Origin of the sequence: Pseudomonas sp. TH49 (assembly GCF_016650625.1) — a bacterium.
In the GTDB taxonomy this organism is placed as follows: domain Bacteria; phylum Pseudomonadota; class Gammaproteobacteria; order Pseudomonadales; family Pseudomonadaceae; genus Aquipseudomonas; species Aquipseudomonas fluorescens_H.
The window spans coordinates 1020235-1250920 of sequence record NZ_JAEKFL010000002.1 but is presented as its reverse complement, the minus strand read 5'-3'; the positions used below and the strand labels follow the sequence as shown (position 1 = coordinate 1250920).

The 230686-nt window shown below is 60.0% G+C and carries 197 protein-coding genes and 3 pseudogenes (2 of these 200 running past the window's edge); 83 read left to right on the top strand and 117 right to left on the bottom strand.

All coding sequences use genetic code 11. The annotated features are described in order from the left end of the window. On the top strand, window positions 1–1264 hold the 3' portion of the coding sequence (gene glgB, locus JFU48_RS23080) for a 1,4-alpha-glucan branching protein GlgB (protein WP_201137784.1). The gene continues 968 nt to the left of window position 1, outside the view; the window shows 1264 of its 2232 coding nt (coding positions 969–2232); its start codon lies beyond the left edge, outside the window; its stop codon occupies window positions 1262–1264. Between the two features lie 147 nt (window positions 1265–1411). Here the strand turns inward: glgB and JFU48_RS23075 are convergent, their stop codons facing one another. Further along, a complete protein-coding gene (locus JFU48_RS23075; RefSeq protein WP_003224531.1) occupies window positions 1412–2194 on the bottom strand; it encodes an endonuclease/exonuclease/phosphatase family protein in 783 nt (260 codons plus the stop codon). A gap of 616 nt (window positions 2195–2810) precedes the next feature. Here JFU48_RS23075 and JFU48_RS23070 point away from each other — a divergent pair. Then, window positions 2811–3185 (top strand): DUF6124 family protein, encoded by a 375-nt coding sequence (locus JFU48_RS23070; RefSeq protein ID WP_201137783.1) that lies wholly within the window; start codon window positions 2811–2813, stop codon window positions 3183–3185. 139 nt (window positions 3186–3324) lie between these two features. Then, entirely contained in the window at window positions 3325–3684 is a 360-nt protein-coding gene (locus JFU48_RS23065; RefSeq protein ID WP_201137782.1) for a DUF6124 family protein, read from the top strand. A gap of 140 nt (window positions 3685–3824) precedes the next feature. On the opposite strand, the gene JFU48_RS23060 is transcribed toward JFU48_RS23065, so the two are convergent. From JFU48_RS23060 to JFU48_RS30640, 18 genes and pseudogenes are all read right to left on the bottom strand, one after another. Then, a complete protein-coding gene (locus tag JFU48_RS23060; protein ID WP_201137781.1) occupies window positions 3825–6599 on the bottom strand; it encodes an Ig-like domain-containing protein in 2775 nt (924 codons plus the stop codon). Window positions 6600–7280: 681 nt separating this feature from the next. After that, the gene (locus tag JFU48_RS23055; RefSeq protein ID WP_201137780.1) at window positions 7281–8039 is read right to left on the bottom strand and encodes a PIG-L deacetylase family protein; all 759 of its coding nucleotides are present in this window, start codon (window positions 8037–8039) and stop codon (window positions 7281–7283) included. A gap of 157 nt (window positions 8040–8196) precedes the next feature. Next, on the bottom strand, window positions 8197–8883 hold the full coding sequence (locus JFU48_RS23050; protein ID WP_201137779.1) for a glycosyltransferase: 687 nt from the start codon (window positions 8881–8883) through the stop codon (window positions 8197–8199). After that, on the bottom strand, window positions 8880–9479 hold the full coding sequence (locus tag JFU48_RS23045; protein WP_201137778.1) for an SAM-dependent methyltransferase: 600 nt from the start codon (window positions 9477–9479) through the stop codon (window positions 8880–8882). The genes JFU48_RS23050 and JFU48_RS23045 overlap by 4 nt, the downstream gene beginning before the upstream one ends. Then, window positions 9476–10249: a PIG-L deacetylase family protein gene (locus JFU48_RS23040; protein ID WP_201137777.1), complete on the bottom strand. Its 774-nt coding sequence runs from the start codon at window positions 10247–10249 to the stop codon at window positions 9476–9478. Before JFU48_RS23040 ends, JFU48_RS23045 begins: the two co-directional genes overlap by 4 nt. Next, the gene (locus JFU48_RS23035; protein WP_201137776.1) at window positions 10246–11244 is read right to left on the bottom strand and encodes an acyl-CoA dehydrogenase family protein; all 999 of its coding nucleotides are present in this window, start codon (window positions 11242–11244) and stop codon (window positions 10246–10248) included. The genes JFU48_RS23040 and JFU48_RS23035 overlap by 4 nt, the downstream gene beginning before the upstream one ends. A 1-nt stretch (window position 11245) precedes the next feature. Beyond that, on the bottom strand, window positions 11246–13408 hold the full coding sequence (gene glgX / locus JFU48_RS23030; RefSeq protein WP_003224541.1) for a glycogen debranching protein GlgX: 2163 nt from the start codon (window positions 13406–13408) through the stop codon (window positions 11246–11248). A 249-nt stretch (window positions 13409–13657) separates the two neighbouring features. Beyond that, entirely contained in the window at window positions 13658–13978 is a 321-nt protein-coding gene (locus JFU48_RS23025) for a DUF2934 domain-containing protein (protein WP_201137775.1), read from the bottom strand. Between the two features lie 27 nt (window positions 13979–14005). Continuing rightward, window positions 14006–16774, bottom strand: a complete 2769-nt coding sequence (locus tag JFU48_RS23020) for a malto-oligosyltrehalose synthase (protein ID WP_201137774.1) — start codon at window positions 16772–16774, stop codon at window positions 14006–14008. Further along, window positions 16771–18849, bottom strand: a complete 2079-nt coding sequence (gene malQ / locus JFU48_RS23015; protein ID WP_201137773.1) for a 4-alpha-glucanotransferase — start codon at window positions 18847–18849, stop codon at window positions 16771–16773. Before malQ ends, JFU48_RS23020 begins: the two co-directional genes overlap by 4 nt. Then, window positions 18846–20648 (bottom strand): malto-oligosyltrehalose trehalohydrolase, encoded by a 1803-nt coding sequence (treZ, locus tag JFU48_RS23010; RefSeq protein ID WP_201137772.1) that lies wholly within the window; start codon window positions 20646–20648, stop codon window positions 18846–18848. The genes malQ and treZ overlap by 4 nt, the downstream gene beginning before the upstream one ends. An 18-nt stretch (window positions 20649–20666) precedes the next feature. Continuing rightward, a complete protein-coding gene (gene glgA / locus JFU48_RS23005) occupies window positions 20667–22253 on the bottom strand; it encodes a glycogen synthase GlgA (RefSeq protein WP_103521785.1) in 1587 nt (528 codons plus the stop codon). 601 nt (window positions 22254–22854) lie between these two features. Beyond that, window positions 22855–23808 carry a D-2-hydroxyacid dehydrogenase family protein gene (locus tag JFU48_RS23000; protein ID WP_201137771.1) on the bottom strand — a complete coding sequence of 318 codons (954 nt, stop codon included), beginning with the start codon at window positions 23806–23808 and terminating at the stop codon, window positions 22855–22857. Between the two features lie 13 nt (window positions 23809–23821). After that, a complete protein-coding gene (locus tag JFU48_RS22995) occupies window positions 23822–24886 on the bottom strand; it encodes an alpha/beta fold hydrolase (protein ID WP_201137770.1) in 1065 nt (354 codons plus the stop codon). Between the two features lie 86 nt (window positions 24887–24972). Beyond that, window positions 24973–25407, bottom strand: a complete 435-nt coding sequence (locus JFU48_RS22990; RefSeq protein ID WP_103483316.1) for a YqaA family protein — start codon at window positions 25405–25407, stop codon at window positions 24973–24975. Continuing rightward, complete coding sequence (locus tag JFU48_RS22985) at window positions 25407–25853, bottom strand: DUF411 domain-containing protein (protein WP_201137769.1); 447 nt, start codon at window positions 25851–25853, stop codon at window positions 25407–25409. The genes JFU48_RS22990 and JFU48_RS22985 overlap by 1 nt, the downstream gene beginning before the upstream one ends. Window positions 25854–26306: 453 nt before the next feature. After that, window positions 26307–26834 (bottom strand): annotated as a pseudogene (locus JFU48_RS30645) (methyl-accepting chemotaxis protein); the annotation flags it as partial. 333 nt (window positions 26835–27167) lie between these two features. After that, window positions 27168–28298: pseudogene (locus JFU48_RS30640) on the bottom strand (HAMP domain-containing protein); the annotation flags it as partial. A 380-nt stretch (window positions 28299–28678) separates the two neighbouring features. Here JFU48_RS30640 and JFU48_RS22975 point away from each other — a divergent pair. Further along, complete coding sequence (locus tag JFU48_RS22975) at window positions 28679–29206, top strand: hypothetical protein (RefSeq protein ID WP_003224565.1); 528 nt, start codon at window positions 28679–28681, stop codon at window positions 29204–29206. A 48-nt stretch (window positions 29207–29254) separates the two neighbouring features. On the opposite strand, the gene JFU48_RS22970 is transcribed toward JFU48_RS22975, so the two are convergent. From JFU48_RS22970 to JFU48_RS22950, 5 genes are read right to left on the bottom strand one after another with little or no spacing between them, the layout of a single operon-like run. After that, entirely contained in the window at window positions 29255–30178 is a 924-nt protein-coding gene (locus JFU48_RS22970; protein ID WP_201137767.1) for a GNAT family N-acetyltransferase, read from the bottom strand. Next, window positions 30178–31467, bottom strand: coding sequence for a phenylacetate--CoA ligase family protein (locus tag JFU48_RS22965; RefSeq protein ID WP_201137766.1), 1290 nt, complete (start codon window positions 31465–31467; stop codon window positions 30178–30180). Before JFU48_RS22965 ends, JFU48_RS22970 begins: the two co-directional genes overlap by 1 nt. Window positions 31468–31515: 48 nt before the next feature. Further along, the gene (locus tag JFU48_RS22960; protein WP_201137765.1) at window positions 31516–33918 is read right to left on the bottom strand and encodes an acyl-CoA reductase; all 2403 of its coding nucleotides are present in this window, start codon (window positions 33916–33918) and stop codon (window positions 31516–31518) included. A gap of 1 nt (window position 33919) precedes the next feature. Further along, window positions 33920–35050 carry a LuxE/PaaK family acyltransferase gene (locus tag JFU48_RS22955; RefSeq protein WP_201137764.1) on the bottom strand — a complete coding sequence of 377 codons (1131 nt, stop codon included), beginning with the start codon at window positions 35048–35050 and terminating at the stop codon, window positions 33920–33922. A 9-nt stretch (window positions 35051–35059) separates the two neighbouring features. Then, window positions 35060–36316 carry an MFS transporter gene (locus JFU48_RS22950; protein WP_201138521.1) on the bottom strand — a complete coding sequence of 419 codons (1257 nt, stop codon included), beginning with the start codon at window positions 36314–36316 and terminating at the stop codon, window positions 35060–35062. A gap of 555 nt (window positions 36317–36871) precedes the next feature. Between JFU48_RS22950 and JFU48_RS22945 the strand changes: the two genes are divergently transcribed. Continuing rightward, window positions 36872–37060 (top strand): hypothetical protein, encoded by a 189-nt coding sequence (locus JFU48_RS22945; RefSeq protein ID WP_201137763.1) that lies wholly within the window; start codon window positions 36872–36874, stop codon window positions 37058–37060. Between the two features lie 18 nt (window positions 37061–37078). Here the strand turns inward: JFU48_RS22945 and JFU48_RS22940 are convergent, their stop codons facing one another. Next, window positions 37079–37456, bottom strand: coding sequence for a fe2+ zn2+ uptake regulation protein (locus tag JFU48_RS22940; RefSeq protein WP_045122427.1), 378 nt, complete (start codon window positions 37454–37456; stop codon window positions 37079–37081). Window positions 37457–37744: 288 nt separating this feature from the next. On the opposite strand from JFU48_RS22940, the gene pvdQ reads away from it, so the two are divergent. After that, window positions 37745–40090: a bifunctional acylase PvdQ gene (pvdQ, locus tag JFU48_RS22935; RefSeq protein ID WP_201137762.1), complete on the top strand. Its 2346-nt coding sequence runs from the start codon at window positions 37745–37747 to the stop codon at window positions 40088–40090. 79 nt (window positions 40091–40169) lie between these two features. On the opposite strand, the gene JFU48_RS22930 is transcribed toward pvdQ, so the two are convergent. Further along, complete coding sequence (locus tag JFU48_RS22930; RefSeq protein ID WP_003224584.1) at window positions 40170–41171, bottom strand: FecR family protein; 1002 nt, start codon at window positions 41169–41171, stop codon at window positions 40170–40172. Between the two features lie 152 nt (window positions 41172–41323). Here JFU48_RS22930 and JFU48_RS22925 point away from each other — a divergent pair, with 152 nt between their 5' ends. Then, a complete protein-coding gene (locus JFU48_RS22925) occupies window positions 41324–41593 on the top strand; it encodes a PepSY domain-containing protein (RefSeq protein WP_003224587.1) in 270 nt (89 codons plus the stop codon). A 55-nt stretch (window positions 41594–41648) separates the two neighbouring features. Here the strand turns inward: JFU48_RS22925 and JFU48_RS22920 are convergent, their stop codons facing one another. Continuing rightward, window positions 41649–46451: a hypothetical protein gene (locus JFU48_RS22920; protein WP_446739780.1), complete on the bottom strand. Its 4803-nt coding sequence runs from the start codon at window positions 46449–46451 to the stop codon at window positions 41649–41651. A 232-nt stretch (window positions 46452–46683) separates the two neighbouring features. Here JFU48_RS22920 and JFU48_RS22915 point away from each other — a divergent pair, with 232 nt between their 5' ends. Beyond that, entirely contained in the window at window positions 46684–47721 is a 1038-nt protein-coding gene (locus JFU48_RS22915; RefSeq protein ID WP_201137760.1) for an Ldh family oxidoreductase, read from the top strand. Window positions 47722–47887: 166 nt separating this feature from the next. Here the strand turns inward: JFU48_RS22915 and JFU48_RS22910 are convergent, their stop codons facing one another. Further along, the gene (locus JFU48_RS22910; RefSeq protein WP_003224594.1) at window positions 47888–48205 is read right to left on the bottom strand and encodes a DUF883 family protein; all 318 of its coding nucleotides are present in this window, start codon (window positions 48203–48205) and stop codon (window positions 47888–47890) included. Window positions 48206–48358: 153 nt separating this feature from the next. Here JFU48_RS22910 and JFU48_RS22905 point away from each other — a divergent pair, with 153 nt between their 5' ends. Continuing rightward, window positions 48359–48613: a hypothetical protein gene (locus JFU48_RS22905; RefSeq protein ID WP_003224595.1), complete on the top strand. Its 255-nt coding sequence runs from the start codon at window positions 48359–48361 to the stop codon at window positions 48611–48613. A gap of 7 nt (window positions 48614–48620) precedes the next feature. On the opposite strand, the gene JFU48_RS22900 is transcribed toward JFU48_RS22905, so the two are convergent. Further along, a complete protein-coding gene (locus JFU48_RS22900; RefSeq protein ID WP_201137759.1) occupies window positions 48621–49535 on the bottom strand; it encodes a LysR substrate-binding domain-containing protein in 915 nt (304 codons plus the stop codon). Window positions 49536–49618: 83 nt separating this feature from the next. Between JFU48_RS22900 and JFU48_RS22895 the strand changes: the two genes are divergently transcribed. Then, window positions 49619–50542 carry a carbon-nitrogen hydrolase family protein gene (locus JFU48_RS22895; protein WP_201137758.1) on the top strand — a complete coding sequence of 308 codons (924 nt, stop codon included), beginning with the start codon at window positions 49619–49621 and terminating at the stop codon, window positions 50540–50542. A 133-nt stretch (window positions 50543–50675) separates the two neighbouring features. On the opposite strand, the gene JFU48_RS22890 is transcribed toward JFU48_RS22895, so the two are convergent. The 3 genes from JFU48_RS22890 to JFU48_RS22880 all read right to left on the bottom strand — a co-directional run bounded on the left by JFU48_RS22890 (window position 50676) and on the right by JFU48_RS22880 (window position 53848). Then, window positions 50676–51149: an LEA type 2 family protein gene (locus tag JFU48_RS22890; protein ID WP_103521643.1), complete on the bottom strand. Its 474-nt coding sequence runs from the start codon at window positions 51147–51149 to the stop codon at window positions 50676–50678. Between the two features lie 65 nt (window positions 51150–51214). Next, complete coding sequence (locus JFU48_RS22885) at window positions 51215–52681, bottom strand: nucleobase:cation symporter-2 family protein (protein ID WP_045122429.1); 1467 nt, start codon at window positions 52679–52681, stop codon at window positions 51215–51217. A 273-nt stretch (window positions 52682–52954) separates the two neighbouring features. After that, entirely contained in the window at window positions 52955–53848 is an 894-nt protein-coding gene (locus JFU48_RS22880) for a LysR family transcriptional regulator (RefSeq protein ID WP_201137757.1), read from the bottom strand. Between the two features lie 99 nt (window positions 53849–53947). Here JFU48_RS22880 and JFU48_RS22875 point away from each other — a divergent pair, with 99 nt between their 5' ends. From JFU48_RS22875 to JFU48_RS22860, 4 genes are all read left to right on the top strand, one after another. Beyond that, the gene (locus JFU48_RS22875; protein ID WP_201137756.1) at window positions 53948–55039 is read left to right on the top strand and encodes a polyamine ABC transporter substrate-binding protein; all 1092 of its coding nucleotides are present in this window, start codon (window positions 53948–53950) and stop codon (window positions 55037–55039) included. A 16-nt stretch (window positions 55040–55055) separates the two neighbouring features. Continuing rightward, the gene (gene speB, locus JFU48_RS22870) at window positions 55056–56015 is read left to right on the top strand and encodes an agmatinase (RefSeq protein ID WP_201137755.1); all 960 of its coding nucleotides are present in this window, start codon (window positions 55056–55058) and stop codon (window positions 56013–56015) included. Between the two features lie 497 nt (window positions 56016–56512). Further along, complete coding sequence (gene zapE / locus JFU48_RS22865; protein WP_201137754.1) at window positions 56513–57631, top strand: cell division protein ZapE; 1119 nt, start codon at window positions 56513–56515, stop codon at window positions 57629–57631. A 174-nt stretch (window positions 57632–57805) separates the two neighbouring features. After that, window positions 57806–58303, top strand: a complete 498-nt coding sequence (locus JFU48_RS22860) for a GNAT family N-acetyltransferase (RefSeq protein ID WP_003224610.1) — start codon at window positions 57806–57808, stop codon at window positions 58301–58303. A gap of 83 nt (window positions 58304–58386) precedes the next feature. Here the strand turns inward: JFU48_RS22860 and JFU48_RS22855 are convergent, their stop codons facing one another. Continuing rightward, the gene (locus JFU48_RS22855; RefSeq protein ID WP_201137753.1) at window positions 58387–58596 is read right to left on the bottom strand and encodes a hypothetical protein; all 210 of its coding nucleotides are present in this window, start codon (window positions 58594–58596) and stop codon (window positions 58387–58389) included. A gap of 231 nt (window positions 58597–58827) precedes the next feature. On the opposite strand from JFU48_RS22855, the gene gorA reads away from it, so the two are divergent. Continuing rightward, window positions 58828–60186, top strand: a complete 1359-nt coding sequence (gorA, locus tag JFU48_RS22850; RefSeq protein WP_201137752.1) for a glutathione-disulfide reductase — start codon at window positions 58828–58830, stop codon at window positions 60184–60186. Here the strand turns inward: gorA and JFU48_RS22845 are convergent. Further along, complete coding sequence (locus JFU48_RS22845; protein ID WP_201137751.1) at window positions 60183–61199, bottom strand: DNA-binding protein; 1017 nt, start codon at window positions 61197–61199, stop codon at window positions 60183–60185. The genes gorA and JFU48_RS22845 overlap by 4 nt on opposite strands. A 177-nt stretch (window positions 61200–61376) precedes the next feature. On the opposite strand from JFU48_RS22845, the gene JFU48_RS22840 reads away from it, so the two are divergent. The 3 genes from JFU48_RS22840 (at window position 61377) to ahpF (ending at window position 64710) form a co-directional block, all read left to right on the top strand. Next, window positions 61377–62315 carry a site-specific integrase gene (locus JFU48_RS22840; RefSeq protein WP_003224619.1) on the top strand — a complete coding sequence of 313 codons (939 nt, stop codon included), beginning with the start codon at window positions 61377–61379 and terminating at the stop codon, window positions 62313–62315. 136 nt (window positions 62316–62451) lie between these two features. Beyond that, window positions 62452–63015, top strand: a complete 564-nt coding sequence (gene ahpC, locus JFU48_RS22835; RefSeq protein ID WP_003224621.1) for an alkyl hydroperoxide reductase subunit C — start codon at window positions 62452–62454, stop codon at window positions 63013–63015. A 132-nt stretch (window positions 63016–63147) separates the two neighbouring features. Continuing rightward, window positions 63148–64710, top strand: a complete 1563-nt coding sequence (gene ahpF, locus JFU48_RS22830) for an alkyl hydroperoxide reductase subunit F (RefSeq protein WP_201137750.1) — start codon at window positions 63148–63150, stop codon at window positions 64708–64710. A 97-nt stretch (window positions 64711–64807) separates the two neighbouring features. Here ahpF and gloA read toward each other — a convergent pair whose 3' ends face one another. After that, window positions 64808–65329, bottom strand: a complete 522-nt coding sequence (gloA, locus tag JFU48_RS22825) for a lactoylglutathione lyase (protein ID WP_003224626.1) — start codon at window positions 65327–65329, stop codon at window positions 64808–64810. A 139-nt stretch (window positions 65330–65468) separates the two neighbouring features. Here gloA and JFU48_RS22820 point away from each other — a divergent pair, with 139 nt between their 5' ends. After that, window positions 65469–65987: a DUF4946 domain-containing protein gene (locus tag JFU48_RS22820; protein WP_201138520.1), complete on the top strand. Its 519-nt coding sequence runs from the start codon at window positions 65469–65471 to the stop codon at window positions 65985–65987. A 218-nt stretch (window positions 65988–66205) separates the two neighbouring features. On the opposite strand, the gene JFU48_RS22815 is transcribed toward JFU48_RS22820, so the two are convergent. The 3 genes from JFU48_RS22815 to JFU48_RS22805 all read right to left on the bottom strand — a co-directional run bounded on the left by JFU48_RS22815 (window position 66206) and on the right by JFU48_RS22805 (window position 69331). Continuing rightward, window positions 66206–66571: a histone-like nucleoid-structuring protein, MvaT/MvaU family gene (locus tag JFU48_RS22815; RefSeq protein ID WP_003224630.1), complete on the bottom strand. Its 366-nt coding sequence runs from the start codon at window positions 66569–66571 to the stop codon at window positions 66206–66208. A gap of 234 nt (window positions 66572–66805) precedes the next feature. Then, the gene (locus JFU48_RS22810) at window positions 66806–68341 is read right to left on the bottom strand and encodes an EAL domain-containing protein (protein WP_201137749.1); all 1536 of its coding nucleotides are present in this window, start codon (window positions 68339–68341) and stop codon (window positions 66806–66808) included. Window positions 68342–68458: 117 nt separating this feature from the next. After that, window positions 68459–69331, bottom strand: a complete 873-nt coding sequence (locus JFU48_RS22805) for a LysR family transcriptional regulator (protein ID WP_201137748.1) — start codon at window positions 69329–69331, stop codon at window positions 68459–68461. Between the two features lie 78 nt (window positions 69332–69409). On the opposite strand from JFU48_RS22805, the gene JFU48_RS22800 reads away from it, so the two are divergent. Next, a complete protein-coding gene (locus tag JFU48_RS22800) occupies window positions 69410–70357 on the top strand; it encodes a DMT family transporter (RefSeq protein WP_201137747.1) in 948 nt (315 codons plus the stop codon). 245 nt (window positions 70358–70602) lie between these two features. Next, a complete protein-coding gene (gene hppD / locus JFU48_RS22795; protein ID WP_003224634.1) occupies window positions 70603–71679 on the top strand; it encodes a 4-hydroxyphenylpyruvate dioxygenase in 1077 nt (358 codons plus the stop codon). A gap of 177 nt (window positions 71680–71856) precedes the next feature. Here the strand turns inward: hppD and rarD are convergent, their stop codons facing one another. The 3 genes from rarD to JFU48_RS22780 all read right to left on the bottom strand — a co-directional run bounded on the left by rarD (window position 71857) and on the right by JFU48_RS22780 (window position 75460). After that, complete coding sequence (gene rarD, locus JFU48_RS22790; RefSeq protein WP_201137746.1) at window positions 71857–72738, bottom strand: EamA family transporter RarD; 882 nt, start codon at window positions 72736–72738, stop codon at window positions 71857–71859. Window positions 72739–73011: 273 nt separating this feature from the next. After that, window positions 73012–74025, bottom strand: a complete 1014-nt coding sequence (locus JFU48_RS22785) for an aldo/keto reductase (protein ID WP_201137745.1) — start codon at window positions 74023–74025, stop codon at window positions 73012–73014. A gap of 124 nt (window positions 74026–74149) precedes the next feature. Further along, window positions 74150–75460: an MFS transporter gene (locus tag JFU48_RS22780; RefSeq protein WP_201137744.1), complete on the bottom strand. Its 1311-nt coding sequence runs from the start codon at window positions 75458–75460 to the stop codon at window positions 74150–74152. Window positions 75461–75631: 171 nt separating this feature from the next. Between JFU48_RS22780 and JFU48_RS22775 the strand changes: the two genes are divergently transcribed. The 5 genes and pseudogenes from JFU48_RS22775 to JFU48_RS22760 all read left to right on the top strand — a co-directional run bounded on the left by JFU48_RS22775 (window position 75632) and on the right by JFU48_RS22760 (window position 81326). After that, a complete protein-coding gene (locus JFU48_RS22775; RefSeq protein WP_201137743.1) occupies window positions 75632–76750 on the top strand; it encodes a sugar diacid recognition domain-containing protein in 1119 nt (372 codons plus the stop codon). 225 nt (window positions 76751–76975) lie between these two features. Continuing rightward, the gene (locus tag JFU48_RS22770) at window positions 76976–78118 is read left to right on the top strand and encodes a glycerate kinase (protein WP_201137742.1); all 1143 of its coding nucleotides are present in this window, start codon (window positions 76976–76978) and stop codon (window positions 78116–78118) included. Window positions 78119–78471: 353 nt separating this feature from the next. After that, a pseudogene (locus tag JFU48_RS30635) lies at window positions 78472–79239 on the top strand (MCP four helix bundle domain-containing protein); the annotation flags it as partial. Continuing rightward, the gene (locus JFU48_RS30630) at window positions 79234–80097 is read left to right on the top strand and encodes a methyl-accepting chemotaxis protein (protein WP_400496809.1); all 864 of its coding nucleotides are present in this window, start codon (window positions 79234–79236) and stop codon (window positions 80095–80097) included. The pseudogene JFU48_RS30635 and the gene JFU48_RS30630, both read left to right, overlap by 6 nt. A gap of 41 nt (window positions 80098–80138) precedes the next feature. Next, window positions 80139–81326 carry a pyridoxal phosphate-dependent aminotransferase gene (locus JFU48_RS22760; RefSeq protein ID WP_201137740.1) on the top strand — a complete coding sequence of 396 codons (1188 nt, stop codon included), beginning with the start codon at window positions 80139–80141 and terminating at the stop codon, window positions 81324–81326. A gap of 148 nt (window positions 81327–81474) precedes the next feature. Here JFU48_RS22760 and JFU48_RS22755 read toward each other — a convergent pair whose 3' ends face one another. The 8 genes from JFU48_RS22755 to JFU48_RS22720 all read right to left on the bottom strand — a co-directional run bounded on the left by JFU48_RS22755 (window position 81475) and on the right by JFU48_RS22720 (window position 92053). Next, a complete protein-coding gene (locus JFU48_RS22755) occupies window positions 81475–82452 on the bottom strand; it encodes a 2-hydroxyacid dehydrogenase (protein WP_201137739.1) in 978 nt (325 codons plus the stop codon). Between the two features lie 14 nt (window positions 82453–82466). Then, entirely contained in the window at window positions 82467–83765 is a 1299-nt protein-coding gene (locus JFU48_RS22750; protein WP_003224653.1) for an MFS transporter, read from the bottom strand. A 56-nt stretch (window positions 83766–83821) separates the two neighbouring features. Further along, window positions 83822–84841, bottom strand: coding sequence for a sugar kinase (locus JFU48_RS22745; protein WP_201137738.1), 1020 nt, complete (start codon window positions 84839–84841; stop codon window positions 83822–83824). Next, window positions 84834–85616, bottom strand: coding sequence for a sugar phosphate isomerase/epimerase family protein (locus JFU48_RS22740; RefSeq protein WP_201137737.1), 783 nt, complete (start codon window positions 85614–85616; stop codon window positions 84834–84836). Before JFU48_RS22740 ends, JFU48_RS22745 begins: the two co-directional genes overlap by 8 nt. Before the next feature lie 154 nt (window positions 85617–85770). Then, window positions 85771–86796 carry a LacI family DNA-binding transcriptional regulator gene (locus JFU48_RS22735; protein WP_342216044.1) on the bottom strand — a complete coding sequence of 342 codons (1026 nt, stop codon included), beginning with the start codon at window positions 86794–86796 and terminating at the stop codon, window positions 85771–85773. A gap of 166 nt (window positions 86797–86962) precedes the next feature. Continuing rightward, a complete protein-coding gene (locus tag JFU48_RS22730; protein ID WP_003224657.1) occupies window positions 86963–87604 on the bottom strand; it encodes a DUF1345 domain-containing protein in 642 nt (213 codons plus the stop codon). A gap of 177 nt (window positions 87605–87781) precedes the next feature. Then, the gene (locus JFU48_RS22725; protein ID WP_201137736.1) at window positions 87782–90880 is read right to left on the bottom strand and encodes an efflux RND transporter permease subunit; all 3099 of its coding nucleotides are present in this window, start codon (window positions 90878–90880) and stop codon (window positions 87782–87784) included. Window positions 90881–90895: 15 nt separating this feature from the next. Further along, window positions 90896–92053: an efflux RND transporter periplasmic adaptor subunit gene (locus JFU48_RS22720; protein WP_003224660.1), complete on the bottom strand. Its 1158-nt coding sequence runs from the start codon at window positions 92051–92053 to the stop codon at window positions 90896–90898. Window positions 92054–92329: 276 nt separating this feature from the next. On the opposite strand from JFU48_RS22720, the gene JFU48_RS22715 reads away from it, so the two are divergent. Then, a complete protein-coding gene (locus JFU48_RS22715; RefSeq protein WP_003224662.1) occupies window positions 92330–93031 on the top strand; it encodes a response regulator transcription factor in 702 nt (233 codons plus the stop codon). A 4-nt stretch (window positions 93032–93035) separates the two neighbouring features. Next, entirely contained in the window at window positions 93036–94337 is a 1302-nt protein-coding gene (locus JFU48_RS22710; protein WP_201137735.1) for an ATP-binding protein, read from the top strand. Window positions 94338–94450: 113 nt separating this feature from the next. Here JFU48_RS22710 and pncA read toward each other — a convergent pair whose 3' ends face one another. The 4 genes from pncA to JFU48_RS22690 form a co-directional block, all read right to left on the bottom strand. After that, window positions 94451–95077, bottom strand: coding sequence for a bifunctional nicotinamidase/pyrazinamidase (gene pncA / locus JFU48_RS22705; RefSeq protein ID WP_201137734.1), 627 nt, complete (start codon window positions 95075–95077; stop codon window positions 94451–94453). A 50-nt stretch (window positions 95078–95127) separates the two neighbouring features. Continuing rightward, a complete protein-coding gene (locus JFU48_RS22700; RefSeq protein WP_201137733.1) occupies window positions 95128–95886 on the bottom strand; it encodes an anti-sigma factor family protein in 759 nt (252 codons plus the stop codon). After that, window positions 95883–96341 carry a sigma-70 family RNA polymerase sigma factor gene (locus JFU48_RS22695; RefSeq protein WP_242486740.1) on the bottom strand — a complete coding sequence of 153 codons (459 nt, stop codon included), beginning with the start codon at window positions 96339–96341 and terminating at the stop codon, window positions 95883–95885. The genes JFU48_RS22700 and JFU48_RS22695 overlap by 4 nt, the downstream gene beginning before the upstream one ends. A gap of 90 nt (window positions 96342–96431) precedes the next feature. Further along, the gene (locus JFU48_RS22690; RefSeq protein ID WP_103483362.1) at window positions 96432–96965 is read right to left on the bottom strand and encodes a tetratricopeptide repeat protein; all 534 of its coding nucleotides are present in this window, start codon (window positions 96963–96965) and stop codon (window positions 96432–96434) included. Between the two features lie 175 nt (window positions 96966–97140). On the opposite strand from JFU48_RS22690, the gene JFU48_RS22685 reads away from it, so the two are divergent. The 3 genes from JFU48_RS22685 (at window position 97141) to nudC (ending at window position 99785) form a co-directional block, all read left to right on the top strand. Beyond that, complete coding sequence (locus tag JFU48_RS22685) at window positions 97141–97914, top strand: class I SAM-dependent methyltransferase (RefSeq protein WP_003224674.1); 774 nt, start codon at window positions 97141–97143, stop codon at window positions 97912–97914. Window positions 97915–98135: 221 nt separating this feature from the next. Then, window positions 98136–98948 (top strand): crotonase/enoyl-CoA hydratase family protein, encoded by an 813-nt coding sequence (locus JFU48_RS22680; protein ID WP_003224676.1) that lies wholly within the window; start codon window positions 98136–98138, stop codon window positions 98946–98948. A 6-nt stretch (window positions 98949–98954) separates the two neighbouring features. Beyond that, window positions 98955–99785, top strand: coding sequence for an NAD(+) diphosphatase (gene nudC, locus JFU48_RS22675; protein WP_201137732.1), 831 nt, complete (start codon window positions 98955–98957; stop codon window positions 99783–99785). Here the strand turns inward: nudC and JFU48_RS22670 are convergent. Further along, window positions 99753–100532, bottom strand: coding sequence for a TSUP family transporter (locus JFU48_RS22670; protein WP_003224680.1), 780 nt, complete (start codon window positions 100530–100532; stop codon window positions 99753–99755). The two genes, nudC and JFU48_RS22670, sit on opposite strands and share 33 nt — an antisense overlap. Before the next feature lie 333 nt (window positions 100533–100865). On the opposite strand from JFU48_RS22670, the gene sfnG reads away from it, so the two are divergent. After that, window positions 100866–101948 carry a dimethylsulfone monooxygenase SfnG gene (gene sfnG, locus JFU48_RS22665; RefSeq protein ID WP_201137731.1) on the top strand — a complete coding sequence of 361 codons (1083 nt, stop codon included), beginning with the start codon at window positions 100866–100868 and terminating at the stop codon, window positions 101946–101948. Between the two features lie 121 nt (window positions 101949–102069). Here sfnG and JFU48_RS22660 read toward each other — a convergent pair whose 3' ends face one another. After that, window positions 102070–102549 (bottom strand): nuclear transport factor 2 family protein, encoded by a 480-nt coding sequence (locus JFU48_RS22660; RefSeq protein ID WP_103483367.1) that lies wholly within the window; start codon window positions 102547–102549, stop codon window positions 102070–102072. Between the two features lie 55 nt (window positions 102550–102604). Further along, complete coding sequence (locus JFU48_RS22655; protein ID WP_096796073.1) at window positions 102605–103168, bottom strand: TetR/AcrR family transcriptional regulator; 564 nt, start codon at window positions 103166–103168, stop codon at window positions 102605–102607. A gap of 215 nt (window positions 103169–103383) precedes the next feature. On the opposite strand from JFU48_RS22655, the gene pssA reads away from it, so the two are divergent. Next, window positions 103384–104727, top strand: a complete 1344-nt coding sequence (gene pssA, locus JFU48_RS22650; protein WP_003224687.1) for a CDP-diacylglycerol--serine O-phosphatidyltransferase — start codon at window positions 103384–103386, stop codon at window positions 104725–104727. 123 nt (window positions 104728–104850) lie between these two features. Here pssA and efeO (JFU48_RS22645) read toward each other — a convergent pair whose 3' ends face one another. Genes efeO (JFU48_RS22645) through efeU form a run of 4 tightly spaced genes read right to left on the bottom strand, consistent with a single transcriptional unit; the run spans window position 104851 to window position 109076 of the window. After that, complete coding sequence (gene efeO / locus JFU48_RS22645) at window positions 104851–105675, bottom strand: iron uptake system protein EfeO (protein WP_201137730.1); 825 nt, start codon at window positions 105673–105675, stop codon at window positions 104851–104853. Between the two features lie 25 nt (window positions 105676–105700). Next, a complete protein-coding gene (gene efeB, locus JFU48_RS22640; RefSeq protein WP_201137729.1) occupies window positions 105701–106999 on the bottom strand; it encodes an iron uptake transporter deferrochelatase/peroxidase subunit in 1299 nt (432 codons plus the stop codon). A gap of 17 nt (window positions 107000–107016) precedes the next feature. Beyond that, on the bottom strand, window positions 107017–108216 hold the full coding sequence (gene efeO / locus JFU48_RS22635) for an iron uptake system protein EfeO (RefSeq protein ID WP_201137728.1): 1200 nt from the start codon (window positions 108214–108216) through the stop codon (window positions 107017–107019). A gap of 8 nt (window positions 108217–108224) precedes the next feature. Beyond that, entirely contained in the window at window positions 108225–109076 is an 852-nt protein-coding gene (efeU, locus tag JFU48_RS22630; RefSeq protein ID WP_103483370.1) for an iron uptake transporter permease EfeU, read from the bottom strand. A gap of 293 nt (window positions 109077–109369) precedes the next feature. Between efeU and JFU48_RS22625 the strand changes: the two genes are divergently transcribed. The 6 genes from JFU48_RS22625 to JFU48_RS22600 all read left to right on the top strand — a co-directional run bounded on the left by JFU48_RS22625 (window position 109370) and on the right by JFU48_RS22600 (window position 116450). After that, a complete protein-coding gene (locus JFU48_RS22625; protein ID WP_003224697.1) occupies window positions 109370–110386 on the top strand; it encodes an AraC family transcriptional regulator in 1017 nt (338 codons plus the stop codon). A gap of 354 nt (window positions 110387–110740) precedes the next feature. Beyond that, complete coding sequence (locus JFU48_RS22620) at window positions 110741–112405, top strand: AMP-binding protein (protein WP_201137727.1); 1665 nt, start codon at window positions 110741–110743, stop codon at window positions 112403–112405. Between the two features lie 15 nt (window positions 112406–112420). Further along, complete coding sequence (locus tag JFU48_RS22615) at window positions 112421–113182, top strand: SDR family NAD(P)-dependent oxidoreductase (RefSeq protein ID WP_096796067.1); 762 nt, start codon at window positions 112421–112423, stop codon at window positions 113180–113182. 12 nt (window positions 113183–113194) lie between these two features. Next, window positions 113195–114388 (top strand): acetyl-CoA C-acyltransferase, encoded by a 1194-nt coding sequence (locus tag JFU48_RS22610; RefSeq protein ID WP_201137726.1) that lies wholly within the window; start codon window positions 113195–113197, stop codon window positions 114386–114388. Window positions 114389–114533: 145 nt separating this feature from the next. Next, entirely contained in the window at window positions 114534–115661 is a 1128-nt protein-coding gene (locus JFU48_RS22605; protein WP_103483375.1) for an acyl-CoA dehydrogenase, read from the top strand. A gap of 15 nt (window positions 115662–115676) precedes the next feature. Continuing rightward, on the top strand, window positions 115677–116450 hold the full coding sequence (locus JFU48_RS22600; RefSeq protein WP_103483376.1) for an enoyl-CoA hydratase: 774 nt from the start codon (window positions 115677–115679) through the stop codon (window positions 116448–116450). A gap of 106 nt (window positions 116451–116556) precedes the next feature. Here the strand turns inward: JFU48_RS22600 and JFU48_RS22595 are convergent, their stop codons facing one another. The 14 genes from JFU48_RS22595 to arnB all read right to left on the bottom strand — a co-directional run bounded on the left by JFU48_RS22595 (window position 116557) and on the right by arnB (window position 132245). Beyond that, on the bottom strand, window positions 116557–117708 hold the full coding sequence (locus tag JFU48_RS22595) for an acyl-CoA dehydrogenase family protein (RefSeq protein ID WP_103483377.1): 1152 nt from the start codon (window positions 117706–117708) through the stop codon (window positions 116557–116559). A 3-nt stretch (window positions 117709–117711) separates the two neighbouring features. After that, the gene (locus tag JFU48_RS22590; protein WP_201137725.1) at window positions 117712–118818 is read right to left on the bottom strand and encodes an enoyl-CoA hydratase/isomerase family protein; all 1107 of its coding nucleotides are present in this window, start codon (window positions 118816–118818) and stop codon (window positions 117712–117714) included. Between the two features lie 254 nt (window positions 118819–119072). Beyond that, complete coding sequence (locus tag JFU48_RS22585; protein WP_201137724.1) at window positions 119073–119762, bottom strand: HPP family protein; 690 nt, start codon at window positions 119760–119762, stop codon at window positions 119073–119075. A gap of 154 nt (window positions 119763–119916) precedes the next feature. Then, window positions 119917–121095 (bottom strand): MFS transporter, encoded by a 1179-nt coding sequence (locus tag JFU48_RS22580; protein WP_201137723.1) that lies wholly within the window; start codon window positions 121093–121095, stop codon window positions 119917–119919. Between the two features lie 142 nt (window positions 121096–121237). Continuing rightward, window positions 121238–121756: a GNAT family N-acetyltransferase gene (locus JFU48_RS22575; RefSeq protein WP_201137722.1), complete on the bottom strand. Its 519-nt coding sequence runs from the start codon at window positions 121754–121756 to the stop codon at window positions 121238–121240. 72 nt (window positions 121757–121828) lie between these two features. After that, window positions 121829–123427: an ArnT family glycosyltransferase gene (locus JFU48_RS22570; RefSeq protein ID WP_201137721.1), complete on the bottom strand. Its 1599-nt coding sequence runs from the start codon at window positions 123425–123427 to the stop codon at window positions 121829–121831. Next, window positions 123424–124803 (bottom strand): UDP-glucose dehydrogenase family protein, encoded by a 1380-nt coding sequence (locus JFU48_RS22565; RefSeq protein WP_003224722.1) that lies wholly within the window; start codon window positions 124801–124803, stop codon window positions 123424–123426. Before JFU48_RS22565 ends, JFU48_RS22570 begins: the two co-directional genes overlap by 4 nt. Next, window positions 124800–125213, bottom strand: coding sequence for a 4-amino-4-deoxy-L-arabinose-phosphoundecaprenol flippase subunit ArnF (gene arnF, locus JFU48_RS22560; protein ID WP_003224724.1), 414 nt, complete (start codon window positions 125211–125213; stop codon window positions 124800–124802). Before arnF ends, JFU48_RS22565 begins: the two co-directional genes overlap by 4 nt. Beyond that, entirely contained in the window at window positions 125210–125554 is a 345-nt protein-coding gene (arnE, locus tag JFU48_RS22555) for a 4-amino-4-deoxy-L-arabinose-phosphoundecaprenol flippase subunit ArnE (RefSeq protein WP_201137720.1), read from the bottom strand. The genes arnF and arnE overlap by 4 nt, the downstream gene beginning before the upstream one ends. Further along, window positions 125551–127200 carry a lipid IV(A) 4-amino-4-deoxy-L-arabinosyltransferase gene (arnT, locus tag JFU48_RS22550; protein WP_103519789.1) on the bottom strand — a complete coding sequence of 550 codons (1650 nt, stop codon included), beginning with the start codon at window positions 127198–127200 and terminating at the stop codon, window positions 125551–125553. The genes arnE and arnT (JFU48_RS22550) overlap by 4 nt, the downstream gene beginning before the upstream one ends. Next, window positions 127197–128081 (bottom strand): 4-deoxy-4-formamido-L-arabinose-phosphoundecaprenol deformylase, encoded by an 885-nt coding sequence (arnD, locus tag JFU48_RS22545; RefSeq protein WP_201137719.1) that lies wholly within the window; start codon window positions 128079–128081, stop codon window positions 127197–127199. The genes arnT (JFU48_RS22550) and arnD overlap by 4 nt, the downstream gene beginning before the upstream one ends. After that, window positions 128081–130072 carry a bifunctional UDP-4-amino-4-deoxy-L-arabinose formyltransferase/UDP-glucuronic acid oxidase ArnA gene (arnA, locus tag JFU48_RS22540; RefSeq protein WP_003224731.1) on the bottom strand — a complete coding sequence of 664 codons (1992 nt, stop codon included), beginning with the start codon at window positions 130070–130072 and terminating at the stop codon, window positions 128081–128083. The genes arnD and arnA overlap by 1 nt, the downstream gene beginning before the upstream one ends. Further along, window positions 130069–131100 carry an undecaprenyl-phosphate 4-deoxy-4-formamido-L-arabinose transferase gene (gene arnC, locus JFU48_RS22535; RefSeq protein ID WP_201137718.1) on the bottom strand — a complete coding sequence of 344 codons (1032 nt, stop codon included), beginning with the start codon at window positions 131098–131100 and terminating at the stop codon, window positions 130069–130071. The genes arnA and arnC overlap by 4 nt, the downstream gene beginning before the upstream one ends. After that, a complete protein-coding gene (gene arnB / locus JFU48_RS22530; protein WP_103483385.1) occupies window positions 131097–132245 on the bottom strand; it encodes a UDP-4-amino-4-deoxy-L-arabinose aminotransferase in 1149 nt (382 codons plus the stop codon). Before arnB ends, arnC begins: the two co-directional genes overlap by 4 nt. A gap of 437 nt (window positions 132246–132682) precedes the next feature. Here arnB and JFU48_RS22525 point away from each other — a divergent pair, with 437 nt between their 5' ends. Next, window positions 132683–133573 carry a site-specific integrase gene (locus JFU48_RS22525; protein WP_201138517.1) on the top strand — a complete coding sequence of 297 codons (891 nt, stop codon included), beginning with the start codon at window positions 132683–132685 and terminating at the stop codon, window positions 133571–133573. On the opposite strand, the gene JFU48_RS22520 is transcribed toward JFU48_RS22525, so the two are convergent. From JFU48_RS22520 to pmrG, 6 genes are all read right to left on the bottom strand, one after another. Continuing rightward, window positions 133574–134632, bottom strand: a complete 1059-nt coding sequence (locus tag JFU48_RS22520; RefSeq protein WP_201137717.1) for an ABC transporter ATP-binding protein — start codon at window positions 134630–134632, stop codon at window positions 133574–133576. After that, window positions 134629–136224 (bottom strand): ABC transporter permease, encoded by a 1596-nt coding sequence (locus JFU48_RS22515; RefSeq protein ID WP_103519813.1) that lies wholly within the window; start codon window positions 136222–136224, stop codon window positions 134629–134631. The genes JFU48_RS22520 and JFU48_RS22515 overlap by 4 nt, the downstream gene beginning before the upstream one ends. 3 nt (window positions 136225–136227) lie before the next feature. After that, window positions 136228–137241: an iron ABC transporter substrate-binding protein gene (locus JFU48_RS22510; RefSeq protein ID WP_201137716.1), complete on the bottom strand. Its 1014-nt coding sequence runs from the start codon at window positions 137239–137241 to the stop codon at window positions 136228–136230. Between the two features lie 186 nt (window positions 137242–137427). After that, the gene (locus tag JFU48_RS22505) at window positions 137428–138945 is read right to left on the bottom strand and encodes an ArnT family glycosyltransferase (protein ID WP_201137715.1); all 1518 of its coding nucleotides are present in this window, start codon (window positions 138943–138945) and stop codon (window positions 137428–137430) included. Continuing rightward, window positions 138942–140663 (bottom strand): lipid IV(A) 4-amino-4-deoxy-L-arabinosyltransferase, encoded by a 1722-nt coding sequence (gene arnT / locus JFU48_RS22500; RefSeq protein ID WP_201137714.1) that lies wholly within the window; start codon window positions 140661–140663, stop codon window positions 138942–138944. The genes JFU48_RS22505 and arnT (JFU48_RS22500) overlap by 4 nt, the downstream gene beginning before the upstream one ends. A 295-nt stretch (window positions 140664–140958) precedes the next feature. Next, the gene (gene pmrG, locus JFU48_RS22495) at window positions 140959–141639 is read right to left on the bottom strand and encodes a lipopolysaccharide core heptose(II)-phosphate phosphatase PmrG (RefSeq protein WP_201137713.1); all 681 of its coding nucleotides are present in this window, start codon (window positions 141637–141639) and stop codon (window positions 140959–140961) included. Between the two features lie 316 nt (window positions 141640–141955). On the opposite strand from pmrG, the gene JFU48_RS22490 reads away from it, so the two are divergent. Further along, a complete protein-coding gene (locus tag JFU48_RS22490; RefSeq protein ID WP_201137712.1) occupies window positions 141956–143269 on the top strand; it encodes a sensor histidine kinase in 1314 nt (437 codons plus the stop codon). Here the strand turns inward: JFU48_RS22490 and JFU48_RS22485 are convergent. The 5 genes from JFU48_RS22485 to JFU48_RS22465 form a co-directional block, all read right to left on the bottom strand. Continuing rightward, window positions 143227–143778, bottom strand: a complete 552-nt coding sequence (locus JFU48_RS22485) for a PqiC family protein (RefSeq protein ID WP_103483393.1) — start codon at window positions 143776–143778, stop codon at window positions 143227–143229. The genes JFU48_RS22490 and JFU48_RS22485 overlap by 43 nt on opposite strands. Window positions 143779–143794: 16 nt before the next feature. Then, on the bottom strand, window positions 143795–145450 hold the full coding sequence (locus JFU48_RS22480) for a PqiB family protein (RefSeq protein ID WP_103519795.1): 1656 nt from the start codon (window positions 145448–145450) through the stop codon (window positions 143795–143797). 118 nt (window positions 145451–145568) lie between these two features. Beyond that, window positions 145569–146870: an NAD(P)/FAD-dependent oxidoreductase gene (locus JFU48_RS22475; RefSeq protein ID WP_201137711.1), complete on the bottom strand. Its 1302-nt coding sequence runs from the start codon at window positions 146868–146870 to the stop codon at window positions 145569–145571. Beyond that, on the bottom strand, window positions 146867–147955 hold the full coding sequence (locus tag JFU48_RS22470) for a polyamine ABC transporter substrate-binding protein (protein WP_003224753.1): 1089 nt from the start codon (window positions 147953–147955) through the stop codon (window positions 146867–146869). The genes JFU48_RS22475 and JFU48_RS22470 overlap by 4 nt, the downstream gene beginning before the upstream one ends. 203 nt (window positions 147956–148158) lie before the next feature. Further along, complete coding sequence (locus JFU48_RS22465; protein WP_201137710.1) at window positions 148159–149517, bottom strand: glutamine synthetase family protein; 1359 nt, start codon at window positions 149515–149517, stop codon at window positions 148159–148161. A 161-nt stretch (window positions 149518–149678) separates the two neighbouring features. Between JFU48_RS22465 and JFU48_RS22460 the strand changes: the two genes are divergently transcribed. The 3 genes from JFU48_RS22460 (at window position 149679) to JFU48_RS22450 (ending at window position 153739) form a co-directional block, all read left to right on the top strand. After that, window positions 149679–150587, top strand: a complete 909-nt coding sequence (locus JFU48_RS22460) for a helix-turn-helix domain-containing protein (RefSeq protein WP_201137709.1) — start codon at window positions 149679–149681, stop codon at window positions 150585–150587. A gap of 177 nt (window positions 150588–150764) precedes the next feature. After that, window positions 150765–151280, top strand: a complete 516-nt coding sequence (locus JFU48_RS22455; protein WP_201137708.1) for a cupin domain-containing protein — start codon at window positions 150765–150767, stop codon at window positions 151278–151280. 1526 nt (window positions 151281–152806) lie between these two features. Further along, window positions 152807–153739: an LLM class oxidoreductase gene (locus JFU48_RS22450; RefSeq protein WP_201137707.1), complete on the top strand. Its 933-nt coding sequence runs from the start codon at window positions 152807–152809 to the stop codon at window positions 153737–153739. 240 nt (window positions 153740–153979) lie between these two features. Here the strand turns inward: JFU48_RS22450 and JFU48_RS22445 are convergent, their stop codons facing one another. Continuing rightward, window positions 153980–154546, bottom strand: coding sequence for a hypothetical protein (locus JFU48_RS22445; protein ID WP_201137706.1), 567 nt, complete (start codon window positions 154544–154546; stop codon window positions 153980–153982). A gap of 308 nt (window positions 154547–154854) precedes the next feature. Here JFU48_RS22445 and JFU48_RS22440 point away from each other — a divergent pair, with 308 nt between their 5' ends. Continuing rightward, window positions 154855–155310, top strand: a complete 456-nt coding sequence (locus JFU48_RS22440) for a hypothetical protein (protein WP_201137705.1) — start codon at window positions 154855–154857, stop codon at window positions 155308–155310. Window positions 155311–155363: 53 nt separating this feature from the next. Here the strand turns inward: JFU48_RS22440 and JFU48_RS22435 are convergent, their stop codons facing one another. Further along, the gene (locus JFU48_RS22435) at window positions 155364–155648 is read right to left on the bottom strand and encodes a hypothetical protein (protein WP_201137704.1); all 285 of its coding nucleotides are present in this window, start codon (window positions 155646–155648) and stop codon (window positions 155364–155366) included. A 249-nt stretch (window positions 155649–155897) separates the two neighbouring features. Here JFU48_RS22435 and JFU48_RS22430 point away from each other — a divergent pair, with 249 nt between their 5' ends. The 4 genes from JFU48_RS22430 to JFU48_RS22415 all read left to right on the top strand — a co-directional run bounded on the left by JFU48_RS22430 (window position 155898) and on the right by JFU48_RS22415 (window position 159568). After that, window positions 155898–157442 carry a multicopper oxidase family protein gene (locus JFU48_RS22430; RefSeq protein ID WP_201137703.1) on the top strand — a complete coding sequence of 515 codons (1545 nt, stop codon included), beginning with the start codon at window positions 155898–155900 and terminating at the stop codon, window positions 157440–157442. A 10-nt stretch (window positions 157443–157452) separates the two neighbouring features. Continuing rightward, window positions 157453–158583 carry a hypothetical protein gene (locus JFU48_RS22425; RefSeq protein WP_201137702.1) on the top strand — a complete coding sequence of 377 codons (1131 nt, stop codon included), beginning with the start codon at window positions 157453–157455 and terminating at the stop codon, window positions 158581–158583. Between the two features lie 3 nt (window positions 158584–158586). Beyond that, window positions 158587–159156, top strand: a complete 570-nt coding sequence (locus JFU48_RS22420) for an SCO family protein (RefSeq protein WP_201137701.1) — start codon at window positions 158587–158589, stop codon at window positions 159154–159156. Between the two features lie 73 nt (window positions 159157–159229). Next, window positions 159230–159568 carry a hypothetical protein gene (locus JFU48_RS22415; protein WP_201137700.1) on the top strand — a complete coding sequence of 113 codons (339 nt, stop codon included), beginning with the start codon at window positions 159230–159232 and terminating at the stop codon, window positions 159566–159568. Window positions 159569–159687: 119 nt separating this feature from the next. Here the strand turns inward: JFU48_RS22415 and JFU48_RS22410 are convergent, their stop codons facing one another. From JFU48_RS22410 to JFU48_RS22400, 3 genes are all read right to left on the bottom strand, one after another. Next, window positions 159688–160281: a GNAT family N-acetyltransferase gene (locus tag JFU48_RS22410; protein ID WP_201137699.1), complete on the bottom strand. Its 594-nt coding sequence runs from the start codon at window positions 160279–160281 to the stop codon at window positions 159688–159690. A 126-nt stretch (window positions 160282–160407) separates the two neighbouring features. Next, window positions 160408–161088, bottom strand: coding sequence for an NAD(P)H-dependent oxidoreductase (locus JFU48_RS22405; RefSeq protein ID WP_201137698.1), 681 nt, complete (start codon window positions 161086–161088; stop codon window positions 160408–160410). Window positions 161089–161162: 74 nt separating this feature from the next. Next, window positions 161163–161414, bottom strand: coding sequence for a hypothetical protein (locus JFU48_RS22400; protein WP_201137697.1), 252 nt, complete (start codon window positions 161412–161414; stop codon window positions 161163–161165). Window positions 161415–161560: 146 nt separating this feature from the next. Between JFU48_RS22400 and JFU48_RS22395 the strand changes: the two genes are divergently transcribed. Together JFU48_RS22395 and JFU48_RS22390 are read left to right on the top strand one after the other, a co-directional pair. Next, the gene (locus tag JFU48_RS22395) at window positions 161561–162478 is read left to right on the top strand and encodes a LysR substrate-binding domain-containing protein (protein WP_201137696.1); all 918 of its coding nucleotides are present in this window, start codon (window positions 161561–161563) and stop codon (window positions 162476–162478) included. A gap of 299 nt (window positions 162479–162777) precedes the next feature. Further along, window positions 162778–163437, top strand: a complete 660-nt coding sequence (locus JFU48_RS22390; protein ID WP_003224876.1) for a carbonic anhydrase — start codon at window positions 162778–162780, stop codon at window positions 163435–163437. Between the two features lie 32 nt (window positions 163438–163469). On the opposite strand, the gene JFU48_RS22385 is transcribed toward JFU48_RS22390, so the two are convergent. Continuing rightward, window positions 163470–164597 (bottom strand): GGDEF domain-containing protein, encoded by a 1128-nt coding sequence (locus JFU48_RS22385; protein WP_201138516.1) that lies wholly within the window; start codon window positions 164595–164597, stop codon window positions 163470–163472. A 431-nt stretch (window positions 164598–165028) separates the two neighbouring features. On the opposite strand from JFU48_RS22385, the gene kdpF reads away from it, so the two are divergent. From kdpF to JFU48_RS22355, 6 genes are read left to right on the top strand one after another with little or no spacing between them, the layout of a single operon-like run. Then, the gene (gene kdpF / locus JFU48_RS22380; RefSeq protein WP_003224886.1) at window positions 165029–165121 is read left to right on the top strand and encodes a K(+)-transporting ATPase subunit F; all 93 of its coding nucleotides are present in this window, start codon (window positions 165029–165031) and stop codon (window positions 165119–165121) included. Then, window positions 165118–166890, top strand: a complete 1773-nt coding sequence (kdpA, locus tag JFU48_RS22375; protein WP_201137695.1) for a potassium-transporting ATPase subunit KdpA — start codon at window positions 165118–165120, stop codon at window positions 166888–166890. Before kdpF ends, kdpA begins: the two co-directional genes overlap by 4 nt. 10 nt (window positions 166891–166900) lie before the next feature. Next, window positions 166901–168979 (top strand): potassium-transporting ATPase subunit KdpB, encoded by a 2079-nt coding sequence (gene kdpB / locus JFU48_RS22370; protein WP_103519819.1) that lies wholly within the window; start codon window positions 166901–166903, stop codon window positions 168977–168979. A gap of 15 nt (window positions 168980–168994) precedes the next feature. Further along, the gene (gene kdpC / locus JFU48_RS22365; protein ID WP_201137694.1) at window positions 168995–169567 is read left to right on the top strand and encodes a potassium-transporting ATPase subunit KdpC; all 573 of its coding nucleotides are present in this window, start codon (window positions 168995–168997) and stop codon (window positions 169565–169567) included. Window positions 169568–169589: 22 nt separating this feature from the next. Beyond that, entirely contained in the window at window positions 169590–172289 is a 2700-nt protein-coding gene (gene kdpD, locus JFU48_RS22360) for a two-component system sensor histidine kinase KdpD (protein ID WP_201137693.1), read from the top strand. Continuing rightward, window positions 172286–172975: a response regulator gene (locus JFU48_RS22355; protein ID WP_103519821.1), complete on the top strand. Its 690-nt coding sequence runs from the start codon at window positions 172286–172288 to the stop codon at window positions 172973–172975. The genes kdpD and JFU48_RS22355 overlap by 4 nt, the downstream gene beginning before the upstream one ends. A gap of 50 nt (window positions 172976–173025) precedes the next feature. Here JFU48_RS22355 and JFU48_RS22350 read toward each other — a convergent pair whose 3' ends face one another. Then, the gene (locus JFU48_RS22350) at window positions 173026–174171 is read right to left on the bottom strand and encodes a serine hydrolase domain-containing protein (RefSeq protein ID WP_103483408.1); all 1146 of its coding nucleotides are present in this window, start codon (window positions 174169–174171) and stop codon (window positions 173026–173028) included. Between the two features lie 53 nt (window positions 174172–174224). Next, the gene (locus JFU48_RS22345) at window positions 174225–175292 is read right to left on the bottom strand and encodes a fatty acid desaturase (RefSeq protein ID WP_201137692.1); all 1068 of its coding nucleotides are present in this window, start codon (window positions 175290–175292) and stop codon (window positions 174225–174227) included. A gap of 318 nt (window positions 175293–175610) precedes the next feature. On the opposite strand from JFU48_RS22345, the gene JFU48_RS22340 reads away from it, so the two are divergent. Then, window positions 175611–176252, top strand: a complete 642-nt coding sequence (locus tag JFU48_RS22340; RefSeq protein WP_242486699.1) for a recombinase family protein — start codon at window positions 175611–175613, stop codon at window positions 176250–176252. A gap of 29 nt (window positions 176253–176281) precedes the next feature. Here JFU48_RS22340 and JFU48_RS22335 read toward each other — a convergent pair whose 3' ends face one another. Continuing rightward, entirely contained in the window at window positions 176282–176875 is a 594-nt protein-coding gene (locus tag JFU48_RS22335; protein WP_201137691.1) for a TetR/AcrR family transcriptional regulator, read from the bottom strand. Between the two features lie 196 nt (window positions 176876–177071). Here JFU48_RS22335 and JFU48_RS22330 point away from each other — a divergent pair, with 196 nt between their 5' ends. The 12 genes from JFU48_RS22330 to JFU48_RS22275 all read left to right on the top strand — a co-directional run bounded on the left by JFU48_RS22330 (window position 177072) and on the right by JFU48_RS22275 (window position 190937). Next, the gene (locus JFU48_RS22330; protein ID WP_201137690.1) at window positions 177072–177749 is read left to right on the top strand and encodes a type 1 glutamine amidotransferase domain-containing protein; all 678 of its coding nucleotides are present in this window, start codon (window positions 177072–177074) and stop codon (window positions 177747–177749) included. Window positions 177750–177844: 95 nt separating this feature from the next. Beyond that, window positions 177845–178969 carry an alkene reductase gene (locus JFU48_RS22325; RefSeq protein WP_201137689.1) on the top strand — a complete coding sequence of 375 codons (1125 nt, stop codon included), beginning with the start codon at window positions 177845–177847 and terminating at the stop codon, window positions 178967–178969. Window positions 178970–179210: 241 nt separating this feature from the next. Further along, entirely contained in the window at window positions 179211–179771 is a 561-nt protein-coding gene (gene folE, locus JFU48_RS22320; protein WP_103483412.1) for a GTP cyclohydrolase I FolE, read from the top strand. Window positions 179772–179878: 107 nt separating this feature from the next. Further along, entirely contained in the window at window positions 179879–180421 is a 543-nt protein-coding gene (locus JFU48_RS22315; protein ID WP_003224895.1) for a DUF3833 domain-containing protein, read from the top strand. Continuing rightward, window positions 180418–181128: an SDR family NAD(P)-dependent oxidoreductase gene (locus tag JFU48_RS22310; RefSeq protein WP_201137688.1), complete on the top strand. Its 711-nt coding sequence runs from the start codon at window positions 180418–180420 to the stop codon at window positions 181126–181128. The genes JFU48_RS22315 and JFU48_RS22310 overlap by 4 nt, the downstream gene beginning before the upstream one ends. 14 nt (window positions 181129–181142) lie before the next feature. Continuing rightward, entirely contained in the window at window positions 181143–181448 is a 306-nt protein-coding gene (locus JFU48_RS22305) for a DUF6482 family protein (RefSeq protein WP_201137687.1), read from the top strand. Window positions 181449–181473: 25 nt separating this feature from the next. Beyond that, window positions 181474–183012: a cryptochrome/photolyase family protein gene (locus JFU48_RS22300; protein ID WP_201137686.1), complete on the top strand. Its 1539-nt coding sequence runs from the start codon at window positions 181474–181476 to the stop codon at window positions 183010–183012. A 159-nt stretch (window positions 183013–183171) separates the two neighbouring features. Beyond that, entirely contained in the window at window positions 183172–185361 is a 2190-nt protein-coding gene (locus tag JFU48_RS22295; protein ID WP_201137685.1) for a hybrid sensor histidine kinase/response regulator, read from the top strand. A 59-nt stretch (window positions 185362–185420) separates the two neighbouring features. Next, window positions 185421–185864 carry a tryptophan-rich sensory protein TspO gene (gene tspO, locus JFU48_RS22290; protein ID WP_201138515.1) on the top strand — a complete coding sequence of 148 codons (444 nt, stop codon included), beginning with the start codon at window positions 185421–185423 and terminating at the stop codon, window positions 185862–185864. 206 nt (window positions 185865–186070) lie between these two features. Then, complete coding sequence (locus JFU48_RS22285; protein WP_201137684.1) at window positions 186071–188476, top strand: membrane-bound PQQ-dependent dehydrogenase, glucose/quinate/shikimate family; 2406 nt, start codon at window positions 186071–186073, stop codon at window positions 188474–188476. Between the two features lie 105 nt (window positions 188477–188581). After that, on the top strand, window positions 188582–189868 hold the full coding sequence (locus tag JFU48_RS22280; protein WP_201137683.1) for a carbohydrate porin: 1287 nt from the start codon (window positions 188582–188584) through the stop codon (window positions 189866–189868). A gap of 166 nt (window positions 189869–190034) precedes the next feature. Beyond that, window positions 190035–190937: a bestrophin family protein gene (locus JFU48_RS22275; protein ID WP_201137682.1), complete on the top strand. Its 903-nt coding sequence runs from the start codon at window positions 190035–190037 to the stop codon at window positions 190935–190937. A gap of 51 nt (window positions 190938–190988) precedes the next feature. On the opposite strand, the gene JFU48_RS22270 is transcribed toward JFU48_RS22275, so the two are convergent. From JFU48_RS22270 to JFU48_RS22260, 3 genes are all read right to left on the bottom strand, one after another. Then, window positions 190989–191228, bottom strand: coding sequence for a hypothetical protein (locus JFU48_RS22270; RefSeq protein WP_103483556.1), 240 nt, complete (start codon window positions 191226–191228; stop codon window positions 190989–190991). Between the two features lie 979 nt (window positions 191229–192207). Next, window positions 192208–192429, bottom strand: coding sequence for a hypothetical protein (locus JFU48_RS22265; protein ID WP_201137681.1), 222 nt, complete (start codon window positions 192427–192429; stop codon window positions 192208–192210). A 26-nt stretch (window positions 192430–192455) separates the two neighbouring features. Further along, window positions 192456–192920 carry a DUF3429 domain-containing protein gene (locus JFU48_RS22260; RefSeq protein ID WP_201137680.1) on the bottom strand — a complete coding sequence of 155 codons (465 nt, stop codon included), beginning with the start codon at window positions 192918–192920 and terminating at the stop codon, window positions 192456–192458. Window positions 192921–193125: 205 nt separating this feature from the next. Here JFU48_RS22260 and JFU48_RS22255 point away from each other — a divergent pair, with 205 nt between their 5' ends. The 4 genes from JFU48_RS22255 (at window position 193126) to JFU48_RS22240 (ending at window position 195927) form a co-directional block, all read left to right on the top strand. Beyond that, on the top strand, window positions 193126–194157 hold the full coding sequence (locus JFU48_RS22255; protein WP_201137679.1) for a GNAT family N-acetyltransferase: 1032 nt from the start codon (window positions 193126–193128) through the stop codon (window positions 194155–194157). Window positions 194158–194403: 246 nt separating this feature from the next. Next, window positions 194404–194733, top strand: coding sequence for a DHCW motif cupin fold protein (locus JFU48_RS22250; RefSeq protein ID WP_201137678.1), 330 nt, complete (start codon window positions 194404–194406; stop codon window positions 194731–194733). Between the two features lie 214 nt (window positions 194734–194947). Next, window positions 194948–195430 carry a hypothetical protein gene (locus JFU48_RS22245; RefSeq protein ID WP_201137677.1) on the top strand — a complete coding sequence of 161 codons (483 nt, stop codon included), beginning with the start codon at window positions 194948–194950 and terminating at the stop codon, window positions 195428–195430. A 179-nt stretch (window positions 195431–195609) separates the two neighbouring features. Next, window positions 195610–195927 carry a DUF7677 family protein gene (locus JFU48_RS22240; RefSeq protein WP_201137676.1) on the top strand — a complete coding sequence of 106 codons (318 nt, stop codon included), beginning with the start codon at window positions 195610–195612 and terminating at the stop codon, window positions 195925–195927. Between the two features lie 269 nt (window positions 195928–196196). On the opposite strand, the gene JFU48_RS22235 is transcribed toward JFU48_RS22240, so the two are convergent. Continuing rightward, a complete protein-coding gene (locus JFU48_RS22235; RefSeq protein ID WP_103483420.1) occupies window positions 196197–196652 on the bottom strand; it encodes a VOC family protein in 456 nt (151 codons plus the stop codon). Between the two features lie 146 nt (window positions 196653–196798). On the opposite strand from JFU48_RS22235, the gene JFU48_RS22230 reads away from it, so the two are divergent. Together JFU48_RS22230 and gabP are read left to right on the top strand one after the other, a co-directional pair. Next, window positions 196799–197086 carry a GGDEF domain-containing protein gene (locus JFU48_RS22230; protein WP_342216075.1) on the top strand — a complete coding sequence of 96 codons (288 nt, stop codon included), beginning with the start codon at window positions 196799–196801 and terminating at the stop codon, window positions 197084–197086. A 372-nt stretch (window positions 197087–197458) separates the two neighbouring features. Further along, on the top strand, window positions 197459–198865 hold the full coding sequence (gene gabP, locus JFU48_RS22225; RefSeq protein WP_201137675.1) for a GABA permease: 1407 nt from the start codon (window positions 197459–197461) through the stop codon (window positions 198863–198865). Here the strand turns inward: gabP and JFU48_RS22220 are convergent. Beyond that, a complete protein-coding gene (locus JFU48_RS22220) occupies window positions 198856–200715 on the bottom strand; it encodes an ABC transporter ATP-binding protein (RefSeq protein WP_201137674.1) in 1860 nt (619 codons plus the stop codon). The two genes, gabP and JFU48_RS22220, sit on opposite strands and share 10 nt — an antisense overlap. Before the next feature lie 215 nt (window positions 200716–200930). On the opposite strand from JFU48_RS22220, the gene JFU48_RS22215 reads away from it, so the two are divergent. Continuing rightward, window positions 200931–204170: an AAA domain-containing protein gene (locus JFU48_RS22215; RefSeq protein ID WP_201137673.1), complete on the top strand. Its 3240-nt coding sequence runs from the start codon at window positions 200931–200933 to the stop codon at window positions 204168–204170. 85 nt (window positions 204171–204255) lie between these two features. Here JFU48_RS22215 and JFU48_RS22210 read toward each other — a convergent pair whose 3' ends face one another. The 7 genes from JFU48_RS22210 to JFU48_RS22180 form a co-directional block, all read right to left on the bottom strand. After that, window positions 204256–205866 (bottom strand): gamma-glutamyltransferase family protein, encoded by a 1611-nt coding sequence (locus tag JFU48_RS22210; RefSeq protein WP_201137672.1) that lies wholly within the window; start codon window positions 205864–205866, stop codon window positions 204256–204258. A 170-nt stretch (window positions 205867–206036) separates the two neighbouring features. Next, window positions 206037–206816 (bottom strand): amino acid ABC transporter ATP-binding protein, encoded by a 780-nt coding sequence (locus JFU48_RS22205; RefSeq protein ID WP_201137671.1) that lies wholly within the window; start codon window positions 206814–206816, stop codon window positions 206037–206039. A gap of 2 nt (window positions 206817–206818) precedes the next feature. Then, window positions 206819–207595, bottom strand: a complete 777-nt coding sequence (locus JFU48_RS22200; RefSeq protein ID WP_003224911.1) for an amino acid ABC transporter permease — start codon at window positions 207593–207595, stop codon at window positions 206819–206821. 11 nt (window positions 207596–207606) lie between these two features. Further along, window positions 207607–208413 carry an ABC transporter substrate-binding protein gene (locus JFU48_RS22195; protein WP_201137670.1) on the bottom strand — a complete coding sequence of 269 codons (807 nt, stop codon included), beginning with the start codon at window positions 208411–208413 and terminating at the stop codon, window positions 207607–207609. Window positions 208414–208492: 79 nt separating this feature from the next. Then, window positions 208493–209161, bottom strand: a complete 669-nt coding sequence (locus JFU48_RS22190; protein WP_103483426.1) for a GntR family transcriptional regulator — start codon at window positions 209159–209161, stop codon at window positions 208493–208495. A gap of 266 nt (window positions 209162–209427) precedes the next feature. After that, complete coding sequence (locus JFU48_RS22185; protein ID WP_201137669.1) at window positions 209428–209736, bottom strand: plastocyanin/azurin family copper-binding protein; 309 nt, start codon at window positions 209734–209736, stop codon at window positions 209428–209430. A 14-nt stretch (window positions 209737–209750) separates the two neighbouring features. Next, a complete protein-coding gene (locus JFU48_RS22180; protein ID WP_201137668.1) occupies window positions 209751–210719 on the bottom strand; it encodes a metallophosphoesterase family protein in 969 nt (322 codons plus the stop codon). 153 nt (window positions 210720–210872) lie between these two features. On the opposite strand from JFU48_RS22180, the gene JFU48_RS22175 reads away from it, so the two are divergent. Both JFU48_RS22175 and JFU48_RS22170 read left to right on the top strand, forming a co-directional pair. Continuing rightward, a complete protein-coding gene (locus JFU48_RS22175) occupies window positions 210873–211385 on the top strand; it encodes a sigma-70 family RNA polymerase sigma factor (protein ID WP_003224916.1) in 513 nt (170 codons plus the stop codon). After that, window positions 211378–212121 carry an anti-sigma factor family protein gene (locus tag JFU48_RS22170; protein ID WP_201137667.1) on the top strand — a complete coding sequence of 248 codons (744 nt, stop codon included), beginning with the start codon at window positions 211378–211380 and terminating at the stop codon, window positions 212119–212121. Before JFU48_RS22175 ends, JFU48_RS22170 begins: the two co-directional genes overlap by 8 nt. Window positions 212122–212188: 67 nt before the next feature. Here the strand turns inward: JFU48_RS22170 and JFU48_RS22165 are convergent, their stop codons facing one another. Further along, entirely contained in the window at window positions 212189–212950 is a 762-nt protein-coding gene (locus JFU48_RS22165) for a hypothetical protein (protein WP_201137666.1), read from the bottom strand. Between the two features lie 308 nt (window positions 212951–213258). Here JFU48_RS22165 and JFU48_RS22160 point away from each other — a divergent pair, with 308 nt between their 5' ends. Beyond that, window positions 213259–215880: a bifunctional diguanylate cyclase/phosphodiesterase gene (locus JFU48_RS22160; RefSeq protein ID WP_201137665.1), complete on the top strand. Its 2622-nt coding sequence runs from the start codon at window positions 213259–213261 to the stop codon at window positions 215878–215880. Between the two features lie 349 nt (window positions 215881–216229). Further along, entirely contained in the window at window positions 216230–217540 is a 1311-nt protein-coding gene (locus JFU48_RS22155; RefSeq protein WP_201138514.1) for a glycosyltransferase family 39 protein, read from the top strand. Window positions 217541–217915: 375 nt separating this feature from the next. Here the strand turns inward: JFU48_RS22155 and JFU48_RS22150 are convergent, their stop codons facing one another. Beyond that, entirely contained in the window at window positions 217916–218452 is a 537-nt protein-coding gene (locus tag JFU48_RS22150) for an AAA family ATPase (RefSeq protein WP_201138513.1), read from the bottom strand. Window positions 218453–218708: 256 nt separating this feature from the next. On the opposite strand from JFU48_RS22150, the gene JFU48_RS22145 reads away from it, so the two are divergent. Together JFU48_RS22145 and JFU48_RS22140 are read left to right on the top strand one after the other, a co-directional pair. After that, window positions 218709–218978, top strand: a complete 270-nt coding sequence (locus JFU48_RS22145; protein ID WP_342216043.1) for a hypothetical protein — start codon at window positions 218709–218711, stop codon at window positions 218976–218978. A gap of 838 nt (window positions 218979–219816) precedes the next feature. Next, window positions 219817–220239, top strand: coding sequence for a DUF6896 domain-containing protein (locus JFU48_RS22140; protein ID WP_201137664.1), 423 nt, complete (start codon window positions 219817–219819; stop codon window positions 220237–220239). 832 nt (window positions 220240–221071) lie between these two features. Here JFU48_RS22140 and JFU48_RS22135 read toward each other — a convergent pair. The 9 genes from JFU48_RS22135 to JFU48_RS22095 form a co-directional block, all read right to left on the bottom strand. Next, the gene (locus JFU48_RS22135; RefSeq protein ID WP_201137663.1) at window positions 221072–222418 is read right to left on the bottom strand and encodes a glutamine synthetase family protein; all 1347 of its coding nucleotides are present in this window, start codon (window positions 222416–222418) and stop codon (window positions 221072–221074) included. A 21-nt stretch (window positions 222419–222439) separates the two neighbouring features. Then, window positions 222440–222997 carry a helix-turn-helix domain-containing protein gene (locus JFU48_RS22130; protein WP_201137662.1) on the bottom strand — a complete coding sequence of 186 codons (558 nt, stop codon included), beginning with the start codon at window positions 222995–222997 and terminating at the stop codon, window positions 222440–222442. A 25-nt stretch (window positions 222998–223022) separates the two neighbouring features. Next, window positions 223023–224312 (bottom strand): NAD(P)/FAD-dependent oxidoreductase, encoded by a 1290-nt coding sequence (locus tag JFU48_RS22125; RefSeq protein ID WP_201137661.1) that lies wholly within the window; start codon window positions 224310–224312, stop codon window positions 223023–223025. 100 nt (window positions 224313–224412) lie between these two features. After that, window positions 224413–225477 (bottom strand): fimbrial protein, encoded by a 1065-nt coding sequence (locus tag JFU48_RS22120; RefSeq protein ID WP_201137660.1) that lies wholly within the window; start codon window positions 225475–225477, stop codon window positions 224413–224415. Then, on the bottom strand, window positions 225474–227990 hold the full coding sequence (locus tag JFU48_RS22115) for a fimbria/pilus outer membrane usher protein (protein WP_201137659.1): 2517 nt from the start codon (window positions 227988–227990) through the stop codon (window positions 225474–225476). The genes JFU48_RS22120 and JFU48_RS22115 overlap by 4 nt, the downstream gene beginning before the upstream one ends. Window positions 227991–228066: 76 nt before the next feature. Next, the gene (locus tag JFU48_RS22110) at window positions 228067–228807 is read right to left on the bottom strand and encodes a fimbrial biogenesis chaperone (RefSeq protein ID WP_201137658.1); all 741 of its coding nucleotides are present in this window, start codon (window positions 228805–228807) and stop codon (window positions 228067–228069) included. A gap of 87 nt (window positions 228808–228894) precedes the next feature. Then, window positions 228895–229443 (bottom strand): fimbrial protein, encoded by a 549-nt coding sequence (locus tag JFU48_RS22105; protein WP_201137657.1) that lies wholly within the window; start codon window positions 229441–229443, stop codon window positions 228895–228897. A gap of 242 nt (window positions 229444–229685) precedes the next feature. Then, window positions 229686–230459 carry an OmpA family protein gene (locus tag JFU48_RS22100; protein WP_201137656.1) on the bottom strand — a complete coding sequence of 258 codons (774 nt, stop codon included), beginning with the start codon at window positions 230457–230459 and terminating at the stop codon, window positions 229686–229688. 10 nt (window positions 230460–230469) lie between these two features. Continuing rightward, window positions 230470–230686, bottom strand: partial view of a DUF4398 domain-containing protein gene (locus JFU48_RS22095; RefSeq protein WP_103483449.1) — the 3' portion only. Its footprint extends 191 nt past the window's final position; only the last 217 of its 408 coding nucleotides appear in the window; the start codon falls outside the window, past its right edge; the stop codon is at window positions 230470–230472.

Here is a 230686-nt window from a genome sequence, read left to right as displayed (position 1 = left end):
ATTCGCCCCGAGCGCCCGATACGGCACGCCGGAGCAGTTCGGTGAGTTCGTCGACGCCTGCCACCGCGCCGATATCGGCGTGATTCTCGACTGGGTGCCAGCGCATTTTCCTACCGATACCCATGGCCTGGCGCAGTTCGACGGCACGGCGTTGTATGAATATGGCAACCCGCTGGAAGGCTTCCATCAGGACTGGGACACGCTGATCTACAACCTGGGGCGCACCGAGGTCCACGGCTACATGCTGGCGTCGGCGCTGCACTGGTTGAAGCATTTCCACATCGACGGCCTGCGTGTGGATGCGGTGGCCTCGATGCTCTATCGCGACTATTCGCGCAAGGCTGGCGAATGGGTGCCGAACCGCCATGGCGGGCGCGAGAATCTGGAGGCGATCGATTTTCTCCGCCACTTGAACGACGTGGTCGAGTTGGAAGCCCCGGGGGCGCTGGTGATCGCCGAGGAATCCACCGCATGGCCTGGCGTCAGCCAGAGCACCCAGCAGGGTGGCCTCGGTTTCGCCTATAAATGGAACATGGGCTGGATGCACGATTCGCTGCACTACATCCAGCAAGACCCGGTGTACCGCGCGCACCATCACAACGAATTGAGTTTTGGCCTGGTTTACGCCTGGTCCGAGCGTTTCATCCTGCCGATTTCCCACGACGAAGTGGTGCACGGCAAACATTCGCTGATCGACAAGATGCCCGGCGACCGTTGGCAGAAATTTGCCAACCTGCGCGCCTACCTGAGCTTCATGTGGACCCATCCGGGCAAGAAGCTGTTGTTCATGGGCTGCGAATTCGGCCAGTGGCGTGAGTGGAATCACGATCAGCAACTGGACTGGTACCTGCTGCAATACTCGGAACACAAAGGCGTGCAGAAACTGGTCGGCGATCTCAATCGCCTGTACCGCGAGGAACCGGCGCTGCACGATCAGGACGATGCGCCGCAGGGCTTCCAGTGGCTGATCGGCGATGATGCGATCAACAGCGTGTACGCTTGGCTGCGCTGGAGCAAGGACGGCAAACCGGTGCTGGTGGTGGCCAACTTCACCCCGGTGCCGCGTCAGTCGTACCGGGTCGGCGTACCGTTCGCCGGACGCTGGAACGAACTGCTCAACAGCGATGCTGACACCTACGCCGGGTCCAACTATGGCAATGGTGGCGGGGCGTTTACCGAAGAGGTGGCGAGCCATGGCCAGTCGCTGTCGCTGGAGTTGAATCTGCCACCGTTGGCGGTGTTGATTCTGAAGCCGGAGGGCTAGTCCAGCCACCGCTAACCCTGTGGGAGTGAGCTTGCTCGCGAAGAGGTCGGAACATTCAACATCTCTGTTGCCTGATCCGCCGTCATCGCGGGCAAGCCTGCTCCCACAGGTGTTTTCGGTGATCCGGGGATCGCTGCCGCAGCAGGATTACAGGTGCACTTCCACCGCCAGCGGCAAATGGTCCGACAAGTGCGTCCACGGCTTGTTGCCGAGGATCTGCGGGTCGTGACTGCTGGCATTGCGCAGGTAGATGCGGTCCAGGCGCAGCAGTGGAAAACGCGCGGGGTAGGTCTTGGCCGGGCGGCCGTGGTGGCGTTCGAACGCTTCGTGCAGGTAATCGCGGCGGGCCAGAGCTACGTTGCCCTGCAACTGCCAGTCGTTGAAGTCGCCGGCGATGATCACCGGCGCATCGTCGGGCAATGATTCGAGCAACTGGCAAAGCAGCTGCAACTGCAATTGGCGATGACTTTCCAGCAGACTCAGGTGCACGCAGATCGCGTGGACTTCGGCGTGCCCCGGTACGTCCAGCACGCAGTGCAGCAGGCCTCTGCGCTCGGGGCCGGTGATCGACACGTCGAGGTTACGGTATTCGCGGATCGGGTATTTCGACAGCAGCGCATTGCCGTGATGGCCGTCGGGGTACACCGCGTTGCGCCCGTAGGCGAAATCGCTCCACATGCTGTCGGCGAGAAATTCGTATTGCGAAGTTTGCGGCCATTCGTTGTAGCGATTGGAATGCCGCTCGTGTTCGCCCACCACTTCCTGGAGAAACACCAGATCGGCCGAGGTGCTGCGCACCGCTTCACGCAGTTCCGGCAGGATGAAACGCCGGTTGAGGGCGGTAAAACCCTTGTGAGTATTGACCGTCAGCACACGCAAGCGATGGATGACGGGGGCGTCGACGGCGTGACGCTTGGGATCGCTGGACACGTTCACTCCTCTGAAAAAACGGCTTCCTTCTCATGCGACTGATGCAGTGGGGTGGCAGTTCCTTCCAGATGCCTCAGGCCTGAACACAAATTGGAGCCGCCAGGAAACCTGTGGGAGTGGGTGTTGCCATGAGCCATTGGCTCTGCGTTGGTCATGGGTTATATGCCCTGACAAAAATCCCCTGTGGGAGCGGGCTTGCTCGCGAAGGCGTTCGACCAGACAACAGCAAAACAACCGAGCAAAACCTCGGACATAAACGTAACCCCGCAAGGACGTTTAAAGTACACGAACCGTTACGCCATAACGGCTACAACGCCTTGCGCCGTTACCTACGCGTACGCCAGAATCCGCCGGCTTACACGGCTATGGGCCGGGCTATATCGTTTCCCAGTCACTGCAAATCAGTGATCGGGTTTGGTAGCCCGTTTCATTACAGTCGTGCGCCACATTACAGGTCCGTTATTGGGGCTCTGCTTTTATGGTGGCCATGCGTGGGGCTCCTTCGGGAGCGCCGGGTTTACTGTTTTGACCGGTCTACCAACCCACAAATGGCCGCCACCCTTCGTTTGGTAGCGAGAGTGATGGCTCCTCATTTATTTAAAACAGTGAGTCACTTATGTTCAAAGCCACACCCAACCCCCCAGACGTCGACCCGATCCCATACGACCCAGCCCTCGACCCGCAGAAGATAAAAGCGGCAACCGACCGCGCCATCAACTTCTACCTCAACCCCGGCGCACTGAAGATCTCCATCCCTTCAGTACCGTCAGGCAAATCAAGCCGAATCTTCCTCATCGACCCCACCGTGGACGAAGAAACATTGCTGGTCGAGGCCTGCGAGTCGTTAGCGGCCGCCAGCGACATGGCGCGCGATATCGGCTGCGCACTCGACGACTCCAACCGCCGGGCCGTGCTGATGCTGCATCAGGTGATCATGCTCAGTGAACTGATGGTCAACCGAGTGCTGGACGGCCGCCGCGTGCCGAACTAATCACGCGGCCCCCTGTAGGAGCTGCCGAAGGCTGCGATCTTTTGATCTTGCTTTTAAAACCAACATCAAAAGATCGCAGCCTTCGGCAGCTCCTGCAGTGAGTAATCCTTTCAAAGTACCTCGATCGGAGTTCCCGCTGATGCCCGAAACCCCACCCAATCCGCCGGCCACAGACCCGGTGTCACCCTACGAATCACTCAACTCCAGAAAACTCCACGAAGCCGCCGAACGCGCCCTCGATCACTACCTCGCGCCCGCGCACATCATGGCGACGCCATACACCCCCAGCAGCATGTTCCTGGTCAACCCGCAAACCGACACCGAATCCCTGCTGGCCAACGCCTGCGAATCCCTGGCCTCGGCCACCGTCATGCTCGGTGACTTCGCCGGGACGCTGGAGGGGCCGAGCCGCAATACCGCGCTGGGCATTGCCCAAGTAGTGATGCTGGGGGAGTTGGCGGTGAATCAGGCGCTGGACAACGTGGTGCCCAAGGAATAGGCGCCAGCAGTTGTGGCCCCATCGCGAGCAGGCGAAGGCCTGCAGGGGGCCACATTCCAATGTGAGTTCGAGCCTGCAAACTCATTGAGATTCACCCCGCCGGCGCCACGGATTCGCACGCATTGAACAGCAAGCACTCATCAAATGAATGTGACGGTGTAGGGCGCAGTCAGCTGCTGCCCGGTGGGACCGTAAAAGTTCGCCGTGTAGACCCCCGGTCCGTTGATTGTGAAAATCCATACCCCATATTCGCGGATACCCGGGTTTACGATTCTTACGGTGTACCTCAGGGTTTCGCTCATGGGGCTGCTTAAGGTGACGACGTGCTCTCCTTTAGCGAAGGATATGATCTGAAAACCCAGCCGCATGCTTCGGTAATCCTCAAATTGCAAAATGCTGCCGTTTGCTGGAACAACCCCGCCTGTTCCTCCGGTGCTCGGTTGCAGCCAGATTTCGCAGACATCCCGCGTTTCTATAATGACGATGAGGTAGGGGGCAGAAGGCTGTTCGCTGCCATACAAAGCCTTGGCGACGAAGTTGTGGGTTGACGCGTCAAGCCCCATCAAGGTGAATGACCAATCCCCCGTTTGCGAGTCCGCATAGACCTCTCCTACGGGTATGAGGTTATCCAGTATTTCGATTTTCTGGCCGTTACTTGCGTTGCCGTACAGGACAATCGTTCTGTCTGGTGTGTCACCGCCACGCAAAATCAACTGGCCTACGGAGTTTCTCGCTGAGGTAATGCTCGGTGCATCGGAAGCCGTCACGGTTACCACCCACGCCGCCGACTCTGACCCGCCTCCATACAAAGCTTTCACCGAATACTTGTGATCACCCAATGCCTGAGCCGTCAGCGTATGAGACCACTTGCCTGCGGCATCCACGGCAATCGGTGTGAAGATCACGACGCCCTCGTCCAGTAGCTCGATTTGCTGCCCGGCGTGGCCTTCGCCGGCAAATACCAGCGAAATATCAGGAGTGGAGCCGCCATCCGGGATTTCAACGTCGCTGGGTAATCCCTTCACCGAGTCGATAGTAGGCGGCACCCACTCCACCACTTCCCCGACGACAAAAACCAACGGATTCGAAAGGCTGGTCTCTTCTGTGGCATGGCGCCAGAGCTGGTAGCGGACGGTGATCTTGCTGCCGCGGTTCGGTTCGATGTGCTTGGCCACGAACTCGGCATCCAGCCTGATGAGCCAGTCCTGTCTGACAGTAAGGGCATTGAACTTGATCGAACCCGTCGCCCCGCCGGAGACGTCGCCCTCCCAGAACCATTGGGCCTCATCGTCTATCACCCATGGCCTCACGAGCGGCTTGTAGATGGTCATTTCAGTGGTCCCTCCGGGCAGGTTGCCCGGCTCCAGGAAATGGTTCTCCACACCCTTGACCATCGGTGCATTCAGCTCGAATTGCGGTTCACCTACATTGAGCACCCTGGCGTGCACGGATTCCTGTCTGGTGATCTCGGCGCCTTTGTCTTTCAGCAGGTGGTACCACACCTCCAGGTTTCCGCCATTGATAGGCTCGAGGGGGTCGTCAGCCACGTTGATGGTAAAACCGTCGGGATTCGCGAGGTCCTTTTCATCCGGAAAGTAATAGCCCAAATCAGGCAGGTGGGTGCTGCCGTCGGGGCTTTTACCCAACAGGAACAGCTCGATGGCGTTGTCGATCTCGATGAGCGGATCAAACGGAATACGGATGTTGATTTCCTTATTGCCAGGGTCGATGAAGTCTCCCACGGCCTCCTTGACCGTCGGTGCGGCGAGGCGGTGGGCTACGCCTTCGAAATCGACAAACTGCCCTTTGGAGAGTGGAAGACTGCTGCCGTTGCGTACCAGGTGATAAGAGAACATGACCTGGGTATTGACCAGTTTGCGCACGTCGGCAATGGGCAGCTTGAAATGGTAGTTATGCGGGAGATTGTCGACGATCTGGGTCGGGGCAGTGACGTCGACCTTTTCGCCATCCACGGTGGTGCCGAACATGGTCAAGTAGATGATGTCATTAAGCTCGAAGCGCGGTCCGGTGGCCGTGACTACGGCCGTAATGTCGTTGTTGCCCTGTTTATCGACGTCAAGCTTGTTGTTGAAAGCCTCCTGAACGATAGGCGCGTCCAGCCGGTCGATGCCGACAGTGACGACGATGCGGGTTTCCTTGCACCAGTCTTCCGATTCATTGTCGACCTTGTCGCGCACCTTGAAGGTGACCGCCAGACCAGAGTCGTCGGTGTCACCGACGCGCTCAATGATGGCTTTGGTGATCCAGATCAGAATCGGGTTGGCCACCGGATCGTCGATCTGCGCCTGGGTCACCGGTGTGGACTCCACAAGGGTGCCACCCCAGTAGAGACGGATGACGTCGTCCACTGCGATGTCAGGGTAAGGCAGGCCGCTGCCGGACTCGGACCTGATGACAATCGGCACTCCCTCTTCGGCAACGTCTTTGTCCACACCGCCGTTGACGATTTCCGGGGGAATGTACATGTACAGGTTGGAGTGACCGGGGCCCGGGTCGATGTCCTGGCCACCGGGGAGCTCCAGTTTGACGAAGAGGTCGAGGGGCTTGTCCGGACGCTCTTCTTTTTGATTGGGCTGTTTGATTTCGTAGGTGAGCTCGTAAGAACCGGTCTGCAGATGACGGGGTGCCACCGACAAGACTGTGGGCTGGTCGAGTTCGCTCTTATTGATGATGGGACGCCCGTCGACCTCACGGCCATCGAGCAGCAGCTTGACGGTGTCGCCGATATCCTTGCGGGCCCAGGGGGGGATCAAGACAAGCATGCCGAGGTCAGGAAAGGCGAATACCGCCGCGCGGTTGATCCCCCACTGGCCGGAAGGCAGGAGGCGCCCGGGGACCCACGGGTCCAGCAGTGAATGGGGGGCAGAGATTTTTTTCTTGGGCTGAACGAGCATGGTCGGAACTCCGTGCGAACTGTCGGGAGACAAAGGGCGTGGAGTTATTCAGCGCTGAAGATGATGGCTCTGGCTACTGTCAGAAATTACAGGTAGGCGCTGTTTTCTGACGAGTGGTAAGGCACAGCCCGACGGATAAAAAGACGCTTCCCGGCATCCCCTCGGCGCCTTCTGTGCGTGTCGCCGGCAGTGTCTGCAGGGCTTGAATGAGATGGTTGCCAGCCGTACCGGCCTCTTCGCGAGCAAGCCCGCTCCCACAGTTTTAACCGGGTGTTGCCGTAGCCATTGGCTCAGCGCATATCGATGTGGGAGCGGGCTTGCTCGCGAATGCGGTGTGTCAGCCGACACCTTAAGTGCCTGACACGGCCTCTTCGCGAGCAAGCCCTTTCCCACAGTTTTAACCGGGTGTTGCCATAACTATTGCCTCAGCGCATGCCAATGTGGGAGCGGGCTTGCTCGCGAATGCGGTGTGGCAGCCAACACCTTAAGTGCCTGACATGGCCTCTTCGCGAGCAAGCCCTTTCCCACAGTGTTAACCGGGTGTTGCCGTAGCCATTGGCTCAGCGCATATCGATGTGGGAGCGGGCTTGCTCGCGAATGCGGTGTGTCAGCCAACACATTAAGTGCCTGACACGACCTTTTCGCGAGCAAGCCCGCTCCCACAGGGGGGAATGTATTTCTTCAGATGAGGACAATTTCGTAGGGCAAGCGCATCCGCTCGAGGATTACGCGTGGCAGCAGCGGCGCGATGCCGATCGCCGGTTCGCCTTTGAGCTGGCTGGCGTAGGCGTGGGTGGCGTGGCTTTTGCGCGCCACAGTCCAGGTGTCGAGTCGCAGTTTGCGAGCGCGTTCCCAGGGGATCAGGTTCTGATCGCGTTCCGGCCAGTGCCAGGCCCAGACTGGCACGTCATGGAAGGTCGCGCCGACTTGCGCTGCCGCTTTGGCACTGGCGCGGCCAACCGCTTCGTGGTCGTCAGTGCGATCGTCGCGCCAGGTGCTGAACACCACATCGCCGGGACGCAGGTAGCGGGCGATGAAGTCGGTGAGGTCGGCCTCGCGGTCGAGCAGGGCGTTATCGGTAAACCCGCCGCGCACCCATTTCAGGCTGTGCATCGGCAAGCCGAGACGGCGCAGGGCCTCGACGCTTTCCTGGGGGCGGAATACGCTCAGGCGTTTTTCCGACCATTGCCGCGAGCCGGGATGACTGGCGCTGCCGTCGGTGATCGACAGCAGTTGCAGCGGATGGCCGAGGCTGGCGAGCAGTTGCAGGAGCCCGCCACAGGTCACCACTTCATCACCCGGATGCGGGGCGACGACGACGGCTCGGGCCCCGGGGGGTACCAGACTGTGGGTATTGATGACGGGAATGTTGTCGAGCTGCGGGGCACTGTTCCATATCTGCGCCGGCAGCGGGTTTTCGCTGAGGAATAACGGTTTCATGGGTGTTACGTCCTTGTCGTCTCTGGCCCTCAGTCGTATCTGCACCGTGGAAAAGCAGGCGCGCTCGACCCGTGAAGGCGGATGGATTGCCGTGCGACGCTCCGAACCCTGGATTGCCGCGCAGCAGAGTATTGCTCATGCCAGCCGATTCGTCGCGTCACAGATCAATCTGATCCGCTTTTTTTTGGCCAAGCTGTGCCAGATTTCGCAGATAGTCACCAAATCCACCCCGTGCGCGACTGTCCAGACGGGCGCTGGTGCGCACTTGCGGGCGATGGCTCCAGGCGATGTCGGCACCGCACCGCTCCAGTCGCCGCACCAGTTGCACGTCCTCGTCGCAGGCCAGCGGCGGGAAGCCGCCCGCCCAGCGATAGGCGTCGGCACTGACCCCGAGGTTGGCGCCGTGGATGTGCCGGTGCCCGTCACGGGCCTGATAGTGACTGTGATAGCGGATTTGCGCGGCTTCGTCGAACGACTGATCCCAGTGTTCGACGGTCACCGTACCGCACACCGCGTCGGCACCCAGCCCGAGCTGCGCCACCAGCCAGTCATCGGCCACCCGGCTGTCGGCGTCGGAGCAGGAGATCCAGCGCGCGCCGCGTTCCAGCAGGATCTGCGCGCCGGCGGCCCGGGCCTGGCCGACATTGCGTGCGTCGATGTGCAGGCTCAGCACCGGAAAGCGGTTGACGATCTGCGCCGAGCGATCGGTGCAGCTGTCGAGCACCACCAGTACTTCGACCGGTTCGCCGGCCAGCAGCCCGTGTTTGCTGGCGCGCAGCGCTGCGCTCAGGCATTGCTCGAGCAGGTCTTCCTCGTTATGCGCCGGAATCAGAATACCGATCATCGCAGGCCCTCCAGTGCGGCCACCGAGCGCGGCTCGCGACTCCAGACTTCAAGGATGAAGTCCGCTTCCTGATGCAGCGCCAGACGCGGCAGCGGCAGTTGCTCGTGAATCAGGTCATGCACCTGACGGGCATTCAGCGGGCAGCCGTCGATGGGCGGGCGCCAGTGGCAGGCCAGCAATTGCCCGTCAGCCGTCAGGGATTCATTGATGCGCCGGATCACTTCTGTCAGATCCTGGGCATCGAGGTAGTAGCCGATTTCGCTAAATACAATCAGGTCGAATTTTTCTTCCGGCCAGTCGCCGGGCAGGCGACTTTGGCGCACCTCGGCGTGGTCAAAAAGGCTCAATCGGGTACGCGCCAGATTCACCGCCGCACTGGCGGTGTCGCAACACAGCAGACGGTCACAGCGCCCAGCGAGTTCGGCGCTGAGTTCGCCATTGGCGCAACCGGGTTCGAAGATCGCCCGATAATGTGCGCGGGGCAGGGCCGCGAGGGTGATCGCGCGTTTGCGCTGTTCGTACCAGCGCTCGCGGAACGCCCAGGGATCATCGTTGGCGCTGAACAGACCTTCGAAGTAACGATCATCGACGCTCATAGGAACACCACTTCAAACGGTTGCAGCAGACGATCCAGCACGTACGGCGCCAACACCGGTTGCAGCCCGGCTTGCGGGTCGCCTTCCAACTGACTGGCGAACGCATGCACCGCGTGGCGTTTGCGCGCCACTTGCTCGGCGGACAACAGAATCTTGCGCGCGCGCTGCCACGGCACCGAGGCGTCTTCGGGGGAAGCCCAGTGCCAGGTCCATACCGGCAATTCGTGGCAGGTGGCGCCGACCCGTCGTGCGGCTTCGATACTGGCACGACCGGCGGCTTCGTGATCGCAGTGGCCGTCCTCGCACCAGGTGCTGAACACCACGTCGCCGGGGCGCAAGTGGCGTTCGATGAACGCGACCAGCGACGACTCATCAGCGGCGACCTGGCTATCGGTGAAACCGCCGCGCAGCCATTTCATGCGGTGCAGTGGCACGCCGAGGCGGCGCAGGGCTTCGGCCGATTCCTGCGGCCGCACCACGCTCAGGCGTTCCACCGGCCAGCGCTCGGAACCGGGATGACTGGCGCTGCCATCCGTGACCGAGATCAGTTGCAACTGACGCCCGGCGGCGGCCAGCAACTGCAGCATCCCGCCGCAGCCGAGCACTTCGTCGTCCGGGTGCGGGGCGACGACCACCGCCCGCGCGCCCGGTGGCACCAGACTGAGGACATCGACGCTGTCCAGCGCCGCCAGGTGCCGGGAGTGTTGCCATTGCAGCAGGGAAGTACCTTGGTGGCCGATGATCGGATCGGGTTTGTTCGCGGCATTCATAGCGTCCAGGCCTCCTCGGGGTGTTCGGCCAGCGACTGGCCGAGCGCGGCGAGGTCACGCTCGGCATGGCTCTGGCGCAGGAACACCGGCAGATCAGCGATCAGCCGGGCGAAGTGCCGATCCTTGCAGAACGGCCCGGCACCCAGCGCACGCCCGACGTCGCGCATCGCTTGCTCAGCGGATTGCTCGACTACGGCGCGGGCACGCCGCGCCAACAGTGCGGCATCGGCCTCGGGATGCGCATCAATGTGCAGGGCACTGAAACGCAGTACATTCGCCGCCGCGTACAGCGCCGCATCGACCGCCCCGAGATGGGCGAGGGCGTGCGGCTCCTGGCGTTGCGCGCAGTGTTGCCGCAGTGCTTCGGCGATCTGCCGCGCCGCGCCATACCAGCACGCAGCGATGCCGATCCCGCCTTGCCAGAAGCCCGGACGATTCAGGTAGTCACCGGGATTGCCGATGGCTTGGGCTTCGGCAGCGTCGAACAGCACTTCGACGCTGCCGGTGGCGCCCATGCCGACCGCTTGCCAGCCCTGATCGGTGATGGTCACGCCCGGTTGATCAAGCGCCACGGCGACCAATTGCTGACGATCCTCGGCGTCCCACGCGGTGAGCAATGCATGGCTGAGCACCGCCGCGCCAGAACACCAGGCCTTGCGTCCGTCGAGGCGCACCATGTGCCCGGCCGGTCGCACCTGCACCCGCGCCTGCGGCGGTTCAGCCGCCCACATGCCCCAGGTGCTGCCCGGAGTTGGCGAACCACCGAGCTGTTCGATGATCGCCAATGCGTCGGTGTGGCCTTCGTAGAGCTTGCACAGGCCCAGATCGTGCCCACCAACTTCGGCCAAATGCTGAAAGCGCTCCAGCGTGCGGCCGCTGCCCGGTAACGGCAACCGATCCAGACCAGCCTCGACCAACGCCCGCAGGCAGTGGCCGAGGGCGGCGGTGTCAGGATAATCAGGCGGGCGGCGCGCCAGATAATGTTGCAGGTCCATATCAGTCTTCTTCTTCGCGTTGCAGTTCGAACAGCAGCAACGAACGGCCGGTGACCGAATATTCATGGCCGAACTCGAAGCGTTCCTGACCGCGAACCGCCGGTTGATTGGTGTCGACCATGCAGGTCCAGAAACTGCCTTCCGGCACTTCCGGCAGACTGAAATTGACGATGTCGTGATGGGCGTTGACCACCAGCAGCAACGTTGCGTCGGCACCTTTGCGGCGAATCCCGGTTTCCTGTGCGCGACCGTCGAGGAGCATGCCCAGGCAGCGGTTGTGCGCGTCGTGCCAGTGTTCGGTGGTCATCTCGGTGCCATCCGGCGCGAGCCAGGTGACGTCCTTGACGCCGATGTCCTCGTTGTACTCGCCGACCAGGAAACGCCCACGGCGCAGGATCGGATAGGCCATACGCAGCTTGATCAGGCGTTTGACGAATTTGAGCAGCGCCTTGCCGTCCTCGCTGAGATCCCAGTTGACCCAGCCGATCTCGCTGTCCTGGCAATAGGCGTTGTTGTTGCCGTCCTGGGTGCGGGCGAATTCGTCGCCGGCGACGATCATCGGCGTGCCCTGTGACAGCAGCAGCGTGGCGAAGAAGTTGCGCATCTGCCGGTGGCGCAGTGCGTTGATCTCCGGATCGTCGGTCGGGCCTTCGACGCCGTGGTTCCACGACAGGTTGTTGTTGCTGCCGTCCTGGTTGTTTTCGTCGTTGGCCTCGTTGTGCTTGTCGTTGTACGACACCAGATCGTTGAGGGTGAAACCGTCATGCGCGGTGATGAAATTCACCGACGAGTAAGGCCGCCGTCCACGCTGATTGAACATCTCGCCGGACGCGGTCATGCGGCTGGCGAAGTCAGCTACCTGGCCGTCATCGCCTTTCCAGAACGCGCGCACGGTGTCGCGGAATTTGTCGTTCCACTCGACCCAGCCCGGCGGGAAGTTGCCGACCTGATAACCACCGGGGCCGCAGTCCCAAGGCTCGGCGATCATTTTCACCTGACGCAGCACCGGGTCCTGCCGGCAGGCGACGAGGAAGCTGTGACGCTCGTCGAAACCGTCGTGATAGCGCCCGAGAATGGTCGCCAGGTCGAAGCGGAAACCGTCGACGTGCATCTCGCTGGCCCAGTAGCGCAGCGAGTCGGTGACCATTTGCAGCACACACGGGTGACTGAGGTCGAGGGTGTTTCCGGTGCCGGAATCATTGATGTAGAAGCGCTTGTCGTCCGGCATCAGGCGGTAGTAAGAGGCGTTGTCGATGCCGCGCATCGACAGGGTCGGGCCTTGTTCGTTGCCCTCGGCGGTGTGGTTGTAGACCACGTCGAGGATCACTTCCAGATTGGCCTCGTGCAGGTGCGCGACCATCTCCTTGAATTCGGCGATCTTGCCGCTGGCCAGGTAACGCGGATCCGGGGCGAAGAAGGCGATGCTGTTGTAGCCCCAGTAGTTGGTCATGCCCTTGTGCAGCAGGTGCTGGTCGTTGACGAAGGCATGGATCGGCAGCAATTCCACACTCGATACGCCGAGTTTGCGGATGTGCTCAAGCACGTCATCGACCATCAGACCGGCAAATGTACCGCGCACGTTCTCTGGCACCGAGGGGTGACGCATGCTGATGCCGCGTACGTGGGTTTCATAAATGATGGTTTTGTCCCACGGCACGCTGACGCGGTGGTCGTTGCCCCAAGTGTGCGCGGGGTCGATGACCTTGCACTTGGGCACGAACGGCGCGCTGTCACGTTCATCGAAGCTGAGGTCGGCGTCGGGGTGGCCGATGGTGTAACCGAACAACGCCTCGGACCATTTCAACTGGCCGACCAATTGTTTGGCGTAAGGGTCGATCAGCAGTTTGTTGTGGTTGAAGCGATGACCATTGGCCGGGTCATACGGGCCATAGACGCGGTAGCCGTAGATCAGCCCCGGATGGGCGTCGGGCAGATAGCCGTGGAAAATCTCGTCGGTGTATTCCGGCAGTTCGATACGTTCGAGTTCGACTTCACCGGCATCGTCGAAGATGCACAGTTCGACCTTGGTGGCGTTGGCGGAAAACAGCGCAAAGTTCACCCCCAGACCATCCCAGGTTGCGCCGAGCGGGAAGGGCAGGCCTTCACGGATTCTCGATGGCTCAGCGTGCGCTGCGGGCTCGGCCTTTTTTTTTGGACTGGACATGATTGCTCCTGCAAAACGGGTTGGTTCGGATAACGGATCAACTGTGGGAACAGAATCTGTGGTGAGGGGATTTATCCCCGATGGGTCGCGCAGCGGCCCTGCGACTGCTTCGCAGCCGATCGGGGATGAATCCCCTCACCACAGACATCTCTCCCTGACAGGGGTTGTTTGGGGTTTCTTGAGGACGAGTTGGCCCTCGGTGGCGAGCGAACTCGCCACACAGTGATTCAGTTCAATATTCCGGGTGGGTCAGTTGGCCGGGGGCTTGCGTGGGGCGCGCGGCTTTTTCTCGGCGGGCTTTTCACCCGGCGGTACGACTTTGGCGGCGCTTGCCGGTTTGGCTTTGGCCGCCGCCGGAGGCTTGGGCTTGGCCGCCGGGGCCTTGCTGTCGGGGCCTTTGCCGGCGGCTTTGCTGCCAGCGGCTTTGGGCGACTTCTTCGGCGCCAGAGCCTCGGCTTCGGCCAGTTTGCGCGCCATTTCCCAATGACGCGCTTCATGACCTTCAGGTTTGCCCTCGGATTCCCAGATCTGATAGGCAAACTCGCGGATGCGTTTATCGTCGGTACTCATCGCAATGCTCCTGAACTGAACTCGTCGTTACTTAAAGAGTTGGGTAAACAGATTGACCGGGAAATCCCCCAGCGCGGCGCTGACGTTCAGCTCCCTGTTTTTTGTGACTGCGCTGCTGTGAAAAAGTCCCTTCAGGTTTGTGTCAGAGGCGGCGAACGGTAAAACCACTCGCGTATCGCCCCAGCGCAGCGCATCCACCTGCGGCACGGCACTGTTTTCCAGCAACGTCGCGCAGCGGATCGGCACGATCACGATGGCGTAGTCGCCCTCGTGCTCACGGGCGAACGCGAGCACGTTGTGCGCCTGCTCGCCCAGCACCTCAAGGGCTTGATACGAGCCCCGGCGAAACAGCTCGGCGTGTGCGGCGCGCAGGTTCAACACCTGGGCGATCAACGCTTGCTTGATGCGCCCGTCACGCCAGTTCGCCAGCAGTTCCTCAAGCGGCGCGTGTCCGTCCAAAGCCTGCTCGCGTGCGGCGTAATCCACCGGTCGGCGGTTGTCCGGATCGACCAGGCTGAAGTCCCAGTACTCGTTGCCCTGATACAGATCCGGCACCCCCGGCACGGTCATGCGCAGCAAGGTTTGCGCCAGACTGTTGAGGGCGCCGGCCGCAGCGATGCTGTTGACCGTCTTGCTCAGCGCGGCGCGCAGCAGTTCGCCTTCTGCACCGGTGAGCAGTCGCTGGGTGAACGTCTGCGCTGCGTTTTCGTAGGCCTCGTTGGGCGCACTCCAGCTGCTTTGCAGCTTGGCTTCGCGCAGAGCTTTCTGTTGCCACTGCCAGATGCGCTCGGCGTATTCGCTGAAACCTGATTGATCGTCGTCACGCAATTGCAGCGGCCAACTGCCCAGCAGCGCCTGATAAAGGATCAGTTCATCGCCGGACGACGGCACTTGATCATCGTCGCGCAACGGCCGGGCGAGGGCACGCCACAACTCGACCTGCTCGGCGTACCAGTGGCTGCGTTCGCTGAGAATCGCCAGGCGGGCGCGGGTGTCCTCGCCGCGTTTGTGATCGTGGGTCGCAGTGGCCAGCAGGTTGTCGGGGAACGCCGCCAGCCGTTGCTGATTGACCGCATGGAAGTCGCTGACCGGCGCGCTGAACTGCTCAGTGTTGTAGCCGACGTCATTGCGCGACAGCAGCACCGCCGAGCGATACAGCGCGGTGTCTTCCACGGCTTTGGCCGCTGCCGGTGAGGTCAGTTGCTGGAAGCGTACACAGGCGTGCTTGAGGATCTTGCGCGAGCGCCCGCGCGGCTTGTGCCGCCAGGGCGTGCCACCGAGCCAGGCCGCCACGCAGTCAAGCACCGGCCAGTCGCCTTCGCCCAGCGTCTGCCGCGCGCCGTCCATGGCTTGCTGGAAGAACTGTTCATCCTGCGCCGAGCGACCGAGCGCGCTGATGTAAGTGCGGTATACCGGGAAATGCACGATCAGCGCCTGCAACACCCGGCGGATCGCGCCGAGGGTCAGGTCACGGGTCATCAAATCGTCGCGCGCCACTTGCAGCAGCGCCTGGGCAACGCTTTCGCAGTCGCTGGCCAGCGAGCCGTTGAGGATCTGCTGGCGCGCCAGTTGCGCTTCTTCGATAAACGCCGCCGGGCGCTCGGTGCGCCGTTGCCACAGATCGCCGAGCACGTATTCACCGTCGGGATCGTGTTGCAGCAACGACAGTTGATTCATGAACTCGTAACCGGTGCTGCCATCCACTGCCCAGTCGGTGCGCAGGGTTTCGCCGGCGCCGAGAATCTTCTCGACGTAGATCGGCAAGTGCCGGCCCGGCGCGAGAAAGTCGAGGCGCCGCCGCAGTTTTCGGCAGTAGCCACGCGGATCGGCGAGGCCGTCGATGTGGTCGATGCGCAAACCGTCGACCAGCCCCTCGCTAATCAGCTGGAAGATCTTGCCGTGGGTCGCTTCGAACACGGCCGGACGTTCGACGCGCAGGCCGCCGAGTTCGTTGATGTCGAAAAAGCGCCGCCAGTTGATGTCATCCGCTGCGGTGCGCCAACTGGCGAGACGGTAGCTTTGGCGCTCGAGCAACTGGTGCAGCTTGTCGAAGCCTTCTGCGGTGGTGGAGTCGTAATGCGCGAGACTTTCCTCGATCGCGGCGAGGATCTGCGGATCGCTCGCCAGCTCTTTCAGTTCTTCCTTGAGCGGCATCGCCAACGCATGCGCGTCGGTCTGGTAGCTGAGGGTACTGAAACGATCGGCCAGGGATTTCAGCGCCTCGACTGGTTTTAACAGCTCGCCGTAGTCATTCGGGCAGATCGGGAAGTGGTGGTCGTAATGCTCGACGTGGAAGCGTCCTTGCTGCGCATCGAAGCGCAATTTCAGCGTGCCTTCCTGCAGGGCGATGCCGTAATCGCTGCCAAGAAACGGCAGCAACAACTGGCCTTCCATCAACGGGTCCGGCGAGTGCCACTGGATGTCGAAGAACTCGCCGTAAGGACTGAGTCGGCCCCATTCCAGCAGATCGAGCCACCAGGGGTTATCGCTGCCGCCGACGGCCATGTGGTTGGAGACGATGTCGAGGATCAGCCCCATGTTATGTTCGCGCAGGGTGCTGACCAGACGTCGCAGCGCCGGCTCGCCGCCGAGCTCCGGGTTGACTTGGGTCGGGTCGACCACGTCGTAGCCGTGCATCGAACCGGCGCGGGCCGCGAGCAGCGGCGAGGCATAAATGTGGCTGATGCCGAGGCGGGCAAAGTACGGCACCAGCGGCACTGCCTGTTCCAGGGTGAAGCCCTTGTGAAATTGCAGGCGCAGGGTCGCGCGCAGTGGCTGGATGAGCGTCTGGTTCATTGGTCACGCTCGGCAGCTTGCAGGCGCGCGCAGGCCAGCAGTTCCAGACGCCGCGCAGCATCGACGCCATCGAGCAACGCTTCGCTGTTGCCAGGCAAACGCCGCGACCAGTTCGGATGGCTGTCGATGGTGCCGGGCAGGTTGGCCTGTTCGTCGATGCCCAGCGCGTCCTCCAGTGGCAGCAGCACCAGCGGCGCGCGGGTGTGACCGAGGAAGCGCACGCTGGCATCCACCACTTGATCGGCTTCGTGGGACTCTTCGCGAAAGTTCTGCGGGTCTTGACTCAGCGCACCGCGCAGGCCTTCGCGTTCACGCTGGCGATGACGGCGCCATTCAATTTCACCGTTGGCATCGACGAAGCCCAAACGCGAGTTCCAGTCGATGTCGCGGCCATGCCACCAGCCGTTGAGCGTCGGCAGGTCGTGGGTCGTGGTGGTCGCCAGGGCGTTATCCGGCCAGTCGAGAATCGGTTTGAAACGGGTGTTGTCCTGTTCGAACAGCAGCACGCGCATGCCGAGTATCGAGCGCGCACTGAGTTTTTCCCGCAGGCCGTCGGGCACGGTGCCGAGGTCTTCACCGAGGACAATGGCCTGGTGCCGATGGGATTCGAGGGTCAGCAGCCGCAACAGATCGTCAAACGGGTAATACAGATAAGCGCCATCGGCCGGTGCGGCGCCGTTGGGGATCACCCACAGGCGTTGCAGGCCCATCACATGGTCGATGCGCAGCCCGCCGGCATGGGCGAAGTTGGCGCGCAACATGTCGATGAAAGCGCGAAAGCCGTTGCGGATCAGGCCTTCGGGGGAAAACGCGGAAATCCCCCAACCCTGACCGGAGCGGTTGAGAATATCCGGCGGTGCACCGACGGTGAGCGAGGCCAGCAGTTCGTCCTGAAAGCTCCACGCCTGGCTACCAGCGCCGTCGGCACCGACTGCCAGATCAGCGATCAGGCCGATGCGCATGCCGGCGCCGCGCGCAGCGGTTTGCGCACGCTCCAGGCAACGATGGATCAGCCATTGGCAAAAGGCGAAGTAGCCGATGCGCTCGGCGTATTCTTCGGCAAACGCTTCGAGGGCGGCGCCACGCGGTTCGTGCCAGTGCTCCGGCCACTGCCGCCAGTCGAGGCTTTCGCCACGGTCGGCACGCATTTCCTGAATGGCTTCGAAGCGGCAGTGATTTTCCAGCGCTTCACCACCGGCATGGCGGAAACTGGCGAAGTCGGCATGCAACGGATGCTCGCCCGTGACGAAGCCGTCGTACAAGGCTTGGAGCAATTTGTACTTGGCATCGGCGGCGGCCGGCCAATCGATCAGTTTGAGGTCTTCCAGTTGCCTGAATTGCTCGGCCAGACCGCTGGCGTCGATCGCATCGCGCAACGCCCGTTCGCCAAGGATCGCGCCCGGTGCGGCATACAGGGAATTGAGGAACAGCCGGCTGGACGGCGAATAGGGGCTGTAGCGCCCGGTGTCGGCGCTGAACATCGCATGCAACGGACTGATCGCCAGCGCATCGGCGCCGCGTTCGCCGGCCACTCGGGCCAGCTCTTCCAATGCCTGAGTGTCGCCGAAACCGCCGTCGCCGGGGCGGCGCAGACCGTACAGTTGCGCGCTCAGGCCCCACACACGGGGGATCGGATTGTCCACCGCATCGCCAACGCTGAAGCAACGCTCCGGCGCCACGGCCAGGGTGAAATACTGATCGGCGATGTGCACCTGTTGATAGCCGACCGGGATCAGCCCCGGCAGCACGGCTTCGGCGTCGAGCTTGAGGTTCAGCCGCGAGCCGTCTTCCAGATGGATTTCGCACGGGGTTTCAGGTTCGAAGTAGCGGGCCAGATCAACGCCGACGCCAACGTCTGCAGTCAGCAGGGGGGGCAGGTGGCGATCCTGCTGCACCTGTTGCAGTTGCAACAGGCTGGCGTCGATTTCCTGGGCGGTATTGGCCGGATGGCCCAGGCCGGTGAGGACATTGCGCAGTACTGCCGGGGCGACTTTCTGCGGACGGCCGTTGGCGTCGATCCAGTCGACGGCAAGGCCGGCGCGGCTTGCGAGTATTTCCAGTTGCGCATCGCTCATAGGCGCTCTCCATCCAGAGGTTGCAAGGGGGTTGCGGCCGTGAGGCTGACAAGCGCGCAATACGGGGCGAGGATGCCCGGTTCCGACAAATCGTCTGCAGGCGGCTGCTGAAACAACCACACGGCGTCGGTCTGTGCAGGGTTGACCACTGGCGTATCGCTGAGGTTCAGGTCAATTCGCAGCTGACTGCCATCGCCCAGGCGCCAGCGCGCAGTGACCGCGCCGAAGCCGAGCATGTGCGCGCCCAGCGCCTGGGTGCCGGACAGATTGGGAATGATGTAGCGGTGGCGCAATTGCAGTAGTTGCCGGTACAACGCGAGGGTTTCCTGCTGTTTTGCGGTGCCGCTGCCAATCAGTCGGGGCTGCGAGGCGTGGAAGGTCTCCTCGGCATTCGGGTCGGGGATCTGCTCGCGTTTATGCGGATCGGTAAACGCGGCGAACCCGGAAAACTCGTTGCGACGTCCCTCGCGCACCAATTCGGCGAGTTCGCCGTGGTGGCTGGTGAAGAACAGAAACGGTTGCTCGGCGGCGTATTCATCGCCCATGAACATCAGCGGGATCATCGGCGATAGCAGCAACAGCACCGTGGCAGCCCGCAGTGCCCGTGGATCGGCGAGGTGATGCAGGCGCTCACCGAAGGCACGGTTGCCGATCTGGTCGTGGTTCTGCAGGAACAGCACGAAAGCGGTGGAGGGCAGGTGTTCGCTCGGTTCGCCCCGGGGCTCGCCGTGGCGGGTGATATGGCCCTGAAACACGAAACCCTGGCTCAGACAGCGCGTCAGTTGTTCCGTAGGTTGCAGCGCGTAGTCGGCGTAATAGGCGTCGGTTTCGCCGGTCAGCAGCACATGCAGGGCATTGTGGCCGTCGTCGTTCCACTGCGCGTCGTAGTCGTATTCGAGCAGGCTCGACTGGTTGAGCTCGTTCTCCACGGTCAGCCAGACGTGGCGAGCCGGATCAGTCTGCTGACGAATACGCTGGGCGAGTTCGGGCAGGAAATCCGGACTTTCTATCGCATGCACCGCGTCCAGACGCAGGCCATCGAAGCGATATTCAAACAGCCACATCAGCGCGTTTTCGATGAAGAACTCGCGAACTTCATCGCGGCGAAAATCGATTGCGGCGCCCCATGGGGTCTGTTTGTCTTCGCGGAAAAAGCCCTTGGCGTAGCGGCCAAGGAAATTGCCGTCGGGGCCGAAGTGGTTGTAGACCACGTCGAGAATCACCGCCAGACCATGGCCATGAGCGCTGTCGATCAGATGCTTGAGCTGTTCCGGGGTGCCATAGGAGGCTTGCGGAGCGAAGGGCAACACGCCGTCGTAGCCCCAGTTGCGGGTGCCGGGGAATTGCGCCAGCGGCATCAATTCGATAGCGGTGATGCCCAGTTCGGCGAGGCGCGCCAGATGCTGTTCGACTTCGGCAAAGCCGCCGAGTGCACCGACGTGCAACTCGTAAATCACCGCTTCGCTCCACGGCCGACCATGCCAGGTAGTGTGGCGCCATTGATAAGCCAGCGGATCGACCACCACGCTGTAGCGGTCAATGTCGCCGTCCTGAGCACGGGAGGCCGGGTCGGGCACCTCCAGTTCGCCATCGATGTTGAAGCGGTAACGGGTGCCCGCCGGGCACCGGGTCTTGATCACGAACCAGCCATCGGTCTGCGGTAACATCGGCAAGGACTGGCCATTTTCAAGTTCGACACTGACGTAAAACGCATCCGGTGCCCACAGCGCAAACTGAGTGTGTTCGGCGTCCTGCATGATCGCGCCGTGGGGCCAGTTTTCTTGGGTCCTTAACGGCATCGTGAAAAGCTCCGTGAGTTATTTGTGGCCGGCTTTACCCAGCGCCTTGGCGACCAGTTGTTCGTAGAGCTCGGCATAGGGTTCGACCGCTTTGCACCAGTTGAACGGCGCGGCCATCGCCCGGCAGCGCATGGCATTGAGCAGGTCGGGGAAGGCGAATACCTTGAACGCGCGGCTCAGGGCTTCGCGGTAGCTGTCGGCCGTGGATTCGTCGAAGAGGAAACCGGTGACGCCATTCTCGATGGTGTCGGCCAGGCCGCCAGTGTTGCGCGCCACCGGCAGCGAGCCGAAACGCTGGGCGTACATCTGGCTCAGGCCGCAGGGCTCATAACGCGACGGCATCAGCAGGAAATCACTGCCGGCGAACATGCGCCGGGCATCGGTCTCATTGAAGCCGATGCGCACGCCGATCTGCCCGGGGAAGCGCAGCGCCAGTTCACGCATGGCCTGTTCTTCTTCCGGCTCGCCACGGCCGATGATCGCGATCTGGCCGCCGTTCTGCACGATGTACTCGGAGACTGCTTCAGTCAGGTCCAGGCCTTTCTGATAGACCAGGCGCGAGACCACGGCAAACAGCGGGCCAGTGGAATCTTTCAAGCCAAACAGTTCACGCACATGGGCGGCGTTGACGGCTTTGCCTTCCCAGTCGCCGATGGCGAACGGCGCAAACAGGTGCGGATCAGTGGCCGCGTCCCAACTCTCGTCGATGCCGTTGGGAATGCCGCTGAGCAAGCCTTGCTGGGTCTTGGCGGCGAGAAAGCCATCCAGACCGCAGCCGAAATCCGGGGTGGTGATTTCCTGGGCGTAGGTGGCGCTGACCGTGGTGATGTGGCTTGAATAGGCCATGCCGGCCTTGAGGAACGACATTTTGCCGTAGAACTCCATGCCTTCCTGTTGCAGGGCATGGGTCGGGATGCCGAGTTCCGGGCACGAGCCGAGGCTGGTCACGCCTTGATAAGCCAGGTTGTGAATGGTGAACAGGGTCGGCGTGCGCTGCCCGCGCCAGTGCATATAAGCAGGGGCAAGGCCGGCAGGCCAGTCGTGGGCGTGCACCAGATCCGGGCACCAGTGAATTTGTGCGAGGTTGGCGGCGATGTCGGCAGCGGCCAGGCCCAGGCGGGCGAAACGAATATGGTTGTCCGGCCAGTCGCGACCGTTATTGGCACCGTACGGCGAACCTTCACGTTCATAGAGTTCAGGGCAGATCAGCACATAGATCACCAGCCCGTCCGGCATGTCCATGCGGCCGATCTTGCACGGGGGCAGCGCGGCATGGCCGCCGAGTTCGCCGATGATATGGATCGGGTTCTCGCTGTGCATCACCTGCGGATAACCGGGGATCAACACGCGCACATCGTGCAGGTGCGCCATGGCGCGGGGCAGGGCGGCGGAGACGTCACCCAGACCACCGGTCTTCACCAGATCGGCGATTTCCGAGGTCACGAACAACACTTTCTTCTTGTTGGGATTCTGGCTGGCGACCGGCGTCAGCGTTTTGGTGCCCGGGACGTTGATCGACCGGCTGCCGGGAAGACTCACCGTGCTCGATTCGCCAACCGACTGCTGAGCACGCTCTCCCTGAATATCCAATGCCGCACTGATCATATGAATCTCCCGTCTCGTTGATCTGTTTCTTGTCTGGAACAAGCCATATCCATGGCCAAATCCTGTGGCCGGGCGCAAACGCGCCACGCATCGGTGAGCAAACGCTACCCAACACGCGCAAGCAGAATGGGTGAAGGGGGCGTTGCAAGGATTGCACCAGTCACGTTGCCCCTGTGTTGCAGATGACCCGCCGCTTCACGCAAAAGTTTCGACTTTTTTTACGTGCAGTGACCGACTGGTCTAACCCCGCGAAAATCAGTCTAGGCCAGATCCTAGAGCGGGCGAGAGCAAATGGGTAAATTGTTCGACAATCGGTTTGCAGGCGGTGAAAGACGTGGTGTGCAGGGCTGAACGCACCGACGAAGTGCAGGTTTTTTTCTATGGAGGGGCCAAAACGGTGACTGGTCGGTCACGTTTCTGTGCTAGCGGGGAAGGAGGTTGCACTGTTGTGGTGCGGACAGTTTGTTGATGTGTTGTCTATTAAGGCCCCTTCGCGAGCAAGCCCGCTCCCACAGTTGATTTGTGTACGACGCATTTCCAATGTGGGAGCGGGCTTGCTCGCGAAGGCGTCAGTCGGGCCACCGCCGTCCAGCAATGACGATCAGTTCAACAGGCGCAGCGGGCTACCCGCCGCCCAAGCCTGAATATCCTCGATCATCTGCGCAAAGAACTGTTCATAGTTCTGCCGACTCACATACCCCACGTGCGGCGTGGCCAACACATTCTCCAGTGTGCGAAACGGGTGCAGTTCAGGCAGCGGCTCCTGATCGAACACATCCAGCGCCGCCCCGGCGATCTTGTGTTTCTGCAATGCCTTGATCAGCGCCGCTTCATCGACGATCGGCCCGCGCGCGGTGTTGATCAGCAGCGCGGTGTTTTTCATCCAGTCCAGCGCCTGCGCATCGACCAACCCGCGGCTGCGTTCGCTGAGTACCAGGTGCACCGAGAGCACGTCGGCCTGCTCGAACAATTCCTGCTTGCTGACGTAGGTCACGCCGGCCTGCTGCGCGCGCTCGGCGGTGAGGTTTTCGCTCCAGGCAATCACGCGCATGCCGAACACCTGACCGAATTGCGCGACCTTCTGGCCAATGCTGCCAAGACCGAGGATACCCAGGGTCTTGCCATGCAAGTCGCCGCCCAGCCCTTGCTGCCAGCCACCGGCGCGCAAGGAGTTGGCTTCATTCACCAGGTTGCGCGTGGCGGCCATGATCAGTGCCCAGGTCAGTTCCGGTGCCGCATGCTTGTAGCTGTCGGTGCCGCAGACTTTGATGCCGAGACCGGCGGCCGCCTGCATATCCAGTGCCGCATTGCGCATGCCGCCGGTGACCAGCAGCTTGAGGTTCGGCAGGCGCTGCAGCAGATCCTGGTCGAAACGCGTGCGCTCGCGCATCACGCAGATCACCTGGTACTTGCCCAGTCGTTCGGCCAGCACGGCGTTGTCCGCCGCGTAGTCATGCACGAAGCTGACTTCGCCGATGCTGTCGAGCACCGACCAGTCGACCACGCCCCGTGCCACGTCCTGCCAGTCATCGATTACTGCAATCTGCACCGCCATCAGCCTTACCTCATCAACGAACGGGATTGGAATTGTTCAGCCAGCCGAGCAAGGCCTGATGAAATTTTGCCGGTTCTTCCATCTGCGGCGCGTGGCCCAGGCCGTGGAATTCCACTAGCGTCGACTGTGGGATCAGCTTGGCGACCTGTTTGCCGAGCACGTCATAGTGACCGATTTTCGTCTTGACCTCGGGGGAAGCGAGATCCTTGCCAATGGCCGTGGTATCAGAGGTGCCGATCAGCAACAGGGTAGGCATCTTCAGGTCCTTGAACTCGTAGTACACCGGCTGGGTGAAAATCATGTCGTAGATCAGCGCCGAATTCCACGCCACCCGGGTTTTCCCCGGGCCATTGCTCAGGCCGGCGAGCATGTCGACCCAACGGTCGAATTCGGGTTTCCAGCGGCCGTCGTAATAGGTGGTGCGCTCATAGTCGCGAATGCCTTGGGCGGTGACTTTCAGTTCGCGCTGATACCACTGATCAACGGTGCGATAGGGCACACCGAGGGCTTTCCAGTCTTCCAGACCGATCGGATTGACCAGCGCCAGTTGTTCGACTTGATCCGGGAACAGCAGCGCGTAGCGTGTGGCGAGCATGCCGCCGGTGGAGTGGCCGAGCAGCGAGGCTTTCTGGATGCCGAGCGTCTTGAGCAGGCGATGAGTGTTGGTCGCCAGTTGCTGGAAACTGTATTGATAGTTGTCAGGTTTGCTGGAGGTGCAGAAGCCGATCTGATCCGGCGCGACGACCCGGTACCCGGCCTCGCTCAAGGCCTTGATCGAACTGTCCCAGGTGGCGGCGCAAAAGTTCTTGCCGTGCATCAGCACCACGGTGCGACCGTTGGCCTTGCCTTGGGCGGCAACGTCCATGTAGCCCATCTGCAGGGATTTGCCCTGTGACTCAAAGGCAAAGTGCTTGAGTGTGTAGGGGTATTGGAACCCTTGCAGCTCCGGGCCATAGGTCGGGGCGTCGTTCGGGGCGTTGTCGGGCGCTGCTTCGCCGGGCACGGCCGCCTGGGCCAATAGCGGCAGCGCTGCGCTGAGGAACAGGCCGGGCAGCCAGCGTGTGAGCGTGACGGACATAAGGGCAAACTCCATGGAAATCGACCGATGCTGGAACGCCCGGATTAGGGCGACGTTAACCACATGCAACGCCGTGGCGTGAATGTTCAACCGAGCCAGCCCAGGGTCAGCATCGCCACCACGGCGTAGCGCGCAGCTTTGGCCAGCGTGACGATCAGCAGAAAGCGCCCCAGCGGTTCGCGCATGACGCCGGCAATCAGGGTCAGCGGATCGCCGATCACCGGCAACCAACTCAGCAGCAGCGACCAATGTCCGTAGCGCTCATAATGTTTGCGCGCGGTGGCCATGTGTCTGGGGTTGACGGGAAACCAGCGTCGATTCTGAAAGCGTTCGAGGCCGCGTCCCAGCCACCAGTTGACCAGCGAACCGAGGACATTGCCCAGCGTCGCCACGCCCAGCAGGCCCCAGAGCCAGTAACGGTCACTGGCGATCAGACCGACCAGCAGCGCTTCGGATTGCAGCGGCAACAGCGTCGCAGCGCCGAACGCCGCCGCGAACAGCCCGACGTAACCGGCAGCCATCAGTGGGCCGGGTAGTCCGCCACCACCACATCCGTGCCGTCCTTTTTCAGGCCGATCACTTGATAGGCATCGCTCATACCGTCCATTTCCATGCCCGGCGAACCCATGGGCATACCCGGAGCGGCGATACCCAGCAGATCGTCGCGCTTGCTCAGGGCCAGCACTTGTTCAGCCGGCACATGGCCTTCGACGAACTTGCCGTTGATCAGCGCGGTATGGCAAGAGCCGAGGCGCGGTGGCACGCCGTGTTGCTGCTTGAAGCTGCTCATGTCGCTTTCGACGTGATCTTCGACTTTGAAGCCGTTGGCTTCGAGATGGCTGATCCATTTCTTGCAGCAGCCGCAATTGGCGTCGCGATGCACTTCGATCGGGATCAGCTCGGCGGCCTGGGCCAGGGAGGACAGGAGCAGGGCGCTGAGGGCGGCGATTCGCAAAGGGTTTCGCATGAGGGTTCTCGACTCGCAGACAATCCAGTGATGAGCAGTTGTAGTGAGGGGATTCAGCGAAACGTCGCACCGCCCCGATGGCCTGCGCAGCGGGCCTGAAAGGAGAGGCGCTTCGCGCCTGTCGGGGATAAATCCCCTCACTACAGGTCATTTTTCAAACGGCCATTTTGACCGGATTATCCTGCCGGGCATCAACGGAGTGTTTCAAGTTGATACAAGGCAGGCTGGCAGGATGATCATGGATCAAGCCTGACAGCCTGCTGAGCGGGAGATTACAAATCTGTCAGGCAGAATGGAGATGCGCTCTGTGGCGAGGGAGCTTGCTCCCGCTCGGCTGCGTAGCAGTCGCCAATCGGTCAATTTCGGCTTCCTGTTTATTCCGCTGCCAGAGTTGGGGCCGCTTCGCGACCCAGCGGGAGCAAGCTCCCTCGCCACAATAGACTGGTAGCGGAATCAACGGACTTTGAACCGCCCCATGATCGCGCTCACCCGGTTATTGGCTTCCAGCAGTTGGCGGGTGTTAAGTTCGCTGGCCTGGCCGCTGTGCACCAGTTCTTCGACCATGTGGCGGATCTGCACCATGCTGCGGTTGATCTCTTCGGTGACCGCGCTTTGCTGTTCGGCAGCGGTGGCGATCTGGGTGCTGAGGCTGTTGATGTGGCTGACCGAACCGGCCATTTCATCGAGGCCCGAGTTGACCCGCGCCGTGGCGTCAGCGGCGGACTGGCAACTGGCCTGCGTGTTTTCCATCGCGGCGACCGACGAACTCACGCCTTGGGTCAGTCGGGTCAACATCTCGTTGATTTCCGAGGTGCTGGCCTGGGTGCGGGCGGCGAGGGCGCGGACTTCATCGGCGACCACGGCAAAGCCGCGGCCCTGTTCACCGGCACGCGCGGCTTCAATAGCAGCGTTGAGCGCCAGCAGGTTGGTCTGCCCGGCAATCGCGCCGATCACCCCGAGAATTTCGGTGATGCGCTGCGCATCCTGCTGCATGTTTTCGACTTTCTGGGTGGCACTGGCCACCTCGTCGATCAAGGCCACCACACTGTTGGTCGCTTCCCCGACCACGACCCGCGAACGGTCGGCGTTTTCGTTGGCGCGCTGGGTGAACGCTGCGGTTTCAGCCGCGTTCTGCGCAACGCTTTCGGCGGTCGAGCTCATCTCGGTGATGGCGGTGACGGTCTGATCGGTTTCCGAAGCGTGGCGCAGCAGGATCTGGCTGGTGTTGGCCGACGTACGCTGCAGGTCATCGAGGCTCGAGGCCATGGCACCGGTGGCCTGCGTCACTTCGCCGATCATGTTTTGCAGGTAGGCAATGAAGGTGTTGACCGAGTGGCCGATGGCGCCCAGTTCGTCTTCGGCGCGGATGGTGATGCGGCGGGTCAGGTCGGCATCGCCGCTGGACAGCGAGTCGATGTTGGCCTTCAGGGCTTTCATCCGCGAAACCAGTTGGCGGATCGCATAGACCTGCAACAGCACCAGCAGGATCACCAGCGGAATCTGCAACAGGCTCAGGCTGCTGAGCACGTCGTCGCGCTGGGCGGTAAGCATCTTGGTCGGCAGGGCGGTAGCGAGGAACCACGGCGTGCCCTCGATCGGGCGCATGAAGAAGGTGCTGGCTTCGCCGTTGTTGTCAAACTCGACGCGTTGCGCCTGATCACGGTTTTGCAGGCCAGCCTTGACCTGACTGGCGAAGGTCGAGCCGGCGGCGAGTTCACTGATGTTCTTCAGCACGATCGGGCCGCTGATGCGCGAGCTGTTGCTGATGATCTTGCCGTCGGCCTCGACGATCAGCATTTCGGCGTTCAGGTCTTTTTCCTTGCGCGCCACCAGATCATTGAAGAAGCCCAGCGTCACGTCGATGGTCGATACGCCCCATGCCGCGCCGTTTTTCTGGATCGCCATGGCGCAGTTGGTGCGCGGTTCGGCGCTCGCATCATCCTTATAGGCCGCAGCCCAGGCGCACTGGCCGCGCGGGGTCTGCATGCCGCCCTTGTACCAGCTCTGGTCGTAGTAGTTGGGGGCGGCGTCGCTGTTCCAGAAAGTGTTGACCGCCAGTTTGCCCGAGGCGTCGCGGTGCCAGAAGGTGCTGAATTTGTTGCGCCCGGCTTCGCGCTGGCCCGGCAATGGCCAGATCCCGCCACCGAAAACTTTCTGCTCGCCGTATTGATCCACCAGCCCCGGCAGCACCGTATCGATGGCCGCGCTGTCGAGCAGCGGAATGGTCTGGGTAATGCTGCGCTGCTGTGACTGCACTTTGTTCAACTCGCCCTGAATCTGTTCGGCGACTTCGGCGATGCGGTTGAGTACCACCTGTTCTTCGGTCTGGCGCAGCTTGGGCGCGACCAGTTGGCTGATACCGACCACAGTCAGCACCGACAGCAGCAGGATGAACAGAACCAGAAACAGCGTGTAGCGAGCCTGAATGGTGCGGAATGCGGGCATGGATACCGGTCCTTGAGCTGCGATTTTTTATTGTGGGTCGAGGGAAAAACGGCGGGATTACACCAGCGTATCGTCGGCGAACGGCGAAGCTTTAGGTACTTTCGTGCAAGAAAGCGATGGGCTGACAGAAGGGCGTATCGACCTCGATACAAATGAATTCACCGGCACGTCAATCGGGGTGAAAAAGGAATCGGCAGCTATCGTCAAACTGCCATGAAGCCGCGTCACAGTGAACGTCTGGCGATTTGTATCTAGAATGTACAGAAATTGTAAGCGACCGCACTAAAAGGGTTGGTGCCATCACTGGGCCGGTAGATACTTCCCGGCATTCGAGTGGTCCAGCAAGGACATTTCATGGTTATTTCACAGGGAGTCTTCTCATGACGATCGGCATTGTCGGCGGCTGGGAGAGCAAGGCAGGGGTGCTGGTTCGCAATACAGGCGCGAAAAAGCAGGTGGCGCAGAGCGTCAAGGTGCAACAGATGCTGACCATGGTCGGCAACGATCCGAACGCGCTGAACACCGCTGAAATGGACAAGCAGGGCCTGCGCAAGAACATCAAGGGCTTTGATCCGGCGAACACCTCGGTCAAGCAACTGGGCAATCTGAGTGCCTTCCTGCGTGGCCGCGGGCTGATTTCGGAGATCACGTCCTTTACGTTGATGAACGCCGGCGACAAGTTCGACCGGTTCGGCGTGACCAAAGACGTCGATGCCAAATTCAATGCGCTGGAGTATTTCGCCACCCAGCTCGACGCGATCCAGACCAATGGCCTCAATGGCAATGCGTACGGCAAGAACCTGATCCCCGAATACAAAAAGGCGATCTACGTGCTGCAGAACCTGAAAACCTACGGTGAAGGCAACGCGCCGAAGCCTGTGGACCAAGGCGTCAAAGCCAAAGCATAAGCCGATCAAAAACGGCCCACCCATACGCTGGGTGGGCCGTTTTCGTTTCTAGCCCTGAAACCCTTCGCCGGTCTGCCGAATATGATCCTGCAAACGCTGCATGTGCGGGCAGTGCAACGTCAGCGTGGACGGCTGACAGCCGCGATGAAACAGCGCCAGCCAGCCTTCGCTGCGTTCATCGGGGACAATCCCGGTGAAGGCGAAACCTGCAGCCGCGAGTTTTTCCAGTGAGCTGGAAAACCCTTGGGCGAGTCTGAGCCGGATCGAAATCAGCCAGTGCGCCGGCAGTTGCACCACTTGCTTGAGCAAGCTGTCATCGAGCTCTTTGAGCACCATGTCATAGCGCCCCAATGCACGTTCGAAATGCACCCTCGGACCTTTCCACGGCACGGCTTTATCGCTGGTCCCGAAAGCTGATTCCAGATGCGACATCAATTCCCGGCAATCCTGTGGCCAGGCCAGTGCCGGCAGCGGGCGACGGTAGCCGTCTATGGTGCGGTGGCCGACAACGATCGTCTCACGCCCCGGCCCGCCGAACGGAGAGGGTGCGTAGTCCGGCAACAGTCCAATGCTGTGGAACCCGAGACCGGCGGCCATGCGCTGTGTGTAGGGATGGTGCGTGACCTGTTTGATTGTCACGCCCTGGCAATCAAGCGCCTGTGCATGAATCAATAACTGCTGGCCCAACTGTGTGGCGATGTTTTGCCCGCGAGTGTCCGGGTGCACCACCGTCAGTGCCAGTTCCGCAAGAAAGCTTCTGCCTGACTGGCGAAACAACGTCGCGTGCCCGCAGATTTTCTCGTTCACCACCGCTACCAGCGAGTGCCAGCGACCGTCGTTGTGGTTCTGGCTGATCATGCAGGGCAGATACACGTGCGGTTGAGGGTAATGATCGCCGTAGACTTCCTCGAACAGGCGACTGACGGCCGGTGCGTCAGCGATGCGGTAGCGTCGCAGGGTTACCGTGTCCATCATTCTCGCCTCGGGCGCGGGTTTTCATAATCGCGCCGGTCGACGACCCTCTGCCGCTTGCCAGAACGTGGATGACAAGTCAGTTCATCGCCTGCACAAGCGATGACGTGCAGATCGAGCAACTGATCGTTGTGCAGAGTCCCGATCAGCGGGTATTGGTCGATCAGCGCACGGCGCAGTCTTGAGGTTGTCAGGGAAATGTCATGCGTTAGCGTACCCGGCACCCACCGCAGGCTCAGCAGGTCTTTTTTCCCCTGCTGTTCGATGACCAGTTGCCAGTTGTCGCTGGTGCCGACGCTTTGCACCAGATCGCCAATATCACCCGTGTCCAGGCTCAGTACACCTACTCGAACACGCTGGCTGCTCATGCCGCGTCCCATCAGGGCGAATTTGCGCATCGGGGTTCCGCTCGGTTCGCGCCAGCACGCCAGGTCGCCGACGGGGTAGCGGATCACCGGCATCAGGCGACGGGTGAGGTTGGTCACCACCAGCCTGCCGTTGCGGTTGCATTCTTCGATGACCTCACCGCTCACCTCGTCGATGATCTCCAGCAGATTGTGCCGCTCCAGCATCCGGTGTTCGCCCAAGGCGCAATCGCGGGCACTGATGCCGATCAGCCCGGCATCGACGCTGGCGTAGCCGATGGAGGCGATACGCGCGTTCGGGAACACCCGATGGAGCAATTGCAGTTGCGCGGCGAACAGGCTTTCACCGCCATAGAGCAGGGTTTCGATACCCTCCAGCACAAGTGACTGACGCTCAAGCCAAGCGGCCAGTTTCAACAGTTGTGCCGGTATGCCAGCCAGCACATTGATCTGGTAGGCAACGATCGAGTCGACCAGTACCGCGCTGTCGACGGCTCCGGTGAAGGGAAACTCGCTGACGGCTGTCTCGACATGGGCCAGGGCGTCGTGGACGAATATGAAACTGGCATACAGATCCCCGACGAAAAACAGGTTGGCAACCCGGTCCCCGGGGTTCAGCTGCGCCGTGAGGTGGCTGCCGAAATCGTGTACCAGGGTTTGCCATTCTGCGCGGGTAAATAGCGACAGTTTGCCCGCGCCAGTGGTGCCTCCGGTCTTGAAGATCAGCGCATCGTTCAGCGGGCCTGTCAGCACCGGCCATTGCCGTGGATTCTGGCTACCTAGCCAGTATTGCTCAGGGTCAATCTCGGGCAGTTCGCTCAAGGCGCTGATGGGCATCGCGACTGCCTTGAGGTGTTCGCGGTAATACGCGGAATGTCGGCGGACGTAGCCGAGCAAGTCGTTCAATTCAACGGTCGTGTTCATGGTTTTATCTTATAAAAGTGGCGGGTGGCCGCGTGCAGGTCTCTGCTGTCAGCGGCGCGTATCAATCACTGTCGGCGTTTTGCCGCTGTGCCTGTTTCGAGCGAACTGCTCGATTGCACATTGCTCGATGTCGACCGTCAGCAATCCGCTTTGCATCAGCGTGGTCAGCGTCAGGTAATTCTGCAGTCGTTGCCGAGCCTGTTCCGGTGCCAGCGGGCAGCGCAGGCGCATGCGTTCCAGGCCGTCCGGGCCGTGATCGAGGACCAGTTGAAACGGCGCCTGCAGGTGCTGCGCCAGCGTCGCCAGCGAAATGAAGTCGGTGCCGATGCGCAGCAGCTTGCCGTGGCGTTGCAGCAGTTCGAAGCGCGGCGAAGTCAGGCCGCAGGCGCACGGGCCGGGGAGCCAGCGCCCGCTGTCACCGATGTCATAACGCTGCACGGACTGGCCCTGACGTGCCCGAGTGGTCACCAGCAAACGCCCGGGTTCGCCATTACTGACTGGCGTGTCCTGATCGAAATCGACGATTTCCAGATGCTGGATCTCGCTCATCAGGTGAAACGCGCCATCTGTTGTGGCCTGGCAGGCATGGCCGATGGGGCCGGCATCGACGCTGCCGTAAATCGCCGAGCGGATCAGGCTCACACCGCAGCTCTGCAGCAATTCGCGGGTTGGCTCACTGAGGTGTTCGCCGCCGAGAAAGACTTTTTCGATGCCACCATAGCGCCGCAATGTTTGCTGTTCGTTGAGGAACAGCCGGTGCAGGGTGGCGGGCATGCCGATCAGCACGGTGATCTGCTGTTGCTCGATCATCTGCGCGATCTCCCGGTAATCGTCATCCGCTGGCGCGCTCATTGGCCAGTGCCGGGCTTGCAGTTGCTCCAGCACCTTGGCAAAACTGGAGAAGCCGCCGTACAGCCCGCCGCTGAAGAACAGGTTCATCACGCGGTCCCGCGTCGGGGCCAGGCCGGCTGCCAGCAAACCATCGGCGGCGGCACGCATCTGACGCTGGAAATCGTCGTAACTGAAACCCGAAAGCACGGGGGTGCCACTGCTGCCCCCGGAGCGAAAATACAGCTGCGCCTGCGGGTGCGGCGGTCGATCGATGAACGTGTCCTTGTCCATGATCGGCACGCCGGCCAAGGGCGGTGGCGATGGCTGGCGATCCAGCGTGGCGTGGTGCGCCAGTGAGTTCGGCGTCAGGCTGACCGACACTCGGCGGCTCAGACGCTGCAAGGCGTAGACGCCGTCATGGGGTTCGCCGTCGTAGCCATCGTGGATGGCGGCGATCGGCACAATGCGGGTAACACCGGCGGCGATCAGTGTCCGCGAAAGCTCGGCGATCTGCGTCTCCGGGCACAGCAGGGCACAGCTTTGCAGCACGTTGCGCCACGGCAGCAACGTCGCGGTCAGCAGCTCGCGGGGCAGGGGCTTGAGCAACAGGCTGCGAAACAGCGCCGACGGTTCGAGCTGGCGGTCATGGCTCCAGATCACGCGCCACCCCGGCGCGCTCCAGACCCGGCCGGTGTGCCCGGCAAAACTCTGGGCCAGCCGCGCCATTGCCGTACAGGTAGTGATTTGCGAAGCCTCTTCAAGCGTCGGTGTGAGGGCCGGCCACTGCCCGGCGCGACGCTCGAACGCGACGGCCAGTTGGGCACCGATGTCGCTCAACACCGCTGCATCGTCACTGTCCACCAGCAACCATTGCGGGCTGGAGCAGGCTTGCTGATCGAGGCGGCACACCTCATCGACGATGGCATCGAGTACGGCGGGCGAGACCGCGTCCGGGGTCAGATAGGCGAAGCTGATGCGGTGCCCCCAGTCGATCCAGCGACAGCCTGGCGGCACCTGTTGGCGAATGGCTTGCAGCGCGGTTTCGCCACCCCAGGCCGCGACGCCGTTGGCGTGCTTGCACAGTTGGCCGATTTGTCCGGTAATCGTCGGCAGGACTGCCACGTGACCGTTGAGTTGCCCGCTCGGGTCGCAGTCGAGAAACGCCTGGAGCAAGCGTGCGGTAAAGCCGCCGTCGCTGCTGCTGGGGCGCAGCCAGTTGACGTTACCGCTCAGCAGACTTTCGATTACCGCACAAAATGCCAGCAGCGGCGCATTGGCGGGCGTGATGTGCACCACCAGGCCCAATGGGCTCCAGCGTTCGAAACGCGACTGGCGATAGTCGATGCGGCGCAGAGAGTCGGGTTGCAGGCCGAGCTCGCGATCAAGTTTGGTTTGCAGCGTGGCGGGCTGGCAGAAATCGATCAGGGCCTGGCGTTGTCCGGCATCAAGCGGCAGTTCCGGTTCTTCCCGTTGCAGGCGTTTGGCGAATGCCTCGGCAGTTGCGAGCAGCGTGCTGATTTCAAGGGGTGTCTGCAGCCGATTGGGCAGCTCCAGGTGAAGTTGCTGCAAGGCGCTTTCGAGGTTGCAGTCGGTGTGCAGCTTTCCGTTGATCAAGTACATGTCAGTGCCTCCCCAGCAGTTCGGAAGCAGCCATGGCGCAGCTTCTGGCGGCTGCGGTGCCGGCGCGGCCATGCAGGTGGAACCAGTCGCTCGCCAGACCGCAACCGCAGCTTGTTCCAGGATGCAGCGTCGCCAGGTCGCTCATGACCACCGCGTGGGCCGGGCTTGAGGAAATGTAGGGTGAGACCAGATTCAGCAGGCCGGATTGCCCATAGGGCAGAACTGAAAAGTCCACGGGGCTGCGCACGTAAACTTTCGCGTAGACCGGGACGTGAAAGCGATGATGGGCACATTCGATGTAAGGCACCGCGTGTTCGACGGCGCCATAGCCGTCGCGACAGTCCCGGGTATTGATGCCCAGCTGTTGCTGGATGCGCGCGTACAACGCTTGCTTGGGGACTTCTTCGGCGGCACGGGTTTTCCAGCCACCGCCGAAAAATGCCAGGGAACCTGCCGGCAATTGCACATCCGCCACATCCGTGGCACGCATGCGTTGCAGGGTCTCCCAGAGAAACGCCGGGAAGCCGAAAATACGCACCGGCAGGCCTTCTTCGGCAAATGCCTGCAGGGCCGCGATCACACCGAACAGATCAAACTGGTGACCGTCGCCGTTACGACGCAAGGCGTAAACCACCCGATTGGCGGGAGCAAAGCCGCACAGGAACTGATCGGTAAAGGACGTGCCCAGGGTGTTGGTCTGTTCTGGCTCGTAGCTGAGCAGCAAGTAGTTGCACGGTGCGTGCGGTGTTATCCAGCCGTACTGCGCGAATATCCGCTCGACCATGAACTGCGCTGCGCCGAGGCTGCGGGCGTCATAGCGCATGCGACTCTTCTGCCCGCTGGTGCCGGAAGAGGTCAGCTCCAGAGCGTCCGCGCCAGTCGGGCTGAGCAGCCTGTGTTGCTTGAAGAAATTGGCGAAAATCGGTGGCAGTTGCGACCAGTCGTCCAGCGTGTCGAGATCATCGACATCGATTGAGTGGGCGCTCAGCCAATGGCCGTAGCCAGGCGTATGGCGAGCGTGGAACCGGGTGATTTCGCTCATGGCCTGATTGAACAGGCCCGTGGGTACGGAGTCCGGGCAATAGGGCTTCGGCAATGCGCAGAGCGCGTCGCCATGGGGGAATCGAGTCATCGAATATCCTTATTGATGTGCGTTGGGCGCCGCGGGTGTCGCAGGGTTGTGGCGCAGAAGACGGTAGAGCAGGGGCAGGCACAGCAGGCCGCCGAGGGCTGCCCAGAGGCAGAAGGATTGCAGGTTGTCGCCGCCGCCAACGATGGCAATGAGCGAACCGCCGATGCCCATCACGGCAATCGACAGCATGCCGATCATGGCCGAGACCAGACCTTTGCCATCGGGGCTGGAGAACAGCGCCAGCCGGTACAGTGCGGCGTTACTCATGCCCAGCCCCAGCGCATACATGGCCAGACCGGCGACGGTCAGTGCCAGGGAAGTCGTACTCAGGGCCGCGCCGATCAGCGTCAGCAGTCCGAGACAGAATGGCCACAATGCCAGACCAATCACCCGAACCAGTGTGTGCCCGGCGAGCAATCGATCCAGCAGCAGATTGCCGACGATCACCGCCGAGAACACCGGGATCTGCCACAGGCCGTATTCCAGCGCAGACAGCTCCAGCCGCTGCATGAGCAACACCGGCGCCAGACCGATCCAGGCTATCAATGGCAGGCTCATCAGGCCCAACGCCAGACTGCTGCCGACGAATCGGCGATTGCGCAGCAGCGCGAAGTAACCCCGGCGGATTTGCCTGAGCGAGAACGGCGCAGGGGCCTGTTGCTGGACATCGCGGCGCGTGACGCCGATCGTTTCCGGCATCCAGGCCAAGAGACCGAGCCAGACAACGGCACTGGCCGCTCCCAGACCGAGAAACATCTGCCGCCAGCTCAGCCATTCCAGCAGCAGGCTGCCGAGCAACGGACCAAGCAGCGGCGACAGCAGCGCCACATTGCCCAGCAGTGCCATGAGCCGCACCGCATCGGCTTCGCAGAATACTTCCTGCAGCGCCGGGTAGCTGACGGCGACGACGAATCCCAGACCCATGCCTTGTATCAGACGCAGCACATTGAACGCTTCAATGCGCTGCGTCATGACCGCGGCGCTGCACGCTAGGCCAAACAGCGCACAGCCGAGCAATAGCGAGCGACGTCTGCCGTAACGATCAGAGAGCGGGCCGATCAGCCATTGCAGGCACACGCCGCCGATCAGATACAGATTGAACGCATTGGGTACGTGACGGGCATCGGCGTTGAACTCCTCAGTGACCGTCAACATGGCCGGCATGATCATGTCGCTGGCCATGTAGGTGAGCAGTTCAAAAGCGGTAATGGCCAGGCAGAATCCAACTGTCTGCACGGGCGCCATTACGATCAAGGTTCTCTGCATAAACATCCCTGTTCCAGTGAGCGAGAAAGTTTGCAGAGACTAGAGGCAGAGTCGTCGCAGCATCCAATGCTTTGCTGCGACATGAAATTTCAAATACTTACAGCGTATTTAAGTGAATCAATACGCGTGTCGAACAGCCGTGACTGGCCGGTCGGCGTGCCAATAAAAATGCCCGCTGGCGGGCGGGCATGGTTTGCTCTGAAAAGACTTTTACCGCTGCTCTTCCGGTGCTTTCAGACACACCGAGATGCGAACAATCCTGTTCTATCGATGGTAATAACCGGGACCTTCCTGGTAGCGATGGTGGTCGTCATGCCAGCCTCCGTGAGGGAAGAAGAAGCAGCCACTCAAGGTCAGGATGGCAAGGAGGGGAATCAGCCAGGTGATTCGACGGAACATTTCAAAATCCTCATGGTTACGCCGTCATGAAGCCAAAACTCTTCATCGGCTGTAACATGAGACCGCGTTCGCCCCGGCCCATCCCCGCAACACGGTATGTGCATGGCATGCAACCGGATACAAACCGGATACATTTGAAAGTTTCAGGAACCCGCAATGACTCAGAAGCAACGTTTCAAATACTCGATCCTGATCGCCCTGTCGGTGCTGGCGATCATGCTCGGCCTGTCCTGGCTGCAGAACGCCGGGATGATCAGTCAGAAGATGTTCCAGTACATCGCCATCGGTGTGGCGGTGGTCGTGGTGGTGATCAACGCGGTGATGCGCCGCAAGGTCAAACCCTGACGGCGATCGCGGGACGCTTCAATCGTGATTGAGCACGGCAGCAGCCTGTGGATGCAGGCTGTAACTCTTGTCCGGGTTGAAGGTGACCACACCTTCGGCACACAGACGCTTCAACACTTCGCGCACGCTGAGGAAGGACAACGGAATATCCAGGTCCAGCAACTGGCTGTGCACGCCGCGCACACCAAGGCGCCGTTCGCTTTGCGCGGCGACCAGCAAGGCGTCGATGACTTTCAGGCGAATCAGGCTGGTGCGCAGACCGAAGCTTTTGAGCAGCAGGCGAATGCGCTCATTGCCTTGTCGCTCGGGGCTGGGTGCGAAACTGCTCGCGCGGGGACTCATGGAAGCTCCTTGTGACGCCTGGCTACCGTCCGTTGGTAGTTGCGAGTTGTACATGGGATTACTCCTTTCAGAGCCTGGTCAGGAAACGTTTTGGCTGCTCTCAGTAAACAAGACGTTTCAGCACGACAAATCATGAAAGAAAATATGTAGAAATTTTGTCGCTTATTCGTTGTTTTCCCGTCATCGCCGGCCGGTCGCTTGGGCAAACAGGCTAAATATTTTTTTACCGTATTCGTTTCCTGAACAGCCATCTTGCGCCCGGGCGCAGGAATCAACTTCAGACCGGGTCTGACGCTCGCGCAACGCAGGCGTCGATTCGTGTCCCATCGATCAGGAGCGAGTGTGATTATTTCCAGGCAGTTAACCGGGCTGGCCCTCGCCGGCGCGTTTCTCGGACTCAGTCTGTCGGCCCATGCGTTAAGTCCCGCCACACAAACCCATGCTGATATTCGCCGCACCTCATTTGGCGTGCCGCACATTCGCGCGGAAAACGAGCGCGGACTCGGGTTCGGCATCGGTTACGCCTATGCGCAGGACAACCTGTGCCTGCTGGCCAACGAGATTGTCACGGTCAATGGCCAGCGCTCGCGCTATTTCGGGCCGGATCAGTTCACCGTCGAACAACGCGAAAATCGCGTCAGCGACCTGTTCTTCAGCTGGCTCAACACCCCCGCAGCGGTGAAGGCCTTCTGGGACGCGCAGCCTGCTCAGGTGCGCGATCTGGTGGAAGGTTATGCCGCAGGCTACAACCGCTATCTGGCCGAGCGCCGCCAGCAAGGCTTGCCGCAGCAGTGCCAGGGGGAGTGGGTGCGTGATATCGCCGCCGAGGATCTGGTGAAGCTCACCCGCCGCTTGCTGGTTGAAGGCGGGGTCGGGCAGTTCGCCGAAGCACTGGCCGGTGCGACGCCGCCGCAAGCCACGGCACAGGTCGGTAGCCATGCGCAGGCTTATCAGTTGGCGGACGCGCGCATGCAGCGCTTCGCCCTGGATCGCGGCAGCAACGCCGTGGCGGTCGGCAGCGAGCGTTCGTTCAACGGGCGTGGCATGCTCCTGGCCAACCCGCATTTTCCGTGGGTCGGCGGCATGCGCTTTTACCAGATGCACCTGACCATCCCCGGCAAACTCGACGTGATGGGCGCCGCCTTGCCGGGGCTGCCGGTGATCAACATCGGTTTCAACCAGCATCTGGCCTGGACCCACACGGTGGATTCGTCGAAGCACTTCACCCTGTATCGCCTGCAACTCGATCCCAAAGATCCGACGCGCTACCTGCTCGATGGCAAATCGCTGCCGCTGAGCAAGCAGACGGTGACCGTGCAGATCAAACAGGCGGACGGGCAGGTGGTGCCGGTTTCGCGCGATGTCTACAGCTCGCAGTTCGGCCCGATCGTGCAATGGCCGGGCAAGCTCGACTGGGACCATCAGTACGCTTACAGCCTGCGCGACGCCAACCTGGAAAATGATCGCGTGCTGACGCAGTGGTACGCGATGAATCAGGCGTCGAGCCTCAAGGATCTGCAGGATTCGGTGCACAAGATCCAGGGCATCCCGTGGGTCAACACCCTGGCCGTGGATGACAAGGGGCAGACGCTGTACATGAACCTGTCGGTGGTGCCGAACGTCAGCGCCGAGAAACTGGCCAAGTGCAGCGACCCGCGTATCGGATTGCAGATGATCGTGCTGGATGGCGCCAACAGCGCCTGCGCGTGGGATATCGATCCGCAAGCCGCGCAGAAGGGCATTTATGCCGCCAACCAGTTACCGCAACTGTTGCGCAAGGACTTCGTCCAGCACTCCAACGATTCCGCGTGGCTGGCGAACCCGGCACAACCACTGACCGGATTCTCCCCGCTGATCAGCCAGGACGGCCAGCCGCTGGGGCTGCGTTCACGGTTCGCACTGGAGCGCCTGAGCACGCTGGGTAAAAAAGGCCCGGTGGCGGTGAAGGATCTGCAACAGATGGTGATGAATGACAACGTCTATCTGGCGACTCAGGTGCTGCCCTATCTGCTGAAATTCTGCGCTGCGGATCTTGGTGCGGACGCGGCTTCGTTGAAGCCGGTTTGCGTCAGCCTCAAGGGCTGGGATGGCCGGGCGAATCTGGATTCGGGTATCGGCCTGGTCCATTTCCAGAACATCATGCAAACCCTGCAAAAGTCGCCGGATGTCTGGCGCGTGGCGTTCGATCCGAAAGACCCGCAACACACCCCGCGCGGGTTGGCGATCGAGCAACCGGCGGTGAGCAAGGCATTGCGTGAAGCAATGCAGGCATCGCTGCAAACCACCACGAAAATGGGCCTGAAAGCGGACACCCGCTGGGGCGACATTCAGGTGGTGAGCAGCGGCGGTCAGCAAACCGCGATTCACGGCGGGCCGGGTACGCTGGGGATCTACAACGCGATTCAGAGTGTGCCGCGTGAAGACGGCAAACTCGAAGTGGTCAGCGGCACCAGCTACCTGCAAGTGGTAACATTCGACAACAAAGGCCCGCACGCTCAGGGGCTGCTGGCGTTCTCGCTGTCCAGTGACCCAGAGTCGAAATACTCCCGTGACCAGACCGAGGCCTTCTCGAAGAAACAGTGGAGCGTGTTGCCGTTTACCGAGCAGCAGATCAAGGCTGATCCGCAATATCAGGTGCAGACCGTGCGTGATGCTGCCGGCAAGAGTGCCGAGGTGGTTGCGCAGTAAGTCATCCTGAACGAAAAAGCCGCTGCTCCTTGAACAGGGACAGCGGTTTTTTATTGCCCGAAACGCGTGATCCCAAGCTTCAGGTTTTCGGCGGCTGCCGTGGCATCGAGTTGATCACCGGATCACCCTCAGTGTTGCGCGTCAGGTACACCGGCAGCACTTTGGGCAGGGTGTTGACGAGGCCGCTCAGCTCTTTGATGTTGTAGACGCCGCCGACGCGGATCGCGCCGGTGTTGGCGTCAGCCAGTTTCAGCGGTTTGTTCAGGTAGCGATTGATCAGCGGCAAGGCGTCGTTCAGTGCCAGGTTGTCGAGGACCAGTTTGCCGCTGCGCCAGGCCAGTGAACTGTCGTTGTCGTAGGTCTGGCTGATCTGTGGCGTGTAGTCGCCATGCCGGTACTGCGCCTGCATCGACGGGCCGAGGCGCAGGCCGTCGCCGGGCAATGCCGTGTTACTGGTAACCAGTACCGAGCCTTCGATCAGGTTGACCCGCACCTGATCTTCATAGAGCCAGACATTGAAGCGGGTACCGGTCACGCGGATCTTGCCTTCGGCGGCTCGGACCACGAACGGGTGGCTGAGGTCGTGGCTGACTTCGAAAAACGCTTCGCCCTTTTTCAGCGTGACCCGGCGCTCGTCCTTGTAATTGCTGAAGGTCAGTTCGGTGTTGAGGTTGAGTTCGACCTGACTGCCGTCCTTCAGGGTCACCTGACGAACATTGTCGCTGGCTTCGAAGTGCTGATAGCTGTTGGGCAGCCAGCCGAGGTTCCAGCCGCTGTAGGCGGCCAGCGGTAATGCGAGGGCGCAGACGCTGGCGGCGATGGCATAGCGACGCCAGGCCGGGACGGGTTTGTTCAGCGGCACACTCGGGGGCGGCTGCGGACGCGGCAAGTGTTCGGCAACGTCCCAGATTTCCAGCATGGCTTCATATTCGAACGCATGCAGCGGATGAGCATCGCGCCATTGCTCGAAAGCCAGACGCTCCTCGGCGGAGCAGTCGGCAGCGTGCAGACGCATGCACCAGTGCGCGGCGGCATCGGTGATCGCATCGTATTCGGCTTCCGAGAGGGATTCTTGGGTCATTGACTCGTCCTGATTTGCTGCATTCTAACCTTGCGGGCAACGCGCCGAGAACATCCATCATGGCAATTGCCCATCAAAGTGGAACTTATTTTTCCGTCAGACGCCCAAAAACAGGACATCCGACGAACATCATCCACAAATGGAGTGAAAAAATGATCAAAAAAACCTTTGCCGCTGTTGTTGCCACTGCTGCCTTGTTCAGTGCCGGTGCCGCGATGGCCGATCGTCCCGGTGCGGGCTGGGTCACCATCGAAAAGGCGATCGAGATCGTGAAGACCAAGGCCGGTTACGTCGAAGTCTATGAGATCGAAGCGGACAACGATGGCTACTGGAAAGGTGAGGGCCGTAAGGCGGATGGCTCCGTTTATGAATTCCGTATCGATGGCACGTCCGGTAACGTACTGCGCGATCAGAAAGACTGATTTCCACGGTCAATAAACCATGCGCAGGCTGCTCAGGCCTGCGCATTTTTCATTTTCAGGGCACGCTGCCGGGGTTGGCGACCGGGTCGAGTTGCCGTCCTATCTCGCAAATCAGAAAGGCGATCGAATCGGCGTTGCGCAAGATCGTGTCGATGCGCGGGTGCGGGTTCGCCGGGTCGAGGAATGCCGTTCGTGCCTCCTCTATGGTGGGGCTGCGCGTGACCTTGAGAATTTCCTTGCCGACATGCGCAAGGCCCGGGATTTCATCCAGGCTGAGCCACTCCTGAAATTCGTCACTCCAGCGCGAGAACAGCTCTTCGCGCGGCGTGCCCAGTGACAAGGCTTCGCGCTGGAATCGGGTCTGGTTGTGCTTCATGGCCGCGCCGTAGCCGGTCACCGTGGAAATCAGGTCAACGAACGGGCGCCGGGCCTCAAGGCTGGCGATGTCCACGGCCTTGTTGGCCTGATGGGCCAGTTCATGGATCAACGTCGAAGCCCGTGCATGCCCTTCGACATTGAACGGCTCAGTCAGGCCGACCTTGTACCAGTCCAGATCCTGATGGAAAAACTTCTCGGTGAAATGCACTTGCTTGCGCGAGTCGTCATCCAGCACAAAAGCAATCAGGCCGGTATTGCGATAGCGGTTTGAGCCGACGACAAACCGATCACCGTCCAGCAGATCCTCGGTGGGGTCCACCAACGCCTTGCAGACCGGCACGATGGCCTGTTTGAGCTTGTCGAGAATGGCGGTATCGATCTGTTGCGCATCGAAGAACGACTTGAGGAACGTATCCAGGCGAGTGCCGCTGCCCTGGTGCCTTTGCTGCGCCAGATTGTGCAGGCAGTTGAACGCATAGAACCGTGCCAGATCGACGGCCTCGGTGAGCATGCGCGCCTTGTCCGGGTGGCGGGCGCGGATCTGTTCCATGCCCTGAGCCTCGATGTTCAGCCAGATCCGGCGTTCGCGATCGTTGGCGTAGCGGTTGTACATTTTCGACATGGCCTTGCCCAGATGCACCGTATGTCGATCCGGGTCCAGCACCAGTTTGCCTGACGTGGTGTGTTGCAGCACCGGGCCTGGCTGTTCCGCGCCCTTGATCTGCCAGACTGCGCCCGGCTTCTCCACGGGATAGACCTTGCCGGCCACAGGCGCATAGGTCTGCCGCGTCGCAAGATCGGTATAGGTGCCGTTCGCCGCCACCGGCGTCAGGTCTTTGAGCGCAACCTCCGTTGCCTCGAAGGGTTGCAGCGAAGTGCGTAGCGGGTCAGTGGTGTGGATGTGTTGCAGATCCGGCGCACTGAGCACGCTGGGCTGTGGAGCCGACGGCGTCAGCGCCCGGGCCTCGAGGGTCGACTCCAGTGACAGGCGTCCGAGGGAAACCATCTGCACTGTGCCAGCGATGAACGCCTCGAGTGCAAGCTTCCAGTGGTGATCCTGCAACGCCTCGGCCGAGGTCATGAAGTCCTTGAAGCTTTGCCAGAGAAACTGCACATAAGCCAGTTTGCCCGGGAGCAGGCCCCAGATCAGTTTGATCCCCTTGCTGAACAGGTTTTTCGCCGCCTCCCAGTCCTCCTGCGCCGAAGGCTGGGCGTGGCTGGCGAGCAATTTGGGCAGCAACGCGAGATTGTCGCTGAACAGCTGCCGCAGCAGGTTGCCCTGAATCGGATTCGACGCCAGAGTCATTTCACTGGTCTGGCCGACACTGCTGCTGAATAACGCCTTGAAGATCGACTGCTGAGCCTGCGGCAAACGCCGTAACAACAGGTCTTGGAGGGCGCCCGGAATGTTCAGTGCGGCGATCAGCGCGGCTTCGTTCTCGAACTCGCTGAAGGCCTGTTCACCGTGATACGGCGTATAGAGCACCAACGGTCCGACATGGCCGGCGCCCGGGCCGATCAGGTACATGCCCAGGGCTTTGACCGCCGCCGCGCCGCCGGTTTTGATCAGCTCCAGCGGGCGGATCAGCGCATGGGCACCTTGCACCGTGGCGCGGGCGATGGCGTCCGGCATGTCGAGCACTTGGGCGATCAGCCCGTAGGCGGCAGCAGACAGACGCTGCTGCAGTTTCAACTGATGGGCATGCTGCAGCAGTTGCCACGGTACTTGGCGCAGAAAACGCTGTTGGCGCTGTTCGGCCTCGGTGTCGGTGGTGGACAGGGCGGTCGTGATCTTGCTGGCGAATGTCGTGGGAATGTCCAGGGACAGCAATAGGCTCCTGACTGCCTGACGGTCGAGGCCAGTCGGCAGCGCAGCGGTGCTGTTCGACGCCACGGTAAACGCGATGTGCTGGGCGATGTGGCTATAGTTCAAGGCGAAATCGGTGAGGCTCATGTTTGGGCCGGCCAGGGTCAGGGCCGGGATGATCCGCACTTGCTCGGGATCGAGGTTATGCGCTTGGAACCGGGCGCCCAGCAGGGTGGTGAGGGTCTGCTGAATGTGCCCGCGCACGGTCGGCAAGGCATGCAGGTAATCCTTGTCATCGCTGACGCTGGCGCGCCATTGCTCCAGCAGCTCCAGGTGCAACTGCTGCTCCTCAAGCGAGGCCATGCCCAGCCAGCCGGGCAGGGAGTGCCGCTCGCCGAGCGCCCGGGCCAACGCACTGGCCCGCTCCAGATTGGTGTTGATCGGGATCTCGGCCAGGGATTTCAGCGCCTGCTCCTGCTTGAGCGCGGACAACTTCAGTTGACGGAGCCGATCACAGCGCTCCAGAAACTGCTTGATCGCCGTTTGCACGCGATCCTGCAGGACATTGCCGGTAATCAGGTGCAAAGGGCCGAGGCGATAGTCCTGATGCAAACCCTCATGCAGCGGCGAGAGGTTTTCCAGCAGTACCTGGCGCTTTTCCGGATTGCGCAAGCGCCGGTCCAGGGCCTTGCGGGCACTGTCGACGGAGCTGAAGGCTTCCAGGCCCATCGCCGGCGTCCACAGCACCGCAATTCCCGAGTGTTGTTCATCGAGGCCGCCGCGTTCCGTCAGCAGAACGCAACTGGCCAATGGCAGCGCCTCTGTCTGGCCACTGCCGAACAAAGTCAGCGACCAGGCATCGGGGCGGAAACCATTGAGTCCGCGGCGCTGTGCGCGATCCGCCAGAGCGGGGTCGAACACGATGTCGACGATGGCCTGGACCTGGCGACTCAGGCTGCCGTCGAGTACGCGCAAGCGTGCCTCACCACAAACACCGACGAACAGCGTGTGCGCAAACTGCTGCATGAGCTGTTGCAGATAGCTGCGTTGCAGGACTTGCGAGTCAATTGGCTGCGCGGCGAAACGGCTGCTGATTGACGGCAGGATACTGGCGAATTTCCTGACTTCGGCTGCAGCAGCGTCGGCCAGCAGCATTGATGGTAACTGGCTGCCGCCGAGCACTGGCCGGGTGCTCCAGCGCCCACGGGTATCGAGGGCCAGCAAGCGATCATGGATCATCGAGCGGATGTCCAGCGCCTTGTCGAACAGCGCGGGAATGTTCACCGCGTCGTCGCTGTGGCGGAACACCTGCAAGGCATATTCGATGTTCTGTCGCTGCTTGGTGATGATGCCCTCGAACAGCACGCTGAAGATGTCGCCGGCGATCATTTCGCCGGACACATGGGGCTTGTCGAAGCCGAGGAAACGCTGGCGCTCCTCCAGGTTCAGCAAGCCATAGAGCTCGTCTTCGTGCCCGGTACTGGCGAATTTGGCGAGCAAGGTGTCCTTGAGATCGCCGTAGTCCTTGAGGATCTGCAAGCCATGGGAAGGGGTGTAAAGGCAGGCATCGGTGTGGCTGATCATCAGCGAACCGGCCAGTTCGACGAAGTTGGCCTGGTATTCCCACAGACGCACCGTTTCCAGGGTGGCACGCCGCCCGGGGTGCTCGTTGGCCTCGATCCAGGTCAGCAGGCTGTCGAATTTGTCGGCCTCGATGATCCCGGCTTCGCGTTTGAGCAGAATGTCGGCCAGGGCCTGTTGCCGGATCGTTTGACTGAACAGGCTGCGGCGCGGCATGCCGTCTGCGCAAGCGTCATTCCAGTATTGCTCAAGGTGTTGATAGAGCAGCACCAGCAGTTTGCCGGAGATGGTTTTGACCGCCTGTTCCCAATGCGTCTGATCGCTGGCCAGCGCAGGTCGGCGCGGGTTGGAAAACCTGTGCGTCTGGCCCTGCGCCCAGCCGGGGTGACGATAGTGCCGGAGCACCGCGTTGGCCAGTGACAAGGTGTCGAGCCGGTGTCCCGGATCACCGGGAGCGGCGCCGGCGTAGAAGCTGACCTGCGTTTGTGCTTGATCCGCGCCGGGCATCCGGGGGCTCAGTTGCTGCTCGAGAAGCGTTTCAAGCAAGGTTCCCAAGCCAGGCAGATTCAGCAGTTCATGGAGCAAGGACTGGGCGTTGAGCTGCTGACAGTGCTCGATGGCGCTCCGTTGCTCGTCGAATATGTCGCCCTCGATGAGCTGGTAATTCACGCTGATACGACCTTTCTCCAGCAGGCGCTTGCGCTGTGACACGGCCAGAAATGCCAGCAATCGATCCGCTTCGTCGGCCTGATTGACTCGCTGTTCGAGGTGTTCGGTCACGGCGCGGAAGGTGTCGAATTTCTTCAGGCCGTCGAACGGCGTGTACAACATGAAGCCGCGATCCTCCGGCGTGGGGCTGAGAATGAAACTGCCGGCCAGGGTTACGCTGGGCGGGTCTTCGCTGTCGAGCAGGATGCGGTGAGCCAGCATCGGCGGGGTTTGCTGGTTGCGTAACAGATGGGTCGAGAGTTGCGCGTGCGTCAGCCACCGGAAATCCTGCGACGACAGCCCATGGGTAGTGCCCAGCGCAGGCCACAGTCCAGGTGAATCCAAAAAAGAGCAGAACAGCAGCGGGGGAGCAGGTACGGGCATCATCGCGTCTCGATCAGGGCACCCTTGGGGGCACCGGTGAATTGAGACGCCAGCCTAAAAGCCGAACGGGTGACGAAGGTGGTACATAGTTACCGCACAGGCGACATGCAAATGTGCTGGCTGCGTCGTGCTGCACCGCAATGGTTGACAGCACCCGTACCGGACGTGGTTAATCGGTGAGCAAGCTGTTCGTACGCTGTTGTTCCCTCCAATAATTAGTCTGGAGCTTCAGATGTCTGCGCCACACGAATCCGTGTCTTCTCCTGCGTCCACGCTCTCGCTCGAAGCGCTGACGCATCTGCTTGAAAAGATTTTTCTGCGCCATGGAACGTCGGCGTCCGCCGCCCGCACCCTGGCTGCCAACTGCGCCAGTGCCGAACGCGACGGTGCGCACAGTCATGGCGTGTTCCGCATTCCCGGCTATGTCTCGACGCTCAACAGCGGTTGGGTCAATGGTCAGGCGGTGCCGCAAGTCGAAGACGTTGCCCCCGGTTTTGTGCGGGTCGATGCCGGCAACGGTTTCGCCCAGCCAGCGCTGGCCGCCGCTCGGCCGCTGCTGGTGGAAAAGGCGCGCAATGCCGGGATCGCGGTGTTGGCGATTCGTAATTCCCACCACTTTGCGGCGCTGTGGCCGGATGTCGAGCCTTTCGCAGATGAGGGGCTGGTGGCGCTCAGCGTGGTCAACAGCATGACCTGTGTGGTGCCGCATGGCGCCGACCGGCCGCTGTTCGGCACCAATCCGATTGCCTTCGCTGCACCCCGGGCCGGTGGCGCGCCGATTGTTTTCGATCTGGCGACCAGCGCTATCGCTCATGGCGACGTGCAGATTGCGGCGCGCAAGGGTGAACGTTTGCCTGCCGGGATGGGCGTGGACAGCCTCGGTCAGGCGACCCAGGATCCGAAAGCGATTCTGGAGGGGGGCGCACTATTGCCGTTTGGCGGCCACAAAGGTTCGGCGCTGTCGATGATGGTCGAGTTGCTGGCGGCTGCGTTGACGGGCGGCAATTTTTCCTTCGAGTTCGACTGGTCGAACCATCCCGGCGCCAAGACCCCGTGGACCGGGCAACTGCTGATCGTCATCGATCCGAGCAAATCCGCCGGACAGAGTTTTGCCGAGCGCAGTCAGGAGCTGGTGCGGCAGATGCATGGGGTGGGGTTGAAGCGCTTGCCGGGTGATCGTCGGCATTTGCAGCGCGCGCGTTCGCTGGCCGAAGGGATTGTGCTGGATGAGCAGACGCTGGGGCAGTTGCGGAAGTTGGCCGGGGAATAATTGTCAGATAACCAATGTGGCGAGGGAGCTTGCTCCCGCCGGATTGCGAAGCTGCCCCCTTTGTCTACTTGAGAATAGGGGGACTGCTGCGCAGTCCAGCGGGAGCAAGCTCCCTCGCCACAGGTTTACTGCCTGATCCCACAGAATGGGATCAGGCAAATGTCACTTAACGACGACCGAGCAACAAGCCTACGACCAGGCCAAAACCGGCGGAAATCGCCACGGTTTGCCACGGATGGCCGCCAATGTAGCTTTCAGTGGCTTCGACCGCCGGTTTGGTGCGCTCACGCACGCTCGACACGGAATCCAGTGCCTGTTGCAGCTTCAGGGCGATTTGGCCGCGCAGGGTCTCGGCTTCCTCGCCGACCAGGGAGGCGCTGCTCTTGAGCAGTTTGTCGGACTCTTCGATCAGCGCCTGAAGTTCGCTGAATGCCTGATCCTTGATTTGGTCTTCGGCAGCTTGCACGCGGGATTTGCGGGCCATTGGGTGACTCCTTGCAGATGGATGAACAGTGATTAATGGAGTGTGGCGCTGACTGAAAAGTTGCACTGATTTTAGGTGTGAAAGAAAAACCTGCGCGGGAGATTTCCGCTGAGCGTGTAAGATGTCGCCATTTTACGCAGCAGGTATTTCCCCATGAGTTTCAATCTGGCCGACAAATCCCTCGCCGAGCGCGCTGCGCTGGAAGACGAGAAATCCCGTCTGTTCGAACTCTGGCAGAACAATCTGGGCAAAGCCAAAGGCGAAGCCGCGCGGTTGTTTGGCGAACGCTCCAAGCGCAAGGGCAAATGGGCCGAGTGGGTACGCGCCGAGCTGGATGGCATGTCCCCGCCGGAATTCGCCAACATGGTGCGCAGCGAGGTCAATCGACTGATGGCGGCCAACAAGTAACAGCGCGTCAGTCGCTGTTGAAACACCCGACAATCGCCTCGCGCACCTTGATCACCACCGGATCGATCTGCGTGCTGGTGCGCCAGCCCAGCTCGATCGGGTAGCGCGGCAACGCCAGCGGGCAGGGCAGCAGCGCCAGCCTGCTGAGCTCGGCAATGGCTCTGGCGGCGTGGCTCGGGATGGTTGCCACCGCGCCGCTGCCCTTGAGCAGGTGCGGCAACGCGGCAAAGTGCGTGGTCGACGCGCAGACCCGCCGGCTCAGGCCCAGCGCCGCCAGGCCTTCATCGGTGATGCCGATAAAACCGCCCGAAGACACCAGAATGTGCTCGCGGGCAACGAACTCCGGCAAATCGATGCTCTGTTGGCCGGGCGCCAAACTGCCCGGATCGACCAGGCACGCATAATCCCCTTCAGCCAATACCTGACGACTGAGCAGGCGCTCGGCGAACCCACCGGCGGTGATCGCCAGGTCGATGCTGCGCTCCATCAGCGCGCGGGCGACGATCTGGCTGTGGGTCTGGCGGAAGATCAGCCGCAGCTTGGGCGCGCTGCGAGCGATGGCTTCGATCAGGCGCCGACCATAGGCAATTTCAAAATCATCCGACAGGCCCACGGTGACCGACCGGCCGTCGTAGTGATGAGCCGCCGGATCGACCATCGCCAGGCTTTGCCGGCATTTGTTCAGTGCCTCGCTGACCACCGGTTTCAGTTGATTGGCCTTGAGCGTTGGCGCCAGTCCCCGGCCGGTGCGCACGAACAATTGATCGCCATACACCTCGCGCAAGCGGCGCAACGCTGCGCTGACCGCCGATTGCGTCACGCCCAGACGCAGCGCCGCACGGCTGGCGCTGGATTCTTCATGCAAGGCTTCAAAGACTTTCAGCAGGTTCAGGTCGACGGTTGCGATATTCATTTGGCTCATATCATTCAGCAGTGAATCGGTCTTTATTCATGATCCCGTGCCGCCGCAGAATCGGCAACACTTGAACCGATGGAGTGACTGCAATGCCCAAATCAATCGTCGCCGCCCTGCAGATCGGCGCCTTGCCCGGTGGCAAGGGTGAAACCCTGGAACAGATCCTCAGCTGGGAAAGCGCGATCATCGAATCCGGCGCGGCGCTGGTGGTCATGCCGGAGGCGTTGCTTGGCGGTTATCCGAAAGGCGAGGGCTTCGGCACGCAACTGGGTTATCGCTTGCCCGAGGGGCGCGAGGCCTACGCCCGTTATTTCGCCAACGCGATTGACGTGCCGGGGGCAGAAACCGAGGCGCTGGCCGGTTTGGCGGCGCGCACCGGGGCCAATCTGGTGATTGGCGTGATCGAGCGTGCCGGCAGCACGTTGTATTGCACGGCGCTGTATTTCGATCCGCAAGCGGGGCTGGTGGCCAAGCATCGCAAACTGATGCCGACCGGCACCGAACGGCTGATCTGGGGCAAGGGCGATGGCTCGACGCTGCCGGTGCTCGACACTCAGGTCGGACGCCTTGGCGCCGTGGTCTGCTGGGAAAACATGATGCCGCTGCTGCGCACGGCGATGTACGCCAAGGGCATTGAAGTCTGGTGTGCGCCGACCGTGGACGAGCGTGAGATGTGGCAGGTCAGCATGCGCCACATCGCCCACGAGGGCCGCTGCTTTGTGGTCAGCGCCTGTCAGGTGCAGGCCTCGCCGAACGAGCTCGGCGTGGAGATTGCCAACTGGCCGGCGGATCGTCCGCTGATTGCCGGGGGCAGCGTGATTGTCGGGCCGATGGGCGATGTGCTGGCCGGGCCATTGCGCGGCGAGGCGGGGTTGCTCACGGCGGAGATTGATACCGGTGAATTGGTTCGTGCGCGCTATGACTACGATGTGGTCGGCCACTATGCGCGGCCGGATGTGTTTGAGCTGAGTGTCGATGAGCGGGCCAGACCGGGGGTGCGCTTCACCGCATAACCTCAGAACTGACACACACCCTGTAGGAGTGAGCCTGCTCGCGATGGCGTCAGATCAGCCAACACCTTTATTGACTGACGTGACGCTATCGCGAGCAGGCTCACTCCTACAGGAGACTTGTGTGTTTAGTGGGTTACCACGTCGCAGCAGTGGCTTTCGGCAAGCTCAGCTTGCCACTGTCGACAAAACGCATCGTGCCGAACACCCCGCCGGCCAATTTGCCGCGCAGCACGTAGGGCAGGTTGTCGAGGGTTTGTGTCTGGCTCAGGCCGAGGGTCTGGCGCAATACCGAGAACGCGGAAACACTGACCGGCACGCTGACCACGGTTTCCGAGAAGCGCGGGATCGAGCCGACCTGATCGCTCACGCCCGAGGCCAAGGGACGGCCATTGACCTCAAGATCCAGGGCGATGCCGGTGTAGTCGATCGCGGTTTCGTTGGGGTTCTGCACCCGCAACTTGATCGCGAAACGCACTTCCAGATCCTGGCTCGGCAACGGTTCGAGGCCGACCACGTTGATGTTCACCGGATCTCGGTTGGGAAACAGCGCGCAGGCGCTCAGGGACAACAGCAGCAGGGACAGGATGACGGCGTGGACGCGGCGCATAAACAGTCTCTCAACAAAAAAGGGCTGAACCGTTGCCGGCTCAGCCCTTTTTTCATGGCGCAGCGTCAGCGGTTCAACTGTGCGACCGCCGCAGCTGTTGCAGGTTCAGCTTTGGCCGGCACATCGGGATTTTCCATGACCTGCAGAATCGACGCTTCCGGATCGAAATCGTCTTCTTCCAGCTCAATGAATTCTTCCGGCAGGAAGATATTCAGCACGATAGCGCACAACGCACCGACGGTGATCGGCGATTCGAAGATGTTGCGCAGCGCTTGCGGCAGTTCTCGCAGCACTTCCGGCACGGCGGCGATGCCCAGGCCCATGCCGACGGAGATCGCCACGATCAACATGTTGCGCCGATGCAGGCCGGCCTCGGCGAGGATCTTGATTCCGGCCACGGCCACGGTGCCGAACATCACCAGTTCGGCGCCGCCGAGCACCGGTTTGGGCATCAGTTGCAGCACCGCGCCGATCATCGGGAACAGCCCCAGCAACACCAGCAGGCCGGCGATGAAGAAGGCCACGTAGCGACTGGCTACGCCGGTCAGCTGGATCACGCCGTTGTTCTGCGCGAAAGTCACCATCGGCATGCTGTTGAACACCGCCGCCATGGCCGAGTTGAGGCCATCGGCGAGCAGGCCGGATTTGATCCGGCGGATGTACAGCGGGCCTTTGACCGGTTGCCGCGAAATCATCGAGTTGGCGGTCAGGTCACCGGCCGCTTCCAGCGGCGAAACGAGAAAGATCACCGCCACCGGCACGAATGCCACCCAGTCGAAATTGAAACCGTACTTGAACGGCACCGGCACGCTGACCAGCGGCACTTCGGGCATCGAGGCGAAATCCACCGTGCCCATCAGCCAAGCGACCACGTAGCCGAGGGTCAGGCCGATGACGATCGCGCCCAGGCGCAGAAACGGCACGTCGACACGGTTCAGCACAACGATAGTGCCGATCACCAACGCCGCCAGAAACACATGGCTGGCCGCGCCCAGATCCGCCGCACCGAAGCCGCCGGCGATGTCGGTCATCGCCACTTTGATCAGCGACAGGCCCATCAAGGTGATGATGGTGCCCGTGACCACCGGGGTGATCAGCATCCGCAGTTTGCCGATGAACTGGCTCAGCACCACTTCGATGAACGCGGCGAAAAAGCACACGCCAAAAATCGTCGAGAGAATTTCATCGGTGCCGCCGCCCCGGGCCTTGACCATGAAACCGGCGCTGAGTATCACGCTGATGAAGGAAAAACTGGTGCCTTGCAGGCACAGCAAACCGGAGCCGACCGGGCCGAAACGCTTGGCTTGAACGAACGTGCCGAGGCCCGAGACGAACAGTGCCATGCTGATCAGGTACGGAATTTCGCTCTGCAGCCCCAGGGCGCCGCCCATGATCAGGGTCGGGGTGATGATGCCGACGAAGCTGGCCAGCACGTGTTGCAGCGCGGCGAACACGGTGGCGGTGAGGTGCGGACGGTCGTCGAGGCCGTAGATCAGATCGTTGTTGCGCGGGACTTTTTCAGAGGCGGTCATGGTGATTTTGCGCGCCGTGAGGCGGGGCCGGGTCAGAAAATGGAGGCGCAGGATGCCGGAAGAGGGCGGCGAGGGCAACGAGCAAAAATTGCCTGAAAGGTCAGGTTTTATTGGTGTTGGCGGTACCCGCGCGCACTGACACACATTGTTGTGGCGAGGGAGCTTGCTCCCGTTCGGCTGCGTAGCAGTCGTAAAACACTGTTGACTGGATAATGCAGAGGGCTGCTTCGCAACCCAGCGGGAGCAAGCTCCCTCGCCACCAAAGCTTAGAAGTCATGTAAACGCGCTGAGTAAATCCTCCTCAAACGCCTTCTGCGCATCCCCCGGCACCTGCGCCCGATGCCGCGCCAGATGAAACGCCACTTCGAAACTCAATTCCCCAGGCCGCAGCGCGCGCAGCAAGCCCTTGTCCTCCCAGACTCGCGCGTAGTGATCGGGGAGATAATCGACATGCTTGCCGGAAAGAATAAAGGCCAGGGTGCCCTCGACCTGTTCCGAACGCGCCGAAAAGCGCTTGTCCGGGAACGGCTCGCCACTGCGCATGAACCGATACGGATGATCCACCCGGTCGCAGGCCTGCAACGCCGCGTCATCCGGCTCATCAACGCTGAACAGTGGATGCCCCTGCGCGCAATACAAATGTTGGGTTTCCCTGAACAGTTCGCGGTAATCGAAAGCGCTCTGCACTTGTGAGAAATAACCGATGGCCAGGTCCAGGCGCTGTTGCAGCAGCAGGCGCTCCATCTCCCCGGGCATCGCGCTGATCAACTCGATGCGCACCGACTCATCGCGTTCGCGAAAGCGCCGGATCGCATCCGCCACCCGCAGCAGCACCGACTGATCAACCGCCTCGGACAAGCCCAGCCGCACCTCACCGATCAAGCGTCCGGCAACGCCGTTGGATTGATGACGGAAGGTTTCGATGGATTCGAACAGCGTGCGAATGGCGATCAGCAACTGTTCGCCCTTGGGCGTCACGCTGAAACCGCCCTTGCCGCGACTGCACAGGCGATAGCCGAGGCGGGTTTCGAGTTTGGCCATTTGCTGGCTGATACTCGACTGACTCAATCCCAGTTCACCTTGCGCCGCACTGAAGCCGCCACATTCCACGACCCGCACAAACAGGCGCAGCCACTGCAAATCGACGTCGTGAAGTTGACCGAGCATTACATTACTCCGGGATAAAGTCAGGTTAACAAACTTGATATTTCTGCAATGTATCCGACGGCGCATCCTGCCACCACTTCCTCCGGTCAGGTGTTCGTCATGGCTCCCGTGGTCAAACTGTGTTTTCCCGCGCTGTTGTTGTCCGTGGTCATTCAGGCACAGGCCGAGGATAAAACCCTCAACCTCTACAGTTGGGCCGATTACGTGCCGGCGCAGACCCTGCAGCGTTTCGAGCAGGAAACCGGCATTCATGTGCGCTACGACACCTTCGATACTTCCGAGGTGTTGGAAACCAAACTGCTGACCGGCGGCAGCGGCTATGACGTGGTAGTGCCGTCGTCCAGCGTGCTGGCCCGTGGCTTGGCAGCGGGCGCACTGAAGGAAATTCCCCACGAAGGCCTCAAGGGATACGCCAACCTTGATCCCGATCTGCTGGAGAAACTCGCTGCCGTCGATCCCGGCAATCGCTACGCCGTGCCCTACACGTGGGGCACGCTCGGGCTGGGGTTGAACGTCGAGGCGGTGAAAAAACGCCTGCCGGACGTGCCGCTGAACAGCCTCGATCTGCTGTTCAAGCCCGAGTACGCGAGCAAACTCAAGGACTGCGGGATTGCCGTGCTCGATTCGCCGCAGGAAGTCATTGGTCTGGCGCTGCATTACCTGGGTAAAGATCCCTACAGCACTGACAAGAATGATCTGGCAGCCGCCGAAGCCTTGTTGCAGAAACTCCAGCCTTCGGTGCTGTATGTCGCCACCGGCCGGCAGATCAACGACCTGGCCAATGGCAGCGTGTGCCTGGCGTTGACCTACAACGGTGATGTGAGCATGGCGGCCGATCAGGCGCACAAGGCCAACAAACCGTACGAAGTCGCCTACCGGATACCGCGCGAAGGCACGTTGGTCTGGCAGGACAATCTGGCCATTCCCAAGGACGCGCCAAACCCGCAAGCGGCGCGGGCGTTCATCGAATTCATGCTGCGCCCCGAGTCGGTCGCCGAGCTGACCAATACGCTGTTTTTCGCCACCGCCAACCAGGCCGCGACGCCGCTGGTGGACGCGGCGGTGCGCAACGATCCGGACATCTATCCGCCCGCCGAAATGCGTGAACGCCTGTACGCCGACCGCAGCATGAGCCTCAAGGACATGCGTCAGCGCACGCGTCTGTGGACCACTTTCCGTAGCCATCAATAACAAAAGGAGCACACCGATGGACGTGCCGATGCTCAACGACCAAGCCCTGACCCGCGACAGCCTGTACGGCACTGCCGCCGAAAGCACCTACGCCGGGATCACCAGTTTCATGCGTCGCCGCTACAGCCGGGATTTGCGCGGCGTCGATGTGGCGGTTAGTGGCGTACCGTTCGATACGGCCACCAGCAACCGCCCGGGCGCACGCTTCGGGCCACGGGGAATTCGCGCCGCGTCCAGCGGGATTGCCTGGGAGCGGCATTGGCCGTGGACATTCGATCCGTTCGATCATCTGGCGGTGATCGACTACGGTGATTGCGACTTCGATTACGGCTCGCCGCATACCATCCCGGAAAGTATCGAGGCCCACGCCGAGCGCATTCTTGATGCCGGCAGCGCGATGCTGACGTTTGGCGGCGACCACTTCATCACCTATCCGCTGCTCAAGGCCCATGCACGCCAACATGGTGCGCTGTCGCTGATCCACTTCGATGCGCACAGCGACACCTGGCCGGACGAGGGCGGCAAGCGCGTCGATCACGGCACCATGTTCTGGCATGCGGCCAAGGAAGGGCTGGTGGATCCGTCGCGTTCGGTGCAGATCGGTTTGCGCACCACCAATGACGATCACCAGGGGTTTGCGGTGCTCGATGCCCGACAAGTGCATCGACGTGGCTGCGAGGCGATTGTCGAGGCGATTCGCGCACGGGTCGGCGACCACCCGGTGTACCTGACGTTTGATATTGACTGCCTGGATCCGGCCTTTGCACCGGGTACCGGCACTCCGGTGTGTGGCGGGTTGAGCACGGTGCAGGCACTGGAAATTCTGGGCGGTTTGCGCGGAATCAATCTGGTGGGCATGGACGTGGTGGAAGTGGCGCCGGCGTATGACCATGCGGACGTGACATCGCTCGCAGCGGCAACGCTGGCGATGGAAATGCTCTGCCTCTACGCCGCCCGACACAAAGTCGACCGCTGACACCCCACAAAGCCCATGTGGGAGTGGGCTTGCTCACGAAAGCGGTGTGTCATTCAACGGTGATGTTCGCTGCCCCGACGCCTTCGCGAGCAAGCCCGCTCCCACAGGGATCTTTATTCCAGGCAGTTGCTGCACGCTGTTTTGAGGTCGCAAGATATACAGTCGAGCTTTGCCCCCCCCACAAAGCCCATGTGGGAGTGGGCTTGCTCACGAAAGCGGTGCGTCATTCAACGAAGATGTTGGCTGCCCCGACGCCTTCGCGAGCAAGCCCGCTCCCACATGGGGTTGTATTCCAGGCAGTTGCTGCACGCTGTTTTGAGGTCGCGAGATATACAGTCGATCTTTGCCCCCCTACAAAACCCATGTGGGAGTGGGCTTGCTCACGAAAGCGGTGTGTCATTCAACGATGATGTTGGCTGCCCCGGCGCCTTCGCGAGCAAGCCCGCTTCCACAAAAGGGCACCTGTTTTTCAGGGACATCGTGGCATACTGCCGCGCATGACTTTCGACTCTCCCTTAAGCGCCTGGCAACACGCGATCGAGCACAAGGGTTTCATCCAGGATGAAGCCCAGGAGCACGCGGTCTGGGCCCTGCAAAAATGCCATGAAGCCTTGCACGCCGGCGCCCGTTCGGTCACGGGCGTGTACTTGTGGGGCCCGGTCGGGCGCGGCAAGACGTGGTTGATGGATCAGTTTTATCAGAGCCTGCGGGTGCCGGCCCGACGTCAGCACTTTCATCATTTCATGGGCTGGGTGCATCAGCGCTCGTTCCAGCTCACTGGCATCGCCGATCCGTTGCGGGCGTTGGCCAAAGAGTTGGCGGCGGAAGTACGGGTGTTGTGCTTCGACGAACTGTTCGTCAATGACATCGGCGACGCGATCATTCTCGGGCGGCTGTTTCAGGTGATGTTCGACGAAGGTGTGGTGGTGGTCTGTACCTCCAACCTGCCGCCGGACGAGCTCTACGCCGATGGCTTCAACCGTGATCGGTTTGTCCCGGCGATTGCCGCGATCAAGGCGCACATGCAAGTGGTGGCGGTGAACGGTGCCGAGGATCATCGCCTGCATCCGGGCGCGGGTCAGCAGCGCTATTTTGTCACTGCGCCGGGACAGGACAGTGCTCTGGAGCAGGTCTTCCAGTCACTCAATACCGGGCAGCCCGCCAGCGCCGAGCCGGTGCCCGTCGGCCATCGAGTGCTGAACGTGGTGCAGGCCAGTGCGACGGTGCTCTGGTGCCGCTATGCCGATCTCTGCGAGCAACCGTTTGCCGCGATGGACTTCATCGCGCTGTGCGACAGCTATCGATCTATTCTGTTGAGCGACGTGCCGAACCTCAGCGCGCAAAAACGTGAAGGGCGAATCGCCCGTGGTACCGAAGACGGCTCGGCGCAGGTGGTGGCCGGTGACCGCGAACTGCCACAGCTGTCGGTGCACGACGACGGTGTACGCCGCTTCATTGCCTTGGTCGACGAGTGCTACGACCGTAAGGTCCCGCTGTACATCGAGGCTCAGGTGCCGATGGAAGCGCTGTACACTGAGGGTTACCTGGAATTCCCGTTCCGGCGCACCCTCAGCCGTTTGCAGGAGATGCAACTGCAGCGTTTTGCCGAAGCCTGAGTGAGGAGGGCGCGCTCAGGACCTCGCTTGACCAGGCCGAACCAAGGCACTGATATGCGAGCAGTGACGCCCTTTTTGTTCGTCCCGGGTTGTCGTCCACAACAGGCTCGCGTTAAGGTCGAGCAGCCTTTCAGGTGCGCACCTTGCACGCCGGGGCCACGACCGGGGATGGAAATGGATTCCACAGAAATTCTTGTGCTACAAGCCAGCTACACCAATCCAGTGCACGCCGAAGCCATCGGCATCGTGCTTAATCATTACGCAGAAGATCCCATGGGCGGCGGCCATTCGATTGCCCCCGAGCTGCTGCGTCGCTTGCCTGAAGAGTTGGCGCGCAGGCCGCACGCGTTCAGCGTACTGGCGTTCGTCGGCGGTGAGCCGGCAGGGCTGGTGAATTGTTTTGAAGGTTTCTCGACGTTCGCCTGCAAACCGCTGGTCAATGTTCACGACGTGGCAGTGGTGAACAAATTTCGCGGCCTCGGGCTGAGTCAGAAGATGCTGCGCAAGGTCGAGGAAATTTCCCGTCAGCGCGGCTGCTGCAAGATCACGCTGGAGGTGCTGGAAGGCAATGCGGTGGCGCAGAATGCCTACAGCAAGTTCGGTTTCGCCCCGGGGATGTTCGACCCGGATCATGGCCGCATGCTGTTCTGGATCAAGAATCTGCCGACATAAAAAAAGGCGCCCGGTCAGGGCGCCCAACTGTCATCTCCGAGGCCAGAGCGGAGCCATCGGAGGTCCATCGGTTGCTCAATGAATCAGTTGCGATAAGACTCGGTGACTTGCGCGGTCTGGTCGTTCGGAACCTTCAGTTCCGCAGCTTTGCTATCGCTCTGCTGTTCGTTTTGCGCGTGGTGGACCGGGAAGTTGTCGTAGTAATGTCGCATGCGTTCGGCGCCGCCTTCGGCAAAGGCGCTGGCGGAGCCGAGGGCGAGTAGCCCGGTGAGAATAGCGGTGATGGTTTTCATGGTGCCTCCTACTGAAAAACGTGGGAGCCGTTCGTCCATGAAGCAGATCTCGAAGCACAGTGTCCCGGGTGGAAATTAACTCGGGGTTAAGCGACGCTCTTCGCGCCGATGGCGTGGGCATTCAACCGCAGGAAATGTTCCCCGATAGCACCGACCTCGGTGAAAAGCTGCGCGCAACGTTTGCCCAATGAACGGCGGCGGGTATGCTGATGGCCTGCCGAGGAGATAGAAATGGCCTACGATTTTGACCTTTATGTAATTGGTGCCGGTTCCGGCGGTGTGCGCGCTGCGCGGTTTGCCGCCGGTTTTGGCGCGAAAGTGGCGGTAGCCGAGAGCCGTTACCTGGGAGGCACCTGCGTCAACGTTGGCTGCGTGCCGAAAAAACTGCTGGTGTACGGCGCGCATTTCGCCGAAGACTTTGAGCAGTCGTCCGGTTTCGGCTGGAGTCTGGGTGAAGCGAATTTCGACTGGGCGACGCTGATCGCCAACAAGGACCGCGAGATCAATCGCCTCAACGGGATTTATCGCAACCTGCTGGTCAACAGCGGCGTGACCCTGCACGAAGCCCACGCGAAGATCGTCGGCCCGCACGAGGTCGAGGTCAACGGTGAGCGTTTCACCGCGAAAAACATTCTGATTGCTACCGGTGGCTGGCCGCAGATTCCGGAAATTCCGGGGCACGAACACGCGATCAGTTCTAATCAGGCGTTTTTCCTTAAAGAGCTGCCGAAGCGGGTGCTGGTGGTCGGTGGTGGTTACATCGCTGTCGAGTTCGCCGGGATTTTCCACGGTCTGGGTGCGAACACCACACTGCTGTATCGCGGTGATCTGTTCCTGCGTGGCTTCGATGGCTCCGTGCGTAAGCATCTGCAGGAAGAACTGACCAAGCGCGGCATGGATCTGCAATTCAACGCCGACATCGCGCGTATCGACAAACAGCCAGACGGCAGCCTGAAGGCGACTCTAAAGGATGGTCGCGTACTGGAAGCCGACTGCGTGTTCTACGCCACCGGGCGGCGTCCAATGCTGGACAACCTGGGCCTGGAAAACACCGATGTGCAGCTCACCGACAAGGGCTTCATCAAGGTCGACGAGCAGTACCAGACCAGCGATCCGTCGATTCTGGCGCTGGGTGACGTGATTGGTCGCGTGCAACTGACGCCAGTGGCACTGGCCGAAGGCATGGCGGTGGCGCGGCGCTTGTTCAAACCTGAGCAGTACCGTCCGGTGGATTACAAGATGATCCCGACTGCCGTGTTCAGTCTGCCGAACATCGGCACTGTCGGTCTGACTGAAGAGGAGGCGCGGGAGGCGGGCCATGAGGTGGTGATTTTCGAGAGTCGCTTCCGCCCGATGAAGTTGACCCTGACCGAGTGTCAGGAGAAAACCCTGATGAAACTGGTGGTCGACGGCAAGACCGACAAGGTGCTCGGTTGCCACATGGTCGGTCCAGACGCGGGAGAGATCGTCCAAGGCTTGGCGATCGCGCTGAAGGCTGGCGCGACCAAACGTGACTTCGACGACACGATCGGGGTTCACCCGACGGCCGCCGAAGAGTTCGTCACCATGCGAACGCCGGTCGGCGCTTAAGTTTCCTTCGCTTTGGCTGTGTCTGGCGCTGCCGCAACGGTAGCGGCCAGACGCAAGCTATCCTCGAGGCTGGTCTGAGTTTTGGTCAGTTCCTTTTCCAGTGACTGATTGAGCAACAGCTGTTCGTCAATGTTCTGTTTCAGCGTCTGACTTTCCAGCAGGGCCACGCGCAAGCGTTCCTGGAGGAGGGTACGTTCGTTGTCGACGCGAGTCGCTTGCTCCAGCAACTGATCCTGGCGCTGATTGCTGTGCTTGAGCTGATCCTGTACCAGGCTCAGCTCGCGCTGGGTGCCACGGTTTTCGGTGAGCAGGCGCTCGTTGTCACGGTGCAACTGGGTGATCTCGTCCTGACGTACCAGCGCACTTTGTTGCGCCTGGCGCAATTCCATCTGCAATTGCTGGAGCTGCCCCTCGTGACGGGCCTGTTCCTGCTCGCGCTGCTCTTTGCTGGCGTTGCGGTAATGCTCAAGGGCATCGCGGGCGTGCAGGTGTTTCTCTTCCAGTGAGCGGATCTGCTCGTCCTTGTCCTGCAGGCGCAACTCGAAATCGGCCAGTGCCTGATTGAGTCCGGCGTTGCGGGTTTGTTCGGTCTGCAACATCGAGCGGGTTTCTTTCAGTGCCTCGGATTCCCGTGCCATTGCTGCGCCTTGAATGTCGTGCTGTTGTTCCAGTTGCTCGAGTGCCTGGCGCACCTGCTTGAGTTCCGCTTCCAGGGTTTCGCGCTGCTCCTCGAACTGCTCGCGCGCTTGTTCGATCGGCTCTTGCGCCTGTTCTTTCAGGCGCTGGGCGAGACGCGAGACCAGTGCGGTCAGCTCGTCATTGATCGGTTCGGCAGACGCTTCGACCGGTTGGCTGCCGTCATCCAGCTCTTTCAGATAGCGATGGATCGTGGTTTTCGAACCGGTGTTGCCCAGTTCGATGCGTACTGCATCGATGCTGGGGTGTTCGCCCCGGGCCAGAATCGCTGCACGCGCGATCTGCACCACTGCTTTGTTTACGCCACCACGGGCCATGTGAACTCCTACCGTTTCGTACTGTGGTACATGCCACCAAAGTACGCAGTGTACCACGCTGAAAATAAAGTTAAATGCTTGATTAATCACAGGCGGGATATACTGGTATTACCCAATGTCAGATGCCTGAATTGGTTTTTTCATCCCGAAATCAGTACGCCAGCGAGAACACTGCCCATGAGCGAGATCGATCGCTATCTGCAAGCCGCCACCCGTGACAACACCCGCCGCAGCTATCGTTCGGCGATCGAGCATTTTGAAGTGAAGTGGGGCGGGTTCCTGCCGGCGACGGCCGACAGCGTGGCGCGTTATCTGGTCGAGCATGCCGGCGTGCTGTCGATCAATACTCTGAAGCTGCGCTTGTCGGCGCTGGCGCAGTGGCACAACAGTCAGGGTTTTGCCGATCCGACCAAGGCGCCGGTGGTGCGCAAGGTCTTCAAAGGCATTCGGGCGCTGCATCCGGCGCAGGAAAAACAGGCCGAACCGCTGCAACTGCACGATCTGCAGCAGGTGGTCGACTGGCTGGAGCAGGAAGCCAGCAATGCCAGACAAAATCAGGATCGCCCGCAGTTGCTCAAGGCCTATCGCGATCGGGCACTGATCCTTTTGGGGTTCTGGCGTGGCTTTCGCAGTGATGAGCTGTGTCGTCTGCAGATCGAGCATGTGCAGGCGCACGCCGGCAGCGGCATCACTCTGTATCTGCCGCGCAGCAAGGGCGACCGCGACAACCTCGGGCAGACGTATCAGGCGCCGGCGCTGCTCAAGCTGTGCCCGGTGCAGGCCTATATCGACTGGATCACCGAGGCGGCGCTGGTACGCGGTCCGGTGTTTCGCGGCGTCGACCGCTGGGGACATCTGAGCGATGAGGGCTTGCACGCCAACAGCATCATTCCACTGCTGCGTCAGGCGCTGGAACGCGCCGGCATTCCGGCCGAGCGCTACACCAGCCATTCCCTGCGCCGCGGCTTCGCCACCTGGGCGCATCAAAGCGGCTGGGATCTGAAATCGTTGATGAGTTACGTTGGCTGGAAGGATATGAAGTCAGCCATGCGCTATGTTGAAGCCAGCCCCTTTCACGGGATGGCTCGGATTACGGATAAGCCGGCTTCGTCGTAGATATCGTTTTCTTCTATTAATACAGTCAGCTAATAGCGAAAACAAATCAGCAGCATCAGGTTTGCCAATGAGCCATCCGTCGAGTGAGTGGGTAGGATTCACCCATCGAATTCACAACCCTGACGGAGAGTCATCAATGCCTATCATCAACAGCCAAGTAAAACCGTTCAAAGCTACCGCGTTCAAAAACGGCGACTTCGTACAAGTCTCGGACGCTGACCTGAAAGGCAAATGGTCCGTAGTGTTCTTCTATCCAGCCGACTTCACCTTTGTTTGCCCAACCGAGCTGGAAGACCTGGCCGACAACTACGCTGCGTTCCAGAAACTGGGCGTGGAAATCTACAGCGTTTCGACCGACACCCACTTTGCTCACGCTGCCTGGCACAACACTTCGCCAGCGATCGGCAAAATCGAATACACCATGATCGGCGACCCGACCCACGTCATCTCCCGCAACTTCGACGTGCTGATCGAAGAAGCTGGCCTGGCTGACCGTGGCACCTTCGTGATCAACCCTGAAGGCCAGATCAAAATCGTTGAACTGAACGATGGCGGCGTTGGCCGTGACGCTTCCGAGCTGCTGCGCAAGATCAAGGCTGCTCAGTACGTTGCTGCTCACCCAGGCGAAGTTTGCCCAGCCAAATGGAAAGAAGGCGAGGCCACTCTGGCTCCGTCCCTGGACCTGGTCGGCAAGATCTAAGTCTGTGACGCACGCAACACAGGGCGGGACTCCGCACCTACTTCAGTAAGCTGCACCGCCCATTAAAAAAGCCCGGGCGAGATTCGCTCGGGTTTTTTTTCGCCTCGAATAAACACACAGGAGATCGCCCGTATGTTGGACGCCAATCTTAAAGCCCAGTTGAAATCGTACCTGGAACGGGTCACCCAGCCGATCGAGATCGTTGCTTCCCTCGACGACGGTGCGAAATCCCGGGAAATGCTTGACCTGCTGAAAGACGTTGCCAGTCTTTCGAGCCAGATTACCCTGATCGACAGCGGCACCGATGCCCGCAAGCCGTCGTTCTCGATCAATCGTCCGGGTGCCGACATCAGCTTGCGTTTCGCCGGCATCCCGATGGGCCACGAATTCACCTCGTTGGTGCTGGCCCTGCTGCAAGTCGGCGGCCACCCATCGAAAGCCAGCGCCGAAGTGATCGAGCAGATCCGCTCGCTCAAGGGCGAGTTCAGCTTCGAAACCTACTTCTCGCTGTCGTGCCAGAACTGCCCGGACGTGGTTCAGGCGCTGAACCTGATGGCCGTGCTGAACCCGAACATCCGTCACGTCGCCATCGACGGCGCGCTGTTCCAGGACGAAGTCAACGATCGCAAGATCATGGCTGTGCCGAGCATCTACCTCAACGGTGAGAGCTTTGGCCAGGGCCGCATGGGTCTGGAAGAAATCCTCGCCAAGCTCGACACCGGTGCCATTGAGCGTCAGGCCGAGAAAATCAGCGCCAAAGAGGCCTTTGATGTGCTGGTGGTCGGCGGTGGCCCGGCCGGTGCTTCGGCCGCTATCTATGCCGCCCGTAAAGGCATTCGCACCGGTGTCGCGGCCGAGCGCTTCGGCGGTCAGGTGCTGGACACCATGGCCATCGAGAACTTCATTTCCGTGCAGGAAACCGAAGGCCCGAAACTGGCCACGGCGCTGGAAGAACACGTCAAGCAGTACGACGTCGACATCATGAACCTGCAACGCGCCGACAAGTTGATCCCGGGCAAGAACGGCGGGCTGCACGAAGTCCACTTCGCCAGTGGTGCGACCCTGAAAGCCAAGAGCGTGATTCTGGCGACCGGCGCACGCTGGCGTGAAATGAACGTGCCGGGCGAGCAGGAATACCGCAACAAAGGCGTGGCGTATTGCCCGCACTGCGACGGTCCGCTGTTTAAAGGCAAGCGTGTGGCGGTGATCGGCGGCGGTAACTCCGGCGTGGAAGCGGCCATCGATCTGGCCGGTATCGTCTCCCACGTGACCCTGCTGGAGTTCGACGTACAACTGCGTGCCGACGCGGTACTGCAACGCAAACTGCAAAGCCTGCCGAACGTCACCGTGATCACCAGTGCGCAAACCACTGAAGTCACCGGCAATGGCGAGAAGGTCAACGGCCTGCGCTACAAGGATCGCAAGACTGACGAACTGCGCAGCGTCGAGCTGGAGGGGATCTTCGTACAGATCGGTCTGCTGCCGAACACCGACTGGCTCAAAGGCACCATCGAGCTGTCGCCGCGTGGTGAAATCATCGTCGACAACCGTGGCGAAACGTCGATCCCGGGGATCTTCGCGGCGGGCGACGTGACCACTGTGCCGTACAAGCAGATCGTGATCGCTGTGGGCGAGGGCGCCAAGGCATCTCTCAGCGCGTTCGATCACTTGATCCGCACTTCGGCTCCGGCGTAAACGTCAGTCGCTGAAACGAAAAAACCCATGAGCGATCATGGGTTTTTTTATGCCTGACACAAATCCAATTGTAGGAGCGGGCTTTTTATGCAGTCAGTTACAGCGGCGCAGGCTGGATGATTTCAACCCAGTAGCCATCCGGGTCCTTGATGAACGCCAGGCTTTTCATGCGGCCATCGGTCAAACGCTTCTGGAAATCACAGCCCAGTTCTTCAAAACGTGCACACGCCGCAACGATATCCGGAACCGAGATGCAGATGTGGCCGAAACCGCGCGGGTCAGTGTTGCCGTTGTGATAGGCGAAGTCGGCATCGTTTTCAGTGCCGTGGTTGTGGGTCAGTTCGAGGATGCCGGGAATCGACTTCATCCACTCGGTGCGGGCAGCAGCGTCGGCCGGGATCTGCGCCTTGTCGACCAGTGCGAGGAAGTACAGGCTGAACTCAGCTTCCGGGAAATCACGTTTTTCCACCAGCGAGAAACCCAGTACGCGGGTGTAGAAGTCCAGCGACTGGGTGATGTCCTTCACGCGCAGCATGGTGTGGTTGAAGACGAAGTTGCGGGTTGCGCTGTCTGGAGTGGCGGTGACGCCGGGGAAAGTGTTCAGTTCGTGCAGGCTCATAGGCCCTCCGTAACAATGGGGCGAGTGAATGGGCGCAATGATACGCATGCGGGGCGGCATCGCCAAACCGAATGCGCGGCTTGCTCTGTGGACGGCCGGGCCTCAGACTTTGCAGCTCAATCTGCGAGTGCCTCTGGTAATGATCCGACCGTTCAAAGCGCTGTTCGTTTGCCTTTTCTCGTCTTTGCTTGCCGCTCCTGCGCTGGCGGACCAGCCGAGCATCACTTGGCCTGCTGGCTGGGAAGTAGAGGCGCTGCCCGATCAAGCCCCTCAGGTTTCGCGCCAGCGCGCGGTGAAAACCGACACCGACGGCAATCAGGTCATGGTGATGGAGTTGACCATGACTCAGGTGGAGGCAGGTCACCAGGTCAATGTGGCGGGCGTTCTGCTGGAAATGCGCAAATCGATACAGAAGGATTTCTTCCAGGGCGGCTATCAGAGTGTTTGCAACAAGGTACACCCGGCGAAGCTCGGCTCTTTGGACGCGCAGGAAACCACCTGCACGATCACTGAAAACGGTCGACATGTGTTGTCGCAAACTTTGGTTGCTGCGGCCGCAGCGGATAAGGCTTATGTACTTTCTTACGCTGGGCAGGCCGAGGTTTATAAGGCAAGCGCCGAGGAAATAGTCGCAGTGAGAAGCAGCTTGAAACTTTAAGCGTCTGTTTGCACCCCGTCCGGTTTAGATACCCGAAGGAATTAAGCACAAAGTTTAGCGGCGATTACGGTTGCAACATTCCGGCGCAAAATGTTTAGCCTCGCGGCTTGTGTGTGTTAAGGCGGATTGATAACTAGCGCGGGGGAAATCGTTGCTTTTGTTAGATATTGTCGAAAAAAAAGCCCCGCATAAAGCAGGGCTTGTTTGTTGACGCAAGATTAGCCGCGCAACCAGGAATCAACGGTAGCTGCACCGTACTGTTCCTTCCAGGCTTTCAGGCCACGGTGGTTGCCGCCCTTGGTTTCGATCAGTTCACCGGTGTGCGGGTTTTGATAAACCTTGACCACGCGAGCACGGCGGGTTTTTGGTGCGGCGGACACTTGCAAGCCGGACTTGGACGGGTTCGGATCGAGGATGGCGATGATGTCTTTCAGGCCTTTGCCGTAGGTTTTCATCAGCCCCTGGAGCTTTTCTTCGAATTCGATTTCTTTCTTGAGCCCGGCATCGTTCTTCAGCGATTCCAGCTGCTTGAGCTGTTCCTGAAGGGCCTTTTCAGCTGCACGAAATTCAGCGAGTCTGGACAATATCTTTACTCCAATAGTGTGTTTGGCTGATACCAACCGCAAACAAAGCTATAAGCCAAGAGCCTTGAAGCGACTCGGTGATAATGGCTCACCTGCCAATCTTGCACAGGCTGAAAAAATTGTAGTAGTTAATGCGCCAAGAGTAAATCCTGATCTTGTCGTCATGTAACAACAGTGGTGTTTTGTATCAATTTGGTGCGTCCGACCGCAGCGCCGGGGTTAATTTGTTTTTAGTTAATGGTGACTTAATGCATCGATGAAGTCGGCGCCGGGCATGGGTTTTCCGAACAGATAGCCCTGCAGGAAGTTGACGTGGTGTGCAGTCAGATAGTCAGCCTGTGCCTGAGTTTCTACACCTTCGGCAACAATACCCAGATCGAGCTTGGCCGAGAGCTCGATAATCGTGTCCAGAATATGTCGCGATAATGCGTCGATCCCGATCATCGCGACGAAGCTTTGATCAATCTTGAGAAAGTCCACATTGAATTTGCGCAGGTAACCCAGGCTTGAATGCCCGGTGCCAAAGTCGTCGATGGCGATCATCACACCCAGCGTATGCAACTGCTCGAACAGTTGGTGCGTGATGTCGCTCGGCTCGATCAGCTCACGCTCGGTCAACTCCAGCACCAGGCTGATGCTGTCGGGCGCGAACGCAGCGAGAAACTCGCGACAGTCTTCGACCAGTTGCAGATCGTGACAGTGACTGGCGGTGATGTTGATACCGATGTGAAACGGTTTGTTGAAACCTGCAGACAACGGGCCGAGCAGGGCGGCAGTCTGCTGCATCAGGGCGCGGGTCATGGGCACGATCAGGCCCGAATGTTCGGCAAACGGGATAAACATGTCCGGGCGCACCAGACCTTCTTTCGGATGTTTCCAGCGCATCAGCACTTCAGCGCCGGACCACTTTTTACTGTCGCCATGCACCACTGGCTGGAAATAAGGGATGAACTCGCCTGCCTCCAGAGCGCGCAGCATTTCATGGCTGGGTGAGGTGGAGCGCCGCTGCAGGACGTGGCCGATAGCACCCGAGATGATCCCGAAAAAAATCAGCAGGCTGAACAGCGGCGGGTATTCGTCGGCCATATAACGCCAGGTTTCGCCCTGCGGGAAGCCTGCGGCGACGCTGAAGGCATAGCGCGAAGAAACCAACATACTTTGTGCCACCGGCAACGGCGGCAGGTTGCCTTGATGCACCTTGCCATCGGCGGACAGCCAGTTGTCGCCAACCTGCAGCAACAGCAGCGTCTGTCGGCCAATCAGGCGCAGGACGTTGCTCAGGTGATAGCCATCGAGCGTGGTCAGCGCGCCGCCGCGACCTTCGCTGAGCCGATACACCAGCAGCGCGGTGTTGGGCGTAACGGGATTGCCATTCATCAACCACAGCTTGCCTTGGGTGTAGTCGCCCGGGTTCACGGCTTCCTTGTACTCGCCGAACAGCGAGCTGCAATAGAGATTGTTGTCCCACACCAGATTGGTCGAGCGCACGAAAGGCCGACGGGTCACCTGTTCACGCAACGCCAGTTTGACGCTGTCGCAGGGCTGGCCGGCCAATGGCAGCAGATCGCTGGCGGCCTGGGCGGTGTTGTCGAGCATCAGTTCGACCTGACGCAACGCCTCATCGGCGGTGCTTTGCGTGCTCTGCTGCAAGGTGCGCTCGGCTTGCATATACAGAATCCCTGTGCCCAGAAGCACCGGCAGCAGGACGCAAAGCAGGGTCACAATCATGCGCACGCTACGTTTGCGGCGGGGTCTGACAGTCAACGGCATGGGCACATCCTGTTGCGATGGAAGGGGAAACTCTCGAATGCAGCCCTGGCAACGGCGCGCCTGTGAAACACCGCGGAGTCAAGAGGCATGATAGATGGCCGTTGGCGCTTGCGCTGCTCAAGGCGAGTTGAGCTGCGTGGCGAGTTCGATAAAGGCCAACGTCGCCGGCGAAGCCTGACGTTGATCGAGCACGGCGAGGCCGATCTGGCGTTGCACGGCGGGTACCAGCGGCTTCTTCACGTAACGCGGCGTCGCATCGTCCGGCAACGAGCATTCGGCCACGACGGTAATTGCGTCACCCCGGCCCACGACGTCCAGGGTGCTGAGCAATTGCGAGCAGCGATAGCGGATCTTCGGTTGCAGGCGCGCGGCAGTGAACAGGCGCGAAACCAGCTCCGATGAACCGGCTTCGGTCAGGACAAACGGATCGGCACACAGATCCTTGAGGCTCAGCGCGGTGCGTTTTGCCAATGGATGATCGGCTGGCAGCAGGGCAACCATCTGGTCTTCTGCCAAGGCAAAAGTGTCGAAACGCTCCTGAGGCAACACCACAAACCCGATGTCGATCCGCCGCTCTTCCAACCACTGAATAACCTGCCTGTCCGGCCCCTCATCAATGTGCACTTCAATGCCCGGATGCGCCTGGCGATAGCGCTGCAAAATCGTCGGCAGCAACTTGATCGATGACGTCGGGCCGAACGAACCGATGCGCAACGTGCCGCTTTTCATGCCCCGCGCATCGGCCGCCTCCTGACGCAGGGTGTTGGCCAGACCAAGCATGGCCCGTGCGCGCTGGAGCAATTGCTCGCCGATGTCGGTGAGTTCGACTTGCGACTGATGGCGGTGTAGCAGTTCGACGCCCAATTCCTCCTCCAGCGACTTCATCGCGTGCGACACCGCTGACTGCGAAATTCCCAAACGATGGGCGGCGAGGGTGAAACCGCGCAGTTCAGCGACTAGCGAGAAGATCTCCAGTTGAGTGAGGGTCATGAGTATTTGCTCATTTTACGATGAGGTTAAATGAGGTGAATGATACGCCATCTTTCCAGCTGCATTACCTGGAGCATCATGCGCAACCTCGAGCAAATCCACGCAACGACCTCCGAGCGGCCGGTTTATCTGACTCTGGCAGCGGTGACCATGATTTGGGGCGGGACCTTTGTCGCCGGGCGTTTTCTGGCGGGCAGTCTCAGCCCGCTGTTCGCCGCCAGCCTGCGCTTCCTGCTCGCCAGTGCGGCGTTGCTGGGGTTCCTGTGGCTGGCGCGCATCCCGCTGGCACGACCGACGTCCCGGCAATGGCTGCAACTGTTGTTGCTGGGGTTCTTCGGGATTTTCTTCTATAACCTGTGCTTCTTTTATGGCCTGCAATACATCAACGCTTCACGGGCCTCGTTGATTGTTGCGTTGAATCCGGCCGTGATCGGTCTGGCCTCGTGGTTGTTGTTCAAGGAGCGCATGGGGCGGATGAAAGTCGCCGGTATTGCGATCTGTATCGCTGGCGCTGGCCTGGTGATCGTCAGCCGTAATCCGCAATTGCTTGCCGCGACGCCTGACGCGTGGATCGGCGATCTGTTCATTCTTGGTTGTGTATTGGGTTGGGGCGTTTACTCGCTGTTTTCACGGGGGCTGAACCAGTCACTCGGCCCGGTGCAGACCGTGACGCTTTCCGTGATGATCGGCACAGTGATGCTCTGGACGCTGGCGGCGTTGCGCGGCGAGGTAAGCTGGGTCGCATTGATCAGCCTCGGTGCGCCGCAGTGGTTTAGCCTGATCTACCTGGGTGTGCTCGGCTCGGCGCTGGCCTACATCGGCTACTACGACGGTATCCGCAAAATCGGCGCGACCCGTTCCGGCGTGTTCATCGCCCTGAATCCGCTGACAGCCGTGGTTCTCGGCGCGCTGCTACTCAGCGAACAACTGACGTTGAGCCTGTATCTGGGAGGCGGCCTGGTGCTGGTGGGGATTTACCTGTGCAACAAACCCCTTGCACCGATGCGGAAAAGGCGGATTTTATAGAGAGGGCAGACAACCCTATTTACGCTGTGTAGAATCGGGTTACGCATACAATAATAATCGTCTTCTGGCAGCAGAAGCCTCGCCCGCAAGAGCCTTGGGTCGACAATGAAGATATTCGGGTTTCAACTGATCTACGGTGACTTCCTCGCCCGCAGTGTGCGAGGCATCTCCTGCGCACCACCCAGCGATCTCAGCATTACTGACAAATAACCCTGGTTAATTGATAAGAATGATGAGGCGTCACCATGGCAGATTTATACGAAAACCCAATGGGCCTGATGGGCTTTGAGTTCATCGAGTTCGCATCGCCGACTCCTGGCACCCTGGAGCCGATCTTCGAGATCATGGGCTTCACCAAGGTCGCAACCCACCGCTCCAAGAACGTGCACCTGTACCGTCAGGGCGCGATCAATCTGATCCTCAACAACGAACCCAATAGCGTCGCTTCGTACTTCGCGGCCGAACACGGCCCGTCGGTGTGTGGCATGGCGTTCCGCGTCAAGGATTCGCAAAAGGCCTACAGCCGCGCGCTGGAACTCGGCGCCCAGCCGATCCACATCGAAACCGGCCCGATGGAACTCAACCTGCCAGCGATCAAAGGCATCGGCGGTGCGCCGCTGTACCTGATTGACCGTTTCGGCGAAGGCAGCTCGATCTATGACATCGACTTCGTGTTCATCGAAGGCGTTGATCGCAACCCCGTCGGTGCCGGCCTGAAGATCATCGATCACCTGACCCACAACGTGTATCGCGGGCGCATGGCTTACTGGGCCAACTTCTACGAGAAGCTGTTCAACTTCCGCGAGATCCGCTACTTCGACATCAAGGGCGAATACACCGGCCTGACCTCGAAAGCGATGACCGCACCGGACGGCATGATCCGCATCCCGCTGAACGAAGAGTCGTCCAAGGGCGCCGGGCAGATCGAAGAGTTCCTGATGCAGTTCAACGGCGAGGGCATCCAGCACGTGGCGTTCCTCACCGACGATCTGGTCAAGACCTGGGATCAGTTGAAGAAGATCGGCATGCGCTTCATGACCGCGCCGCCGGACACCTACTACGAAATGCTCGAAGGCCGCCTGCCGAATCACGGCGAGCCGGTGGATCAACTGCAATCGCGGGGCATCCTGCTCGACGGTTCGTCGAACCCGGACGACAAGCGCCTGCTGCTGCAGATCTTCTCGGAAACCCTGATGGGCCCGGTATTCTTCGAATTCATCCAGCGCAAGGGCGATGATGGTTTCGGCGAGGGCAACTTCAAGGCCCTGTTCGAATCGATCGAGCGTGATCAGGTGCGTCGTGGTGTGCTGACCACCGAGTAATCCGCCACTAGAATGAAAAAATCCCGGCTTGCAGTCATGCACAGCCGGGATTTTTTTGCGTCAGCAAAACTGTGGGAGCGGGCTTGCTCGCGAATTCGGTCTTTCGTTCAAGGTCTTTGTTGACTGACCTGACGCTTTCGCGAGCAAGCCCGCTCCCACAGTAGTTTTGTGTTGCTTTTAAGGGCGGCGTTGCCGCATCAGGTGTTTGAAGCCTTCGAAGATCAGCACCAAAACGGCCAGCCAGATCGGAATGTAAGTCAGCCACTCGCCGGCCTTGATGCTTTCACCGAGCAACAGCGCCACACCGAGTAGCAGCACCGGTTCCACATAACTGAGCAAACCAAACAGGCTGAACGGCAACAAGCGGCTGGCAATGATGTAGACCACCAGCGCCGATGCACTGATCAGGCCGAGCAGGGGAATCAGCCAGAGCAAGCCAGGATACTGATCGAACACGCCAAAGCCTTGCTCGCCACCGCGCACAAACCAGTAGGCCACCGGCAGCATCAGCGTCATGTCGACCCACAGACCGCCAAGGTTGTCAGTCTTCAGGCGTTTGCGCAGCACGAAATACAGTGGATACCCGACCACGACGACCAGCGTCGCCCAAGAGAATCCGCCGACCTGATACAACTCGTTCGCCACACCCAGGATTGCAAAGAACACCGCGATTTTCTGCAGGTACGACAGGCTGTCGCCGTACACAATGCGCCCGGTCAGCACCATCGCCAGCGGTAACAGGAAATAACCCAGCGACACGTCGAGGCTGTAGCCATTGAGCGGCGCCCACAAGAACAGCCACAACTGCACGCCGAGCAAACCGGCCGAAACGATCAGGCCGCCGATCAGCTTCGGATAGCCCGCAACCCGCCGCAGCAGCTCCAGTACCCGCCGCCATTCACCGGACACCAGCATGAACACGGTCATGCACGGCACCGTCAGCAGCATCCGCCAGCCGAAAATCTCTACGCCGCTCAACGGGGTGAGCAGCGAGGTGTAGTAATACATGACGGCAAACAGCACCGAGGCTGAAACCGATAGAGCGATACCTTTAGACAAACTGTCCTCGCGGGTGGGTGATCAAACAGGGCGCGCAGGATACGTGGTTTTTGTGCTGAATATTGGCCGAGTGATCAATATTTCCCACATCTTGAAGATAAGCACAAAACCTGTGGGTGTGACTCAGCTCGCGAAGAAGGGGCAGACTCCAAATCTTTAGTGACGGGGCCAACGCTTTCGCGAGCAAGCCCGCTCCCACAGTGAATGGGTGTCGAATACCAGGTTTGCATCCGGCGATAATCCCTTGTGGGAGCGGGCTTGCTCGCGAAGCGTTTAGGCCTGATGCGGTTTACGACCCGACACAAAATGGCTCACATCGTTGAACCCCGGCGTTGACGCATGCCCCGGTGTCACCAGCGAGTCGATGAACGCTTCATCTTCCGCGGTGATCTTCACCGCTTGCGCCTGGGTGTACGCGTCCCACTGTTGTTCCGTGCGCGGGCCGACGATCGCCGAAGTCACGGCGCTGTTGTTCAGCACCCAGGCAATCGCGAACTCGACGATGCCCACGCCACGGCCCTGGGTATATTGCTGAATCTGCTGGGCAATGCGTAGCGATTCCACCCGCCATTCGGTTTCCAGAATGCGTTTGTCCTGGCGCCCGGCGCGGCTGTTGGCGTCCGGGGTCACGTCGGGTGCGTATTTGCCGCTGAGCACGCCGCGGGCCAGCGGGCTGTAAGGCACCACACCGAGACCGTAGGTTTGCGCAGCGGTGATCTGCTCGGTCTCGGCCTGGCGGTTGACGATGTTGTACAGCGGCTGGCTGATCACCGGGCGATCGACACCCAACTGGTCAGCGATACGAATCACCTCGGCAATGCGCCAGCCGCGATAGTTCGACAGGCCCCAGTAGCGAATCTTGCCCTGGCGAATCAGATCGCCAATCGCCGACACGGTGACTTCCAGCGGCGTATTGTGGTCTTCGCGGTGCAGGTAATAGATGTCGAGGTAGTCGGTGCCGAGGCGCGTCAGGCTGGCCTCCAGACCATTGAAAATGTGCTTGCGGCTCAAGCCGCTGCGGTTCGGCACGCCGTCCGCCGGGCCGAATCCGACCTTGGTCGCCAGCACCCATTCGTGACGGTGTCGGGCGATCGCCTCGCCGACGATTTCCTCCGAACGGCCGTTGGTGTAGACGTCGGCGGTGTCGATAAAATTGATGCCCTGATCCCAGGCCTTGTGGATGATGCGCAGCGAATCCTCTGCGCTGGTCTGCTCGCCAAACATCATCGTGCCGAGAGTGAGGGTGGACACCTGCAACCCCGAGTGCCCCAGTGTGCGGTAGCTCATGCCGAAATCCTTTTGTCGGTGGGAAAACTCCAATCAAATACCAGAAGCATCCCACGGGGCAAAGTGAATTATCGGCTGAGCAATCCGCCTGCAATAAACAAGGGCAAAAAAGATCGCAGCGTGTTTACGCCCGCAACGTGCGCGTCATGCGCAGCGCCAGCAAGCTCCCGCCGACGATCACACCCGCCAGCAGATACAACGCCGCATCGGTCGAACCGGTGCTGTCCTTGACCCAACCCACCAGGTACGGGCTGAGGAAACCGGCCATCTGCCCCATCGAGTTGATCAATGCCAGACCTCCGGCCGCCGCGCCCGCGCTCAACATCGCGGTCGGCACCGGCCAGAACATCGGCAGACCGGTCAGCGCGCCCATGGTGGCAATGGTCAGACCGAGGATGGCGATGGCCGGGTTGGCGGCGAAATTCACCGCAATCACCAGGCCGATGGCGCCCATCAGCATCGGCACAACAAGGTGCCAGCGACGTTCTTTGCGCAAGTCCGCCGAACGCCCCACCAGCAGCATGAACACCGCCGCCAGCAGATACGGGATCGCGCTCAGCCAGCCGATCACCAGGTTGTCGCTGAAGCCGAGGTTCTTGATGATCGACGGCAGCCAGAAGTTGATCGCGTACACGCCGCTCTGGATGCAGAAGTAGATCAGGCCGAAGGCCCAGATCGCCGGGTTCTTGAACACCGCGATCAGCGAGTCAGAGGTGGTTTTCGGCTTGTTCGCCAGGTCTTCGGCCTGGTCCGCCTCAAGCACCGCGCGTTCATGCGGGCTTAGCCACTTGGCGTTGGCAAAGCTGTCGCTCAGCAGGAAATAGGCGAGGGCGCCGAGGATGACCGTCGGAATACCTTGCAGCAGAAACATCCACTGCCAGCCCGCCAGTCCACCTTGCCCGGCGGCGAAGTGGTTGAGGATCCAGCCGGAAAACGGACTGCCGAGCAGGCCGGAAACCGGGATCGCCGACATGAACAGCGCCATGATCCGCCCACGGCGGAACGTCGGGAACCACTGCGAGAGATAAAGCACCACGCCCGGGAAGAACCCGGCTTCGGCCGCACCGGTAAACAGGCGCAGGGTGTAGAACTGGGTCGGCGTGGTGACGAACAACAGGCAGGTCGACAGCGTGCCCCAAGTGATCATCATCACGGCAATCCAGCGTCTCGGACCGAATTTGGTCAGCGCCAGGTTGCTCGGTACACCGCACAGCACGTAGCCGATGAAGAAGATTCCGGCGCCGAGGCCGTACACGGTTTCGCTGAATTTCAGCGCGTCGAGCATCTGCAGTTTGGCGAAGCCAACGTTGACCCGGTCGAGGTAGTTGAACAGGTAGCAGATGAAGATGAAGGGAATCAAACGCAGGGTGATGCGTTTGTAGACGGCGTTTTTACCGGCGTCGATGGTCTGGGTAGCTGCGGCGCTCTGCGACATGGCGGCTCTCTCTTTATTATGATTTTTTGCGATGCACAGGTTAACGTTGATCGCCCTGAGAGTCTCGGCCACCTGTGGCCGGATTGTCTTTGTGCCTGAGCACAGGGTTTGCCGCCAGACCCTGTGCGGGTGAACAACCGTCCGCGCCTGTTTTGAAGGATTCTAGTCGTTATGTTCGAACTCGATCACGATCTTGCCCAGGATATCGTCGACCGGGCCATGGCCATTTTGCCCTACAACGTCAACGTCATGGACAGTCAGGGTCTGATCCTCGGCAGTGGTGAGCCGGAGCGCATCAACACCCGCCACGAAGGTGCGCAACTGGTGCTGGCCAACGGGCGAGTGGTGGAGATCGACGCGCAAACCGCTGTGCATCTGAAAGGTGTGCAGCCGGGGATCAACCTGCCGCTGTTGCTCGATCAGCGCTTGATCGGTGTGCTTGGCATTACCGGCGAACCGGAGCAACTGCGCACCTACGCCGAGTTGGTGCGCATGACCGCCGAAATGCTGGTCGGCCAGCGCAATCAGCAGGCCGAACAGCAATGGCGGCGGCAACGTTGCGATGACCTGCTGGCGTTGCTGTTGAGCGAAGCGGGGGACTCGCCACGCTTGGTCGATGAGGCGCAGCAGCTGGGCCTCAAGCCGCAACTGACCCGGGTGCCGTATCTGTTCGAACTGGGTCTGGAGCACGGGCCGGGGCAGACCGTCGAGGCGTTGAGCGCGTGGCTGACCTCGCGCTACCCGGACAGCTGGTGCGTGAGTTCCGCCAAGTCATCGCTGCTGTGGTGTCGGCCGGCGGGTCAGACGGTTGAGCATGATCGTTTGCTGGAAAAGCTCGATGGCCTGGGCTGGAACATTCTGCGCATCGCCGTTGGCGGGCAGGCGGACGGGTTGGCAGGGTTGCGCCGCTGTTATCGGCGGGTCGGCGATCTGCTTGCCTATGGCCGGGATGTGTTGCCGCACTCGCGCTTGCTGACCCTCAACCGCTTTCGCTTGCCGGTGATGCTCTGGCGCCATCGCAACGATGATGCGCTGGATGAATTGCTCAAACCGTTGCGCAAGGTCATCGCCAAGGACAGCAACGGCCAGTTGCTCGCGACCCTGCGCAGTTGGTGTGAGCATGATGGGCAGAGCCAGGCGTGCGCCGATGCGCTGGGCATTCATCGCAACAGCCTGCGTTACCGGATGGAGCGGATTGCCGAGTTGAGCGGGGTTGATCCGTTGCGGCTGGACGGGATGCTGGCGTTGTACCTTGGCGTGCAGTTGTTGCCGCAGACTGATCCGGGCTGAGCGGGTGTTTTCACCGACGCCTTCGCGAGCAAGCCCGCTCCCACAGGAGGAACGCATTCCAGGGTGGGAGCGGGCTTGCTCGCGAAGAGGCCGGTACATCCAGCGCATATCTCGCTGGGCTTTTGTATAAATGAACAACAATCGCCACCCCCGCTTGTGCAGCGGACAGGCGTCAATGCGCATGCCGACTGGCAGCATGATGAGCATTGGAACTGGAGAATTCGCATGAAAATCGTCATCGCCCCCGATTCGTTCAAGGACAGCCTGAGTGCCCAAGGCGTTGCCGAGGCCATTGCGCTGGGGCTGGCGCAAGTCTGGCCGCAGGCGACATTGGTCAAATGCCCAATGGCCGACGGCGGCGAGGGCACAGTGGAGTCGATTCTTGCCGCGTGTGAAGGTGAACTGCGCCGCACCCGGGTGCGCGGGCCGCTGGGCACGCCGGTCGACGCCGCATGGGGCTGGCTGCCGCACAATCACACCGCGATCATCGAAATGGCTGAGGCCAGTGGTTTGCAATTAGTGCCTACGGGGCAGCGCGATGCCTGTATCACCAGCACCTTCGGCACCGGTGAACTGATTCGCGCCGCGCTGGATGCCGGCGCGCAACGGGTAATTCTGGCGATCGGCGGCAGCGCCACCAACGAAGGCGGCGCCGGCGCCATGCAGGCGCTCGGGGTGAAATTGCTCGATGCGCAAGGCCAAGCGCTGGTGCCGGGCGGTCTGGCATTGGCGCAACTGGCGCGACTGGACTTGAGTGAACTTGATCCACGTCTGAAGCAGGTGCGCTTCGACATCGCCGCCGACGTCAACAATCCGCTGTGCGGGCCGCACGGTGCCTCGGCCATTTTCGGCCCGCAAAAGGGCGCGTCACCGGCACAGGTACAACAACTGGATCAGGCGCTGGGACACTTCGCCGAGCTCTGCGCGCAAGCGTTGGGCAAGGACGTTCGCGATGAACCGGGCAGCGGTGCGGCAGGTGGATTGGGCTTTGCGGCGAAGGCGTTTCTCGGAGCGCAGTTTCAGGCCGGCGTTGAAGTGGTGGCCGAGTTGGTAGGCTTGTCCGAAGCGGTTAGTGGCGCGGATCTGGTGATCACTGGCGAAGGCCGCTTCGACGCTCAGACCTTGCGCGGCAAGACCCCGTTCGGCGTGGCGCGAATCGCCAAGCAACACAATGTCCCGGTAATCGTCATCGCCGGCACCTTGGGTGAGGGTTATCAGGAACTCTACGAGCACGGCATCGACGGCGCATTCGCCGTCACCAGCGGCCCGATGACCCTTGAACAGGCCTGCGCCGAGGCTCCGCGTTTGTTGCGTGAACGTGCGACTGACATCGCCCGGGTCTGGCAGATGGCCAAACTCAATAGCTGACGCCCTGAAGATGTTGTGGCGAGGGAGCTTGCTCCCGCTCGGCTGCGCAGCAGTCGTCAACCCGCCTGATGCGGAGAAACTGATGATACGTGGTGGCAGGTTATAGGGCCGCTTCGCAGCCCAGCGGGAGCAAGCTCCCTCGCCACAGAAGTAGGGCAAGCTTCAACGGTGTTTCAGTGGTGAAACACCTTGAAAAATATTTTCGCTTTACACGAAATCTTCCTAAAGCCCAGCCGATACAGAGATCAGGCGCACACAGATTCCCTCGAATGGTGACGCCGGACTGAACCCGCCCCAGGGGTCAGTGATGACGGCAAGGACGCTCGCAGCTACCTCTATCCGAGAGTCCAACCATGTCCTTGCGTAACCTGAATATCGCGCCCCGTGCCTTCCTCGGTTTTGCCTTTATCGCCTTGCTGGTGATTGTCCTTGGTGTGTTCGCCGTCAATCGCATGTCGACCATCCGCCAGGCTTCCATCGACATGGAGACCAATCAACTGCCCAGCGTTGCCTACCTTGGCAAAGTGACTGAAAACGTTCTGCGTCTGCGGATTCTCTCGTTCCGTGTGCTGATCAATCGTGAGCCGGCAGCGTTGCAGGATGCTCAGGGCCGTATCAACGAACTGGTGGACAAAGTGCGCAGCGCCCAGGCCAGCTACGCCGCACTGCCTGCCGGTGGTGAAGAATTGGCGCAGTACAAGGCCTTCGCCGTGACACTGGACAACTACCTGCAAGCGCAAAACCAGATGATGGAGCTGTCGCGTCAGGACAAGATCGAGGAAATGCGCACTCTGATCAACACGCGCATCAAGGACGGCACCGATCAGATGGGCGAGCAACTCAACAAACTGATCGCAATCAACTCCGCTGACGCGAAAACCGCCTCCGGTCAGGCCGGCGAGCACTACGACAGTGCCGTGACCGGCATCGTTATCGTTGCTGTCGTCGCTGCGCTCGCTACGGTATTGCTGGCCTTGCTGCTGACTCGCAGCATCGTCACACCGCTCAATCGCGCAGTGGCAGCCGCACAAACCATCGCCAGCGGCAACCTGAGCAAAACCATCGAAGTCGATGGCAAGGACGAAGCCACACAGTTGCTGCAGGCCCTGGCCACGATGCAGACCAACCTGCGTAAAACCATCGAACAGATCGCCGGTTCCGCCACCCAACTCGGCGCCGCGGCCGAAGAGCTGAGCGCGGTCACCGAAGAAGCCTCCCGTGGCCTGCAACAGCAGAACAACGAAATCGAACAGGCCGCCACCGCCGTCAACGAAATGACCGCCGCCGTGGAAGAGGTGGCACGCAACGCGGTGTCGACGTCCGAAGCCTCGAACCAGTCGACTCAGGCCGCCCGCGAAGGTCGTGACCAAGTGGTGAAAACCGTCGACGCGATCCAGACCATGACCCATGACGTGCAGAGCACCGCGCAAATGATCGAAGGCCTCGCCGCGCAGGGCCGTGACATCGGCAAAGTGCTGGACGTGATCCGCGCCATTGCCGAACAGACCAACCTGCTGGCCCTCAACGCCGCGATCGAAGCGGCGCGTGCCGGTGAGGCCGGACGCGGTTTCGCCGTGGTGGCGGACGAGGTGCGCGCCCTGGCCCATCGCACCGCACAATCGACCCAGGAAATCGAAAAAATGGTCGCCGGCATCCAGAACGGCACCGGCGAAGCGGTTTCGTCGATGCAGCAAAGCAACCAGCGCACCCAGACCACCCTGGAAATGGCCCGCGCTGCCGGTGTGGCGCTGGAACAGATCACCCAGTCGATCCACCAGATCAACGAACGCAACCTGGTCATCGCCAGTGCCTCTGAAGAACAGGCGCAGGTCTCGCGTGAGGTCGACCGCAACCTGGTCAACATCCGTGATCTGGCCACGCAATCGGCCGCCGGGGCCAACCAGACCAGCGCCGCCACTCATGAGCTGTCGCGTCTGGCGGTGGATTTGAATGCCATGGTGGCGCGTTTTGTGATTTGAGATAGGGTGAAGGCTGGAGACCGCGCAATCAGGAGACGTGCATGCGCTATTCAGCCTTGACCCAACGAATCGCCGGGGAGGGAGCAGCGGCCTGGCAGATTCATGACCGAGCGCTGGAGTTGCGCGCCGAGGGCGTCGATATCCTGCTGCTGAGCGTGGGCGATCCGGATTTCGATACGCCGCTGCCGATCATCCACGGCGCCATCGATAGCCTGCTGGCGGGCGATACGCATTATTCCGAAGTGCGTGGCCGCTTGGCGCTGCGCAAGCTGATTGCCGCGCGCCACCAGCGGCGCAGCGGTCAGGTGGTGGATGCCGAGCACGTGATCGTGCTGCCCGGCGCGCAATGCGCGGTGTATTCGGTGGCTCAGTGTCTGCTGGACCCGGGGGACGAGGTGATCGTCGCCGAGCCGATGTACGTGACTTATGAAGGTGTGTTCGGCGCCTGCGGTGCGACGGTGGTGCCGGTGCCTGTACGACCGGAAAACGGCTTTAGAGTCGATCCCGCCGATGTCGCGGCACGAATCACGCCGAAAACCCGTGCCCTGTTGCTCAACAGCCCCAACAATCCTTCCGGCGCAAGCCTTTCCTTGCTGATCTGGCAAGAGCTGGCGGCGCTGTGCGTGCGTCACGATCTGTGGCTGATCAGCGACGAGGTCTACAGCGATCTGCTCTACGAAGGCGAGCACATCAGCCCGGCGAGCCTGCCGGGCATGGCCGAGCGCACCGCAACCATCAACAGTCTGTCGAAATCCCATGCCATGACCGGTTGGCGCATTGGCTGGTCGATCGGCCCGAAGGTGCTGGCGGAGCATCTGGTGAACCTGTCATTGAGCATGCTCTTCGGTCTGCCGGATTTTGTGCAGAAAGCCGCGGAGGTCGCGTTGGCAAGCGATCTGCCGGAGGTGACGCAGATGCGCGACGAGTATCGATTGCGCCGCGATCTGGTATGCGAGCGCTTGCGTGGTTGCCCGGGGTTGCAACCGATCCGCCCGGATGGCGGGATGTTCGTGATGGTCGATGTGCGCCAGACCGGTTTTGGCGCGCAGGCATTTGCCGAGCGGTTGCTGGAAGGGTACGGGGTGTCGGTGTTGGCCGGCGAGGCGTTCGGGCCGAGTGCGGCGGGGCATATCCGCATCGGGCTGGTGCTGGACCGGGTAAAACTGGCCGATGCCTGCGCGCGGATTGCGTTGTGTGCGGTGCAGCTGTTGCAGGCGCGTAGTGCATGACAGTGTTGTGTTGTGTTGCCTGAACTGGCCTCTTCGCGAGCAAGCCCGCTCCCACAGTGGATGGGTGTGTACATGATGTTATCCGTACACACCGAACCCTGTGGGAGCGGGCTTGCTCGCGAATGCAATCTGCCATTCAGCACATTTTTCAGTCCTGCCAGGCCGCCGGATTCACCAGATTTACAGGCTTCTCCCCAGCCAAAGCAGCAAGCAGATTGTCCACCGCACACCGCGCCATCGCCTCGCGCGTCTCATGCGTCGCCGAACCCATGTGCGGCGTCGCCACCACATTGTTCAGCTGCAACAACGGCGAATCATGATTCAGCGGTTCACGCTCGAACACATCCAGCCCCGCCGCGCGAATCCGCTGATGGCGCAATGCATCGATCAGCGCTGCCTCATCCACCACTTTGCCGCGAGAGATATTGATGAAGATGCTTTCCGGGCGCATTAGCGCAAACTGCTCGGCGCCGATCAGGCCTTCGGTTTGCGCGGTCAGCGGCAGGGTCAGGCAGATGAAATCCGCCTCTTGCAGCAGCGCTTCCAGACTGCGGTACTGCGCCGCAAAACGCGACTCGACCGCCGGTTTGCGCGACTGACTGTGATAAAGCACCGGCATGCCAAAACCGAAATGCCCACGCTGCGCCAGCGCCTCGCCGATGCGCCCCATGCCGATGATGCCCAGGGTCTTGCCGTGCACATCAGTACCGAAATGCGCCGGGCCGATGTTGCGATGCCACTGGCCGCTGCGCACCATATTCGCCAGCTCGACTACGCGCCGGGCGGTGGCGAGGATCAGCGCGAAACCGGTGTCGGCGGTGGTTTCGGTGAGCACGTCCGGGGTGTTGCTGAGGAGGATCTTGCGCCGGGTCAGGTAATCGATGTCGTAGTTGTCGACGCCCACCGAAACGCTGGCAATCGCCTGCAGTTGCGGCGCCAGGTCGAGCAGCGCGGCGTCGAGTTTCAGGCTGGCGCCAAGCAAACCGTGGGCGCCGGGCAGGGCGTCCCGCAGTTTCATCAGGCCGTCGGCGTCGAGGCTTTCGATCAGCGTCACTTCACACTGTTGCTGCAGACGCGACATCAGCGCGGGCGACAGTTTTTTGTACAGCACGACATGTTTTTTCATGAACAAAAATCTCTTCAGGAATGCGCCGGCACGGGACGCGTGACAACGGCTTTGGCCACGACGCGGTCACTGGCGCCAGGCTTGAGAAAAATCGTCAGCACCACAGACAGCAGCAGCGCGCCGCTCATCAGCAGATACGAGGCACCGGGCGAACCGGTGGAGCTGTTCAGGTAACCGACCAGATACGAGCCGCCGAACGAGCCGAGCGCGCCCATGCTGTTGATCAGCGCCATGGCACCGCCGGCGACGTTGGCCGGCAGGATCTCCGGAACGATGGCGAAAAACGGCCCATACGGCGCGTACATGCAAGCACCGGCGATTACCAGCAGCGTGTACGACCACCAGAAATGCTCGGCGCCCAAAGCATAAGAGCCGTAGAACGCAATGGAGGCGATCAGCAGCGGCGGCCAGACGAAGCGTTTGCGTTTTTGCAGTTTGTCCGAACCCCACGACACCGCGAGCATGCCGATCACCGCCGCCAGATACGGCAGCGCCGACAACCAGCCGGCCTCGATCATGTCCATCTGCGCGCCAGCCTTGAGGATCGACGGCAGCCACAGCACGAAGCCGTAGACGCCGATGCTCCAGCAGAAAAACTGCAGCGCCAGAATGATCACCTTCGGCGAGCGGAACGCTTCGGCGTAGTTCTTCACCGCTTTGATCCCGACCTGTTCGGCGGCGAGGGCGCTTTCCAGATCGTGCTTTTCCTGGTCGCTCAGCCACTTGGCCTGAGCCGGACGATCATCGGCCAGTTTCCACCAGATAAACGCCCAGATCACCGCCGGCAAGCCTTCGATGATGAACATCCAGCGCCAACTGAAGTGTTGCACCAGATAGCCGGAAACCACCGACATCCACAACATGGTCACCGGATTGCCAAGGATCAGGAAGGTGTTGGCCCGCGAGCGTTCGGCACGAGTGAACCAGTGGCACAGGTAGACCAGCATCGCCGGCATCACTGCTGCTTCGACCACGCCGAGCATGAAACGGATCACGATCAGCCAATAGGCGTTTGACACCACACCCGTCAGGGTGGCGAGGCCGCCCCAGAAGATCAGGCTGAAGAAGATCAGCTTCTTCACACTGTGCTTCTGCGCGTAGATCGCCCCCGGCACCTGGAAGAAAAAGTAGCCGAGGAAGAACAACGCGCCGAGCAATGAAGACAGGCCCGGGGTGATCATCAGGTCGGCGGCCATGCCGGACGCGGCGGCAAAGCCGTAGTTGGCGCGATCCAGATACGCCAGGCTGTAGGTGATGAACACGATGGGCATGATGTACCACCAGCGGCGGGCGGCGAGGGTTGCAGTTTTCATGGTGTTGCTCCTGAGCTTGTTGTTTTTGTCGCAGCAGGTTCAAATTTTTGCGGTGATCAAGCGGGCCTCTTCGCGAGCAAGCTCGCTCCCACAGGGGAATGCATTTCAAATGTGGGAGCGAGCCTGCTCGCGAAAGCGGTTTCGAATTCAACGATGAGTTCAGACCGGGTCGGCAACCCCTCCATATCCCCGCGACTCTGCACCGCCCGACTGCCAATCCAGTTCGCGCGTTGCACGGCCTCGGCAAAACTCTGATGCTCAAGCAGGGCACTGATCATGCCCACCGCAAAACCATCACCCGCACCCACGGTATCGACGACGTTGGCCACCGGCACCCCGGCGACAAACCCCTGATCCAGTTGCGTGCGGTAATAGGCACCTTGCGGCCCGAGCTTGATCGCTACGGCTTCAGCGCCCTGATCGAGATAAAACGCCGCAATGTCCGCCGGGTCTTCGAACCCGGTCAGCAGCCGACCTTCACTCAACCCCGGCAACACCCAATGGGCAAGGGCGGCGAGGCGGTTGATCTCGCGGATCATCTCTTGCTCGGACGCCCAAAGGCTTGGGCGCAGATTGGGGTCGAACGACACGCTGCGCCCGGCATGGCGCATGCGTGTCATCAGCTCGAAAGACATCTCCCGAGCAGTGGCCGACAGCGCCGGTGGAATCCCGGTGGCGTGCAGATGACGCGCGCTGAGCAGGGTTTCGCTGATCGACTGCACAGACAGATGACTGGCCGCCGAACCGCGACGGTAATACTCGACCTGCGGGTCGCTGCCATCGTCGGTGCGCGACTTGAACTGGAAACCGGTCGGATGTGCGCTGTCGACCGCGACATGACTGCAATCCAGACCTTCGCTGGCCAACGTTTCCAGCACAAAGCGCCCGAGCGAATCGGCGCCAACGCGGCTCAGCCAGGCTACGTTGAAACCCAGACGCGACAGACCAATCGCCACGTTGCTGTCGGCGCCGGCAATGCGCCGGTGAAAGTGTTCGACTTCGGCCAGATCACCGGTTTGTTCGGCGACCAGCATCGCCATGGTTTCGCCAAACGACAGAATATCGATGTCAGACATGGGCAGGCTCCAGGCGCGATTGGCCAAGGCGGGCAAGGGCGGCGACATGTTCGGTGGTCAACGCCACCAGGTCATCGCCCTGCAACGGGTATTCGGCGGCACGCATAACGCCTTGGGCCATGTGCCTTAACAGTTGTTCCCACAAATGCAGATCGCTGACGGCCGGTGGCACCGCCACCAGTTTGCCGTCGGCGCGGCGGGCTACGGCTTTGCAGTGCACGTAGCCGACATGGCGCCCGAGCAGGCGTGCGGCGTTGGTGGCGGATTGATCCTGCCACTGCCAGTTGCCGATATCGAAAGTCATCTTGATCGGCAAGTTGTGCTGCTCGACCGCCGCGAAAAAACGCTGGAACGGTTCGATGCGGCCGCCCTGCAAAGTCTGGTCGTTTTCCACCAGCAGTTGCACCGGGCTGGCGCCGAGCAGCTGTTTCAGCACCTGCAAATCACAGTTGTCGGTGAAGTAACCGAGCGAGACTTTCAGCCATTTCGAGCCGAATGCCTCTGCATGTTGCAGGGCGTTGATCAGCTCGGGATTGGGCCGCGCCTGACCGGCGAGCCACAGCTCGGTCGGCGAGGAATAGATGCTTTGCAGGCCCTGCGCCTGGGTAGCGGCATTCAGTTGCGCGGGCACTTCGCGGGTCAGCAGCTCTTCGCGCCACTCGATGCGATCGGCGCCGGCCGCGGCCAGCACGTCGATGAAGAAGTCCTGCCCGCGTTGGCGCACAAGTTCGGCGCCGTAGCTGGACAGGCTGATGGAAACGGCGGGTTTATTCATTGTTATCTACCTCTGAAACCGGTTTCATTTTTGTTCAAAAAAATCTGATGGATCTTTGTCGGGCGTGCGGGCGCCATCGCGAGCAGGCTCACTCCTACAGGGGGAGCGCATTCCAAATGTAGGAGTGAGCCTGCTCGCGATGGCGCCATAACAGTCACCGCAAAGATCCCTGGGTAGAACCGCGCTCAACCAACACCGGCGCAAAATCCAATCTGCGGGTGGGCTCAACATCCCCCCGCAAACGCTTGAGCAAAAACTCAAACGCCCGCGCGCCAATCTCGGCCGTTGGCTGGGCGAGGGCAGTAATCCCGCTGCCTACCAGCGGATACCAATCCAGATCGTCCAGGGCAATCAGCCCGACATCTTCGAACAAGCGGCAACCGACTTCGCACAAGGCCAGGGTGCAGGCCAGCGCCGCCACGCCGTTGGCGCAGAACAGTGCTTTGGGGCCGGTAGCCGTGGTGTTCAAGAAGTCTTGCAGATGCGTAGCGAGTGCGTCGCCGGTTTCCAGCACCGCCCCGGTCAACCCGGAGCGCTGGGCGATCTGTGTCTGAAAACTGCTGACCCGCTCGATCCGCGAACTGGTGCCGTCATAAGGTTCGGTCACCAGCAACACATCGCGGTAGCCGCGCTGTTCGAGGTGCGTCAGCGCCATCTCGACAGCCTGCGGGTTGTTCAGTCCGAGCATGTCGCTGTCGAGTCCTTCGACCTTGCGGTCCACCAGCACCAGCGGCATTTCCCGGTGCAGTTCGTGCAGTTCGTCACGGTGATGGCCGAGGGTGTTCACGATCAGCCCTTCGATGTTGTACGAACGCAACAGCGCCAGGTGTTGGCGCTCCTGCTCGTCATCGCGGTCGGTGTTGCATACCACCAGGCTGTAGCCATGCGCACGGCAGGCGGTTTCCACCCCGTGCATGACGGCAATCGAATAGGGGTTGCGGATATCGGCCACCAGCATGCCGATCAGGCGCGTGCGCCCGCGTTTCAGGCCACGGGCCATCTGGTTCGGGCGGTAGCCCAGTTCGGCGATGGCTTGTTCGATGCGCAGGGCAGTGGCATCAGAGAGCAGCGCACGGTCATCGCCGATAAAGCGCGAGACACTGGCCTTGGAGACGCCGGCGTGTTCAGCGACATCGAGCATCGTCACGCGACTGCGCTGGGCGGCGGAAAAGTCATTCACGGTCTGAAACCTTGTTATTGGATTTATCCGTTTCAGGCGCCTTGATGGCGCTGAAACCGGTTTCAGGAAACACCAGAAGCCGACACTCCGTCAAGTGAATGCGCGTGGTACTTCGACTTGGCGCCGACGGGCGGCGCTCAGCGTTATTGAAATATCCGCGCCATCGTCAGCCAAACAGGCCCGCAGCAATATTGATCGAAAAGCCCAGAATAGCGGTGTTGAAGACAAATCCGATCAACGATTGCGCCAGCACGATTTTGCGCATGTCTCGGGTGCCGACGCCGACATCGGCGGTTTGCACGGCGACGCCGATGGTGAAGGAGAAATACAGGAAGTCCCAATAATTGGGCGTGGTCAGACCTTCAGCGAAACGCAGAGCCGGTTCCTTGCCATCCCAGGTGTAAAACAGACGGGCGTAGTGCACGCAGAAAATGACACCGATCAGCAGCCACGAACCTACCACGGTGACTGCGGTGAACGCGTAATGCAGAAGTTTGTGATGGGTATCCAGATCCTTGGTGCCGGCCAGCTCCAGGGTGATGGCGGCCAGGCTGGCCAACGCCGCGATACACACCACGAACAGCACCAGTCCGGCGTTTTCGTCCTCGACGACGGCGATGCGTTTGACGTCTGGCGCTTTGGCGCGAACGGTCAGCCAGAACATCAGGATCAGGTAGGTCCAGACGCCGGCGTTCCAGCCGATGAGGATTTTGCTGACGACGGAGTCGGCAGGCACCAGAAGACCGGTGGCAAGGCCAACCAGAGCGGCGGCTGACAGGCGAGGGTGGGTGCGGGCGAGGAAGCGCATGGAGACTCGATGGGCCAGGATGTCTTTACACCTTAGCCCAGCGACGTCCGGGATGACCACTGACTTGACTGTTCAAATGACCTTGTGGGAGCGGGCTTGCTCGCGAAAGCGGTGTGTCAGCCAGATGAATATTGACTGACACGACGCCTTTCGCGAGCAAGCCCGCTCCCACAGGGATCAGTGGTGTTTGGTAAAGCGTTGTACGAGCTTCATGACCACCACGAAGAACAACGGGACGAAGATCACGGCCAATGTCGCCGTAATCATCCCGCCGATAACCCCGGTGCCAATGGCCTGCTGGCTTGCCGAGCTGGCGCCGGTGGCGATGGCCAGCGGCACTACGCCAAGGATGAATGCCAGCGAGGTCATGATGATCGGCCGCAGACGCAGGCGCGCTGCCTGCAACGTCGCATCGATCAGGTCATGGCCTTCGTCATACAGACTCTTGGCGAACTCGATGATCAGGATCGCGTTCTTTGCCGAAAGACCGATGATGGTAATCAGCCCGACCTTGAAGAACACGTCGTTGGGCATCCCGCGCAAGGTCACCGCCAGCACTGCGCCGAGCACGCCCAGCGGCACCACCAGCAGGACCGAGGTCGGAATCGACCAACTCTCGTACAGCGCCGCCAGACACAGGAACACGATCAGCAGCGACAGACCGAGCAGGATCGGCGCCTGACTGCCGGACAAACGTTCCTGCAACGACAGCCCTGTCCATTCCTGACCCAGACCTTTCGGCCCTTGGGCGACCAGCCGTTCAATCTCCGCCATGGCCTCGCCGGTGCTGTGTCCGGGCGATGGCTCGCCGGAAATCGCAATCGCCGGGTAGCCGTTATAGCGGGTCAACTGCGCCGGGCCTTGGGTCCATTTCGCCTGGACGAACGCCGACAGCGGCACCATGTGCCCGGCGTTGTTGCGCACGTGCATTTTCAGCAGATCATCGACCTGACTGCGCTGATCGCCTTCGGCCTGCACCACCACCCGTTGCATCCGGCCCTGGTTGGGAAAGTCGTTGACGTACGAAGAGCCGATGGCAGTGGACAGCGCGTTGCCGATGTCGGCGAACGACACGCCCAGCGCGTTGGCCTGCTTGCGGTCCACCTCCAGTTGCACCTGCGGTGCTTCGGCCAGCGCGCTTTCGCGAACGTTCATCAGCACCGGGCTTTTTTCCGCGGCGGCGAGCAGTTCGCTGCGCGCCTGCATCAATGTCGCGTGGCCGAGACCGCCGCGATCCTGCAGACGGAATTCGAAGCCGCTCGACGTGCCGAGGCCATCCACCGGCGGCGGCAACACCGCAAAGGCAACGGCGTCCTTGATCTGGCTCAGGGCGATGTTGGCGCGATCGGCAATCGAGGTGGCGGAATCATCATGGCCGCGTTCAGACCAGTCCTTGAGGGTGGTGAACGCCAATGCCGCGTTCTGCCCGCTGCCGGAGAAGCTGAAACCGAGAATCACCGTGCTGTCGCCCACACCCGGTTCACTGGCGTTGTGCGCTTCGATCTGCTCCACCACCTGCACCGTACGGTTCTTGCTCGCGCCCGGCGGCAGTTGAATGTCAGTGATGGTGTAACCCTGATCCTCAACCGGCAGGAACGAGGAGGGCAGGCGCGCAAAGCACACGCCCATGCCGATCAGCAGCACGCCGTAGATCAGCAGATAACGCCCGCTGCGCTTCAGCGCGTAGCCGACCCAGCCTTGATAGCGATCGGTCAGTTGCTCGAAGCGGCGGTTGAACCAGCCGAAGAATCCCGACTTCTCATGATGCTCGCCCTTGGCAATCGGCTTGAGCAGCGTGGCGCACAGTGCCGGGGTCAAGGTCAGGGCCAGGAATGCCGAGAACAGGATCGAGGTCGCCATCGACAGCGAGAACTGCCGGTAAATCACGCCCACCGAACCCTGCATGAATGCCATCGGAATGAACACTGCCACCAGCACCAGAGTGATGCCGATGATGGCGCCGGTGATTTGCTTCATCGCCTTGCGCGTCGCCTCTTTCGGCGACAAGCCTTCACTGGCCATGATCCGCTCGACGTTCTCCACCACAACGATCGCGTCGTCCACCAGAATGCCGATCGCCAGCACCATGCCGAACATGGTCAGCACGTTGATCGAGAAACCCAGCGCCAGCATGGTGGCGAAAGTGCCCATCAGGGCCACCGGCACCACCAGCGTCGGGATCAGCGTGTAGCGGATGTTCTGCAGGAACAGAAACATCACCGCAAACACCAGCAGCATTGCTTCGCCGAGGGTGTAGACGACTTTGGTGATCGAGACTTTGACGAACGGCGAGGTGTCATACGGAATCTTGTATTCCACGCCCGCCGGGAAGTAGCGCGACAGCTCGTCCATCTTCGCCCGGATCAATGTCGCGGTAGCGAGGGCATTGGCTCCCGGCGCCAGCTGCACGCCGACAGCGGTGGACGGCTTGCCATTCAGACGAGTGCCGAACTGGTATTCCTGGCTGCCAATCTCGACCCGCGCCACATCACCGATCCGCACGGTGGAGCCGTCCGGATTGGCCTTGAGCACGATGTCGGCGAACTCTTCCGGCGTCGACAACTGCCCCTTGACCAGAATCGTCGCGGTGATTTCCTGCGAGGACGGATTGGGCAAGTCACCAATGCTGCCCGCCGAGACCTGGGCGTTTTGCGCGACGATGGCGGCGTTGACGTCGGCCGGGGTCAGATTGAAACCGATCAGCTTCTGCGGGTCGATCCAGATCCGCATCGCCCGTTCGGCGCCATACAACTGCGCTTTGCCGACGCCGTCGATGCGTTTGATCTCGTTCATCACGTTGCGCGCCAGATAATCACTGAGCGCCACATCATCGAGTTTGCCGTCACTGGACGTCAGGGTGATCAGCAACAGGAAGCCGGCAGAGACTTTCTCCACCTGCAAGCCTTGCTGGTTCACCGCTTGCGGCAGGCGCGACTCGACCACTTTGAGCCGGTTCTGTACATCGACCTGGGCCAGTTCCGGGTTGGTGCCGGGCTGGAAGGTGGCCTTGATCGTCGCGCTGCCGAGGCTGCTTTGCGATTCGAAGTACAGCAGGTGATCGGCGCTGTTGAGCTCTTCCTCGATCAGGCTGACCACGCTTTCATCGACGGTCTGCGCCGATGCGCCGGGGTACACGGCGTAGATTTCGATCTGCGGCGGCGCGACGTCGGGGTATTGCGCCACCGGCAATTGCGGGATGGACAGCGCACCGGCCAACAGGATGAACAGGGCGACGACCCAGGCGAACACCGGGCGATCGATAAAAAACTGCGGCATATGAAAACGTCCTGCTTACTGACCAGAGGTCTGGGCAAGTGGAAGAGGGGTGTCGTCGATCTGCACCTTTTCGCCGGGACGGGCGTGTTGCAGGCCTTCGATGACAATGCGGTCGCCGGGCTTGAGGCCGCCGGTGACGATCCAGCGGTCGTTCTGCACCGCGCCCAGTTGCACCGGCTGCTGGGCGACGCGCATCTGCTCGTCGACGGTCAGCACCTGGGCGATACCCGCGCTGTCACGCTGCACCGCACGCTGCGGCACGGTGATGCCGTTCTGCACCGTCGCTTGTTGCAGGCGAACGCGGATGAAGCTGCCCGGCAGCAGGTCGAGGTCAGGGTTGGGGAATTCGCTGCGCAGAATGATCTGGCCGGTGCCCGGATCGACGCTGATGTCGCTGAACAGCAGTTTGCCCGGTAACGGATAGAGGCTGCCGTCATCCTGGATCAGCGTGGCCTTGACCTGATCCTGACCGACTTCCTGCAACTGCCCGGAACGGAACGCGCGACGCAGTTCATTCAGTTCACGGGTCGACTGGGTAAGGTCGGCGTAGATCGGGTTGAGCTGTTGAATCAGCGCCAGTGGCGTGGTTTCGTTCTGCCCGACCAGCGCACCTTCGGTGACCAGCGCACGGCCGACACGTCCGGAAATCGGCGCGGTGACGGTGGCGTAGCCGAGGTTCAGCTTCGCGCGTTCCACGGCGGCTTTGTTGGCCGCCACGTCGGCGGCGGTTTGCCGGGCATTGGCGCGGGCGTTGTCGTAATCCTGCGCGCTGATGGCCTTGTCGTCGATCAACTGCGCGTAGCGCTGCTCCTGCAACTTCGCCTGGAACGCATTGGCTTCGGCCTTGCGCAGCGCGGCTTCAGCGCTGTCCAGGTCAGCCTTGAACGGTGCCGGGTCGATGCGGAACAGCACGTCGCCCTTTTTCACGTCGCTGCCTTCGCGAAAGGTGCGTTGCAGCACCACACCGGCCACCCGGGCGCGCACTTCGGCGATCCGTGGCGCAGCGATGCGCCCGCTCAGTTCGCTGCTGATCGACAGGGGGCGGGCCTCGATGGTCTCGATCCGCACGGTGGCCGGCGGCGCTTCCTCTTCAGCCTTCGAAGACGAATCACAGGCGCCCAGCAACAGCGCAACGGCGATGAGGCCGAGCCCGGCCAGCAGATTTTTCGACATGTACTACCCCCAATATTGAAGCCCGCATCCTAAGGCCAGACGCCGAGGGTAGCGGTGAAGCTTTGTAGGCGCTGTGTGAAATTGTGTAAGGGTTTTACTCAGGGACGGGTGAGGACGTATATCCTTTATGTCTTGAAATTTATTGCGACAGATAAACCGCCATCGCGAGCAGGCTCACTCCTACATTGGAACTGTGCCAGACACGAACCTTGTAGGAGCGAGCCTGCTCGCGATGAGGCCCGAACAGTCGCCACTGCACTTTCCTTGGAACACCCCATGCCCAACATCCTCCTGGTCGAAGACGACACCGCCCTCGCCGAACTGATTTCCAGCTACCTGGAGCGCAACGGTTATTCCGTCAGCGTGATCGGCCGTGGCGACCACGTGCGCGAACGGGCACGGATCAATCCGCCGGATCTGGTGATTCTCGACCTGATGCTGCCGGGTCTCGACGGCCTGCAGGTCTGCCGCTTGCTGCGCGCCGATTCGGCAACCCTGCCGATTCTGATGCTGACCGCCCGCGACGACAGTCACGATCAGGTGCTGGGCCTGGAAATGGGGGCTGACGACTACGTCACCAAGCCCTGCGAACCACGGGTTCTGCTGGCCCGGGTGCGTACTTTGCTGCGGCGCAGCAGCCTTGGTGAACCGATGACGGTCAATGACCGGATCGTCATGGGCAATCTGTGCATCGACCTGTCCGAGCGCACCGTGACCTGGCGCGAGCAGCCGGTTGAGCTGTCCAGCGGCGAATACAATTTGCTGGTGGTACTGGCCCGCCATGCCGGTGAGGTCTTGAGTCGCGACCAGATCCTGCAACGCCTGCGCGGCATTGAGTTCAACGGCACCGACCGTTCGGTGGACGTGGCGATTTCCAAGTTGCGGCGCAAGTTCGACGATCACGCCGGCGAGGCGCGCAAGATCAAGACCGTGTGGGGCAAGGGTTACCTGTTCAGCCGTTCCGAATGGGAATGCTGAGCTGATGTTCAGAATCCTGTTCCGCCTGTATCTGGTGACGATCGTCTCCTACAGCGCGGCCATTTATCTGGTGCCGGATCTGGTGATCATGGCGTTCCGCGAGCGCTTCATCACCTACAACCTCGACTATTCGCGCGGCCTGCAATCGCTGATCACTCGGCAGTTTCACGCAGTGCCGCAAGACCAGTGGCCAGCGCTGGCGCAGTCGATGGACAAGGACTTCCTGCCGTTGCACATCGCCCTGGCGCGCATCGACGACGCCGATTTCACCGCCCCCGAGCAGGCACGTCTGCGCGCTGGGGAAAACGTGGTGCGCCTTGGCGATTGGGGATGGCGCACCTTGGCGGTTACGCCGCTGAACGATGACGTCGCCGTGCAAATGGTGGTGCCGCCGGATCCGCTGGACGTCAATCTGTTGTACTGGAGCATCAACGTGCTGATCGGCGCGAGCATGCTCGCCTGCCTGCTGCTGTGGATTCGTCCGCACTGGCGCGATCTGGAACGGCTCAAGGGCGCCGCCGAACGCTTCGGCAAGGGCCACTTGAGCGAGCGCACGCAGATCCCGCCCAGCTCCAACATCGGCAGCCTGGCCAACGTGTTCGACACCATGGCCGGCGACATCGAGGACCTGCTCAATCAGCAGCGCGACCTGCTCAACGCGGTGTCCCACGAATTGCGCACGCCACTGACCCGGCTGGATTTCGGTCTGGCCCTGGCGCTGTCCGATGATTTGCCGGCGACCAGTCGCGAGCGCCTGCAAGGGCTGGTCGCGCACATACGCGAACTGGATGAGCTGGTGCTGGAATTGCTGTCTTACAGCCGCCTGCAGAATCCGGCGCAATTACCGGAACAGGTAGAGGTGTCGCTTGATGAGTTCATCGACAGCATTCTGGGCAGCGTCGATGAAGAGCTGGAATCGCCGGACATCGTCATCGACGTATTGCTGCATGGCCAGCTCGAACGCTTTTCGCTGGATCCGCGCCTGACCGCCCGGGCGATCCAGAACCTGCTGCGCAATGCCATGCGCTATTGCGAAAAACGCATTCAGATTGGCGTGCAGGTCAGCCCCGATGGCTGCGGGATCTGGGTCGACGACGATGGGATTGGTATCCCGGATGACGAGCGGGAACGGATTTTCGAACCGTTCTATCGCCTCGATCGCAGTCGTGATCGGGCCACCGGTGGCTTCGGCCTGGGCCTGGCGATCAGCCGCCGGGCGCTGGAGGCGCAGGGCGGGACGCTGACGGTGGAAAGTTCGCCGCTGGGCGGGGCGCGGTTCAGGTTGTGGTTGCCGAACCTGGCTTGACCCGAAATCTGTGGGAGCGGGCTTGCTCGCGAAGGCGGAGCATCAGTCGACATAGATTTATCTGACACACCGCTTTCGCGAGCAAGCCCGCTCCCACAGGGGTTTTAGGTTGGTCAGATGAGTTGGTTCGACTGAATCAACCCAACCCCGGCCGTTTGCATCCGCTCCATCGCCGTCGCCAGTGATCCATCCATGTCAATGGCGCGACAGGCATCCAGCACCACAAACGCATTGAACCCCGCCGCCCGCGCATCCAGCGCCGAGTACATCACGCAGAAATCCAGCGCCAGACCGACCATGTACACCGTGTCGATCCCGCGTTCTTTCAGGTAACCGGCCAGACCGGTGGTGGTGCGCCGGTCCGCCTCGAGAAACGCCGAATAGCTGTCGATGTCCGGGTTGCAGCCCTTGCGGATGATCAGTTGCGCGTGAGGCAGATCCAGCTTTGGGTGAAACTCGGCGCCGGCAGTGCCCTGCACGCAATGATCCGGCCAGAGCGTCTGTTCGCCGTAGGGCAACTGAATCACATCGTAGGGCTTGCGCCCGGGGTGACTCGAGGCAAACGACGCGTGCCCGGTCGGGTGCCAGTCCTGGGCAATGATCACCTGTTTGAACAGAGCGCCGAGACGATTGATCAACGGTACGATCAGATCGCCTTCAGGGACGGCCAGTTGGCCGCCCGGAGTGAAGTCGTTCTGAACGTCGATGACCAGCAGGGCAGTGCGGGGTGAAATCTGCATCGGTGCTTCCTCCTTGGATAATCACGCGCTCAGCATAGTAGCCGCGGCAATCATGCGCTCAACCGTTCGATCAAGCGCCTGGCGAAGTCTTCCAGCTCCGGCGCCGGGTTGTGCCCGATCAACATCCACGCATGCTCACCTTCGGTCCAGTACACCACGTTCATTTCATGGCGCCTTTCATGCGCCAGTGGCCGACTGCCGCTATTGGTGCGGGTCACGCACAAGGCCAGCGGCCCATGTTTCGCGTCCAGATAGGTCAGTTGTGCGATCGGTACGCCGTCGTACTCGAGCATTTGTGCACGTTTGAGTTCGGCGCCCGGCAACTTCAGCCGCGCCGGTGACAGGTTCAGGCCGAGCCGCGCGTCCACAGCGCGTAATTGCGCGCGTTGGCTGGCTTCGTCGCTCGGCAAATGATCGAGGGTTTGCGGCACATACAGCGCCATATAGTCGCCGACCAAGGCGCGCCAGTTATGCGCTTGCTGTGATTGCCAGGCGATGAACAGGCGATCGGCCAATACGCCGCCAGCCAGCAGGCTCGCGGCGGCCGCACCGATAAACCAGCGTCGGCTCAGGCCCGGCCGTTGGGGAGAGGGAATCGCATCGAGGCGCGCCTGCAAACGTTCCAGCGGGGCCTGTTGTGCCAGTTCGTCATAGGCTTCCTTGTACGGCAGGCTGCTGCGTTCGAACCATTGCACGCGCAGGCTGAGCAACGGGTCGTCGGCAATCGCGCTGTCGAGCTGGCTGCGATACGCGGGGTCCAACTCGTCATCGAGGTAGGCCACCAGTTGTTCGTCGGAGGGCTTGTTCATGGGCGGTCACCTCCGGTGGTTTTCGGCACGGCTTGCAGGGGCGGGTATTCAGCCAGTTTCAGGCGCGCGGTGGCCAGACGGCTCATCACCGTGCCGATCGGCACTTGCAGGATCTCGGCGACTTCGCGGTAGGACAGGCCTTCGACATAAGCCAGATACACGGTTTCGCGCTGGGTTTCCGGCAACGCATCGACCCGGCGAATTACTTGCGCCGCCATCACGTGCGTCTGCGCCGCGTATTCGCCATCGAAGGCCAGTTGTCCGTCGGCATCGACCTGACCGGCGCCCTGACGCACCCGGCGGGCGCGCACTTCGTTGAGCCAGATCGAATGCAGGATGCTCAGCAGCCAGCGATCCATGCGCGTGCCGACCACATATTGCCCGGCACGCTCCAGCGCCCGCACGCACGTGGCCTGCACCAGATCCTCGGCCACGTGCCGATTGCGCGACAGCAGCAGACCGTAGCGCCACAGTCGCGCCAGATGTTGTCCGAGTTCCGCTCTGAATGCCTGATCGCTGACGATGATGGCGTTCCTTTATCTATTTCAGGTTTTCGATGAATCGTTGATGGCTTCAGCCAGGTCCTGGTATTCCTCGCAGGAGGTGCCGCAAATCGATTTGATCTGCTGCAACTGTTCCTGCGCCAGATCGACGCGGCCTTTGATCACGTAGGCTTCGCCGAGGTATTCGCGCACTTGCGCGTATTGCGGATCGAGTTTCACCGATTGCAGGTAATAGCCGATGCCCTCGTCGGTACGCCCCAGTTTTCGCGTGGCGTAACCGCGATAGTTGAGGGCCTTGGCGGTGTTCGGTTGTTTCAAGGTGTCGAGCAGGGCCAGGGCTTCTTCGTATCGACCGTCCTTGGCCAATCTGTAGGCGTAATCGGTCCGATCGGCATCCGGCACGGCGCTGCTGGTCTGCATCACGCATTTCTGCGATTTGCTGTCCCAGACCTGGCCTTTGGGGCAATTGGGCTTCTGCACGGGAGCGTCTTCATCACCGTTGGCAAACGCCATCGATGCGGACAACGCGGCCACCAGCAGCAACGGGGCGGCGAACATAACGGAACGGATAGTCATGGGCAAGGCTCCACAGAGGGTTATGTATCACTTTGAACACCGCAGGACGGCAATTTATTCATTGCTTTGTCAGGCTCTGTTCAAGGTACGCGCAAATAGCGCGGTTATGCTCAGGAACGCCTGCCGTCCATCCAGCGCTTTGCCATGACCCAGCGCTGACACACGAGGAACTGCCATGAAAGATCAGGTCCATCATTCCGCTGCTGCCGGCTACAGGACTGCCGCCGACACCTACGTCAAAGGTCGCCCCGATTACCCGCCGCAGGTCAGCCAGTGGCTGACCCAGACGTTGGGTCTGGACAGTCACAAGACCGTCATCGATCTGGGTGCCGGTACCGGCAAGTTCACCGGACGGCTGGTGGCGACCGACGCGCAGGTAATCGCCGTGGAACCGGTGGCGCAGATGCTGGAAAAACTCTCCGCCGCCTGGCCGCAGGTGCTGGCGGTGAGCGGCACCGCCACGGATCTGCCATTGCCCGACGCGTCGGTGGATGCGGTGGTCTGCGCGCAGGCGTTTCACTGGTTCGCCACTCCCGAAGCCTTGAACGAAATCGCCCGCGTGTTAAAGCCCGGCGGCAGACTCGGGCTGATCTGGAACCTGCGCGACACGCAGGTGAGCTGGGTACCGAAACTCGATGCCCTGGTCAACGCGCTTGAGGGTGACACGCCGCGTTACTACACCGGCCAGTGGCGTCAGGCGTTCCCGCATCCGGCGTTCGGACCGCTGCTGTTGCAGAAGTTTCACCATAGTCACACCGGCTCGCCGGAGGATGTGATTTTCAATCGGGTACGCTCCACCAGCTTCATCGCGGCACTGCCGCAGGCGCAGCGGGACAAGGTCGATGAGCAGATCCGCGCGTTGATCGCCTCGGAGCCGGCGTTGCGTGGGCGGCATGTGCTGACGGTGCCTTATGAGACGGCGGCGTATGTGGCGGTGAAGGGCGGTTAGATCGGCGGTGCAGCCCTTCGCGAGCAGGCTCGCTCCCACAAGGATCGGTGGTGAATGCAGAAACTGAGTTCACTGAATATCAATGTGGGAGCGAGCCTGCTCGCGAAGAGGCCAGCCCTGACACTGCATCTCCCGAGTCAGTCCCGCATTTGGCCGAACCGCCATCGTGATGCCTTGTTATAGTTCGGGCTTCATTTTTTGCCCGGTAAAGGATCACTGCCATGACTCAATACACCGCCTTCAGCGTCGAACTGGCCGACAACATTGCTCATGTGCAGATCAATCGTCCGGAAAAGATCAACTCGATGAACGCTGCGTTCTGGAGCGAGATCGTCGAGATTTTTCAGTGGATCGATGACACCGACGAAGTGCGGGTGGTGGTACTGAGCGGCAACGGCAAACACTTTTCCTCGGGCATCGACCTGATGATGCTCGCCGGCGTCGCCAATGAACTGGGCAAGGACGTCGGCCGTAACGCACGCCTGCTGCGGCGCAAGATCCTCACCCTGCAAGCCTCGTTCAACGCTGTCGACAACTGCCGCAAACCGGTGCTCGCGGCAATTCAAGGTTATTGCCTCGGTGGCGCCATCGACCTGATCGCCGCCTGTGACATGCGTTACGCCGCCGAAGACGCGCAGTTCTCGATCAAGGAAATCGATATCGGCATGGCTGCCGATGTTGGCACTTTGCAACGGTTGCCACGGATCATCGGGGACGGCATGCTGCGTGAACTGGCTTACACCGGCCGCACCTTCGGCGCTGAAGAAGCGCGCAGCATCGGCCTGGTCAATCGCGTGTATGGCGACAAGGAGCTGCTGCTCGAAGGCGTGATGGACATTGCCCGTGACATCGCCAGCAAATCGCCGATCGCCGTGACCGGTACCAAGGAAATGATCAGCTACATGCGCGACCATCGCATCGATGACGGTCTCGAATACGTTGCCACCTGGAACGCCGCCATGCTGCAATCCACCGACTTGCGCGTGGCCATGGCCGCCCATATGAGTAAACAGAAACCCGAATTTCTGGATTGAGAAACCATGACAGCTCGCTGGACCACTGCAGTACTGGACACCGATCAACCCGGCCGCTGGGCCGTGGCGCGCAGCCCCGAAGGCTTTCTGTTCGATGACAACGGCGCGCTGTTCCCGCGGGAATGGCTCAAGCGCCAGGACTTGTCGATCCTCGCCGAACACGGCATCGGCCATCTCGATGGCGAGCCGGTGTATCTGCTGGAATTGCACCGTTCCAGCGAGGTGCCGGGCTGCAACTGGAAAGGCCTGCGGGCGTTCATGCTCGAAGGTGATCACACCGTCTATAAAGTGCTGGGCTATGCCGCGCAGATCGGTACCTGGGCCCGCGAGCATCGGTTTTGCGGCAACTGCGGACAGGCGATGACACAGGTGCCGGGCGAGCGGGCGATGTATTGCCAGCCGTGCGACCTGCGCAGTTATCCGCGCATTTCGCCGAGCATGATCGTGCTGGTCACCCGTGGCGACGAGATCCTGCTGGCGCGCTCACCGCGTTTCGTTAGCGGGGTCTACAGCACGCTGGCCGGGTTCGCCGAGCCGGGCGAGTCGGCGGAGGACTGCCTGATTCGCGAAGTGCGCGAGGAAGTCAGTATCGAGGTGAAGAACATCCAGTACATGGGCAGCCAGTGCTGGCCGTTCCCGCATTCGATGATGCTCGGCTTCCATGCCGAATATGCCGGTGGCGAAATCATCTGCCAGGAAGACGAGATCGAAGACGCCCAGTGGTTCAACGTGCACGATTTGCCGCCGTTGCCGGCGTCAAAATCGATTGCCCGGTACCTGATCGACGTCTACGTGGCGCGCCGCTTAGGCCACGCTGAACCAGTGTTGCCAGGCTAGCCGCACGGTCAAGCCCAGCACCACGGTGATGAACACCGGGCGAATGAACTTGGCGCCACCGCTGATCGCGGTGCGCGCCCCGAAGAACGCGCCGACCATCACCGACAGGCCCATGCTCAGGCCGATGATCCAGTCCACTTGCCCGGAAAACACGAACACCGACAGCGCCGCAATGTTGCTGACGAAGTTCATGCTGCGCGCCACCCCGCTGGCCTTGACCAGATCGATCGGGTAGAGCAGCAGGCTGCTGACCGTCCAGAACGCACCCGTGCCGGGGCCGGCCACGCCGTCGTAGAAACCGAGGCTGAAGCCTTGGGTCGATTGCCATTTCTTCTTGATCGGCGCGTCACTGTCCAGCGGCGCTTTGGGCGTGCCGCCGAACAACAGATACAGGCCACAGGCGAAGACGATCACCGGCAGCATCTTGTTCAGCCATTCCGCCGGCAGGTAGTGCGCGACGATAGCCCCGGTGAGTGCGCCGACCAGGGTGCCGACGATCGCGTGCATCCACTGCCGAGGGTGGAACAGTTTGCGTCGGTAGAAAGTGAAACTGGCGGTGGCCGAGCCGAACGTCGAACTCAGTTTGTTGGTGCCCAGCACCAGATGCGGCGGCAGGCCGGCGGTGAGCAGCGCCGGAGTGGTCAACAGACCGCCGCCGCCGGCAATGGCGTCGATGAAACCGGCAATGAAAGCGACGAGGGCGAGGATGGCCAGGGTGGTGAGGTCAACGCTGAGTTCGAAAGGCATGGAGTCGGCTTATTCGGCAGGGCGCAGAGGGGCTGCGGGGAAGGGCTGACATGTTACCTGTATCCGGCTTTTGCGGCGACCCGTCGGACGCCTTCGCGAGCAAGCCCGCTCCCACACTCTGGAATGCGTTCACCCTGTGGGAGCGGGCTTGCTCGCGAAGGGGCCAGCTCAGACATCGCCTATTCAACTGTTGCACACCCAACACCTCGACAACAAATTACCCTCCAAGAATGCAACTCCATCGGCTTCAAACCCAATAAAACCGGGCCTCTGAGCGATGGCACGCTTGCTGCTCTGTCCCACTGACCTTCCCAACGTCCCGAGGACACGCCAATGAGCAAGCAAGCCGTTAAATTCGCCTACTGGGTGCCAAACGTCAGTGGCGGTCTGGTGGTCAGCAAGATCGAGCAGCGCACCGACTGGGGCATCGACTACAACCGCAAACTGGCGCAACTCGCCGAGGCGGCGGGGTTCGAGTATGCCCTGACGCAGATCCGTTTCACCGCCGGGTACGGTGCCGAATTCCAGCATGAATCAGTGGCGTTCAGTCACGCACTGCTGGCTGCCACCAGCAAGCTCAAGGTGATCGCGGCGATTCTGCCGGGGCCCTGGCAACCGGCACTGGCGGCCAAGCAGTTGGCGACCATCGATCAACTCACCAACGGCCGGATCGCGGTGAACATCGTCAGCGGCTGGTTCAAGGGCGAGTTCCAGGCCATCGGCGAACACTGGCTGGAACACGACGAGCGCTATCGGCGCTCGGAGGAATTCATCCGTTCGTTGCGCGGGATCTGGAGTCAGGACGACTTCAGCTTTCGCGGTGACTTCTACCGCTTCGACCATTACACCCTCAAACCGAAACCGCTCGGGCATCCGGAAATCTTTCAGGGCGGCAGCTCCCGTGCCGCACGAGACATGGCGGCGCGAGTTTCGGATTGGTATTTCACCAACGGCAACAGCGTCGAGGGGATCAAGGCTCAGGTCGATGACATTCGGGCCAAAGCGGCGGCAAACAATCATTCGGTGAAGATCGGCGTCAACGCTTTCGTCATCGCCCGCGACACTGAAGAAGAGGCGCGCGCGGTACTGGCGCAGATCATCGATCAGGCCGACCCGGAAGCGGTCAACGCTTTCGGTGACGCCGCGAAACAGGCGGGCAGGGCGTCGCCAGAAGGTGAGGGCAACTGGGCGAAATCGACGTTCGAGGATCTGGTGCAGTACAACGATGGCTTCAAGACCAACCTGATCGGCACGCCACAGCAGATTGCCGAGCGGATCGTGGCGTTGAAAGCGGTGGGGGTGGATCTGGTGCTGGCGGGGTTTCTGCACTTTCAGGAAGAGGTGGAGTATTTCGGCAAGCGTGTGCTGCCGCTGGTGCGCGAGCTGGAAGCCGAAAGGACTGTCGCAGTAGCCTGAACACCACAAAAACCTGTAGGAGTGAGCCTGCTCGCGATTGCGTATGAACAGTCAATATTCAGGCTGACTGACACACCGCTATCGCGAGCAGGCTCACTCCTACAATTGGAACTATGTGAACTTAGAGACCGAGATCGGAGAGCCCCGGATGATCATCCGGACGCCGACCCAGCGGCCAGTGGAACTTGCGCTCGCTTTCCTTGATCGGCATGTCGTTGATGCAGGCATAGCGTTGAAACATCAGCCCGTGCTCATCGAACTCCCAGTTTTCATTGCCGTAGGAGCGAAACCAGTTGCCCGAATCGTCGTGCCATTCATAGGCGTAGCGCACGGCAATGCGGGTGTCGGAGTAGGCCCAGAGTTCCTTGATCAGACGGTAGTCCAGCTCCTTGGCCCATTTACGGGTCAGGAAGGCCTTGGCTTCTTCGCGGTTGTTGGCGAACTCGGCGCGGTTGCGCCATTTTGTGTCGACGGTATAGGCCAGCGACACCTTCTCGGGATCGCGGGAGTTCCAGCCATCTTCGGCCAGACGTACTTTTTCGATAGCCGATTCACGGTTGAACGGCGGTAAAGGCGGACGCACTTGGGCAGCAGTCGACATTTTCAGTCTCCCGATCTAATTAACGATTAAACAACGCTCAGGCTTATTTAAGGCGTTACAGGTCCAATAACTTACGCGCCATGCATTGCGCATTATCAGCGGCACTGTGATCACCCATCACCAGCGCTACGGTAATGGCGCCGTCAATCAGGATCAGCAATTGTCTGGCCAGACGTTGCGGATCTTCGACGCCATGTTCGGTACACAGCTCGCACAGGTAGTCGAGCAGTTTCTGTTTGTGGTCTTTGGCGACCTGGCGCACCGGGTCTTCGGGATCGCCGGTTTCGCCACTGGTATTGATGAAGGCGCAGCCGCGAAAGCCTTCCGAGGCGAACCAGCTTTTGAGCACTGTAAACAGGTTGAGCAGGCGGTCGGCCGGGGTCTCGGCCTGATCAACCGCGCTGCGGTACCAGTGCATCCAGCGCACATCGCGGCGTTGCAGGGCCGCGACGGTCAACTCCTCCTTGTTGGCGAAGTAGCGGTAGATGCTTTTTCTGGAGACGCCGGCGGTTTTCACCAGAAGATCCATGCCGGTGGCGGCGATGCCACTTTTGTAGATCAGCTTTTCGGTGACATCCAGAATGATGTCGCGGGTCGAGGTGTCAGTGATTTCGTTCATGTGGTGAACAGTAGAACGATCGTTCTCCTTGGTCAAGAGGTTATTTTTGTGTCTGCCATACCGCTTTCGCGAGCAAGCCCGCTCCCACATTTGAAATGCGATCCTTTGTGGGAGCGAGCCTGCTCGCGAAGGCGTCATTACAGACAGTAACAAGACCCGAACCGGTTGATGGTGTAAGCTCTCGGGTTCTTCGGATTCGACCCATTGCGAGCCCTATGCCGTTGCTTTTCAAACGCTCTTTGCTGCCCAAACTGCGCAGCTTTCCGCTGACTGCCGAGGCCGTGACCATTCTGTCCGGCGCCGCCGAGTTCCGTCGTTGCCTGCTGGAGAAAATCGCCGAGGCGACCCAACGCATCTACATCGTTGCGCTGTACCTGCAGCACGACGAGGCCGGTCAGGAAATTCTCGATGCCTTGCACGCCGCCAAGCTCAAGCGTCCGGAGCTGGAAATCGTCGTGGTCGTCGACTGGCTGCGCGCCCAGCGCGGCTTGATCGGTGCCGGCAAACAGCCGGGCAACTCGGCGTGGTACCAGGAAATGACCCGCACACACCAGAGCGAAGTGCCGGTCTACGGCGTTCCGGTGCAGACCCGCGAGTTGTTTGGCGTGCTGCATCTGAAAGGCTTCGTGATCGACGATTGCGTGGTTTACAGCGGTGCGAGCCTGAACAATGTCTATCTGCACAAGTTCGACAAGTACCGGTTCGACCGCTATCACGTCATCGAAAACCGCGAACTGGCCGACTCGATGCAGCATCTGGTCAAGCACGGTCTGATCGAATCCAAGGCCGTGCATCGCCTCGATCTGCCGAACCTGCCGACCACCCGCAGCCTGCGCAACGACATCGGCGATCTGCGCAGCCGTCTCAAATATGCGGCGTACGACACCAGTGCCGGCAGCACGGCGCATACCGGTCTGTCGGTGAGTCCGTTGCTGGGCGTGGGCAAGAACAACCCGTTGAACCGGGTGATTGTCGAACTGATCGCCAGCGCGCAACAGCAACTGACCATTTGCACCCCGTACTTCAATCTGCCGCTGCCAATCATCCGCGAGGTCAACCGCGCACTGGCCCGTGGGGTGAAGATCGACATCGTGGTTGGCGACAAGACGGCCAACGATTTCTACATTCCGCCCAGCGAGCCGTTCAAGGTGATCGCGGCGCTGCCGTATCTGTACGAGATCAGCCTGCGCCGCTTTGCCAAGCGGCATCAGCGCAACATCGACAGCGGCCAGTTGAACCTGCATCTGTGGCGTGACGGCGACAACAGCTATCACCTCAAGGGCATGTGGGTTGACCAGCGTTATACGCTGCTGACTGGCAACAACCTCAATCCACGGGCGTTCCGCCTGGACCTGGAAAACGCGCTGCTGATCGATGATCCGCAAGGCGAGTGGCTGGCGCCACGGGCGAAGGAGCAGGAAGAGATTTTCCGCAATACCACGCGGATTGCCAGCTTCCAGAGCCTGGAGACACTGCCGGAGTACCCGGCGGGGGTGGCGAAGTTTCTCAAGCGGGTGAGTCGGGTGCGGATTGAGCGGTTGCTCTACCGGATTTTGTAACCCTTCAGATTATTCGGTGCGGTTAAAACCGCTATCGCGAGCAGGCTCACTCCTACAGGGGAATGCATTCCAACTGTAGGAGTGAGCCTGCTCGCGATGGGGCACTTAAGGCCTCTACATCAATCAGTTCAGACCCAACTTGCCACGCAACGTGGAAAGATCTTCAGCCAAAGTATTGACCGGGCCAACCAGCGCCTTGCGGTCTGCATCTTTCACTTTGTCGTAAGTCTCGAAACCACCGTCCTTGGTCTTGTACTTGGCGAGGATCTTGTCCACGGTGGCGAAGTTCTTGTCGACTTTGGCGACGAATGCCTTGTCCTGTTTTTCGATCTGCGGACGGAACAGGTCGACGATTTTCTTCGCGCCGTCGATGTTGCCCTGGAAGTCATACAGGTCAGTGTGGCTGTAGCGGTCTTCTTCACCGGAGATCTTGGTCGCGGCCACTTCTTCCAGCAGCGCGGCAGCACCACCAACGACTTTCTCCGGCGGGAAGGTCAGGCCGGCGACGCGGGTCTGCAGGTCTTTCACATCGCTGTCGAGCTTGTCCGCTAGGGCCGTCAGGCCTTCGGTGCTTTTCTCCGAGAACAGCGAGTATTCGATGCGATGGAAACCGGTGAAGTCTTCCGCCTTCACACCTTTTTCATGGTCGTCGACGCGGGAGTCGATGGACGCATCAAGGTCACTGAACAGCTCGGCGATCGGCTCGATCGACTCGTAGTAGACGCGGGTCGGCGCGTAAAGCTTCTGCGCGGTGGCCAGATCACCTTTCTTCACCGCATCGGTGAATTGTTTGGTGTGAGTGCCCAGTTGATCCAATTGCTCGGTGACGTAGATCTTGTAGTCCGACACCGGGCCGACCAGATCCAGTGGCGCCGTCGCGGCGAACGCCGAAAGTGGGGTGTTGAGCAAACCGAGGGTCAGCAGTAACGCGAGTGGCGACTTTTTCATGGAGCGGCTCCGAAGGTTTTTATGGTTATGCAGCTGTTTTGGGTTGTGTGGCGTTGAGCAGCGAGCGACCGATGAAATCCTTGTCGCCGGTGACACCCGGAAGGGTGAAGAAGTAACCGCCGCCGACCGGTTTGAGGTATTCCTCAAGCGGCTCGCCGTTGAGGCGGGTCTGCACGGTGATGAAGCCTTTTTCCAGATCGGCCTGGTAACAGATGAACAGCAGGCCCATGTCGAGCTGACCGTTCTTGTTCACGCCGTTGGAGTAGTTGAACGGCCGGCGCAGGATCAGGTTGGCTTGGCTCGCGGCGGTACGCGGGTTGGCCAGGCGAATGTGCGCGTCGAGCTTGGTCAGTTTGCCTTCCGGGTCTTTGCTGTAATCCGGGACTTCGGTTTCGTGGTTGGCGCCCATCGGCGCGCCACTGGTCTTGACCCGACCGATGATGCTTTCCTGTTCCTGCAGCGGTGTACGGTCCCAGCGCTCGACGAAGTTGCGGATGATCCGTACGGCTTGATAGCTGCCGTGGGCCGCCCACGCCGGCTCATCGCTGCCCGGTTGCACCCAGACAATCTTGTCCATCGCTTTGGCGTCGTTGGAATCGGGGTTGGCCGAGCCATCACGGAAACCGAGGAAGTTGCGCGCCGATTGCGCCGGCACCCCCGGTTTGGCCGGGGCTTGCGGCGGCACGCTGCCTTCCTGTTTCCAGCGCACCAGCAGCAGGTCCGGCAGGTTTTTCACGATATCGCGCAGGGCGTGAATGTTGGTGTCGGTGGTGTTCGAGCAGAACTGCAGGCTCAAGTCGCCGTGGCAGCAATCGGCTTCCAGCGCATCGTTGGGGAAACCGACCATGCGTTGCAGGCGCTTCGGTTTGGCTGCGGCCAGACCGAAGCGCTCGTCGAATAACGATTCGCCTACTGAGACAGTGATGGTCAGGTTGTCCGGGGTCACCACCGGCCCGAGAATGCCGGAATCCGGCGGTGGCAGTTTCGGGTCGATCTGCGCCACCGGGCCGCCCTTCATCAGGAACGCGATGCGTTCGTTGAGGGTGCGGAACAGCCGCTCCAGGTCTTCGCGATCACTGGCCAGTACGTCGAACGAAACGAACATGCCGGCCGCCGGCCGTGGGGTGACGATGCCGGTCTGGTGCACGCCGTGGAAGTCGTGGCGATCTTCGGTCTTGTCGCTGCTCGGGGCTTCGGTCACTTGTGCCGGGGCCGCAGCCATCGCCGGACAGCTCAGGGCCGAACCGGCCAGTGCGACGCCAGCGACGCCCATGCCCATCAGGAGGCGGCGACGTTGCAGATCGAGGTTTTGCAAATCTTTCATCGGTATTCGTCTTCTGCTTACAGGCCGGAGAGGCCGAGGGCGGGATCGATGCCATCCAGAGCGTCAGCCAGAGCCTGAGCCTTGTCGGCGATCTGTTTGCGTTGTTCGCCACTGACCGTGTCGTAAGTGGCGTAGCCGTCCTTGACCTTGAAGCGGTTCAATACGTTGTCGAAATCGCTCAGCGCCGCGTCAATTTTCGGCAGCAGATCCGGCGCCGACTTGGTCAGCATCGGCCGCAGCAGCTCGACCACTTTGTGCGCGGTTTCCAGGTTGCCGGCAAAGCCGTTGAGGTCGCCGTGGCTGTAGCGTTCCTCTTCACCGCTGGCGGCGCGCACGTCGGCCAGGGTGTTGAGGTTGCGCACCACGATGCTCACCAGTTGCTCCGGCGGCAGCGACTGGGCCAGCAGTTGTTGTTTGAGGGTGGTGACGTCGGCCAGCAGACGCTCGGCCACCGGGCTCAAGCCGTCGAGGCTGCGTTGCTGAAACAGCGCGTATTCGATCCGGTGGAAACCGACGAACGCTGGATCCTGTTCGCGTTTTTCGAAGTAATCGGCGCGGGCATTGATGCTGTTGTCCAGTTCCGCCAGACGTTGCGCGGCAAGTGCCAGACGCTGGTAAGCGGCACGGGCCGGCAGGTACAGCGCCTGTGCCTGGGCCAAGTCGCCGCCGGTAATCGCCTGATTCAGCGCGGTCACGGCTTTGATCAGCGCGCTGCCCTGAGTGGCCAGATACACGCGGAACTCCGACAGCGGCCCGACGAACGCGACCATCGACGGTTTGGCCTTGGCGGCCTCATCGGAGGCGGCAGTCGGCGTTACGTGCAGCACGCCACGCGGATTGCTCAGCAGACCGCACGTAATCGCGTAGTCGCCGGGTTGCAGGTTGGCGTTGATCACCTGGCTCAGGCCGGGGGCGATGTTCTCGCGCTCTTCGATTACCAGCACGCCGTCGAGGATTTCCCATTCCACCGCCCGGTCGGAGCGGTTGACGATGCGGAAACTGGCGCGACCGGCGGGAACCGTCAGCTCGTTCGGATCGCAGCTGTGCGCGTTGATGTTCACCACCACTTCATCATGGTTGTGCTGCCGCTTGGCCGCGGCCATTTTCGAGGCGTAGTAGAACAAGCCACCGGCGGCGATCATCACGACCACCGAACCGGCCACCGCCCAGCGCAAGGCGCGGGGAGGGGAGGCCTGAGGAGTATTAGGCTTTGACATGGATGCCCTTATTGGCTGGAAGCGGAAGTCGTTTTGGCAGCGGCTTTAGTGCTGACCGGCGCGGCGGGGTAGAAGAACATCACCAGCGCCACCACCAGATAGATCAGATAGGCACCGAGGGTGCTGACGGTCGGTGCATCCTGATAGCCGAACATACCGGCCAGCACCGAACCCAGCGGGCCATCCATCGGTAGCGTCGCACTGAAGTCGAAGAGCACGGTTTGCAGGTGATTCCACACCCCGGCTTCATGCAGCGCCTGCACCGAGTTGGCAAGAATCCCGGCGGCGACCACCAGAATGAACAACCCGGTCCACTTGAAGAACGCCGACAGGTTCAGGCGCATGCTGCCGCTGTAGATCAGGAAGCCGACAATGATCGCCAGCACCAGGCCGAGCAGGGCACCGATCGGCGCGCCCGGGCCTTCGCTCTGCTGAAATACGGCGAGCAGGAAGAACACGGTTTCCAGCCCTTCGCGAGCCACGGCGAAGAACACCATGGCGATCAGCGCGATCACCTGATGCTTTGACGAGGTCAGGGCGTGATCAAGCGAGGCCTGCAGCGAATGCTTGATCGAACGCGCGACTTTGCGCATCCAGAACACCATCGAGCTGAGAATGCCCACCGCGACCAGTCCGACAATGCCTTCGAACAACTCCTGCTGTTTCTGCGGGAATTCGGCGCTCACCAGTTCCAGGCCACCACCGACCAGCAACGCCAGGGCCGCAGCGAGAAACACGCCGATCCACACGGCAGGCATCCACTGGCCACGGCCGGTTTGTTGCAGGTAGCTGGCGATGATGCCAACGATCAGCGCGGCTTCGATGCCTTCGCGCAGCATGATCAGAAAGGGAACGAGCATTCAGGCAACCACGAGTTTTAGATAGGTGGCTAAGTTGTAACATAATGACACTCATTCCCAAATGGGGATGGTTGACATTTACCTGAACATTCGCTGAACGGTACCTATCTTGGCCTTGCTCAGATCCAATTGTGGGAGCGGGCTTGCTCGCGAAGGCGGCGCGTCAGTCGATAAGGATGTTGCTGACACATCGCCTTCGCGAGCAAGCCCGCTCCCACAGGGGGATTCGTGCTGAATTCGCATCCTGCGTTAAGATGCCCCTCACTCGAAAACAACAAGGTCTGCCTCGCTCCATGTCGGAAAAAGACACCATCGCCGTTCAACTGGTGCGTGAAGCGCTGCTGCAAAGTTGTGCCCCGGGCGTGGCCACGGATGAAGTCTTGAACAAGGTCGGGATTGCCCCGGCCCTGCTGCACCGCGAACAGGGCCGGGTGCCGGCCTCGCAATATGCGAAACTCTGGCGATTGCTGGCCCGGCGCGGTGATGACGAGTTCTTCGGCATGGATCCGCGCAAGCTCAAGTCCGGCAGTCTTGAGTTCCTTTGCCGCAGCGCCATGGCGCAACCGACGCTGGCCGCCGGGCTCAACAGCGGGCTTAACTTCCTCTCGCTGATGCTGGAAAAAATCCCGGCGCAACTGCTGCATCAGCAAAGTCTGGCGGAAATCGTCCTGCTCGAAGACGACCCCGAACCCCGCCGGGCCTTCACCTATTTCACTTACTGGATGATCGTCCACGGCGTGGCGTGCTGGCTGGCGGGGCGGCGGATTCCGATTCTGGCGATCGAGTTGCGCTGCGCCGAGCCGGATTTCTGCGACGACTACCGGGTAATGTTCTCGGAAAACCTGCGTTTCGACCGTCCGCGCACGCGGATGATCTTTGCTGCTGACTGTCTCGATCTGCCGATCAAGCGTACGGCCGAAGAACTGAAACGCTTTCTGGCCCATGCGCCGGCAAACATTCTGGTGAAGTACCGCGACCCGGAAAGCCTCGCCAGCCGAATCAAACAGGATCTGCGGCAGCTACCCGCCGAACAGTGGCCGGAGACCGAGGCGCTAGCGCAACAACTGTGCATGTCTGCCTCGACCCTGCGCCGGCGATTGTCCGAGGAGGGGCAGACCTATCAGGGTCTCAAGGACAGCGTGCGCAAGGAACTGGCAATCACCTGGCTGGCCGAGCCGTCGATCAGCTTCGTCGAAATCGCGACGCGGCTGGGGTTTGCCGATGCGAGTTCGTTCTACAAGGCGTTTCGCAAGTGGTCCGGGTCGAACCCGGGGCATTACCGCACTCTGATCCTCAACGAAGCCGTCTGATCCGGATTGTCAGTCGCCTGATCGGGCCTCTTCGGGAGCAAGCCCCCTCCCACATTTGAAATGCATTCTTCCTGTGATTGCAGCCTTCCTGGTTTTCACAGGTGGAGCATTCTTTTAAATGCAATCTTCTGTGATTGCAGCTTTCACAGTGATCCCCCCATTTGAAATGCAATTCCCTTGTGGGAGGGGGCTTGCTCCCGAAGGCGCCAGTCCAGGCGGCACATCTCTGGAATCTTGGCCAAACCAATCAGCCAGATTGACAGCTTTGACCATTGCCGCCTCCGCGCCGCAGCGCGACTATCCCTGTGTTGTTTACGGTTCCCAGCCTAATAAAAACACAGAGGGATTCTGGCAATGCGCGATTACTTGTCTGCCACCGAACAGTTCAACTATCAGCACACCGTGGACGCTGCGCTCAGCGGCACGCTGGGGGCGCTCAACGCCTGCGTCGAATGTTGCGACCGCCATGCCTTGCCTGGGCGCATTGCGTTGTTCTGGGAGGGCCGCGACGGCGCGAGTGCCACGTACACCTTCAGCGAGCTGCAGGACAAAGCCGCGCGTTTCGCCAATTTCCTTCTCGCCCAGGGCGTGCAGAAGGGCGACAAGGTCGCCGGCCTGCTGCCACGCAACATCGAATTGCTCATCACCGTGTTCGCCACCTGGCGCATCGGCGCGGTGTATCAGCCACTGTTCACCGCGTTCGGCCCCAAGGCCATCGAACATCGGCTGAACAGCTCCGGGGCCAAAGTGGTGGTCACCGATGCGGTCAACCGGCCGAAACTCGCTGAGGTCAACGATTGCCCGACCATCGTCACCGTCGGCGGCACCAAAGGTCAGGGCATCGTCCGTGGCGACTTCAGTTTCTGGGCCGAGCTGGCCAACTATTCCAATCTCTGCGAGCCGGTACTGCTGAGCGGCGAAGAGCCGTTTCTGCTGATGTTCACCTCGGGCACCACCGGTCCGTCGAAAGCGCTGTCGGTGCCGCTCAAGGCCATCGTCGCGTTCCAGAGCTACACCCGCGACGCGGTGGATCTGCGTCCTGAAGATTCGTTCTGGAACGTCGCCGATCCGGGCTGGGCCTACGGCATCTATTTCGGCGTCACCGGCCCTATGTCGATGGGGCACCCGATCACCTTTTACGATGGCCCGTTCACCCTCGAAAGCACCTGCCGGGTGATCAACAAATACGGCATCACCAATCTCACCGGCTCGCCGACCGCGTACCGCTTGCTGATTGCCGGTGGCAACGAGTTCGCCAAGTCGATCAAGGGCAAGCTGCGCATCGTCAGCAGCGCCGGCGAGCCGCTCAACCCGGAAGTGATTCGCTGGTTCGCCGACAACCTCGGTGTGGTGATTCACGACCATTACGGCCAGACCGAACTGGGCATGGTCCTGTGCAACCACCACGGTCTGGAGCACCCGATCCACCTTGGCGCCGCCGGTTTCGCCTCGCCAGGCCATCGCATCGTGGTGCTCGACGAAAATTACAACGAACTCGGCGTTGGCCAGCCGGGCATCCTCGCCATTGACCGTACACAGTCGCCGATGTGCTGGTTCGGCGGTTACCAAGGCGTGACAACCAAAGCCTTCGTCGGCGATTACTACCTGAGCGGCGACACCGTGGAATGGAACCCCGATGGCAGCATCAGCTTCGTCGGTCGCAGTGATGACGTGATCACCACCTCGGGCTACCGCGTCGGCCCGTTCGACGTCGAAAGCGCGCTGATCGAACACCCGGCGGTGGTCGAAGCGGCCGTGGTCGGCAAGCCCGATCCGGAGCGCACCGAGCTGGTCAAGGCCTTCGTCGTACTCAACCCGCAATACCGCGCCGAACCGGCGCTGGCCGAGGAGTTGCGGCAACACGTGCGCAAACGGCTGGCCGCGCATTCGTATCCGCGTGAAATCGAATTTGTCAGCGAATTGCCGAAAACCCCAAGCGGCAAATTGCAGCGCTTCATCTTGCGCAACCAGGAAATCGCCAAGGCTCAAGAGGCCGCGGCGCACAACGTTTCAGCTTGAATCAGGAAGTCAGTCATGCAGATCGAGAACAAGGTTTTTATCGTCACCGGCGGCGCCTCCGGCCTGGGTGCCGCCAGCGCTGAGTTGCTGGTCAACGCCGGCGCCAAAGTGATGCTGGTGGACATGAACGCCGAAGCGGTAGCCGCTCAGGCCCAGCGTCTCGGCGCGCAAAGCGTCGTCGCCGACATCAGCAATGAAGCCGCTGCCGAAGCCGCCGTGCAGGCCACGCTCAAAGCCTTTGGCAGCCTTAACGGTCTGGTCAACTGCGCCGGCATCGTGCGGGGCGAGAAGATTCTCGGCAAGAACGGCCCGCATGCGCTGTCGAGTTTTGCCCAAGTGATCAACGTCAACCTGATCGGTAGCTTCAACATGTTGCGTCTGGCCGCAGCGGCGATCGCCGAAAGCGAGGCGAATGCCGACGGCGAGCGCGGGGTGATCATCAACACCGCCTCAGTCGCAGCGTTCGACGGCCAGATCGGCCAGGCCGCGTACTCCGCCTCCAAAGGCGCGATCGCCAGCCTGACCCTGCCGGCCGCCCGCGAACTGGCGCGTTTCGGCATCCGCGTGATGACCATCGCTCCAGGCATTTTCGAAACCCCGATGATGGCCGGTATGACCCCGGAAGTGCGCGAGTCGCTGGCCGCCGGCGTACCGTTCCCGCCGCGCCTTGGGAAACCTGCCGAGTACGCCGCGCTGGTTCGGCATATCATCGAAAACAGCATGCTCAACGGTGAGGTGATCCGTCTCGACGGCGCCTTGCGCATGGCCGCCAAGTAAGGAGGATTTGTCATGAGCCTTTCCAACGATCCAATTGTCATCGTCAGCGCCGTCCGCACCCCGATGGGCGGTTTTCAAGGCGAACTGAAAAGCCTCACCGCGCCGCAACTCGGTGCTGCGGCGATCAAGGCCGCGGTTGAACGCGCAGGCGTCGCCAGCGATGCGGTCGACGAAGTGCTGTTCGGTTGCGTTTTGCCCGCCGGCCTCGGTCAGGCACCGGCCCGTCAAGCGGCACTGGGTGCCGGGCTGGATAAATCGACGCGCTGCACCACGGTCAACAAGATGTGCGGCTCGGGCATGGAAACCACCATTCTCGCCCACGACCTGCTCTTGGCCGGCAGCGCCGACGTGGTGATCGCCGGCGGCATGGAAAGCATGTCCAACTCGCCGTACCTGCTGGACCGTGCCCGTGCCGGTTACCGTATGGGCCATGGCCGGGTGCTCGACTCGATGTTCCTCGACGGTCTGGAGGATGCTTACGACAAGGGCCGCCTGATGGGCACCTTCGCCGAAGACTGCGCCGAAACCAACGACTTCAGCCGCGAAGCCCAGGACGCCTTTGCTATCGCTTCGACCACCCGCGCCCAGCAGGCAATCAAGGACGGCAGCTTCAAGGCCGAGATCGTTCCGCTGACCGTGACGGTTGGCAAGGAACAGCTGCTGATCAGCAACGACGAGCAGCCGCCGAAAGCCAAACTGGACAAGGTCGCCTCACTGAAACCGGCGTTCCGCGAAGGCGGCACCGTGACCGCGGCCAACTCCAGCTCGATCTCCGATGGCGCGGCGGCACTGGTGCTGATGCGCCAGTCGCAGGCACAGAAACTCGGTCTGAAACCACTGGCGGTGATTCACGGCCACGCGGCGTTTGCCGACACTCCGGGTTTGTTCCCGGTGGCACCAATTGGCGCGATCAAGAAGCTGGTGAAGAAGACCGGTTGGGCGCTGAACGAGGTCGATCTGTTCGAGATCAACGAAGCGTTCGCCGTGGTGGCAATGGCGGCGATGACCCATCTGGAAATCCCCCACGACAAGCTCAACGTGCATGGCGGCGCCTGCGCACTGGGCCATCCGATCGGTGCCTCGGGCGCGCGGATTCTGGTGACCTTGCTCTCGGCCCTGCGCCAGAAAGGCCTGAAACGCGGGATCGCAGCGATTTGCATCGGCGGCGGTGAAGCCACGGCGATGGCCGTGGAATGCGTCTACTGAAGCCAACATCTGACTGTCCTTGTGGGAGGGGGCTTGCTCCCGAAAGCGGTGTGTCATTCAGAAGTTATTTGACTGACCCGGCCTCTTCGGGAGCAAGCCCCCTCCCACAATGAACGGGTGGTGTTACCAGAATTAAGGATTCACCATGATTCCCAACGAAGACCAATCCCAGATTCGCGACATGGCCCGGCAGTTCGCCGAGGAACGACTGAAACCGTTCGCCGCCGAGTGGGATCGCGAGCACCGTTTCCCCAAGGAAGCCATCGGCGAGATGGCCGAGCTGGGCTTCTTCGGCATGCTGGTGCCGGAGCAGTGGGGCGGTTGTGATACCGGCTACCTGGCCTACGCCATGGCCCTGGAAGAAATCGCCGCCGGCGACGGCGCCTGCTCGACCATCATGAGCGTGCACAACTCGGTCGGCTGCGTGCCGATCCTCAAGTTCGGCAACGACGACCAGCGCGAGCGCTTCCTCAAACCGCTGGCCAGCGGCGCGATGCTCGGCGCATTCGCCCTGACTGAACCGCAGGCCGGCTCCGACGCCAGCAGCCTGAAAACCCGCGCGCGCCTCGAAGGCGATCACTACGTGCTCAACGGCTGCAAACAGTTCATCACTTCCGGGCAGAACGCGGGGATCGTGATCGTGTTTGCGGTGACTGACCCGAGTGCCGGCAAACGCGGCATCACGGCGTTCATCGTGCCGACCGATTCTGCGGGCTACAAAGTCGCCCGGGTCGAAGACAAGCTCGGCCAGCATGCTTCGGACACCTGCCAGATTCTGTTTGAAGACGTGAAAGTGCCGGTCGCCAACCGCTTGGGTGAGGAGGGTGAAGGCTACAAGATTGCCTTGGCCAACCTTGAAGGCGGACGCGTCGGCATCGCTTCGCAAGCGGTGGGCATGGCCCGTGCCGCGTTCGAAGCGGCCCGCGATTACGCCCGTGAGCGCGACACTTTCGGCAAACCGATCATCGAGCACCAGGCCGTGGCCTTCCGTCTCGCCGACATGGCCACGCAGATCGCCGTTGCCCGGCAAATGGTGCATTACGCCGCCGCCCTGCGTGACAGCGGCCAGCCGGCGCTGGTCGAGGCTTCGATGGCCAAACTGTTCGCCTCGGAAATGGCCGAGAAGGTCTGCTCGATGGCGTTGCAGACGCTGGGCGGTTACGGTTACCTCAACGACTTCCCGCTGGAACGCATCTACCGCGACGTGCGCGTCTGCCAGATCTACGAAGGCACCAGCGACATTCAGCGCATGGTTATTTCGCGCAATCTCTGACAAGGAATCTTGCCCATGACTTACGAAACGATTCTGCTGGAAAACCACGGCCGCGTCGGCCTGATCACCCTCAACCGCCCGCAGGCACTGAACGCCTTGAACGCGCAACTGGTCAGCGAAGTGAACCACGCCCTCGACGGTCTGGAAGCGGATGCGAACATCGGCTGCATCGTCATCACCGGTTCGAAGAAAGCTTTCGCCGCCGGCGCCGACATCAAGGAAATGGCCGAACTGACCTATCCGCAGATCTACATGGACGACCTGTTCAGCGACAGCGACCGCGTGGCCAACCGACGCAAGCCGATCATCGCAGCGGTCAACGGCTTCGCCCTCGGTGGCGGCTGCGAACTGGCGCTGATGTGCGACTTCATCCTCGCCGGCGACAACGCCAAATTCGGCCAACCGGAAATCAACCTCGGCGTGCTCCCGGGCATGGGCGGCACCCAGCGCCTGACCCGCGCCGTGGGCAAGGCCAAGGCCATGGAAATGTGCCTCAGCGGGCGGATGATCGATGCGGTGGAAGCCGAGCGCTGCGGCATCGTCGCGCGGATCGTGCCGAGCGATGAGTTGCTCGACGAGGCGCTGAAAGTCGCCGCGGTGATCGCCAGCAAATCGCTGCCGATTGCGATGATGGTCAAGGAAAGCGTCAACCGCGCCTTTGAGGTCAACCTGACTGAAGGCGTGCGCTTCGAGCGCCGGGTGTTCCATGCGGCGTTTGCCACCCAGGATCAGAAAGAAGGGATGGCGGCGTTTGTGGCCAAGCGGACGCCGGAGTTTCAGGGCAAATAATGCGCTGACCTGACTGACGCCTTCGCGAGCAAGCCCGCTCCCACATGGGATTTGTGTACGACGCAGATCCAATGTGGGAGCGGGCTTGCTCGCGAAGCTTTTGGCGTTACAACTGATAGTTCTTCAGTTCCCGGGCAATCACCATCCGCTGAATCTCGCTCGAGCCTTCATAGATCTGGGTAATCCGCGCATCGCGGTAGTACTTCTCGACCGGATAGTCCTCCAGATACCCATACCCGCCATGAATCTGAATCGCCGAGGAGCAGACCTTCTCGGCCATCTCCGAGGCGAACAGTTTGGCCTGTGACGCCTCCGACAGGCACGGCTTGCCCGCTGTGCGCAGGCGCGCCGCGTGCAGGATCATCAGTCGCGCCGCGTTGATTTGCATGTGCATGTCGGCCAGCAGGTTGGCGATGCTCTGGTGCTCATTGATCGGCTTGCCGAACTGGATTCGGTCGCGTGAGTAAACCAGCGCCGCTTCAAACGCCGCCCGGGCGATGCCCAAGGCCTGCGCAGCGATGCCGATGCGCCCGCCTTCGAGGTTGGACAAGGCAATCGCCAGGCCCTTGCCGCGTTCGCCGAGGAGATTGGCTTCGGGAATGCTGCAGTTGTTCAGGGTCACCGCGCAGGTGTCGGAGGCGCGGATGCCCATCTTGTGTTCGGTGCGATCGACGATGAAACCCGCAGTATCGGTGGGCACCAGGAACGCGGAAATGCCTTTCTTGCCCAGATCCGGGTCGGTCACCGCAAACACGATCGCCAGTTTCGCCCGTTTGCCATTACTGACGAATTGCTTGGCGCCGTTGATCACCCACTGGCCGTCACGCAGTTCGGCACGGGTGCGCAGATTGTGCGCCTCGGAACCGGCCTGCGGTTCGGTGAGGCAGAAGCAGCCAATCGTCTGGCCACTGGCGAGATCCGCCAGCCAGGTCTGTTTCTGCGCTTCGCTGCCGTAGTTCATGACCGGGCCGCAGCCCACCGAGTTGTGAATGCTCATGAAGGCACCGGTGGCACCGTCGCCGGCAGAAATCTCTTCCACCGCCAGCGCATAGGCCACGTAATCGACGTAGGTGCCGCCCCATTCCTCGGGCACCACCATGCCGAGCAAACCGAGTTCGCCCATTTTCGCCACCAGCGCGTCGTCGATCCAGCCGGCCTTTTCCCAGGCTTGCGCATGGGGCGCGATTTCGCCTCGGGCGAAGTCCCGGGCCATGTCGCGGATCATCACTTGTTCTTCAGTCAGTTCGAGATCGTGCATGGCTCAGCTCCCGCTCTCAGTAAAACCGTGGAAGAAACTCGCGACATGCCCGGCGTCCAGCGCAGCGAGGGTCGGCGGGTTCCAGCGTGGTGTCTTGTCCTTGTCGATCAGCAGGGCGCGCACGCCCTCGATCAGGTCGCCGCGTTCGAACCACTGGCGATCCAGATGCAGTTCGAGGGCGAAACAGTGTTCCAGGCTCAGGTGCCGGCCACGACGCAGCATTTCCAGGGTCACGGCCATCGCCAGTGGCGAGCGGCTGTCCAGCAGGTCAGCGGTGGTGGTCGCCCACTCATGGCTGTCGGCGACGGTGACCGCGCGCAGTTGCTCGACAATGCTCGGCACGTCCGGCAGGGCGAAGAAATGGTCGATGGCCGGGCGCAGTTTCTCCAGCGGTGCATCGGCCAGGGTTTGCACGCCATTTTTCGCGAGCAGGCTCTGCAGATCCTTGAGCGGCGTATCGCGCCATTCCAGATGATCGAGTTGTTCGTCGAGGCTCGCCAGTTTGCTGCTGTCGACAAACCAGTCGGCCAGCCCGCAGTACAACGCATCGGCCGCACGAATCTGCACGCCGCTGACGCCCAGATAGATCCCCAGTTCACCGGGAATCCGCGAGAGGAAATAACTGCCGCCGACATCGGGGAAATAACCGATCGCCACTTCGGGCATCGCCAGACGACTCTTTTCGGTGACCACCCGCAGATCCGCACCTTGCACCAGGCCCATGCCGCCGCCCAGGACGAAACCGTCCATCAAGGCCAGCACCGGTTTGCGGTAATGATGAATCGTCAGGTCGAGGGCGTATTCCTCGACGAAGAAATCTTCGTGCAGCGTGTCGCCGCTTTTGAAGCTGTCGTACAGCGAACGGATATCGCCACCGGCACAGAAAGCCTTGTCACCGGCACCGCGCAGCACAACCGCGCGCACGCTGGGGTCAGTGGCCCAGGCATCGAGTTGCTGCTGCAACTGACGAACCATGTCGAGGGTGATGGCGTTGAGACCGGCGGGGCGGTTGAGGGTCAGGTGACCGATGTGATTGCGAACCTCGGCCAGCACTTCGTTTTGCGTGGCATCCATGGACGGCGTCCGCGGGGATGAAGCCTGAGCAGTCATCACTAACTCCCTGCTTTTATTGTCTTTATTCGAGAAGCTCGCGCGCGAGCGTTGACCGATCGTAACAGTGCAAATTTGCCGTGTACAACCGGGATATGTGCAGGGGGAGTTTGCGTTTTTGCAGCAGGTTGAGGATTGCCTTTGTGGCGAGGGGGCTTGCTCCCGCCGGGCTGCGAAGCGGTCCGACACCGCGGGTTCACGACTGCTGCGCAGCCGAGCGGGAGCAAGCTCCCTCGCCACAATGATGCAGGTGGTTATCGGGTGAAGACTTCGCCGATGCTGCGGCGTTTGGCATGCAGCTCGCTGGCATGAATCAATTGTTCGAGGTCTTCGGGGGTGACGTCGATAAAGGCTTCCATGTCGGCCAGTGCCCGTTTCAAATCTTCGGCGGTTATTGACTGGCTGTCGACGGGAGCCAGCAGCGGCGCAGGTTCGGCCGGGCGCTTCGGGTAGCGGATGCGCGTCAGGTTGTTGTAGGCCAGCGCGCTGAGCAGCATGCATGCGGCGGCGAGCATCACCGGTTCCATGGCTTTCCAGTCCATGGCGATGGTGGCCGGATCGGCCAGTACCAGCGTCAACGCCAGGGCGCCGGCGGGTGGGTGCAGGCAACGTAGCCAGCACATCAGAATCAGCGCGATGCCCGCCGCCAGACAGGCGCTGCCCAGGGTGCGACCGAACACGTGGGCGACCAGCAACGCGACAACGCTGGCGCACAGGTAGCCGCCGATGATCGACCACGGTTGAGCGAGGGCGCCCGAAGAGACGGCAAACAGCAACACCGCTGAGGCGCCCAACGGCCCGATCAGGTGATACGCGACCTCGATGCCGAACACCTGACTGCACGCCCAGACGCTGAACAAGGTGCCCAGCGCCATGCCGATCGCGGCGCGGCTCCATTCGGTGGGGCGAGTGTTGATGGCGGCGGGCAACCAGCGAGCGAGCATGTACATCGGGTCCTTGCAGTAAATTCGAGGCAAAAAAAAGGACTTGTCCGTTTCGGAAAGTCCTCGAAGCGTTCCAACTATTGGGGGAGGAACGCGTACAGTGTGCCGTGCAAAGTCGATGCTGACAAATTCATATAAATGCTGCTTCAGTGCATTATTTTTGAATTGTCGCCACGCGGCGTCCACTGACAAAACACAAATACCCACCCAGTGCCGCCAAAGCGCTCAAGGCGTAGAACATACTCGGCGCCGGCGTGTGCATCAACAGGAACCCGCACATCACCGGACTCAGCGCGCCGCCTAACGCCGCGAGGTTCTGTGCGCCGTAATAACTGCCGCGCAATTCTTCCGGGGCCAGGGTGTCGACGAAGAGGAAATCCGCCGGGTAAATGATCATCTCGCCGAGGGTGAAGATGAACATCGCCACGCACCAGCCGACCAGACTGTCGGCCAGGCTGAAGCCGATCAGACCGACGATGAACAACGCGGTGCCGCCGGCAATCCAGTAGCGCAGGTGCTCACGTTTGAGGAATCGCCCGATCTGGTACTGCAGCAGGATCACCGTGATCGCGTTGCAGGCGAGCAGGGCGGCCATGGTGTCGAGTGTCTGGTCCTGCGTGTGGGTCACCAGCAGGTACTGCGACAGGTACAGGGTGAAGCGCCCGTGAACCAGCGTGCTGAGCAGGCAACCAAAGGTGAACAGGATCATCGTGCGGTCGTTTTTCAGGATGATCAGGGTGTTCAGGAAACTCTGCGGTTGGCTGACCTGCGACAGCGGACTGGCCTCGCGGGACACGCCCATAAGCAGGAAAACGCTGCCGGCGGCAATCAGCCCCGCGACAATAAACGGCGCTGAAGGCTGAACGCCGGCAATCACCACGCCGATCATCGGGCCCACGGCGTAGCCAATATTGGTCAGCGTGTAGTTCAGTGAAAACGCCTTGACCCGCTGGCCGACCGGCAGGTTTTCACTGAGCATCGCTTTGGAGCAGATCAGGAACAACGCCGACGCCGTTTCACTGATGATCAGCACCAGCGTGACCAAGTACAGATTCTGCGCGAAGGTCAGCAGCATCAGGCCGACACCGCTGGAAAGCATGGTCAGGATCAACAGCTGACGCTTGTCGAGGCGATCGATGATGTAGCCGCCGTACAGCGACAACAGCGTGGCACTGAACACGGCGATGCCCAACAGCAGACCGACATCCTGTGGGTTGAGGCCGAGTTTGTTGCTGAGAAACAAGGTCAGCAGCGGACTGATCAGGGCACGGCTGATGACGATGCTCAGCGAGGTGATCATCAGTCGGCGGATCAGGCGGGAGTAGGTGGCCACGGCAGTGCAAATGTCCTTATTTTTATGATGAGAAACCTTGTGGGAGCGAGCCTGCTCGCGAATACCGAGTGTCAGGCGCCAACCCAGTTGACTGACAGGACGCTATCGCGAGCAGGCTCGCTCCTACAAGGGATTTGTCCTGTCAGGGCAATATCAGGTGCATGGCGCAGCGTCGCTCGGCGGCAAAACCCTGTTCGATTTCTTTCTGCAGAGCATCGAGCAAATGCGCTTCGTGCTCACCGGGTGCGACTTCCACAAACCCCATCCGCTGATAAAAAGGCGCATTCCACGGCACGTCGCGAAACGTGGTCAGGGTCACCGCGCGCATTTGCTCGCAGCGGGCATGTTCAATCGCGGCCAGCAGCAGTTGACGACCCACGCCCTGTCCCTGAAACGCGAGGCTGACCGACAGTTCTTCAATGTGCAGCAAGTTGTCGAAATCCAGCGCGCGGATAAACCCTGCGAGTTGCGCCGAGGTGGTTTCGGCGACCCAGACGTGGGCATTGTCGATGGCTTGGCGGTGTTGCGCGGCGCTTGCCACGTCGGTGTCGGCAAGCCAGGCGAGGGTTGGATCGGTGCGAAACAGCTCGGCGGCCGAGCGTTCGATGGCGGGGAGGGCGGCGGCATCATTCTGCCGCGCCCGGCGTACAACAAAACTCATGGTCAAGAAATCCCTGTAGGCGCTGTCGCTGGCTGCGATCCAAAATCAGAAGATCGCAGCCTTCGACAAGGTCTACAAGGGCTTCAGGTACAGCAGCACGTAATCGTTCTTGTCGAAACTGCCCGTGACAACCGGTTGCAAGCCGGCCAGCGGGGTGCCCTGTAGCGATTGCAGGTCCTTGCTGTCCATCATCAGCCAGGCCGGGCCCTTGAGGGCTTCGAGTTGCTGGACTGTTTCGGTGAATTGCGGTTGCAGATCCTGCTCGACGTTGACCATGAACTTGATCGCCTTGGCGTCTTTGCCCATGCCGTGCAGCACCAGCGGTGCCGGGTTCTGCTGCACCTGCGCGAAGGCGGCGCGACTGAACGCCTGCGTGTCGTACAGACGTCGCTCTACCGGTTCGAACACCGCGGCATACACCGTCCACAACGCCAATACCGAACACAGCGCCAGCACTTCGGCACGCCAGCGCGGGATCATCAGACGCGACAACGCGAGCAATTGCAGAACGCCGAGCACGATCAGCACCAGGGTGATGCCGTCGAGTTGCTCGGGAAAGCGGCGCTTGGCAACCAGCAGGGCCACCATCAATAGCCCCGGCGTCACCAGCCAAATGCCTTGAATTACCCCACGCAATACGCGGAACACTCGACCGTGCAGCACCTGGAACGGGTACGCCGCGATGATCGCCGCCATTGGCAACATCGGCAGCAGGTAACGCGCCTTCTTCGCCTGTGGAATCGACAGACCGACCATGACGATCAGCCCGGCGGCCGCGCAGTATTGCACCAGACGCAAGGCCGGCCCGCGCTGATGCGGCTTGCTCAGCCAGGTCGCGGCCAACGCCAGTATCGCCAGCGGATACGCCAGTGCGTAATTGCCCATGGAGCTGGTGAAGTAATACAGCGAACCGCTGACGCCTTCGCTGCCGTCCATGCGCCCCATGAACTGCATACGAATCACGTCTTGCAGGAATGCCTCGCCACCGCTGAGTTTAGCCAGCCACAACAGCAGGCCGACGCATGCAGCGAGCAGGATCGACGCCAGCACACCGAACACGAAAAGCCGTTTCCACTCGCGGTTGAGCAAGTAGTAACTGCAGAGCATACCGGTCGGCACCACCAGGCCGATGGGCCCGCGAATACCGAAGCCCAGCAACAACAGGATAAAGATCAGCGGCCAGCGACGGCGCGAGCCGAAATGGTCGTGCGCGTAGCCCAGGTAAAACACCGACAGCGCCACGGCGGCGAGCATCAGGTCTTGCGACACGGCGCGCACTTCGGTGACGAAGGTGCTGGTGAGCATCAACAGCGCAATGCTGATCAACGCCCAACGCTGCGAATGCACCGCCAGCAAGCGATACATCAACGTCACGATCACGCCGCCGGCAATCGCGCTTGGCAGCCATGCCGTCAGGGTGTTGATCGCGCCGAAGGGCAACGACAACAACCAGATGAACAGCGTCGAGAGCGCTGAATAGTCGGCGTAAGGTTGACCGTAAGTGGTCGGGAATACGGTCGGCCCGTGTCGCAACATTTCCTGGGCAAACAGTACGAACCTTGAATCGAAGCCAATGGGAGCCTGTCCGTAAACCCCGGCTATGAACAGCAACAGCGCCAGCAGCCCTGCGATCAGGGACTGCCGGCGGATGACAGGCGACAACGTGATCAAGCGACGTCCGCTTTGTTAGGCCACTGTTGCAGCGGGATCGGCAGTTTGCGCGAATCACCACGGCCGATCGGGAAGTACTTGAAGCCATTGCGCGCCAGACGTTCGGCGTCGTACAGGTTGCGGCCGTCGAAGATCACCGGGGCTTTCAGGCGCTGCTCGATCAGGTCGAAATCCGGCGCCTTGAACTGCTGCCATTCGGTGCAGATGATCAGCGCATCGGAACCCGACAGCACCGATTCCGGGGTGCCCATCAGCATCAGTTTTTCTTCGTTCGGATACAGATGCTGGGTTTCCTGCATCGCTTCCGGGTCGAACGCGCGAACGCTGGCGCCAGCGGCGAACAGCGAATCGAGCAGCACGCGGCTCGGCGCATCGCGCATGTCGTCGGTGTTCGGCTTGAACGCCAGGCCCCACAGGGCGAAGGTCTTGCCGCGCAGATCACCTTTGTAGAACGCATTGATGCGGTCGAACAGCTTGTGCTTCTGCCGCTCGTTGATCGCCTCGACCGCTTGCAGCAGGTCGCTGGAGCAATGCGCCTGTTCGGCACTGTGGATCAGCGCGCGCATGTCTTTCGGGAAGCACGAACCGCCATAACCGCAGCCCGGGTAGATAAAGTGGTAACCGATGCGCGTGTCGGCACCGATGCCCTGACGGACAGACTCGATGTCGGCGCCCAGGTGTTCGGCCAGTTCGGCGATCTGGTTGATGAAGCTGATCTTGGTCGCCAGCATGCAGTTGGCGGCGTATTTGGTCAGCTCGGCGCTGCGCAGATCCATGAACATGATGCGGTCGTGGTTGCGGTTGAACGGCGAGTACAGGTCGCGCATCACGTCGCGCACTTCGTCACCTTCGCAGCCGATGACGATGCGGTCCGGACGACGGCAGTCGGACACCGCCGAACCTTCCTTGAGGAATTCCGGGTTGGACACGATATCGAACTGCAGCTCACGACCGGCCTTGTCCAGCGCGGCTTGAATGTGTGCACGCAGGGTGTCGCCGGTGCCGACCGGCACGGTGGATTTCTCCACCAGGATCAGCGGCTGCTCACGGTGGCGCGCCACGGCGTCACCCACCGACAGCACGTATTTCAGATCGGCCGAACCGTCTTCACTGGACGGTGTGCCCACGGCGATGAACGCGACGCGACCGTGTTGTACGGCAAGTTTTTCATCGGACGTGAAATGCAGGCGGCTGGAGTCCAGACCTTCGCGTACCAGGCTCGACAGGCCCGGTTCAAAGATACTGACGTGACCTTGGCGCAGCAGTTCGACTTTCTTCTGATCGATGTCCATGCACACGACGTCGTGACCGACTTCGGCCAACACGGCGGCCTGCACCAGGCCAACATAACCGCTACCAAATACTGTGATTTTCATGGAGCACTCCTGAATTCGGGCGCACGAGACGGACGAGTGTTAATAGTGATGACCCCGAGCATGACCAGTGCCACGCCCAGCGATTTAGTGAAACTGAACGATTCGTTGAACAGCGGCAGACTGGCCGCCAGCAGGTACACCAGCGCGTAGCTGATGCTCAATAGTGAATAAGCCCGGCCCAGCGGCAGATCGCGCAATGCCGCGAGCCAGCAGAGCATCGACAGGGCGTAGGCGAAAATTGCCACCAGCACCACCGCCAGTGCCGACAGATCGACACTGCCGGCGCTCAGCGCCGTCAGCCATTGTTCCGGTTGCGGCAGGCGCGTCATGCTCCAGCGCATGCCCAGTTGGGCACTGCTGACCAACCCCACGCTGGCGAGGGCGAAACCGATACCACGTGCCTTGTTCATGACTGTTGCCCCAGCAAAACCACGCCGCCGATCACCAGCACCACGCCCAGCCAATGCTGGCGGTCGATGGGCTCGCGAAAGACGAAGCGGGCAATCAGGGTGATCAGCACGAAGTTGAGGCTGAGCATCGGGTAAGCGATGCCCACTTCAAGACGTTGCAACACCAGCAGCCACACCAGCAGCCCGCTGCCGAGAGAAACCAGCGCCAGCCACAACCATGGCGAACGCAGTTTGTCGACCCAGGACGAATCAACGCCGCGCCAGCTCTCCACGGCGAATTTCTGCGCGACTTGCCCCAGGCACGTCAGCAGACACGCCGTCAGTAACAGCAACCAGCTCATGACGGATCCTTGGGCAGCACCATGATCACCAGATTGCCCGATTCGTAACGGGTACCGTCCTTGGGCAGCAAGTCCAGCTCTTCGAGCTCGTCCTGGCCCTTGACGCGCATCAGCACACCGACCGATCCGCTGCGGCGCGCTTCGCGTACCCATTGTTGAACGTTGTCCTTGGTGAGTCGGCGTTCAGCGCCTTCCGGGTAGGAAAGACCGTACTTGAGTTCGCCGACCGTGTTGTACAGTGCGACCTCCGGTTGTTTCATGCGCCAGGCCAGTGCCGCCGCCGCGCCCAGATCGTTGCTCAGCAGATGCGTAGCGCCGGACAGTTCAGTGACGTGATGACGGACGAACTGATCCGGGGTCTTGTTGGCCACCACCGACTTGGGCAATGCCGCCGGCAGGATCCCGGCCAGCAACAGACTGCCCAGCGCCGGCGCCGCCCAGCATTGCAGCGGCAGGAACGCTTGCGCGAGGTTGGCGATGATCCAGCCGATCAGGGCGATGAACACCAGCACCATGCTGTGCAGTTCGTGGTCGTACACCGGTTTGTTCAATTGCAGGTAAACCAGTGCGATCAGCGTGACCACACCCAGCAGCAGGTTCAGCAGACCGTTGATCCCCAGCGCCCGACCTTGTTCAAGACGCAGGCGATCAGCCAGCGCATTGCCCAGCAGCAGTGCCAACGGCAGCAGGCACGGCAGGATGTAGGTCGGCAGTTTGCCGTTGCTCAGGCTGAAAAAGCCCAACGGCAGCCACAGCCACAACAGCAGGAAGACCATTTTCGGCTGGGCACGGGTTTGCCAGGCTTGCTTGAACGCGGTCGGCAACAGACCGACCCACGGCAGGCTGAACGCCACCAGCAGCGGCAGGTAAAACCACCACGGTGCATCGTGCTGCGCATCGTCACCGGCAAAGCGGCGGATGTGTTCGTGCCAAAAGAAGAACCGCCAGTAATCCGGCTCCTGCGCGTGCACCGCCAGTGCCCACGGCAAGCTGACGATGATCGCGATGGCAATCGCCACCGGACCGAACACCAGCAGCTCGCGCCAGCGTTTCTGCCAGAGCATCCACGGCAATGCGATCAATACCGGCAACAACCAGGCGAGAAAGCCCTTGGTCATGAAACCCATGCCGCAGGCCAGCCCCAACACCGCCCAGGCGCCCAGACGTTGCCCGGTGCTGCGGCCGTCGAGCGCAAACCACAGCGCCACCAGGCTCAGGTTGACCCAGAAGGTGAATTGCGGATCAAGGTTGGCGTATCCGGCCTGGCCGGCGACGACCGTGAAGCTCATGTAGAGCAGGGCGCAGACGAAGCTCTTGCGCGGATCGTTCCATAGCCTGCGCGCGACCAGGTAGGCCAGCAGCACACTCAAAATGGTGCTGAGGGCCGACGCGAAGCGCACGCCGAACAGGTTCTGCCCGAACAATTCCTGGCCGATGGCAATCATCCAGTAGCCGGCAATCGGTTTCTCGAAATAACGCAGCCCCATGAAATGCGGCGATACCCAGTTGCCACTGAGCAGCATGTCCTGGCTGATCTGTGCGTAGCGGGTTTCGTCGGGGATCCACAGGCCATGGGTGTGCAACGGCAACAGATAGGCCAGCAGACAGAGGCCGATCAACAGCGGCAGTGCCCAGCGTCTGGTCATGCGCCTTGCACTCCCAGCCAGCCTTCACGGCCTTCGAGCACGCCGCGTTGCACACGGCCCACAGGCAGGGTGTTGAAGAACTCGGGCAACAAGTCGCCCAAGGGTTTGAAGTCAATGTTGCGCTGGCGTGCATCAGCCAGCAATTGACGAAAATCCTGAGCCATCAGAATCCCTTCTACTTCGGCATGAATGGTGTAGACGTTGAGTGCTTGCGCCTGGAACCGGTCGAGGATGAAGGCGTTGAAGTCCTTCGCCACCACGTGCGGGCCGACGACTTCGTCGAAGGTCGGCAGGTCCACCGGAATCTGCGGAGTCCCCGGCGTGCCGTCCGCCAGCAACGGACGGAACAGGCTCTGCCCGCGGCAATCGCTGTTGTAGCGAAAGCCGAAGGCCTGTTTGGCCTCGATCACGCGCTCGTCCGCACGCCAACCGGCGGCGGCCGAACACTGGATCTTTTCTCCGAGGATGTCGCTCAACGTGTCGACGCCCTGACGAATCTGTTCGATCAGTTGGGCATCGCTCCAACGCCCGGCGTTGGCCTGCCAGCCATGGTGATCCCAGGCGTGCAGGCCGACTTCGTGACCGGCGTCCCGGGCCTGACGCATCAGGTGCCCGAGATCACGGCCAATCGGTTTGCCGGGCCAGGCAGTGCCGGCCAGCAAAATGTCCCAGCCGTAGAGGCCGGCAGCGTTGGAGCGCAGCATTTTCCAGAGGAACTGCGGGCGGATCAGGCGCCACAGATGTCGACCCATGTTGTCCGGGCCGACACTGAAGAAAAACGTTGCCTTGACCTGCGCCTCGTCGAGCATCTCCAGCAGCCGCGGCACACCTTCACGGGTGCCACGGTAGGTGTCGACATCGATACGAAGACCTGCCTGCATTACTTCTTGTCCGCGATTTCGAGCATGGCTTCACGCAGGAAGAAGTCCAGGGTGTTGCCGATGGTCTCGCGCATTTCCACGGTCGGCTCCCAGTTCAACAGGCGCTTGGCGTTGGCGATGCTTGGCTTGCGGTGTTCCACGTCCTGGTAACCGGCACCGTAGAACGCCTTGCTTTCCACGTCGCGGAAACCGGCGAACGGAGGGAAGTTGTGACGCAGCGGGTGCGCTTCGAACTGACGCAGCAGCTCTTCGCCCAACTGACGGATGCTGGCTTCGTTGTCCGGGTTGCCGATGTTGATGATCTGGCCGTTGCAGACATCGTTGTCGTTGTCGATGATCCGCGCCAGCGCCTCGACGCCGTCAGCGATGTCGGTGAAGCAACGCTTCTGCTCGCCACCGTCGAACAGACGGATCGGCGTGCCTTCCACCAGGTTCAGAATCAGTTGGGTGATGGCGCGGGAGCTGCCGATACGCGCCGAATCCAGACGGTCCAGACGCGGGCCCATCCAGTTGAACGGACGGAACAGGGTGAAGTTCAGGCCTTTGGCGCCGTAAGCCCAGATCACGCGGTCCAGCAGTTGTTTGGAGACCGAGTAGATCCAGCGCTGCTTGTTGATCGGGCCGACGATCAGGTTCGAGCTGTCTTCGTCGAAGTTCTTGTCCTGGCACATGCCATAGACTTCCGAAGTCGACGGGAAGATCACGCGCTTGTTGTACTTGACGCAGTAGCGAACCAGTTTCAGGTTTTCTTCGAAGTCCAGCTCGAATACGCGCAGTGGGTTGCGGGTGTATTCGATCGGGGTGGCGATGGCCACCAGCGGCAGGACCACGTCGCACTTCTTGATGTGGTACTCGATCCACTCGGAGTGAATGCTGATGTCGCCTTCGACGAAGTGGAAGTTCGGGTGGCTGCGCAGACGCTCGATGGCGTCGGAGCCGATGTCCAGGCCGTAGACTTCGTAGCGGTCGTCACGCAGCAGGCGCTCGGACAGGTGGTTACCGATGAAACCGTTGACGCCCAGGATCAGTACGCGAGTACGACGTGGCGCACGACCGGATTCGGCGCCGCGCAGCAACGAGCCATCCACCAGACCCAGTTCGTTGGCCAGTTGCGGGCCGCTGAGGTACAGACCGTTGTCGTTGCGCTGACCGGCGTTGATTACCAGCGAGTCTTGACCGCAGGCAATGCGCAGCGGATCGACGCTGATCACGCGACCTGGCGCCTGGCCTTCGTTGCCCTTGACGACTTCGGCGCTCCAGACGATCAGTTTGTGCTCGCCCACGGCGCAGAAGGCGCCCGGGTAAGGACGGGTGACGGCGCGCACCAGGTTGAACAGTTCTTCGGCCGGTTTGGCCCAGACCAGTTTGCCGTCCGCTGGGGTGCGGCGACCGAACACGGTGGCTTTGGATTCGTCTTGCGGGGTTTCAGTGATCTTGCCTTGCAGCATGTTCGGCAGGGTGTCGCGCAGCAGGTCGCTGGCGGCTGTGCGCAATTTGGCGTGCAGGGTCAGACCGGTGTCGCTGCGCTCGATGGCCACGCGTTGCTGGGCAACGATCGCGCCAGCATCAGCGCGCTTGACCATACGGTGCAGGGTGACGCCGGTTTCGGTTTCGCCGTTGACCAGCACCCAGTTTGCCGGAGCGCGACCGCGATAACGTGGCAACAGCGAACCGTGCAGGTTGAACGCGCCTTTTTTCGCCAGGGCCAGCAGTGGCTCGCTCAGCAGGTTGCGGTAGTAGAAGGAGAAAATGTACTCCGGGTCCAGCTTGGCGATGCGCTCGATCCACAGTGGGTGGTTGGCGTCTTCCGGCGCGTGTACCGGAATGCCTTTGTTCGCGCACAGTTGTGCAACCGACGCATAGAACGCGTTTTCTTTCGGATCATCGGCGTGAGTGAACACTGCTGCAATGTCAAAGCCGCTGTTGAGCAGGGCTTCAATGCCGGCGCAGCCAATATCGTGGTAGGCGAAGACAACAGTTTTTGCACTCATGAGAGAACCTGATCGGAAGTGGAAGAATTAGCGGTAGAAGAAAGACCATCAACGGTGACGGCAGGGGCCGGATCGGCCGGCTGGCTGCGCAACACCTTTTCGATGAAGAAACGCGGACGGGCGCGCACATCGCTGTACATGCGGCCCAGGTATTCACCCAGCAGCCCCATGCCGATGAACTGGCCACCGGTGAACACGAACAGTACTGCGAACAGTACGAAGGTACCGCCACCCGCCCAGCCGGCACCGAACGCCAGACGCAGAATGATCAGTGCGACGGCGAACAGCACACCCAGACCGGCCATGGCGAAGCCGACGATGCTGAGCAAGCGCAGCGGGGTGGTGGTCATGCAGGTGACCAGATCGAACATCAGGTTGATCAGGCGCATCGGGCTGTATTTCGAGTCACCGTGTTCACGCTCGGCGTGGGCCACGACGATTTCGGTGGTATGACGGGCGAAGCTGTTGGCCAGGATCGGGATGAACGTGCTGCGCTCACGGCAGGCGAGCATCGCGTCGATGATGTTGCGGCGGTAGGCGCGCAGCATGCAGCCGTAGTCGCTCATGGCAACGCCGGTGGAGCGCTGCACGGCAAGGTTGATCAGCTTCGACGGATACCGGCGCAGCGCCGAGTCCTGACGATTGCCGCGCACGGTCCCGACCACGTCGTAACCTTTTTCGGCTTCGGCCACCAACCGTGGGATTTCTTCAGGCGGGTTCTGCAGGTCGGCGTCGATGGTGATGACCACGTCGCCCTTGCACTGTTCGAAACCGGCCATGATCGCGGCGTGCTGACCATAGTTGCGGTTGAGAATGACCGCCACGAACGGGCTGTTTTCACGCCCGGCGGCTTCTTCGAGCATGTTCGCCGATTCGTCGCGGCTGCCGTCGTCGACCAGCACGATTTCGAAGTCGTGATGCAACTGGCGGCAGGCCGCCTCGGTACGACGCAGCAGCTCGGGCAGGCTTTCCTGCTCGTTGTAGACCGGGATGACGATCGACACACTGCGGATTGGATAAGGTTTCACAGGCGTTTTTCCATGATTTGTGCGATGGCACCGACAACACGGTCAAGGTCTTGATCGGTCATGTCGGGGAACAGCGGAATCGAGCACAGCCGCGCCGAGTTCCATTCGGTGTTGGGCAGGTAGAGGTCGGGGTCACGCTGGCGATACCAGGTGTGCAGGTGGGTGGCAATGAAATGGATACCGGTACCGATGCCTTGATCCTGCAAAGCTTTCATGAAGGCTTCGCGATCCATGCCGCAGCGCTCGCTGTCGATGCGCAGGATGAACAGGTGCCAGGCGTGTTGCTGGGCGTAGTCGGGCAGGGCCAGCGGTTGCACTGGCAAGCCTTCGAACTTCTGCAGATAGCTCGTGGCCAGTTCGGTGCGACGGGCGTTGATTTCGTCCAGACGTTGCAGTTGCACCAGGGCAATCGCGGCGTTGACGTCGGCCAGGTTGTACTTGAAACCGGGCTCCATCACTTGCGCCTGCGGCTTGCGGCCACCGGTCAGACGGTCATAGGCGTCGACGCCCAGGCCGTGGAATTTGAGCATGCGCACACGGCTGGCGAGGGCTTCGTCGTCAGTGACGAACATCGCGCCTTCGGCACAGGTCATGTTCTTGATCGCATGGAACGAGAAGATCGCCGTGCCTTGCGAGCCGACGTGACGTCCCTTGTAGCGGGTGCCGGCAGCGTGGGCGGCGTCTTCGATGACCGGGATGCCGTGCTTGTCGGCCAAGGCATACAGCGGATCGAGATCGAACGCTGCGCCGGCATAGTGCACCGGAATGATTGCCTTGGTCCGCGGGGTGATGGCCGCTTCGATGCGCGCAGCGTCGGTCATCAGCGTGTCGCGGTCGACATCGACGAACACCGGTTTGGCGCCCAGCAGGGAGATCATGTTGGCGGTCGAGACCCAGGTCTGCGACGGGGTGATGACTTCGTCGCCCGGGCCGATGCCCAGGGCCAGCAGCGTGATGTGCATGCCGCCGGTGGCCGAAGACAAGGCTACCGCGTGCTTGCAACCGACATACTGCGCAAACTGCTCTTCGAGTGCCTGGTTTTTCGGCCCCGTCGTGATCCAGCCCGAGCGCAACACCTGCTCTACGGCGGCAATTTCCTCATCGCCGATACTCGGGCGAGAGAAGGGGAGAAACGCCTGACTCATGGGCACCTCATTGCAAAAAAAATAAAGGATGAATTCACGGAATCGTTGGATCCAACCTCAGCGTAGACGCAGAAAAGCACTCCTGCATCAATAACTTGGCAAAAAAAGCATGACGTCGGGATCGATTGACTTTTCACGATTTGCCCGGCAGGTTGGGCAAAGCCACTACCGAACCGATGGGAATTAAGGTTATGCCGGTTTTTGTGAAAGGAACATGAAAAACCGGTTGGCGAATCGTTTATCTGTCACTTATACAGCCGCTGTTCAGGCTTCTACCGTCCATCGCAGTTTTTTGTCGGACAGTGCGGCCCTAGTACCTTCTTTACTTCAAGTACATTGCATTTGTTAGTTGTTGTAGTGCTGTACGTTTTTTACTCAAGGTTTATCGTTTGATTGATTTAGTTGCTGCAACCCCGATCGTTCCAAAGCCCAACCCGATGAGCCTGTACCTCGCGCGTTTGGCGCCTTCCAGCCAGCTCACCATGCGCTACGTGCTGCAAGATGCAGCCGATCGCCTGGGATTTGAAGACATGAATGTCGAAGAGATTCCCTGGCATGCCTTGCAACCCGAAGATGTTGTCGCACTGGTGGCAGCACTGCGCGCCGACAACTACGCACCCAACACTTCTTCGTTGTATGTGAATGCCGTGCGCGGGGTCATGAATGAGGCCTGGCGCATGAGCCTGATCAGCCAGGAACATCTGTTGAAAATGCGCTCGGTCAAGGGCATCGCCGGCACGCGGCTGTCTCAGGGGCGCAATCTCAAGCGCACGCTGATTCACGAATTGATGGAAGTCTGCGCCGCCGATCCGCGCCCGCAGGGCCTGCGTGATGCGGCAATCATCGCGTTGCTGTACGGGACTGGCATGCGCAAGTCGGAATCGGTGGATCTGGACCTGGATCAGGTCGACTTCAGCGAGCGCAGCCTGTGCGTCACCGCCAAGGGCAACAAGCAGTTGATCAAATACGCACCGGCGTGGGCGTTCAGCAAGCTCAATGCCTGGCTCGAACTGCGCCGTTCACAGCTCAAGGAAGGCGAGAGCGACGATGCGTTCCTGTTCAACCGCATTCGCCGTGGCAGCCACATCACCCGCGAGCGCATCACCAAGCACGCGATCTATTACATCGCCCGTCAGCGCGGGACGCAGGTCGGGGTGAAGATCATGCCCCACGATTTCCGTCGCTCGTTCATCACCCGGGTGATCGAGGAGCACGACCTGTCGATCGCGCAGAAACTGGCGCATCACAGCAACATCCAGACCACCGCCAACTACGATGTGCGCGATGACAACGAGCGGCGGCGGGCGGTGGATCGCTTCGATCTCTGATCAGTTCAGGCCAAACACATGCGCCGCACCGAGCACTGACAGGTGCACCGCGCTGCCGGCGGGCGGCGCGTGCATGCCGGAGCTGCGCACCAGAATCGAACGGGCCGGATCCTGAGTCGCGGACGAGCTCAGTTCGACTGTCAAGGTGCAGGTATTGCCGGCGAAATCGCGGTCGGTGACCAGCGCATGGCAGCCTTGACTGTCAGACGCCACTTCGGCGATCTGCAATTGTTCGGGGCGCAGCATGATCTGCGCGGCGCCGTTGAAGCCGTTGCTGTTCACCGCCACCTGACCCAGATCGCAATGCGCCCAACCTGCCTCGATCCGCGCGGGCAGGACCACTGCTTCGCCGAGAAAGTGCGCAGTCTGCTCATCATTCGGAAAGCGGTAGAGATCCATCGGATGCCCGGACTGCACCAGCCGGCCGCTGCGCATCACCGCCAATTGATCGGCAAACGACAACGCTTCGCTCTGATCGTGGGTCACCAGAATGGTGGTGACGCCGGCGTCCTCTAGCAGGCGCGCGACCATTTTGCGCATGGCACTGCGCAAACCGGTGTCGAGGGCAGAGAACGGCTCGTCGAGCAGCATCAGCCGTGGTTGTTGCGCCAGTGCCCGGGCCAGGGATACGCGCTGTTGCTGACCACCGGACAATTCGTGCGGCCAACGGTTGGCCATGTTTGCGTCCAGCGCCACGCTGTCCATCAATTGCAGAATGCGTTGCTGGCGCGCGGCGCCGGTCAGGGCCAGGCCGAAACCGATATTCGCCGCCACCGTCATGTGCGGGAACAACGCGCCGTCCTGCGGGACGTAGCCGATCTGCCGTTGATAGGCCGGCACCGCGTGACTGCGGTCGACCAGCGTATGGCCGTTGAGCGTGAGGCTGCCGCTGTCGGGAAACTCGAACCCGGCGATCATCCGCAACAGCGAGGTCTTGCCGGAACCGGAGGGGCCGACGATCACCGTGCGGCTGCCGGTCGGCACGTTGAGGCTGACGTCATCAAGCGCCTTTTGTGCGCCGAAGGTTTTACTGAGGTTGAGCAGTTCGAGAGCGTTCATCGGCCAGCGGTACGCCTGGATTGGTGATAGAGAATGGCCGTCAGCGGCAGGGAAAGCAGGATCATCAAGAGCGCGTAGGGCGCTGCGGCGGCGTAATCGATTTCGCTGGTCATCGCCCAGAAGCCAGTGGCGAGGGTGCGCGTGCCGTTGGGCGCGAGCAGCAGGGTCGCGGTCAGTTCATTGGTGATTGCCAGAAATACCAGGGCTGCACCTGCCGCCGCGCCGGGAGCCGCCAGGCGCACGGTGATCAGCCACAATGCGCGCAACGGCGAGCGGCCAAGGCTTTGCGCGATGTTTTCCAGTTCGACCGGGGCTTGAGCGAAACCGGCGCGCAGACTGACCAGCGCCCGCGGCAGGAACATCAGCAGATAGGCCAAGAGCACGGTGATGGTGGTCTGGTAGATCGGCCGGGCGAAATGAATGGTCACGGTGACCAACGCCAACGCAACGACAATGCCGGGTAGCGAACTGGTGATGTAATTGCAGCCTTCCAGCAAGCGCTGCAGTTTGCCGGGAGAGCGGATCGACAGCCATGCAATGGGAATCGCCGCGACGCTGGTCAGTAACGCGCCGGCCACTCCGTAGGACAAGGTCTGCAGTAAGGCCGGCATTAACTCGTCGCCTTGCCAGACCTGCACACCACCGGCCACCAGCCAGCGGCCCAGCGTGAGCAACGGCACACCGAGCGCCAGCAGGCAGGTCAGCGTTTGCAGGAGTAACGCCAAAGATGTCGCGCCGCGCCCCAGTTGTACGCTGCGCTGATCCCGGGCGCTGCCGGACCCGACTCGCGCATAACGCGCCTGGCCACGGGCGGCGGATTCAGCCGTGAGCATCGCCAGACAGCACAGCGCCAGAACCCCGGCGAGCATGTTGGCGGCCGGGCCGTTAAAGGTCGATTTGAACTGATCGAAGATCGCCGTGGTGAAGGTGTCGAAACGGATCATCGCGTACAAGCCATACTCGGCCAGCAAATGCAGACCGACCAACAAGGCTCCTCCGCAGATTGCCAGGCGCAATTGCGGCAACACCACCCGAAAGAACACCGCCCAAGGCTTGAGCCCCAGAGATTGAGCGACGTCTTCAATTGCCGGATCGAGACGACGCAAGGTCGCGGCAATCGGCAAATACAGAAACGGGAAATACGCGATCACCGACACCAGCACACCGGCCGGCAGACCGTGGATCGATGGAATCAGGCTGACCCACGCGTAACTGTGGACGAACGCCGGCACGGCCAACGGTGCGACCGCCAGCACTGACCACAAGCGTCGGCCGGGCAGGTTGCTGCGTTCGGTCAGCCAGGCCAGGGTTGTCCCGAGCACGATGCACAGTGGCAGGGTGATCAGCACCAGCAGCACGGTGTTGATCAGCAATTCGCCGACCCGTGGGCGAAATATCATGGCTTCGATGGTTGCCCAACCGGTGTACCACGACACGCCGATCACGAACGCAATCGGCAGCAGTGACAGCAATGACACCAGCACCGCCGAGCTCACCACCCACGAGCTGCCACGCCCGGCCAGCGCGCGGGGCGGGTGAAGGAGGCTGGCGGGGGCCGTCGCAACGGCCGGTGCAGGCAAGGTTTCGGGCATCACTTAGAGCAATCCGGCCTGGGTCATCAGCTCGACGGCTTTTTTGCTGTCGAGGGTCGAAGCATCGACTTTCGGCGCATCGAGGGTTTTCAGCGGGGTCAGCTTCGGATTGGACGGCGCGTCTTTGCCCACGGCGTATTCGAAGGAGGTGCCGGTTTCGAGAACTTCCTGACCTTCCTTGCTGGTGATGTATTTGACGAACGCCTGCGCCTGCTCCTGATGTTTGCTCGATGCCAGGACGCCGGCGCCGGAGGTGCTGACGAACGCGCCCGGATCCTGATGCTTGAAGTAGTACAGGCGAGTGTTGTTGCTGTTTTCGCCGGTCTTCGACTGATCGACGAAGCTGTAATAGTGATAGATCACGCCGCTGTCGATCTGCCCGGCGTTCACCGCTTTGAGCACCGCGCTGTTGCCGCGATAGATGGTTGCATTGGTTTTCATGCCCTTGAGCCATTCCAGCGTGGCGGCTTCGCCTTTCTGTTGCAGGACGGCGGCGACAATCGCCTGGAAGTCGGCGCCAGCCGGGGAGGCGGCCCAACGGCCTTTCCATGCCGGGGTGGCGAGGTCGAGCAGGGATTTGGGCAGGTCTTTTTCAGTCAACTTGCTCGGGTTGTAGACGAACACGGTGGAACGGGCAGCGATGCCGACCCAATTGCCGTGGGCCGGGCGGTAAGCGGAATCAACTTGCTCTAGGGTCGCGGGCGCCAGTGGGGCGAACAGTTTGGCATTGTCCACCAGCACCATCGCCGGGGAGTTCTCAGTGAGGAATACATCTGCCGGCGAGGCGGCGCCTTCCTGCACGAGCTGGTTGCCCATCTCGGTGTCATCGCCGTTGCGAATGGTCACCGGGATCCCGGTTTCCTCGGTGAAACCGGCCACCCAGGCCTTGGTCAGCGTTTCATGCTGCGCGTTGTAAACCACCAGACCCACCGAGTCGGCGGCAAACGCGTGCCCGGTGCCGAGCAATGCGCTGGCCAGCAATGCGCGCTTGAAGAAGGATGGAAGGCGTGGATTCATTCGGGCAGCTCCTGTTTTTAGACGTTATGAGCAAACCCTCGCAGGAAACAATGCGAACGATTTGCAAGTGTCGAGTCGCGGCAATGTAGGGTGGCAAATGAGAAAAAAACGTCAAAGAAGCCGTTAATACTTGTCATTGCCATTCAAATTTACCGCGACTCTCCACTTTTGTCTTAACGTCATTGCTCAGGAGTGGGGGATGTAGGCGACGCTCTGGTCTTCACGCCCGTGGAATAGCTGCTCGCCACGGGTGGGCGTGGTGGTAATGACCTGGTGATCAGCCTTCAGCGCATCCAGTGGTACGGCGTCACCGGAACGGTATTGCGCCACGAAAATCGTGCGTTGCGGATCCCAATGTTCCCCGCTGGTTCTTTCCAGCCAGGCGATCAGCGTCGCGGTGTCGCCATAGTGCGGGAAGTCCTGGATCGTTTCCGGCACGTAGTAGAACGGTGCACCACCGGTTTGCAGGTACATCGGCACTTTGTTGTCGACCTCGATCATGACCATGCGCCATTGATTCAACGGTGCCTGCTGACTGGCCTGTTCGCGAACCTGCTCGCCGAAGCGGATGACACCGCCGCCGCTGTTGGTCCACGGGTAAAGCACCCCCAGGATCGCGGCGAGCAACACCGTGGTGACAGCGAAGCCGATCTTCAGCCCACGACCTGCGCTGTTGCGAGCGGCCATGCGCCGGGTCACCCACCAGGCACCCAGCAGTTGCGCGAAGGGCACCAACGGCAGGACGTAATAGCTGCGGCGACTGCCACACGCGGTGAAGAACAGCATCAGCAACGCGAGCCCTTGAATCAGCCAGCGGGTGTCCGGTTCGATGTGCTTCCAGTTGCGCGCGGCCACCCACAAGGCGATCAACCAGCACGGTGCCCACGGCAGGGTGTAGACCGGCAGGTAGATCAAGTAGGTGTAAATCGGCCCGAATTGATCGAACGGCTGGAAAAACCGCACGACGTTTTCGCGTAGCACCAGGCCGAGGCCGCTCTGTTCGTAGTTGGGCGCACCGTAGAGGTGGGACAACAGGAACGGCGTCATGTAGAACGCCCCGGCGATCAGCAGAGCCCCCAGCAGTCGCAGGTTCAGGTGACGTTTCCAGCGATGTTCGCTGAGCAGGTGCGGCAGCAGCACCAGGCCGGGCAGGATGAAACCGATCAGGCCTTTGAACAGCGATGTCAGCGACAACAGGCCGAAGAACACCACGTAGCGCCAGAACCGCGTGTCATCCGGGCCGCGCCAGTACCACCAGACGGCCGCCAGCACCCCGCAGACGGTGAGAATGTCGGCGGTGGCGACGCGCGCCCAGAACACGAAATAGAAGGTGGTCGCCAGCATCCAACCGGCGATCAACCCGGTGCCTTTGCGAAACAGTTGCTCGCCGATCAGGTACACCAGCCACACGCTGAACCACGCGGAAATCACCGATGACAGGCGCAACGACCAATGCCCCAGTCCGCCGGTGAACCACGAGGTGGCGGTGATCAGCCAGTACGACAGCAACGGTTTGTCGTAGTAGGGGCTGCCCTTGAGATAGGGGTCGAAATAGTCGCCGCTTTGCAGCATCTGCAACGCGATGTTGGCCCAACGGGTCTCCGGCCCCCACAGCTCACGACTGCCCAGGCCGAGCAGTAAAAGCAGGGCAGTCGCTGCCAGCAGAAGCAGCAACTGCCTCCGTTCCGTCCTGGTCAGGGTCATGGCTGGCTCTGACTGAAGATGAGGATTTCGATTTGGCCACGGCGGTAGTGCTTGCCGTCTATTGGCAGCAGCTCAAGTTGTTGCGCGTCCGATGTGCTGTTGACGCGCATCACCACGCCCACCGAGCCTTTTTTCCGCGCTTCGGTCATCCATTGGCCAACACCTTCCAGGCTGACCTTGCGTGAAGCCATGGCCGGGTCATCGAGGCCGTACTTGAGCTCGCCAACGGTGTTGAACAGGTCGACTTGCGGGCGGCGCAAGCGCCATGACAACGCAGAAGCCGCGCCCAGGTCGTTGCTCAGCAACGAGCTGGTCTGGCTGAGTTCCTGCTGATGTTCGGCGATGAACTGATCCGGCATCTTGCTGTTGACGATGGTCGCCGGCATTGCAGCTGGCAGCAGCGCGACAAGCAGGCCGATGCCCAGCGCCGGCATCGCCCACAGCGTCAGAGGTCGCAAGGCTTGCAGCGAACCGGCAATGATCCAGCCGAGCAATACGATGTAGGCCAGCGACAGGCTGAACATCTCGGTGTTTGCATAGATTTCACGGGTCGCTTGCAGATAAATCAGCGCCACCAGCGCGGCGCCGGCCAGCACCACGTTGACCACACCGTTGGTACGCAAGACGCGGCCGTTCTGGTCAGCGAGCCAGTTCATCACGGTGTAGCCCATCAACAGGGCCAATGGCAGCAGGCACGGCATGATGTAGGTCGGCAGTTTGCCGCTGCTCGCGCTGAAAAATGCCAGGGGCAGCAGGAACCACAGAGCCAGGAAGGCGATTTTCGGGTCACGCTTTTCGCGCCAGGTGCGCAACAGCGTCGAAGGCAGCAGCAATGCCCATGGCAAGGTGGCGGCAAACAGCAGCGGCAGATAGAACCACCATGGCCGTGCATGCTGTGCGTCTTCGCCGGCGGCAAAGCGGCGGATGTGTTCGTGCCAGAAGAAGAACCGCCAGAAATCCGGTTCTCGGTAATGCACGGCCAGTGCCCAAGGCACGCTGACCAGAGCGGCCACCACAACGGCGACCAGACCATAACGCACCAGCTCGCCAAAGCGTCGTTGCCAGATCATATAGGGCAGGGCGATCAGCACTGGCAGCATCAGGGCGAGGAAACCTTTGGTCATCAGGCCCATGCCACAAGCGAGGCCCAACAACGCCCAGCCGCCCAGGCGCGCGCGCGGGGTGGTGCTGTCGATGGCAAACCAGATCGCCACCAGGCTGAGGTTGACCCACAGGGTGAACTGCGGATCGAGGTTGGCATAGCCGGCCTGACCTGCAATCAGGCCGAAGCTCATATAAAGGAGGGCGCACGCTGCGCTGATTCGCGGGTTGTTCCACAGGCGACGGGCCAATACGTAGGCCAGCCACACGCTTACGCCGGTGCAGAGCGCCGAGGCGATGCGCACGCCGAACAGGTTTTCACCGAAAATGGCCTGGCCGATGGCGATCATCCAGTAGCCGGCAATCGGTTTTTCGAAGTAGCGGATGCCCATGAAGTGCGGCGCCACCCAGTTGCCGCTCAGCAGCATTTCCTGGCTGATCTGGCCATAACGGGTTTCATCGGGAATCCACAGACCGTGGGTCATCAGTGGCAGCAGATAAAAGACCACGAATGCCAGCACCAGACCGGGTATCGCAAAGCGCTCGACCAGGGTGCTCTGGTGGAGGTGTGGCAAATTCAACGCTGCATGGCGCAGCGGTTTGTTCTCAGACGTCATGACTGGACCTTGGTGCAGTACAAAGTGTGCGTTTCAGTGAAGCGCCTGGCGATTTCCGTTGCAGGCGCGGCACTGGGTTGAATGAATGCAGAAGCGAGCACGTCCGAAGGGCGTGTCCTGTATTCAGAGAACGGGTCTGCTTCCAGCTTTAAGTTCTCCTCGGGAAGACAAGCTCTAAAATGAAATATGTCCAGTTGCTCAAAATAAAAAACATTTCTTATTACAATTTCATAGGCGCCAATACCCTGTGCCAGAGCATTGGCCGAGCTGTTTGTTGCTTGATTAAGTTTGCTGGTTACTTGGTCAATCGCTGCCAGCCTTCGGGGTTCATGATGCCAATGACTTCAAGTTTTCCTTGTGCATCTACACGGGCTAAAACCGCGCCGCCATATTCAGTGGCGACCGCGCGCGGGTAACCGGTTTGTCTTTCGAAATCGGCGATGCAGCCGCTGTGGGTCACGAGGATCATGTTCTGCCCAGGGGTCTTGTGCGCCACCAACTCATCGCGCATCGTCGGGCCACAGGTTTCCAGCCATTCTGCCGCCACTGCGTCGCGACCGAACATGTCATGAGCCGTTTGCGCAGTGCGCGTCAGGGGGCTGGTGAACACTTGGGTCTGCTGCATTCCCAATTGCGTAAAGGCCCGGCCAACGGAGGCTGCGGAGACACTGCCTGCCTGGGTGATACCGTCTGCCGGCCCCAGGCAAATGTTGCTCGAGCGGTCACAGCGTTCGGCGTGGCGCACCAGTGCGACGACCTCGCCAGCCTGCCAGGCTTTCACCCATTGCTGGGTGGTAGCGGCGCTGACATAACGCAGGTTGGCAGGTGAACGCTGCAGCCAGACGAAGCCACAAATCAGGCTGATCACCAGCACGCCGGCAGCGATGGCGACCCAGGCCCGCGGACGAGAGAGGTACGATCTCTTGGGTGCTGATTGTATTTGTACTAATTCAACCACGACGTTGCCCCTTGTCATTCCCGAGTTCCATTCAGTCCACACGCAAAGTGCAACGTAAGCTCCAGGAGGTTAGTTACTTTACGGCGGGTTGCTTGAATGGCTGCTGAACACTACGTTCAGAGTCGTGGCGGCGCAGTGAAGAACATGTGAAAAATTTGCGAGAGAGGCGCAGGTATCAACAGAAACGGCTATTTGATAACTAAACTCAAATAGCCGTTTTGTTTGCTTGAAGCACTTAACAACTGCGCCGGGCAAGGCGAAGCTGCGCGCTTTGGACAACGTCGTCGCGCCGCCCCTTGCAGCTCTGACATCAGCACTGGAGTCATTGAACCGGATGGACCTCAAGCAAAGCCTCGCCAATCGGATCGTGATTGTGTTCGCCTTGATGAGCGCGGTGGTAGCCGGTGTCTTCGCGATGGGCATTGTGGCCACGGTGCATGTCGTGGAGCACAAGTTGACCATGACGGCCCTGAGCGGCGGACTGCGCCGGTTGCTGGCGATGGACGACATCAACCAGTGGCGCCATGAGCCGGAAAAGAGCGAACTGTTTTTTTTCGAGAACGGTCCGGGGCCCATGGCGCTGACGCCGCAACTGGCAAAACTGCCCCTGGGGTTTCAGGAGATCACCTTCAACGGTGATGATTTCTACGCCATGGTCGAGGCAGTAGGCGGCCGCAAATATGTGCTGCTGCGCAATCAGGAAAGCTTCGAACAACGCGAGCACCTGCTGTTCGTCGTGGTGATTGTCGGGTTCATCCTCAGCGTCATGTTGGCTGTCGCGCTCGGCAGGCTGCTGGCGCGGCAGGTCATGGCGCCGGTGATTCGCCTGGCGGGGCAGGTACGTCATCGCGATCAGTTGATCGCGTTGGCGCCGGCCCTGCATCCGGATTACGCCGATGATGAAGTAGGGGAGTTGGCGCTGTCTTTCGACCAGACACTCGGCCGGTTGCGCGAGACCCTGAACCGGGAAAAGCTCTTCACCAGTGACGTGAGCCACGAACTGCGCACACCGCTGATGATTCTCGCCAGCTCCTGCGAGCTGTTGCTGGTCAACCCCTCGCTGGATCGGCGTTCCACTGAGCAGGTCAAACGCATTGCCCGGGCCAGCACTGAAATGCGCCAACTGGTCGAAACCTTTTTGATGCTGGCGCGCAAGCCGGAAGAGCTTGGCACCGAATCCACCTGCACACTCAAATCTATCGCTGACGCCCAAGTGGACATCTGGGGGCGACTGATTCGCGAAAAAGGTCTGGAGTTTATCTACGAGCCGCAACTGGCGGGCACCACGCGTTATGACCTGACGTTCTTGCAATCGGTCATGGGCAATCTGTTGCGCAATGCCTGGCACTACACCGATCAGGGCTTTGTCCGGTTGACTCTGCTCAAGGACAGTTTCGTGGTCGAGGACAGCGGCATCGGTATTCCGGAAGAGAAACGCCAGGCGATGTTTCAGCCATTCGTGCGTGGTGACGAACAGCGCGGTGAAGGGCTTGGCCTGGGGTTGTCGCTGGTGCAGCGGATCTGCAGCCATCAGCACTGGCAGGTTCAGTTGGTGACTCGCGAACCCAACGGCTGCCGTTTCACCGTCACGCTACCGGCGGCGACTCAGGACGCCGATGGACAGGTGCGTGAATTGCCCGCCGCTTGATTGATCAATGCAGCCAGGCGTTTGACGTTGTTCTGTTGCGCGGCCACCAGGTCATCGATGCTCGGGCCGGACGGTGTTTGCAAGGTTGAATGACACGTCAGCAGAGCATTGTCCGCCGCACCGCTCGGGCGCAGGCGCCACTTGACGTCGATCAGCCCGTATTGTCCGGGAATCGAGTCAAAACGCTGCACATCAATGCGCACCGAAACATTGCCGCGACTGCCGGTATTGCTCAGTTGATCGCTCAACGCGCTGCGCAACTCATCTGCCAGACTCGCCCCCCACCATTGGGTTTCCAGAATCGCCAGGCCATTGTTGCCCTGACGGATGACGATTTGCGGGCGGTCGACCTGTGGCGGCACGCTGATCGCCTCGATGGGAATTTGCGCACCGGCCCGGGACGCCGGCAGTTGCACCGGGGTCAGGGTGTGAAAGTTGATCGGCTCGCTGCGGCAGGCACCCAGCAGCATGAACGCAGCGAGCACGGTGATCTTCAGCGGTAAAGCCATGGGGTAGCTCCTGTGCTCAATTGCGTGGCGGTCCTTTCAGGTCCAGCGGCGCGGCATTGTCGGGGCGACCGCGAATCAGCGATTCCGGATGGCGACCGAGATAATCCGACAGCTCACGCAGTGAACGCGACATGCGTCCGAGTTCATCAAGGGTCTCGGTGAGTTTCTCGCGCTGCGGTGAGTCTTCGGCGAGGGTCGAGCTGGCGGACTGCAAGGTCTTGCTGACGTCGGCCAGGGTGGTCTGCACGCTCGGCAGGGTTTTCGCGTTGAACTGTTGCAGGCCTTTGCGCAGCTCCACGAGGTTGCTGTCGAGGTTGCCGGCAATCCGTTCGACCGGCAGTTTGTTGAGCTTGTCGACCACGGCTTCGAGTTTTTCCTGCAACTGTTCGAGGCTGCCGGGCACGGTGGGCAAGACCACCGGCCGGGCCGTCGGGTCAAACGCGACTTTCTCGGCTTTCGGGAAGAAGTCCAGTGCAACGTACAGCTGCCCGGTCAGCAGGTTGCCACTGCGGGCCTGAGCGCGCAGACCGTTATCGACGAAGGTACCGAGCAGACGAATACCGGCGGCTTCGTCGTTGGGATCGTGCTTGAATTCGGTCAGCATCTTTTTGTAGGCCTGCCCCAGGCGCTGCGGGTAAATGACGATGCCGACGTTAAGCGGGAAGCTGCGTTTTTTCGCGTCGAAGTCCAGGTTGATCCCGACGACCCGGCCGATCTCCATGCCGAGAAACTCTACCGGTGCATCGACCTTGAGCCCGCGCAGCGACTGATCGAAACGCAGCACCATGTATTGCGCCTTGCCGTTGGGCGGGGCGAGGGCGGTCTGCTGATCGGCGAACAGCTCGAAGTCTTTGTCGTCCGTGGCAGCAACGTCGTTGGGGCTGTAATCCGGCGCACGGAAGGCAATGCCGCCGACCAGCATGGTGGACAGCGATTCGGTCTTTACTGCGAAGCCGTTGGCGCCGACATTGATGTCGATGCCGCTGGCGTTCCAGAACCGGGTATTTTCGGTGACGAACGCGTCGTTCGGCGAATGGATGAACACCTCGATGTCCACACCTTTGCCCTCGGGATTGAGGGTGTAGGTGACGACCTGGCCGACCGGAATCTTGCGGTAGTAAACCGGCGACCCGATGTCCAGCGAGCCGAGATCCGGGGCGTGCAGCATGAAGCGCTTGCCCGGTTCGCCGTAAGTGATCGGCGGTGGATTTTCCAGACCCTTGAAGTGTTTGGCGCGGCTGTCGGATTGGCCGATATCGGCGCCGATGTAGTCGCCGGAGAGCAGGGTGTCGATGCCCGAAACGCCGCCGGCGCCGATGCGTGGGCGCACGACCCAGAAGTGCGAGTCTTCGCGGGTAAAGGTTTCGGCCTGCTTGGACAGTTTGATCGTGGCGTCGACGCTCTTCTGGTCGGCGCTCAACTCGACGTCGGTCACCTGACCGATCACCACGTTGCGGTACTTGACCTCGGTCTTGTTGGCGGTCAGACCGCTGCCGGTCTTGAAGTTGACGACGATGCTCGGGCCTTCCTGCAGCAAGTTGTGTACCACCAGCGAAATACCGACCAGCACCGCCACGATCGGCACGATCCACACCAGTGAAATGCTGAAACGGCGCGTCTTGATCGGCGCTTGGCCCGGTGCTCGTGGCTCATCGGCGGCTGACGACTTCATCCATGTCCCCCTCGGTTTTGTGGATGCTGAGCGTCAGGAACGCAAAAGCACTCCATCAATATAGAAGTGCTTGGCGATAGAGCAAATAAGCGAGGAGATGGTTACGTGGTGGATGCGCTCAGCCGAGGATTTCACGCAGGCGATACCAGAACATGCCCAGTGCCAGCAGTGGCGAACGCAGGGCCGGGCCGCCGGGGAAGGTCATGTGCGGCACGGCGCTGAACACGTCCATGCCCTGACTATGGCCGGCGTGAATCGCTTCGCCCAGCAGCTTGGCGCACCAGTGCGTGACGTTAAGACCGTGACCGGAATAACCCTGAGCGTAGAACACGTTCGGCTGTTGCTTGAGCCGACCGACCTGCGGGAAGCGGTTGGCGGTGATGCCGATCTTGCCGCCCCATTGATAGTCGATGCGCACATCGGCCAGTTGCGGGAAGACCTTGAGCATCTTCGGGCGCATATAGGCGGCGATATCCGCCGGATCGCGGCCGGAATAGTGGCAAGCCCCGCCGAACAACAACCGTCGATCCGCCGAGAGCCGGTAGTAATCGAGTCCGACTTTCTGGTCGCACAACGCGAGGTTGTGCGGGATAAGCTGCGCCGCGCGTTGTTCGGATAGCGGCTCGGTGGCGATGATGTAACTGCCGGCGGGCAACACCTTGCCACTGAGTTGCTGTTCGAGTTCATCCAGATGCGCATTGCAACCGAGCACCAGACTGCCGGCGCGCACGCTGCCAGTGGCGCAGCGCACCTCAACGGTTTCGCCGTGGATGATCTGCAGCACCGGGCTTTGCTCGAAAATGCGTACGCCGAGGGACGCCGCCAGACGCGCTTCGCCCTGCACCAGATCCAGTGGATGCAGATGGCCGGAGCCCATGTCGATCAGCCCCCCCGCGTAGCCGTCGGCGTTGACCACTTGCTGACGGATCTGCTCGGGGCCAACCAGGCGGGTCTGGTGTTGATAGCCGAGTTCGTCGAGGCTGACCTGTTCGTCCTTGAACGCCGCGAACTGCGCCGGGGTGTTGGCCAGTTCGCAGAAGCCCCAGCGCAGGTCGCACTCGATATCGTTTTCAGTGATGCGCTGGCGCACCAGGTCCACCGAGTCGATCCCGGCACGTTGCAGATAGCGCACGCCGTCGTTGCCCACGTAACGTGCAAAGCCCTCGACCTCATGACCGATGCCGCGAATCAACTGACCGCCGTTGCGTCCGCTGGCCCCCCAGCCGATGCGCCGGGCTTCGATCAACACCACCGACAGCCCGCGTTGCGCCAGCTCAATTGCGGTGTTGACCCCGGTGAACCCGCCGCCGATCACGCAGACATCGGCGCTGAGATCACCGTCAAGCACCGGCCAGGGCGTGCTTGCCCGGGCCGAAGCAGCGTAATAGGAGCGGGCGTTTTCTTTGCTGTACTGATTCATTTGTTCGACTTCACTTTGCTCCAGGAACGGGTCATCAGACGCATGATCGACTGGGGCGGGGTGGTGGAAATATACAGTTTGTCGAGGACTTCCTGCGGTGGGTAAACCTCTGGATTGCTCACCAGTGCCACGTCCATGTACTGCTTGGCCGGCGGGTTCGGGTTGGCGTAACCGACCGAGGCGCTGACCTTGGCGATCACTTGCGGATCAAGCAGGTAATTGATGAAGGCGTGGGCTTCCTTGGGATTGGCGGCGTCGGCTGGAACCGCCAACAGATCGAACCACAGGTTGGCGCCTTCCTTCGGGATCGCGTAGGCGATGTTCACGCCGTTCTTGGCTTCCTTGGCGCGGTTGGCGGCCTGAAACACGTCACCGGAGTAACCGAACGCCACGCAGATATCGCCGTTGGCCAGATCGGACACATATTTCGAGGAATGGAAATAGGTGATGTACGGACGGATGCTCAGCAGTTTGGCTTCAGCCTTCTTGAAGTCTTCCGGGTTCTCGCTGCGTGGGTCCATGCCCATGTAGTTGAGGATCGCCGGGAACACTTCGTCGGCCGAGTCCATCATCGACACGCCGCACTGCGACAGCTTCTTGATGTTTTCCGGTTCGAACAGCACCGCCCAGGAATCGATGTGATCGATGCCGAGCACTTGCTTGACCTTGTCGACGTTGTAGCCGATGCCGTTGGTGCCCCACAGGTAGGGGACCGAGTGCGCGTTTTGCGGGTCGTTCTTCTCAAGCAGCGCGAGCAGTTTCGGGTCGAGGTTTTTCCAGTTCGGCAACTGCTCGCGATCCAGTTTGAGGAACGCGCCGGCCTTCACCTGACGGGCGAGAAAGTGGTTGGACGGCACGACCACGTCGTAGCCGGTGCGGCCGGCAAGCAGTTTGCCTTCCAGGGTTTCGTTGGAGTCGAAAACGTCGTAGATCACCTTGATCCCGGTCTTGGCCTGGAAGTCGGCGAGGGTGGTTTCACCGATGTAGTCGGTCCAGTTGTAGACGGAGACCTGGGGCTGGGCCAGGGCTGCGGTGCTGCACAACAGCGCCAGTGCGGCGGGAACCATGGATTTCAATAGACGCATATCGACACCTCTTGGAATTATTGGAGTTTTCGGGTGGTTCTGGATTTTCAGATGGATCATTGTTCCCCTGCTCTTTGTGGGAGGGGGCTTGCTCCCGAAGAGGCCGGTACCTCCAACATTACAGCTGGCTTATACACCGCTTTCGGGAGCAAGCCCCCTCCCACAAAAAGCCATGCCATGGAGGAAGGGGATTTGTGCTGGAGTCAGACGCTCAGCAGCAGAAACTCGCGCTCCCACGAACTGATCACGCGCTTGAAGTTTTCATGCTCGGCGCGTTTCACCGCGACGTAGCCGCGCACGAACTTGCTGCCGAGGTACCCGGCAACGGTTGTGCACTCTTCCATTTGTGTCAGCGCGTCTTCGATGGTGATCGGCAGGCGCAGATTGCGGCGTTCGTAGGCGCGGCCTTCGACGGCGGCGCTCGGTTCTATGCCTTCGACCATGCCGATGTAGCCACACAGCAGGCTCGCGGCGATCGCCAGATACGGGTTGGCGTCGGCGCCCGGCAGGCGGTTTTCCACGCGCATGGATTCTGGGCCGGAGGTCGGCACACGCAGGCCGACAGTGCGGTTCTCTTCGCCCCACTCGACGTTGACCGGTGCCGAAGTGTCCGGCAGGAAGCGGCGGAACGAGTTCACGTTGGGCGCAAACATCGGCAGCACTTTCGGGATGTACTTCTGCAACCCGCCGATGTGATGGCGGAACAGCTCGCTCATCTTGCCGTCGGCATCGGCGAAGATCGGCTTGCCGGTCTCGATGTCGACCACACTCTGATGCAGGTGCATGGCGCTGCCGGGTTCGTCGCCAATTGGCTTGGCCATGAACGTGGCAGTGACGTTGTGCTTGAGCGCCGCTTCGCGCAGGGTGCGCTTGAACACGGTGATCTGATCGGCCAGATCCAGTGCGTCGCCGTGACGGAAGTTGATTTCCATCTGCGCCGGACCGTCTTCGTGAATCAGTGTGTCGAGGTCCAGGCCTTGCAGTTCGCACCAGTCGTAGACGTCTTCGAACAGTGGATCGAATTCGTTGGCCGCGTCGATGGAGAAGGACTGACGGCCGCTTTCGGCACGGCCCGAACGACCCAGCGGCGCCTTGAGTGGCAGATCCGGGTCTTCGCAGCGCTGGGTCAGGTAGAACTCCATTTCCGGCGCCACGATCGGCTTCCAGCCCTTGTCGGTGTACAGCTGCAGGACTTTCTTCAGCACGTTGCGCGGCGACAGTTCGATCGGGTTGCCGAACTTGTCGAAGGTGTCGTGGATGACGATGGCGGTCGGCTCGATCGCCCATGGAATCACATACACGGCGTCGCTCACCGGTTTGCAGACCATGTCGATGTCGGCCGGGTCGAGCAGGTCGTAGTAGATGTCGTCGTCGACAAAATCCCCGGTTACCGTTTGCAGCAGCACACTTTCCGGCAGGCGCATGCCTCGCTCATGCAGGAACTTGTTGGTCGGTGCGATCTTGCCGCGGGCGATGCCGGTCAGGTCGCTGACCACACATTCAACTTCGGTAATCTTGTGATCTTTCAGCCACGTGAACAGCTGATCGAAAGGGGCATTCATAAAGACCTCGTTATTGGTTTTATAGACGCCGGGGAGGGCGGGTTTCATCTTCCGCCCCTTCCCCTGTGGCGCGTTGACGACTATCTTGGGCGTGCCTTGCAGTTCCATCTATCCACTTTAAGCAGCACCAAAGCGCACCAAAAGAGTGCGCAAGGTCTCCCATGACAACGTGTAATCCGCTACAGGTTCAGGCTTTCAATACCGCTGATGTCACCGAACAGATCCGCGCAACGCCGGGTTGGGTCCAGCATTACCAGCAGATGTCGCCAGGGCATTTCGCCGGGCAGATTCGCTATCTGGATCTGCAGGGCGTGCAGGTTTACGAAGAGCAGATGAACACCCGTGTCGAGCAGACGTTCAGCGCGCCATCGGGTGCCTTGGCGTTCTGTTTCGATCGCAGCGATAACGCGCTGTATCTGCTCAATGAAGACAGTCGCAACATCTGGATTACCCCGGAGAACTACCAGGAAATCGCTGTGGTGTTCGGCCCGGAATTCGTCCGTCAGCACGGTCTGGATGTGGCGAGGCTCGAGGGATTGTTCATGGCACCGCTTAACTGCGGACAGAACGCCTTGTTCAGTCGCTGGTTAAGCTCGACGCTCACGAAGTTATCGCAAACCCTTGATCAGCCAAGTAAAGAGGCTCTGACTCAGCAATTACTGGAAGACTGCCTGTTCATCCTCGACAACGCTCGCGTGCACCTGGATCGTGGCGGTTTGCAGCGCCGTAGCGAAGAGCGGACGATCATGAAGCGAGTAGGGGAGTGGGCCGCAGATTCACCGGAAGAAACGGTCAATCTGCTGGAACTGGCGCAGGTCGCGGGCGTTTCGCTGCGCCAATTGCAGCATGCGTTCAAAGACTTCACCGGCATGACGCCAAGCCATTGGTTGCGCCTGCGCCGGCTGAACAGCGCACATCGCGAATTACTCAAGCGTGCGCCCACAGACACCACGGTTGCCGAAGTGGCGATGCACTGGTCGTTCTGGCATCTGGGGCGGTTTTCCAGCAGTTATCGGGCGCTGTTCAAAGAGCTGCCGAGCGAGACGCTGAAGCGTAAGAACAGCGCGTGAAGATGTTAGTTAAATAGCGGATTTGGCAACGGTAGATTTCTGAAATTCCTTTTTGAATAAATAGGCGCTAAAAAGAAGGGTAATTCCTTCGAAATCCGCCGATCTACTGTTAACTCCACTAAATAGCCGTTTAGTAGAGCTATCGTCGCATCTGTCCTTAAATCAATGGAGTGGGCCATGAATCGAGGGAAAACAAGCGTCGAGAATGTGATTGCGGCGCTGGATCTGCAGCCTCATGTCGAAGGCGGCTATTTTCGCAGGACTTTTCAAGCAGATCAGCGCGCCATGCTGCAAACCGCCGGTGGTCCACGTTACCTGATGACCTCGATCTATTACTTGCTGACTGAAGATTCGCCAGTGGGCCAATTTCATTTCAACCAATCGGACATCCTGCATTTCTATCATCTGGGCGATCCTGTCGAGTACAGCATGATCCTCAGTGATGGTGAGTTACGAACGCTGGTGATGGGTAGCGACGTTCTGGCAGGCCAGCATTTGCAAATGCACGTGCCTGGTGGAATCTGGAAAGCTTCGCGATTGCTTGAGGGTGAGCACGGATTTGGATTAATCAGCGAAGCCGTGTCGCCGGGATTTGATTTTGCGGACATGGAGATGGCTGATCGACGGAAATTGATTGCGCGATTTCCACAGCATCGCACGCTGATTGAAAAGCTGACGCGGGATGCTGATTGAGGGCCGCCAGTTTCAGGCAAGGCCGCGGTTGTGAAAAGTGAGGTTTCATGGAAAAGACGCTGGATTGAAATCTGGCGTGCAACCGGGTTAATCCTGAAACATTTTGTTACGTGTAATGTATATTATGTTAAACGAAAGGTCATATCATAAATGTTCTCGGTCTGTCTGAAGCTGGTTCAGTGCCGTTTCTCTTCAGGTCAACGCGTACCGCTGCTCGTGCAGACCGGAGGCATGCGACTTCGAGACGATTTTGGCTTTACTGGATAGTTACACCATCTGGCTCCAAAGCGACCGTCACGACGACAACCTTGTCGCCCGAATCGGCACAGCTGCAACGGTACCCTTTCCGCAGATCGATCCGCATTCCCGCGACCAATACTTGCGGTTGCTGCAGTTGTATCTGTCCTGGTGTGTCACCGTTACACCCCAGCTGACAACGCGTTTTTTTGTGGGCTCCCAAGGCAGTGTTGACGCGTATTCAGCGGCCGAAACCCGCAGATAGCGAGCCATACGGGTATCCAGCCATTCTCGCGATTATGATCGTGACTGAGCTGGGCTTCGGTGCCCTGCCCTGTCCTCACCGTTTGGCAGGCGTTGGACAACTTGATGGTTAAGAGGCAGAGCGACTTGTTGGTGGTCGGTGACGGTGGCGCAGTTGGGCTGCTTTTGGTGCACCTGACGGTCCAACGCGGCTGTCGGGTATGGGCCACGGCCGGCAAAAAGCACCACACACTTGAAAGCGCTGTCGGAAAAAATTGGCGGGATGTTCAATATCTGAATGAGTGACCTGTGAAAGCGGGCTTGCTCGCGAAGGCACACAAGCCCGCGCCTACAATGGTCCTAGCTGGGTTAACCTCCCAACGCATTCACCAACGCCGCTTGATTCTGCCACTGAGCGGTCTTGACCTGGGACAGCGCATTCTGCGCCGCCAGTTGCACCCGCTGAGCCTGCAACACATCAAGGAATTGCGACGTTCCCGGTGGAGCCTCCGGGTAACCCCAGCCATCGGCGGATTGACACCCACACCTCTCGAAGTAATTTGTGTATAAATATTTCAGCCTTTCATTAATTATGTTGCTGACTCTAAAGGCAAGAATTTCGCAATGAGTTTGATTTTCACTTCGGAAAAGAGACATGGTTTATGACTGCGTAAACTGTCCGTTTAACGCGGACAGGAAGTAGCCTTGATACTAAGTTGCTCAAGCATGCCCATGCAGAAATGCTATTCACATGGATTATCTAATTGATGATCCCAGCAACAAAGATTAGTGACACACTTCACCATGCTTTTCTCATATCATCATCAGTAAACTGGTAACAGGAAAGACCCGCGCTCGGCGATAGACGCGAATTACGGTCTAATCGAGCAACTGAAGGTCCAGTCCCCGTCAGATTGCATTTCAGTGTTGCGTTTTTTTCAAGACTCTTGTGCGCGCTGATGCATTTTTCTCCCGAGTGATGACGTCGATACTGGTGCTATTCACACGTTGAATACATTCGTATCATTTAAGGCGAAGGAGCTCTGATGAACCCACATTTTCAACGATTGCTTGGCCCTGGAAAATTCTCCATCGGCTTGGAACTGCCACTGGACAACGACTGGTCCAGTGTCGGCAAACACCTTCGTATTGAGGAGAGTCGCTCATTCGGCGTGCCCGACCTTAAGCAACATGCGCGACTGGCCCAGTTAGCCGACACTAGCGGCTTTCGAGCACTTTGGGTCCGTGATGTACCAATGTACGACCCGAACTTCGGAGATGCGGCCCAGGTATTCGAGACCTTTTCCTACTTGGGGTATTTGGCAGGCATCACAAGTAACATCATGCTTGGCACTGCTGCCGTGGTGCTACCGCTTCGACAACCGTGGCTGACATTAAAGGCTGCCAATAGCATCGACGAATTGAGCGAAGGTCGTTTGCTGCTGGGAGTGGCCAGTGGTGATCGTCCCGTTGAATACCCGCTGTTCGGTGTCGACTACGACCAGCGTGGGGCGCACTTTCGCAGTGCCGTAGAGTTGCTTAAAAGCCAAGGCACCGGATTTCTGCCAGAGGGGATCGAATTGCTGCCGCACCGTGAACAGCGCGCGCCCCTGCTCGTCGCCGGGCTAGGCCAGCAATCACCCAAATGGATAGGAGAGCAAATGGACGGATGGCTCGCTTACCCTGGAACCGCACAGGAACATCGTCGACGTGTAGGGCTGTGGCGTGAGGTAGGTGGTGACAAACCTTACATCACCTTCCTGCATCTGGATCTTGTGGCCGATCCTAATTCGCCAATGAAACCGCTGCGCTTCGGTGGCCGCGGCGGACGTAATTCACTAATTGACGCGTTGGAGGAACTGCGTGAAGCTGGTGTGCAGCATGTCGGTTTGCACCTGCGTCACAGCACACGCCCGATCGCTGAGGTGATTGAGGAAATGGCCCAGTACGTGTTGCCCTGGTTTCACAGCGCTGTCTGATCCGGGATGTATTCCTTCATAGAATGAGTCGAAAAACTCCAGAGCAGATACTAGGATTCTCATACTGCGCCAAGGAGTTCGTCTTTAGAGAGGAAAACTTCTTCACTTGACCACATCGCCCCCCGCGTTACCTGCGATCATGCAGATAGAGAGGGAGCGCAAAGGGGGCATTTATAATGGCTGGTAAACTGCCAATGCGGCGAGTAACTATCAGCATCAATCGACTTTAGCAAGAAGCACTCAGTCTTTTGCGTACAGCGATGACTGGGTTCCATTCCTGGCACGGTTCCAGATTTGGTCGTCGGTTAGGCTTGTTTCGATGAGTTCAACTGGCACACCTGAGTTGTCGATCACTGCTACCTTATAGTCGTCGATGGGTTCGTAGGGGCCGAGAATCAATGTGTGACCAGCCACTGCCAAATCGAGATTACTGACTCGATAAGCGACATGAGGCACTGTCTTCAATAAATGGTGCAGAGGGGAATCATCTGTAAAGCGGTGCCACTGAACCGGTAGTGGACCTGTCAGATCGTCACTGGTCCACATACCCACCCTCGCCGCATAACGCTCCCCTTCTCTCATTTTGTCGGTTGGAATTCCAACGTGGTGTAGAGAATAGATCACCCCTTCACGTTTCACTTTCTTATACTCCTGATAAACAGTCTTGTTAAAGCATACATCGAAACCATTCACCGTTAATCGAACATCGTGTAGCGCGAATCTGCCATTCGCCGCTTCAGCTTGATGCTCGTGAAACTGCGGTGCAGTTGTTGATGGCTTTGAATTTACCCCGTCAATGGCAACCAATTCTCTCTGAATAATCCCAATTCCAGGCACAGCACCATGAACGGGCGGCAGACGCCTTGGAATGAATGCGGTTCAGATAGCCGTAACCTTAGATCTTCAGGAGGTTGCAGGATGGCGAGCCGGTCGGCCAAACTTAGCCAGCTTCGCCTGCGCACTACGCCGCCCGCCGCTCTTTTCTACGATGGGTATTGCTCTGGAAGGGTGGCCAGTAGCACCACGGGATTTGCTCATACTCCGCGCCAGCCTTTTTCGGCTAATGTGAAAGGGGCCTTTGCCTGATTCACTTCCCTGAATGCTGGAGTCTGACAATGAAAACCATCGTTTCCATGCTGTCGATTGCTCTGTTGGGTCTGGTGCTTGGCGCCTGTGTCGCTGTCGGTGCGTCAAGCGGCGGCGCCGGTGAAATGGAAATACGCTCGGGTAAAATCGAGCAGATCAACCAAACCCAGATGCAGACCAATCACGACAGCGGCGTCGGCGCAATCTTGGGCGGTATCGGCGGACTTGGGCTAGGCAGCCTGATCGGACGAGGCACCGGTCGCGATGTGGCAATGCTCGCTGGCGCACTCGCTGGTGCGGCAGGCGGTAATTACGAGGAAAAACGCCAATATGACCAGCCCGTCGATGCCCAGCAGATCATCGTCAGAACCAACAGCGGCGTATTGGTCTCGGTGACTCAACCGATCAATCCATCGTTGGCAAAAGGCATGAATGTGTATGTCGAAGGCGCCGGCAGCCAGGCACGGGTAGTTGCGCAGCACTAATTGCACGCGTACAAGCGGCCCGGATGCAGAGCGCCTCCGCATCCGGGCATCAATCAATAGCGCTCATGCTCGTTCGCAACATCCGCTGCCAGACGAAGTTCATCATTGGCCTGCGCCAGCAACTCCTTGGCCCGAGCCGCATGGCCGCCAAGTCGTGAGTTGTTGTCGAACTGTGCCGTGCCAATCAGTTGCCACGCTTGAACAATGTGTTCCTGAGCGGCCCGCAAGTTACCGTGCCGCCCGCCGATGTCGACAAATGGCTGCTCGGCCTGACTGACGCAACCATAAATGAACGATGAGCAAACAACGCTGCAGATGAGAAGCTGCTTCCTGGTCATTGACTTCGCCCTCTAAAAAAACGGGAGTTCGTTCAGCCGTTGAAGTTTAGTTCAGTCCGAAAACCTGACAGGTTGAGCGGGTGGGTTTCGCAACTTGCGCAGCTGAAGTCCTCATCTACACTGCGAAAATTGTGCAAAACGTTTCAAAGCCACGTAAACCGCGGCGTGTACGGTATCGGCCACCCGGTGCCGGCAACGAAGAGGCGAATTACGTTGTAGTTCTTCGACAGGCAACCGAAGGTCGCGATCATGCTTAAAGCTTTCGCCGTCCGCGCTTTTGCACGTTATGCCGGTGTCGCGGTTTTCGCGCTGACCGGTTGCGTCACTCAACCGCCCACAGAGCCTTCCTCACCGCCACTGCGCGACAATCCCGAGTTCACCTACGATGCCAGCGGCGTGACCCACGCGATGCTCACGGCTGCCGAACAGCAGGTCAATGTCGGCAACGAGCGCTACGTATCCTTGGTGTTCAACGGTGACTACGACTCGCCGCTGATTCGCACGCGACCCGGCGGCGTCATGTCGATTCGACTCGATAACCAAATGGATGAAATCACCAATATTCACTTCCATGGCATGACCGTGTCGCCTCTGGACGAAGGCGACAATATCTTCCGCATGACCCAGCCGCATACCGTTTCGCAGTACGACGTCAAACTTCCGAAAGACCACAGTCCCGGCGCCTACTGGTATCACAGCCATTTCCACGGCGGCGCGCAGCGTCAGGTCTCGGCAGGAATTGCCGGGCCGATTCTGGTCGACGGCATGCTCGATCCGTTTCCCGAACTCAAGGGCATCAAGGAGCGCGTGCTGGTCCTGCGCAACTTCCAGAAAACCCTGACCGGCAAGGTCGCCAGCGAAATCATCACCAGCGCGCCGTCGATTCGCACCATCAATGGTCAGGAGGTGCCGACCATCGACATCAAACCCGGCGAAACCCAGCTCTGGCATTTCATCAATATCGCCGCCAACCAATATTTCCGCATCCGCATCGATGGGCAGTCGATGCAGATTCTCTCGCGGGATGGGAACACCGTAACCCGCCGGGTTGACGATGATCAGGTACTGATCGGGCCGTCGGCGCGCTTCAGTGTGTTGGTGGTCGGCCCCGCCGCCGGCACCCACGATGTGGTGATGGAAGCGGCCAACACCGGACCTGCCGGCGACAGTTACCCCGCCACCCGACTGGCGATCCTGCGCTCCAGCGGCGACCCCGTGGCCACGCGGCAGATCACCAGCCCCTACCCGCCCGCCGAGGACTTCAGCACGGAATCGGTGAACAAGACCCGGCAATTTGTATTTCAGGATTCCGCCACCGACCCGACCGCGTTCCTGATCAATGGCACCCGCTTCGAACTGGACAAGGTCAATACCACCGTCAAGCTGGGTGATGTAGAAGAGTGGCGGCTGCTCAATCCGTCTCAGGAACTGCATCAGTTCCACATCCATCAGGTGGATTTTCAGGTCACTGAAATCAATGGCAAGCCCGTGCCGTTCAGTGGCTACCGCGACAATATATTCATCCCGGCGACCGGCTCGATCACCATCCGGATTCCGTTTCGCGACCCTGTGATCCTCGGCAAATTCGTCTACCACTGCCACATCCTCGAACACGAGGACGGCGGGATGATGCAGGCGATTCAGGTGGTCAGGCCCGAAGACTACGAGCAAGCCGTCAAGCTTGAGCCGTTAGGAGGCCTCTACGGTGAAAACAACCAGTTGTGCGCCTTCCTGCGCAACACCGGACAGAGCCCGAAAACGTCCAGCCCGCTGATCAAGCCACAGATCAAGTAGAGGGGCCGCCATGAGCAATTATCGCTTGGCAGTGTTGTTGCTGGGTTCGGTGTGCGCCGCCGAGTCGGTGCTGGCTGATGACGGGCAATACCCCAACGTTGGCATGGACTACGACGCAACCTTCCAGTTCGATCATGTGCATGCCGACACTCCGCAAGGTGGCAATCGCAACAGCTCTGATGCCTACCCGGACATCAACAGCACCTTCTACTTTCGTTTCAGCCGCGACCAGCAGATTCAGCTGTCCACCGAGATCAACCCGATCGACCCGCCGAAGCCCGGTCAGAAGCGCTTCTTCGACGATGTTGGACTGGTGGTCAACGACCTCAACTATTACCAGAACAACGCCAATTCAGCGTTTATGGTCGGCAAATACCATGTGCCCTTCGGACGTGCGGCGGATACCGCGCCGGGGCTGTACACCGAGGACTTCGTCGCCACTTATGATCTGGACGGAATGCTCGGCGGCACGGTGGCCTACCGTTACTTCGATCAGACACTGGGCATGATCGAACCGAATGTCAGTGTCTACACCGCTGATAATTCATTTCTCGGTCGCCCTTATTTTCGCCATGGCGAGAAACTCCAACGCTCCGACGGTGGACCGTCCAACACCGGCAAACTCGACTCCTATGCGCTGACCGTGAACTGGCTGGCGATTCCGGCGATTCCTTTCCTGGAAATGCAGGTCGGTTATATGGCTAACAAGCAAGGGGAGGACGTTCCGCAAAACGGTAATGCAGCCGACGAAACGATCAAGGTCGCCTCTGCGCGTTACATCTGGGCCTACGCGCCCAGCACCGATCTGGAGCCAACGCTGGCCGGGCATTACTTCGATATTGTGCCCTTCGTCGAATTCGCCGACGTGCATAACGAGGACGCTATTCAGGGTAACGACACACGCTACCTGACCACCTCGCTGACTTTCGATTTCGGCGACTGGGCGGTCGGCGCGACTCGCACCGATAAGCAACGCCAGTCTACCGGTGGTGCCGATCATCAGGATTACCTCAACGAGTTGAGCGTGACCTACAACATTACCGGGCAGATCAAGTTGGGCGTGTCTGCCGGCACGCAGAAAGAGGACGGCCAGGTGTCGGACTTGATCGGCCTGGCACTGACATACTCGGGAGGTTATTGACTGATGTGGTTGAAAACGATCGCCGCAACACTGGTGTTGATTGCCTGGACAGCGAGTGCCTCGGTCACGCCGCGTGACGATGTCGGTGGGCCTTTCCAGTTGACCAACCAGAACGGCCAGCGCGTGACCGAGCGCAGTTTCGGTCAGCCGACACTGCTGTATTTCGGCTTCATGACCTGCCCGGCCATTTGTCCTACCGATCTTGCGAAAATGGCCCGCATCAGCCGACAACTGCAACAGGAGCAAGGCATCAAGGTGCGGCCGGTCTTCGTCACCATCGACCCGGAACGCGACACGCCAAAGAAGCTCAAGGCATACCTGCAGTACTTCGCCAGCGACTTTGTCGGCCTGACCGGTTCGGCGCAAGACATCACCCGCATTACCGATCTCTATCACGTTTACTACAAAAAAGTGCCCTACGGCGACAAACCCGGGGAGTACATGATGGATCACTCGACCATTCTGTTCCTGCTCGACAGCCAGGGCCGCTACCTCAAGCATTTTGGTCGGGGGACGGACGAAAAGGAAATCAAACGGCAAGTCATTACTGCGCTGGCAGATGCATCGAATTGATTAATGAGCAATGGCCAGAGGGACCGGCCGCGTTGTTTTTTGTCGGCTTCCAACTCCTGCGAGGGAAAATGCCATGAACGAACCCAAAAAACCAGTCGGTTTAAACGAAGACATCTGCGTTCATATCTTTGCGGCGTCAGCCGCCATGGTCGGTGTATGCATTACGGTTATCGGGATTTTTCAAGTGGTCACGACGTTACGAAAAGAGGGCACGATCGGCGATGACTTGCTCGCGATCAACGCCATTTTTTACTTGATTACCACCCTTCTTTCGTACTGGGCCTTGCGCACTCAACAGTTGAGCCGCAATCATTTATTGGAACAGATTATCGACGGTCTTTTCCTCTTCGCCCTGACCTGCACGACGTTTATCGCCGGCTTTATCACGTGGGCTCTCACCTTTACGGCATGACAGTAAAACGTTTCAGACTGTCTCGGCCAAAAGCGAGATGACGATCCCATTCTGAGGTGATTATCAAATGACCAATACCCCCACCGTCATCCAGTATGTGCTCTCCAGGCTGGCCGAACTCAGTAATACTGATGTCTTTGAATAGATGGATTTAAATCAAGGCGGAATACTTTATGCGGCCGAAGGCTGGCATCAAGAGCTAGATCCGGGTAAAGAAAATCTGATTTCGGATCATGATGGAACCCAAGACGCGTAGCTGTTTGTGCTGAGCGAATATTGGGCTGAGAGATGATTGCCAGGATTTGACCCGCCGCTACATCTTGGCAGCATCCATCCAGCACCAGGCGCATGGCTTCAGATGCATATCCTGCACCCCACGCAGCTCTGCGAAAACGCCACACAGCTTCAACGGCAGGTGCAACTGGCAGCGTCGAACGGACTGGTTGTAATCCCGCCAGACCAAGAAACGCCCCAGCAACGTCCGCGACGTGGAACACACCCCACCTATTGGCAGCCATGCATTCCCGGTACCTCAATATGGACGCGGCACTGCCCTCCACTAATGCCGGTCCGCCCAACAACCCATTCACTTCAGGCTCAGAATTCATCGAGATCAGCGAGGACAGATCCTCATGTGACCAAGCTCTCAATACGAGACGAGGGCTACGCAGAATTAAGGTCGGTATTTTTAACCCAATATCGTTCAAGGACACGTTGAAGACCATTCAATACAAAAGGAATCGTCAGATATTCTACCAGCCCCATGCTGGCTAATACTCGATGGCATCACATTCGCAAAATCTTGCATCGGGCCGCTTGGGGGCGAAAGCCGCCCCTCGTCACGGAGAGCTTTCGGCCAGCAACGGCAGTTCGCCGGGCCCGCAAGGCTGGTTTAGTTCGGCTGTGACCGAGGACAGAAGCTGCTCTTTTTCCAATAGCGGGGATACACCTTCCACGAACTGCTCGATCCGCTCGTTCGTGGCGTTGTCCGCGTCATAGAAATAAGCAATCTGCGTATTTTTCATGCCGCTATATCCGAAGACCCCTTCCACGATTTGATTCTGAATCGCCTGTGCATAGCCATGGCGTTCATAGCCACTCTCATTGCCGGCCGCCGTTGCGACAAGCAGGACAGGAATGTCGCGCATGATGCCAATAACCCTCCCCTTCTCATCGACGCTATAAGCCCAACCAACGTTAAAGACACGTTCCAACCATCCCTTGAGCATCGAGGGGACAGACCACCAATAAACCGGAAATACGAACACGAGCATGTCAGCCTGATGAACCCGCGCTTGTTCACGCGTGATCTCAGGTGCAATATCACCGGCCCCGCGGTAGAGCATTACATCCCCCGCAGTCATTGCGGGCGAAAAACCTTCCGCATGAAGGTCCGCGATCTCTACTTCGATGTCCTGCCTGACAAGGACTTCGCCGATATGATCGGCAATAGCATGGCTGAGGGAGCCTGGAACGGGATGAGTGACAATGACAAGCGCTTTTCGAACCTGATTATTCATAAGTGCCCTATAAAAGAATAAATTGAATTCAACATTGGTAATTTCACCATAAGCCCCGACTATACAAGCAGATATCAGACTGCCTCTTTAGCAACGCGCGCATTAGCTTCTTCCGCCTCGCCTGAAGACTTACTCTCCCCCTGAGAAACATCAGGTTTGTCTGTTTCAGTAGCCTTTTGATTCTGCACCCGTACTTCAGGCTCATTAAACCGCAGCTTATTACGTTCATGGTGCCGTTGAAGCGCCTCCGCACCATCTGCAGCAAAACCAGCGACATGGATAACAGCCAGAGAGGCGATGACAGACACTTTCAGAACGATGTTCATAAACTTTTCCCAGACTATTTTTAACTTGACTAGTTGATATATAGGTCTGTCATATGAAGACCGCCGGCCAAGGCTGCGCAGTTTACTCGAGCGTAAGATCGATATAATCTAGCTAAAATCGGATTGATATTACGAGAACTCGGACAATGGCGCTGGATCGACTGGAAGCAATGCGGGCATTCTGCAGGATCGTCGAGATAGGGAGCTTCGGCGGCGCCGCCGAGTCGTTGGGGCTAGCGAAAACGACCGTTTCGGGACAAATCCAGACCCTGGAATTGCTGCTGGGAATCAAGCTGCTGCACCGTACCACCAGAAAGGTCTCCCCCACTACTGAAGGAGCTGCGTACTACCTGCGTGCCAGAGCCGTTCTAGAAGATGTTGATGATCTGGAGGCTTCCGTTTCGTTGAGCCGCAGCGCTGCGCGTGGCCGGGTGCACATTGAAATGCCAGCAGCGGTAGGCTTGCTTTTAGTTGTACCGGCACTGCGTGAATTTACCGTGCAATACCCCAATATCCATCTGGATATCGGCTGTAGCGATCGGGTAGTGGATCTAGTAGAGGAGGGAATTGATTGCGCGATCAGAGGCGGCGTCGTAACGGACCCAAACCTGGTCTGCAAGATCATCGGGCAAGTTCAACTGGCACTCTGTGCTTCTCCTGACTATTTGCGAGAAGCCCCCAGCCTTTCAGCGCCGGACGATTTATTCCAACATCGTAATTTGGGCTACAGATTTTCCGCTAACAACCGACGGTACCTTCCCACCATGTTTCGTGATGACGAAGCATTCAACCTGGATGTACCGGTGTCGATGTACTTTAACAACGGCAGCGCCTATACCGCGGCTACGGTTGCCGGACTGGGAATCGCTTTCGTACCGCGGGCGGAAGCACAACCGCTCATTGACCAGGGGCTATTGACCGAGGTTCTACCGGATTGGAGGTTAGAGGCGATTACCCTTTCACTGGTCTATCCGTATACTCGGCACTTGTCCGCTCGCGTCAGAGCGGTCACCGATTGGGTGAGTGATTTGATGCACCGGAATCAATTCTGGAAGAATGATTAAGCGGCTTACTTTAAACGCTGCCCGCCTATTGCGAAGCAGCGCATTGCGATAAGTTACATAACACTTGCTTAAAGCAGGTGCAGCGGACAGCTTCAGCGCGGGGTCATACACATGCAACGCGCCGATCTTCAGGGTACCTTTTTGCGAGCGAATGAGCGCTTTACCGGTGGCCAAGCAACATTGTTGGAAACATCCAGTACTGCCAACATGTGCGACGTCTGCGATAATGCCGACCACAGCGGCGCGAAGGCATATCGAGTGCTCGTGCCCACATCCGCTACTTGGGTTTGGAGGACTTCATGCGTGACATTATTGACGGCTTTCTGCGCTTTCAGCGCGAGGTTTATCCGCAACGCGTCGAGCTGTTCAAGCAGCTCGCGACGGCACAAAATCCGAAGGCGTTGTTCGTCACCTGTTCAGACAGTCGTGTGGTGCCGGAACTCCTTACGCAGCGTGAACCCGGTGAACTGTTCGTGATTCGCAACGCCGGCAACATTGTGCCGTCTTACGGCCCTGAACCGGGCGGTGTGTCGGCTACCGTCGAATATGCGGTCGCCGTGCTTGGCGTACAGGACATTGTGATCTGCGGCCATTCGGACTGCGGGGCGATGGGCGCGATTTCACGCTGCACGTGCCTGGATCACCTTCCGGCAGTTGCTAATTGGTTACGTCACGCGGACGCCGCGAAAGCGATTAACGCGGCGCACGAGTTCGACACGCCCCGCGCAAAGCTCGACGGCCTCGTGCGCGAAAACGTGATCGCGCAACTGGCGAACCTGCGCACACATCCATCCGTGGCCCTCGCGCTCGAGCAAGGGCGCATGAATCTGCACGGCTGGGTTTACGACATCGAGGCGGGATGCATCGATGCACTTGATGGCGCGACACGACAATTCGTTCCACTTGCTGATTCGCCGACCACCGTTGCGATTGCAGCGCGTAACGGCAGACAGATGTGATAGTGGGCGTCTCCCAAGGTCGCAACAGCCCATCAATCCGCGACAGCAACTTGATTTCGTCCATACGACTTGGCTTTGTACAGCGCTCTGTCTGCATTGTTCATCAAGCTAGAAAGGCTTTCTTCGTTAAAGTCCGATGACGCTACGCCAAGGCTGGCGGTTATGCGATCAGCTGGCTCAGCCTTGAGTCTGGAGATGGCCTGGATCAGTTCTTGGGCAATGCTCATGGCAACGTCCAGTGTGGTGTCAGGAAGCAAAATAGCGAACTCCTCGCCTCCCAGTCGGCCATGAACATCGGTTTCACGGATAGATGCAGTGATCACCGCCCCCACCTGACGCAGCACCTGATCCCCCACCTGGTGACCGTAAGAGTCATTGATGTGCTTGAAGTGATCCATATCGAGCATGACTGCGCACAGCACGGAACCCTTGCTTTTGCATTCACGGTAAAGCTGATCAGCATCATCGAAAAACGCACGGCGATTCTTCAGGCCGGTCAGCTCATCGGTTCTGGCGGCTCTGACAGAAAGCCGGTTTTCCCGCTCCAACTCTCGGGTCAAGCGAAATGCAGTTTCCAGCGCATCGGACATCTTGCGCGTGGCGCTGGCTACAAACGATGCGAACACAAAAACCGCGAGCGCCATGCCGACCTGCAACGTTGACGGTTGAAACAGCAGCCATATTGAGCACGGCAACAAAACCAGTCCGATGGAGACCATCGTCATGTTCTTGTAAGCCGAGTAACACGACACCGCACTGACAGACATGCCGACAGTGAAGAGCATGACCATCGCTTGAGCCAACAGGTCGTCGACCGGTATGACCGCGAGTGCGCCCGCGCCCCATATCCCTGCAGACAACATAAGCGTGCACCAGTATCTGCGTTCCCAACGCTGTGGCGTGCGTTCACTGACGTGGCTATGAAAATAGCCGATGAACATGGAGATACGCAGCAACGTCGACAGCGTTAATACCGCTATCCAACCGATAACCACACCGTGATCAAACCGATCCCAACACAGCCAGCAAAGAAGGATTGCCGCCATGTAACTGCCGAAAACGGCAGCGCCGGATTGCCGAAATAACTGCTGCAAGCGATCGGTTCGAACTTGTTCGGCTATTTCCGAGCCCTGATCACTTCTTAGCTCAAGATCATCCATTGAGTCCGCCTGAACATGATGAATCGACAGGGCAAATTGTGGCACCTCGCCACCAGCGCAAACAATCGAGAACCTGCAAATCCTGCGATCTTTACCTGAAACATCGGTAGCGGCCAAGGTCCGGCGTCAGAGATTCAGTATAGGGAGAGAACCAAGGGCCGCCCTCCTCGCCAGTTGACTGGCGTCACCACTGCCATGAACTCGATCGCGATGGCGGCAGGACTTTAACCGAGCAAGGCGAATAACGCTTTTTATAAGATCTTTATACCCCTGCCTCCAATCCTTTTAACAACTTTCCAGGTTCACGCTTAGGCTTTCCTCAACACGGGAGGAAACACCATGGACTTCGTCTATTTGATACTCGGTGCAGTGTTTTTCATCAGCTTGATCGGGCTGGCACGCGGTTGTGCGGCGCTCAACAGGAGGCGGTCATGACAGGGTTCTATGTGTTTGGCGGCATCATCGCCGCCGGTTTGCTGGTGTATCTGGTTGCCGCGCTTCTGCTCCCGGAGGACTTCCTATGACCACTCAAGCCTGGACTCTGCTCGGAGTCTTTCTGCTGGTACTGGCGGTTCTGGCCTGGCCACTCGGGCGCTGGTTGACCGCAGTGATGGAGGGCCGGTTTCGCCTCGGCTCACGCATCGAGTCGCCGCTGTATCGACTGGCCGGCGTCAGTGCTGAAGCACAAATGAGCTGGCTGCAATACGCCCTCGCGCTGATCGTCTTCAACGCGCTGGGCATGCTCGCGGTTTATGCGCTGCAACGACTGCAGGGTCTGCTGCCGTTCAATCCCCAGGGATTTGGCGCGGTGACGCCCGACTCTTCGTTCAACACCGCTGCCAGTTTCGTGACCAACACCGACTGGCAAGGCTATAGCGGCGAGGCGACGCTGAGTTACCTGACTCAGATGCTCGGCTTGACCGTGCAAAACTTCTTGTCGGCGGCCACCGGGATTGTGGTGGCGGTTGCGCTGATTCGCGGATTCGCCCGCCACAGCGCCGCCAGCATCGGCAATGCCTGGGTCGACTTGACCCGTGTCACCTTGTGGGTGTTGTTGCCGCTGTCGCTGATTTTCGCGCTGTTCTTCGTCAGCCAGGGCGCGATCCAGAATCTTCAACCTTACAAACAAGTCACGACGATGGAGGTCATGCAATACCAGGCGCCGGTGCTCAATGATGCCGGGCAGCCAAGCCTCGACGCCAAAGGCAATCCTCTGACCACAGCGGCCAGCACCGACAAGCAGACCATCGCGATGGGCCCTGTCGCTTCGCAAGAAGCCATCAAGATGCTCGGCACCAACGGCGGCGGGTTCTTCAATGCCAACTCGGCCCACCCTTTCGAGAACCCGACAGCCCTGAGCAACTTCTTTCAGATGCTCGCCATCTTCCTGATCCCGACGGCGCTGTGCTTTGTCTTCGGCCACATCGTCGGTGACATCCGGCAAGGCTGGGCGTTGCTTGCGACGATGACGATCATCTTCGTGATCGCGGTGGTGGCCGTCACGCATTACGAGCAACTGGGCAACCCACAATTCTCGGGCCTGGGAATCGATACAGCGGCGGGCAACATGGAAGGCAAGGAACTGCGCTTCGGCATCAGCGCCTCGAGCCTGTTCACCGCGATCACCACCGCAGCATCCTGTGGCGCCGTGGTCACCATGCACGACTCGTTGACGCCACTGGGCGGCGCAGTGCCGCTGATCCTGATGCAACTGGGTGAGGTGGTGTTTGGCGGCACTGGATCGGGCCTCTACGGCATGCTGGTGTTCGCCATTCTCGCGGTGTTCATCGCCGGGCTGATGATTGGCCGGACGCCCGAGTACCTGGGCAAAAAGATCGAAGCCTACGAAATGAAGATGGTCGCCATCGCGATCCTCGCAACGCCGTTGCTGGTGTTGTTCGGCACCGCGATCGCGGTCATGGCCGAGGCCGGGCAACTCGGCGTTGCCAACCCCGGCGCCCATGGCTTCTCGGAAATCCTCTACGCCTTCACTTCGGCGGCCAACAACAACGGCAGCGCCTTCGCCGGCCTGTCGGCCAACACCCCGTTCTACAACGTGATGCTGGCGATCGCCGTCTGGTTCGGGCGCTTTGGGGTGATCGTGCCGGTACTGGCGGTGGCCGGCAGCCTGGCGGCGAAGAAACGTCTGGCCGTGACCGGCGGCACCATGCCCACGCATGGACTGCTGTTCGTGGTGCTGCTGATCGGCACGGTGCTGCTGGTCGGTTTGTTGAACTACGTGCCGGCCCTGGCGTTGGGGCCAGTCGTCGAACACTTCATGATGATCAAGTGAGACCACGGCCATGACTCGCAAATCGTTCTCCTTGTTCGACCCGACACTGCTGGCCCCGGCCATGGTCGAGTCCCTGCGTAAACTCAGTCCGAAAATCCAGTGGCGCAACCCGGTGATGTTCGTCGTCTACATCGGCGCGATTATCACCACTGCCCTCTGGGTCCAGGCTCTGCGCGGCCACGGTGAGGCCGGCAGCGGTTTCATCCTCGCCATCGCCTTGTGGCTGTGGTTCACCGTATTGTTCGCCAACTTCGCTGAAGCCCTGGCCGAAGGCCGCAGCAAGGCGCAAGCGGCGTCCCTGCGCAACCTGAAAAAGGAAACCTGGGCGAAGAAACTGCGCGAACCGCGCTACGGTTCGGAATGGCAATTGGCGCAATCGAGTGATCTGCGCAAAGGCGATATGGTGCTGGTGGAAGCCGGCGATCTGGCCGACTCGATGATCCCCGCCGACGGTGAGGTGATCGAAGGCGCGGCCTCGGTGGATGAGTCAGCCATTACTGGTGAATCGGCCCCGGTGATCCGCGAATGTGGCGGCGACTTCTCCGCCGTCACCGGCGGCACCCGGGTGCTCTCGGACTGGATCGTCGTACGCGTGACCGCTGACCCCGGCGAAACCTTCGTTGATCGCATGATCGCCATGGTCGAAAACGCCAAGCGGCAAAAGACCCCCAATGAAATTGCCCTGTCGATCTTGTTGGTGGCGCTGACCATCGTGTTCCTCGGCGTGACGGTGACGCTGCTGCCCTTCTCGCTGTACAGCGTTGCGGTGGCGAAGTCCGGCGTGCCGGTGTCGATAACGGTGCTGATCTCGCTGCTGGTCTGCCTGATTCCCACCACCATTGCCGGACTGCTGTCGGCCGTGGGCGTGGCGGGCATGAGCCGCATGATGGAGGCCAACGTGATTGCCACCTCCGGGCGCGCCGTGGAAGCCGCCGGTGATGTCGATGTATTGATGCTCGATAAAACCGGCACCATCACCCTGGGCAACCGCCATGCCTCGGCGTTCCTGCCGGCGCCGGGCGTCAAGGAAGCGGATCTGGTCGACGTCGCCCAGTTGGCTTCGCTGGCCGATGAAACCCCCGAAGGACGCAGCATCGTGGTGCTGGCCAAACAGCGCTTCAACCTGCGTGAACGGGACATCGCCGCCCTCGACGCGCACTTCGTACACTTTTCTGCACAGACCCGTATGAGCGGCGTCGACCTCGGCGAGCGGCAACTGCGCAAAGGCGCCGGCGAAGCAGTCCTGCGCCATGTGCAGAGCCTGGGTGGACACTTTCCCGAAGCGGTGCAATCGATCGTTGAAGAAGTGTCCCGTCGCGGCAGCACACCCTTGGTGGTGGCCGACGGCGCGAAAGTGATGGGCGTGATCGAACTCAAGGACATCGTCAAGGGCGGCATCAAGGAGCGCTTTGTCGAACTGCGGCGCATGGGCATCAAGACCGTGATGGTCACCGGCGACAACCGCGTTACCGCAGCAGCCATTGCCGCCGAAGCCGGGGTCGATGATTTTCTTGCCGAAGCCACACCCGAGCAGAAACTCGAACTGATCCGCCGCTACCAGGCTGAAGGCCGGTTGGTGGCCATGACCGGCGACGGCACCAACGACGCGCCGGCACTGGCGCAGGCCGACGTTGCCGTGGCGATGAACTCCGGAACACAAGCGGCGAAGGAAGCCGGGAACATGGTCGATCTGGACAGTAACCCGACCAAGTTGATCGAGGTGGTGGAAACCGGCAAGCAGATGCTGATGACCCGGGGTTCGCTGACGACCTTCTCGATTGCCAACGACATCGCCAAGTATTTCGCCATCGTCCCCGCCGCGTTTGTCACCACCTACCCGCAGCTCGCCGCGCTGAACATCATGGGGCTGACCAGCCCGAATTCGGCGGTGCTGTCGGCGGTGATCTTCAACGCGCTGATCATCATTTTCCTGATTCCGCTGGCCCTCAAAGGCGTGAAGTACCGCCCGGTCGGTGCGGCCCTGCTGTTGCGCCGCAACCTGCTGATCTATGGGTTGGGTGGCGTGATCGTGCCCTTCATCGGCATCAAGATCATCGACATGGCACTGGCCGCCGTCGGCCTGGTTTAAGCGAGGATTACTGTCATGACATCTCTACTGCGTCCAGCGTTGACCTTGTTGATTGCGCTGTCACTGATCACCGGCCTGGCTTATCCACTGCTGACCACGGGCATCGCGCAACTGGTTTTTCCAGCGCAAGCCTCTGGCAGCCTGATCGTAAAAGACGGTAAACCCGTGGGTTCGCTGTTGATCGGTCAAGGCTTCAGTGACCCGAAATACTTCTGGAGCAGACCGTCCGCCACCAGCCCCATGCCGTATAACGCGCAGGCCTCGAGCGGCTCCAATCTGGGGCCACTGAATCCGGCATTGATGGACGCGGTGAAAGGCCGGATCGACGCCCTGCACGCCGCCGATCCGGGCAATACCGCGACGATTCCCGCCGACCTGGTCTACAGTTCCGCCAGTGGGCTGGATCCGCACATCAGCATTGCCGCCGCAAAGTATCAGGCGAACCGGATTGCACGGGTGCGCAATCTGCCCATTGCACGGGTTGATCAGTTGATCGCTGAACAGTCGGAAACCCCGCTCCTCGGATTTCTCGGCGAACCACGGGTCAATGTCCTCGCCCTGAACCTGGCACTCGACGCCGCTCATTGAACGCTGACACACGGTGAGCCTGATGGCCGACCAACGCCCTGACCCCGACCTGCTGCTGGCGCGGATTCGCGAAGAAGCCGCGCAAGCCGAACGTGGCCGCTTGAAGATCTTCTTCGGCGCCAGCGCCGGGGTGGGCAAGACTTACGCCATGCTCGCTGCTGCGCATGCGGTCAAACTGCAGGACAGCACGGTGCTGATTGGCGTGATCGAAACCCATGGTCGCGCCGACACTGAGGCACTGACTGAAGGGCTTGATCGGCTGCCGCTCAAACAGGTTGTCGACAAGCAGCGTACCGTCACCGAGTTCGACCTGGATGCTGCACTTGAACGTCATCCCCGGTTGATCCTGATTGACGAACTGGCTCACTCCAACGTGGTCGGTTCCCGCCATCCAAAACGCTGGCAGGACGTTGAGGAGTTGCTGAGCGCCGGGATCGATGTCTGGTCAACCATGAACGTCCAGCACCTGGAAAGCCTCAACGACATTGTTGGCGGCATCACTGGCATTCGTGTCTGGGAGACCGTGCCCGACCATGTCTTCGACAACGCCGACGAAGTGGTCATCGTCGACTTGCCGCCCGATGATCTGTTGCAGCGCTTGAAAGAAGGCAAGGTGTACCTGCCGCAACAGGCCGAGCGCGCGGTGCAGAACTTTTTTCGCAAAGGCAACCTGATTGCCCTGCGTGAACTGGCGCTGCGTCGCACGGCCGACCGCGTCGACAGCGACATGCTGCAGTACCGCCAAAGCAGTTCGGTGAAACCGGTCTGGGGCACGCGCGACTCATTGCTCGCCTGCGTGAGCCCGCATGAACAGGCCGAGAAAATCGTTCGTTCAACGGCCCGACTGGCGGCTCAGCTGAATGTGCCGTGGCACGCCGTGACCGTCGAAACGCCTGCCTTGCAGCGCCTGCCCGAGACCAAGCGGCGGCGGATGCTGGCAACCCTGAAGCTGGCGCAGGAGATGGGCGCGCAGATCGCCACGCTGGCCGGTCAGGACATCGCCGAAACACTGGTCAAATATGCCCGGCAGTACAACCTCTCGAAAGTCGTGGTGGGCCGCGACGAACATCCTCGGCGGCGACTCTGGCGCAAAGCGCTGGCCGAGCGCATCGGTGAACTGGGCGCTGACTTTGATGTGATTCAAATCTCGCTTCCGGCCAACCGACACGCGCCAACCGAGACTCGCACCCAGACCGGCAGCGGCCCTGTCGTCTGGCGCGACTATGCCTGGAGCGTGCTGATCTGCGCGGCGACGACTGTGATTGCGTTGCCCATGCTGCATGTGTTCGAGCAAGCCAATATCGTCATGGTCTTCCTGCTCGCGGTGGTCGCGGTGGCGGTTCGCCTGGGGCGCGGCCCGGCGATTCTGGCGGCGTTTGTCTCGGTGGCTTCGTTCGACTTTTTCTTTGTCGCGCCGCGCTTTTCGTTCGCCTTCGCTGACGCTCAATATCTGGTGACCTTCAGCGTCATGCTCGTCGTAGCCCTGGTCATCGGCCAGATGACTGCGGGCCTGACGTATCAGGCGCGGGTTGCGCAGCGACGCGAAGACCGGATGCGTGCGCTGTATGACATGTCGCGCTTGTTGTCTGCGGCACTGATGACCGAACAAGTTGCCGAGATCGGCGCGCGATTTCTCTCCGCCGAATTCGGCGCCCGCTCGGCACTGCTGGTCGCCGATGACCACGACAAGCTGGCGGCACCGCTGATCACCGGGGAGGCGCCACTGGTGGACGTTGCGATCGCCCAGTGGTCATTCGACAAATCCGAACCTGCCGGGTACGGCACCGACACCCTGCCCTCCAGCCCGACCCTGTACCTGCCACTCTCGGCGCCCATGCGCGTACGCGGGGTGCTGGCGGTGCAACCGCGCGATACCACGCGACTGGTGGTACCGGAGCAGCGACGACTGCTCGACACCTGCGCCTCCCTGCTGGCGATTTCGCTGGAGCGCATTCACTACATTCACGTCGCCCAGGACACCACGGTGCAAATGGAGTCCGAACGGCTGCGCAATTCGTTGCTGTCAGCTATCTCTCACGATCTGCGAACCCCGCTTTCGGTGATGGTCGGGTTGGCCGAAGCGCTCAAGCTGACGCATCCTCCGCTGCCCGCCGAAGCAGCCGAGATCGCCAGCGCCGTGGGCGAATCGGCGCTGCGCATGAACACGCTGGTCAACAACCTGCTGGACATGGCCCGCCTCGAGTCTGGCAAGGTCCAGTTGAATCGCCAGTGGCAGCTGATTGAAGACGTGGTCGGTAGCGCGCTGCGAGCCATTGCGCCGACGCTTGGCGAACGGTCGGTGCACGTCGCACTGGACGACGATCTGCCCCCCGTTTTCATCGATGCGGTGCTGATCGAGCGCATCCTGATCAACCTGATCGAGAACGCCATCAAATACACGCCAGCCGACACCCCCATTGATCTGGGGGCCAGGGCCACGTCAGACCACTTCGAACTTTGGGTTGCCGACAAGGGGCCGGGCTTGCCCTACGGCCACGAACAGGACATTTTCAATAAATTCATGCGCGGCAAAAAGGAAAGTGCGATCCCCGGTGTCGGTTTGGGCCTGGCCATCTGCAGGGCCGTTGCGCACGCCCATGGCGGGACGATCGAAGGCGTGACGCGGCCTGAAGGCGGAGCCTGTTTTACCTTGCGCCTGCCCCTTGAAACGCCGCCGGATATCGAAACCCTTGCGCAACGCAGTGACGAGGAGCAGCCATGAGCGAATCATTGCCCCGTGTTCTGATCATTGAAGACGAGAAGGAAATACGCCGATTCGTGCGTATGGCCCTGCAAGCCGAAGGTCTGGAAGTGCATGAGGCCGACACCTTTCACCGAGGTCTCGTCGACGCGGGAACGCGCCGCCCCGATCTGATCGTGCTCGACCTTGGCTTGCCCGACGGTGACGGTATCGATCTGATTCGCGATGTGCGCAACTGGTCACCGGTGCCCATCATCGTGCTGTCGGCGCGCGGAGCGGAGTCCGACAAGATCCTGGCCCTGGATACCGGTGCCGACGATTATCTGGTCAAGCCGTTCGGCACCGGAGAGCTTCTGGCCCGCGTCCGGGCCTTGCTGCGCAGACAAGCCAAGGATGCCGAAAACAACTCGGTGTTCAGCTTCGGCGAAGTGCGCATCGATGTTGAACGACGTGTCGTCGAACGCAACGGCGCGCCATTGCATCTGACCCCGCTGGAATACCGCTTGCTGGTGCATCTGTGCTCGCACCCTGATCGGGTCCTGACCCACCTGCAATTACTGAAAGCGGTATGGGGCCCCTCGCATACCACCGACACCCCTTACTTGCGTGTATTCATGGGCGGTTTGCGCAAAAAAGTCGAGGTGGATCCGTCCCAGCCACGGCATCTGGTGACGGAAACAGGGGTGGGTTATCGCTTTATTCCTTGAGAGGGGCCAGTTGCTGATCAGCGATCATTGTGGGGCGTCTGCGTTCTCGCTCAGAGCGCCGCATACACGAGGGATGACAACCGGCCAGGGCGCGGATCAATCATCGAATGACTGCCCGACGTCGTGGTGACAAAACCGAAGCTCACTTGCGTTTCGGGATCGGCGAAACTGATCGGGCCACCAAGGCCGATATGACCAAAGGTGCCCGGGCCCATTGCGTGGGAAGCCGCGGGATCGCGTTGCTGCTCCAGCATGCAGCCCAATCCGTAACGCATTGGGCGCATCCATACCCGATCCATGCCATGACTGTGCTCTCGAGTGAACTCACTGAGCAGTTCGCGACCGATAAAGTTTCCCGCCAGTAATGCACTATAAAAACCGGCCAGGCCGTGAGCCGTCCCATGTGCGCATACAGCCGGTTGCCGATAGGCCCACCAGCGCGGGTCACTGGTTCGTCTTGGTACCATTCCGGGGTTGGTGAAGGCGAATGTCGCGATGTGCGATGGCTCACTTTTCAGCACTGTTCGCAATGCTTGCGAGTAAGGGTCCCCGACTCGCCCCGTGGCACTGTCGAATCGCGCGATACGGTGAAAGTGTTTTTCCTCCACGCCAAGGTGAACGTCGAGGTCATGGGGATCCAGAATCTCCTCGTGGATAAAGACGCATGGATCTCGTCCGTCCACCCGACGAATCAACTCACCGAGAATCCAGCCGAAGGTGGTGGTGCCGTACCCCAGGTCTGTTCCCGGTTCCCACCAAAGCGGCTCGGCCGCCAGGACCTGCACCATGTGCTCCCAGTCATACATCCTGGCGTTATGGTCGGGTGCTCGCAACGCCGGCAGGCCTGCGGTGTGGTTCATTACCTGACGCAAGGTGACCTTTGCTTTCCCGCTTTGGGCGAACTCAGGCCAGTAACGGGCCACGGGCGCATCCAGCTCCAGCTTGCCCTCCTCGACCAACATCAGAACCGCCACGGCGACATAGGGTTTTATGACGCAAAAGGTATTGGCGAGCGTATCGCGGGCCCAAGGCTTCGTGCCCTCCAGATCCGCCATGCCGGCCCAGAGGTCGACAACCATTTCTCCGCCCACCTGCACGCAGAGTCCGGCCCCACGCTCCTGCGGATCATCAAACATGTCCTCGAAAGCCTGTTTGACCGCTTCGAACGGCTTCGCACACATCCCTTGCGCTCTCATATCAGGAATCCTCGTCTTGAAATGCTTCAAACAAATGATGTTTGTGAAGGAACTCAACCACGCGACCGGGTTTGAGAGTGCTCCATGGAAAAACGATTCGCCCGTTTGTAAGTGCCAAAGTCATTGAATCTGACCCCCGCCTCTGCCATGACCTTATGCGCATAAGGTGCCGTCATCTGACGCAGATAGAACGGGTCTCGCACAACGAAATGGTGAATGCTGTGAGTGCTGCCGAAGTTGAAGCAGAACATCTGAAACGGCCACAACCACCAAGGGTTCATTACCTGTGTTTGCTGTAACGCATTGCGCGGAGCAACGTCACCATAATAGTGCATATTTGAACTAATAAAGAACAGACAGAACTGCCGTATCATATTCGGCGCAATAAGGATGACCACTGCACTATTGACGATATTCATTAATTCCAGCGTCGCGGCAGAACTGTAAACTGCCGCCCCCATGATTGACCCAAGCCCGATATACAGATGGTAGCCGAGGAATACATACCAGCATCCCCAATACAACAGACCGAACGGTGTATTGAGTCGAATAATCTTGCCTAACAATCTTACCTTTTGCCGCCATCCCGGCGCTAAAACCGCATTTAGAAAACCAAACAAAAATCCATCGATCAGTTTCAATAACCGCAGTATTCCCCAAGGGTTGCCACTGGTCGTGATCCACGCCTCGACATCCGAAGCAGTTCCGGATTCCTTATGATGATGAAAATGCAGATCGCGTCTTAACCAGGGGCTGGGCATTCCCGGCCGGGCCAGCCAGCACAAAAACATCATGGCATTATGAGCCAGCGGGTGTTTTCTGAAATAAAGCCGATGGATCAAATCATGTTCGATTTCATGAATGAACGAAGTCAGCAGCGCATTGATTAAAATACACGTCCATCCTGGGATAAAACCCTTCAGGTAGAGACCTCCCGTAACGGCCATCCCCACCAGGGAAAACGCCATGACACTCGCCCCCAGAGCATTCTGATACTGCAGGAGCGGATAGCGCTTGCGCAGGTAATTTCCGTGTTCGGTAATTCGCCGGGTTACTTCATCAATTTTTTCCTGATCGGTATTCAGTCGATCAATTTCGATGGCTTTCTTCAAGACACTCATCTATTCATCCTCTGCTTGCGTCGGGGTATTGCCAGCCTCGTCAAGCCGGACAAATCAGTGGTTTTAACGCTAAAAACCAGGCATTCAAGTTAGGTGCGCGAGTTCACGCACTTCATTCAAGAGATGCGAAGCCGACTGTTTTCAAAAAAATTGCTAGAATCATTCCAGGCTTCAAAATAATAAGGTAAGTTCAGGTCTTTGCAACTGTGTATTTTGGGCGGGTTCAGCGTTACAGTTATTTGTGTAAGGAATTAATAATTTAGTTACAGCTTGTACAAGTTCAGAAGGGCTGCGTACAAGTATTGCCAAGGAGGCACCATGAGACTGCACCGCATCAGATATTTCCGGCTTTCTCTAGCAAATTCCAAGGACACGTTAGAGAAACTAACGAGCCAAGATGTATTTGACGCAGCGTTTTGCGATAACGCAGCAGACAATGGCGTGAATCGCGCAGGCCTTGAAAGGCTGATTCGCTACATACAATGCGGGGACACTGTGGTAGTGGACAGCATGGCATCGCTCACTACCAGTACCGAGCAACTGTGCACCATCATTCGCCGGTTGATTGAAAAGCAGGTAACGCTGGAGTTTCTTCAAGAAAACCTGATTTTCCGGCACGACTGCCTTGAAGTTGTGGAACCCATCATTACGGTAATGGAGCGGCTCGCAGAGTTTGAGCGCAATGCGACGAGGGAAAAGCAGGCAGCAGGAATTGCCACCGCAAAGATTCGCGGATCCTACAGAGGTCGCAAGAAAAAACTGTCTGACAATCAGGTTGTCAGCTTAATTCACCGAGCCCGCGCCGGAGAAAGTAAATCCAAATTGGCGCGTGACTTTGATATCAGCCGTCAGACGCTTTATCGGTACTTGAATTCCATTCACAACTGTTCAGACGGTCGTCAGCGTATTGCAACTGAGGACAGAGATCATGGCGAAGCCGAGCACACGGCCTGCTCGTAACGATGCAGGCGTGCGCGTGGCTAAAATCGCTACAAGCCTTTGTTGTCCAGAAGCCGTTTCGTCATCACCATCGACGTCTGCAACGATTGCCCCGTACGCTGCAGCTTGTTCAACAAACTGGCGCCCAACCAGAGTTGATAAAGGGTTTCTGCCAGTTGGCGAGCGTCGGTATCCGGCAGACTTTTATCCAGTTGCCCTTCTTCCAGGCACGTCGTGATACGCGCAACGATGCGCTCGGCACCATCTCGCAGCGTGAGGCGCATCGACTCGGACAGGTCGGCGACCTCTGCGCTGAGCTTCACCACCAGGCATTCATCGCCATGGCCTTCCAGGGTGCAACGATTCTGCCAGCCCTGCCAGTAATCCATCAGCCGCTCATAAGCGTTGAGCCCAGGCAGGGTCAGGCGTCGTTCCATGTCTGCAAGGTAGCCGACAAAGTAATCCTCGAGCAGCGCCTGCCCGTAGAGCTCTTTGGATTTGAAGTAGTGATAGAACGAGCCCTTGGGCACACCGGCGGTCTGCAGGATCTCGCTCAGGCCAACGCTGGTGAAGCCCTTTTCGGCCATCATGCGGTGGCCGGTGTCGAGCAAGTGTTGGCGGGTATCGTCGTAGGTCGGTTTCATGGGGCGCAAAATACCAAACATTAGACCAGTCGTATATTTCTGATGAGCAGCAGTTTGCCACAGTGACCGCTCGGGAACACGACCGCAAAAATTTACTAGACGACCGGTCTAATATAAATCTATTCTGTGCCCGTCACTCCTTCCGAGGTGTCGCAGACGAACCCGTCGAGGACACCAGACCAACACAGGGCGCTCTATGAAAATCTTGATGGTTCTGACTTCCCACGATCAACTTGGCAACACCGGCAAGAAAACCGGCTTCTGGCTCGAAGAGTTCGCAGCTCCCTACTACGCCTTCAAGGATGCCGGTGCGCAGATCACCCTGGTATCGCCGGCCGGCGGCCAGCCACCGCTCGATCCGAAAAGTGATGAGCCCGATGCACAGACCGCTGAAACCGACCGTTTCCGCAAGGACCCTGCTGCCCAACACGCGCTGGCCAATACCGGGCGCCTGGCGGATGTCAGCGCTGACGATTTCGATGCCGTGTTTTATCCCGGTGGCCATGGCCCGCTGTGGGATCTGGCCGAAGACCAACACTCGATCGCCTTGATCGAAGCCTTCGACCGCAGCAACAAACCTCACGGTTTTGTCTGCCATGCACCGGGCGTTCTGCGTCACGTCGTTGCTGCCGATGGCAAACCGTTGATTCAAGGCCGGGACGTCACCGGTTTCACCAACGCTGAAGAAGCCGCTGTAGGCCTGACCGATGTCGTGCCGTTCCTGATCGAAGACGAATTTCAGCGTCTCGGTGGGCGTTACTCCAAAGTGGCTGACTGGCAGGTTCACGTGGTGACCGATAGTCAACTGGTGACGGGGCAAAACCCTGCCAGCTCGGCAGCCGTCGCTGAACAACTGCTGAAACTGTTGGCCTGAGCCCTCCAGCGCCCCAGGCACCGTGCGCGTGACGCACGGTGTTTTTTTTACGCATTACTAGTCGACTGGTCTAATAAGACCAAAACAGGAATTACATGAAAAACAGCCCTTACTTCACCCCCGTCACCCTGGGCCTGCACACCTTGAAAAACCGCATCGTCCTGCCTCCCCTCACCCGCCAGCGCAGCACACAACCGGGCAATGTCGCCAACGCGTTGATGGCCGAGTATTACCAGCAACGTGCCGGCGCCGGTCTGCTGGTCACCGAAGGTACGCAGATCGAGCCTCGCGGTCAGGGCTACGCCTGGACGCCTGGCATTCACACCCCTGAACAAATTGCCGGATGGCGCAAAGTCACCGAAGCGGTGCATGCAAAGGACGGCGTGATATTCGCGCAGCTTTGGCACGTCGGACGTGTGTCCCACACCGCGTTGCAGCCCGATGGCGCGGCACCCGTTTCAGCGTCTGCCATCGCCACCGAGCGTGTCAGTGTGTTCATCGAAACCGCGCCGGGTGCTGGCGAGCTGGTTACACCCTCCGCGCCGCGAGCGCTGAGCACCGATGAAGTCCAGGAACTGGTTCAGCTTTATATTCAGGCGGCGCGCAATGCGATGGACGCCGGCTTCGACGGGATCGAACTGCACTGTGCCAACGGCTATCTGGTGAACCAGTTCATTTCTGCCCACAGCAATGTGCGCACCGATCAGTACGGTGGCTCGCTGCACAATCGCCTGCGTTTTCTGCGCGAAGTGGTATCGGGTGTCGCCGAGTGCATCGGCAAGGAGAAAGTCGGCGTGCGGTTCGCGCCATTGTTCACCACCACCGATGAAGCGCGCACCTATCTGGGCATGGTGGAAGAAGACCCGCACACCACTTACATCGAAGCGATCAAGGTGCTTGAGGATGTGGGCATTGCCTACCTGTCAATCGCTGAAGCTGACTGGGACGACGCGCCCGTGATGCCGCAGACTTTCCGCCGTGCAGTGCGCGACACCTTCAGTGGCGCGATCATCTATGCCGGGCGCTATAACGCTGAGTCCGGCGCACAATTGCTTGAGTCGGGACTGGCCGATCTGGTGGCTTTCGGTCGTCCGTTCATGGCCAACCCGGACCTGCCGGCGCGCATCGCCAATGACTGGCCGCTCAACCCGTTGAATCCCGCCACGGTCTACGGCGGCAACGCCGAAGGCTATGTGGATTACCCGACCTACAGCGAATAATTCAGCGAATTCGCACCGCGCTCCCATTTCCCCGGGAGCGCATCCTCTCCTCCCCGCTACACCCGCAACCTCACGCGCTGCGATGTGAGGTTCTCGCATCTGCACAAAAAAGATCTCCGATTCATTGTCAGGTGGATTTTTTCAGCCTATCTTGAATAAAACCTATACAAAGCACTTCATTGCGTACAACTCTTCCGCTATGGATTGGCCCTCACGCACCGCACCGCCGCGAGAACCCTGAATGAACCCACTACTTGCCAGCCATTACCGTGAAATCCTCATCGGCGTCGGCGAAGACCCCGAGCGTGAAGGCCTGCTGGATACGCCCAAACGTGCGGCCAAAGCGATGCAGTATCTGTGCAATGGCTACACGATGAGCCTTGAAGACGTCACCAACGGTGCCCTGTTCGAGTCGCAGAGCGATGAGATGGTCATCGTCAGTGACATCGAGCTCTATTCCTTGTGTGAGCACCACATGCTGCCCTTCATCGGCAAGGCGCACGTGGCGTACATCCCCACCGGCAGAGTGCTGGGGCTGTCGAAGGTAGCGCGTGTGGTGGACATGTTCGCCCGTCGCCTGCAGATCCAGGAAAACCTCACCCGGCAAATCGCCGAGGCGATCCAGCAGATCACCGATGCAGCCGGGGTGGCCGTGGTCATTGAAGCAAGACACATGTGCATGATGATGCGCGGCGTGGAAAAGCAGAACTCGATCATGACTTCATCGGTGATGCTCGGCGCCTTCCGTGACAGCTCCACGACGCGTCAGGAGTTTTTGCAATTGATCGGGCGGCGAAGTTGATTTCCGACCTTCGACAGGTGCGATAAACCTGTACACGGCAAACCCACTGTACAAGCACGATATTCCCAACTTCACCCTCCATACCTGTGCACTCAGGGAGAACGGCAATGGCCCGACTTGTGCTCTTACTGGCTCTGGTACTCGGCGTTGCGAGCTGCGGCAGCGTGGATGTCGCCCGCTATGCGGATCAGCAACCGGCGCTGGATCTGCAGCGCTTTTTCAGCAAACCCGTGAAAGCCTGGGGGATGTTTCAGAAGCGCTCCGGAGAAGTGGTCAAGCGGTTCGAGGTCAATATCGTCAGCCATCGTGAAGGCGACAACCTGATTCTCGATGAGCACTTCCTGTACAGCGACGGCACGCGCCAACGTCGCGTCTGGACCCTGACGCCGGAGGGCCAGGGACGCTGGAGCGGTCGTGCGGGTGACGTGGTGGGTGTCGCCACAGGCCAGGTCGCCGGCAATGCGTTGCACTGGCGTTATCACCTGAATCTGCCGGTCGATGGCTCGACCTATGAAATGAGCATGGACGACTGGATGTACCAGATGGACGAGGACACGCTGATCAACCGCACCAGCATGTCCAAGCTCGGTGTTGAAGTCGGCCAGGTGACCTTGTTCTTCCGCCGCCAGGGCGCGGGGGAAACACAGTGAACAGCGGGTTCACCATGGCCTCCCTGGGCGACGGTTATCGCGCGCTGGTGATCGGCGCGAGTGGAGCCATTGGTCGCGCATTTTGCGAACAGCTCAGTCAGGATCCGCGATGTGCCGGAGTTCGCGAGCTGGGGCGCAATACCGTTCCGGCACTGGATCTGGAGCAAGCGGAAACGATCGCCAGCGCCGCCGCCGAATTGTCTGCAGAGGCGCCTTATCAGTTGATCGTGCACGCCGCCGGGTTGCTGCATCGCGACCGGATCAAGCCGGAAAAAAGCTACAGCGCGATCGAAGCGGATGCGCTGCAAGCCGTGTTTCAAGTGAACACGTTGGGACCGGCATTGGTGTTGCGGCATTTTTTGCCGCTGCTCGATCCTCAAGGAGCAATGGCGATGCTCTCGGCAAAGGTCGGAAGCATCAGTGACAACCGTTTGGGTGGCTGGTACTCGTATCGCGCTTCAAAGGCAGCACTGAACATGCTGATCAAGACGGCCGCCATCGAACTCGCGCGCAGCCGCCCGCACAGCCGCTTGCTGAGTCTGCACCCGGGCACGGTCGTGTCGGGGTTGTCGCAACCTTTTCGCGGCGCTGCCAGCGCCCGCCCGGCAGACATTGCCGCAGACCAGTTACTGAACCTGATTGACCAGTTGACGCCGGCCGACAGCGGCCATTTCTTTGCCTACGATGGACAACGCCTGCCCTGGTAGGCAAGGAGTGAAGCATGAATCTGCAAACCCTGACCGAGCGTGCGGCCAACAGCGAAATACGTGAGCTGGAACTGCTGTCGCTTGAAGGTGGTTTTTACCTGGCCCGCATCCGCCTGGATCACGGCCAGTTCACCTTGCTCGACGACGCGGCGAAACCGATGCACTTGCGTTCAATCACCCATCTGCGTGACTTGCTGCAGACCGTGCCGGCATTCCCTTGCGTGTTGGTGCAGCAATGCGTGCACGACGAAATGTGCGGGCGTGATGCAGACCCGGTCGAAGAACTGCGCATTCCGTTTTCGCTGGCCACACCGTTATGAAACGAATGCTGCCGGATCGCACCGAATGAACCAGAACCGTCGGTTGTGCCTGGTGCTGGGCGATCAGTTGTCCTTCGACCTGGCTTCATTGCAGGCACTTGATAGCGAGCGCGACACCGTGCTGCTGGTCGAGGTCATGGAAGAAGCCAGCCATGTGCCGCACCACCCGCAAAAGATTGCCCTGATCTTCAGCGCCATGCGTCATTTCGCCCAGGCACTGCGAGACCAAGGCATTTGTGTCGAATATGTGACCCTGGATGATCCACACAACAGCGGTTCGGTGCCGGGGGAATTACACCGTTGGCAACAGCGGCTGCAGGCCGAGGAAGTGCACATCACCGAGTGCGGGGACTGGCGACTGGAGCAGTCGATCAAGGACTGTGGTCTGCCCGTTTATTGGCACGCCGACACGCGTTTTCTGTGCAGTCGTGCCGAGTTTGCGGCTTGGGCTGCCGGCAAAAAGCAGTTGCGCATGGAGTTCTTTTATCGCGAGATGCGCCGCAAGAGTCGCTTGCTGCTCAACGGCGACGGCACGCCGGTGGGCGGCGCGTGGAATTTCGATGCGGAAAATCGCAAGGCCCTGCCCAAAGGCGTGAAGGCGCCCTACCCGGTCCGCTTCAGCAACGACGCCATCACCCGTGAAGTGCTTGCGTTGGTGAAGGCGCGCTTCAGCCAGCACTACGGCACACTCGACGACTTCAACTACCCGGTCACCCATGCCGACGCGCAGGCGCTGTGGGCAGACTTTCTGGATTATGGTCTGGCAGGATTCGGCGACTATCAGGACGCCATGGCCAGTGATGAACCGTTCCTGTTTCATGCGCGGATCAGCGCCGCACTCAACATTGGCCTGCTGGATTTGCGACAGCTGTGCAGCGATGTCGAATCGGCCTATTGGTCAGGAAGGATTGCCCTGAATGCGGCCGAAGGCTTCATTCGGCAACTGATCGGCTGGCGAGAATATGTGCGCGGCGTGTATTGGCTGAAAATGCCGGACTACGCACTGGGCAATGCATTCGGCAACAGCCGGCCATTGCCCGAGTTTTACTGGACCGGTGCTACGCAGATGAACTGCATGCGCCAGGCCATCGGCCAGAGTCTGCAGCATGCCTATGCGCATCACATTCAGCGGCTGATGGTCACCGGCAATTTCGCCCTGCTCGCCGGGATCGCGCCGAGCCAGATCTGTGAGTGGTACCTGGCGATCTACATGGACGCCTTCGACTGGGTCGAGCTGCCCAACACGCTGGGCATGGTCATGCACGCCGATGGCGGTTATCTCGGTTCCAAACCTTATTGCGCCAGTGGCCAATACATCAATCGCATGTCCGACTACTGTCGAGGTTGCGCCTACAAGGTCAGCGAAAGCACGGCGGACAATGCCTGTCCGTTCAATGCGTTGTACTGGCATTTCCTGATGCGCCACGGTGATCTGCTGCGCGGCAATCAGCGCATGGCGATGATGTACAAGAACCTGGACCGCATGCCGCGAGCCAAGCAGGATGCGCTCTGGCAGCGCGGGCAGAACCTGTTGGCGCGCCTGGATAACGGCGAATCGATCTGAAATGAGCGCTCGCATGCGTGAGTGGTGAAACTTAAGCACAGCGCGCCCGGTCAACGAATGATCGGCGCTCAAGTCCCCTGCGAGCGCGACGTTCACTGCTCGCGTTGTGCCTACGCGCTCTATGAAGCCAGCCCCTGAACATTCAATAAAGCAGGTCACATGGATACCCTTGAACACCTTAGTCGCGAAGCGCTTGAGTCAGAGGTAAGGCGATTGCGCGCGGCGCTTCAGAGCGCTCAGGTCGACACCCAGGACGTTGACCTCGATCGCGACATGGCAGCGCAACTGCAAGCCAGTCGGGATGCGCTCGCCCGCAGCGAGGCACGCTTCATCACCATTCTGGAAACCATCGAATCGGCATTCGCCATCGTCAAAGTCAAATTCGACGCCGACGATAAACCCGTCGACTACTACTTCGTCGAAGCCAACCCGGCATTCGAACGTCAGTGCGGGGTCAACCTGCGCGGCAAATGGGTGACCGAGTTCGCGCCCAATCTGGAAAGTTTCTGGTTCGAAACCTACGGCCACGTGGCCAAAACTGGTGAGCCCGCGAACTTCGAAAATTACGCCAACACCTTTGAACGCTGGTTCGACGTGCGCGCGGTGCGTGTCGGCGATCCGGCCGACCGGCAGATCGCGATCCTGTTCAACGACGTCACCCAGCGGCGCGACGCCGAGGAGCGCTTGCGAGCCAGTGAAGCGCTGGCGCGGGAGAACGTCGAGCGTGTGCAACTGGCGCTCGCCGCCGGCGCAATTATCGGAACCTGGCACTGGGACTTGCCCACCGACCGTTTCGCGGTGGACGAAGCGTTCGCCCGGGTGTTCGACCTCGACCCGGCACTGGGCCGCGAAGGGCTCAGCCTCGAACAAGTGATCACCACCGTGCATCCCGACGACAAGGATGGACTGACCAGCGCGATCAACGAGGCCATCGGCCGTGGTGGCGCCTATTCCCACCAGTACCGTGTGCGCCGTGCGGACGGCAAGTACCAGTGGATCGAGGCCAACGGCCGTGTTGAATGTGCCGATGATGGAACCCCGCTGCGCTTTCCCGGCGTGCTGATCGACGTCGAGGAACGGCGTAATGTCGAAGCGGAGCGCGACCGCGCCATCGCCGCGTTGCGTGCGCTCAACGATACGTTGGAGCAGCGCGTGTCATCGCGCACTGCAGAACTGATGCAAGCCGAAGAGAAGCTGCGGCAGTCGCAGAAAATGGAGGCCGTCGGCCAACTGACCGGGGGCCTGGCGCATGACTTCAACAATCTGCTGGCCGGCATTTCCGGCGCGCTGGAGTTGATGGGCGCGCGGATCAGCCAAGGCCGATTGGGTGAAGTCGACAAGTACATGGTGACCGCACAGGGCGCGGTCAAACGTGCAGCAGCCCTGACCCACCGTCTGCTGGCGTTCTCCAGACGCCAGACCCTCGATCCGCGGCCAACCGACGTCAACACGCTGATGACCGGCATGACCGAACTGATCCAGCGTACGGTCGGCCCCAGCATCGTCCTGGAAACCCGCGCCGCGCCCGGGCTCTGGCCAACGCTAGTCGATGCCAGCCAGTTGGAGAATGCCCTGCTGAACCTGTGCATCAACGCACGCGACGCGATGCCGGATGGCGGCCGCATCACCATCGAAACGGCCAACCGTACGCTGGACTCCGAGACTGCCCGCGCGCTGGACATGCCCGAAGGCCAATACTTGTGCCTGTGCGTGACCGATACCGGCACCGGCATGACCGCGGATGTCATCGCCAAAGCCTTCGATCCGTTTTTCACCACCAAACCGCTGGGCCAGGGCACGGGGCTGGGGCTGTCAATGATTTACGGTTTCGCCAAGCAGTCCGGTGGCCAGGTGCGTGTGCATTCGCAGGTCGGCCATGGCACCGAGATGTGCATCTACCTGCCTCGTTACCATGGTGAACCGGTGCCGAACCACGATGACCGGAATACTGCTCCGTTGGCATTGCCCAAGGCCGGCGAAACGATTCTGGTGGTGGACGACGAGCCTACGGTGCGCGCGTTGTTGACGGATGTACTCGGTGATCTGGGCTACACCTTGATAGAGGCCGCTGACAGTGTGGTCGGGCTGAAGATGTTGCGCTCGGACATTCACATCGACTTACTGATCACCGACGTCGGCTTGCCGGGTGGCATGAACGGTCGACAACTCGCCGATGCCGGCCGGGAAATCCGCCAGAACCTCAAAACCCTGTTCATTACCGGGTACGCAGAAAACGCGGTGATTGGCGCCGGTCAGTTGGGCCCGGACATGCAGGTGCTGACCAAGCCGTTTGCCGTCGACACGCTGGTGGCGCGGGTCAGTGATCTGATGGCGATGAAATCCGAATGAGCGACCGTTGCGGCGCTATAACCCCAGACAGAGTGGCTGCGGCCAAGGAGTGATAAATGGTGACTTTTCTGATTTTTCTGATCGCGTGCGGCGCTGCAGCAACTACCGGGGTGATTTTCAAACCCGGTCAATGGTACGAAGGGCTTAACAAGCCCGGATTCACCCCACCCAACTGGGCGTTTCCGGTGGCCTGGACAATAATCTATCTATTGCTGGCCTGGGCCGGCTATCGCTTGAGCCTGATTCCTGGCAGTCAGACGGTCCTGGCGCTGTGGGCAGCGCAGATTGCCTTGAACACGTTGTGGACGCCGGTGTTTTTCGGCGCACATCAGGTGGCAGCTGCCATGGTGATCCTTGTGGTGTTGTGGCTGGTGGTCGCGGCGATGGTGTTCCTGGCGTTGCGCCTGGATTTGATCACCGGGTTGATCCTGTTTCCGTATCTGGCCTGGCTGTGTGTGGCGGCTGCGTTGAATTTTTCGATTTTGCGCAATAACCGCGGCTGATGGCGACAGCTGTCATAACTCCCATTTTTTCTGACAAAAAGGCTTATTTGCAGGCATTCAAAATATCTTTCCAGGCCCTTGAAAGCGCAGGTCCCCGCTCAGGACGGGGATTTCGCAATGAACAACAGTTCATTACTGAATTAGTGATTTAACTAGGTAGTTACCTATCTATATAATGCACGCCTCATTTCAACGGGACATTCAACGTGAAGCAGAGTCAACGCCTCTCGGGCATATCAAAATTCATTCTGGTCGGGCTGGGGGTGATCATCGCCCTGCTCGGCCTGGCACTTGCGGCTGGCGGAGTGAAGCTGGTCAGCCTGGGAGGGTCGTGGTACTTCCTCGTGGGTGGTCTGGTGATGGCCGTTTCCGGTCTGCTGATCGCTCGCTACAAGACTGCCGGCGCCTGGCTGTTCGCGGCATTTCTGGTGGGGACAGCGATCTGGGCGGTGAGCGATGCCGGGCTGGTGTTCTGGCCAGTATTCTCGCGTCTGTTCATGTTCAGCGCCGTGGGTCTGGCGGTGACGCTGGTCTACCCGCTGCTCAAACGTGCCAACGGTGGTGTTCCGGGTCGTGGCGCTTACGGCGTTGCCGCTGTCCTGGCCGTGGGACTGGCGGTGGCTGCCGGCAACATGTTCGTTGCGCACCCGACCGTCGCTGCCACCGGCACTGGCCCGGGCCTGACCACGGTTGAGCCAGACAAGGCGCAAAAAGACTGGGCGCACTACGGCAATACCGAAGGCGGCAGCCGTTTTGCTGCGCTGGACCAGATCAACCGCAACAACGTCGACAAGCTGAAAGTGGCGTGGACCTACCACACCGGTGACGTCGCCGAGAGCGATGGCAACGGTGCCGAAGACCAGCTCACCCCGTTGCAGATCGGCAACAAGGTGTTCATCTGCACCCCGCACAACAACCTGATCGCGCTCGATGCCGACACCGGCAAAGAGCTGTGGAAGAACGCGATCAACGCCAAATCCAAAGTCTGGCAGCGTTGCCGTGGCATGGCCTATTTCGATGCGACCAAGAGCATCGTTCAGCCAAGCAACTCGAGCATCATCGAAGCCAAGCCTGCGCCGGCTGCCAATTGCCAGCGCCGTCTGCTGACCAACACCATCGACGCCCGACTGATCGCGGTCGATGCCGACACCGGCGAGTTCTGCCAGGGTTTCGGCAACAACGGTCAGGTCGATCTGAAGGCCGGTCTCGGCGATGTGCCGGACAGCTACTACCAGCTCTCCTCCGCGCCGTTGATGGCTGGCACCACTGTGGTGGTCGGCGGTCGTGTCGCCGACAACGTACAGACCGACATGCCGGGCGGCGTGATCCGTGGTTTTGACGTGATCACTGGTGACATGCGCTGGGCCTTCGACCCGGGCAACCCGCAGGATAAAAAGGCTCCGGCCGAAGGCAGCACCTATGTGCGCAGCACCCCGAACAGCTGGGCGCCGATGTCCTACGATCCGGCGACCAACACCGTGTTCCTGCCGATGGGCAGCTCGTCCACCGACATCTATGGTGTCGAGCGCAGCAAACTCGATCACACCTACGGCGCCTCGATCCTCGCGCTGGACGCCACCACCGGTGATGAACGCTGGGTGTTCCAGACCGTGCACAACGATCTCTGGGACTTCGACCTGCCAATGCAGCCGAGTCTGATTGACTTCACCAAGGACGGCAAAAGCGTTCCGGCGCTGGTCATCGGCACCAAGGCCGGGCAGATCTACGTGCTCGATCGTGCCACCGGCAAACCGTTGACCGAGGTTAAAGAAGTACCGGTCAAAGCCGCGAACATCCCGAACGAACCGTACTCGCCAACCCAGCCAAAATCGGTGGGCATGCCGCAAATCGGTGCCCAGCACCTGACTGAATCGGACATGTGGGGCGCCACCCCGTACGACCAGTTGCTGTGCCGCATCGATTTCAAATCCATGCGTTACGACGGTCTGTACACCGCGCCGGGTACCGACAAATCGCTGAGCTTCCCGGGTTCGCTGGGTGGCATGAACTGGGGCAGCATCTCCACTGACCCGGTGCACGGTTTCATCTTCGTCAACGACATGCGCCTGGGTCTGTGGATTCAGATGATCCCGTCGCAGAACAAGGCGCAGGCCTCCTCTGGTGGCGAGGCGTTGAACACCGGCATGGGCGCGGTACCGCTCAAAGGCACGCCATACGCGGTGAACAAAAACCGCTTCCTGTCGGTGGCCGGCATTCCTTGCCAGGCTCCACCGTTCGGCACCCTGACCGCCATCGACATGAAGACTCAGAAAATCGCCTGGCAGGTTCCGGTCGGCACCGTTGAAGACACAGGTCCTTTGGGCATTCGCATGCACCTGCCGATCAAGATCGGTTTGCCGACCCTCGGCGGCACCCTGTCGACCCAAGGTGGCCTGATCTTTATCGCCGGCACCCAGGACTTCTACCTGCGCGCCTTCAACAGCGCCAATGGCGAAGAAATCTGGAAAGCGCGTCTGCCGGTTGGCAGTCAGGGCGGCCCGATGACCTACGTTTCGCCGAAAACCGGCAAGCAGTACATCGTCGTCACCGCCGGTGGTGCACGTCAGTCGACCGATCGCGGCGACTACGTAATGGCCTACGCCTTGCCGTAAGCCGCAGCGCCCGTGATGAACACGGGTGCTTTCTTTTTGCGCGCGGCACCTGAGGGTGCCGCGCCGCTTTCCGATAGCGCTACAGATTTGAGCAGGAAGATCTCCATGTTTGGTTTTACTCGTAACGGCTGGGTCAACGGCGTGCTGTTGGGCCTGACCTGCACCACCCTGCCCGCCTTCGCCGATACCGATTCGAACCTGTTGACCCGCAACACCCTGACCGGCGATTGGGGCGGTCTGCGGCATCAGATGGACGAAGACGGGATCAAATTCACCGGCGATTACACCGGGGAAATGGCTTACAACGCCGATGGCGGCTTGCACCGCTCCGGCCGTTACTCGCAGAACATCAAGCTCGGCGCGCAGTTCGACCTGAGCAAGTTGTATGGCGTTGAGAACGCCGGCAAGGTCCAGTTGACCATCAACGACCGCCGCGGCAACAGCGCCTCGGAAGACCTCGTCGGCAACCGTCTGCCGATCCAGGAAAACTACGGCGGCCTCTACACCCGCCTGACCGAACTCAGTTACGAGCGCAGCCTGTTCACCCCGGCGCTCAACGTGAAGCTCGGTTACATGGCCATGGGCAACGACCTCGGTGGCCTCGACAGCGGCATCCTGTGCAACTTCATGAACGCTGGTTTCTGCGGCCATCCGCTGAACATGTCCGGCGGCAGCGGCTGGACCAACTACCCGAACGCGCACTTGGGTGTGCGCGTGAAATACGACTTGTCGTCCTCGTGGCAGTTGCGCGTGGCGGCATTCAATGTCGATCCCGAGAGCAACGGCAACTCCAGCCGCGCCTGGCATCTGGGCCCGAAACACACCACCGGCACCGTGGTGCCGATCGAGTTGGTGTACAAGCACGCGGGTGAATTGCCCGGCGAATACAAGGTTGGTTACTACTACGACAGCTCCGACCTGAAACGCATCGGCAGCGACAAAGAAGTCTCCGGCCGTGGCGGGCATTACCTGCTGATCGATCAGGCCGTATGGAGTTCGCCAACGTCCGAGGGCCGCAGTCTGCATGCCTTCGGCCAATACTCGGCGGCCAGCGAAGCGGCTTCGCCATTCAGCAAGTGGTACGGCACTGGTCTGGTGTTGTACAAACCGTTCGAAGGTCGCCCGCGTGACACCGTCGCTCTTGGCTACGGCCGAGCTGTGCCTAATCCGCGCAGCCGCGACGTGCAACAGGACGCCGCCATGGCCAACGGCACGCAGTTTCCGAACCTGGACAGCGGCGAGCAGTTGATCGAACTCGGCTACGGCTATCAGGCCACGCCTTGGCTGACGCTGCGCCCGAACATGCAATACATCATCGAACCGGGCGCGTTTTCCGGGCAGAACATCGACAATGCGTTGGTGTTTGGCTTGCAGGTTAAAGCTTCACTCTGAGCCTTCTGACGAAACTTCAGGCAATAAAAAGCCCGGCGTGATTGCCGGGTTTTTTATTGCCCGCAAATTGTCGTAACCAAGTTGCTCGGTCAACACCGAACCTTTACCCCCGAAGCAGCGTCCGAGCTAAGGCGTTCACGCTTACCGCTCGCCACGAGGTTCCCGTTTGAAAGCTGCCATCGTCAAAAAATACCGTCTGATCATCAAGACCATGGGCTATGTGGGCTGGTCGCTGTTCTGGCTGTTGCTCTGGGACATCGCCGTCACCGTCGACTTCATGTTGTTCCTCAACGCCAAGATTAACCTGCCGCTAATGCCACTGACATTGCTCGGTTCGGCGCTGGTGGTGCTGATCAGTTTCCGCAACAGCAGCGCCTACAACCGTTGGTGGGAAGCGCGAACGCTGTGGGGCATGATGATCAACAACTCCCGCAGCTTCGCCCGCCAGGTGCTGACGCTGCTGGATGACCCCGATAGCGAAGTGAATCCGCTGAAAGCGACGCTGTTGCGCCGCCATGTGGCGTACGTCAATTGCCTAGCAGCGCACTTGCGCGGTCAGCCATGCCCGGAGGAAGTCCGCGCGTTCATCCCGGCAGATGAATTCGCCCGCAGCGGCACCACCAACAACTTTGCCAACGACATCCTCACCGGTTCCGCGTCCTTGCTGGCCCGAGAATACAAGGCCGGACGCCTGGACAGCATTCGTCTGGCACGGCTGGAATCGACGATGGTCGAGCTGTCCAACAGCCAGGGCGGAATGGAACGGATCGCCAATACTCCGCTGCCCTACCCTTACGTTTACTTCCCGCGCCTGTTTATCTCGCTGTTCTGCCTGATCGTGCCGGTGGGGTTGGTGGAATCGCTGGGCTGGTTCACCCCGCTCGCCTCGACCGTGGTGGGCTTCATGCTGCTGGCCATCGAACGCATCGGCACCGATCTGCAAAGCCCGTTTCGCCATAGCGAGCACCAGATCCAGATGGAAGCCCTGTGCGAAACCATCGAGAAAAACCTGCAGTCGATGCAGCGCGATTCGTTGGGGGATGCGCGCAGGGTTGAAGAAACGGCTTGAAAACAAGCTTTGAGGGAAGCTAGGGCGTAGAGCCCTAGCGAGTTGCAGCGATCACTTTTTCTTTTTCGCCGGCTTGTCAGCCTTTTTGGAATCCTTGGCCTTTTCCGGCTTGCTATCGGCTTTTTTTGCAGACTTCTTCGGTTCGGCGTCTTTCTTCTTGTCTTTCTTGTCGGAAGACTTGGAAAGCGCCGAGGCCGCCGCAGACTTCTTGTCCGGTGACGACTTTTTGTCTTTCAAATCCTTGCTGGCTTTCGAAGCGTCATCTTTGCTTTTCTTCTCGTCTTTAGCCACGTTTGACCACCTCTCGGAATATGCCGGTATTGGCACAGCGCCTGTGCAATTGATCACAGGTTGATCATTAGGCGTACGCGTTCGGACGGGGTTCAGATTATTTGGAGACGTTGATCGGTTGAATCCAGAGCGGCAAGCGTTTGTTCTTAACGGAGCTCACGGTCAGAAGCGGTCTTTCGGGGCTCAAGTCGAACCTACATCGAAAGCCCTTATGCGCCGTCGTCGACCTCACGCAAAATTCTCTTCAGCTCAGGCCGCATCGGGTCGGAAGTCGTCGTTCGGTAACCACATCGGGACCTCGCTACGCCCCGCAGGATCGGGTGGTAGCGTGGAGATATGAATTGACTGAGTCGTTGCGTGTTTGATAGATCATCGCCATTCTGGAAGCGGCGACTTTAGTGGAGATTGAAGTGGACATTGACTGTCTGTTAAAAAAAAGGCAACTGAACGTGCAAGAGCAAAATGCTCTTGTGGCCCACAGGCTCATGGTAACCGCCAAAGCTTGGCTGGCCAGAGGGGTCCCTCTCGCCTTAAAAAACTATGGCGAGTCGAAAGGCGTTAGATGGTCAGAAACCGTCGTACTCGACCTTGAAGTTGACTTTCCCGGAATGCCACGCCTTTATGGTCTTTTGCTCACTCACGCGGAGCGGTTCATAGCGTTTGAAATTGATACCGATAGCACTCATAGGTACGTGGAATCGGTGAGTCAATGGGAGGATGTTTCTGCAAATCAGGACTACGCGCCCCGAAAGCGCGGCACTGGAAAGGGCTTCGCAGCAATTGCTCTCCAGGTGAGGCGCGAACTTCTATGCGGCGTGTAGGTGTGAATCACTGAAGCTGAGATTCCATTACCTGTGGGTAGGCCGCCTGCAAGTGCAAGCTTGATGAGGAGATCGACACCCGACAAAAAGCGTTTGGCATCGCTGCACCGTCAGGCATTTTCTGATTTCCGAATGAAAGCGGGGCCGGACATTACTTTTCACTCCAACGACCATTTATGACCTACTTTCATGGCTGCACCACGCAACTGCGACAGTTGCTCGGCCACCCGTTGCGCATTAGCCGGGGTCAACAGCAGATTACTGAAGGCCGGTCGTTTACCTTGAGCCAACTGCCGCGCACCTTCGGCCAGCATGCCGCCCACCACGCCGGAGGCCAGGCTGCCGAAACGCATCAGCCGCGACAAGCGACTGCCGGGCACTGCAGACGATTCTGGCCGGCGCGGTTTCACGAATAAATGACTACAGCGATTGCGCTAATAAGCAGGCAAACGCTCGCCACAGCCGTCAGGCGCAATCGCATCGGCAGGTACCAGGCGTGCAGGCTCACAGCCTGAGCCAACCGCCGGTCCTGCCAAAAGTGCAGGACAAACCCGACGATCAACAGCAAGCAACCCACTGCCACCGGCAATAACGTGCTGAGCCAAGCGATAAGCGCCGGGATGACGCTCCATATCAGCCGGTCGCGGCGCAGTTCGTCGCTCATGTTTTGCACTGACATGCCAAAGCCCCAGTGCAAGGCGCCGACGAAGCTCAGGATGACCGCGCCATAGTTGACCAGCGCCATCGCCCAAAACGGTCGATGTTCCAGAGACGTGAGGATGAGCAGCGCGAGGCCAATGAACGGTAACAAACCGCCATAGCCCAGCAGGAAGATATACCTTGGCGGCGAGAGCGATGACGACAGGTTCATTTCAATTGCTTCCAGTGCCCGATATACAAGACTGTAGACCCAAAAGCTCCGACCTGATGCGCCCGCCGCCGCGCATAAACGCCGTTCCTCTCCAGCAGCTCGGCATGAGTGCCAGTCTGTTACGCCCAGCCCTTCCCTGACTGTACCTGTGCGCCAGGCCTCTTTGCTGCGAGTATTCCTGCACTAACCTGGCGCTGTGAATTTGATGGACCTTATTGCTGATTTCCCCGAGTTTTTCCTGCCACGCTGCACGCTGCGGCGGATTCATCGTCGTGATGTCGATGCGATTTTCGCCGGGCTGTCTCACCCGCAGGTGATTGCCCACTACGGCGTGTCTTACAGCAGCCTCGAAGCGACGGACGAACAGATGCGCTGGTACGACGCGTTGCTGGAAGAACGCCGGGGCATCTGGTGGGGCATCGCACTGCCGGGGCGCGACGAATTGGTGGGCGCCTGTGGCTTCAATGATTGGTCTCATGCCGATCGCAGCCTGGACATCGGCTACTGGCTGATGCCGGACTACTGGGGGCGAGGCCTGATGCAGGCTTGCCTGCCCACCATTCTTCGCTTCGCCTTGAGCACCCTCGGCGTGCACCGTATCCACGCCGATGTCGAGCCGGAGAATCCCGCCAGTGCCCGCCTGCTGGAGCGGCTCGTCTTCGTGTTTGAGGGAACCCTGCGGGAGTTGGAATACAAGGACGAGCGCTTCCTCAGCCTGCACCAGTACAGTCTGCTGGCCACTGACCCGGCGGCACTAGCGTTATTGGCGGACGATACGCCGATCCTGCGGCCATGCCGTGGCGCGGATGCACCGGCGCTGAGTGCCCTGGCTCAGCGCAGCAAGGCCCATTGGGGTTATCCCGAGGCCTGGATGGAGGCCTGGGAACCGGCGCTGACTTTAACCCCGGCACAACTGGCCGGCCATTACGCGGTGCTGGTCGCGGCGGATGGCCCGCTACTGGGATTCTGTGGGTTGGAGCGCGACGAGGATGGCTGGCAACTGGAGCATTGCTGGGTCGACCCGTCGGCCATGAAAGGAGGCCACGGACGACGCCTGGTGGAGCATGCACTGGCCGTGGCACGCGGCCTGGGCGTGTCCACCTTGTCGGTGGAGTCCGATCCGTCAGCCCAAGCCTTCTACGAGCGGCTCGGGGCCCGTCATGTGCGCAATCTATCGCGCCCGGTGTGTGGCGAGCCGCGGCAACTGCCAGTACTTGAATGGTGGCTTGGTGAGTAACGCTTGATAGCGAGCGAGGACAGCAGATTTATTGGCTGCTGGCGGGCTGCTTTTGGCCGAAGACAGTTGTTTGTGAGTGGCAACTATCGGCCGAAGCGGCCAGTCAGGGGGGGCGCGGACACGGACGTCAATCGATGGGAGAGTAGCAACTTCCTTCGAGCATTGATGAAATCAACCGGATCTGTATCTATTGGCTTCCTTGTTACCTCGGTACGATTCAACCCCGCCCTCGTCCGAGATAATCCCATGCAGCTCACCGACATCCCATTTGGGACCACCAATTGGTCGAAAATAGAAGCGACTGCCCATCCTGGCGAAGCCGGCACGGCACACTGGCGCACTTGCCAATTCGGTAATGCAAGAGTTCGAATGGTTGAATACAGCCCTGGCTACCTTGCCGATCATTGGTGCCGCAAGGGGCATATTCTGCTCTGCCTGGATGGTCGACTGGAGACCGAACTTGATGATGGTCGTACCTTCACCTTGACAGCCGGGATGAGCTACCAAGTGGCTGACAACGCGGAGGCTCACCGGTCTTCAACCGCTATTGGCGCCAAGTTATTCGTCGTGGATTGAGACTTGAGTAGGAAGAGTTGCTTATGGCCGACTTCTGCCCTCAGTAACAGGCAAAAAGCGGCTATTCCCGGCCGCTCGCGGAGATAGAATAGCGGTTGCCGGTTATTTCTATGATTAGCTGATGCTCTGTCCGTTCGATATGAGGCATAACTCGTAGTCGGTGAGTTATGAAGGTCCACTCTTAAAAATTCAAACACTCAGCGTTGGAATGAGAATGTCCGATAAAACTATCTATGCCAAAGAATTCGCGATCTGTGTATCGATGTCAGATTTAGTAACCTGGGAAGGTGATCAGACGTCTCCCAGCGTCTACCTGCAGGCGGTGTTTTCGACCCTTGACATTCCCGTCAATATTCTCGAACTCCACGAGTTGTATTTCGCCCACCTTTACAACGGCTACGGCGACGTGCATGTGTATCATGCTCGAAATAATGGAGGCAGTATTTTCGCAATCGACTTGTATCGAGAGCTTACGGACCAGCTAGATTTGACAGGTCTATTTCTACGTATCGAAAGCCCCAAATTTGATCAGGCACTCGCCCATCTCCGGTCGTTCTATGACAGCGCGAGTTGCCAAATAGCATTTGAGCAGGCAGGCTACTCCAAGCGACTTCGTGAAACGCTTGATGAAAGCAGATACCCTCGACTGGTCGAAGAAGAGCATGCCTTCATACAGCAGCATTTCACTTATTGGTGACGCTAGCCGATAGCTGCAACTACTGACCGTCCGCTTCCGGCCGTAATCAGGCAGTACGCAACCTATTGCTAATGCTTATTGCTCGGCTCAGGTCTTTCTCGATTACAATAAAACGGCAAAAAAAGCGTTGGTTGATTATGAGCGCTAAAATCCAGAATATTTACTAAAAGAAAATGTACATGAAGAAGCTGAGTAATAATTTCAGTGGAGCACTCCGAACGTTTGCGTACTATATGGCAAGTGGAACCCACTACATGCTTGAAAACGTGGAGTACATCGATATTTATGGTTCTGAGCCGAGTGCAATTGAGATGGTCTTCGCGATATTCGCGAACGTCATAGAGATGGACGGTGAAGGTAACGTGCTCAATTTTACCTACGCCCAAAGGAGAGCGACTGACTACTTAAGGTCATACTGCGACCCATCTTTCAAAGTAACGCCGCCTCTTGAAGACTGGGAAACTGAGCTATATGGGCCGCCCTCACTCGGATGCTAAAAAATTGCTTTAGTTCGCAGACACGGGGACCGGAAAGGGTCGAAATATCGAGCCGAATGGCAGGTTGTGGCCGAGGCTGTGTAAAAACGTTTTTGAGCGCGACAGGTACTGAAAACCGGACTGAAAATCGCGCTTCTACGCGAAATCCACATCTGCTGACGTGCCGATAAATTTCAGATTTAACGTAGACGCGCACACTTCAATTTTGGCGAAGCGTTTTTACACACTCTGGGCCGAAAGTAGCCTGTGGTGAACGGCCTCTATATCTTTTAGATAAACGCAGTCTCGATAAACGCTTCCAGCGCCTTTTCTTCGAGTATTTCGATAGAGAAGTGCCCGAAGCGCTTTGGTAACCAGAGAATGCGTGCGCCGGCCGGGGATTGCAGATTCGCGCGAGCCAATGGCTCTCCATTTTCGTCTTGAGGCTGAACACCAGCGTCCATCAACTCGTCATAGGCTTTTTCGATATCCTTCGTTGAGTAGCAGTGGCGGTAAATCATACCTTCACCCGAAGAATCCAAAAGCTCCTTCAGATTGCCCGCCAACGGTTGCACCAGCATGAAACGCTCTTGACCGATCAGTGCAATCGCGTAGTGGACATGCAGACCACCCCGCTCCCAGACAAGCGTTTTGGAAATCCTGGCGTTTAGTATGTGTGCGTAGTAAGCACAGGCTTCCTCAAGATTCTTGACCAGTACATCTACGTGACTGAACTTCAGATCCATTGCATAGCTCCTGTCCAAAATCGCCCATCGATAGTCAGCCATCAGCCATCGGACGCTAAAACTAGCGCCCTAATGTCGAGATATTCGAACCGATCTTTTTCCCCATGCTGATGCGCGGTTCGGTCGAATAGCCGAGAGATTCGTAGATACGTTCGGCCACACGCAAAACCGATCTACTGTGCAGAACAGGTGGAGAAGAGTTTGCATTGATCTGCCCGGATACCGAACTGAACGATACAAGGCTGCTGGCAGAAAAGCTTCGAGCACTGACAAGCACTGTGCCCTTTGATGATGTTGGACAGGTGACTTGTAGCTTCGGCGTTGCGACATGGATTCCAGCAGAATCGTTTGACGCCTTCATTCAGCGTGCCGATACCGCGATGTACAGCGCTAAACAAAGCGGTAGAGATCATGTTCAACTTGCCGCTGTTTAGCAGCCGCATTCCGCCTTCAGATCATCTCCCCCCCACTGTCCAACTCGCCTCCCTGAGATTGCTGGAGGAATGCTCGCGAGCCGCGAAGATTGCCTGAGCCTTCTGTGACCGACAGGTCTCCAATACGACCTCATGGTATTCGCATGTCGATATCAGACACGATCATGGCGCAATCAGGCTACTGAATCGGCAGCAAGGCCGGCTAAGGTGCCGTGTCTTCGTATCAAAACAGCCCTGTTCGGATCATGGGGTTGATAAGAACTGCGGCGGTTGAACGGGCTTCTTTCGGGAGTTTCAGCAGGCAACGATGGTGATCGATCGTGTGCCGGGTCAACTTGCTTGAATGTCGATCAGCAGAGAATAAAAATACCGATGATCAGCCCGAACTCCATGGATTCGAGTAGCCAATTGGCGCAGGGCTTCAAGCCTCGTCACGTCACAATGCTGTCCATCGCCGGGATTATCGGCGCCGGTTTGTTCGTAGGTTCAGGGCACGCCATTGCCGCTGCAGGGCCGGCGGTGCTTCTCGCCTATCTGTTTTCGGGTTTGCTCGTCGTGCTGGTCATGCGCATGCTCGGTGAGATGGCGGTGGCCAACCCGGACACCGGTTCGTTCTCTACCTACGCCGACCAGGCCATCGGCCGCTGGGCCGGTTTTACCATCGGTTGGTTGTACTGGTGGTTCTGGGTTCTGGTGATTCCCATCGAAGCATTGGCGGCCGGGCATGTGCTGAACCAATGGTTTCCGCAGGTCGATGCCTGGCTGTTCGCGTTGGGATCGATCATTGCGCTGGTGGTGACCAACCTGTTCAGTGTGTCCAAGTATGGTGAATTCGAGTTCTGGTTCGCCATGGCCAAGGTCGTGGCGATCATCGGGTTCATCGGTGTCGGTTTTGCGGTGTTGATGGGCTGGGTGCCCGACCGCGAAGTCAGCGGCTTGAGCGGCTTGATGGCCGAGCACGGCGGATTTGCACCCAACGGCTTGTCCGCGGTGGTCGGTGCTTTCATCACGATCATGTTCAGCTTCATCGGTACGGAAGCGGTGACCATCGCAGCCGCCGAATCGAATAACCCCGCGCAGAACATCGCCAAGGCCACCCGCTCGGTGATCTGGCGCATCGGCGTGTTCTACCTGCTGTCGATCTTCGTGGTCATCTCCGTGGTGCCCTGGAATGATCCGTTGCTGGCCTCGGTGGGCTCGTATCAGCGCGCCCTGGAAATCATGAATATTCCAAACGCCAAGTTCATGGTCGACGTCGTCGTCCTGATCGCCGTGGCCAGTTGCATGAACTCCTCGATCTACATTGCCTCGCGCATGTTGTTCTCGCTGGGTCGCCGGGGCGATGCACCGAAAGCGCTGAAGGCGACTTCCGCGGCCGGTGTGCCACGGGCCGCCGTCATCGCCAGTACCGTGCTGGGAGCGTCGATCACCGTGTGGAGCTACTTCATGCCCGCCGGGCTGTTCGAGTTCCTGCTGGCCAGTTCCGGGGCGATTGCCTTGCTGGTGTACCTGGCGATTGCGGTGTCGCAGCTGCGCATGCGGCGGATATTGCAACAGCGCAAGGTCGAGCTGACCTTTCGCATGTGGCTGTTCCCATGGCTGACGTGGCTGGTGATCGGCTTCATCTGCGCGGCGCTGGCGGTCATGATGATCACCCCGCAGCACCGCACCGAAGTCACCACGACCATTGGCCTGGCGCTGGCAATCTCGTTTATCGGCCTGATGACGTCCCGTCACCCTGCCCCGGCGGCACGGGCAAGGTCTGTGGGTCAGGCCTGATCCAACGCCTCGATCACACCTTTGTCCTCACCCAGGAAGCCACCGCTCTGATGCGCCCACAGCCGCGCATAAACACCATTCTTCTCCAGCAATTCGGAATGGGTGCCCTGCTCGATGATGCGCCCGTCATCCATGACAATCAGCCGATCCATCGCCGCAATCGTCGACAGTCGATGGGCTATCGCAATCACGGTCTTGCCCTGCATCATTTCATCGAGGCTTTCCTGAATCGCCACTTCGACTTCCGAGTCCAGCGCACTGGTGGCTTCGTCGAGTAGCAGGATCGGCGCGTTCTTCAGCATCACTCGGGCAATCGCCACACGTTGGCGCTGGCCGCCAGACAGTTTGATCCCGCGCTCGCCCACCAAGGTGTCGTAACCGCTGTGTCCTTGCCGATCGCTCAACTGGCTGATGAACTCATCAGCCTGAGCGTTGGCAGCGGCGCGGCGGATCTGCGCGTCGGTGGCATCGGGGCGGCCGTAGGCGATGTTGTCGCGAATCGAACGGTGCAGCAGCGAAGTGTCCTGGGTGACCATGCCGATGGCGCTGCGCAGGCTGTCCTGAGTCACGTGCGCAATGTTCTGGCCATCGATACGGATCTCTCCGCTGTCGACATCATAGAACCGCAGCAGCAGGTTGATCAGCGTCGACTTGCCGGCGCCGGAGCGCCCTACCAAACCGATTTTTTCGCCGGGGCGAATACTCAGGCTCAGGCCATCGAGCACCTGACGCTCGCCACCGTAGTTGAACTTCACCTTGTCGAACGTCACCGCGCCGCCAGAAGTGACCAGCACGCCGGCATTCGGCGCATCCTGCACCTTGGTGCCTTGGGTCAGCGTGGCCATGCCGTCCTGGACGGTGCCGATGCTTTCGAATAGCGAGGTCATCTGCCACATGATCCAGTTCGACATGCCATTGATCCGCAACGCCATGGCGGTGATCGCCGCCACCGCACCGGCGCCGACATCGCCCTGGTGCCACAGCCACAGGGCATAACCACCGGCGGACATGATCAACCCGACCACCAGCGCCTGATTGACGATTTCGAACAGGCTGACCAGACGCATCTGGCGAAAACCGGTCTGCTTGAAATCCTCCATCGCCGCCCGCGCAAAGTGCGCTTCGCGGTTGGAATGGGAGAACAGCTTGACCGTGGTGATGTTGGTGTACGCGTCGGCGATACGCCCGGTCATCATCGACCGCGCGTTGGCCTGCTCCTGTCCGACCTTGCCCAGACGCGGCACGAAGTACCACATCGCCAGGCCAAACAGCACGACCCAAGCGAGAAACGGCAGCATCAGTTTCAGCGCAAAGCCGCCGGCCAGGGCAATGATCGCGATGAAGTACACGCCGATCCCGGGCAAGATCTCGATCATGGTGAACAGCACGTCGCGTACGGCGAGCGCCGTCTGCATCACCTTGGTCGTGACCCGACCGGAAAACTCATCGGAGAAAAACGAAAGGCTTTGCCGCAGCATCAACCGGTGGAAATCCCAGCGCAGGCGCAATGGCAGGTTAATCGCCAGGATCTGATGCTGAACCATGGTGCGCAACGCCACCAGCCCGACACTGAGCACCATGACGATGCCCATGCCCCACAACACGCGGCTCTCCTGCACCGCCGCTTCGCCACCGGCCTGCCAGGTCGAGAGCAGGTCAACGACCTGACCGAGGAAGGAAAACAGCCAGGCTTCATAGATCGAAACCGCCGCACTGAGCAGCGCCAATACCACGATGTAGCCGCGAGCACCCCGAGTGCAGGCCCACAGGAATTTAGCCAGACCGTTGGGCGGCGGTGGCACCTCGTCAGGCGGGAAAGGGTCGAGTCTTCGTTCAAACACACGAAGCATGGTGTTCTCCAAAACAGTCAAGTCAGGGAGATTCTGCCATCGAATGGAGGCTGGGAGGTCTTTGTGAAAAAGTGTGTGCTCATCGCGACTGGACAAGGACGTGCCGGGTTGATGACGATGCGTCCGCTGCCATTGACCGATGATCCCGCGAAGGGTGATGCCTGATATCCTTGGCTCAAAGGAATTCAGGCCCAGCGCTTTCAAGGACGCTTTAAATGAACTCGCAAAATATCGTGCGCTATTGGCACGCTGTCGAATTGTTGCAACCCCAGGCAGTCCCCAAGCTGAAAAAGCGTGATGGCGACTACCAACCTTTTTTTCAGGACATCCCCACCACGGCGCAAATCCTGCCGTGGATGCCGGCCAACCCACTGAGCCGGCAGCGCCTGCCGAGCAAACGCGTATGGAGCCACACGCTCTACGCACACCTCTACGACAACCTGACGGTCGCTCACCGATTAGCAGAGTTGTACGGGGCAGACCAAGGTTACAAAGAACCACAAAAACGTGTTTCCGCCCTGTACGCGCTGAAGTTCAACGATCAAGGCATGATGCTGGTCGACAGCCTGGTGTTGTCCAGCGAAGCATGGTTCGTAGGCTGCGCGATCAATAACAGGGACTGGACACACGGCTTCGAGGAAACCCAGGATTCCCTTCGTGAACAGTCCAGAAGCCTGCTAGGGGGTGTGGTTCAGGCTGCCGATCTGGCTTGCCTGACTGACTCCATCCGCAAAACCCTGGGACTCGAAGAGTTTTTCGGCGACGTGCAGCGTTCGCATCGCTTTCGCTCGGCGCCCATCAACCCGAACAAGTCAGAACAGGAAGACGACCCACTCAACAGCTTCCTGCTCAGCGATCTGGCCGACATGGCTGAAGCTCTTTCCCGTGGTGAAACGAGCGCGCCATTGGCCCGCTATCTGAGCCATCATGACTCGACTCAGCGCCTGCATCTGGACAAGCCCGGTGCCGATCTGGCGCTGATCGATCGTCTTGCGCCTTCGCGCTACGCCGCCGGTTGCTGGCCCGCCGAAAAACATCTGGGCTTGGTGCACTCGCAGCAACTGGCAGTCAACAGCCTGCTGCAAAACCTCAGCAATACCCCCGGCATCATGGGGGTCAACGGACCACCTGGAACCGGCAAGACCACCCTGCTGCGCGACCTTATCGCTGCAGTAGTGACACAACGGGCCGACGTGCTGGCCTCACTGGGCAGAGCCTCAGAGGCGTTTATCAAGGACGGTCGTGAAACCGCCAACGACGGCGGGCGCGATCGCTACGCCTATCAACTCGACCCGCGCCTGTTCGGTTTCGAGATGGTCGTCGCATCCTCCAACAATGGCGCCGTCGAGAACGTCACGCTTGAGCTACCTCAGCAAGACAAGGTCGACCCGTCGTGGTTGCCCGACGCAGAGTACTTCAGCGACCTGGGCGAGTTGACCAGTGGCAAGCCCGCATGGGCAATGATTTCTGCGGCATTGGGTAGCAAAGCCAAACGCACGCAATTCGTCGACCGTTTTTTCTACGGCAAACTTCCGCCTGAAGCGGACAAGGCCAAAGACGAAACCGAAACGCCTGACCCCGAAACAGTCGATCTCTGGGGCCTGGATGAAGACATCTACGATAACGAGCCACCGGCTGATAGCCCCGAAGCGGACGACACTGAAGCCAAAACGCCCCCCAAAGGCATGCGCGAATGGCTGTCCGAACAAGCAGCGTTGATGAAGGCGCTTACGTCCAGTGAAAAAGCCGGTCTTTGGCGCGAGGCAGTCAAACACTATCTGGACGCCAAAGATGCAGAACAGGCTTTGCGTGGTCAGGTAGAAGATATTCTGGAACGGGTTCAGGCCGTGATCAGCGCCAAGGCCCGGGTCAAGCAGATGCAGGAGCATTTTCAGATCCGTCGCACCCAGCGCAGCGATCTCGATAAGGAACAAACGACGCTGGAAACCCTGCAGCTCGCACCTGCGCGCGAGCAACTGCAGGGCGAACTCCGGGCGCTTCAATCGCACCTGATAAAAAAACCTGGTTTTCTCGCCAACCTCTTCAGCCTGTGGGGTGCTTATCGTATCTGGGCTGCCCGCCAGCGTTTGCTTGAAGGTACACACGCCTTGGCCAAGGACGCATTCGACAGTGTCCAACGCCAGTTGCAACGCATCATTGGCCGAATCAACGAGTTAGATCGACAACTGGCCGCTGATGAACTGGAGATCGACGAAGCTGTGCGACATGCCGGTGTACAGCTCGACAACGCACGCAGCGTTGCTCAGGCCGGGCAGGCAAAACATCTGTTGCTCTGGCTGGAACAGGGTCAAATCGGCAGAGGCAGCGAAATCGAATTGGCCGAGCCGTGGATCGTCGAAGGTTGGCGTCAGGCCCGGGCGAAGGTGTTCATCGAAGCACTCAAATTGCATCGCACGTTCTTTCAGATTGAAGCCTCGCGCATGAGCTACAACCTGACGTTCGTCACCAGCACGCTGACCGGCAGTCGTTATGGTGGTGTTTCTCAGTCCGTGGTGCGCTCTGCATGGGCTTCGCTGTTCATGGTCGTACCGGTGCTCAGCAGTACTTTCGCCTCATTTGCCCGTTCCTTCGGCAGCCTTGGGTGTAGCGAGATCGGATGGTTGTTGGTGGATGAGGCGGGTCAGGCCACACCACAGGCTGCCGTGGGCGCGCTCTGGCGCTCGCGCCGAGCGGTACTGGTTGGAGATCCACTGCAACTGGAACCGATCGTCACGGTTTCCGATGCGGTGCTTGAACACATGCGCACCCGTTATCAGGTCGACGCTCACTGGCTACCGAACCGCCAGTCCGCACAGACACTTGCCGACGAGGCCACGTCCTGGGGGCGCATGGCCGGCCCCAGGGACAAAAAATGCTGGGTCGGCCTGCCCTTGGTAGTTCATCGTCGCTGCGATAGACCGATGTTCGACCTGGCCAACCGCATCGCCTACGACGGCGCGATGGTCTACGGAACGATTGCGCCCTCACCCGCCAAGGAAACGCCAGCCTCTCTACTCACTGGATGGGTGCATGCCAGTGGAAGGTCCTCTGGCAACTGGGTCGATAGTGAAGGTCAGGCACTGGACCGTTTGCTGGCGCAGCTCAAGGCGGACGGCGTACCGCTGGACAGCATCGCCGTCATTACGCCGTTTCAGGATGTGCGCAACCATCTCAAGGATCGCCTGCACGCCAAGATGGTTCGAGGCACCATTCACACGATGCAGGGCAAAGAGGCGGCGGTGATCATTCTTGTACTGGGCGGAAGCAGTGAAACCGATGGGGCTCGTGAATGGGCAGTCTCTAAACCCAATCTGCTCAATGTCGCCGCCACTCGGGCCAGACGCCGGCTGTATGTGATCGGTGATCGCAATGACTGGAGGCAACGCAAACTCTTTTGTGATGTCATGGAGTTTTTACCCAACCATTGCGAGATGACCACCTGCAGCACGGTTTGACGAAAAACGTTATTGCCCCTTTGACCTTTCTTCGCACTAGCGGTCAGAGGGGCAATGCTCGTCAATACCCGGCCACCAACCTGCTTTACCAAACCGCGATATGCGAATCCGCCCTCGGCTCAGTCCCCCCGCACAGCACCCCCGTCACCGGATCACGCAGAATGATCTGCCCTCGTCCGTAATCCGTCAGATCACTGGCGATCTGCACCTCATGCCCGCGACGCGCCAACGCATTGGCCAGATCCCTTGAAGCGCCCTGTTCGATGCCGACCTTCATCCCGCCAAGCCACTGCCAGCGCGGCGCGTCCAGTGCCGATTGCGGGTTCAGGCCGAAATCCACCAGGTTCATGACCATCTGCACATGGCCCTGCGGCTGCATGTAGCCGCCCATCACGCCGAACGGCCCAAGCGCCTGGCCATCCTTGGTGAGGAAGCCGGGAATGATCGTGTGGAAGGTCTTTTTGCCCGGAGCCAACGCGTTGGCATGTTGCGGATCAAGGCTGAATTCCTGCCCGCGGTTCTGCAGGGCGATGCCACTGTCAGGCAGCACCACACCTGAGCCGAAGCCGTGATAATTGCTCTGGATGAACGACACCATATTGCCTTGCCCATCCGCCGTGGCCAGATACACGGTGCCGCTGGCGTGGGGATCGCCCGGCTTCGGCGGCTGGGCCTGTTCGCCGATCTGTGCACGGCGGCGGGCGCTGTACTCGTCGCTCAGCAGATCATCCACAGCCACGCGCATGTGCAGCGGATCCGTGATGTAGTGCAGGCCATCGCTGTAGGCCAGTTTCATTGCCTCCAGTTGCCGGTGCCAGGTCTGCTGGCTGTCACGGTGATCGAAGTCGAAACCCTCGAGAATCTTCAGCGCCATCAAGGCGACCAGACCCTGCCCGCTCGGCGGGATTTCCCAGACATCCACGCCACGGTAATTGATGTGAATCGGCTCCACCCATTGCGCGCGGTAATGCTCCAGATCCGTAGCGCGAAGATAGCCACCCGTTGCCCGTGAATGCGCATCCAGGCGTTGCGCCAACGCGCCGCGATACAAACTTTCGCAACGGGTAGCCGCCAATTCTTCAAGGGTTCGTGCCTGCGCCGGGTTACGGAAAATCTCGCCGGCCTTGGGCGCGCGACCGTCAATCAGGAACGTATCGAACCAGGCCTGTAGCACTTGATCGCGATGGGGACTGAACTCATCCAGCGCGATCTGCCATTGATGGGCAACCACCGGCGACAGCGGAAAACCGTCTCTGGCCAGACTGATCGCCGGTTGCAGCAGATCGGCGAACGGCAACACGCCAAAGCGTTGCGACAGCTCGGCCCAGGCCGATGGACATCCCGGTACCGTCACCGGCGTCCAGCCATACAACGGCATTTGCTCATGGCCGGCCGCTTTGACCGCTTCGATACTTAACGACGCCGGGGCATGGCCGTTGGCATTGAGGCCATGCAACTGATCCTTGAACCAGACCAGCGCAAACGCGTCACCGCCCAGGCCACAGCCCGTAGGCTCGACCACGGTCAGGGCCGCCGCCGTGGCGATGGCGGCGTCGATCGCATTGCCGCCCTTTTGCAGCATTTCGATGCCGGCCTGTGCGGCCAAAGGTTGAGACGCCGCGACCATGCCACGACGGGCAAACACGCTTTGGCGTTGCGACGGATAGGGATATTCGTGAGCAGAAAATTTCAACATGGCAGAGGCTCTTCAAATCAGCAATTCATTGGCCGGACTTGATCCGGTTCCATTCGCGGGTGATCAGGCGCTGGATGTTTTCCGGCAGTCTTCTCGAAGATCTGCAACGTGTCGGGGCTGCGGCGCCGCGAACAAGCTCGATAAACGCATCGTCGAAATCCTTGTGAAGTTCACAGCACGCGGCTGAGAAAGGCTTGGGTACGGGGATGGGTGGGGCGACTGAAAATCTGTTCCGGCGGGCCTTGTTCGATCAGTTCACCCTGATCGAGCACCACCACCCGGTCGGCCACCTCGCGGGCGAAACCCATTTCATGGGTGACCACGACCATGGTCATGCCCTCTTCGGCCAACTCCTTCATCACTTGCAGAACCTCGCCGACAGTTTCCGGGTCGAGGGCGCTGGTGGGTTCGTCGAACAGCATCGCCTGAGGCTTCATCGCCAGCGCTCGGGCAATGGCGACGCGTTGCTGCTGACCGCCGGAAAGCATCGACGGGTAATGACTGGCCTTGTCTGCCAGACCGACTCGCTTGAGCAGTGCGTGCGCCTGATCCAGCGCAGCCTGGCGCGGCACACCCAACACCTGAATCGGTGCTTCGATAATGTTTTCCAGGGCGGTCATGTGCGGGAACAGGTTGAAGCGCTGGAACACCATGCCGATGTCCCGGCGCTGGCGAGCGATGTTGCGTTCAGAGTCGCGCACCAGACTGCCGTCAGCCCGCGTGCGATAGCCCATGGGCCGGCCGCTGACGCGGATTTCCCCAGCCTGAATGTCTTCGAGCAGGTTGATGCAGCGAATAAACGTGGTCTTGCCCGAACCTGAGGCGCCAATCAGCACCACCACTTCGCCACGGCGCACTTGCAGCGAGATGCCCTTGAGAATCTGCAGATCACCGAAGGACTTGTGAATGTTCAGCGCCTCGATGATCAGCTCGTCACTTTGATGCGCCATGATTAGCGTCCCCTCAGCAGTTTCAGCGTGTTGCGCCCGAACATCCGGCTGGAGGCCGGCGGCGGCGAAGAAGGTCTGTCGGACTGGCCGAAACGGTTCTCCAGCCAGCGCTGAAAGAAGCCCCACAGCGTGGTGAGCAACAGGAAATAAATCGCCACCACCAGGTACAACTCGAACACCCGAAAAGTCGCCGAGGTGACCATCTGCGTGCTGAGCAACAGCTCCTGCACGCCGATCACGCTGACCAGCGTGGTGTTTTTCAGCATCACGTTGAATTCGTTGCCCAGCGGCGGCACGATCACCCGAAACGCCTGCGGCAGGACGATACGGCGCATCAATTTGGCGAAGGTCATGCCCAGCGAGCGCCCGGCCTCGTACTGGCCCTTGTCCACGGCGCCGATCCCGGCGCGGATGATCTCGGCCATGTACGCGCCTTCGTTGAGGCCCAGAGCAATGATCGCCGCCTGGATATTGCCGGGGATCACCAGCCCGAACAGCTCAATGTCTTCGAAGCGAAAAATCCCGCCCGCCGCCAGCGCCGTGTAGAGAAAGACGATTTGCACCAGCAACGGCGTGCCGCGCATCAGCCACACATAAAAGCGCACCGGCAGATGCAGCAGAGGGTTCTTCGATAAGCGCAACAATGCGGCGGCCAGCCCCAATACACAGCCCAGCAACATCGCCAACACACTGATCAGGCAGGTCAGCCAGAGCCCGGTGAGGTACACGCCGCTGGGCTGCAACAGGTACTGCCAGAACACATCCCAATTGAAGTTCATCAACGCTTACCTCAATCGAGTGTGTCGCTGGAGACGTGCCACTTGTTCAAGAGCTGGTTATAGCTGCCATCGCTGCGCATGTCGGTGATGATCTGCTGCACCGCAGCGCTCAGTTGCGGATCGTCCTTGCGAATGCCCAGACCGGTCAGGATCCGGCTGAAGGCTGGTACCCCTTCCTCGAACAGGTCCGGAGCCATCGCGGCGTAATAACCGGCAGTTTCCACCGTGGTGCCGTAAGCGTCGACCTGACTGATGCGTAGCGCCTGAAAGGCATCGGTGTCGGTGTTGTAGACCACCAGTTTCATCGGCGGCTTGCCGGCCTTGGTCAGGCTTTCATTTTCGGTGTCGAGCAAGGTCTTGATGGTCGAACCGTTGAGCACCGCGATCTTGTGTCCGCTCAGATCCGCGAGGGTTTTCAGCGCCTTCGGATTGCCCTTGGGCACCACCACCGCCTGACTGGAATACATGTAGTTGACGATGTCGATCACCTCACGGCGCTCGGGCTTGTCGAACAACTGATCGACGATCATGTCGCACTGTTTGGCGAGCAACGCCGGGAGCAATCCGGAAAACGGAATCACCCGCCAATCAACTTTCTTGTCGCCCAGACGTTTGGCGATTTCCAGTCCCAGGTCGACGGTCAGCCCTTTGGGCTTCTGCGCTTCATCGAAGGACACCAGTGGCGGCGAATCCATGCCCGAGCAATAGGTGAGTTTGTCGACCTTGAGCAGACGCTCCGGCACCGTCGGTGCGGCAAGCGCCCACTGCGAACAGAGCCCGAGGGAAATTGCAGCCAGTAACAGGCGAGACGTATGCATGACCAGACACTCCAGTTCGGTTAGTAACGGGGCAGTACTCAAAGTCAAAACATCGGCGGATTCGGGTTCCGCTCTGTGGTTATTTTTCCGATTGCAGAAACTTGATCAGCTCGGGCACCGTGCCTTCGATGTGTTCACGCACCACGGCCTCGGCCTTGTGGGCGTCGCCGGCGCGAATCGCATCAAGGATCATCTGGTGTTCCTGGCGCGCACTCAGGGGCTTTTCGATGTGCTGCAGCCACAAGCGCATGGGCGCTTCGATCAGCGCGTAGAGGGCGCTGATCTGCTTCAGCAGCCGTGGGCGATCGCTGAGGCTGCACAGGTACTCATGGAACTTGCGATGGCGACTGACCCACGCCGCACTCTCCTCGCGGTAGTCATCCATTTCATCGAGAAGCCGCTCCAGCGCCGTCAACTGACGCTCGCTGATCTTTGGCACGGCAATACGAATCGCCAGTCCTTCCAGGGCGCTGCGCATCTCGAAGACTTCATGCATTTGCTCGACATCCAGACCGCTGACCACCGCGCCGCGGTTGGGCCGCAGCGTCACCAGGCCCTGCGCATCGAGGCGGCGAAAGGCTTCGCGCACCGGCATGCGGCTCATGCCGATTTCACTGGCAATGTCCTCGGCAATCAACCGGTCACCCTTGCGATAACGACCGCCGCAGATGCCTTCCAACAGAAAGTTGTAGGCCTCCTCCTCGGCGGTCATCGGTTGACGCTGGTCATAGGCGGGAGCGAATTGCATGGCAGCACCTTTTGTCTTTTTGTATCCAATTATCCACGGATACAAAAAAGCACGATGCATGCCAGATTTCTCCGCACCGTGCCAAGCGCTTGATTTGAATGATTTAAGCGGAAAACGGCGATCAGCTCCTGCTGCGCGGAACTTGAGACGTGCTACCCAATAGCTCATTGCGAGCCCCGGAAAGGTGCAGATTGGTAGCTGAGTAACACTCAGGTCAGCAGAACCCTTCCGGTACGTTTTTCAGCGAATTTTTCAGCGAATCGCATTCACTGCGTCACCACCACCTTGCCGATCATCTGCGGATGCAACACACAAAAATACTCAAACTCCCCCGGTGTATCGAACACCCAGGAAAAGCTGTCATTGGTATCCAGCGCTCCTGAGCGAAACACCTTGTGGGTTTCCGCCACCGTATGCGGAATCTGATCGTCATTGACCCACGTCACCTTGGTGCCGACGGCCACGGTCAGGTCCTTGGGGCCGAACATGAATTCCTTGATGTCGATCTTCACTTCCGTCGCCCACACCGGCATCGTCAGCAGCAGGCCCATCAGCGCCAACAGTTGCCTTTTCATTTGCGTGTCCTCGGTTAAACCAGTGTTGAGTCAATCAGTGCCAGCGGGTGATCGCCCTGGGTCGCACGCACGTCGGTGATCCCCAGGTAATTGCGCAGTTGATCGGCCGCTACCGTCATCGGCCCCGGCGACGGTGCGGCACCCGGTGCCGGCTGCGGATAGGCGGTGCCACGGGCGGTGTGGAAGGTGATATTGCCTTCGACTTTCTGGATCACCTGATGGATGTGCCCGTTCAGCACCGTCACCGAACCGTACTTGCGCAGCATCGCAATCGCCTGATCGCCGTCCTCGGTGCCCCAGCCCCACGGCTGATAAATGGTCCACAGCGGGATGTGGGTGAACACGACAATGGGGGTGCTGCTGCTGACCGCGCGCAAATCATCGGCCAGCCAGGCCAGTTGATCGGCGCCGAGGGTGGCTTCGTGACCGGCCTGGAAGTTGAAGACGTTGATCAGCCCAATGAAGTGCACGCCGTGATCATCGAAGCTGTACCAGCCGTTGCCTTTGGTGCCTTTGCCGTAGCGCTCCAGGTAAAGCTTGCCGCCGCCCTCGTCGAGGGTGTCGTGTTCACCGGGCACGTAATGCACGGTGGATGGCAGGCCCTTGAGCAACTGCGCGGCGGTGTCGAATTCCTCAGGCTTGGACAGGTGGGTGATGTCGCCGGTGTGCAGAATCAGTGCGGGACGTTTGGGTAGCGCGATGACCTTGTCGATCGCCACTTGCAGGGTCTTCACCGGTTCCGGATTGGCTTCCTTGTTGAAGCCGATGTGCGAGTCGCTGATCTGCACGAAGTGAAAGGTGCTCGCCAGTGCTTTGGGATCGCTGACGTTACCCGCATCGTCCAGCGCGAAGGCTTTGGGAACCCCACCGCTCAAGGCCCAGATGACCCCGGCCCCGGCCCACGCCGAGCATTTGAGCAGGGTGCGCCGGTCCGGGTTGAGCAAGCCGTCGGTGCGCAATGGGTGTTTTGCTTGAATGTCCATCGGTATGTCCTCGCGGGCGGACTACAGTGAGGTAGCTGACACGAGGTAAACCTTGCGACGCGAGGGTTTATTCCACGTCGTAAAACAAATTGTTTTTCGGGAATAAAAACCGGTGCAGCACGGTTATAGGGGTGTGACAGTGCGGAACCCACCATGAAGCGATTTGAGGAACTGATTGCGCCGCATCTGGACGCGGCCTACAACCTTGCGCGCTGGCTGACCGGCAACGACAGCGCCGCGCGCGACGTCGTGCAGGAAAGCGCCCTGCGCGCCTTCCGGTTTTTGCAGCGTTTCGCCGATGGCAATGCCAAGGCGTGGTTTCTGACCATTGTGCGCAACGAAAGCTACACCTGGCTCAAGGCGTCGGCCGGGCGCCATTGGGTCGCCCTCGATGACGACATGGCCTTTGATGACGGCGCATTGAGCCACAGTCAGACCCCGGAGCTGCTGGCGATTCACACTGAAAACGCCGCGCTGTTGCAACAAGCGCTGTGCGCCCTGCCGCCGGTGTTTCGCGAGGTGATTGTGCTCAAGGAACTCGAAGACCTGCCCTACAAGGACATCGCCCTGGTGGTCGATATTCCCATCGGTACCGTCATGTCCAGGCTGGCCCGGGCGCGGGCGATGCTCAAGCTCGAATTACTGAAGTTGCACGACCATGAATGAACTCGACTGCACGGTTTGCCAGACACAGCTGCACGGCTATCTGGATCAGGAACTGGACCCGGCGACAGCTGCGCAGGTGGCAGCGCACTTGAGCGCCTGCGCCGAGTGCGCGCGGCTGCATGATCAAGCGAAGTTGCTCAAGCTCAGCGTGAAGCGCCATGCGCCCTACTACCCCGCCCCCGCCTCATTGGCGGCCAGCGTGTTCGCCGCAGACAATCCTGCGCCGGGATTCATCCAGCGCTGGCAAAAATGGCTGGCCCCGGCCTTTTCCGCCGCAGCGCTGGCCCTGGCGATGGTGCTGTATATCGCCACTCCCGGCAGCGAGCAACCACTGATCGACGAGGCCGTTTCCAGTCACGTTCGTTCGTTGATGGGCGAGCATCTGAACGATGTGGTGTCGTCCGATCGCCACACCGTCAAGCCCTGGTTCACCGGCAAACTCGACTTCTCGCCTCCGGTGTTCGACTACACGGCGCAAGGCTTCCCTCTGCTCGGCGGGCGTCTGGATTACCTGCAACACCAGACCACCGCCGCCCTGAGCTACGGGCATGCCAAGCACATCATCAACGTGTTCATCTTGCCTACGAGCGAGGCTGATAAAGCCGTGCAAAGCCAGAGCGTGCGCGGCTTCAACGTGGTGTCGTGGCAGGCCGGACACATGCACTTCGTATTGGTGTCGGATGTGGAGAAAGGTGAGCTGGAGGCGCTGGGGCAGTTGCTCAGGAAAGGTGCCTGAGAGCCTGGAAAGGAAAAAGCCACGTCATTACTACGTGGCTCTCCTTACCGTTCAATCAAACTCAACGTCAGTGATCGTTTTTATCATCGTGACCTCGATCATCCAGATGCTTCGCTTTTGCTCTGAACAGCGGCGGTTCCTTTGCGCGAAGCTCTTCGCAGAGCGTTGGGTGGTAAATCTGCGCAACGCCCTCCGAGGCCCACCAGGCCCAGTACAGCCCTGTGACCATGACTGTACTCACGAGGAACCAGCCGCTAAAACCAATGATGGCGTTCAGCGTGAGCATCAAGGTCTCGACATCGTTGCTTATACCCACCCAAGCATTGAAAACCGCGGACACGCCTAAGCCGAATATCAACTCTCCAGCCTGGTACCGTTTAGTTCGTGCCTCGTCTCTCATGGCATCGGCGGCCTCCCAACGCTTCCAGGCAAATTCATCTTCCTGCCTGATACTGTGTTCGCGCAACGCGCTATGTGTCACGTATCCATGATGAATGTCGTATTGCACATGTCCTTCGAACCATTGCCAGGGCAGATAAATGCCCGCGATACATACGAATCTGGCGATCGCCGGGATCACTAGCGAAACGATCAGGCAAAACGATGTAACGCCCACAAAAACGGTGCCAAGACGCTCCCACAACATCGCCATATTGCCGGAAAAACCCATCAGATTCTGATGCAGTGCAAAGGCGCAAAGCGAGTCTAGAAAAAGACATACATAGGTGAGCTTCAATGCCCACCGCAACTCCCAGGCTTTTTCGAAAACAGCTCCGGGCAATCCGGCGACAGGATTTGCCGATTTCAGGCCGTCTTTATTTTGATCCACGTTTATAACTCCATTGTCGTAATACTGCGAATGGGCGACTAAGACACCAGGCATGGCCTTGCTCTCAGCGTGAAAATTGAAGATGACAGACAGTACGCAAGACTCTCAACTCAACTATGTGCAGTTGCTCACACTGAACCCGGCGGAACGCTCCCGGCCATCGCACGCCCGCCGCAGTCTCAAGGCAAAATCCCCGCGCATTCACTACGCTTGAGAAATCCGCCTCGGTGCAAGCCCGGCAAACACATTGAACATTGCACGTGGGCCGCTGTTCCAGATGATTCAGCTACAGATTCAAGGACGAGCATATGGATGTTTTCGCTCCTGCAACGCCGGTTCCACCTCAGCAAAGTGCAATCACTCGCCGTCTGGCCTTCGCGGTCGGCGCGCTGTTTGTCGTTGGGGTGATTGCTACTATCGGCACCTTGCTCAGCATCGCTACTCGACTGGATCGCGAGGATGTCGAGGAGACGCGGTTCTATACCGCTCGTGCGTTGGAAAATCGCATCAGCGCGTCGAAAAGCTATATCACCAGCTACGCCGACTGGACCACGGCCTACGAACACCTGCACGCCCAAGTCGACACCGACTGGGCCTTTACCCAGCAGAACATCGGCAAGACGCTGTTCACCACTGACGGTTATGACGGCGTGTTCGTGCTGGATCGGCAACGCACCAAATACGCTGTGGTGCAAGGCGAGCAAGAAAACGGCGACCTCTCGCGTTGGCTCAAGGTCACCGCCGCCGCGCTGGTGGATCAGGTGCAGAGCCAGGCTGATCTGACCGTGCCCATCAGCACCTATTCGCTGTTCGACGGCTGGCCGGCACTGGTCACGGCGGCGGCTATCCTGCCTAACGATGAGCGTCCGGTGGGCGATCCCAAACAAACTTCGGTACTGGTGTTCGTCGACAAGCTCACGCCCAGCAAACTGCAGGCACTCGGCACGGCCTATGGCCTGAACAACCTGATGCTGACCCAGGATGATCAACTCGCCAAGACGCAACCGCGCGTGCCGCTGGACAGCACCGGTTACAGCTTGACGGCGGATCTGGAACGCCCCGGCCAGCAATTGTTGTGGTCATTGCTACCATCACTCGGCGCGGTGCTGGTGGTGCTGATGCTGTTGACTGCGTATTTCCTGCGCTACGCCTTGCGCTCGTCCACTTACGTCGACCATAGCTTCAGCACCTTGCAGGCCTCGAACCAGGCACTGGAAGCGGCCAACCATGCGCTGGAAGCCAGTGAAGAACGCTTTCGCGCGGTCGCCGAAGCGGCGTCGGACTGGATCTGGGAAGTCGACAATCAACTGCGCCTGACCTACCTCTCGGCGCGCTTCAGTGAAGTGACCGGTTACCCGCAAACCCAGTGGATCGGCCAAAGCATCGGGCAATTGGTGTCATGCGATACCACACCGCTGGAGCTGTGGCTGAAGAAACTTACCGAAGACAGCAATGCCAGCGACCTGCGTTGCACCTATCGCGATCACGCCGGGCAGCAACGTCATTGCCGGTTGTCGGCACGCCCGATCCTCGACAAGCACGCCGTGAGCGGCTATCGCGGCACCGCCAGTGACATCACCGACGAAGTCGCCGCCCATGCGCAGATCCAGCACCTGTCGATGCATGACGCCCTTACCGGCCTGCCCAATCGCAACCAGTTGGCGCGTTATCTGGATGATGCGCTGCAGCTCAAGGAACATGCGCCAGCGCTGTCGCTGCTGGTGATCGATCTGGACAACTTCAAGCCGATCAACGACTCCCTCGGCCACCCGGCGGGCGATGCCGTGTTGCAGGAAGTCGCCAGTCGCCTGCGCGAATGCACCCGTGAGCTCGACATCGTCGCCCGCCTGGGCGGTGACGAATTCGTCGTGGTGCTCAATGGTATGGACACTCGGCAAGAGGTCGACCGCTTTTGTACCCGGCTGGTCGAGAGCCTGCATCAGCCGATGGTCTTCGAACATCACCCGCTGCACGTCGGCGCCAGCATCGGCATCGCCCTGAGCCGCCGTCAGGGCTTCGTGCCAAGCGAGTTGATCCGTTGCGCGGACATCGCGCTGTATCAGGCCAAGTCCGAGGGCAAGAACACCTGGTGCTATTTCGAAGCGCACATGAGCGACCAGATCCAGACACGCCGGCAGATGGAAAGTGATTTGCGCGGTGCGCTGAATAATGACGAATTCGTCCTGCACTACCAGCCGCGCTATACGGTCGACGGCAAGCACATCGTTTCGGTCGAAGCCCTGGTGCGCTGGCAGCATCCGACCAAGGGCCTGCTCGGGCCGGACGTGTTCATCAGCCTTGCGGAGCAGACCGACCTGATCGTGCCGCTGGGACGCTGGGTACTGCGCGAAGCCTGTGAAACCGCCCTCACCTGGCCGGCGGACATCCTGTTGTCAGTCAATCTGTCGCCGGCGCAGTTCACCCTCAGCGATGTCGTCGAAGACGTGCGCGAAGTGCTGGTGCAGACGCGTTTCCCGGCCAGTCGCCTGGAGCTGGAAATCACCGAAAACGTCATGCTGGTCGACACCGACGGTGCGCTGGCGACGATGAATGCGCTCAAGCAACTGGGCGTGCGCCTGAACATGGACGACTTCGGTACCGGCTACTCGTCCCTCGGTTACCTGCGCGCCTACCCGTTCGACGGGATCAAGATCGACAAGCGTTTCATCGCCTCGATCAGCAACGGCGCCAATGATCGCGCGGTGGTGCAGGCGATCATTGGTCTGGGCAAAGCCATGGGCCTGACCGTGACCGCCGAAGGTGTCGAGACTGAGGAACAACTGGAGATTCTCGGCAAGGATCAATGCAACGAGGTGCAGGGCTACTTCATGAGTCGGCCGATCGACAAGACCGCGTTTGCACAGTTGTTGAAAAGCGTCAGGACCGAGCCGGCCGATCACTCGTCACCCAAGAAAGGGCGCGTCATTTAGCCGGCCTTACATCACTGTCAATATTCAATCATTGAAATGCACAAAGCCCGTTTCGACACGCTTCGTTAATGCGGCTTTCCTGTTGACTTTAATCGGTTCTGTTCAGGGTGTGTTTAGGGCCGTCATGCTTGAATAGTCCTCGTTGCGGGCTAGGCTCGAAGTTAATCTCGCGCCACACACAAGTTCAATGCAGGCGTCACCGGACTGTCAGGATGGCAGTCAAAAGAACAACTTCACTAAAGGGTTAACGATGGATCGATATGATGCCTCGCTGGTTGTAGAGCGCACTTCGCGGGCTGGAATGTTGACGGGACTGATTACGAGAAATCCCTGCCTGAGCATTTTTTTCATGACACTGGCCGTGTTCATGGCATTGCAGTACAAACCCGCTGTCCTCAACTACACAACACGCTTTGTCGATTTTGCCGAGTACATGTTGCTGCACGGTGTCACGCTGTTCCCGATTGCCGACGACCTCAAGCCTTATCCCGACTACACGGTCCTCAATACGTTGTTGGTCTATCTGGTTTCCTTGCCGTTCGGCCGGGTGTCCGTTCTTTCCATGGGTTTTCCGTCCTGCGTGGCCGCGTCGCTGATGTTGGTATTCATTTATCGGCTGGGGGCGCTGCACAGCAAGAAATGGGGTGCGTACGGCGTTCTTTTCAGCCTGCTGACCTGGGCCTTTCTTGACGGCGTCAACTCGCTGGCACTGGATATCTATCCGGCGTTGTTAACGGTGATGTGCTTCTATTTTGCCTATTCGGCGGAAATGAAAAAGGACCCGCGGCGCCTGGTGTTTCTGTACCTCGGTCTGGCTCTGGGATTCGCGTTTCGTGGGCCTATTGGCTTGATCGGACCTGCGAGTGTCATTGGCGCTTATTACTTGCTGAGCCGGCAGTGGCGCCTGTTGCTGCTGTTTTCATTGCTCTCGGGCGTGATTCTGGCGGTGGGGGTTGTGTTGCTGGCATGGGCGGCCTACTTGCAAGGGGGGCAAGCGTTTCTCGAGGAAGTGCTGAACATGCAAGGCATCGGACGCTTCGGTTCCGACCACGCGCCACGCTATTACTTCTACTTCTCCGCCGGCCTGTTGACCTACGGCATCACGGTGTTTTACGCCATCAACGTGATTCTCAGGAAGTACAAACTGTTCTTTCGCCCAACCCGCGATAAAGACATCGACCTGCTGCTCTATCTGAGCGGGTGGCTGTTGGTGCTGCTGGTGCTGTTCACTGTTCCCAGTTCCAAGAAAGCGCGCTACATCCTGGCAATCACCCCGGCCATTTCGCTGCTGGCCGCCTACCTCTTCGTCAGCAAGGAAGCCGTCTTCGTACGCGCCAGAAACGGCCTGCTGAATTTCTGCCTGAAGTTGCCCATGCTGGGGTTGGGGATGCTGGTGGCGGTGCTGGTCTACAACAACTTCGCCAATGTCCCGTTACAGCCCAACTACCTCGGCGCAGGCCTGGGGCTGTCCGCGTTGTTGAGCTTCTATCATGTTAAACAGGAGTACTTCGTCGCACATCCCTATCGCGAGTTCTTGACGCTTTCGTTTGGGGTAGCGGCATTTCTGATACTGGATATGTTTTTCTTCAACCCAATCACCTACCACTTGGAACTCATGATCGAACCCACGCCGAAGTTTCTGCCGTATTGGTTTTGGTGAAGCCTCTTCCTGATTCATGAGTCAGCGATACGACTGTCCAGTATCCATATGTTGGTATCTGACAGGGTCATGACGCAATCTGGCTACGGAATCGTCGGAAATGTTCGTCGATTAAGGGCACGCCATGGCCCCAGCAGGGCCGGCACAAAAGCAGTCGTTTGCAGCAGGAAAAAAATAAAGGTGGCGCCCGCTTTCGCGAGCGACACCTTCATCCACTGCCCGCTAATCAGGCCTTCTTGCTCGCCTCTTCCAGCGCTTTTTCAGCGTTGAACCCGTCGAAGTTCTCGAATACGCCCAGAAAGGCCGATTCGTGTGCTCACTGAACTGCTGATCGAGTTCTTCGGCGAAACACCACACCTGGCGGTGCAACCGCTGTCACATCAGGCAGACTTCAGGTGATGCGGGCAAGCTATCCAGAAATGCGCCAATCTGGCGCTTGCATCGCAAGTGCACCGTCGGGATCTGCGGGCCAATGGCCTGACGCACCGCCTCGATACCAGGGCGATAGCCACGATCGAAATTCCATACGAAGTTCAGGAATGTCAGGTACGCCCGATCAAGCTTCTCTGTACAACCTGCAGCAAGGTCTGCACGAGGTCGATTCAATACGCTGCGCAGGATCACCCGAGTGAAGCAGGTGAGCCGCGGCGTATCGAGCCAAATGATCAGATCGGCACGAGGCAGGCGCAGGTCGAATGTGCGACGGGCATAGTTGCCTTCACAGATCCAGGCATCCGCTGATATCGCTTCTCTGACGCGTGCGCGAAACTGCTCGGCGTCTGGCTCGATCCAGCCGGGTTCCCAAAACAGGGTATCCAGATGCACCACCGGCAGACCGAGACGCCTGCCCAAGGCACGGGCAAGGGTAGATTTGCCGCTACCGGCATTGCCAAGAATTACAATCCGTTGCATGGGAACTCCCTGTCGAGAAAAAGCCGGCAATTGTGCGGTTTTTGCAGGGTCAGTTAAAGACTGATGGACAACCGCGCCATCGACGTAAGTTTTTGCAGGCTGTTTTGCTATTTGCAGGCCGGGGCAACGTGTCGCCGTCGTTAAGCGGTTGCTTTCGGCCAAAAGCGGTCATCCTGCACCGTTAGGTGTCGACCCATTGCGACCATTCGTAGGAGCCACCACAATCGGAGGACTGTTGGTGGTGAGGTGACACATAGTGAGGATTGAAGTATCAGAGGAAGCCGACTGGAAGCTTTTCGAGGACTTGGCCCGGGTTATTGAGCAAGGGCTGGGCGGTTGCTGGAAAGAGAGGCTTGATGGCCCGGACCAACGCTATTGGGATCTGTTGGTGGATGAACACACGCTTACCCTGCACCTTGAACACTATTTAGGCATTTCAGTGGACATTCCCGATAGCGCAGATGACATTGCTCGAAGAGTATGTGCGTTGCTCAAGCAGCCTCCTTTACGGGTAAGCCCGCTCTAACAAAGATCCCAACTGATCTAGAAGGCAGGTGTGGGTCGATTTCTGTCTGTAGCCACCGTCAGCTTGTGGCCGACAGCGGTCGCTTGCCGATGTCCGCTTCTGGCCGATTTTTGTCTGTCGCCACCGTCAGCTTTGGGTCGAAAGTCGTCGTTCGGTAACCACATCGGAACCTCGCTACTCCCCGCAGGATCGGGTAACAGCGTGGAGATGTGAATCGACTGAGTCGTTGCGTGTTTAACAGATCGCCATCCTGGAAGCGGCTACTTTAGTGGAGATTGAAGTGGACATTGACTGTCTATTAAAAAAAAGGCAACTGAACGTGCAAGAGCAAAATGCTCTTGTGGCCCACACACTCATTGTAACCGCCAAAGCTTGGCTGGCCAGAGGGGGCCCTCTCGCCTTAAAAAACTATGGCGAGTCGAAAGGCGTTAGATGGTCAGAAACCGTCGTACTCGGCCTTGAAGTTGACTTTCCCGGAATGCCACGCCTTTATGGTCTTTTGCTCACTCACGCAGAGCGGTTCATAGAGTTTGAAATTGATACCGATAGCACTCATAGGTACGTGGAATCGGTGAGTCAATGGGAGGATGTTTCTGCTAATCAGGACTACGCGTCCCGAAAGCGCGGCACTGGAAAGGGCTTCGCAGCAATTGCTCTCCAGGTGAGGCGCGAACTTCTATACGGCGTTTAGGTGTGAATCACTGAAGCAGAGACTCCATTGTTGATCGTAAGCCGCATTTAATGAGTGGCAGCTTTCGGCCAAGAGCTGCCCATCAGTTGCGTCGACTGCTACTCTCTGCGGTCTCTGGACTCAGTGCTGCTTATAACGTGAGACTTTATGAATAAACAACTCGCCATTTTGATCAGCGACTACCAAGCAAGTGTTGGCACCGCTGTGGACATGATGCATCGGTCTGGTATTCCGCGGCCCTTGACCAATATGGATTGGGTGGGCACTGACATTCCTCAGCGCGGAGAGTTAGAAGGCGGAGTTCGTTACTTCAAGCACGGCTATGGCTGCGCGGTTAGTCTCCCCACAGGTACAGTAGACTTTGACTTTGGGGCTCATGGTGAGATCGGTGGCTTCGACGCGTGGCGACTTGCTAGTTTCGCAGGTGACAAGTTGTCGGAATACGGTTTTGCTGATGAGGATGCACTCACAGAGTGCTTCAAAGCGGAAGTTGCTGCCGGTTCTCTAGTGTATTCCGGGTACATTCTCTACTACGTAGCGGACGACACCTCACAATTTCTGTCGAAATAGTCCGTTCTATCCGTGCATTAAGTTCTCACTACAGGGCGCCTGCCTGGATTTGCCATTTTCGACCACCTACCACCGCCAGGTTTGGCCGATTAATCCCGTTCCGACAGGCAAAAATCGACCCAAAGCGGACAATACGGAGAACCTATGTACACAGTGACCGTCGTTAGCGAACGGCCCGACTTCAGATGTCTTCTGGATTTGCTCTATGGCCCTGGGCGAAACGTAGACACGGATGGTGATTCATACCCTGTGAACAGCCGCTCTTGGACATACCTGTATGTGAAGGACAGAGAGAGCGATGACCCTTACATCGAAATCCATGCGAGCGAGGTAGATGTCTCAAGGTTTACCGTGCAGTCCAACTCGTCGAGGCTGGAGGCCCTGGCTGCGTTGTACTTGTACCTGACCTGTGGTGGGTCAATCTCCTCTTCAGATCAGGCACTTGATAAAGCCGCCATCGAAATGTTGTGCGACAGATATTCCGTTGAGCTCTGCCGAGCCCATGGATCTATTTGGCATCAGTCGGCAGATAACGCACCTTACTCACAGTAGTGAACGACGGCTTGTTCCGGAGCGCGCAAACGTCCGCTCTTGGCCGATAGCTGCCAGCCAAAGTCAACTATTTCCAACTCAACGCAGACATTGCACGGGATGGCGTTGGTTATCTCCAGACGTCATTCGAAGCCGTTCTTTCGCCATCTTCACGCCCAGTGTTCAAAATATCTCGGGGCACTCTCTTCAATTTTGATGAGCGATGGAATTCACCGGCGCTAAATTCCATTCGGTCATCGCGGCCCCTGCCCCTGACTCAAGTGGAGTTCTGAACCAGGGATCACAAATACCAGCGGTACTCCCGCGCACTGATCTCCTGCATGAATGCCAGGTGATCCTGACGCTTGTTCTCGCAATACACGTCGACAAACTCGGCGCCCAGTCCCGCCCGCAGTTGCGGCTGATGCTGCAACGCGCGCACGGCATCGAGGATTTCCGTCGGAAAGTCGATGCCGCTGTCGCGGTCGTCGTTGAGTGGCGGAATCGGTTCCTTGCCTGATTCCAGACCATGTTCCAGGCCCACCAGAATCGCCGCCAGCACCAGATACGGGTTGGCGTCGGCACCGGCCAGTCGGTATTCGATGCGCAGGTTTTTCGTGTCCGACTCGGGGATGCGCAGGCACGCATCGCGGTCTTCGTAACCCCAACTCGCCTTGGTCGCGGTGTTCACCGTGCCGCTCAAGCGGCGCATGGCGTTCTGGTTTGGGGCGAAGATCGGCATGCTGTGCGGCAGCAAGTCCAGGCAGCCGTCCACCGCATGACGCAGCGCTTGCTGGTGATTGGCGGCCAGCAGGTTGTTGCCGGCCGCGTCATACAAACTGACATGCACGTGCATGCCGCTGCCCGGATGCTCCACGTACGGCTTGGCCATGAAGCTGGCGCGATAGCCATGCTTGAGCGCGACGCCACGGGTGCTGCGACAGAACAGCGCCGCCCAGTCGGCTGCGCGCAAGCCGTCGTCCAGATGGCCGAAATTGATCTCGAACTGCCCCGGCCCCAGCTCTGCGGTGATCACCGTGGCGTCGATACCCTGAGCCCTTGTCGCCTCAACCATTTCATCAAGCACCGGGGCAAAGCGTGACAGGCGTTCGATGTGCATGTTCGGCTGATCATCGGCGTCGTCGGTCAGCGCGTCCCGAGGGAATTGCGGCAGGCCGTCGCGCAGTTTTTTATCGAACAGATAGAACTCCAGTTCGAATGCCACCACCGGGTGAATGCCCTTGGCCGCCAGTCTATCCAGTACCTTCGCCAACACTTCACGAGGTTCGAACTCGATGGGTTTGGCGGTGCCGTCGGAGGTAATCAGCATCTGCCCCAGCGGCTGATTTTCCCAGGTTACCGGCTTCAGAGTGCCGGGCACCAACCGGCGCACGGCGTCCGGGTCGCCGTCGTTGAAACAGTAATCGCCAATCTTGAACAGACCGCCCTGCACGCCCAGCAGCACACAGTTCTGCGGCAGTTTCAGTGCACTGCCCGCCGCGACTTTTTCGAGCATGTCCACCGGATAGCGCTTGCCGTAGAAGTGCCCCGGAATGTCCAGGGAAATCAGGTCGACATAACGCACTTCGGGGTAGCGTTGGCGAAACGCGCGCACTTCGGCGAGCAGGTCAGAGCAAACAGCGTCCATCGTGTTCATCCTTTGTTGTTATCAGGTGTAGACCCAGAGCACACGGGTGAGCTGCCCCGTGAGGTTGCCGTAGCGGCAATGGGTGTGACTGTCGAATTGAAAGCTGTCGCCGGCCCTTAAGGTGACCGGCTCGTCGTCGTTGCCCAGCCACAAGGTCAGCTCGCCTTCGAGCACGTAGCCGCCCTGCTCCGAGCTGTCGCTCATGTGCCGGTCGCCACTGCTCGCGCCCGGTTCCAGGTGACTTTCGAGCATGAAGAACGACGCGCGCATCTGCGGCGACACCAGAATGTCGGTGATGCCGTTGGCGTAATACAGCGTGCGGCGTTCGTCCGGGCGGGTCACCCACGGCAACTCCTTGGGCTTGGGCAGACTGTAAAAATAAGTGGTCGGCACACCAAGGGTTTCGCTGATCGCGGTGAGGTCGGCCACGGTCGGGCGCGACAGGCCGCGTTCGACTTGCGAGAGAAAACCCACCGAACGGCCGATTTTGTCGGCCAGCTCTTTGAGGGTGTATTTCTTGTGCTTGCGCAGGTCGTGGATCAGGATCGCCAGCGCAGCGATTTCTTCTTGCTTGTTCATGGCCGGGTTTCCAGAAAATTTTTCATCAAATGCTGTCGCGCAGTCGATACCAGGCCTTGCCGACCGCTTCCAGCGGCGCGGCGAGGTATTTGCCGCCGGGGAAGCGGCCATTGCTCAGGCCCTGATACAACGCCAATTCATCCTCCTTGCCGAGAATCGCCTCGGACACGGCGCGGGCGGCGGCCAGCGTCGGTAGCACGCCGTGGCCCGAGTAACCCTGCAACCAATAGCGATCACCCTCACGGCCAACGTCCGGGGTGCGTTTGATTGTCAGGTCGATGTGCCCGCCCCAGGCGAACTCCAGAGCGACCCCTTTGAGTTGCGGAAACACCCGCTCGAGAAACGGCCGAGTCGCCGCCGCAATGTCCTTGGGCATACCGCCCAGGTAAGTGCAGCCGCCACCGAACAGCAAGCGGTTGTCGGGCGTGCGACGGAAGTAATCGAGGACGAACTGGTTGTCGGTCACGCAGACGTTGCTCGGCAGCAGCGCGGTGGCTTGCTCCGGCGTCAGCGGCGCGGTGGCGACTTGGTAGGTGCCGACCGGCAGGATGCAGCTTGAGAGTTGTGGATCGAGTTGATCGAGATAGGCGTTGCAGGCCAGCACCAGCACATCAGCCTTCACCGAGCCGCGCTCGGTGTTGACCCGAAAACCGTTGCCCTCCTGCTGATAACTCAACGCTTTGCTTTGTTCATGAATGCGCCCGCCGGCACGCTCGATGGCGGCAGCCAGTCCAAGGGCGAGTTTCAGCGGATTGAGGTGCGCACCTTCGGCGTCGTAGAGGCCGGCCTGATAGCGTTCACTGGCGACCCATTGCGGCAGGTCTTCGCGGGGAATGAACTGCAGGCCGTCGTGGCCCCACTTGTGACTGGCCTCGTGTTGCCATTCAGTCAGCAGGCTGACCCGCCGCGGCATCACCGAAGTCCACAAATGGCCCGGGCGATAGTCGCAGTCGAAGCCATGCCGCCCGGGCAGTTCGCGCAGTTCCTGCGCGGCCCAACGCATGCCGTCCCACAGACGCCGGGCGCGCTCATAACCGAGCGCTGCTTCCAGCGGCGGCATGTCGCACGACCAGCCCAGAATCGCCTGCCCGCCATTACGCCCCGACGCGGCCCACGCCACACGACTGGCTTCCAGCACGGTGACACGCTTGCCGGCCAAGGCCAGGCGCAACGCGGTGTGCAGCCCGCTGAAACCGGCGCCGATGATCACCACTTCGGTGTCGTGCTCACCTTCCAGAACGGGCCGTGTGCTGAGAATATCGGCGCAACTGTGGGCGTAATAGCTGGCGACATGCTGCTGGGACTGCTGAAACATTCGGCGCCTCATGAAATTATGTTTTTATAATTTCATGAAAATCTATACGAATAATTTCACGCCAACAACCCTGACATGAATCTGCGCAGGTTCTATGCCTTTACTTGTAGGTAATGGTGAAATTCGCCGTGGCCGTCGCACTGCCCGGCTGTGGGCCTGTGGAATTGCCGGCGGTCTGGATGTAGCGTGCGCCAAATTCCAGCACGGTGTTGCCATCCTGCACCGGCATCACCGGCACTTCGACGCCCAGCGGCATCGGCGTGCCGTCCTTCTTCAACACCTGCACGGCAACGCCGCTGGCGGTGGCTTCGGAGTTGAGCCCGAGTACGCCTTGGGTGCCATCGACGATCATCGAACCTTTGGCGCCGTCGAGGCGGATGTTGGCGGTGTTGCCGCTGAAATAGTTCCAGGTCGGGTTACCGGTGTAGGTTCCGGCAATGCAGCTTTCCAGGGTGATGTTGAAGCCCTGAGTCTCGGTCACACTGCCGGGCCCGTTGAATACGCGGCGCTCCCAGTTTTTCATCGGCACGTCGATGATGCTGCCCACGCCTTCGGGCATGCTGCACCCGGCCACGGTCACGCTGCCGGTCAGGCGGCCGTCGATCCAGTCGAACGGCGTGCCATTGTTGTCGATCGTGACGGTATACACCTGTAAGTTGCCGAAATCGTGGTTGCCCGCTGGAATGGGCCCTGTCTTGATCAGGATCAGACTGTTGTTGGTATTGGAGGCAAAACCACCGCTATTGCAGCCGACAAACGTCAACGGAAAGTACCAACTGCCGGAGGTCAGGCAGAGGTAGCTGGGGCGACTCTCGTTGACCATCCCTACCCCGACGCCGGGAATGTTCGTGGCGTAGAGCTGGCTACCTTGTACAGCCCCGATGGCTGCGGTGACCGTGGGCAACTTCGCACCCAACATGTTGGCCTGGATCGAAAACGGCACGGTTGTCGTGCAGTTGATGATCGGGAACCGGGTGTACTTGACCAGACCGATGGTCGATCCCACACGCGCATCCTGGGGAATGTACACATCCCCGATGGGGTGCACGCTCTGGGTCGCGCTGGTTGACCTACAGTCGGCCAACGCCATCTCTGACAGCACAAACGGTACCGCCGCCAATGCGCTCAGCAGCAGGCGCTTTTTCCACGTTTTCATGTGTTTCATGGACGAACTCCTCGACACACGGCATCCATCACCCGGTAACCATCGGTAGCCGGGGTGTTGCCGATATCCAGTTGAATTTCACAGGTTTGTGCGGCTTTCTCGCCCCACTTCATGGTGTAGGTCTTGCCGCTGCCGGCGGACAGCAGCACCTGACCGGCCTGCCCTACCACACCGACGCTGGCGCCCTGCTCGTCATGTACCGTGGTGCCGAACGGCAGCAACTTGCCGTCCTGCAAACGCACGTTGAGCAGGATTTTTTCCGAACGGCTCGCAGCGAACGTCGCCTTGACCACCGCGCCGCGACGCGGCACCACGTTGGTCACGCCTTCGGCGATGTCGACGCTGGTATCCAGCTCGCTGGTGTCGACTGCCACGCGGTTTTTGCGGTACGGCGTGACGTACGGCACCAGCGCGTAGCCCTTGTCGTTGGTCAGGGTGCCCGGCGCGTTGAGCACGCCGACCTTCGGCGTGTCCTTGACTTCGACCAGCGCCACGGTTTCGCCAAGGGTCTGGCCAAACTCCAGGCCATCGCTGTGCGCCAGCACCGAACCGGCGGCGCTGACCGACGTCTGCTTGTAACCCTGACCGACGCTGACCCCCGCGCCCAACTGGGCAAACGGTGCGCGATAGCCGACCATCGCCGAGCCGTTGTTGCCGGTGTTCTCCACGCGGTTGGCGTTGACGCTGTAGTTGAGGTTGCCGTCGCGTCCGCTCAGACCGGCACGCTGATCGAGGCTGCCATCGTTGTTGCGGGTCACGCTGAACGTACCAGTGTTGCGCGACTGGCCCAGCGGCATCGAGACGGTGAACACCAACTGGTTGTTGTCACCGAACGAGTCGGTCAGGGTCTTGCTGGCATACACGCCATAGGTCACGCCCTTGTACTGGGTGTTGAAGCCCAGTTGCATCTGCTTGTCTTCGCGCGAGGTGCCCCAGTAGTTCTGCTTGCTCATGTTCAGGTAGAACGAGCCATAGTTGTCCAGCGCCTGGTTGATGCTGGCCTCGACCTTGCTGCGTTTGGAGAACTGGCTGTATTCGTTGGGTTGCTGCAGATCCACGGCCTCGGCGAAATCCCGATAGCCTTCGGTGGAGTAGCGATAACCGGCAAAACGCACCGACGTGCCGGTTTCGAATGCCTTGCCATAGCGCAAGCCGACGCTTTGGCCTTTCTTGCTTTCACCCTTGGCCGAGACCGACGTCGGCACATCGGTCTGCGCCTGAGTCACGTCCACCGAGACCGCACCGAGGCTGCCCAGGCTTTTGCCGACACCAACGGTGCCGGCGCGATAGAAGTCGGCACCCAGCAAACCGCCGTACAACGTCAGGTCGAACGGCAAACCGTACGCCGCCGTGGCCTGGCCGAACATCGGGCGCTCGCCGCCGTTGGCCGCGTTGTACTCACCGGCCGTGACGCTGTAGCGCCAGGTTTTCTCGCGCAACATGTTGGCCAGCGTCGCGTACGGCTGGGTAAAGCGCCGCTCGCGGCCGTCGGCTTCGGTGATGATCACTTCCAGATCACCGCTGCCCGAGGCGGCGTTGAGGTCGTCGATCTCGAAGGCACCCGGCGCCACGTAGGTGGTGTAGAGCGAGTAGCCATTCTGGCGCACTTCGACCTTGGCCTGGGTTTCGGCAATGCCGCGAATGATCGGCGCATAGCCCTGCATCGAGTCCGGCAACATGCCCATGTCCGAGGCCAGTTGCACGCCACGAAACGGCACGCTGTCGAACACATCGCCTGGGGTAAAGCTTTCGCCGAGGGTCAATGTGCCCTTGAGCGAGGTGATATCGCGCTGCGCATAGGTGTTGCTGCGCTGCCAGTCACTGCCACCCTCCTTGTCCTGACGGAACGAAGAGCTGGAGCGAAAGCGCCAGTCGCCAAGGTTGAAGCCACCGTTGGCATAGAGGTTGTACTGGTTGCCGCTACCGCGCGCATCGCTGTGGGTCTGCGCTGCCGAAAACTGGTAATTGAGCATCGCTGCATTGATCCCGCGATCCCACTCCGAAGGTGCGACATAGCCGGCCGCATCGCGGCGCAAGGCGATCTGCGGTACGCTGATGTCCAGCGCGAGGTGACCGGCATCGAAGCTCACCGACGCACCGTCGATCAGCGCCGCCAGATCCATGCAGTCAGGCAGGATTTCGCCGGGCACCTGGAAGGCTTCGATCTTCACCCCCAGCTCCTGCAGAAATGCAGGCGACAGGCACGCGCGCACTTCGCCGCTGGCCTCGTCTTTGGCGAACGTCATGTCGCGACGATCAAAGAAGCTCTGGTTCAGGCGAATCACCACCGGGTAGGTGCCCGGGCCGATGCTGCCGCTGTTGCCGATGGCGTCCAGGTCCAGGTTCGGACCGGCACTGGCACCGCCAAACGACTGCATGAAACCTGCATCGAACTTCGCCGGTTCACCGGCGTGGGCGACGTTGCTCAGGCACGCGGCCACGACGGCCACCCACAACGGCAGCGGCGCAAACGGCACGGAAAAACGGGAGCTGGATGAGGCTTCGATTCGCATGGCAATACTCACTACTACTGCCGCCGCGCCACAGGTGTGGCACGCCGATTCAATCGCAGGGAAAAGGGATGAAGCGTCAGCGGGCGCCGTTCAGCGCAACGCTCTTGGGATCGGTGTAGCCGCCGTAGTCGTTGATCGCGGAGTACACCACTTCGCCGCTGGTGCCCTTGAAGCCCGGCAGCGGATAACGCTGGCTGCTCATCGGTGCGACCATTTTCGGTTCGGCGACTTCAACGCTCTGTGCACCCGACTTGGCTGTCACACCAATGAACGACACGTGGTACGGCGAAGGGTTGTTGACCACCAGTACGGCCTGGCCCTGCTCCTGCGTCAGGCTCCATTGCAACTGCGACGCGGCATCCAGCGCGGTGCCCTTGAGGCCCGTCGGGCGATAGAACAGCTTGACCCGGGTGCGCATGGCGATCTTCAACGTGTTGGCATTGCCCTCACTGGCCACCGGAATTTCCTGGGCGTTGAAGTAAAAGACCGATTCGCGATCCGTCGGCAGATTGCCCGCGACTTTCTGGATCCGCACCATCTGTTCTTTGCGCGGATCAAGGCGAAACAACGGTGGCGTCGAGACAAACGGCGTCGCCGTGGTCATGTCATCCGCCTCGGTGTTGACCCAGGTCTGCACCATGTACGGTTGCGAGGTGGTGTTGCTGACAGTGATGGACGCATCACGCTTGCTGCCGTCGAACACGATCCGCGTGCCGCCGAGCATCACACCGGCGTGACTGACGCTGCTCAGCAATGTGCTGCCCAGCAGCAGCGCGATGGCCGATGCGGTTTTGAAGGGGGAAGTCAGTTTTTTCATTTCGATCATCCTCTGGCCGCCCGGCCACTGGCACGAGCGAGGGGATGGCCGCTGCCATCCAGGACAGCAGCGGCGCATCAACAGGGCTTACTCGTAGTCGACGGTGAACGCCGCTTTGGCGTTGGCCGGACCGGAAGTCGCAGCACCGGTGGCGATGTAGTTGGCGGTGAAACGCAACGGCTGGGTCAGGTCCAGGTACGGAGCCGACTCAAGGCCCAACTGCACGTCTTTGCCAGTGGCGTCCTTGATCTGTACGGCGACGTTGGTCGCGGCGCCGGCGTCCGGGGTGATGCCAATCCACTGACCGCTGGAACCGGCATTGCCGCTCAGGGACAGGAACTTCACCGTGGCGCTTTTACCGGTGACGCTGCAGCCTGGGGCGCCGGTATCGATGGTCAGGGTGAAGGCACCGCCGCCAGCGACGTCGCCGACATTGGCCAGTGCGGTTTTCGGTACGTTGCCCAGGCCAACATCGCCGGCACCGGCCGAGCCGTTGAGGTCAGTCACGACCACCGGGCAAGTGTTGTCGGTCACGGTGCCGACGAAATTGATTTCGCCGTCAGCCGCCATGGCAGCTTGAGAACCCGCAGCGAGAACGACAGCAGCAACCAGACTTTTGAGCGCAAACTTGTTCATAACGTTATCCAGATAATGAGGAGGCTTGGGAAACCCGCTCGGGCTTCATCCACTGGTGAATGGCTCACCGGGTTGCGGTTTGCCTTTCAACGAGGTCCATTATCGAGATGCGACAGGACAAACCCTGTAGGAACACGCCCGTCGCGTTGTAGGAAATTTCCTTGCGTGAGCGCTGGCTTCACGCACAAAAAACCCGCTGACCGACAGGCGGAAAGCGGGCGTTTCAGCGGCTGAATCCAGCCTTAATTGCGAGTGCCGACCACTGCTGCGCTATTCGACACGATCACTTCAACCCGACGGTTCAACTGGCGGCCATGGCTGCTGCTGTTATCGGCAATCGGATACTGCTTGCCGTAGCCGGCGGTGATGATGCGGTGGCTGTCGACGCCCAATTGCGCCAAGGCCGAAGCCACCGAGGCAGCACGGCGCTCGGACAGACGCAGGTTCAGCTCATCGCTGCCGACGGTGTCAGTGAAGCCTTCGACGCGCACCTTGCGCTCCGGGTTGGCCGCGAGAAAATCCGCCAACTGCTGGAAGTTGCGCTGGCTGCCGTACTTCAGATCAGCCTTGCCGGTATCGAACAGCACATCGCCGAAAGTGATGACCTGGCCACGTTCGGTGGGCTTCGCCTTCAGCGCCTGCAACGCCTTGAGTTGCTGGGTGCGCACGTCCAGCTGCACCTGAGTGCGCTCGGCGGCGATGTTCTTCAGGCTCGCTTCGGCTTCGCGACCGAGGATGGTCTGCTCGGCCAACTCGATTTTCTGACTGGCCAGATACGCCAACTGATCAATGGCCGGATCACGACGATCGTTGTTCGACGCAGCGTCCGCCTTGTTCAGGGCGATGAACGCGTCTTTGGTTTCCAGTGCGGCCAACGTGTTCGATTGCGGCTTCGCTTGCAGCGCGCTGAACTTCGCGTGCGCCTGTTGCAGATGACTGTTGAGCGGTGGTGCGGCGCAACCTGCCATCAAGACTGCGAAAAGCGAAACGGCAGGAATACGTACTGAATGTCGCATGTTTTTTTCCTTATTCGCCGGCATTGGCCGATGGGGTGAAACCCGTATCCGGGGCCTGCAGCATTTCCTGTTTGAGCACCTGGATGCCGGCGCGGGACTGCTGCAATTGTTGCTGCCACTTCACCGCACGCGCCTGGCGTTCAGCCAGGTTAGCGTCGACCTCAATCTGTTCGGCCAGAGTCCGCGCCTGTACGAAGTTACGTTCGCCCATGGCCCGTTCCATCAGG

Bases quoted from the DNA above. Each gene is read 5' to 3' on its own strand.
- JFU48_RS23070 (WP_201137783.1), top strand. From the start codon at position 2,811: ATGTTCAAAGCCACACCCAACCCCCCAGACGTCGACCCGATCCCATAC.
- JFU48_RS23065 (WP_201137782.1), top strand. From the start codon at position 3,325: ATGCCCGAAACCCCACCCAATCCGCCGGCCACAGACCCGGTGTCACCC.
- JFU48_RS23060 (WP_201137781.1), bottom strand. From the start codon at position 6,599: ATGCTCGTTCAGCCCAAGAAAAAAATCTCTGCCCCCCATTCACTGCTG.
- JFU48_RS23055 (WP_201137780.1), bottom strand. From the start codon at position 8,039: ATGAAACCGTTATTCCTCAGCGAAAACCCGCTGCCGGCGCAGATATGG.
- JFU48_RS23050 (WP_201137779.1), bottom strand. From the start codon at position 8,883: ATGATCGGTATTCTGATTCCGGCGCATAACGAGGAAGACCTGCTCGAG.
- JFU48_RS23045 (WP_201137778.1), bottom strand. From the start codon at position 9,479: ATGAGCGTCGATGATCGTTACTTCGAAGGTCTGTTCAGCGCCAACGAT.
- JFU48_RS23040 (WP_201137777.1), bottom strand. From the start codon at position 10,249: ATGAATGCCGCGAACAAACCCGATCCGATCATCGGCCACCAAGGTACT.
- JFU48_RS23035 (WP_201137776.1), bottom strand. From the start codon at position 11,244: ATGGACCTGCAACATTATCTGGCGCGCCGCCCGCCTGATTATCCTGAC.
- glgX (WP_003224541.1), bottom strand. From the start codon at position 13,408: ATGTCCAGTCCAAAAAAAAAGGCCGAGCCCGCAGCGCACGCTGAGCCA.
- JFU48_RS23025 (WP_201137775.1), bottom strand. From the start codon at position 13,978: ATGAGTACCGACGATAAACGCATCCGCGAGTTTGCCTATCAGATCTGG.
- JFU48_RS23020 (WP_201137774.1), bottom strand. From the start codon at position 16,774: ATGAACCAGACGCTCATCCAGCCACTGCGCGCGACCCTGCGCCTGCAA.
- malQ (WP_201137773.1), bottom strand. From the start codon at position 18,849: ATGAGCGATGCGCAACTGGAAATACTCGCAAGCCGCGCCGGCCTTGCC.
- treZ (WP_201137772.1), bottom strand. From the start codon at position 20,648: ATGCCGTTAAGGACCCAAGAAAACTGGCCCCACGGCGCGATCATGCAG.
- glgA (WP_103521785.1), bottom strand. From the start codon at position 22,253: ATGATCAGTGCGGCATTGGATATTCAGGGAGAGCGTGCTCAGCAGTCG.
- JFU48_RS23000 (WP_201137771.1), bottom strand. From the start codon at position 23,808: ATGGCGGTGCAGATTGCAGTAATCGATGACTGGCAGGACGTGGCACGG.
- JFU48_RS22995 (WP_201137770.1), bottom strand. From the start codon at position 24,886: ATGTCCGTCACGCTCACACGCTGGCTGCCCGGCCTGTTCCTCAGCGCA.
- JFU48_RS22990 (WP_103483316.1), bottom strand. From the start codon at position 25,407: ATGGCTGCCGGTTACGTCGGGCTGTTCGCGGCGGCGTTCGGCGCTGCG.
- JFU48_RS22985 (WP_201137769.1), bottom strand. From the start codon at position 25,853: ATGCGAAACCCTTTGCGAATCGCCGCCCTCAGCGCCCTGCTCCTGTCC.
- JFU48_RS22975 (WP_003224565.1), top strand. From the start codon at position 28,679: ATGACGATCGGCATTGTCGGCGGCTGGGAGAGCAAGGCAGGGGTGCTG.
- JFU48_RS22970 (WP_201137767.1), bottom strand. From the start codon at position 30,178: ATGGACACGGTAACCCTGCGACGCTACCGCATCGCTGACGCACCGGCC.
- JFU48_RS22965 (WP_201137766.1), bottom strand. From the start codon at position 31,467: ATGAACACGACCGTTGAATTGAACGACTTGCTCGGCTACGTCCGCCGA.
- JFU48_RS22960 (WP_201137765.1), bottom strand. From the start codon at position 33,918: ATGTACTTGATCAACGGAAAGCTGCACACCGACTGCAACCTCGAAAGC.
- JFU48_RS22955 (WP_201137764.1), bottom strand. From the start codon at position 35,050: ATGACTCGATTCCCCCATGGCGACGCGCTCTGCGCATTGCCGAAGCCC.
- JFU48_RS22950 (WP_201138521.1), bottom strand. From the start codon at position 36,316: ATGCAGAGAACCTTGATCGTAATGGCGCCCGTGCAGACAGTTGGATTC.
- JFU48_RS22945 (WP_201137763.1), top strand. From the start codon at position 36,872: ATGACTCAGAAGCAACGTTTCAAATACTCGATCCTGATCGCCCTGTCG.
- JFU48_RS22940 (WP_045122427.1), bottom strand. From the start codon at position 37,456: ATGTACAACTCGCAACTACCAACGGACGGTAGCCAGGCGTCACAAGGA.
- JFU48_RS22930 (WP_003224584.1), bottom strand. From the start codon at position 41,171: ATGACCCAAGAATCCCTCTCGGAAGCCGAATACGATGCGATCACCGAT.
- JFU48_RS22925 (WP_003224587.1), top strand. From the start codon at position 41,324: ATGATCAAAAAAACCTTTGCCGCTGTTGTTGCCACTGCTGCCTTGTTC.
- JFU48_RS22920 (WP_446739780.1), bottom strand. From the start codon at position 46,451: ATGCCCGTACCTGCTCCCCCGCTGCTGTTCTGCTCTTTTTTGGATTCA.
- JFU48_RS22915 (WP_201137760.1), top strand. From the start codon at position 46,684: ATGTCTGCGCCACACGAATCCGTGTCTTCTCCTGCGTCCACGCTCTCG.
- JFU48_RS22910 (WP_003224594.1), bottom strand. From the start codon at position 48,205: ATGGCCCGCAAATCCCGCGTGCAAGCTGCCGAAGACCAAATCAAGGAT.
- JFU48_RS22905 (WP_003224595.1), top strand. From the start codon at position 48,359: ATGAGTTTCAATCTGGCCGACAAATCCCTCGCCGAGCGCGCTGCGCTG.
- JFU48_RS22900 (WP_201137759.1), bottom strand. From the start codon at position 49,535: ATGAGCCAAATGAATATCGCAACCGTCGACCTGAACCTGCTGAAAGTC.
- JFU48_RS22895 (WP_201137758.1), top strand. From the start codon at position 49,619: ATGCCCAAATCAATCGTCGCCGCCCTGCAGATCGGCGCCTTGCCCGGT.
- JFU48_RS22890 (WP_103521643.1), bottom strand. From the start codon at position 51,149: ATGCGCCGCGTCCACGCCGTCATCCTGTCCCTGCTGCTGTTGTCCCTG.
- JFU48_RS22885 (WP_045122429.1), bottom strand. From the start codon at position 52,681: ATGACCGCCTCTGAAAAAGTCCCGCGCAACAACGATCTGATCTACGGC.
- JFU48_RS22880 (WP_201137757.1), bottom strand. From the start codon at position 53,848: ATGCTCGGTCAACTTCACGACGTCGATTTGCAGTGGCTGCGCCTGTTT.
- JFU48_RS22875 (WP_201137756.1), top strand. From the start codon at position 53,948: ATGGCTCCCGTGGTCAAACTGTGTTTTCCCGCGCTGTTGTTGTCCGTG.
- speB (WP_201137755.1), top strand. From the start codon at position 55,056: ATGGACGTGCCGATGCTCAACGACCAAGCCCTGACCCGCGACAGCCTG.
- zapE (WP_201137754.1), top strand. From the start codon at position 56,513: ATGACTTTCGACTCTCCCTTAAGCGCCTGGCAACACGCGATCGAGCAC.
- JFU48_RS22860 (WP_003224610.1), top strand. From the start codon at position 57,806: ATGGATTCCACAGAAATTCTTGTGCTACAAGCCAGCTACACCAATCCA.
- JFU48_RS22855 (WP_201137753.1), bottom strand. From the start codon at position 58,596: ATGAAAACCATCACCGCTATTCTCACCGGGCTACTCGCCCTCGGCTCC.
- gorA (WP_201137752.1), top strand. From the start codon at position 58,828: ATGGCCTACGATTTTGACCTTTATGTAATTGGTGCCGGTTCCGGCGGT.
- JFU48_RS22845 (WP_201137751.1), bottom strand. From the start codon at position 61,199: ATGGCCCGTGGTGGCGTAAACAAAGCAGTGGTGCAGATCGCGCGTGCA.
- JFU48_RS22840 (WP_003224619.1), top strand. From the start codon at position 61,377: ATGAGCGAGATCGATCGCTATCTGCAAGCCGCCACCCGTGACAACACC.
- ahpC (WP_003224621.1), top strand. From the start codon at position 62,452: ATGCCTATCATCAACAGCCAAGTAAAACCGTTCAAAGCTACCGCGTTC.
- ahpF (WP_201137750.1), top strand. From the start codon at position 63,148: ATGTTGGACGCCAATCTTAAAGCCCAGTTGAAATCGTACCTGGAACGG.
- gloA (WP_003224626.1), bottom strand. From the start codon at position 65,329: ATGAGCCTGCACGAACTGAACACTTTCCCCGGCGTCACCGCCACTCCA.
- JFU48_RS22820 (WP_201138520.1), top strand. From the start codon at position 65,469: ATGATCCGACCGTTCAAAGCGCTGTTCGTTTGCCTTTTCTCGTCTTTG.
- JFU48_RS22810 (WP_201137749.1), bottom strand. From the start codon at position 68,341: ATGCCGTTGACTGTCAGACCCCGCCGCAAACGTAGCGTGCGCATGATT.
- JFU48_RS22805 (WP_201137748.1), bottom strand. From the start codon at position 69,331: ATGACCCTCACTCAACTGGAGATCTTCTCGCTAGTCGCTGAACTGCGC.
- JFU48_RS22800 (WP_201137747.1), top strand. From the start codon at position 69,410: ATGCGCAACCTCGAGCAAATCCACGCAACGACCTCCGAGCGGCCGGTT.
- hppD (WP_003224634.1), top strand. From the start codon at position 70,603: ATGGCAGATTTATACGAAAACCCAATGGGCCTGATGGGCTTTGAGTTC.
- JFU48_RS22785 (WP_201137745.1), bottom strand. From the start codon at position 74,025: ATGAGCTACCGCACACTGGGGCACTCGGGGTTGCAGGTGTCCACCCTC.
- JFU48_RS22780 (WP_201137744.1), bottom strand. From the start codon at position 75,460: ATGTCGCAGAGCGCCGCAGCTACCCAGACCATCGACGCCGGTAAAAAC.
- JFU48_RS22775 (WP_201137743.1), top strand. From the start codon at position 75,632: ATGTTCGAACTCGATCACGATCTTGCCCAGGATATCGTCGACCGGGCC.
- JFU48_RS22770 (WP_201137742.1), top strand. From the start codon at position 76,976: ATGAAAATCGTCATCGCCCCCGATTCGTTCAAGGACAGCCTGAGTGCC.
- JFU48_RS30630 (WP_400496809.1), top strand. From the start codon at position 79,234: ATGCAGACCAACCTGCGTAAAACCATCGAACAGATCGCCGGTTCCGCC.
- JFU48_RS22760 (WP_201137740.1), top strand. From the start codon at position 80,139: ATGCGCTATTCAGCCTTGACCCAACGAATCGCCGGGGAGGGAGCAGCG.
- JFU48_RS22755 (WP_201137739.1), bottom strand. From the start codon at position 82,452: ATGAAAAAACATGTCGTGCTGTACAAAAAACTGTCGCCCGCGCTGATG.
- JFU48_RS22750 (WP_003224653.1), bottom strand. From the start codon at position 83,765: ATGAAAACTGCAACCCTCGCCGCCCGCCGCTGGTGGTACATCATGCCC.
- JFU48_RS22745 (WP_201137738.1), bottom strand. From the start codon at position 84,841: ATGTCTGACATCGATATTCTGTCGTTTGGCGAAACCATGGCGATGCTG.
- JFU48_RS22740 (WP_201137737.1), bottom strand. From the start codon at position 85,616: ATGAATAAACCCGCCGTTTCCATCAGCCTGTCCAGCTACGGCGCCGAA.
- JFU48_RS22730 (WP_003224657.1), bottom strand. From the start codon at position 87,604: ATGCGCTTCCTCGCCCGCACCCACCCTCGCCTGTCAGCCGCCGCTCTG.
- JFU48_RS22725 (WP_201137736.1), bottom strand. From the start codon at position 90,880: ATGCCGCAGTTTTTTATCGATCGCCCGGTGTTCGCCTGGGTCGTCGCC.
- JFU48_RS22720 (WP_003224660.1), bottom strand. From the start codon at position 92,053: ATGTCGAAAAATCTGCTGGCCGGGCTCGGCCTCATCGCCGTTGCGCTG.
- JFU48_RS22715 (WP_003224662.1), top strand. From the start codon at position 92,330: ATGCCCAACATCCTCCTGGTCGAAGACGACACCGCCCTCGCCGAACTG.
- JFU48_RS22710 (WP_201137735.1), top strand. From the start codon at position 93,036: ATGTTCAGAATCCTGTTCCGCCTGTATCTGGTGACGATCGTCTCCTAC.
- pncA (WP_201137734.1), bottom strand. From the start codon at position 95,077: ATGCAGATTTCACCCCGCACTGCCCTGCTGGTCATCGACGTTCAGAAC.
- JFU48_RS22700 (WP_201137733.1), bottom strand. From the start codon at position 95,886: ATGAACAAGCCCTCCGACGAACAACTGGTGGCCTACCTCGATGACGAG.
- JFU48_RS22690 (WP_103483362.1), bottom strand. From the start codon at position 96,965: ATGACTATCCGTTCCGTTATGTTCGCCGCCCCGTTGCTGCTGGTGGCC.
- JFU48_RS22685 (WP_003224674.1), top strand. From the start codon at position 97,141: ATGAAAGATCAGGTCCATCATTCCGCTGCTGCCGGCTACAGGACTGCC.
- JFU48_RS22680 (WP_003224676.1), top strand. From the start codon at position 98,136: ATGACTCAATACACCGCCTTCAGCGTCGAACTGGCCGACAACATTGCT.
- nudC (WP_201137732.1), top strand. From the start codon at position 98,955: ATGACAGCTCGCTGGACCACTGCAGTACTGGACACCGATCAACCCGGC.
- JFU48_RS22670 (WP_003224680.1), bottom strand. From the start codon at position 100,532: ATGCCTTTCGAACTCAGCGTTGACCTCACCACCCTGGCCATCCTCGCC.
- sfnG (WP_201137731.1), top strand. From the start codon at position 100,866: ATGAGCAAGCAAGCCGTTAAATTCGCCTACTGGGTGCCAAACGTCAGT.
- JFU48_RS22660 (WP_103483367.1), bottom strand. From the start codon at position 102,549: ATGTCGACTGCTGCCCAAGTGCGTCCGCCTTTACCGCCGTTCAACCGT.
- JFU48_RS22655 (WP_096796073.1), bottom strand. From the start codon at position 103,168: ATGAACGAAATCACTGACACCTCGACCCGCGACATCATTCTGGATGTC.
- pssA (WP_003224687.1), top strand. From the start codon at position 103,384: ATGCCGTTGCTTTTCAAACGCTCTTTGCTGCCCAAACTGCGCAGCTTT.
- efeO (WP_201137730.1), bottom strand. From the start codon at position 105,675: ATGAAAAAGTCGCCACTCGCGTTACTGCTGACCCTCGGTTTGCTCAAC.
- efeB (WP_201137729.1), bottom strand. From the start codon at position 106,999: ATGAAAGATTTGCAAAACCTCGATCTGCAACGTCGCCGCCTCCTGATG.
- efeO (WP_201137728.1), bottom strand. From the start codon at position 108,216: ATGTCAAAGCCTAATACTCCTCAGGCCTCCCCTCCCCGCGCCTTGCGC.
- efeU (WP_103483370.1), bottom strand. From the start codon at position 109,076: ATGCTCGTTCCCTTTCTGATCATGCTGCGCGAAGGCATCGAAGCCGCG.
- JFU48_RS22625 (WP_003224697.1), top strand. From the start codon at position 109,370: ATGTCGGAAAAAGACACCATCGCCGTTCAACTGGTGCGTGAAGCGCTG.
- JFU48_RS22620 (WP_201137727.1), top strand. From the start codon at position 110,741: ATGCGCGATTACTTGTCTGCCACCGAACAGTTCAACTATCAGCACACC.
- JFU48_RS22615 (WP_096796067.1), top strand. From the start codon at position 112,421: ATGCAGATCGAGAACAAGGTTTTTATCGTCACCGGCGGCGCCTCCGGC.
- JFU48_RS22610 (WP_201137726.1), top strand. From the start codon at position 113,195: ATGAGCCTTTCCAACGATCCAATTGTCATCGTCAGCGCCGTCCGCACC.
- JFU48_RS22605 (WP_103483375.1), top strand. From the start codon at position 114,534: ATGATTCCCAACGAAGACCAATCCCAGATTCGCGACATGGCCCGGCAG.
- JFU48_RS22600 (WP_103483376.1), top strand. From the start codon at position 115,677: ATGACTTACGAAACGATTCTGCTGGAAAACCACGGCCGCGTCGGCCTG.
- JFU48_RS22595 (WP_103483377.1), bottom strand. From the start codon at position 117,708: ATGCACGATCTCGAACTGACTGAAGAACAAGTGATGATCCGCGACATG.
- JFU48_RS22590 (WP_201137725.1), bottom strand. From the start codon at position 118,818: ATGACTGCTCAGGCTTCATCCCCGCGGACGCCGTCCATGGATGCCACG.
- JFU48_RS22585 (WP_201137724.1), bottom strand. From the start codon at position 119,762: ATGCTCGCTCGCTGGTTGCCCGCCGCCATCAACACTCGCCCCACCGAA.
- JFU48_RS22575 (WP_201137722.1), bottom strand. From the start codon at position 121,756: ATGAGTTTTGTTGTACGCCGGGCGCGGCAGAATGATGCCGCCGCCCTC.
- JFU48_RS22565 (WP_003224722.1), bottom strand. From the start codon at position 124,803: ATGAAAATCACAGTATTTGGTAGCGGTTATGTTGGCCTGGTGCAGGCC.
- arnF (WP_003224724.1), bottom strand. From the start codon at position 125,213: ATGAACAAGGCACGTGGTATCGGTTTCGCCCTCGCCAGCGTGGGGTTG.
- arnE (WP_201137720.1), bottom strand. From the start codon at position 125,554: ATGAGCTGGTTGCTGTTACTGACGGCGTGTCTGCTGACGTGCCTGGGG.
- arnT (WP_103519789.1), bottom strand. From the start codon at position 127,200: ATGACCAGACGCTGGGCACTGCCGCTGTTGATCGGCCTCTGTCTGCTG.
- arnD (WP_201137719.1), bottom strand. From the start codon at position 128,081: ATGCAGGCAGGTCTTCGTATCGATGTCGACACCTACCGTGGCACCCGT.
- arnA (WP_003224731.1), bottom strand. From the start codon at position 130,072: ATGAGTGCAAAAACTGTTGTCTTCGCCTACCACGATATTGGCTGCGCC.
- arnB (WP_103483385.1), bottom strand. From the start codon at position 132,245: ATGAGTCAGGCGTTTCTCCCCTTCTCTCGCCCGAGTATCGGCGATGAG.
- JFU48_RS22525 (WP_201138517.1), top strand. From the start codon at position 132,683: ATGAGCCTGTACCTCGCGCGTTTGGCGCCTTCCAGCCAGCTCACCATG.
- JFU48_RS22520 (WP_201137717.1), bottom strand. From the start codon at position 134,632: ATGAACGCTCTCGAACTGCTCAACCTCAGTAAAACCTTCGGCGCACAA.
- JFU48_RS22515 (WP_103519813.1), bottom strand. From the start codon at position 136,224: ATGCCCGAAACCTTGCCTGCACCGGCCGTTGCGACGGCCCCCGCCAGC.
- JFU48_RS22510 (WP_201137716.1), bottom strand. From the start codon at position 137,241: ATGAATCCACGCCTTCCATCCTTCTTCAAGCGCGCATTGCTGGCCAGC.
- JFU48_RS22505 (WP_201137715.1), bottom strand. From the start codon at position 138,945: ATGACCCTGACCAGGACGGAACGGAGGCAGTTGCTGCTTCTGCTGGCA.
- arnT (WP_201137714.1), bottom strand. From the start codon at position 140,663: ATGACGTCTGAGAACAAACCGCTGCGCCATGCAGCGTTGAATTTGCCA.
- pmrG (WP_201137713.1), bottom strand. From the start codon at position 141,639: ATGACAAGGGGCAACGTCGTGGTTGAATTAGTACAAATACAATCAGCA.
- JFU48_RS22490 (WP_201137712.1), top strand. From the start codon at position 141,956: ATGGACCTCAAGCAAAGCCTCGCCAATCGGATCGTGATTGTGTTCGCC.
- JFU48_RS22485 (WP_103483393.1), bottom strand. From the start codon at position 143,778: ATGGCTTTACCGCTGAAGATCACCGTGCTCGCTGCGTTCATGCTGCTG.
- JFU48_RS22480 (WP_103519795.1), bottom strand. From the start codon at position 145,450: ATGAAGTCGTCAGCCGCCGATGAGCCACGAGCACCGGGCCAAGCGCCG.
- JFU48_RS22475 (WP_201137711.1), bottom strand. From the start codon at position 146,870: ATGAATCAGTACAGCAAAGAAAACGCCCGCTCCTATTACGCTGCTTCG.
- JFU48_RS22470 (WP_003224753.1), bottom strand. From the start codon at position 147,955: ATGCGTCTATTGAAATCCATGGTTCCCGCCGCACTGGCGCTGTTGTGC.
- JFU48_RS22465 (WP_201137710.1), bottom strand. From the start codon at position 149,517: ATGAATGCCCCTTTCGATCAGCTGTTCACGTGGCTGAAAGATCACAAG.
- JFU48_RS22460 (WP_201137709.1), top strand. From the start codon at position 149,679: ATGACAACGTGTAATCCGCTACAGGTTCAGGCTTTCAATACCGCTGAT.
- JFU48_RS22455 (WP_201137708.1), top strand. From the start codon at position 150,765: ATGAATCGAGGGAAAACAAGCGTCGAGAATGTGATTGCGGCGCTGGAT.
- JFU48_RS22450 (WP_201137707.1), top strand. From the start codon at position 152,807: ATGAACCCACATTTTCAACGATTGCTTGGCCCTGGAAAATTCTCCATC.
- JFU48_RS22440 (WP_201137705.1), top strand. From the start codon at position 154,855: ATGAAAACCATCGTTTCCATGCTGTCGATTGCTCTGTTGGGTCTGGTG.
- JFU48_RS22435 (WP_201137704.1), bottom strand. From the start codon at position 155,648: ATGACCAGGAAGCAGCTTCTCATCTGCAGCGTTGTTTGCTCATCGTTC.
- JFU48_RS22430 (WP_201137703.1), top strand. From the start codon at position 155,898: ATGCTTAAAGCTTTCGCCGTCCGCGCTTTTGCACGTTATGCCGGTGTC.
- JFU48_RS22425 (WP_201137702.1), top strand. From the start codon at position 157,453: ATGAGCAATTATCGCTTGGCAGTGTTGTTGCTGGGTTCGGTGTGCGCC.
- JFU48_RS22420 (WP_201137701.1), top strand. From the start codon at position 158,587: ATGTGGTTGAAAACGATCGCCGCAACACTGGTGTTGATTGCCTGGACA.
- JFU48_RS22415 (WP_201137700.1), top strand. From the start codon at position 159,230: ATGAACGAACCCAAAAAACCAGTCGGTTTAAACGAAGACATCTGCGTT.
- JFU48_RS22405 (WP_201137698.1), bottom strand. From the start codon at position 161,088: ATGAATAATCAGGTTCGAAAAGCGCTTGTCATTGTCACTCATCCCGTT.
- JFU48_RS22400 (WP_201137697.1), bottom strand. From the start codon at position 161,414: ATGAACATCGTTCTGAAAGTGTCTGTCATCGCCTCTCTGGCTGTTATC.
- JFU48_RS22395 (WP_201137696.1), top strand. From the start codon at position 161,561: ATGGCGCTGGATCGACTGGAAGCAATGCGGGCATTCTGCAGGATCGTC.
- JFU48_RS22390 (WP_003224876.1), top strand. From the start codon at position 162,778: ATGCGTGACATTATTGACGGCTTTCTGCGCTTTCAGCGCGAGGTTTAT.
- JFU48_RS22385 (WP_201138516.1), bottom strand. From the start codon at position 164,597: ATGGATGATCTTGAGCTAAGAAGTGATCAGGGCTCGGAAATAGCCGAA.
- kdpF (WP_003224886.1), top strand. From the start codon at position 165,029: ATGACAGGGTTCTATGTGTTTGGCGGCATCATCGCCGCCGGTTTGCTG.
- kdpA (WP_201137695.1), top strand. From the start codon at position 165,118: ATGACCACTCAAGCCTGGACTCTGCTCGGAGTCTTTCTGCTGGTACTG.
- kdpB (WP_103519819.1), top strand. From the start codon at position 166,901: ATGACTCGCAAATCGTTCTCCTTGTTCGACCCGACACTGCTGGCCCCG.
- kdpC (WP_201137694.1), top strand. From the start codon at position 168,995: ATGACATCTCTACTGCGTCCAGCGTTGACCTTGTTGATTGCGCTGTCA.
- kdpD (WP_201137693.1), top strand. From the start codon at position 169,590: ATGGCCGACCAACGCCCTGACCCCGACCTGCTGCTGGCGCGGATTCGC.
- JFU48_RS22355 (WP_103519821.1), top strand. From the start codon at position 172,286: ATGAGCGAATCATTGCCCCGTGTTCTGATCATTGAAGACGAGAAGGAA.
- JFU48_RS22350 (WP_103483408.1), bottom strand. From the start codon at position 174,171: ATGAGAGCGCAAGGGATGTGTGCGAAGCCGTTCGAAGCGGTCAAACAG.
- JFU48_RS22345 (WP_201137692.1), bottom strand. From the start codon at position 175,292: ATGAGTGTCTTGAAGAAAGCCATCGAAATTGATCGACTGAATACCGAT.
- JFU48_RS22340 (WP_242486699.1), top strand. From the start codon at position 175,611: ATGAGACTGCACCGCATCAGATATTTCCGGCTTTCTCTAGCAAATTCC.
- JFU48_RS22335 (WP_201137691.1), bottom strand. From the start codon at position 176,875: ATGAAACCGACCTACGACGATACCCGCCAACACTTGCTCGACACCGGC.
- JFU48_RS22330 (WP_201137690.1), top strand. From the start codon at position 177,072: ATGAAAATCTTGATGGTTCTGACTTCCCACGATCAACTTGGCAACACC.
- JFU48_RS22325 (WP_201137689.1), top strand. From the start codon at position 177,845: ATGAAAAACAGCCCTTACTTCACCCCCGTCACCCTGGGCCTGCACACC.
- folE (WP_103483412.1), top strand. From the start codon at position 179,211: ATGAACCCACTACTTGCCAGCCATTACCGTGAAATCCTCATCGGCGTC.
- JFU48_RS22315 (WP_003224895.1), top strand. From the start codon at position 179,879: ATGGCCCGACTTGTGCTCTTACTGGCTCTGGTACTCGGCGTTGCGAGC.
- JFU48_RS22305 (WP_201137687.1), top strand. From the start codon at position 181,143: ATGAATCTGCAAACCCTGACCGAGCGTGCGGCCAACAGCGAAATACGT.
- JFU48_RS22300 (WP_201137686.1), top strand. From the start codon at position 181,474: ATGAACCAGAACCGTCGGTTGTGCCTGGTGCTGGGCGATCAGTTGTCC.
- JFU48_RS22295 (WP_201137685.1), top strand. From the start codon at position 183,172: ATGGATACCCTTGAACACCTTAGTCGCGAAGCGCTTGAGTCAGAGGTA.
- JFU48_RS22280 (WP_201137683.1), top strand. From the start codon at position 188,582: ATGTTTGGTTTTACTCGTAACGGCTGGGTCAACGGCGTGCTGTTGGGC.
- JFU48_RS22260 (WP_201137680.1), bottom strand. From the start codon at position 192,920: ATGAACCTGTCGTCATCGCTCTCGCCGCCAAGGTATATCTTCCTGCTG.
- JFU48_RS22255 (WP_201137679.1), top strand. From the start codon at position 193,126: ATGGACCTTATTGCTGATTTCCCCGAGTTTTTCCTGCCACGCTGCACG.
- JFU48_RS22250 (WP_201137678.1), top strand. From the start codon at position 194,404: ATGCAGCTCACCGACATCCCATTTGGGACCACCAATTGGTCGAAAATA.
- JFU48_RS22245 (WP_201137677.1), top strand. From the start codon at position 194,948: ATGTCCGATAAAACTATCTATGCCAAAGAATTCGCGATCTGTGTATCG.
- JFU48_RS22240 (WP_201137676.1), top strand. From the start codon at position 195,610: ATGAAGAAGCTGAGTAATAATTTCAGTGGAGCACTCCGAACGTTTGCG.
- JFU48_RS22235 (WP_103483420.1), bottom strand. From the start codon at position 196,652: ATGGATCTGAAGTTCAGTCACGTAGATGTACTGGTCAAGAATCTTGAG.
- gabP (WP_201137675.1), top strand. From the start codon at position 197,459: ATGATCAGCCCGAACTCCATGGATTCGAGTAGCCAATTGGCGCAGGGC.
- JFU48_RS22220 (WP_201137674.1), bottom strand. From the start codon at position 200,715: ATGCTTCGTGTGTTTGAACGAAGACTCGACCCTTTCCCGCCTGACGAG.
- JFU48_RS22215 (WP_201137673.1), top strand. From the start codon at position 200,931: ATGAACTCGCAAAATATCGTGCGCTATTGGCACGCTGTCGAATTGTTG.
- JFU48_RS22210 (WP_201137672.1), bottom strand. From the start codon at position 205,866: ATGTTGAAATTTTCTGCTCACGAATATCCCTATCCGTCGCAACGCCAA.
- JFU48_RS22205 (WP_201137671.1), bottom strand. From the start codon at position 206,816: ATGGCGCATCAAAGTGACGAGCTGATCATCGAGGCGCTGAACATTCAC.
- JFU48_RS22200 (WP_003224911.1), bottom strand. From the start codon at position 207,595: ATGAACTTCAATTGGGATGTGTTCTGGCAGTACCTGTTGCAGCCCAGC.
- JFU48_RS22195 (WP_201137670.1), bottom strand. From the start codon at position 208,413: ATGCATACGTCTCGCCTGTTACTGGCTGCAATTTCCCTCGGGCTCTGT.
- JFU48_RS22190 (WP_103483426.1), bottom strand. From the start codon at position 209,161: ATGCAATTCGCTCCCGCCTATGACCAGCGTCAACCGATGACCGCCGAG.
- JFU48_RS22185 (WP_201137669.1), bottom strand. From the start codon at position 209,736: ATGAAAAGGCAACTGTTGGCGCTGATGGGCCTGCTGCTGACGATGCCG.
- JFU48_RS22180 (WP_201137668.1), bottom strand. From the start codon at position 210,719: ATGGACATTCAAGCAAAACACCCATTGCGCACCGACGGCTTGCTCAAC.
- JFU48_RS22175 (WP_003224916.1), top strand. From the start codon at position 210,873: ATGAAGCGATTTGAGGAACTGATTGCGCCGCATCTGGACGCGGCCTAC.
- JFU48_RS22170 (WP_201137667.1), top strand. From the start codon at position 211,378: ATGAATGAACTCGACTGCACGGTTTGCCAGACACAGCTGCACGGCTAT.
- JFU48_RS22160 (WP_201137665.1), top strand. From the start codon at position 213,259: ATGGATGTTTTCGCTCCTGCAACGCCGGTTCCACCTCAGCAAAGTGCA.
- JFU48_RS22155 (WP_201138514.1), top strand. From the start codon at position 216,230: ATGACACTGGCCGTGTTCATGGCATTGCAGTACAAACCCGCTGTCCTC.
- JFU48_RS22150 (WP_201138513.1), bottom strand. From the start codon at position 218,452: ATGCAACGGATTGTAATTCTTGGCAATGCCGGTAGCGGCAAATCTACC.
- JFU48_RS22140 (WP_201137664.1), top strand. From the start codon at position 219,817: ATGAATAAACAACTCGCCATTTTGATCAGCGACTACCAAGCAAGTGTT.
- JFU48_RS22135 (WP_201137663.1), bottom strand. From the start codon at position 222,418: ATGGACGCTGTTTGCTCTGACCTGCTCGCCGAAGTGCGCGCGTTTCGC.
- JFU48_RS22130 (WP_201137662.1), bottom strand. From the start codon at position 222,997: ATGAACAAGCAAGAAGAAATCGCTGCGCTGGCGATCCTGATCCACGAC.
- JFU48_RS22125 (WP_201137661.1), bottom strand. From the start codon at position 224,312: ATGTTTCAGCAGTCCCAGCAGCATGTCGCCAGCTATTACGCCCACAGT.
- JFU48_RS22120 (WP_201137660.1), bottom strand. From the start codon at position 225,477: ATGAAACACATGAAAACGTGGAAAAAGCGCCTGCTGCTGAGCGCATTG.
- JFU48_RS22115 (WP_201137659.1), bottom strand. From the start codon at position 227,990: ATGCGAATCGAAGCCTCATCCAGCTCCCGTTTTTCCGTGCCGTTTGCG.
- JFU48_RS22110 (WP_201137658.1), bottom strand. From the start codon at position 228,807: ATGAAAAAACTGACTTCCCCCTTCAAAACCGCATCGGCCATCGCGCTG.
- JFU48_RS22105 (WP_201137657.1), bottom strand. From the start codon at position 229,443: ATGAACAAGTTTGCGCTCAAAAGTCTGGTTGCTGCTGTCGTTCTCGCT.
- JFU48_RS22100 (WP_201137656.1), bottom strand. From the start codon at position 230,459: ATGCGACATTCAGTACGTATTCCTGCCGTTTCGCTTTTCGCAGTCTTG.